The sequence below is a fragment of the Actinomyces qiguomingii genome (genome assembly GCF_004102025.1).
Classification (GTDB): domain Bacteria; phylum Actinomycetota; class Actinomycetes; order Actinomycetales; family Actinomycetaceae; genus Actinomyces; species Actinomyces qiguomingii.
Genome location: NZ_CP025228.1, coordinates 3802647 through 3988549, shown reverse-complemented (window position 1 = coordinate 3988549; position 185903 = coordinate 3802647). Strand labels below are relative to the sequence as shown.

General features: G+C 66.6%; 140 protein-coding genes, 1 tRNA gene, 3 pseudogenes, 1 CRISPR repeat array and 1 riboswitch. Of the genes and pseudogenes, 76 read left to right on the top strand and 68 right to left on the bottom strand.

Annotated elements, in window-relative coordinates:
- Positions 1-437 precede the first annotated feature (437 nt).
- The 8 genes from rpmH (at position 438) to CWT10_RS16620 (ending at position 6252) form a co-directional block, all read left to right on the top strand.
- Positions 438-575, top strand: a complete 138-nt coding sequence (gene rpmH / locus CWT10_RS16655) for a 50S ribosomal protein L34 (protein WP_103063225.1) — start codon at positions 438-440, stop codon at positions 573-575.
- Positions 514-984: a ribonuclease P protein component gene (gene rnpA, locus CWT10_RS16650; protein WP_332881190.1), complete on the top strand. Its 471-nt coding sequence runs from the start codon at positions 514-516 to the stop codon at positions 982-984. The genes rpmH and rnpA overlap by 62 nt, the downstream gene beginning before the upstream one ends.
- A complete protein-coding gene (gene yidD / locus CWT10_RS16645) occupies positions 981-1346 on the top strand; it encodes a membrane protein insertion efficiency factor YidD (protein ID WP_103063223.1) in 366 nt (121 codons plus the stop codon). The genes rnpA and yidD overlap by 4 nt, the downstream gene beginning before the upstream one ends.
- A gap of 46 nt (positions 1347-1392) precedes the next feature.
- Positions 1393-2580: a membrane protein insertase YidC gene (yidC, locus tag CWT10_RS16640; RefSeq protein ID WP_103063222.1), complete on the top strand. Its 1188-nt coding sequence runs from the start codon at positions 1393-1395 to the stop codon at positions 2578-2580.
- A 52-nt stretch (positions 2581-2632) separates the two neighbouring features.
- A complete protein-coding gene (locus tag CWT10_RS16635) occupies positions 2633-3262 on the top strand; it encodes a Jag family protein (RefSeq protein WP_103063221.1) in 630 nt (209 codons plus the stop codon).
- Positions 3263-3267: 5 nt separating this feature from the next.
- A complete protein-coding gene (rsmG, locus tag CWT10_RS16630) occupies positions 3268-3936 on the top strand; it encodes a 16S rRNA (guanine(527)-N(7))-methyltransferase RsmG (protein ID WP_103063220.1) in 669 nt (222 codons plus the stop codon).
- 79 nt (positions 3937-4015) lie between these two features.
- Entirely contained in the window at positions 4016-4933 is a 918-nt protein-coding gene (locus CWT10_RS16625; RefSeq protein ID WP_103063219.1) for a ParA family protein, read from the top strand.
- 2 nt (positions 4934-4935) lie between these two features.
- Positions 4936-6252 carry a ParB/RepB/Spo0J family partition protein gene (locus CWT10_RS16620; protein WP_128683633.1) on the top strand — a complete coding sequence of 439 codons (1317 nt, stop codon included), beginning with the start codon at positions 4936-4938 and terminating at the stop codon, positions 6250-6252.
- Positions 6253-6381: 129 nt separating this feature from the next.
- On the opposite strand, the gene CWT10_RS16615 is transcribed toward CWT10_RS16620, so the two are convergent.
- The 3 genes from CWT10_RS16615 to CWT10_RS16605 all read right to left on the bottom strand — a co-directional run bounded on the left by CWT10_RS16615 (position 6382) and on the right by CWT10_RS16605 (position 11646).
- Positions 6382-7383 carry a D-alanine--D-alanine ligase family protein gene (locus tag CWT10_RS16615; protein ID WP_103063218.1) on the bottom strand — a complete coding sequence of 334 codons (1002 nt, stop codon included), beginning with the start codon at positions 7381-7383 and terminating at the stop codon, positions 6382-6384.
- A 39-nt stretch (positions 7384-7422) separates the two neighbouring features.
- Complete coding sequence (locus CWT10_RS16610; protein WP_103063217.1) at positions 7423-8736, bottom strand: aminotransferase-like domain-containing protein; 1314 nt, start codon at positions 8734-8736, stop codon at positions 7423-7425.
- Positions 8737-10128: 1392 nt separating this feature from the next.
- On the bottom strand, positions 10129-11646 hold the full coding sequence (locus tag CWT10_RS16605; RefSeq protein WP_103063216.1) for a threonine synthase: 1518 nt from the start codon (positions 11644-11646) through the stop codon (positions 10129-10131).
- Between the two features lie 351 nt (positions 11647-11997).
- Between CWT10_RS16605 and CWT10_RS16920 the strand changes: the two genes are divergently transcribed.
- The 5 genes and pseudogenes from CWT10_RS16920 to CWT10_RS16585 all read left to right on the top strand — a co-directional run bounded on the left by CWT10_RS16920 (position 11998) and on the right by CWT10_RS16585 (position 18333).
- The gene (locus CWT10_RS16920) at positions 11998-12156 is read left to right on the top strand and encodes a hypothetical protein (protein WP_158247657.1); all 159 of its coding nucleotides are present in this window, start codon (positions 11998-12000) and stop codon (positions 12154-12156) included.
- A 93-nt stretch (positions 12157-12249) separates the two neighbouring features.
- Complete coding sequence (locus CWT10_RS16600; protein WP_146032402.1) at positions 12250-15204, top strand: hypothetical protein; 2955 nt, start codon at positions 12250-12252, stop codon at positions 15202-15204.
- A 94-nt stretch (positions 15205-15298) separates the two neighbouring features.
- Complete coding sequence (locus tag CWT10_RS16595) at positions 15299-15877, top strand: DUF6301 family protein (protein ID WP_103063213.1); 579 nt, start codon at positions 15299-15301, stop codon at positions 15875-15877.
- 45 nt (positions 15878-15922) lie between these two features.
- A complete protein-coding gene (locus tag CWT10_RS16590; RefSeq protein ID WP_233188165.1) occupies positions 15923-16531 on the top strand; it encodes a DUF6301 family protein in 609 nt (202 codons plus the stop codon).
- Positions 16532-16758: 227 nt separating this feature from the next.
- Positions 16759-18333, top strand: a pseudogene (locus tag CWT10_RS16585) (IS1634 family transposase).
- 11 nt (positions 18334-18344) lie between these two features.
- Here CWT10_RS16585 and CWT10_RS16580 read toward each other — a convergent pair.
- The 6 genes and pseudogenes from CWT10_RS16580 to CWT10_RS16555 all read right to left on the bottom strand — a co-directional run.
- Positions 18345-18437 (bottom strand): annotated as a pseudogene (locus CWT10_RS16580) (sugar O-acetyltransferase); the annotation flags it as partial.
- A gap of 108 nt (positions 18438-18545) precedes the next feature.
- Positions 18546-18872: a thioredoxin gene (gene trxA / locus CWT10_RS16575; protein ID WP_103063104.1), complete on the bottom strand. Its 327-nt coding sequence runs from the start codon at positions 18870-18872 to the stop codon at positions 18546-18548.
- 88 nt (positions 18873-18960) lie between these two features.
- Positions 18961-19887 carry a thioredoxin-disulfide reductase gene (trxB, locus tag CWT10_RS16570; RefSeq protein ID WP_103063105.1) on the bottom strand — a complete coding sequence of 309 codons (927 nt, stop codon included), beginning with the start codon at positions 19885-19887 and terminating at the stop codon, positions 18961-18963.
- Between the two features lie 87 nt (positions 19888-19974).
- A complete protein-coding gene (locus CWT10_RS16565) occupies positions 19975-23646 on the bottom strand; it encodes a murein biosynthesis integral membrane protein MurJ (RefSeq protein WP_103063114.1) in 3672 nt (1223 codons plus the stop codon).
- Between the two features lie 137 nt (positions 23647-23783).
- The gene (locus CWT10_RS16560; RefSeq protein WP_128683629.1) at positions 23784-26075 is read right to left on the bottom strand and encodes a DUF6049 family protein; all 2292 of its coding nucleotides are present in this window, start codon (positions 26073-26075) and stop codon (positions 23784-23786) included.
- A complete protein-coding gene (locus CWT10_RS16555) occupies positions 26072-26581 on the bottom strand; it encodes an NUDIX hydrolase (RefSeq protein ID WP_103063107.1) in 510 nt (169 codons plus the stop codon). Before CWT10_RS16555 ends, CWT10_RS16560 begins: the two co-directional genes overlap by 4 nt.
- A 96-nt stretch (positions 26582-26677) precedes the next feature.
- Here CWT10_RS16555 and CWT10_RS16550 point away from each other — a divergent pair, with 96 nt between their 5' ends.
- Complete coding sequence (locus CWT10_RS16550) at positions 26678-28174, top strand: CCA tRNA nucleotidyltransferase (protein ID WP_174722012.1); 1497 nt, start codon at positions 26678-26680, stop codon at positions 28172-28174.
- Positions 28175-29014: 840 nt separating this feature from the next.
- Complete coding sequence (locus CWT10_RS16545; RefSeq protein ID WP_103063109.1) at positions 29015-30010, top strand: hypothetical protein; 996 nt, start codon at positions 29015-29017, stop codon at positions 30008-30010.
- A gap of 58 nt (positions 30011-30068) precedes the next feature.
- On the opposite strand, the gene CWT10_RS18105 is transcribed toward CWT10_RS16545, so the two are convergent.
- The 4 genes from CWT10_RS18105 to CWT10_RS16520 all read right to left on the bottom strand — a co-directional run bounded on the left by CWT10_RS18105 (position 30069) and on the right by CWT10_RS16520 (position 32707).
- Entirely contained in the window at positions 30069-30506 is a 438-nt protein-coding gene (locus CWT10_RS18105; protein ID WP_103063110.1) for an ATP-binding protein, read from the bottom strand.
- A 39-nt stretch (positions 30507-30545) separates the two neighbouring features.
- On the bottom strand, positions 30546-30812 hold the full coding sequence (locus tag CWT10_RS16535) for a hypothetical protein (protein ID WP_103063111.1): 267 nt from the start codon (positions 30810-30812) through the stop codon (positions 30546-30548).
- A 9-nt stretch (positions 30813-30821) separates the two neighbouring features.
- Positions 30822-31415: an AlbA family DNA-binding domain-containing protein gene (locus CWT10_RS16530; RefSeq protein ID WP_103063112.1), complete on the bottom strand. Its 594-nt coding sequence runs from the start codon at positions 31413-31415 to the stop codon at positions 30822-30824.
- Between the two features lie 635 nt (positions 31416-32050).
- Positions 32051-32707 (bottom strand): ATP-binding protein, encoded by a 657-nt coding sequence (locus CWT10_RS16520; RefSeq protein WP_103063113.1) that lies wholly within the window; start codon positions 32705-32707, stop codon positions 32051-32053.
- Between the two features lie 359 nt (positions 32708-33066).
- Between CWT10_RS16520 and CWT10_RS16515 the strand changes: the two genes are divergently transcribed.
- Both CWT10_RS16515 and CWT10_RS16510 read left to right on the top strand, forming a co-directional pair.
- Complete coding sequence (locus CWT10_RS16515; protein ID WP_128683625.1) at positions 33067-33741, top strand: DUF6318 family protein; 675 nt, start codon at positions 33067-33069, stop codon at positions 33739-33741.
- 161 nt (positions 33742-33902) lie between these two features.
- Positions 33903-34589: a zinc transporter gene (locus CWT10_RS16510; protein WP_128683623.1), complete on the top strand. Its 687-nt coding sequence runs from the start codon at positions 33903-33905 to the stop codon at positions 34587-34589.
- Between the two features lie 51 nt (positions 34590-34640).
- Here CWT10_RS16510 and CWT10_RS17585 read toward each other — a convergent pair whose 3' ends face one another.
- The 4 genes from CWT10_RS17585 to CWT10_RS16495 form a co-directional block, all read right to left on the bottom strand.
- Positions 34641-35339, bottom strand: coding sequence for an ISAs1 family transposase (locus tag CWT10_RS17585; RefSeq protein ID WP_244936793.1), 699 nt, complete (start codon positions 35337-35339; stop codon positions 34641-34643).
- Positions 35318-35824: a transposase family protein gene (locus CWT10_RS17580; protein ID WP_244936755.1), complete on the bottom strand. Its 507-nt coding sequence runs from the start codon at positions 35822-35824 to the stop codon at positions 35318-35320. Before CWT10_RS17580 ends, CWT10_RS17585 begins: the two co-directional genes overlap by 22 nt.
- Positions 35825-36199: 375 nt before the next feature.
- Positions 36200-36943, bottom strand: a complete 744-nt coding sequence (locus CWT10_RS16500; protein ID WP_103063028.1) for a hypothetical protein — start codon at positions 36941-36943, stop codon at positions 36200-36202.
- Positions 36943-37146: a hypothetical protein gene (locus CWT10_RS16495; protein WP_103063029.1), complete on the bottom strand. Its 204-nt coding sequence runs from the start codon at positions 37144-37146 to the stop codon at positions 36943-36945. Before CWT10_RS16495 ends, CWT10_RS16500 begins: the two co-directional genes overlap by 1 nt.
- 214 nt (positions 37147-37360) lie before the next feature.
- On the opposite strand from CWT10_RS16495, the gene CWT10_RS16490 reads away from it, so the two are divergent.
- Together CWT10_RS16490 and CWT10_RS16485 are read left to right on the top strand one after the other, a co-directional pair.
- A complete protein-coding gene (locus CWT10_RS16490; protein WP_103063030.1) occupies positions 37361-37654 on the top strand; it encodes a hypothetical protein in 294 nt (97 codons plus the stop codon).
- Between the two features lie 42 nt (positions 37655-37696).
- Positions 37697-38137, top strand: a complete 441-nt coding sequence (locus tag CWT10_RS16485; RefSeq protein ID WP_103063031.1) for a hypothetical protein — start codon at positions 37697-37699, stop codon at positions 38135-38137.
- Between the two features lie 5 nt (positions 38138-38142).
- Here CWT10_RS16485 and CWT10_RS16480 read toward each other — a convergent pair whose 3' ends face one another.
- Positions 38143-40542 carry a S8 family peptidase gene (locus CWT10_RS16480; protein ID WP_199176334.1) on the bottom strand — a complete coding sequence of 800 codons (2400 nt, stop codon included), beginning with the start codon at positions 40540-40542 and terminating at the stop codon, positions 38143-38145.
- Positions 40543-40745: 203 nt separating this feature from the next.
- Positions 40746-41702, bottom strand: a complete 957-nt coding sequence (locus CWT10_RS16475; RefSeq protein ID WP_103063033.1) for an AAA family ATPase — start codon at positions 41700-41702, stop codon at positions 40746-40748.
- 314 nt (positions 41703-42016) lie between these two features.
- Here CWT10_RS16475 and CWT10_RS16470 point away from each other — a divergent pair, with 314 nt between their 5' ends.
- The 3 genes from CWT10_RS16470 to CWT10_RS16460 all read left to right on the top strand — a co-directional run bounded on the left by CWT10_RS16470 (position 42017) and on the right by CWT10_RS16460 (position 46146).
- Positions 42017-43327, top strand: coding sequence for an ISL3 family transposase (locus CWT10_RS16470; protein WP_103062545.1), 1311 nt, complete (start codon positions 42017-42019; stop codon positions 43325-43327).
- A gap of 503 nt (positions 43328-43830) precedes the next feature.
- Positions 43831-44913 (top strand): 3-phosphoserine/phosphohydroxythreonine transaminase, encoded by a 1083-nt coding sequence (gene serC / locus CWT10_RS16465; protein ID WP_103062420.1) that lies wholly within the window; start codon positions 43831-43833, stop codon positions 44911-44913.
- Between the two features lie 45 nt (positions 44914-44958).
- Positions 44959-46146, top strand: coding sequence for a phosphoglycerate dehydrogenase (locus CWT10_RS16460; protein WP_103062419.1), 1188 nt, complete (start codon positions 44959-44961; stop codon positions 46144-46146).
- A 115-nt stretch (positions 46147-46261) separates the two neighbouring features.
- Here the strand turns inward: CWT10_RS16460 and CWT10_RS16455 are convergent, their stop codons facing one another.
- Complete coding sequence (locus CWT10_RS16455) at positions 46262-46474, bottom strand: ribbon-helix-helix domain-containing protein (RefSeq protein ID WP_128683621.1); 213 nt, start codon at positions 46472-46474, stop codon at positions 46262-46264.
- A 451-nt stretch (positions 46475-46925) separates the two neighbouring features.
- Between CWT10_RS16455 and CWT10_RS16670 the strand changes: the two genes are divergently transcribed.
- The 3 genes from CWT10_RS16670 to CWT10_RS16440 all read left to right on the top strand — a co-directional run bounded on the left by CWT10_RS16670 (position 46926) and on the right by CWT10_RS16440 (position 51275).
- Complete coding sequence (locus tag CWT10_RS16670) at positions 46926-47219, top strand: hypothetical protein (RefSeq protein WP_150132767.1); 294 nt, start codon at positions 46926-46928, stop codon at positions 47217-47219.
- Positions 47220-47602: 383 nt separating this feature from the next.
- On the top strand, positions 47603-49750 hold the full coding sequence (locus tag CWT10_RS16445; RefSeq protein WP_103062416.1) for a beta-galactosidase: 2148 nt from the start codon (positions 47603-47605) through the stop codon (positions 49748-49750).
- 79 nt (positions 49751-49829) lie between these two features.
- Positions 49830-51275 (top strand): glycoside hydrolase family 30 protein, encoded by a 1446-nt coding sequence (locus tag CWT10_RS16440; RefSeq protein WP_103062415.1) that lies wholly within the window; start codon positions 49830-49832, stop codon positions 51273-51275.
- Between the two features lie 109 nt (positions 51276-51384).
- On the opposite strand, the gene CWT10_RS16435 is transcribed toward CWT10_RS16440, so the two are convergent.
- Positions 51385-52026, bottom strand: a complete 642-nt coding sequence (locus tag CWT10_RS16435) for a TetR/AcrR family transcriptional regulator (protein ID WP_103062414.1) — start codon at positions 52024-52026, stop codon at positions 51385-51387.
- 62 nt (positions 52027-52088) lie between these two features.
- Positions 52089-53396 (bottom strand): MFS transporter, encoded by a 1308-nt coding sequence (locus CWT10_RS16430; RefSeq protein ID WP_103062413.1) that lies wholly within the window; start codon positions 53394-53396, stop codon positions 52089-52091.
- A 309-nt stretch (positions 53397-53705) separates the two neighbouring features.
- Here CWT10_RS16430 and CWT10_RS16425 point away from each other — a divergent pair, with 309 nt between their 5' ends.
- Both CWT10_RS16425 and CWT10_RS16420 read left to right on the top strand, forming a co-directional pair.
- Positions 53706-55019 carry an MFS transporter gene (locus tag CWT10_RS16425; RefSeq protein WP_103062412.1) on the top strand — a complete coding sequence of 438 codons (1314 nt, stop codon included), beginning with the start codon at positions 53706-53708 and terminating at the stop codon, positions 55017-55019.
- Positions 55020-55380: 361 nt separating this feature from the next.
- Positions 55381-55809, top strand: a complete 429-nt coding sequence (locus CWT10_RS16420) for a hypothetical protein (protein WP_103062411.1) — start codon at positions 55381-55383, stop codon at positions 55807-55809.
- Between the two features lie 23 nt (positions 55810-55832).
- Here CWT10_RS16420 and CWT10_RS16415 read toward each other — a convergent pair whose 3' ends face one another.
- Positions 55833-57251: a C2 family cysteine protease gene (locus CWT10_RS16415; protein ID WP_103062410.1), complete on the bottom strand. Its 1419-nt coding sequence runs from the start codon at positions 57249-57251 to the stop codon at positions 55833-55835.
- A 261-nt stretch (positions 57252-57512) separates the two neighbouring features.
- Between CWT10_RS16415 and CWT10_RS16915 the strand changes: the two genes are divergently transcribed.
- The 6 genes from CWT10_RS16915 (at position 57513) to CWT10_RS16390 (ending at position 63855) form a co-directional block, all read left to right on the top strand.
- A complete protein-coding gene (locus CWT10_RS16915; protein ID WP_158247604.1) occupies positions 57513-57662 on the top strand; it encodes a hypothetical protein in 150 nt (49 codons plus the stop codon).
- Between the two features lie 428 nt (positions 57663-58090).
- Positions 58091-59434 carry an ABC transporter substrate-binding protein gene (locus CWT10_RS16410; protein WP_103062409.1) on the top strand — a complete coding sequence of 448 codons (1344 nt, stop codon included), beginning with the start codon at positions 58091-58093 and terminating at the stop codon, positions 59432-59434.
- 64 nt (positions 59435-59498) lie between these two features.
- Positions 59499-60476: a carbohydrate ABC transporter permease gene (locus CWT10_RS16405; RefSeq protein ID WP_103062408.1), complete on the top strand. Its 978-nt coding sequence runs from the start codon at positions 59499-59501 to the stop codon at positions 60474-60476.
- Positions 60473-61369 (top strand): carbohydrate ABC transporter permease, encoded by an 897-nt coding sequence (locus tag CWT10_RS16400; protein WP_103062407.1) that lies wholly within the window; start codon positions 60473-60475, stop codon positions 61367-61369. Before CWT10_RS16405 ends, CWT10_RS16400 begins: the two co-directional genes overlap by 4 nt.
- An 87-nt stretch (positions 61370-61456) precedes the next feature.
- The gene (locus CWT10_RS16395; protein ID WP_103062406.1) at positions 61457-62458 is read left to right on the top strand and encodes a LacI family DNA-binding transcriptional regulator; all 1002 of its coding nucleotides are present in this window, start codon (positions 61457-61459) and stop codon (positions 62456-62458) included.
- A gap of 425 nt (positions 62459-62883) precedes the next feature.
- A complete protein-coding gene (locus tag CWT10_RS16390) occupies positions 62884-63855 on the top strand; it encodes an NAD-dependent epimerase/dehydratase family protein (RefSeq protein ID WP_103062405.1) in 972 nt (323 codons plus the stop codon).
- A 39-nt stretch (positions 63856-63894) separates the two neighbouring features.
- Here the strand turns inward: CWT10_RS16390 and CWT10_RS16385 are convergent, their stop codons facing one another.
- Complete coding sequence (locus tag CWT10_RS16385) at positions 63895-64311, bottom strand: VOC family protein (protein WP_103062404.1); 417 nt, start codon at positions 64309-64311, stop codon at positions 63895-63897.
- A gap of 121 nt (positions 64312-64432) precedes the next feature.
- Between CWT10_RS16385 and CWT10_RS16380 the strand changes: the two genes are divergently transcribed.
- Positions 64433-65566 (top strand): helix-turn-helix transcriptional regulator, encoded by a 1134-nt coding sequence (locus CWT10_RS16380; RefSeq protein WP_103062403.1) that lies wholly within the window; start codon positions 64433-64435, stop codon positions 65564-65566.
- Positions 65567-65581: 15 nt separating this feature from the next.
- Positions 65582-66409, top strand: a pseudogene (locus CWT10_RS18100) (nuclear transport factor 2 family protein); the annotation flags it as partial.
- A gap of 61 nt (positions 66410-66470) precedes the next feature.
- Here CWT10_RS18100 and CWT10_RS16370 read toward each other — a convergent pair.
- Positions 66471-69413, bottom strand: a complete 2943-nt coding sequence (locus CWT10_RS16370; RefSeq protein ID WP_233188051.1) for a cation-translocating P-type ATPase — start codon at positions 69411-69413, stop codon at positions 66471-66473.
- Between the two features lie 246 nt (positions 69414-69659).
- On the opposite strand from CWT10_RS16370, the gene CWT10_RS16365 reads away from it, so the two are divergent.
- The 5 genes from CWT10_RS16365 to rplI all read left to right on the top strand — a co-directional run bounded on the left by CWT10_RS16365 (position 69660) and on the right by rplI (position 74099).
- Positions 69660-72128, top strand: coding sequence for a transglycosylase domain-containing protein (locus tag CWT10_RS16365; RefSeq protein ID WP_103062400.1), 2469 nt, complete (start codon positions 69660-69662; stop codon positions 72126-72128).
- 209 nt (positions 72129-72337) lie between these two features.
- A complete protein-coding gene (rpsF, locus tag CWT10_RS16360; protein ID WP_103062399.1) occupies positions 72338-72625 on the top strand; it encodes a 30S ribosomal protein S6 in 288 nt (95 codons plus the stop codon).
- A gap of 25 nt (positions 72626-72650) precedes the next feature.
- Positions 72651-73262 (top strand): single-stranded DNA-binding protein, encoded by a 612-nt coding sequence (locus CWT10_RS16355; RefSeq protein ID WP_103062398.1) that lies wholly within the window; start codon positions 72651-72653, stop codon positions 73260-73262.
- A 129-nt stretch (positions 73263-73391) separates the two neighbouring features.
- Positions 73392-73628: a 30S ribosomal protein S18 gene (gene rpsR, locus CWT10_RS16350; RefSeq protein ID WP_103062397.1), complete on the top strand. Its 237-nt coding sequence runs from the start codon at positions 73392-73394 to the stop codon at positions 73626-73628.
- Positions 73629-73643: 15 nt separating this feature from the next.
- Positions 73644-74099 carry a 50S ribosomal protein L9 gene (rplI, locus tag CWT10_RS16345; protein WP_103062396.1) on the top strand — a complete coding sequence of 152 codons (456 nt, stop codon included), beginning with the start codon at positions 73644-73646 and terminating at the stop codon, positions 74097-74099.
- A gap of 991 nt (positions 74100-75090) precedes the next feature.
- Here rplI and CWT10_RS16340 read toward each other — a convergent pair.
- Both CWT10_RS16340 and CWT10_RS16335 read right to left on the bottom strand, forming a co-directional pair.
- Complete coding sequence (locus tag CWT10_RS16340; RefSeq protein WP_103062395.1) at positions 75091-77631, bottom strand: sensor histidine kinase; 2541 nt, start codon at positions 77629-77631, stop codon at positions 75091-75093.
- Complete coding sequence (locus CWT10_RS16335) at positions 77628-78266, bottom strand: response regulator transcription factor (protein WP_332881180.1); 639 nt, start codon at positions 78264-78266, stop codon at positions 77628-77630. The genes CWT10_RS16340 and CWT10_RS16335 overlap by 4 nt, the downstream gene beginning before the upstream one ends.
- A gap of 551 nt (positions 78267-78817) precedes the next feature.
- Here CWT10_RS16335 and CWT10_RS16330 point away from each other — a divergent pair.
- Complete coding sequence (locus CWT10_RS16330) at positions 78818-80971, top strand: hypothetical protein (RefSeq protein ID WP_103062393.1); 2154 nt, start codon at positions 78818-78820, stop codon at positions 80969-80971.
- A gap of 222 nt (positions 80972-81193) precedes the next feature.
- Here CWT10_RS16330 and CWT10_RS16325 read toward each other — a convergent pair whose 3' ends face one another.
- Positions 81194-82669, bottom strand: coding sequence for an MATE family efflux transporter (locus CWT10_RS16325; RefSeq protein ID WP_233188053.1), 1476 nt, complete (start codon positions 82667-82669; stop codon positions 81194-81196).
- Positions 82670-83196: 527 nt separating this feature from the next.
- Here CWT10_RS16325 and dnaB point away from each other — a divergent pair.
- Positions 83197-84639 carry a replicative DNA helicase gene (dnaB, locus tag CWT10_RS16320; protein WP_103062392.1) on the top strand — a complete coding sequence of 481 codons (1443 nt, stop codon included), beginning with the start codon at positions 83197-83199 and terminating at the stop codon, positions 84637-84639.
- Between the two features lie 265 nt (positions 84640-84904).
- Here dnaB and CWT10_RS16315 read toward each other — a convergent pair whose 3' ends face one another.
- The 5 genes from CWT10_RS16315 to CWT10_RS16295 all read right to left on the bottom strand — a co-directional run bounded on the left by CWT10_RS16315 (position 84905) and on the right by CWT10_RS16295 (position 88734).
- Entirely contained in the window at positions 84905-85660 is a 756-nt protein-coding gene (locus CWT10_RS16315; RefSeq protein WP_233188050.1) for an ABC transporter permease, read from the bottom strand.
- A complete protein-coding gene (locus tag CWT10_RS16310; protein ID WP_103062391.1) occupies positions 85657-86562 on the bottom strand; it encodes an ATP-binding cassette domain-containing protein in 906 nt (301 codons plus the stop codon). Before CWT10_RS16310 ends, CWT10_RS16315 begins: the two co-directional genes overlap by 4 nt.
- On the bottom strand, positions 86559-86939 hold the full coding sequence (locus CWT10_RS16305; protein ID WP_103062390.1) for a PadR family transcriptional regulator: 381 nt from the start codon (positions 86937-86939) through the stop codon (positions 86559-86561). The genes CWT10_RS16310 and CWT10_RS16305 overlap by 4 nt, the downstream gene beginning before the upstream one ends.
- 118 nt (positions 86940-87057) lie before the next feature.
- A complete protein-coding gene (locus CWT10_RS16300; RefSeq protein WP_103062389.1) occupies positions 87058-87909 on the bottom strand; it encodes a hydroxymethylpyrimidine/phosphomethylpyrimidine kinase in 852 nt (283 codons plus the stop codon).
- Positions 87910-88119: 210 nt separating this feature from the next.
- On the bottom strand, positions 88120-88734 hold the full coding sequence (locus CWT10_RS16295) for an NAD(P)-dependent oxidoreductase (protein WP_103062388.1): 615 nt from the start codon (positions 88732-88734) through the stop codon (positions 88120-88122).
- A gap of 512 nt (positions 88735-89246) precedes the next feature.
- Between CWT10_RS16295 and CWT10_RS16290 the strand changes: the two genes are divergently transcribed.
- Complete coding sequence (locus CWT10_RS16290; protein WP_103062387.1) at positions 89247-91322, top strand: alpha-amylase family protein; 2076 nt, start codon at positions 89247-89249, stop codon at positions 91320-91322.
- 106 nt (positions 91323-91428) lie between these two features.
- On the opposite strand, the gene CWT10_RS16285 is transcribed toward CWT10_RS16290, so the two are convergent.
- The 3 genes from CWT10_RS16285 to CWT10_RS16275 all read right to left on the bottom strand — a co-directional run bounded on the left by CWT10_RS16285 (position 91429) and on the right by CWT10_RS16275 (position 94041).
- The gene (locus CWT10_RS16285) at positions 91429-91683 is read right to left on the bottom strand and encodes a type II toxin-antitoxin system prevent-host-death family antitoxin (RefSeq protein WP_103062386.1); all 255 of its coding nucleotides are present in this window, start codon (positions 91681-91683) and stop codon (positions 91429-91431) included.
- Between the two features lie 40 nt (positions 91684-91723).
- Positions 91724-92779, bottom strand: coding sequence for a hypothetical protein (locus tag CWT10_RS16280; RefSeq protein WP_150132766.1), 1056 nt, complete (start codon positions 92777-92779; stop codon positions 91724-91726).
- A gap of 278 nt (positions 92780-93057) precedes the next feature.
- Positions 93058-94041, bottom strand: coding sequence for a hypothetical protein (locus tag CWT10_RS16275; RefSeq protein WP_103062384.1), 984 nt, complete (start codon positions 94039-94041; stop codon positions 93058-93060).
- Between the two features lie 276 nt (positions 94042-94317).
- Here CWT10_RS16275 and CWT10_RS16270 point away from each other — a divergent pair, with 276 nt between their 5' ends.
- The gene (locus CWT10_RS16270; protein WP_103062383.1) at positions 94318-95943 is read left to right on the top strand and encodes a DUF262 domain-containing protein; all 1626 of its coding nucleotides are present in this window, start codon (positions 94318-94320) and stop codon (positions 95941-95943) included.
- Positions 95944-96186: 243 nt separating this feature from the next.
- Entirely contained in the window at positions 96187-97170 is a 984-nt protein-coding gene (locus CWT10_RS17570) for a type II toxin-antitoxin system HipA family toxin (RefSeq protein WP_332881181.1), read from the top strand.
- Here CWT10_RS17570 and CWT10_RS16260 read toward each other — a convergent pair.
- The 3 genes from CWT10_RS16260 to CWT10_RS16250 all read right to left on the bottom strand — a co-directional run bounded on the left by CWT10_RS16260 (position 97164) and on the right by CWT10_RS16250 (position 100061).
- On the bottom strand, positions 97164-98051 hold the full coding sequence (locus CWT10_RS16260) for an alpha/beta fold hydrolase (RefSeq protein ID WP_103062382.1): 888 nt from the start codon (positions 98049-98051) through the stop codon (positions 97164-97166). The two genes, CWT10_RS17570 and CWT10_RS16260, sit on opposite strands and share 7 nt — an antisense overlap.
- 161 nt (positions 98052-98212) lie before the next feature.
- Positions 98213-98875 carry a DUF4276 family protein gene (locus tag CWT10_RS16255; protein ID WP_103062381.1) on the bottom strand — a complete coding sequence of 221 codons (663 nt, stop codon included), beginning with the start codon at positions 98873-98875 and terminating at the stop codon, positions 98213-98215.
- A complete protein-coding gene (locus CWT10_RS16250) occupies positions 98868-100061 on the bottom strand; it encodes an AAA family ATPase (protein ID WP_233188048.1) in 1194 nt (397 codons plus the stop codon). Before CWT10_RS16250 ends, CWT10_RS16255 begins: the two co-directional genes overlap by 8 nt.
- Positions 100062-100281: 220 nt before the next feature.
- Here CWT10_RS16250 and CWT10_RS16245 point away from each other — a divergent pair, with 220 nt between their 5' ends.
- Entirely contained in the window at positions 100282-101244 is a 963-nt protein-coding gene (locus CWT10_RS16245) for an alpha/beta hydrolase (protein ID WP_199176318.1), read from the top strand.
- 276 nt (positions 101245-101520) lie between these two features.
- Here CWT10_RS16245 and CWT10_RS16240 read toward each other — a convergent pair whose 3' ends face one another.
- The 3 genes from CWT10_RS16240 to CWT10_RS16230 all read right to left on the bottom strand — a co-directional run bounded on the left by CWT10_RS16240 (position 101521) and on the right by CWT10_RS16230 (position 105278).
- Positions 101521-103458 carry a carbohydrate-binding domain-containing protein gene (locus CWT10_RS16240; protein ID WP_103062380.1) on the bottom strand — a complete coding sequence of 646 codons (1938 nt, stop codon included), beginning with the start codon at positions 103456-103458 and terminating at the stop codon, positions 101521-101523.
- 159 nt (positions 103459-103617) lie between these two features.
- Positions 103618-104442: a polyphosphate polymerase domain-containing protein gene (locus CWT10_RS16235; protein ID WP_103062379.1), complete on the bottom strand. Its 825-nt coding sequence runs from the start codon at positions 104440-104442 to the stop codon at positions 103618-103620.
- A gap of 62 nt (positions 104443-104504) precedes the next feature.
- The gene (locus CWT10_RS16230; RefSeq protein ID WP_174721979.1) at positions 104505-105278 is read right to left on the bottom strand and encodes a DUF4956 domain-containing protein; all 774 of its coding nucleotides are present in this window, start codon (positions 105276-105278) and stop codon (positions 104505-104507) included.
- A gap of 401 nt (positions 105279-105679) precedes the next feature.
- On the opposite strand from CWT10_RS16230, the gene CWT10_RS16225 reads away from it, so the two are divergent.
- On the top strand, positions 105680-107083 hold the full coding sequence (locus tag CWT10_RS16225; RefSeq protein WP_103062378.1) for a uracil-xanthine permease family protein: 1404 nt from the start codon (positions 105680-105682) through the stop codon (positions 107081-107083).
- 168 nt (positions 107084-107251) lie between these two features.
- Here CWT10_RS16225 and CWT10_RS16220 read toward each other — a convergent pair whose 3' ends face one another.
- Together CWT10_RS16220 and CWT10_RS16215 are read right to left on the bottom strand one after the other, a co-directional pair.
- The gene (locus CWT10_RS16220; RefSeq protein WP_103062377.1) at positions 107252-107590 is read right to left on the bottom strand and encodes a type II toxin-antitoxin system VapB family antitoxin; all 339 of its coding nucleotides are present in this window, start codon (positions 107588-107590) and stop codon (positions 107252-107254) included.
- Positions 107591-107697: 107 nt separating this feature from the next.
- Positions 107698-108423 carry a TetR/AcrR family transcriptional regulator gene (locus CWT10_RS16215; protein WP_103062376.1) on the bottom strand — a complete coding sequence of 242 codons (726 nt, stop codon included), beginning with the start codon at positions 108421-108423 and terminating at the stop codon, positions 107698-107700.
- A 385-nt stretch (positions 108424-108808) separates the two neighbouring features.
- On the opposite strand from CWT10_RS16215, the gene CWT10_RS16210 reads away from it, so the two are divergent.
- Positions 108809-114259: an acyl-CoA dehydratase activase-related protein gene (locus CWT10_RS16210; protein ID WP_233188047.1), complete on the top strand. Its 5451-nt coding sequence runs from the start codon at positions 108809-108811 to the stop codon at positions 114257-114259.
- A gap of 49 nt (positions 114260-114308) precedes the next feature.
- Here CWT10_RS16210 and CWT10_RS16205 read toward each other — a convergent pair whose 3' ends face one another.
- Entirely contained in the window at positions 114309-114959 is a 651-nt protein-coding gene (locus CWT10_RS16205) for a septum formation family protein (protein ID WP_158247601.1), read from the bottom strand.
- 535 nt (positions 114960-115494) lie between these two features.
- Here CWT10_RS16205 and CWT10_RS16200 point away from each other — a divergent pair.
- Positions 115495-116355: a hypothetical protein gene (locus tag CWT10_RS16200; protein ID WP_103061743.1), complete on the top strand. Its 861-nt coding sequence runs from the start codon at positions 115495-115497 to the stop codon at positions 116353-116355.
- 81 nt (positions 116356-116436) lie between these two features.
- On the opposite strand, the gene pgm is transcribed toward CWT10_RS16200, so the two are convergent.
- The gene (pgm, locus tag CWT10_RS16195) at positions 116437-118116 is read right to left on the bottom strand and encodes a phosphoglucomutase (alpha-D-glucose-1,6-bisphosphate-dependent) (protein WP_103061744.1); all 1680 of its coding nucleotides are present in this window, start codon (positions 118114-118116) and stop codon (positions 116437-116439) included.
- A gap of 277 nt (positions 118117-118393) precedes the next feature.
- Between pgm and CWT10_RS16190 the strand changes: the two genes are divergently transcribed.
- Both CWT10_RS16190 and CWT10_RS16185 read left to right on the top strand, forming a co-directional pair.
- Positions 118394-118801, top strand: a complete 408-nt coding sequence (locus CWT10_RS16190) for a RidA family protein (RefSeq protein WP_103061745.1) — start codon at positions 118394-118396, stop codon at positions 118799-118801.
- A 90-nt stretch (positions 118802-118891) separates the two neighbouring features.
- Entirely contained in the window at positions 118892-120340 is a 1449-nt protein-coding gene (locus CWT10_RS16185; protein ID WP_233187980.1) for an ATP-binding protein, read from the top strand.
- 130 nt (positions 120341-120470) lie between these two features.
- Here the strand turns inward: CWT10_RS16185 and CWT10_RS16180 are convergent, their stop codons facing one another.
- Positions 120471-121697 (bottom strand): Gfo/Idh/MocA family protein, encoded by a 1227-nt coding sequence (locus CWT10_RS16180; protein ID WP_199176291.1) that lies wholly within the window; start codon positions 121695-121697, stop codon positions 120471-120473.
- A gap of 175 nt (positions 121698-121872) precedes the next feature.
- Here CWT10_RS16180 and CWT10_RS16175 point away from each other — a divergent pair, with 175 nt between their 5' ends.
- Together CWT10_RS16175 and CWT10_RS16170 are read left to right on the top strand one after the other, a co-directional pair.
- Positions 121873-123195, top strand: coding sequence for an AAA family ATPase (locus tag CWT10_RS16175; RefSeq protein WP_103061746.1), 1323 nt, complete (start codon positions 121873-121875; stop codon positions 123193-123195).
- Positions 123196-123211: 16 nt separating this feature from the next.
- Positions 123212-123880, top strand: coding sequence for an RloB domain-containing protein (locus CWT10_RS16170; RefSeq protein WP_158247575.1), 669 nt, complete (start codon positions 123212-123214; stop codon positions 123878-123880).
- 62 nt (positions 123881-123942) lie between these two features.
- On the opposite strand, the gene CWT10_RS16165 is transcribed toward CWT10_RS16170, so the two are convergent.
- The 4 genes from CWT10_RS16165 to CWT10_RS16150 all read right to left on the bottom strand — a co-directional run bounded on the left by CWT10_RS16165 (position 123943) and on the right by CWT10_RS16150 (position 128266).
- Positions 123943-124752 (bottom strand): carbohydrate ABC transporter permease, encoded by an 810-nt coding sequence (locus tag CWT10_RS16165; RefSeq protein WP_103061748.1) that lies wholly within the window; start codon positions 124750-124752, stop codon positions 123943-123945.
- Positions 124752-125699: a carbohydrate ABC transporter permease gene (locus tag CWT10_RS16160; RefSeq protein WP_199176292.1), complete on the bottom strand. Its 948-nt coding sequence runs from the start codon at positions 125697-125699 to the stop codon at positions 124752-124754. The genes CWT10_RS16165 and CWT10_RS16160 overlap by 1 nt, the downstream gene beginning before the upstream one ends.
- A gap of 111 nt (positions 125700-125810) precedes the next feature.
- Complete coding sequence (locus CWT10_RS16155) at positions 125811-127181, bottom strand: ABC transporter substrate-binding protein (protein ID WP_103061749.1); 1371 nt, start codon at positions 127179-127181, stop codon at positions 125811-125813.
- A 71-nt stretch (positions 127182-127252) separates the two neighbouring features.
- The gene (locus tag CWT10_RS16150) at positions 127253-128266 is read right to left on the bottom strand and encodes a carbohydrate kinase family protein (protein WP_103061750.1); all 1014 of its coding nucleotides are present in this window, start codon (positions 128264-128266) and stop codon (positions 127253-127255) included.
- A gap of 112 nt (positions 128267-128378) precedes the next feature.
- On the opposite strand from CWT10_RS16150, the gene CWT10_RS16145 reads away from it, so the two are divergent.
- Together CWT10_RS16145 and CWT10_RS16140 are read left to right on the top strand one after the other, a co-directional pair.
- A complete protein-coding gene (locus CWT10_RS16145; protein ID WP_103061751.1) occupies positions 128379-129128 on the top strand; it encodes a DeoR/GlpR family DNA-binding transcription regulator in 750 nt (249 codons plus the stop codon).
- Positions 129125-130534, top strand: coding sequence for a family 4 glycosyl hydrolase (locus CWT10_RS16140; protein ID WP_103061752.1), 1410 nt, complete (start codon positions 129125-129127; stop codon positions 130532-130534). Before CWT10_RS16145 ends, CWT10_RS16140 begins: the two co-directional genes overlap by 4 nt.
- A 242-nt stretch (positions 130535-130776) precedes the next feature.
- On the opposite strand, the gene CWT10_RS16135 is transcribed toward CWT10_RS16140, so the two are convergent.
- From CWT10_RS16135 to CWT10_RS16120, 4 genes are all read right to left on the bottom strand, one after another.
- Positions 130777-132021 (bottom strand): TIGR02391 family protein, encoded by a 1245-nt coding sequence (locus CWT10_RS16135; RefSeq protein WP_158247576.1) that lies wholly within the window; start codon positions 132019-132021, stop codon positions 130777-130779.
- Positions 132022-132054: 33 nt separating this feature from the next.
- Entirely contained in the window at positions 132055-132855 is an 801-nt protein-coding gene (locus CWT10_RS16130; RefSeq protein ID WP_103061754.1) for a transposase family protein, read from the bottom strand.
- 109 nt (positions 132856-132964) lie between these two features.
- Entirely contained in the window at positions 132965-133393 is a 429-nt protein-coding gene (locus CWT10_RS16125) for an ATP-binding protein (protein WP_103061755.1), read from the bottom strand.
- 2 nt (positions 133394-133395) lie between these two features.
- Positions 133396-134490, bottom strand: coding sequence for a DNA cytosine methyltransferase (locus CWT10_RS16120; protein WP_103061756.1), 1095 nt, complete (start codon positions 134488-134490; stop codon positions 133396-133398).
- A 147-nt stretch (positions 134491-134637) separates the two neighbouring features.
- Between CWT10_RS16120 and CWT10_RS16115 the strand changes: the two genes are divergently transcribed.
- The 7 genes from CWT10_RS16115 to CWT10_RS16085 all read left to right on the top strand — a co-directional run bounded on the left by CWT10_RS16115 (position 134638) and on the right by CWT10_RS16085 (position 147946).
- Positions 134638-137457 (top strand): DUF1156 domain-containing protein, encoded by a 2820-nt coding sequence (locus CWT10_RS16115; protein ID WP_103061757.1) that lies wholly within the window; start codon positions 134638-134640, stop codon positions 137455-137457.
- 1 nt (position 137458) lies between these two features.
- The gene (locus CWT10_RS16110) at positions 137459-140875 is read left to right on the top strand and encodes a DUF499 domain-containing protein (RefSeq protein ID WP_103061758.1); all 3417 of its coding nucleotides are present in this window, start codon (positions 137459-137461) and stop codon (positions 140873-140875) included.
- Position 140876: 1 nt separating this feature from the next.
- The gene (locus CWT10_RS16105) at positions 140877-142385 is read left to right on the top strand and encodes an ATP-binding protein (RefSeq protein WP_103061759.1); all 1509 of its coding nucleotides are present in this window, start codon (positions 140877-140879) and stop codon (positions 142383-142385) included.
- A gap of 3 nt (positions 142386-142388) precedes the next feature.
- Complete coding sequence (locus tag CWT10_RS16100) at positions 142389-143387, top strand: PD-(D/E)XK motif protein (protein ID WP_103061760.1); 999 nt, start codon at positions 142389-142391, stop codon at positions 143385-143387.
- Positions 143384-146389: a Z1 domain-containing protein gene (locus CWT10_RS16095; RefSeq protein WP_103061761.1), complete on the top strand. Its 3006-nt coding sequence runs from the start codon at positions 143384-143386 to the stop codon at positions 146387-146389. Before CWT10_RS16100 ends, CWT10_RS16095 begins: the two co-directional genes overlap by 4 nt.
- A gap of 100 nt (positions 146390-146489) precedes the next feature.
- The gene (locus CWT10_RS16090) at positions 146490-146870 is read left to right on the top strand and encodes a very short patch repair endonuclease (RefSeq protein WP_103061773.1); all 381 of its coding nucleotides are present in this window, start codon (positions 146490-146492) and stop codon (positions 146868-146870) included.
- Positions 146871-147082: 212 nt separating this feature from the next.
- Complete coding sequence (locus CWT10_RS16085) at positions 147083-147946, top strand: winged helix-turn-helix domain-containing protein (RefSeq protein WP_128683615.1); 864 nt, start codon at positions 147083-147085, stop codon at positions 147944-147946.
- A gap of 538 nt (positions 147947-148484) precedes the next feature.
- Here CWT10_RS16085 and CWT10_RS16080 read toward each other — a convergent pair.
- Complete coding sequence (locus CWT10_RS16080) at positions 148485-151589, bottom strand: glycoside hydrolase family 2 TIM barrel-domain containing protein (protein WP_103063654.1); 3105 nt, start codon at positions 151587-151589, stop codon at positions 148485-148487.
- A 121-nt stretch (positions 151590-151710) separates the two neighbouring features.
- Here CWT10_RS16080 and CWT10_RS16075 point away from each other — a divergent pair, with 121 nt between their 5' ends.
- The gene (locus CWT10_RS16075; RefSeq protein ID WP_103063653.1) at positions 151711-152724 is read left to right on the top strand and encodes a LacI family DNA-binding transcriptional regulator; all 1014 of its coding nucleotides are present in this window, start codon (positions 151711-151713) and stop codon (positions 152722-152724) included.
- 212 nt (positions 152725-152936) lie between these two features.
- Here the strand turns inward: CWT10_RS16075 and CWT10_RS16070 are convergent, their stop codons facing one another.
- On the bottom strand, positions 152937-153242 hold the full coding sequence (locus CWT10_RS16070) for a hypothetical protein (protein ID WP_128683613.1): 306 nt from the start codon (positions 153240-153242) through the stop codon (positions 152937-152939).
- A 33-nt stretch (positions 153243-153275) separates the two neighbouring features.
- Here CWT10_RS16070 and CWT10_RS16065 point away from each other — a divergent pair, with 33 nt between their 5' ends.
- From CWT10_RS16065 to CWT10_RS16055, 3 genes are all read left to right on the top strand, one after another.
- Positions 153276-154913, top strand: coding sequence for a DUF5129 domain-containing protein (locus CWT10_RS16065; protein ID WP_103061763.1), 1638 nt, complete (start codon positions 153276-153278; stop codon positions 154911-154913).
- 41 nt (positions 154914-154954) lie between these two features.
- Positions 154955-156643, top strand: coding sequence for a DUF5129 domain-containing protein (locus CWT10_RS16060; RefSeq protein ID WP_103061764.1), 1689 nt, complete (start codon positions 154955-154957; stop codon positions 156641-156643).
- 87 nt (positions 156644-156730) lie between these two features.
- The gene (locus CWT10_RS16055; RefSeq protein ID WP_103061765.1) at positions 156731-157603 is read left to right on the top strand and encodes a DUF5926 family protein; all 873 of its coding nucleotides are present in this window, start codon (positions 156731-156733) and stop codon (positions 157601-157603) included.
- A gap of 164 nt (positions 157604-157767) precedes the next feature.
- On the opposite strand, the gene CWT10_RS16050 is transcribed toward CWT10_RS16055, so the two are convergent.
- The 5 genes from CWT10_RS16050 to CWT10_RS16030 all read right to left on the bottom strand — a co-directional run bounded on the left by CWT10_RS16050 (position 157768) and on the right by CWT10_RS16030 (position 165429).
- Entirely contained in the window at positions 157768-158742 is a 975-nt protein-coding gene (locus CWT10_RS16050) for a fructosamine kinase family protein (RefSeq protein WP_233187981.1), read from the bottom strand.
- Positions 158743-158768: 26 nt separating this feature from the next.
- Positions 158769-159677, bottom strand: coding sequence for a fructose bisphosphate aldolase (locus tag CWT10_RS16045; protein ID WP_103061766.1), 909 nt, complete (start codon positions 159675-159677; stop codon positions 158769-158771).
- 179 nt (positions 159678-159856) lie between these two features.
- Complete coding sequence (locus tag CWT10_RS16040; RefSeq protein WP_103061767.1) at positions 159857-160501, bottom strand: hypothetical protein; 645 nt, start codon at positions 160499-160501, stop codon at positions 159857-159859.
- A gap of 204 nt (positions 160502-160705) precedes the next feature.
- Positions 160706-162145, bottom strand: coding sequence for an MFS transporter (locus CWT10_RS16035; RefSeq protein ID WP_103061768.1), 1440 nt, complete (start codon positions 162143-162145; stop codon positions 160706-160708).
- On the bottom strand, positions 162145-165429 hold the full coding sequence (locus tag CWT10_RS16030) for a glycoside hydrolase family 2 TIM barrel-domain containing protein (RefSeq protein ID WP_103061769.1): 3285 nt from the start codon (positions 165427-165429) through the stop codon (positions 162145-162147). The genes CWT10_RS16035 and CWT10_RS16030 overlap by 1 nt, the downstream gene beginning before the upstream one ends.
- A 305-nt stretch (positions 165430-165734) precedes the next feature.
- Between CWT10_RS16030 and CWT10_RS16025 the strand changes: the two genes are divergently transcribed.
- The 3 genes from CWT10_RS16025 to CWT10_RS16015 all read left to right on the top strand — a co-directional run bounded on the left by CWT10_RS16025 (position 165735) and on the right by CWT10_RS16015 (position 170723).
- The gene (locus tag CWT10_RS16025; protein WP_233187982.1) at positions 165735-166757 is read left to right on the top strand and encodes a LacI family DNA-binding transcriptional regulator; all 1023 of its coding nucleotides are present in this window, start codon (positions 165735-165737) and stop codon (positions 166755-166757) included.
- A 1093-nt stretch (positions 166758-167850) separates the two neighbouring features.
- Positions 167851-169056, top strand: coding sequence for an IS110 family RNA-guided transposase (locus CWT10_RS16020; RefSeq protein WP_128683273.1), 1206 nt, complete (start codon positions 167851-167853; stop codon positions 169054-169056).
- Positions 169057-169295: 239 nt separating this feature from the next.
- Complete coding sequence (locus CWT10_RS16015; protein WP_416171677.1) at positions 169296-170723, top strand: LssY C-terminal domain-containing protein; 1428 nt, start codon at positions 169296-169298, stop codon at positions 170721-170723.
- A gap of 66 nt (positions 170724-170789) precedes the next feature.
- Here the strand turns inward: CWT10_RS16015 and CWT10_RS16010 are convergent, their stop codons facing one another.
- On the bottom strand, positions 170790-171791 hold the full coding sequence (locus tag CWT10_RS16010; RefSeq protein ID WP_103061883.1) for an aldo/keto reductase: 1002 nt from the start codon (positions 171789-171791) through the stop codon (positions 170790-170792).
- 403 nt (positions 171792-172194) lie between these two features.
- Here CWT10_RS16010 and CWT10_RS16005 point away from each other — a divergent pair, with 403 nt between their 5' ends.
- A complete protein-coding gene (locus CWT10_RS16005; RefSeq protein ID WP_332881174.1) occupies positions 172195-172974 on the top strand; it encodes a hypothetical protein in 780 nt (259 codons plus the stop codon).
- A gap of 484 nt (positions 172975-173458) precedes the next feature.
- Positions 173459-173859: a CRISPR direct-repeat array (repeat unit 37 nt; unit sequence GTCAGGAAGCACCTCGCACCTCCAGGTGCATTGAGAC).
- Positions 173860-174004: 145 nt separating this feature from the next.
- A complete protein-coding gene (locus CWT10_RS16000; protein WP_332881176.1) occupies positions 174005-174691 on the top strand; it encodes a low molecular weight protein-tyrosine-phosphatase in 687 nt (228 codons plus the stop codon).
- Between the two features lie 56 nt (positions 174692-174747).
- Here CWT10_RS16000 and CWT10_RS15995 read toward each other — a convergent pair whose 3' ends face one another.
- On the bottom strand, positions 174748-175944 hold the full coding sequence (locus CWT10_RS15995) for an alpha/beta hydrolase (protein ID WP_103061997.1): 1197 nt from the start codon (positions 175942-175944) through the stop codon (positions 174748-174750).
- A gap of 214 nt (positions 175945-176158) precedes the next feature.
- Positions 176159-176249: riboswitch (SAM riboswitch) on the top strand.
- Between CWT10_RS15995 and CWT10_RS15990 the strand changes: the two genes are divergently transcribed.
- The 3 genes from CWT10_RS15990 to CWT10_RS15980 all read left to right on the top strand — a co-directional run bounded on the left by CWT10_RS15990 (position 176243) and on the right by CWT10_RS15980 (position 179042).
- Positions 176243-177334, top strand: a complete 1092-nt coding sequence (locus CWT10_RS15990) for a methionine ABC transporter ATP-binding protein (RefSeq protein WP_416171683.1) — start codon at positions 176243-176245, stop codon at positions 177332-177334. Its footprint overlaps the riboswitch before it by 7 nt.
- Positions 177331-178050 (top strand): methionine ABC transporter permease, encoded by a 720-nt coding sequence (locus tag CWT10_RS15985; RefSeq protein ID WP_103061998.1) that lies wholly within the window; start codon positions 177331-177333, stop codon positions 178048-178050. The genes CWT10_RS15990 and CWT10_RS15985 overlap by 4 nt, the downstream gene beginning before the upstream one ends.
- A 140-nt stretch (positions 178051-178190) precedes the next feature.
- On the top strand, positions 178191-179042 hold the full coding sequence (locus tag CWT10_RS15980; RefSeq protein WP_103061999.1) for a MetQ/NlpA family ABC transporter substrate-binding protein: 852 nt from the start codon (positions 178191-178193) through the stop codon (positions 179040-179042).
- Between the two features lie 48 nt (positions 179043-179090).
- On the opposite strand, the gene CWT10_RS15975 is transcribed toward CWT10_RS15980, so the two are convergent.
- The 4 genes from CWT10_RS15975 to betT form a co-directional block, all read right to left on the bottom strand.
- Complete coding sequence (locus CWT10_RS15975) at positions 179091-180458, bottom strand: hypothetical protein (protein WP_103062000.1); 1368 nt, start codon at positions 180456-180458, stop codon at positions 179091-179093.
- An 86-nt stretch (positions 180459-180544) separates the two neighbouring features.
- Entirely contained in the window at positions 180545-181912 is a 1368-nt protein-coding gene (locus CWT10_RS15970; protein WP_128683611.1) for a hypothetical protein, read from the bottom strand.
- Positions 181913-182009: 97 nt separating this feature from the next.
- The gene (gene upp / locus CWT10_RS15965; protein ID WP_103062002.1) at positions 182010-182648 is read right to left on the bottom strand and encodes a uracil phosphoribosyltransferase; all 639 of its coding nucleotides are present in this window, start codon (positions 182646-182648) and stop codon (positions 182010-182012) included.
- Between the two features lie 39 nt (positions 182649-182687).
- Entirely contained in the window at positions 182688-184826 is a 2139-nt protein-coding gene (gene betT / locus CWT10_RS15960; RefSeq protein ID WP_103062003.1) for a choline BCCT transporter BetT, read from the bottom strand.
- Positions 184827-185107: 281 nt separating this feature from the next.
- On the opposite strand from betT, the gene CWT10_RS15955 reads away from it, so the two are divergent.
- Together CWT10_RS15955 and CWT10_RS16665 are read left to right on the top strand one after the other, a co-directional pair.
- Entirely contained in the window at positions 185108-185599 is a 492-nt protein-coding gene (locus CWT10_RS15955; RefSeq protein WP_199176301.1) for a nucleoside deaminase, read from the top strand.
- Positions 185600-185772: 173 nt separating this feature from the next.
- Positions 185773-185861, top strand: a tRNA-Ser gene (locus tag CWT10_RS16665).
- The last annotated feature ends 42 nt before the right edge of the window (positions 185862-185903 follow it).

Below are 185903 nucleotides of genomic sequence, written 5' to 3'. Positions count from 1 at the left end.
GGGCGTGGATGGGCTCCAACGGGGACCGGAACGGTCCACCGACGGTTGCCCACAGGCTTGTCCACAGCTGGGGAAGAGTATGGCATCGGCTGTGACGTCGCCTCGCCGGCCCCGGCGGGTGGCGTCAGGCCAGGCACGAGGCCGGGTTGCGGGGCGAGGGCACCTGTAGGGCGTGGACGGCGGCTGTGCACAGGGGCGGGGGACGGCAGTTCACAGGCTCGGGACTGGGCGGTGCGCCGCAAGGGCAGCCCTGGGACGGGCGTGTTCGGGTTCTCATCACAATGCGGCCGTACTCGTTTGACCGCAGTGAAAGCGTGCCCCTATTGTGGTGAGGACGTTCGCGTGGATTCACGTCCCGGTCCATGGGGCAGCCAACGCGAGCGACCGTGCCGCGATCGGCGATGCACGGTTCCGATCATCGCACCAGGAGTAGACCCGTGAGCAAGCGGACCTTCCAGCCCAGCAACCGTCACCGCGCCAAGGTGCACGGTTTCCGTAAGCGTATGCGCACCCGTGCCGGTCGGGCCGTTCTGGCTTCGCGCCGCCGCAAGGGTCGCGCCCGTCTCGCCGGCTGAGGTGCTCCCGGCGTCGCATCGGATGCTGCGGTCGGAGGATTTCTCGGCCGCGGTCAGGTCCGGTGCGCGCAGCGGCAGTCGCCGACTGGTGGTGCACTACTGTGCCGGATCGAATCCTGGCTCGGGTGAAGCTCCCGAGGCAGGCGGCGTCGTCGTGCCCGACAACCCGGCCCGCGTGGGAATCGTGGTCTCCAAGAAGCAGGTTGCCCGCGCCACGCACCGCAACCGGATCAAACGGAGAGTGCGTGCGCTGATGCGGGCGCGCCTGAATGAATTGGAGCCGGGAGCACGGATCGTGGTGCGCGGCCTGGCCGCCGCCGACGGCGCCACCAGCGCCGAACTGGCCGCCGACCTGGACCGGCTGCTGGAGCGCAGCCGCAGATCGGCTCACCAGGGGCGGCGCCGATGACCACGCCCCAACGGAGGAGACAACCCTCGGCCGCCACTCGGGCAGCACTTGCCCTGGTGCGGATGTACCAGCATTGGATCTCTCCCGCCCTGCCGCGACGCTGCCGCTACTATCCCACCTGTTCGGCCTACGCGGCGGAGGCGATTGGGGTGCACGGAGCACTAAAGGGAATGCTGCTGGCGGCCTGGCGGCTGCTGCGCTGCAACCCGTTGGCCCGCGGCGGGGTGGATCATGTTCCCGAACCCGGGGCGTGGCGCTACCGCCTACCGCCCGACATCCCCCGCTTCGCAGCGGACCTTGAGGGCAGGCCCGATGACGGGCCCGAACCACGTCGGGCGCCACAGGCGCTGTGGTCGCAGTAACCGTCCAGATCTCAGAAATAGCTGATTACCGAGTACAAGGAGTGCAATGGACACGATCCTGTGGCCCTTAATGGTCGCGGTCGCCTGGGTCATGGTCAGCATCCATCGATTCCTCGTCTTCATCGGATTGCCCGGTGGGCCGGGCATCGCTTGGGTGCTGTCCATCATAGGCCTGACCATGTTCGTGCGGCTGTTGATCATGCCGCTGTTCGTCAGGCAGATCCGCGCCTCACGCGGCATACAGTTGATGCAGCCCGAGCTGCAGGCACTGCAGAACAAGTACAAGGGCAAGAAGGACCCGGTATCGCAGCAGCGCCATCAGGAGGAGATGATGGCGCTGTACCGCAAGCACAACACCAATCCCTTCGCCTCCTGTCTGCCGATCGTCTTCCAGATGCCGGTGTTCTTCGCCCTGTTCCGGGTGTTGGCGAATCTGGAGGCGGTGGCCACCGAGACCTATGCCAACCATGCCTCCATCGGTCCACTGACCGCCGAGTTGGCTAAGGACGTGCAGGCCTCGACCGTTTTCGGTGCCCCGCTGTCGTCCTCCTTCATGAGCTCCGACGACGGTACGGTTAAGGCTGTCACCGCTGCGATGATCGCCCTGATGTGCATCACCCAGTGGTACACCATGGCCCAGCTGAGCATGAAGAACATGCCGGAATCGGCTAAGAGCGCTGACAATCCGGCCATGCGCACCCAGCGCATGATGATGGTGGTTATGCCGCTGGTCTTCGCCTTCACCGGCGTGCAGTTCCAGATCGGCGTGCTGGTGTACTGGGTGACCACCAACCTGTGGACCATGGGTCAGCAGTTCTTCACCATTCGCAAGATGCCCGTCCCCGGTTCGGAGGCGGAGAAGAAGATGCGCGCCCGTGAGAACGCCAAGCGGGCCCGCAAGGGCCTGCCCTCTCTGGAGGAGGAAGAACGCGCCAAGGCAGAGGCCGAGGGCACCGCCACCTCCGGGCAGCGAGCTCAGCCGGTGCGCAAGGACCGGCAGAAGAAGCGGCCGCAGAAGACCTCCGCGACGGCAAGTGCGGACACGAGCGCCTCTGAGGACGCCGAATCGGAAACCAACGATGCCCAGGAACGGACCAACGCCGTCGGCCTGACCCCGGAGGAGATCGCCCGACGTCGCTATGAGAGGCGTGCCCGGGCCCGCAAGCAGGCGGCCGCCAAGCGCAAGGGCCAGGCCGGCAAGAACAAGAAGAACAATAGGCGCAAGCCTCACTGACCCCGGCCGCGCCGGACTCAAGGTAACCACGAGCAGCGAAGAGACACCCACCATGAGCGAGCACGCAGCACAACACCCCAGACAGCAGGCCACCACTGTAAAGGACCTTGAGGAGGAGGGCGAGGTCGGTGCCGACTACCTCGAGGAGTTTTTAGACATCGTCGACCTGGGCGGAGACATCGATATTGATGTCGACCACGGCCGCGCCTCAGTCGCCATCATCGCCTCGGAGGAGGGCGATGAACGTGAACTGGCCGACCTGGTGGGACGCGACGGCGAGGTTCTGGAGGCAATCCAGGAGCTCACCCGCCTGGCGGTGCAGGTGCGCACCGGCAATCGTTCCCGGCTCATGCTCGACATCAACGGCTACCGCGCCGGGCGCCGGGCGGAGCTGACCAAGATCGCCGAGGAGGCGGTCACCAGGGTCAAGGCGACTGGGGACCCGGTGGCATTGGAGTCCATGAATCCCTTCGAACGGAAGGTCTGCCACGACGTCGTCGCCGCGGCGGGTCTGTTCTCCGAGTCCGAGGGCACCGAGCCGCACCGGCATGTGGTGGTCATGCTGCCCGAGGAGTCGGATGATTCCCAGGATGCCGACGGTCTAGACACCGAGGGCGGCGCCCGTCCGGGCCACGAGGTCACCGACGCTGCGGCAGCGGCGGCCGACGACGAGCAGGCGTAGGCGCAATGACCGGCAATAACGTCGCCGCGGCCGAACCGCAGGACGGGCCTGCGGTGGAGCGTCCGAGCCAGGAGATGCGCGCCATGTTCGGATCGGCCTTCGGTGCCGCCGAGCATTTCGCGCAGATGCTCACCGAGCAGGGTGAGCTCCGCGGCCTTCTGGGGCCCCGGGAACTTCCGCGACTGTGGACGCGCCATATTATTAACTCCGCGGCGGTGGTACCTTTTCTGCCCGAGCGGGGGCGAGTGGCTGACATTGGTTCGGGCGCCGGTTTCCCCGGCGTGGTGGTCTCGCTGCTGCGCCCGGACCTGGACGTGGTGCTGGTTGAGTCCATGGAGCGGCGCACGCAGTGGCTCGACGACGTCGTGGCGGAGCTCGGACTGGACAATGTCACCGTCAGGCGGGCGCGAGCGGAGGAGCTGAGAGCTCGATACGATGCGGTCACCGCACGAGCTGTGGCAAATCTCACAAAACTGCTTAGGATAACCTCTCCTCTGTTGCTTCCGGGTGGGAGCCTGCTGGCGCTTAAAGGGGCCCGTGCGGAGGCCGAGGTCGCAGACGCGAAGTACGCTATTAAACGGGCTCGTCTCGAGCCGGCGGTGATTCACGAGGTGGTGACCCCCGGCGAGGAGGTCACCAAGGTCGTTCAGGTCCGCAGACCGGCCTCGCGCTGACCGGTTATCGGCCGCTTCTCACGTAGACTGAAGTGCCGAGGGGCGTGCGCCGCCGGGATGTCGCCGTAGGAGAAGCAGATTGTCAGGATCGTCCATCTTCGATCAGCTCAGCGCTGACCGCTCAACCCTGGATGAGGTGGCCGGGGGCGGATTTTCACGACCCGAGCACACCCGAATCATCGCCGTCGCCAACCAGAAGGGCGGTGTCGGCAAGACCTCCACAGTGGTCAATGTGGCGGCCGCCCTGGCCGAAGCGGGACTGCATGTTCTGGTGGTCGATGCGGACTCGCAGGGTAACGCCTCCACCGCGCTCGGAGTCGAGCATGACGAGGAGCAGGCCTCCATTTACGACGTACTGGTGGAGGGGGCCCGCATCCAGGATGTGGTCGTAAAGACCCGCTTCTCTGAGTCACTGTGGTGCGTTCCCTCCACAATCGATGTGGCGGCGGTGGAGATCGAACTCATCAATTCCTCTCAGCGGGAGTCGCGTATGCGCCTAGCACTGGAGGAGTTTCTGCGTGAGAGGGCCGCACAGGGTCTTCCCCGCATGGACTACGTTCTCATCGACTGCCCGCCGAGTCTGGGCATTATGACGATCAACGCTTTTGTGGCCTCCAGTGAGGTACTGATCCCCATGCAGGCCGAGTACTACGCCTTAGAGGGACTGGCTCTGCTGACTCGTTCGGTTGAGCGGATCGCCCAGATCCATAACCCGGATCTGAGTGTCTCGATGATCGCGCTGACCATGTTCGATAGCCGTACTACGCTGGCGAAGGAGGTTGAGAACGAGGTGCGCACATACTTCCCGCAGGCCGCGTTGAATACGCGCATCCCCCGTTCGGTCAGGGTTGCGGAGGCACCGTCCTTCGGATCACCGGTCGTGTTCTGGGACCCCCGCTCCAGCGGCGCGGTCGCCTACAAGAAGCTCGCCCTCGAGATCGCCGCACGCGGAGCCCAGTCCGGTGAGGGTCGGCAGGACGAATCCACGGAGGCATGACCATGGCACACAAGAAACGCGGCCTGGGTCGAGGGCTGCAGGCGCTCATCCCGGAGGCCCAGGCAGAGAATCCAGCCCGCCGACCCTCCGATGTCTTCTTCCCCGCGGGACGCGGTGACGCCGCTGCGGATGCCGCCTCCGACATGGCGGCGGCCAGGCACGCCGATGACATAGCGGCGACTCTGCTCGCGCCGTCTAAACGCAACCGGCGCCAGCCGAAGCAGGCCGATACGGCCGCGCGGACGGCGGAGGAGCCGACTTCCCTGGGCGCAGACGAAGTCGGTGAAGTGCAGCGAGGGGGCGAGGTAGAGGTTACGCCCGCGGCGGATGTTTCACGTGAAACATCCGCCGAGGCAGATGCAGCGGCAGATGAGGAACTGGTTCCGGTTCCCGGGGCTACATTCGCGGAACTTCCCGTTGAAGCGATCATGCCCAACCGGCGTCAGCCACGCCAGGTATTTGACGAGGATGACATCTCCGAGCTAGCCACCTCCATTAAGGAGGTGGGCCTGCTCCAACCTATTGTGGTTCGCCGTGTCGATGACGCCGGAACCGAGGAGGTCGCCGCAGTCCCGGCGCAGGAGGCGGAGGATATTGAAGACTCTGCCGGGGGCGAGCCCGATCAGGCTGCGGATGGTCCAACCGGTGCGGATGCGCAGACCGCCACATATGAACTGGTTATGGGCGAGCGACGCCTACGCGCCGCCAAGGAGGCCGGGCTGGAGACGATCCCGGCGGTTGTGCGTTACACCGCGGATGAAGAGCTGCTCCGGGACGCCCTGCTGGAAAACCTGCACCGGGTGCAGTTGAATCCGCTTGAGGAGGCGGCCGCCTACCAGCAGCTGCTGGAGGACTTCGACTGCACTCAGGCCGAGCTGTCTGAGAAGATTGCGCGTTCACGATCGCAGATCTCCAACACCTTGCGGCTTATGAAGCTTCCCCCGCTGGTGCAACGCCGCGTAGCGGCGGAGGTCATTTCTGCCGGCCATGCTCGCGCGCTCCTGGGACTACCTGATGCGGCGGCCATGGAGCGAGTGGCACAGCGCATTGTGGCCGAGGGACTGTCGGTACGTGCGACAGAGGAGATCGTAGCGGTTTACGGGGAGATGCCCGACGCGGTTCCGAGTTCAGCGCCGGCCCGCTCTCGCAACACCCCCCTGCCCGCCCTGTCCACCCGGCTCTCAGATGCCTTTGATACGCGCGTGCGGGTAACACGCGGAGCGAAGAAGGGGCGCATCACCATTGAATTCGCCGGTGACGAGGACCTCGCCCGTATAGTCGAGGCTCTGGCGCCGGGAACGTCACTTGATGAAGGCTGAAGGCGGAGACGGCACAAACCGCGAGTGATCAGAACTCACAACTAAGGGCCGCGATGTTTCACGTGAAACATCGCGGCCCATTGCTCGGTGGGAGCGGCAAGCAGCCGAAGCGAGAGGGTGCGCCGTTCGTCAGGCACCGCGGGGTTGGGGTCGAACGGCGGGATGACGGACCAGCTGATCGTAGAGCTCCTCCAGTTCCCCGGCCGCCTTGGCCGCCATTGGGAAGAGCGAGATCTCGGTCATTCCAGGAACGACGTTGACGTCAATGAACCAAGGCTGCTTCTCAGAGTCCAGGATCATGTCGGTACGGGAGAGATTGCCCAGGCCCAGGGTGCGGTGCACGGAGATTGCCATCTCCTGCGCACGGTGGATTACCTCGTCGTCCAGGCGGGCCGGGACGAAATACTCGGAGCGCCCGGGGTTGTAGCGGGCGTCAAAGTCGTAGCGACCTTGGGAGACGACCTCAACCGGCGGCAGGGCGCGGGGACCATCGCCGGTGTCCACAACCGATACTGCGAGCTCGGTTCCTTCGACGTAGTTCTCAATCAGTGCGCGCTCGTCGTATGCGAAGCATGAAACCATGGCGGTGCGCAGCTCGTCGGCATTGGACACATAGGAGACGCCGAGGCCGGATCCCCCCTGGTTAGGCTTGACCACAACCGGCAGTCCCAGGTGACCGGCGACAACGCCGAGCACCTCCTGTGCTCCGAGCTGGCTGAAGTAGGCCTTCGGGAGGGTCACCGAGTCCGGTGTGGGCACGCCGGCAGCGCGTACGGATGCCTTGGCCGTGGGTTTGAACGAGGCACGCTGGCATCCATCCGAGTGTGTTCCCACATACGGCAGATCCAGGGCGATGAGCACATTCTGTAGTCCGCCGTCCTCCCCGTGTCCGCCGTGGACCAGCGGCCAGACCACGTCGGGGCTGAAGGCCTTGAGCGACGGAATCGTCCGGGCGTCGACGTCGAGCACCACGGCGGTATGTCCCAAATGCTTGAGGACGTTCATCACCCGGTGGCCGGAGCGAAGTGAGACGTCCCGTTCATGGCTGAGGCCACCTGCGAGCACGGCCACACGCAGGGGTGCTGTGGGTGCGCCGATGGTGTCGGAAACTGATTCTGGGGTGTCGGTCATGACGGCTCCTTGCTTCTGGAATGCGGTGCGGTGTTACGGTCAGACCTGGTCCGGGGACGGGGCGGAAACCCCGATTGAGGGACGCTGCCGGGCAGGTCCGAAGAGATCAATGAGGTCCAAGTCATGCTTGACGACCTCCGAGAGTCGTCGCACGCCTTCGCGGATATCGACCGGTTCGGGATAGCAGAATGACAGGCGCATGTGGTCCCGACCGGCGCGCCCGCCTGCGTAGAAGGCAGTTCCGGAGACGTAGGCAACCAGGTTGGTGACGGCTCGCGGCAACATCTCCTTGGCGTCCAGACCGTCGGGCAGTCGTACCCAGACGTAGAAGCCGCCCTCGGGCACGTTCCACGTGCACATTGGCATGAACTCGCTCAGGGCTTCCACCATGGCGTCGCGGCGAGTGCGGTACATGGTGCGGAACTCTTGAATCTGGCCCCGCCAGTCGAAATTGTCCAAGTAGGTGGAGATGGAGAATTGGCCTACCGAACTTGGACACAGGATTGCTGCTTCGGATGCCAGCTTCATCTTCTCGCGCACCGCAGGCGGCGCGACGGCCCATCCTACCCGGTAGCCCGGAGCGAAGATCTTGGAGAAGGACCCGAGGTAGACGACGTCGTCGGGCGCCAAGGTCTTCAAAGCGGTGCTTGTGCGACCCTGGAAGTCGAGGAGACCGTAAGGGTTGTCCTCAATGATGAGGATGTGGTGACGGCGACAAACCTCAATGATCTCAGGGCGCCGCTCCTCCGAGAGACTGACGCCGGCCGGATTGTGGAAGTTCGGCAGGCAGTAGAAGAACTTGACGCGGTGACCCTGCCGCTCGAGTTCGACGACTGTTTGTTCCAAAGCCTCGGGGATGACGCCGTCGGCGTCAATGGGGACCTGTTGAATGTCGGCCTGATAGGTGGAGAAGATGGAAAGCGAACCTACGTAAGTCGGTGCCTCCGTGAGGATGACATCGCCGGGGTCGATGAACAGCTCGGTGACGATGTCGACGGCCTGCTGGGAACCGGTGGTGATGACCACGTCCTCGGGATCGGCATCGATTCCTTCAAGGGCCATGACCTCAGGAATCTGCTCCCTCAGTCTGGGCGTCCCCTGTCCGTTGCCATACTGCAGTGCCCGACCACCCTCCTTACGTATCATCTGCGCGGTGGCCTCGGCGATTCGATCGAGCGGCAGGTCCTTCAAGTTCGGCATGCCGCCGGCCAGCGAAACGACCTCGGGTCGGGAGGCGACGGCGAACAGCGAGCGGGTCTCCGATTCGCGCAGGCCGTAGGCCCGTGTCGCATAGGAATCGAGCCAGGGATCCAGCCGGTTGCCTCGTTGTGGATTGGTCTCGTTCACGGTCATCCCTCCCGACGGGTGTAGTGTCTCTGGGAACAGTCTGCCACGCCAGCAGTGTTCGGCGATGTTTCACGTGAAACATCTTCTCCGGCGCATGCGGGCGCACCGGCACGCGGACTTGTTGAGGCAGTGAGTCTTTCTCACCTGAGCCGGGGGCTCAGGGCTGGAGCTCGGCGCGACGCTGCGGGAAGAATGGGTAGGGAGTGGTGTGGCGTGCATGGGGCCGCACCGCCTTGTGTTGTCCCTGGTCTTCGCCGTCATCACGCCGATCCTGGCCAGACGAGGGGCTTCCTGGCGAGAAAAGGCTCAGTTGAGGCAATCTCAGCGCATGTGAATCCTGCGTGAAGCTGAAGGATCGGATGTTTCACGTGAAACATCCGACGCCCTGGAGTCTCCGCGAATCCAGTACCTGCGGATCGGGGTTCCGTTCCTGGGTCGGCAACGTCCGCCCGCGGCCACCCGTCGCGTACCCACGTATCTGAGCCGCGGCGCTTAACCCCTCGTCGACGCTGACCGCCCCCATTGCGTACCTGGGGACCAGAGGAAGAGGCACTGAGGGTATGTTGGGCTAGAGGGGCGGAGCGAGAGCTGATGTTTCACGTGAAACACTGGGCCCTCCTCCTGGTGTCGTGAGCGTGGGTTGGCAACGGTTAGCAGGTGGGTTAGGTAAGTGCTGTTGGTGGACGTACATGGAGCCAAGCTTCCGGACTGCCGGTGTCCATCAGGAACCGGGGTTCGGTGATGACGTCCTTGGCGGGTATTCAGTCGTGTTGTTGCTGGGCCTCCCCTTCAGGTGACTGAGATCGGAGCCGGGTTTGCCATGAGCGCTTCGCCGAGAGCATTCCTGATATGGGCGATCCCTGTGGCGGTCGTGCGAGTAGGTACGGTTTAGTGGCGCAGTACTAGTGGCGCCACCAGGTGGTGCGAACGGCTTCGGGCCCCGCCGGCGGAGGCAGGCTTGAGGCATGATATTTAGGCGGCCAGCGCGCTCGTGCTGTTGGTGCTGTTATCGGTTCAAGCCCACTGGCCGCCCACAGTGACGATGATTCGGGTGTGAGCGCGAGTGCTGTTAGGCGTGGCTAGGTGGCACTGGGTGTCAAGATGCCGGTTGCGGGAAACCAGGCGGTAGCGCCTCGACGGTCCTACAGCCCCATTGACCACCGCACGTGAGACCCGGCTGAAAGGGTCGACGCCTTACTAAAGGGCAGCCGAAGCGCTCGAAGAGGCGTACTCGACGCTGGTGCGACAAACCATGTCACCACCACCGCGATATTCGTCCCGAACCCAAACAGCAACCGCTCACGATGCAAAAGGCTCGACCGCGCTCCCGCGGGGAACAGTATGCGAAGGACAACCGAGGCGGACTGAGTGTTTCACGTGAAACATCGGCCTGCTCGGTTAGCTACGCAGTGCGTCGGACGCAATAATGGCGCGCAGCCGGTCCACGTCGCACGGGATGTTGACGACATGCTGCTCGGCCTGAAGCAGCTCACGCACCCTAGAGCGCTCCGGCTGCGGGCTTCCAAGCGCCTCGGCGACGGTCTCTGGGAACTTCTCTGGCCTGGCGGTCTCGAGCACCAAGGTCGGGAAACCCGGCTCCATGACGCGGCCAGCCACAGTGACGCCGTCGGCCGTATGCGGGTCAATAGGCTCGCCGGTGGCCGCATGCACCCGGCGGATGGTGCTGAGCCGGTCAGCATGGGTGGAGGTACCGGAGACGAAGCCGAACTCCCTGCTCAGGCGCGCCTGCTGATCCGAAATATCCAGCACTCCGGTGCCTTCCAGTTCGGGCCAGCGGGACTGGAATTCATCGGGACCGAGCAGTGCCCAGATGAACCGCTCCAGGTTAGAGGCCTTGGAGATGTCCATTGATGGGCTGGAGGTGGCCAGGGTCTGCGCGCTCGAACGGGGCCGGTACACGCCTGTGGAGAAGAACTCATCCAGTACGTTGTTCTCATTGGTGGCGAGTATGAGTCGCCGGATGGGAACTCCCATGGTGCGGGCCAGGTAGCCGGCATAGATATTGCCGAAGTTCCCACTGGGAACTGCCACGTCGACGTGGAAGGCATCTCCTGACGGACCGGGGGCGTCGGCTTCTTCGGCTTGTCCGTCGGTGCGCACGGCGTCACCCTCTCCCCGAACTCTGGAGCATAAGTGGTCCGAGGCGCGCAACCAGGCCCACACGTAGTAGACGACCTGGGCGGCGATTCGCCCGAAGTTGATGGAGTTGACCGCACCGATGGAGTACTCGGCCTTGAAATCGGGGTCGCTGTTAATCTCCTTGACCAGGTTCTGACAGTCGTCGAATACGCCCGCGACGGCGATGTTGTGAATATTGGGATCGGCCAGGGAGTACATCTGGGCCCGCTGCACGTCGCTCATGCGTCCCTGTGGGGAGAGCATGAAGACGCTGACGCCGTCGCGTCCCCGGAAGGCGTGCTCGGCGGCCGAACCGGTGTCCCCGCTTGTGGCGCCCAGAATGTTGAGCACGCGTCCCTGGCGTGCCAGCTCGTACGGGATTGCCTGCCCGAGGAACTGCATGGCCAGGTCCTTAAAGGCCATGGTCGGCCCCTCGGATAGTGCCACCAGGGCCATTCCGGGGGCAACGTCGTCCAGCGGACGCAGCGGTACTACGGGCGACGGGAAGCGCTCCGGACCGTAGGCGGCGGCGGTCAGTTCCCGGAGATCCGCGGCTGGGATATCACTGGCGTACAGGCCGATGACCTCCGCCGCGAGCTCCGGGTAGTTCAACGACCGCCAAGATTCCAGGGTGGTGGCGGATACGCGCGGGACCACAGCGGGGACGGCCAGACCGCCATCGGGCGCCAACCCGGACAGGAGCACGTCCAGGAAGCCGGCGGGCTCCATGCCGCCCCTGGTGGAGATGTAGCTGGTGTCCTGCGTGCGGTGCTGCATGTGCCGCCCTCCCGTGCGCCGTGTGTAACGGGCTAATCCTATGCGATGGATACTCCCAGCTTGGCTGATCGTGGGGCGCCTTGAAGTCTAGACAGGTGTGGCGAGAGTCCGATGCTGGGGTCTGGCTGGTGGTGATGCGTGTTTGGTATGTATCGGTTTGGTTAAGCTTGTTTAGGAGCGTGATTCCCTATGGTTGGTGATGGCTGATCTGGAGGTCTCCCCGGAGGCGTGGCGCACCCACGCCGGACACGTGGCCTCAGTAGGCGACGGAATTGGGACGGTGGAGTCTGCTGCTGATGCTGGCTGAGTGGGCTGCCGTTTGGGGTGCTGTGTACGCCTTTGTTTGCGTCGGTGTATGAGGTTGCGAGGACGGCGTTTGACTCGAGCCTGTCGGATATTGAGGGCCTGTTTGAGCGGGACGTGCAGGATTTGAAGGATACGGCCACTGATTTTGAGGACACTGATTCTCAGGCGGCCACCGACGCCTACGGCACCTACCCGGCGGCTTGACTGGTGCTGTGGTGTCGCCGCGTGCAGATGATGTGTTTGATTTGTTTTGCTTAGATTCCCTGGAGGTTACTTGTGGCTACCGCTAATCAGCTTGTGGCTGAGCGGCAGGATTCTACGTCGTTTTGGGCGGGTACCGGCGTCGGGGAAGACCTTTCGGATCTGGGTGAGGCCATTGGTAACGGGTCGTGGTTGTTCGGCTCGCTCGCGGGTGTGGGTCTGGCCGGTGATGTGGTGTTCACGGTGTTCAACCCGATTGCGGCTGCGGTCAGTGCGGGCCTGGGTTGGTTGATTGAGCACATCCACCCGCTTGATGAGATGCTGGAGAAGGTCACTGGTGATGCGGACGCGGTGATGGCGGGGGCGCAGACCTGGAGGAATATCGCCGAGGAGTTGACGGCTAATGCGGCTGATCTGCGGGACTATGTGACCGCGGATTTCGCGGACCAGGCCGGTCAGGCGGCCGATGCGTGGAGGTCGCGGGCCAGGGAGCTGTCCGGTGGCTTGGATGATGTTTCGGGTGCGGCGTCGGGTATCGCCAAGGGCCTTGAGATCGCGGCGGCGATCGTGCAGTTCGTCCATGACATGGTGCGGGATACGATCACGGAGGCCTTCGGCATGCTGATTCAGGCGGCTGCGGAGGAGATATTCTCTCTGGGTTTGTTGACTCCGCTGGTCGCTTATCAGACGTATTCGTGGATCGCGACGCGGGTGACCCGGCTGTCGGGAAAGATTAAGGACCTGATCACTTCCATTTCGGGCTTGTCGCGTCTGCTGCGGCGTGTGCCGCCGGATCTCACCAGCCTGGTGGGCAAGCTGAATAAGCTCAAGCAGCTGGCACCTTCGAATCTGACCGAGAGCGCGGGCAGGGGAATCGGCCGTGGCATCAAGAACCATATGGGCGGCTTGCCCGAGGTTCCGGTGCATGCGGGCTCTTCGGCTCGGGCCGCGCGCGGCGCCAACAACCTTGACGGCCCCGGCACCACCACCAGCACAGGCGGCACCAGCGGTGGCTCCAGCAGCCCCGGTGGGACCCCATCTGGTTCTGGGAGCCCGGGTTCCAGCTATCACGGTCTTGATCCGATTCACGGAGACACCAGCAAACCACCAGCTTCAAGCCACAGCGGTGCGGGCTCGTCGGCGGGTTCCACATCCCCCTCGTCCTCCGCTCCGTCTTCTCACACCGACACCGGCGGTGGCGCTGGTGCTGGCGGCTCTTCACCAAGCTCCCCCGGCAGCCCGGGCGGTGCGGGCAATCCAGGTACTTCCAGCGGTGGTGGTTATTCTACCGGGAACAGCAGCTACCACGGCATCGACCCCATCCACGGCGACATCGGTACCTCTTCTTCGGCTTCTTCGGCCCACGGCGCCGCGCACACCGATGCCGGTTCAGCCGCTGAGTCCCAGCCTGCGGGCAGCAGTGGCCCGCACCGCGGCGAAACTAGTACCCCGGATGCGAGCACAGACCGGACCGAGGCCAGCGGCTCGGATGCGGGTGGTGGTCGGGCCGGCAGTGGCAATTCCCCGGCCGAGGCCGACGGCGCGGGCTCCATGAGCGGCAGCCACGCCGGCGCGGACGCCTCCCGGTCGGCACCCCACGACACCACCGATACCCCGGACACGGCGCCCACCCGGACGGGTGCTGATCAGGCTGACGGCAGTGCTCGCGACGGATCCAGACCAGGGGCCGACCAGGACACCGGCGGCCGTACTAACCGGGCCGATGCCGACCAGCAAACCAGTAGCGGCGCCGGTGGCGTTGATGGCTCGGATACGCACGCCTCTGGTCGTTCCGGTTCCGGCGCTGATGTGGACACCCGCGGTCGGTCGGGCTCCGATACTGATGGCGGTACGTCAGCGGGCTTGCATCCCAGTGGCTCTGCTGCGGCTCGGACCAACGGCCCACATGCCGTTGACGGTAATGCGGCGCACGCGCACGGTCAGGACACCGCCGCTGGCCACACTCCCGAGTCCCGACATAGTGGAGATGGGAGTGACGGAAGCAAACCGGATGGTACCAAGTCCGATGGCGATGGTGGGGCTGAGCGTCAGCGTGAAACCGAGGACGGCGGGGACGGCCGGCGGGCTTGGGAAGGCCACACGGCTGAGAATGCCCATGGTCGGGATCAGGACCATCCCCGTGACACCGACCAGGACAACCATGAACACCAACGTGATCAGCATCATGGTGATGATAGTGATGGTTCTTCTCATAATGGTGTTGACCCTGATTCGGACGCGGACATCGGTGGCGAGGATTTTGATGTCCACAACAGTAAGGATGTCCCTGCGCTGTTTGAATATCGCGAGGAGATCGTTGATCAGCGCAACATCCTTGAGCAGCACCTGGGAGAGCAGATGCCCGAGGGTCATACCAGTAAGGACTTCAATGCCGATAACCGCGATGACACGATCGCAAGACTCGGTCGTAAAGGCTATGACCCAGACGACCTAGACGATCTGCAGACAACTGCCAAGGATCTTACGGACACGCGTCGTGAGATTCGGGACACGTCTGCCCATATTGGTGAGGTCGGGGGTGAGAAGTATCTTGCTGAGCAGGGCACGCCGGTGTTGGATGAGTGGGCTATCGACAATAACAAGGATCTCAACAACGGTACGGTTCCGGGCGGTTATACCGATGGTGCCTCCCGTTCCACGCCGAACGAGCATGATCGCAGCACGGACTTCTATGAGGAGGAGTACAAGGGCGCTACCGCGAAGCCGTCCAGCAAACCGGTGCGCACCCATTACGAGGGGAACGCGAAGCAAGGCAGTCAGGCCTATGCACGTGACCACTTGCTAACTGACCCAAGGTATGCCCAGTACTTCCATGACCACCCCAGGCTGTGGGAGGACATCAAGAACGGTAACACGCAGTTGCACTATAGGGTGATCTCCACCCGCACCCCAGACGGCCCGCCCCACATCAAGGACGTTCCCTTCGACCTGGTCGGGGACGATGGCGGGAAGGTGCGCGACCACCTGCAACGGATGATTGACGACATCAGTGCCCAGAGTCAGCAGCCGCCCACTCCTGAGGCCGAATGACCACCCGAACCTCAGGAGTTCATGTCACCCGCGCCGTCTACCATGGACCTGAGCACCACAACCGTTACGACCGCTACCCACTGAGGAGTACCTGATGGCAGGCAGTACCAGCAGCGAGCCCCCCACCAACCCCACATACGAGCGCGAGTTGCCCGACGGCACCATCTACAGGGTGGTTCCGCCCGAGGTGGGTGTGCCGGTGATCCGGCGGTGGTTGGAGCACGACTGGCCCATGACCGCCCAGCAGGCGCTCGCGCTGCGCGACGAGCTTGGCTGGACACCCTCGCCTAGGAAGGAAACGCTGGTGACCACCAACCTCGGCTCGGGCAGACCTAAGGACGCCTCTATCACCATCATCAGAAACAAACTTGACTCCATACACGTATGGTTATCGTCGTTCGCGCCAATCGACTTTGACTCGATAACCACAGCTTTGACGCAAAGCATGTACGAACAGTACGTTCACGTCTTCACCGACATGTACGGAAATGGTGTCCAGAAACTAAACAAAGACGTTCAGTCGACTACTTGGACCCTACACTCCGGTGCGTCGATTCGTATCGACACCATAGGTAGCGTGATTAGTTTCGGTGTAAACTCACCTATGGCGAATTATGCTGCTGCGGCTGAGGCTGAGTTGTTGGAGTGGGAGGCCGCTGATGATGGCGAGTAGGTTGTAGTGGTATTCGTTTTGCCCGGTGGTGGAGGCGATTACGCGATGAAGGACGACTACCAGCATGCGCGCATCCCGTACTCATACGAGCGCGAGTTGCCCGATGGCACCATCTACAGGGTGGTTCCGCCTGAGGTGGGTGTGCCGGTGATTCGGCTGTGGTTGGAGCACGAGTGGCCCATGAGTGTCCGGGAGGGCTTGGAGCTGCGCGACCGTCTCGGCTGGCAATCGTCACCATCAGACGAGATGATGTTTACTACCGGCCACGACCTGGGCGGCAAAGATGCATACTTCATCGATCTTAAAGGCCATGTGGATTCCTTTCACATGGGGTTGGCTTCGCGTATTCCTAAGGCCAGTGCGCCGCCGGAGGCGCCTGCGTTGGTGCGCCGGGCATACGACCAGTACGTCCGGGTGCTGACCGACTTGTACGGCACTGGCACCACCAAGCGCTTCCAGGGGCGCAACGGCCCCCAGGAGTCCACAACCTGGACCCTGCCGAGCGGAGCATCACTGACAGTCGGCGTCCTGGGAAGGATTATTGACGTTACCGTGGACTCGCCTGCCGCCAACCGTGCCGCCGAGGCTGAACGCCGCTACCTCGCGGAGGAAGCCGAGTTCCCCACCGAACCCCTGAATCGGAAGGGGCGGTGAACGGACGAAGCGTCGTCCGGAGCCGTGTAGCGGCAACGGTGCTACGCCTCCGCCTCGGTGATCGGGCGGATCACCTTGGCCGGCATGCCCCGACCACTACAGCCTCGGGCACCTGACTCGTCTCATTTTTGGTGACCCTGCGTCATGATCAGGGTTTTTCGTTGGTGTGGCGTGGTTGGGTTGGTGGTTGTGGGGCACTAATCCGGTTGGCGGTAGGGTGCGGGGGTGTGAGCCGGTATGTTCGGAAGGTGCGTACCGCTTCTGGTGCTACGGCGGTGCAGATCGTGGCTAAGGAGCATGGGGTGCGCCGGATTGTGGAGCACCTGGGCTCAGCGCACAGGTGAGGCGGAGCTGGCGGCCCTGGTTCAGGCGGGGCGGGAGAAGATCCGGGGCGGGCAGGGCGTTTTGGACCTGGCCGGCCTGACACCGCAGGCCGCCGGCCAGGCCGCGCCGGCGGTGGTTGAGTCCAAGCGCTCGGCCCTGCTGTGGGATGTGCTGTGTGGCGCATACGAGGCCCTGGGGCTGGGTGAGGCCACTGGTGGGGATGAGGGCTTCAGGCAGATGGTGCTTGCCCGTCTCGTGGAGCCCACCAGCAAGGAGCAGGTACCCCGCGTAGTCAGTGAGCTGGGGGTGGGCAGCGTGTCGCGGGCATCCTTGTTCCGATCCCTTTCCCGCTGCGTGGGCCGCCAGTGGCGAGAGCGGATCGCGGACGCCTGCCTGCGGCATGTGAGTGCCGCAGGGGACTTGTCCTTGTGTTTGTATGACGTGACGACCCTGTACTTCGAGGTGGAGAAGGAAGACTCCCTGCGGCGGGTGGGGTATTCCAAGGAGCGCAGGGTGGACCCGCAGGTGATCGTGGGGCTGGTGGTGGACCGGACGGGCTTCCCCCTACAGATAGGCTGCTGGGAGGGCAGCAAGGCCGAAACCAGCACGCTGATCCCCATGGTCGAGGGGTTCAGGAAGGCGTCGGGGATCGACCACCTGGTCGTGGTCGCCGATGCCGGCATGCTCTCAGCCGGCAACCTTTGGGCCCTTCATGATGCGGGTATGGGCTTCATTGTGGGCTCGCGCATGACCAAGGCGCCGGCGGACCTGGCCGCCCACTTCGCCTGGCATGGGGATGCGCTGGCCGATGGGCAGGTGATCGACACCATCACCCCGCGCCGAGGCTCCACCAGCCGGGAACGCGACCGGAACGTCCGTGATGAGCCCGTCTGGAGTGCTCAGGCGTATCCCGGGTCGTGGCGGGCGATCTGGGCCTACAGCGCGCGCCGGTTCGCCCGGCACCAGCAAGACCCTCACCGCGCAGGAGAACAAGGCTAGGGCGGTGGTCGCCGGCCAGCGGCGCCCCAAGGCCACCAGGTTCGTCACCACCCGTAAAGGCGACCAGGTGCTCGACGAGAAGGCTCTGGCCCGCGCCAAGCGGCTGGCGGGACTGAAAGGCTACGTGAGCAATATCCCCGCCACCGTGATGCCCGCCAGCCAGGTGATCGCCTCCTATCGCGAGCTGTGGCACGTGGAGCAGTCCCTTGCGCATGAGCAAGCATGACCTGCGGGCCAGGCCCGTCTTCCACCACACCCACCACGCCATCCATGCCCACCTGACCGTCGTCATGGCCGCCTTGGCCGTCGCCCGCCACCTACAAGCCGCCACCGGCATCACCATCAAACGGCTCGTACGCGAACTGGGACCACTCCAAGAAGTCACCATCACCATCAACGGCCACCACATCACCGCCCAACCCCAGACCACCCAGACCGCGCAGCAAATCCTCAACAACCTGAACACCGCAGGGCACTAAAGTGAGACGACTCAGGCTACAGCCTCGGGCACGTCCCGGCTCACCACCGCCCCGGCCGCGATGACCGAGCCGGGGCCGATGGTGACACCCGGTAGGATGACCGCGCTCCCGCCGACTTATACGTCGTCGCCGATGTGCACGGGAGCGATGTCGAGGGTGGTGACGTTGCAGTTGGTCGGAAAGTCGTCGCCCATGCCGGTACTTCGCCGAGGTCAGCCGATAACCTTCTCCAGCTGCGCCTTAAAGGAGGCCTTCGGGCGGGAGCCGGCGAACTGGTGGACCACCTCACCGCCTGATACGACGGCGAAAGTCGGGATGGAGCGCACGCCGAAGGAGCGGGTGGTGGCCGGGTTGGCGTCCACATCCACCTTGACGAACTTCGCCCGCTCGCCCAGTTCAGCGGCGACCTCATCTACGACGGGCGCCATCTGCTTGCAGGGGCCACACCACTCGGCCCAGAAGTCGATGACCACAGGCACCTCGGACTGCATGACCTCGGTCTCAAAGGTGGCATCGGTGACGGCAAGTGCATTGGACATGAGATCTCCTCAAACAGGTCGTGTACAAGTAACGGAAAAGGGTGAGCGCCGGTGTCATTCGGCGGCCGGCGCCGCTGCGGCCACGCCCTTATGCGTCGAGCCCGGCCAGGTAGGCCTCGGCATCCAGCGCCGCCCGGCACCCCGAGCCGGCGGCGGTTACCGCCTGCTGGTAGTGCGGGTCGGCCACATCCCCGCAGGCGAAAACGCCGGGGATATTGGTGCGCTGGGACGGCGAGTCCACTTTGATGTAGCCGGCCTCATCCAGCTCCAAGACCTCGGTCACCAGTTCGGAACGTGGAATCTGTCCGATGGCCACAAACAGGCCCGCAGCCGGCAGCTCACGTCGCTCGCCGGTGACGGTGTCCTCCAGGGTCACCGACTCCAGGGCATCGGCGCCGTTCAGCGCCACTACCCGTGAGTTCCAGGCGAAGTCGATCTTCGGGTCGTCCTGCGCGCGCTTGGCCATCACCGCGCTGGCGCGCAGCTGGTCGCGCCGGTGCACCACCGTCACCGAGGAGCCGAATCGCGACAGGAAGGTGGCCTCCTCCATGGCCGAGTCGCCGCCGCCGACCACCACGATCGGCTTGTCCTTGAAGAAGAAGCCGTCGCAGGTGGCGCAGTAGGACACGCCGTGGCCGGACAGCCGCTCCTCCCCATCCAGACCGAGCTTGCGATACTCCGAGCCGGTGGACAGGATCACTGTGCGGGCCTCGTAGACGGCGTCATCGGTGGTGATGCGCTTGACCTCACCGGTCAGATCCAGGGCGGTGACGTCCTCGAAGCGGACGTCGGCGCCGAAGCGCTCGGCCTGCTCCTGCATCTGCGTCATCAGGTCGGGGCCCATGATGCCCTCCCCGAAGCCGGGGAAGTTCTCCACCTCGGTGGTGTTCATCAGCGCGCCGCCGGCGGTTACGGAGCCGGCCAACACGATCGGGCGCAGTTGGGCGCGAGCGGCGTAAATCGCTGCGGTGTAGCCCCCGGGGCCGGAGCCGACAATGACGACGTCGTGAACCATGACTCTCCTGACTGTGTCCTGCGCGGGCGGGCGCCCGCCGATGCCTGATGAACCGGGGACGTCCCAGCATTGTTCCGGCGGGGCGGCCTACTTGAGAGTGATCTCCGAGATGGTGAGCTTGTATTGGCCGTCGGATGCGGTGGGCATGGCCGTCACCCACAGCACGATCGTCTGCGCGTTGGTGGCGTCGAAGTCGAAGGAGGTCGTGCCCTCCGTGAAGGCTCCCTCGGCCAGCAGCGCACCGCCGGTGGGGTCCTCCGGGCTTGTGGCCCGCACCTGCACATTCCCGCCGGCACCCGTGCCCTGGATGTCGATTCCGGAGACCTGCGCCTCCTGCTCCAGCGTCACCGCCATGCCGATGCCCTGCTTCCAATCGAGGGAGGACTCGTAATAGAAGCGCGATGACCAGGCCTGGTCGGTGTTTCCGTCGATGACCAGGCCGGCGTTCTCCGGGTGCTCATTGTTATCCCCGAAGGGGTCCAGTGCCTGGGCGGAGACCGGCGTGATCGCCGCCCCGGGCGCAGGCTGCTGCTCCTGCGGCGCCGGCCCAGGCGCCGCCTCCTGCGAGGCGGTGGGCACGGTCTTAGCGGCCGGAATGTCATCGTCCTGGAACTTCACTCCGGCCAGGCCAAGCAGGTTGTTGACGGCGAAGAACACTCCCACCAGCACCGTGACCACCACAACCACGAGCACCACGGTGGTAGTGCGGTTGACCGCGCGTTCCTGCTCATCGTCATCGTCCGCGCTCGGCGCCGAGGAGTAGTACTCGTGCTGAGGCAGCATCGTCTGGTCGGCGGACCAGGATGAATGATCCGGCACGGCGGCCCCGCTGGTCGGGGTAGCGGCCGACGCCGCGGCGTCCCGTGGGGTGACAGGCGTCGGCTCGGGGACCGCCTGAGGGGCGGGTGCAGGCGGCTCGGGGGCGGGAGCCGGAGCGGGCGCGGGAGTCGCCGTCGACGCCGGGGTGGCGGCACGGGCTGTGGAACGGCGCCGCAGTCGGGCTAGAACGCCGCCGGCCATGCCGGTGAGCGCGCCAGCGGCCGTTGCCGCCGAGGATTGCTCCGCCTCGGCCGGGGGCTCGGGGGCGGGGCCGGTAGCGGTCGCGGCGCCGAGGGATGTCAGAACTCCGGTGTCCCAAGGCGCCAGAGCGCTCGCGATTTCCGCGGCCGAGGTCGGCACCCGCGTCGGTTCTCCCCAGGTGCGGGCGACCAGTGCATCCAGGGCGTGGTCGACGTCGTTGGGCGTGTGCGCGAGCTGCGACGGGGGTACGGGGGCGCCGCCCGCCGTGGGTGCCGCGGGCAACCCGGCACGCTTGCCCGGCCAGCGCCCGGTCAGGCCGAAGTACAGCAGCTCAACCAGCGCCCGCGCGTCGGTGCGGTCGGCGGCCAGCGGATCGGTTGCGGCCACCGATTCCCGGCCCAGCGCGGCCGCCTCCACGCCGACGCCGGAAACCTGCACGGTGCCGTCGGGACGCACCCGCACCGAGTCCGGCGACAGGTTCAGGTGGTGCAGGCCGCGGCGCGAACAGGCACTCAAGGCCTGGGCCGCCTCGCCGACAATGGCGCGCACCTGATCGGCCCGCAGTCCCTCACCGACCAGTGTTGAGAAGGTGCGGCCCGCTATCGGCTCGGTGACGATGAACGACGGCGTGGTCGTGTCGACGTCGTAGACGCGCTGAATACGGGCGTCATCCACCAGGACGGCGCGGGTGGCCGCTTCGAGCACCTCGCGGCGATGCGGGGTGGCATCGGTCAACATGAGCACGGTCACCGTGCGGTCCAGGATTGTGTCTCGGCCCAGGTGCCGCACGATCCGCGGCAGCGTCGCGGGCATCGTGGACAGCAGCTCGTATCGGCCGGAGCCGATCGGCGTCGCGTCCGTCATAAGGTCGCCCCCCACGACTGGTAGTGCCTGCGTATTGAAAGCGAGTCTAGCCGGATCGGCCGGCCAGACGGTGGCCGGGGCGAAACCGATACTCGCGGTAGGCGGTGGCGGTGGTGGTGGTGGAGCAGTCCGGCGCGCACTGGGCGGGAAGGAGGGCGGCAACACCAGGGGCGGCTCGGCGGCGGGACTCGCCGGGGACGCGGCCGGTGCCAGGGCCCGGCCCGCCTGCTCAACCGCCCGGCCCACCGGCCCGGGCAGGATCCGTCCGATCTTGGCCACAATGCGCGAAAGTGGGCTGAAGAACACGTCCAACTCCTGCACGCGCAGGAGCTTGGCCACCGCCAGATAGACCACCGACATGACTACGGCCACCACCATTACGGTGACCAGAGCGTCTACAGGGCGGGAGCCGGTCAAAGAGCCGTCACTCGGGCCAAACAAACGGCGCAACCCCAGTCCCGCCAGCACGGCGGGCAGCGCCGCGGCGATCAGCCGCGCGTAGGTGCCCACCACCCGGGGCCCGTCCAGGTCCGGCAAATGGCGGCGGATCAATGGCACCAGAACCAGGAACCCGGCAATCTGGCAGGTGGCCGATGCCACCGCAGCCCACAGCATCCAGTGGTTGGCCGGGGCCAACAGGTAGGCGCCCAGGCAGACCACTATCGGGATGATCCCCACCACCGTATCGGCGATCAGCAGTCGCTTGGTGTCGGCGTAGGCGAGCATCACCCGCTGCATGGTGAACCACACGCCCTGCCCCACAATGCCCACAGCCAGAACCGTCAGGATCGGGGCGGAGGCAGTGGCCTGCTCCAGGGACAGCGAGGGGACGAACACCTGCAGCGCCGGCGCCGCCAGGGTGCCAATGCCGGCCGCGAACAGCACCGTAAAAACGGCGATCGAACGCAGCCCCAGAGACAGGTCATCGCGCACGCCCTCCCGGTCCCCGGCTGCCGCCTTCTCACTCATACGGGTGAACAGGGCGGTGATGATGGAAGTGGTGATCAGCGACTGCGGCAGCATGTAGACCAGCTGGGCGTTGGCGTACATCGTCGTCGACGGGACGATCACGTCCGCGTAGGCCGCCGATTCGGCGGCCGTGACCGCCCGCGAACCCAGGTTCGTGGCGGCCAGATCACCCAGTGAGACGATGCCCGTGCCCAGCAGTGCCCACAGCGCCACCTTGGACATGGTGCCCAGGCCCGTGCCGCGCACCCCAAAGATGATCCTGGGGCGGAAGCCGGAGCGGACCAGCGGAATGTACAAGATGAGCGCCTGGGCGGCGATGCCCAGCGTCGTCGTCGCACCGATTAGGGCGATGCGACCCGCGTCCCAGATGCCCGGGTCCTGGCCGGAGGTGTAACCGCCGTAAATATGCAGGTAGGCCAGGATCGAGACGATCGAGATAATGTTGTTAAGCACCGGGGACCACATGTACGGCCCGAAGCTGGAGCGCGCATTGAGCACCTGCCCCCAAAGGGCGTACAACCCGTAGAAGAAGATCTGCGGCATGCACCAGAAGGCGAAGGCGAAGGCCAGTGGCTGCCAACGGCCCAGGCCCGAGGCGTACAACTTGATCACCAGCGGCGCGGCCACGGTCAGCAGCGCGGCCACGGCGGCGATCAGCGCCGAAGCGGCCGTCAGTAGTCGATTGACCAGCTCCTCCCCGTTGCGCTGGCGCAGCGCCCGCACGATCTGCGGCACTAAGATCGCATTGAGGATGCCGCCGATCAGCAGGTTGTACAGCTGGGTGGGCACCGTGTTGGCGGTGTTGAAGGCGTCGGCCGCACCGGAGGCGGTGGCACCCAGGGCGGTCACCAGCAGGGCGTTGCGCACCAGGCCGAGAATGCGGGAGGCGAGCGTGCCGGCGGCCATAACGGCGCTGGAGCGGGCAATCGAGGGCGTCGACTTGTCCGCCTGCTTATCCGCCGGGGATTGCCGCCCCGAGGCCGGGCCGGAATGCTGCCCCCGCGCGGCCGGGCCACGGGTGTGGGACTGGGCCCCGTCCTGCTTCATCTGCGCTCCCTGGGTGTGGCGGTGCGGCGGCCCCGGCGCACGGTCCGGATGATGCCGGCTATGAGCAGAAGCACCAGGACCCCGCTGAGGACGCGCGTGCCCATATTCTCCCAGTCGGCCCGCACCCGCAGGTGCACCGTGGAGGGCGTGCCGAGATCCGTCCCGTTTTCGGAGCGCAGTCGGATGGTCAAATCGACGTCGCCGGAGCCGACGGCGGTCACCGGCACGCTCGCCGTCGCCTGCCCGCCCGCCGGAACGGTGATAGTGACATCCTCATCGGTCTGCAGACGCGTGGAACTGGACTCCAGATGCACCTTGACCGTCACGTCCTGATCGAGTGAGGAGACGATCCGCACCGGCAGGTCGGCGGCCGAGGAGATCAGGTTGATGGTGCTAGACGGAGCCGTCGTCAGGGACGCGGTCACCGTATCCCCGCGGGCGCGTGCCTGGGCGATCATGTTGGTGCAGGCGTCCTGGTCCGCGCGCCAGGAAGACGACGCCGTCAGCGCCACCACATCGGTGGACAACCCCAGGGCGCGTTCGGGATCGGTCAGGATCGAGCCGACCGAGTCCAGGTGGGCGGCGGTATCCCGCGCGCTGGTCAGGGTCATCGCCGTCACCTCCCCCTCCCCGGTGGAGAATTCCGGCAAGTCCATACGCAGCATCTCGGTGCCGGCCGTAGCCTCGGCGGCGGCGGAGGCGAGCAGCGAATCGAGGTTCTGGGCCTGCGTCCAGGTGGAGTTGGTCAATGCCTTCAGGCGTCGGCCGAGCGCCTCGGGGTCGGTGACGGCGGCCTGCTCCCGGGGGACGGCCACAATGATGTCGCGGCTCAGGGCCGGGGCCTGGCGGGTCAGGATGGCGGTCTGCCCGCGCAGCAGTTGGAGGGCGTCGAGCTGGGACAGCTCCTCCTGCCCCTGATAGGTGACCAGGACGCCGCCGGCCGCGGCGGACAGCCCCGCATCGGGGATGAGCAGGGTGCGCCCGTCGAGTGTCATGGTTCCCGACGGCGTGTAGGTCAGGTCCACGGCCACGGGTGCGTCATCGGGTGCGGCGACGACGGTGGTCACCGAGGCGGGCAGGGTGGCCAGTGTGGTTCCGTCCAGGGCGCCGGCGGACCAGGCCACAGAGGTGTCGGCGCCGGACTGCGCCACCTTGCCGGCCTCGGTACGCTTGAAGGCGGAGTCGATCAGATCGTTCTCCCCCAGGTGTGCCAGGGCGGTCAGGTCGGCATCCGCCCACGGCAGGGCGACCACGTCTCCGGCCTCCAAGGCCGCAGCCAGCGCGCGGGCGAGCTCGTTGGTTCCGGCAGCGCTCGCATCCGCTTCGGGGGTGCCAGTCGGGTCACCCGCCGGCTCCGAGGGGCTGGGCGCGGTGGTCGCCTGGCCCTGTGCGATGGTATCCAGGCCGAGTACCTCCAGCAGGGCAGGGTCGACAGCCACGACGACGCCGTCGCCGGCCAAGTCCAGCAGCCCAAGTACGCGTTCGTGCAGGGCGGCGAGTGTTTGGGAAGTGCTCGTGTCCGCCTCCGCGACGGCCGTCTTATCCGCCGCGTCTGCGGGAGAGTCCGCAGGAGACGCGGTGGCGCCGGCGGAGGGCACGGCCGCCTCCTCCTCCGACTGCGGTGCGGCGGCCAGTGCCAGCAGCTCAGCCGGAGAGGCGGTCACCGGGACGAATGCGGTTATGCGCGTGGGACTGACTCGCACGCCCGAGTTCCACAGCACTATGGTGCGGTCCTGTGCGAGGGTGGTGTAACCCTGGGTGAGGGCCACCTGAATGCCGCGCGGACCCCACTGACTGGGGTCGGTCAGCGGCAGGTCGTCGGAGTCCACGGTGACTCTGAAACTCATTTCCGCCCCCGGCGCCACCTCATGCTCAAGTGTCTGCAGGGCGACGGTGGTCAGCGTGGTGTCCTGCTCATTGGCCAACCAAGAGGCCAGGCCATTGGTGGCGACCTCGGTGTGTGTCTGCATCTGCACCACCAGCGTAGCTCCAGCCAGTGCCTGGTCGGTGCCGTTGGTGATGGTGCCTGCAACGGTGACGTCCTCCCCGGTGCCCACGACCTCCGGCGCCAGACTCGTCACGGACAGCCTCACCTGCCCGGTGTCCCGGTCGTCGACGTCGGCGACTTTATCGGCTCCGAAGGACACGCCTACCCCTGCTGTCAGGGCGACACCGACAGGGGCCGCCACGAGCCCGCCAACCAGGACGAGCACGGACAGCAGCGCCGTCAGCATCTGCCTGGCGGCGTGCGTTATCTGCGGACGGCGAAGCGCCGGGGTGCGCCTCACCCGTCACCCACCAGGATCTCCCTGGCGGCGGCAACAATCCGACGCTCATTGGGGTAGGCCAGGCGGCGGGCGACGTCTTCCAGGGTCACCCATTCGACATCCTCCGCCTCATGGTCGGGATCGTTCTCGGTGGTCAGGTCGCCGCCGAGCGCCTCCAACAGGAAATGGTGGACGACCTTGTGCACGCGGTGATCCTCACCGGCGAACCAGTAGTCCACGGTGGCCAGATGCCGTAGCACCCGGCCGGTTATGCCGGTCTCCTCGGCGATCTCACGCACGGCCGCCTCCTCGGCGGTCTCCTCACCTTCCAAATGGCCCTTCGGCAGGCACCACTCCAGGCGGCCCCCCCGGTTGCGGCGCGCAATGACGGCGGTTACCGCCCTTCCCTCCTGCACGTCGATGATTAGTCCGCCGGCGCTGGTCTCATCAATGATCGGCAGTTGGCGCGCAGTCGTGTGCTGCGGCCGGCTGCCGGCGCGGGGCATACGAGAGCGCTGGGAGGACATGGGGACACTCTAGGCGGTCCGCCCGCCGATCGGCTTGCTTGCTCTCCGCGTGGCAGGCTTAGGTCGATGACCGACCGCCCGACCGCCCCCGCCACCATGTCCGCCTCCCGCACGCAGTGCGACACCCGCACCGTCGTCGTCCCCGACGAGGCCCCCGATCACGCCGGCCTGACGCCCACCGCCCGCCGGGCGCTGGGTGAACTGCCATCCTGTCTGCACGAACTCGGCCGCCACTTCGCCGACGCCGGACACGAACTCGCACTGGTCGGTGGGCCTGTGCGTGATGCCTTCCTCGGCGTCGTTCCGCACGACCTGGACTGCACCACCTCCGCCCGCCCTGAGCAGACCGAGGTGATCCTGCGGGAGTGGGGCGATGCCTGCTGGGATGTCGGCAAGGACTTCGGCACCATCGGCGCGCGCAGAGGTGAGGAGATCGTTGAGGTAACCACCTACCGCACCGAGGCCTACGACTCTGGCTCGCGCAAGCCCGCCGTCGCCTACGGGGACAGCCTTGTGGGTGACCTCACGCGCCGCGACTTCACCGTCAACGCCATGGCGCTGCGGCTGCCGGATCTGGAACTAGTTGACCCCCACGGCGGCTTCGAGGACCTGCTGGCGGGCTCGCTGCGCACCCCGGTGTCCGCCGAGCAGTCCTTCGATGACGACCCGCTGCGGATCATGCGGGCGGCCCGCTTCGCCGCCCAACTGGGATTCGACGTCGAGCCCGACGTGATGGAAGCCATGACCGATATGGCGCCGCGCCTGGAGATCGTCTCTGCCGAACGCGTGCGGGCCGAGCTCGAGCGGCTGCTGCTGGCGCCGTGGCCGCGCCGCGGGCTAGAACTCCTGGTGCACACCGGCGTGGCCGACGTGGTCCTGCCCGAGCTGGCTGCCCTGCAGGAGACCGTCGACGAGCACAAGCGCCACAAGGACGTCTACGAGCACACGCTTACCGTGCTGGATCAGGCCATCGACCTGGAGACCGGCCCCGACGGACCCGTGCCTGGCCCGGACCTCACGCTGCGGCTGGCGGCGATCTTCCACGACATCGGTAAGCCCGCCACCCGCCGCTTCCTGCGTGACGGCACCGTCACCTTCCACGGGCACGATCACGTCGGCGCCCGCATGACCGCCAAGCGCATGCGCGCCCTGCGCTTCGACAAGCAGACCATCAAGGACGTCTCGCGCCTGGTGGAGCTGCACCTGCGCTTCCACGGTTACGCCGACGCCGCCTGGTCTGACTCTGCGGTGCGCCGGTACGTGGCCGACGCCGGGCCGTTGCTGGAACGCCTGCACCGGCTGACCCGTGCGGACGTGACCACTCGCAACAGGCGCAAGGCCCACATGCTGGATGCGGCCTACGACGACCTGGAGGCCCGCATCGCGCAGCTGCGCGAGGAGGAGGAGCTGGCCGCCATCCGCCCGGACCTGGACGGCAAGCAGATCATGGCCGAGCTCGGCGTCGGGCCCGGGCCGGTGGTTGGTGAGGCGTACCGCTTCCTCATGGACCTGCGCATGGAGAAGGGGCCCATGGGCGAGGACCTGGCGCGCGAGGCGCTGCACTCCTGGTGGGCGGCGCGCGGCGGGAAGTAGGCAGCGGGCGGGGAGACGCGCGTCGTGCACTGCGCGGCGTCGGCGGCACGCGGCAGGCGGCGAGACGCGCGGCCTGTAGCGGGTGGCGGTTGCGGCGTCGGCGTGCCCGGTTGGCGGCGGGGTGCCCGGTTGGCGGCGGGGTGCCCGATTGGCGGGCGCCTGACCGACGCCCAGACCTGGCGCTCAGGCGCTTGCGGGGAGCGCATACCTCGCCTGTGTTCCACTGGCCAGCAGATGCTTGTGTCTGTGCGCCGTTGTAGTCATGATTCCACGCGTCCACTGCGGAGGGCAAAAGGATGCTTGCGGGGCGGCTCATCCTCTATGCAGTGGATACGGCCGCAATATCTCTGTGGGGGCGGTCAGGGCGGAGGCCTGGCCTGCAACTCGTGGTTACGGCTGTTGTGTCAGCAGTGGTGATCGCAGCCCGTCGCCCCCGTCTACTACGCCACTTGGGCGTTGGGTACGCCGGTTAGGCGTTGATTGAAGCCTACGGAGCCCTTCAGCAGAGGCCTAAGTGGCGTAGTAGAGACCGAACCGGCGTAGTAAACGTCAGCGGGGCTGGGTTGGGATGTGCCGGCCGGGGCTGGGTTGGGACGTGCCGGCCGAGGGCGGATTGGCTGGCGCCGGCGTCCGTGACCAGGTCGGCTTCCGGTGACGCGCGTGTCGTTCACTGAGCATCGCTGGGGAATCACCGTGCGGCTTACCGACCCCACCGGTATCCACAGGCAGTGTTCGCGACACCCCAATCCACAGAGTTCGAAGGGCGCGGTGGCGCCGCCGTCGGCCCGAGGTCATCCTGCTGGAATGCAGTCATACCCAACTCCGCCCGAGCGTCCACGCATGTTGTTCACCGCCGATCGCTCCAAGTGCGGCCTGGCCGGGCGGCGCGATCTTGTGCGCATCGCCCGCGGCAGCTATATGGTCGCGCCCCCAACGGACACGCCTCGGTGGCGCGTTAAGCAACTGGTCACGCTGGCGCGCTGCGAGGCGGCGCTGCGGGCTTCGCCGTCGGCAATCGCCCTGACCCACGAGGCAGCGGCGGTGGTGCTGGGACTGCCTATCCTGGAGGCGGAGCCAAACGTTCGTTTGGCGGTACCCGGGAAGCGGACACATGGCGCGATCACCCTCCCGGCCGTCATGTACGCGATGCCGGCGGGCAGGCGTCGCGGGCGCCAGGTGAGTCTGCACCGCTCCACGATTGCGCCAGCGCCCGAGGAGGTCATCAACGTGGGCGGGCTGCGGGTGACGACGCCGCTGCGCACCGCCATGGACTGTGCCTTTGACCTGCCGGTACGTGAGTCGCTGCCCGTGGTGGACGCCGCTCTGCGGGTGGTGTGCAGACCCGATCGCTTCAACCGGCGTTGCTACGGCGAGATGGAGGTTGACGTGGCGCGCGAGCGGTTGATGCAGATGGTTGAGGCGCAGGGGCGACGCAACGGCAAACGTCGTGCCAGGAGAGCGGTGGCGCTCGCGGATCCGTTTGCGGAGTCTCCGGGTGAGAGCGTGTTGCGTTGGGCGGTCGGCGTGGCCGGGGTGCCCGAGGCGGTGACGCAGCGACGATGGATTGGTGACGATACGCGCGAGTACTTTCTTGACGTTGCTGTGGACAGCGCCATGGTCGACCTGGAGTTCGACGGGTACGGCAAGCTGGCTACCTCGGCGGACGTGCATGCGGAGAAGCAGCGGGAAATGGTGCTGCGCCGTGGCGGGTGGACGGTACACCGTTTCGAGTGGCGGGAGCTGGCGGATCCCGAGGGGTTGGTGCGGCGGGTGGAAAGCCTGTTCCCGCCCGAGGTCACGCGCGGGGTGCGACGGCGTCGTGACCTTTGGCTGTAGGGGGCCTGAAGGGGCAGGAGTCCACTGACCGGGGTCCTTATGACTGCACGCGCGGGTCTTAACGATTGGCTTCGCACCTAACCTCACAGTGTGTGAAGCTGATCGTTAAGTAGACTGTGAAGTCCCGCTCCCGCGGTGCGACGCGCCCTCGGCGAAAGGTAATCGAGAAGCTGGCGATCGTGCTCCTGGTCTCGGGCGGTGGTAGGAGAGCTTGGGCGAGGGCCTGCTGGATGACCGCGATTCCGGTTCCGCGATTCTCTGCCGCCGCGCCGCCACCGGGGAAGGTGGTGGACTCCAACAGGATGGATAGGGTCTGGTTGCGGCTCGCGCTCACTCCTGCCTTTCCTAGAATCTCTACCGTAACGGCACCGTAGCGGCCGCCGGGATTTATGATCTCGAGCCGGTCGACGAACATGCTGGCCTGAGTCTGACTCTGGACCTGGACCTGGACCTGGACCTGGGCGCCGCGCGCCGCCGGTGAGTAGTCTCGGTGCATGAGTGCGTTTACCACCGCCCCCCGCACGGCGACGAGCGGCTAGTCCGGCAGGTCTGTGCGGAAGGTGTCTTCCGCCAGGCTGGCTGTGCGTATGTGGCGACAAACGGCATCGACGGCGGATTTGACGAGTTCCGGAATCGGACCGGTCAGAGTGGCGCTGTCGAGCAGGTGTACGCCCTCGGTGACGACACCCCGGTCAGTACCGGGGAAAACGGCGAAAGTGACGCTTAGTCGCGGGAAGAACTGCTGAGGGTACTCGCCGAGGGCCATTAGCGAGGCGAGGGTGGGATGCTGCGGGTGATGCATGGCGTGCGTTCACGGGCAGCGTCCGTCGTCGCTGTTGGCGAAGGTTTTTGGACGCACCGCCCGCTGGTTGGAGATGAAGGCGGCCAGGGCGTCGTCGTCGAGGTTGCCAAGACCGGCTTCAGTCACCGACTCCTCATCCCGTCGGGATTGAGTGTGCTCCTCCGGAAGGCGTTCGACCTCGTACTGGGTTAAGCGACGATCGCCGTCGCCCGATCTGGTGTAGGAAGCTCCGTATTGCCCCTGGTCGGTGACGTAGCAGGGCTTGTGGCAGGGTTCGATCTCCGGAATCGTGGCGACGACGACCGGAGCCCCTTCTATCAGGACGACCTCAATGACGGGACGGACCACCGGGGTCATCTGCTCGCAGCGGGACACAAGCCGCTTCCGGGCGTGAGTCGCGTCCAGTCCCGGGACGGGGGCGAAGCCCTGTGCTTCGTCTAGGCCGATGAGGATGGTTCCGCCCGCAGAGTTGGACATGGCACTGAGGGTGGCGCGGATGTCTTTACCGATGCCCGACTTGACTTCAAGCATCTGCTGGTCGGTGCCAATGATGCGGAGCTGGTCGGTGGCTGCGGTGTTCCACGCGGTGCGGCGGATGAACACCGGAATCGGAGAGGGGTGCTCGACGTCGGCTCGCTACTACGCCACTTGTACTACGCCACTTGGGCGTTGGGTACGCCGGTTAGACCTTTCCTGAAGGCCTCGGAGCCCTTCACCAAAGGTCTAAGTGGCGTAGTAGAGGCCGAACCGGCGTAGTAGACGCCCGCGGGGCGGGGTCGGACGGGTTGGGGTGGGCGGAGCTGGACCGGGCCGGGCGGTGCGTGGCGCCCGAGGCATCTGCGCCAGGGTCCGAGGACGTTCAGCGGGCAGGTTACGATGCCGTCTGGCAGGGTCGCCGTGGGGCCGGTGCCGGTGACCACCAGTTTGAGTACCGGGTCCCCGACCACGGAGGTGCCAATCTGCGGTTTTCTCGGCCGGCGGCCAGCTGTTGACCCGGTCCCTGACCACGGAGGTGCCAATCTGCTGCACGGTGCGGGTCACTCAGCGGGCGCCCTTCTCGAAATGGGAGGCGCCCAGTTTCACCTCGACTGCGGCCTAACTGCCGCGGGGGAAAGATGAGTACGGAGTCAAGCGCGTGGCCATTGGAGTCATAGTAGTGGTACGCCTGGCCGTCGAGCGCCTCGCTGAAAACGAGCAGATGGTGGGCGACGGCGCTGGCAAAGACGAAGCCGGTGATCTCAGGGTCTACCGTGAGTCGTGCGGCGTCCGCGCTCAATGCGGTGACGGCGAGTACGGGGTCGGCCAGGTGGAACATAAGCACGGTGCGCAGGCGGGCGCGTGAGGGCGGCCCCCACAGCCCAGGCGGGGATCTGCTCGACGACGAACAGCCGCTCCAGTAGTTCCACGTGGTGGGCTACGGTCTCGGGGCAGATATCCGGGGTGACCTGGCGAAGGTCCCTGGCCAGGGTGCGCGAGGAGACCTCGGCCGCTGTGGCCAGCGCCAGTGCACGGATGAGTGCGCGCATGACTGTAGGGGCGCGCCGCGTCCGGGCCAGTCGCCCCAGGTCCGTCCGGACGAAGTCGTCCTGGCAGCCGCTCAATGTCACCGCCGTTGCTGCGGGTTCCAGCCTGGTCAGCGCCGGGAAGCCTGTGTGTGCGAGCGCGTCGACGACGTCGTGGTAAGAGCTCGCGGTCGCATTTGCAGCGGGACGGCCGCCAGCAATGAGGGTACCGAAGCTCAACGTGCCCGTAGAGGTGCCGCGTTCGAACCACGTCATGGCGCGTTCGCGCATGCGCAGGAAGCGTCCGGAGCCGGTTTGGCGGGTGGCGTCGTCGAGGAAGGAGGCGCGGGCGGCATACAGACACAGGCGCGGGGGCCCCGATGACGGCGGCACCAACAATCATCCTGTCGGATTAAGCGCCCATCGTAATTCAGGGGCTGGCGCGACAAGGGGGCGGTGGGGGCTGATGACACAGCGGCGCGACCTTCCGTGACAAGGCTGATTTAGCACCACCTATCGTCTCCGGGAGATCGCGCCGCAGCAACACGCCGAACACCCCTAACCACCCCAAACCCAACCAACGACTTTGCGGAGCCCCCATCGTTACTGCTGAAGTCGGTAGGTTTTCCACAGGGTGTTGGTTGGGGGTGGCGGTTGTGGTGGGTGTGTGGGTACGGTTGTCTGGCGTCGGCGCTTTGGCTGGCGTGCCTGTTAGTCCCGTTAGGGTCCTCACCGAGGAGGCCGTGCCCGTTATGTCTACCGTCCCCTTACTCCATTCGATGCCGCATCGGCGCCGGGCTGCGGTCGGGTTCGCTCGTCTGGCGGCCCTGTCCGTGGTGGTTGCCTGGCTGGCACTGGGTGGGGGTTGTTCGCGTGGAAGCGCCACCAGTGGTTTCAGTCCCACCTGGACCCCATCAGCGACTGTTAGTGCTAGTGCCGCGCCCACGCTGTCGCCGGAACAGGCCGCGGCCAGAGCCACCGCCCTGGCCATGGAGCCGCCTGATCCCTACACCCCACAGTTCACCCCTGAAGGCGCCATCACCGCAGCCACATACTTCCTCGAGCTAGTTCCTTACGTGGGAGCGACCGGCGACCTGGACATCTGGCAGAACATGAGCACAGAGGACTGCGAATTCTGCAACGGGGTGGGGTCCGAAGCGGCCGAAATACACGATGCAGGCGGCTGGACGGATCCGTGGGTGCAGGAGATCACTCCGCTAGAGTGGTGGACGGACCAAGAAGACCCCAACCGCTACGTCGTACGCACACAAGTGACATCCGAAGGCTACACAGAACATCCAACGCCTTCCGCACCATCGCAACAGGTCGACAAATTCGATCATGAGTTATTAATCCAACTATATTGGAGCGGCAATGATTGGGCCGTTGAGGCACTCCAAATCACCAATGATGAGGACTCAGAATGAAACGCAACCTATTCGCCTTGTGCGCAGGATTCACGCTCGTTACACTATTGCTAGGTGCACCCACATATGCTGTCGTCCCCACACAGCGGCCTGATCAATACAGCGCCCACGGATCTGGTAGTTCGGTGATTGTTTCTGGTGGGGTGTCTTATGATGTGGTGGTGTCGGTTCCGGGTGCGTCGGGTGGCGGCGGTGTCACTGTTGAGGGCGGCACTGGTGGGGTGTTCGATGAGCGGGCCGCTTTTATGGCGAGTTTGTCTTATGCCATGTGCTTCGGTATGAGAATGGGCGTGAACGTCGGAATGCGTGCTATTGTGCTTGATCCTGACGAGTGCGCCACCGATGCCGCGCCCGCAACCAGCGTCCAAGCCTCCGACGGCACCACCGTGGTGATCACGATCTCCTCCACCGACGTGTCCACCCTACTGGCCGAGGGCTCAGGCATCACCCGCCAACCCCCAGGCCCAGAAGTACTACTGACCAAGGACTTCATCGTCTACACCAGCCCCGACACCCAGGTACTAACCACCACCGTAGCCGGAACCGAAGTAACCATCCACGCCACCCCCACCTCCTACACCTGGAACTGGGGAGACGGCACCACCACAACCACCACCGACCCCGGCGCACCCTGGCCCAACCAGACCCTCACCCACCGCTACACCCGCACAGCCACCGACGTAACCACCACCCTTACCACCACCTGGAAAGCCACCTACACCCCCAACGGCGGCACCACCACCCCCGTGGTCGGAACCATCACCACCACCAACACCACCACCCCATACAACATCGTCCGCACCATCACCTACCTCACCGACCAAGCCGAAACCCAAAAACGACACTAACCAAACCCAGCCCCACCACCACCCCAGGGGCTCGGCAAAGTCGTTGGGTGGTCATGGAGTTGTTAGGAGTTTGATGGCTTTGGTGGGTTTGCGTGTCATGGCCCGGTTGGCTGAGGCGATGCCGGTGGTGATGGGGTCGTCGTAGATGGTGCGGATCAGGCTTATGGCCAGGTTCCGCAGGGTCGCCATCACCTGCGGCCCGGAGCCGGTGCGCAGTTGGTGGCGGTCCTCGTCATAGGTGACATCCCGTACCCAGTGGAGTCGGTTCTCGATCGCCCAGTGGCCTTGTATCCAGGCGGCGACTTGCTCGGGCGGGGCCTGCTCGGGCGGTATGGAGCAGATGAGGTAGACGACCTCGGTGCTGCGCTTGCTGTTCTTACCGCGGGTGTGGGTGGTGCGGGTGCGACGCACCTGAAGCACCTGTGAGGCGCCGGGGAAGTCGATCCAGTCCGGCGTTGCCACGGCTTTGATGGTGCGGCGCACCCGCCGCCCATGAGAGCAGTCAACCCCCGACACGGCGGGGACGTCCTTCCAGGGCAGCGCCTTCAGTTTCGCCCTGAGACTGGGCTGGTTGTTCTTGACCGTGAGCAGGTAGTCGGCGCCCCGGTCGCGTATCCACTGCGCTGTGTCGGTCTGGGTGTGCAGTGCGTCAGCAGTCACGACCGCTCCGGTAAGGTCATGGGGTGCCAGCAGCTGTTTCAGGGCGGGTATCTCACTGGTCTTGTCTTCTACGCGCTGCTGGGCGAGCACCGCCCCGGTGCCCTGGTCCAGCGCCGCCAGCAGGTGCGGGGCCCCACCGCCACCATCACCGCCGCCATCATCACCGTCTCCGCTGTTGTTGTTCTTGGGTTTGGCGCCGCGCATGGTCTTGCCCGTCCACCGCGATAATCCTGCGTCCGTCGATGGTGCCGGTGCGGGTGAGCATCCACGACGCGACCCTGGCGCCGGTAGTCGTCGGCGTCCAGGCCGGCCAGGGCGCGGCGGATCGTCGACTCCGAGGGGATGCCCCGGTCTTGTGGTAGTCCCAGCTGCTGTAGTTGGCCGCCGGTCAGGTCCTGGGCGTGCTCCCAGATCGCCAGCAGGGTGCGGCAGCCGGCCAGCACCCCTACCGCCGCCAAAGCCAGCACCACATCCAGGCGGTGACGCACCCCGCGCCGATCACGCGGGTCCGGGACAGTGGCGAACATCCCGGTCAGGGGCTGGCGCGACAGGGCAGGCGTGGGGGATGATGACACAGCGGCGCGACCTTCCAAGGCAATGGCTTTTTCGAACACCTCCATCGTCTCCGGAAGATCGCGCCGCACCCCCACCAACACGCCGAAAACCCCTAACAACCCCCAACCCAGACACCGACTTTGCCGACCCCCTGACCACCACCCGGCGGCGTCAAACGCCAGGTTGTTCATTGACCCGGCGCTCGGGCCAGGGGACATGGCGGCGCTCCAGCCCTACTATCTGCTCGAGCTGATCGCCCGCGTCAGCACTGTCTCCGTGTGCACCCAGCAGATCGTGAAGTCCCTGCCGCAGCAGGACATGCGCGACTGAACCCGAGTCTCGGTGCGCGCGTTGGGCACTGCTGGTCGGCTGTGGGGCTTGGGCGCGCTCGGTGGTCAGTAGCGGGTTAGCCAGGCCTGCCGGTCGGGATGAATGCTGCAGTCGTCCGGTGCAGTCACCGTGTACCCCGCATCGCGCAGCACCTCTGCGGCGACATCGGGAAGCGAGGCCGCCATGGCGCGCACCTGATCGGTTCGCCAGGCCACACGCTGCTGTTTGAGGACTTCCAGGGCGCCCTCACTGTGGTCCACGCCGAGATCATGGACGAGCATCTCCAGGAAGTCCTCAAGGGTGGGCCGCAGTCGCGGACCTCCCGCAGGAAAGTGGATATCAGACAGCTGAGGGGCTCGCTCTGCGCTGGCTCGTCGGGCCACTTCGCGCCTGGGACTTCCGACGCCGTTACGGGTCATGGCGAAAGTCCAGTCATCGCGACGGGCGTGGACCTGGAGGTGGCAGCACGGCACGTCGGAGTGCGGGTGGCGTAGATACTCCAGCCGTACCAGAGGCTCACTCCCTTGGGCAGGGAGCAGGGTGAAGGCGGACTTCTCGACGAGCATGAAGGAATGGCGCGCTGACGCCGTGCACTCGTAGCGGACCTTCAGCTTTAGCAGGCGCCTCCCGCCCACGGTCAGCGTCACTGGCTTGTCTCCGGGGGTAGCCACTGTCGCCCTCCAGACGCGCTTGCGAATGGCGGCCTGAGCGACGAAATCGGGCGCATCGGGGCACACCGTGCGCACGGTGGCGGTGGTCTGGGCCGCAAAGTCGTGGGTCTGGCGTTCCTGCGCCGAGAAGTCCTCCATCAGTCGGACAGGAGGAAGGTGACGGCGTGGTACTCGGAGAAGAGGGTGGCCTCGTCTTCGTCGTAGTCCCAGTCCTCCTCGCGCTCAAGCGCACGCTCAAGACTGCCGAAGCGACGCGTGAGCTTGTCGACCACATCCGACTCCCGGGCCTTTAGCTCATCCTCCGTGAACACGCGGACCAGGTTGTTCGTGGGTGCTGCCATGCGGACCTCCTTCCGATTCCCCTCACTGTAGCCGCACCGTATGACAGGAACCAGCGCTCCGAGCAGGTCGCCAGCGTCACCACATGCCGTGTTGCGCAACGGCGACACCCACTACCCAATCTGGTTGAGACGCGGCAGTCTCCGCAGCGCCCTGCGTACAGTGTTCCCAGCCGACGCCGAGGATGAGGATCCTTGGGACCCAAGGAAGGGCGGGATGACGGCGAGCGACGAGGTCGAACTCAGTGAGCAGTGGTATAGGAGGGTGGAAACGGGCCACGAGGGTACGCACCTAGCAGAGTCGCGGAGGACGCCGGGGGCCTTCGCCAGTGGCGAGCTGGATGATGACACGAACCAGGTGGTGAACTCTTCGGAGTGGGTAGCAGACGATCCGTACGAAGACGACACGGTTGACGAAGGCAACATGGGAACGCTTATTGCCTGTGCTGTGACCTCTGTTGGAACGGCTGCTATCACATATGTGGCAACAAAACACTTGCATCCCTGGTAGCTGGAACGCGGAAGGCCTGCGGCCGGTCGCCTTTGGAGGAAGGTGACACATCAAGATGAAGAAATACGAGAGGAACTGACGCCGCGGGAGGTCGACGAGGTGGTCGGTAGCGAGGTGACTCCTGCGGACCTGTCCGATGCCGTAAGGCTTGTGCGTGATGACCTTGGTACGGAAGAGGCTCAGCGGGAGCTTCTGAATATCCTCGTTCACGCCGCGGCTATCGCGGCATCACTACGCCGACTGTCGAACGCAGCGGTCGACGACCGCGATCGCACTGTGCTGGAGTGGAGGAAGGCACTGGAGGGGCTTGCTACGGAAGAAGTCGCGGCCTGCATCACCTCTTTGCTTGAGAGAGCCGAGACGGACGATGAACTTGAGTCGCAGCTTGCGGGACTGCTCGGTGTACATGAGGATGACCTCTCGTCGATGCAGTTGGTAGACCGCCAGGCAGTGGCAGAAATCCTGCGACTCCCGGTGGATTAGATCCACTATCTGACGCGAACCCGGTCGCTCTGCTGGATGACTGCCCGGTCGCGCATATGGATGAGACCAGCGCGAACTTCGTCATGGATCGTTGAGGACGTCGAGGTCGCCGTTTCGATCGAGACGACGAGGGCGTAGCGGATGCGTTCAATGGGACCGGTCTTCTGGCCGTCTCGCATGCACTCCACATGAATTGAGAAGGTGGCACCGTCATTGAATGTCATAGCCTTGGACCCGTCGATGACCTCGTGCTGGAGGCTTCCACGCCGTACAGCGTTGTGATAGGCGTCCACGCGGTCTCCACCAGCGAGCTTGGTATCTGGGGTAGTGAAGTAGACCTTCGCAGCCCGATAGGAATTGAGACCTTGCGTTGTAGGCGCCCAGTAGGCGAGGGTGATGACGAGCCGGTGCCACTCGGCCTTGCTGCGGATCGACGAGGGGAGCGGCAGCTCGTACGTGTGACGCTCATCGATTCCGATCTCGTTTCCTGCGACGACGACTGCCCGGTTGACGGCGCCTCGAGCCCGCTCAGGGTCAAGGCGGCCATAGCCGAACAGTGGGCTCAGTGTCTTGCGCGAGGACTGAGGGGCGATGGCTTTTCGCCAGTCACCCCAAGAGCATGAATGCACGAGCAGTGCCCTGACGAGAAGCGGATGGAATAAGGCATTAGGAAGTGTTCTCGCATCCGCGCCGTCGTGTTGTGTCTCCAGAAGGTCGAATAGTGAGGAAGCCTCCCGCGTGACGAGTGCAGTGGCGTGGCTTGTGCCACGATCGAATGTTGTTCGGTTGAGATGCCCACCGTCACCGGGTGCGGCAACCTGCACGCCAGGTCCTATTCGGCTGGCTCGAGCTGCGGACAGGGTGATGTTAGAGTCTGGCGAGTGTGATGGCACAGGTGTCGTAAAAAGAAGTCGTCCGCCAATGTGGTACAAATCTGGTTTGATGGACCGTCCGACGCCCGGGCCGGTCGCCGAGTAGAGGGCGGGTGCGCCGGGGGTAGTGATATCCCAGGTCGTGGAGGACTCGACTGGATCGGGTGCCCCGTCGGCGTGGATCGCGCCAACGGTCAACGCGTTCATGGAGTCTCCCGGTGGAAGGATCCCGCGGAGGAGCTCGGAGTTGTGGACAGCTTGCTCCGCCGCGGATCGGGCGTTTTCCTGATTCTGTGCTGCCTCCGTGGGGATGGAGATTGGTGCCGTGTGGTTGCCGGCGCTGACGATGAACAGGACGTTGTGCTCGACTGTTAGCCAATCCAGAAGACGTCCGACTGGACTCATTCTTTTGATGAGGGGTCTCGCAGAGTCACCGATGGACAGGTTGATGATACGGACAGTCGGCGCCCAGGCCGGTCTCCCTGCCTCTCCCACGAGAAGGCGCCTGACGGCGCGGTGAAGAAGGTCCACGAACAGCGTGTCAGGCAGGACCCGTTCTACGAACTCCCCGGGTGTCTGCTCCTCTGACTGCATGATTGGGCGCACGTAGAGCGGACGTCCCAGCGGCTCTCCCGGTGTGGACAGGTCTCCGTGGATGATGAGGGATGCCATGGCGGTGCCGTGTGAGCGCGCAGCGAGCTGATAGCGGTCCTCAACGCCGTCGGCGTCATCGACAAGGAGCCTGCCTGCTAAAGCGTCGTGGTTCTGCATGGGGAGCCCGTCCAAGAGCGCGATCCGAGGCTTGCCATCTTTGGGGTACCTGGCAGGGAAGGAAGTGGGGGTGGCTTTTGAGTAATGAGGCGAGGAGATGCTCATGGGCTGAAAAGGGCTTACGAACATAATGTCTTCTGCCCTCAGCAACCGAATCGCCTGCGGACCGCGTTCCAGGACGGTCTGCACCTGCTGCCGAGGAAGTTCCGCGAGAAGAGCGTGATATCCGATCTCCTCGATCTGTGCACGACTGACGATCTTCCCACCACAGTCATCCAGGATGCGTGTGATCGCATGCTCAGCGCCGGAGCGCCGTCCTCGGTCGTGGCGGTACCACAGTTCAATTTCTACACGCACTGGGCTGTAGGATTGACCAACCATGTCGAGAGTTTCCCGCCACTTATTGAGGAGGCCGGTCTCTCGCACACGATCCTCGGCTCCCCATCTACGGATGTCTGCGAGTTGGGCGAAGGCGCCCTTGAACTTGCTCAGACCGTGTTCGAACTTGGCATCAGGGTCCTCCTGCCAACGCTTGAACAGGCTGATCAACTGGTCGACAGCCTTCGCGTTGGTCATGGCGAGATAGAGTGAGTGTTGAACCGGCTTGTCGGTGCGGCCCTTCATGTAGAAATCGTTGTCAGGATCGACTTCCTCCCCAAGCATCTCAGCGAGAAACTCCAGGCCCTGGATCTTGTCCACCGCTTTGTGGAAGTCCGGGACTGAGCCTGCCAGGTCGAGCACGATGACCAGCGAGGGATCCACCTCCGTTGGCGTGTCCGCCCCAGCCTCAACCCGCCGGGCGGCGAAGGCCTCAACAAGCTCTGTGAACTTGGGGCCCAGTCGTTCACCCTGGCGCTTGCCTCCGGGACCCGCGACTTTCGGGAGCGGGTGACCCTTTGGCTTGACCCTGCCGCCTTCAGGCACGTGTGGAGGGTTGAATGCCAGGAGGGGACGTATCTGCGCGGTCACGATTGAACTGATCCCTGCCAGTGTTCAAGCCGTTCCTTAACGATCCTGCGTGTGTCCGCGCCAGGCGTCTCTAGGATCGTTCGGCGTCGGACATCCAGAGCGAACTCTTCCAACTCGGCGTAGCTCGCACCTACGAGCTTGTCAGCCAGGGTGCGCGGCGTGTAGCCGAGGTCCCCGCCAAGTCGGTCGGCGAGCCTCTCCAGGAACCTGGTTGCCTGAACTCTCGATGGCGCCTTCAGCTCAGTACGCACCTGGAACCTCCGCCATGCGGCGCGGTCCAGGAGCTCACTGTGGTTGGTCGCCCCCACGAGGATGACATGTGGGGGCAGGCGGTCGATCTGGAGCAGTAGCGTGGAGACGACGCGCTTGATCTCCCCCGTCTCATGCTCATCCGCCCGCTCCTTGGCAATCGTGTCGAGCTCGTCGAAGAAGAGGACGCAACGGCGTGTCCGCACGAACTCGAAGGCGCTGTCTAGCCGGGCCGCGGTCTCCCCGAGGAAACTGGAGACCACGCCTTCGTAGCGGATCACATAGAAGGGCAACATCAACTCGGCCGCGATTGCCTCGGCCACGCTCGTCTTGCCGTTGCCGGGGGGACCCGACAACAGTAGACGATGGCGTGGTTCGATCCCGTAGCTGCGCAGCAGATCCGCGCGCTGCTGCTCCTCAATGAGCTCAGCCACAACGCGGCGAGGTATCGGGGCTAGTTCCAGGTCATCTAGACGCCGTCGCACCACCACCTCATGAACAAGGTCGCGTACCGATGCAGCATGATCATCGCGCGGCAGCCCATGCCCAGTCGTAGTGATGATCTCAGACAAGCGATCTGCGAGCAGGTGATGCTGGTTGGCGCGTTCCTCGGCGATCAGGCCTTCGACCACGATCCGAAAACGGTCGCGGTCGCCCCGGCGCTCGGCCTCAACCAGGTCCAACAGTAGATCCGCTCGTGCCATGCTCTCACCTCCCGGGGCTGAATCTGCGGACATGCAGGTTGGTCGGTCATCGCTAGCAACGCTACCTTGGCTAGCGATGCTGGAGTCGCTAGCAACGCTGCGATTGCCTCTCCCGCTTGCGTTTCCTGTAACGGTAGCGCGGACCACCGACTCAATCAGGGGGCAGCATTCGTCATCAGCGCCTTTACTGGCTCTTCGTGTTTGAGGGTGTGGTGGTGGGGTAGTCGTGGGTGCGCGTGTCGCAGGGGCGGGTAGGGGTCGAGGTCCCCGATGATTGGTGGTTGCTGAACACCACCGATCACGGAGACCTCGACATGGCCGAGACTACCTTTGCTGCCCCTGATTTTGCTAGTTTCCTGGGCCTGGACGCGCTGGGACTGACTGTCACCGGCATGCGCATAGATGGCGGCGGTGCACTGGTGGAGTGTCGGCTGCAGGTCTGCGAGGAGGATGCGTTCTGCCGGGTCTGCGGGGCCCAGGGCGCCCCGGTGGGGACCGTCGCGAGGCGGCTGGCGCATGTTCCGGTGGGCTGGCGCCCAACCCACTTGCTGGTGCGGCTGCGCCGGTGGCGCTGCCAGGGCTGTGGGCGTGTGTGGAGGCAGGACGCGTCTCGTGCGGCCGCCAAGCGGGCGAGGCTGACCTTGGCGGCCAAGGAGTGGGCGATCCGGGCCGTGGGGGTGGAGTTCATGTCCATCTCGCGTGTGGCGGCAGCTCTGGGGGTGTCCTGGCACACCGCCAATGAGGCCGTCCTTGAGCGGGCCAAGGACCGCTTGATCAATGATCCTGGACGTCTGAAGGGTGTGGAGGTCATCGGGGTGGATGAGCATGTTTGGCGGCACACCCGCAAGGGCGACAAGTACGTCACCGTCATCATCGACCTTACACCCGTGCGCGACCGTACCGGCCCCTCCCGCCTGCTGGACATGATCGAAGGCCGCTCCAAGCAGGCCTTCAAGCAATGGCTCCAGGAACGCGACGAGGACTGGCGCAGCCGGATCGAGGTGGTCTCGATGGATGGGTTCGCGGGCTTCAAGACCGCCGCCGCCGAGGCCCTACCCGGCGCGACGGAGGTCATGGACCCCTTCCACGTGGTCGCGCTGGCCGGGGACAAGCTGGATGAGTGCCGCCGCCGCACCCAGCGCGAGACCACCGGGCGGCGGGGCCGTAAGGACGACCCCCTGTACAAGGCCCGCAGGCTGCTGCGCACCGGGGCGGGCCTGGTGAGCGACAAGGGCTGGGAGCGTCTCGAACAACTGTTCGCCGACCCCCACAACACTCCGGTAGAGATCATGTGGGGCGTGTATCAGAAGATCATGGCCGCCTACCGCGCCAAGGCCCCCGCCCAGGGCAAGACCCTGATGGAGAAAGTGATGCAGACCCTCACCACCGGCGTGCCTGACGCCCTCGAAGAGCTGAAGTCGCTGGGCAAGACCCTGGCCCAGCGGCGCGAAGACATACTCGCCTACTTCGACCACCGCGGCACATCCAACGGACCCACTGAAGCAGTCAACGGCCGCCTGGAGCACCTACGCGGCATCGCCCTGGGCTTCAGGAATCTGACCAACTACACCATCCGCAGCCTCATCCACGCCGGAGGCTTCAGACAACAGCTACTACACCCCTAAACGCGAAGAGCCCCTTTACTACGCCACTTGGGCGTTGGGTACGCCGGTTAGGTGTTGGTTGAAGGGTTCGGAGGCCTTCAGCAAAGGTCTAAGTGGCGTAGTAGAGACCGAACCGGCGTAGTAGACGGCTTCGGGGCCGGGCTGGGCCGGGCGGTGGTGTGTCGGCCGAGGACGGGTTGGGACGTGCTGGCCGAGAATGGGCGGCGTGCGGTGCTCGGGTCCGCCATCGCAGTCGTTGGTACCCGCAGGCGCTGCAGCCTTGGTCGCTCCTGCTCATTGCCGACGGATGCAGTCGCCGCTGCCCGCTGACGCCGGTGCCGAGCCCGCCACCGCGCCGTCGGTCGCTCATGGCCACCACCGTCACGGCCGTCGCCGGCGCCCCCTCACGCAGCCGGTGTCGCCTCTTGCACCCCCGCTGTCGTCGCCGGTCTCACAGCCAGCCTCAGCCCCCGCCCCATGAGATGCTTTACGGCCGCGGCCCACGCCCCGGCTATCGTGGAGCCATGCGCGTGTACAACTTCTCCGCGGGCCCCGCACAACTGCCCCTGCCCGTGCTCGAGCAGGCGGCCGCCGAGCTCACCGACTGGCAAGGCTCTGGCATGAGCGTGCTGGAGGTCTCCCACCGCGAGAAGGACTTCGTCGCCTGCGCCGCCGACGCCGAGGCCGCCTTCCGCCGCGTCGCCGGCGTCCCGGAGGGCTACCGCATCCTGTTCCTTGCCGGCGGTGCCACCGGCCAGTTCTCCGCCATCCCCATGAACCTGGCCGCCCGCGGCGCCACTGCCGCCTACCTCAACACCGGCCAGTGGTCAAAGAAGGCCATCAAGGAGGCCGGCCGCCAGGGCGTGGACGTGCGCGTCGTCGCCGACGAGTCTGCCTCCGCCTACACCACCACCCCCGAGCCCGGCTCCTTCACGGTCCCCGCCGACGCCGCCTACCTGCACTACACGCCCAACGAGACCATCGGCGGCGTCGAGTTCCCCTACATTCCCGACGCCGGTGACGTCCCCCTGGTGGCCGACTTCTCCTCCACCTACCTCTCCCGCCCTCTCGACGTCGAGCGCTTCGGCGTCATCTACGGCGGCGCCCAGAAGAACCTCGGGCCCGCCGGCCTGGCGATCGTCGTCGTCCGCGAGGACCTGCTCGGCCGCGCCCGCGAGGACGTGCCCGCCATCTGGGACTGGAAGGTGATGGCGGAGGCCGATTCCATGCTCAACACCCCGCCCACCTTCTCCATCTACCTGCTCGGGCTGATCCTGCACTGGATCGAGTCCACCGGCGGCCTGGCGGCGATGGGTGAGCGCAACCGTGCCAAGGCCGAGCGCCTGTACGCCGCCATCGACGCCTCGGACTTCTACAACAACCCCGTTCAGGCCCGCTCCCGCTCCTGGATGAACATCCCCTTCACCTTGGCCGACCCCGCCCTCGACGCCGAGTTCCTCACCGGCGCCGACGCCGCCGGCCTGACCAACCTCAAGGGCCACCGCAGCGTTGGCGGCATGCGCGCCTCCATCTACAACGCCATGCCCGCCGACGGCATCACCGCCCTGATCGACTACATGACCGAGTTCGAGCGCACCCGCGCCTGAAGGTCCCGCCCGGAAGCTCAGCAGAACCCAGGAGAAGGCACAGCCATGACCAAGCAGTTCCGCATCCAGACCCTCAACGCCATCTCCGGCGCCGGCCTCGCCCGCTTCCCCGACGACCGCTATGACGTCGGCGGCAATGTCACCAATCCCCACGCCCTGCTGGTGCGCTCGGCCAAGCTGCACGACGTGCCGATCCCCGACTCGGTGATGGCGATCGCCCGCGCCGGCGCCGGCACCAACAACATCCCCGTCGCCGCCATGACCGAGCGCGGCATCCCGGTGTTCAACACCCCCGGCGCCAACGCCAACGCCGTTAAGGAGCTGGTACTGGCGGGCCTGTTCATCGCCTCCCGCAACCTCATCCCCGCCGCCCGCTTCGCCCACGAGCTCACCGGCGACGACGCCGAGATCGCCCGCGCCGTCGAGGCCGGCAAGAAGCAGTTCGTCGGCTTCGAGCTGCCCGGCCGCACCCTGGGCGTGATCGGCCTGGGTGCCGTCGGTGTGCAGGTGGCCAACGCCGCGCTTGGGCTGGGACTGAACGTGGTCGGCTTCGACCCGGGCATCAGCGTGGAGCACGCCTGGCACCTGAGCGCCGAGGTGGAGCGCGCCGAATCCATGGAGGAGGTGTTCCGCCGCGCCGACATCCTCACGGTGCACGTGCCGCTGATCGAGTCCACCCGCGGCCTGGTCTCCACCCAGCGCATCGCTCTGATGAAGGAGACGGCGGTGCTGCTGAACTTTGCCCGCGCCGAGATCGTGGATGAGGCCGCCGTCGTCGCCGCCCTGGACGAGGACACCCTGGGTGGTTACGTATGCGACTTCCCCTCCACCGCCGTGCATAAGCACCCCAAGTGCATCTCGCTGCCGCACCTGGGCGCCTCCACTAAGGAGGCCGAGCGCAACTGCGCCGTCATGGCCGTGGACGAGCTGCGCGGCTTCCTTGAGGACGGCCAGGTCCACAACTCGGTCAACTTCCCCGAGGCGGTGCTGCCGCGCGAGCCCGGCACTCGCCGCCTGGTGATCGTCAACCAAAATGTGCCCAATATGGTTGGCCAGGTCTCTACCCTGGTGGCGGAGCGGGGCCAGAACATCGCCAACCTGCTCAACCGCTCCCGCGGTGACCTCGCCGTCACGCTGGTGGACGTCGAGGGTGAGCTCGGCAAGGACGTGCTCGAGCAGCTGCGCGCCATTGACGGCGTCCTGTCCGCCCGGGCCCTCGAACCGGCTGCCTGAGGGCGGCAACTGGCGCCCCTGGCGCCCGGAACCGTGCCCTTGCGCAGCCACCAGGCCCTTGCGCAGCCACCGGTGCGACACCGTGCGATTGGCTGCGTCCCTACCAATGCCTTGATCAGATCAACTTGATGCGAGACACCTCATTCGTGCGGATGTTCTTGATCTGAAGGACCTGCTCGGGGTCCTTCAGTTCGGCGTCAATGAACTTCAGCAGGCCGGTGGCCTGGCGAACGATGTCGGTGACCGTGGTCCCCTTCTCCTTCGCCAGGGTCCTGAGTGCTTGTGCGGTCTCGTCGGTGATGTTCACGCTCAGTCGCGTTGTAGCCACGATGGTGCTCTCCCTTTTGCATGCCGCAGGACGTGCAGCATGGCACTTCACTTCGTTCACGATAGTACATCCTGAAGGGGGTGATGTCCACATGGGATATGCCTTCTGTGTGGATCATTGGGGGTCGCTGATGGTGTCGTGAGCGTACAGGGTGTGGACAGATAAATCACATCGTTGTAGTATGCGTCACGGTGGGTCAGTAGGCTCACATCGCTTCGCGGGAGCGCTACTCCGGGAGGGGGATGGACGAATGACCGCATCAATGGGGTCCGAGGACGACCAGGATGGAGCCATCGATGAGACGGCAACCGTTCATGCGGAAGGAGGTCTTTATGAGGGCATACGAATTGAACGACTAACACCTCCACCGCGCGAACGGCCTCCCGTACCAGGGTCCGGCGTACCGGATGCGGCGGAGGCCGGTGAGCCTGTAGAGGACATCGGCGGTGAGGTGAGTCCAATCGATGAGGCTGACACGGTCCCTGCCGGGGGACGCTTGGAGGGCAACATTGATAAGGAGACCTACATAGAGTTCCGGCGCGAAGGTATGCGCAGTTGGCTGGCATATGTGCTGGGTGGGACGCTGATCGTCATCGTGGTGGTCGGCGCAGTGGGTTGGCTGTTCTTCGGGCGGTCACTGCAGGACTGGGTAACCTTCACTGCTCCGATCTTGACCATGATCGCGACGGTGGCGGGTTTCTACTTCCGAGACCGCCAGGTTGAACCACGACGACAAGATCAGTGACGTGGATTACTCCGGTGGTTGATGATGAGGGGGAAGATGCGTGGTCCGTGATCCCGAGCCCCTGAATACTGCTATAGATCAATGAAATGAAAGGCCTCCGGGCCGGTGGTGTGGTTGCGCTCAGGCGTGACTGCCACCGGCCCGGAGTGTTGTCCTTGGGTGCGGCCGAGAGTCTGTGGAGGTGGTCCGGTGGGCCGTGAGGGCGGCATGGTGGGCTTCGAGGGCGGTCCGGTGGGCCGTGGAGGCGGTCCGGTGGGCTGTGGGCGGCTCCTCGGGCATGGCCGGAGAACTCCGGCTTGCGATGCCCTTCCCTTCCGCGTCCATCTGATCTACTATCTAGTAACCACTAGATAAGCGGCGAGGGAGCCGCACAGGAGGGCACAATGACGCAGCACTCGGGCCGGCTCATCTTCGGAGCCGCCTACTACGACGAGTACACCCCCGCCGCCGCGGGCCCCGACCGGCTTGAGCGCGACATGCAGATGATGGTGGAGGCAGGCTTCACCACGATCCGCATCGCCGAGTTCACCTGGGGAACCTGGAACCCCGCCCCCGGCGTCTTCGACTTCACCCACGTCGACCGCGCCCTCGACGCCGCGCAGCGCCACGGCCTGGATGTCATCATCGGCACCCCCACCGCCGCCATCCCCACCTGGCTGGCCGCCCGCCACCCCGAGATCCTAGGCGTCACCGCCGCCGGCCCCAACAAGTACGGGCCGCGCCAGAACATGGACATCCTCGCCCCCGCCTACCGCCGCTACGCCGAGGCGGCCATCCGCGCCCTGGCCGAGCACACCGCGCCGCGAGCGCATGTGGTCGGCTTCCAACTGGACAACGAGACCAAGTACTACGACGCCGCCAACCCCGACATCCAGCGCGCCTTCGTCGACCATCTCAAGGCCCGCTTCGGCGACGGGCAGGAGGGCCTTAACGCTATGAACTCAGCGTTCGGCCTGAACTACTGGTCCAACCGGGTGGGCGCCTGGGAGGACTTCCCCGACGTCACCGGCACCATCAACGGCTCCCTGGCGGCCGCCTTCGACGCCTTCCGCCGCGATCTGGTCACCGACTTCCTCGCCTGGCAGCGCGCCATCGTCGACGAGTACCGCCGCGAGGACCAGTTCGTCACCCACAACTTCGACTACGAGTGGCGCGGCTACTCCTTCGGTATCCAGCCCGCCGTCGACCACTTCCGGGCCGCCGACGCCGTCACCCTGGCCGGCGTCGACATCTACCACCCCGGCGAGGATCAACTCACCGGCAGGGAGATCGGCTTCGGCGGCGACATCTCCCGCTCCCTGAAGGACGGCGACCCCTACCTGGTCATCGAGACGCAGGCACAGGGGCAGATGGGCTGGCTGCCCTTCCCCGGCCAGCTGCGCCTGCAGGCGTACTCCCACCTGGCCTCCGGCGCCTGCGGCGTCATGTACTGGCACTGGGGCTCGATCCACAACTCCTTCGAGACCTACTGGAAGGGCCTGCTCAGCCAGGACTACACGCCCAACCCCACCTACCGGGAGGCGGTCACGATCGGCCGCGAACTGGCCGCCCACGCCGACTCGCTCACCGGCCTGCGCAAGTACAACCGGGTGGCCATCATGGTCTCCAACGAGGCCTACACCGCCCTGGAGTGGTTCAGCTTCGAGGCCGGTTTCCCCCGCCAGTACGCCGGCGGCGGCGCCAACTACAACGACGTCTTCCGCTGGGTCTACGACGCCCTGTTCGATCTGAACCTGGAGGTCGACGTCGTCCCCGCCGACACCTCCGCCGACCGCCTGTCCCGCTACGAAATGCTGATCGTCCCCGCCCTGTACGTCACCGCGCAGGCCACCACCGACGCCCTACGCGCCTATGTTGCCGGCGGCGGCCACCTGGTCACCACCTTCCGCACCGGAGTCGCCGACGAGAACCTGCAGGTCTTCACCGACCGCCAGCCCCACGGACTTTCCGCCCTGCTCGGGCTGGGCACCGACCAGTTCACCCGCCCCGACGGCGTCGCCCTGCGCCCGGTGGGTGCGCTCGCCGCGGCCCTGGACGACGGCGTCGCCGACCCGACAGGTCCGGCAGTCCCGACAGAGCTGGCCGCCGCCACCTTCATGGAACTGCTCACCCCCGTCGACGCCGCCTCCCTCCAGGGGGACGCCGAGGTGGAGGTGCTGGCCACCTACGACCACCACGCCTGGTCCGGGCCAGCGGTGGCTACCCGCGCCGTCGGCTCCGGTTCGATCACCCATCTGGCCACCATGACCGCCCCGGCGCTGACCCGCGCCGTGCTGCGGCTGGTGGCCAAGCGGGCGGGCGTGACCGACTGGGCGCAGGACCTGGCCGGCACTGTCACCGTGCGCCGCGGCATCAACGGCCGCGGCCGGAAGTTGAGCTACTTCCTGAACTACTCCCGCGACGCCGTCGAGATCGCCCTGCCGCAGGGTGGTGAGGACGTCCTGGGAACCGTCGCCGCTCCGGGCACTCGCCTGGAGGCCGGCGCCGCTGTCACCGTCCCCGCCTGGGGCGTCCTCGCCGTCGAGGCCTGAGCAGGCCGCCGACGTCGGCAAACCGTTCAACCAACTGCAACGAAGCAAACAAACTCCACCACACCGAGAAGGAACACTCATGACCGCCACCAGTCCCGCCAACACCCCCGCCGCCGACGGCTTCCAGTTCTACGCCACCACCGAGGCCGACCCCTGGTTCACCCCGGATACGCCCGTCACCATTGAGGAGATGCAGACCTTCCCCGGCGCCTTCCTGCGCCTGGACGCGCCCGCCCAGGAGATCGACGGCTTCGGCGTCTGCTTCAACGAGCTCGGCTGGGTGGCGCTGTCCCGGCTGTCCGAGGCCGAGCGCAGCGAGGTGTTGCGGCAGGTCTTCGCCCCCGGCGTCGGCACCAACCTCACCGTGTGCCGCATGCCGGTGGGGGCCAACGACTTCGCCACCGACTGGTACTCCTACGACGAGGTCGACGGCGACTTCGCCCTGGAGCACTTCAGCGTCGAGCACGACGACGCCACCCTGGTGCCCTACATCCAGGCCGCCAAGGCCCACCGGCCCGACCTGACCCTGTGGGCCTCCCCCTGGGGGCCGCCGTCCTGGTTCAAGCGCAACAAACACTACGCCTGCGCCGCACCCAACCCCATGAGCGAGCAGACCGCCTTCGACAACGGCCTGTCCCCGGACAACCAGATCGAGGAGGGCACCGACGGGCTGATCCTGAGTGAGGAGGTGCTGGATGCCTACGCCCGCTACTTCGGCAAGTTCATCGACGCCTACGCCGAGCGCGGCATCGACATTTCCATGGTCATGCCGCAGAACGAGTTCAACTCCGCCCAGATCTACCCCGCCTGCACCTGGACTCCGGAGGGGCTGATCGCCTTCCTGAAGCACCTGATCCCGCAGATGGAGCGGCGCGGCGTGAGGGTCTTCTTTGGCACCATGGAGCGCCCGGACGACACCATGGTGGAGAAGGTCCTGGCCGATCCTGAGGTGGGTCCGCACATCGACGGCGTCGGCTTCCAGTGGGACGGCAAGCGGGCCGTGCCCTTCATCCACCACAACCACCCGGAGCTGAAGATCTACCAGTCCGAGCAGGAGTGCGGCGACGGCAAGAATGACTGGCGCTACGCCCGCTACGCCTGGACCATGATGCGCCACTACTTCAACAACGGCGCCTGCGTCTACGACTACTGGAACCTGGCGCTGGACGAGGGCGGCGTCTCCCGCTGGGGGTGGAGCCAGAACTCCCTGGTGACCGTCGACCCTGAAACCGGCGAGAGCCGCTTCACCTACGAGTACTACGTGCTGCGGCACCTGTCCGGCTTCGTGCAGCCGGGCGCCCGCTTCGTACCTACGCTGTCCTACACCGGGTATGAGAACCTGCTGGCCTTCCACAACCCCGACGGCTCGGTGGTGGTGGCCGCCCAGAACGACATGACCACCCCGCAGGAGTTCGTGGTGGGCGTGGGCGGTAAGAACGTGTCCTTCACCGCCCCGGCCGACTCCCTGGTGACCGTGGTGGTGCCTGCCGAGCACGTGGAGGTGGCCCCCAAGCCGCTGGCCTGAGCCGTGCGCATTCCACGACCTTGGTGACGTTTTACGACCCCGGGGTGCGTTTTACGACCCCCCGGGGTCGTGGAATGTACCCCAAGGTCGTAAAACGCAAAGTGGCCGGCTAACGGTAGTCGTCCCAGACCGGGGAGGGGAACAGCACCGTCTCCCAGCGCGCCCACTCCTCGGTCAGCAAGATGGGCGGACGGCGGAAGAAGCGGATCTGTGCGCCGTCCATGGCCTCGATCGCCATTTCCACCAGCGGCCGCATAGTCTTCCAGCCGCCCGCCGCGACGATCTCGGGCGGCAGACGCCAGGTGAAGGTCGAGTAGTAGTCCCACACCTGGTCGGGCCGGTTGATGAAGCGCTCATAGGCGGGGTGGCGCGGGTCGGTGGCCTCCACGCCCAGCGTCATATACAGCTCCATCAGCTCCGGCCGGGCCTCGTTGAAGGCCACCAGGTAACGGAAATAGGCCGGCAGGCTGATGCCATCGGGATGGGTTGCGGCCGGGTCGCCGGAGTCGATGAAGTCCTGAGGCGTGCCCTGGCGGTCGTAGCGATCGTCTAGCAGCAGCTCCAGCAGGCCGTTCTTGGTGCCGATGTAGTGCAGTAGTCCCGCTTGGGTGATGCCGACGGCGTCGGCCACCTCCTGCAGTGACAATCCGTTGAACCCGTGCTTGGCCACCAGCTCGGTGGCGATCTCCACGATCTGCTCGCGCCGCTCGGCGGCGGACAGGCGGTGACGACTCGGGGCGGACGACGGCATGGCCCGATCCTAAGGCCGGTCGGCGCAATCAAAGCACCGACCGGCCGCGGGCGAAGAGGCGTTCAGCGCACCTTGCGGATGGCCAGGATGGAGAAGCAGCCGATGACGGCGCAGGCGATGGAGATCGGGAAGACCAACGAGTAGCTGCCGGTGCGGGTGACCACGAAGGAGGTGATGATCGGGCCGCACATCTGTCCGAAGGTGGTGGACATGTTGAGGATGCCCAGATCCTTGCCCGCGGTTTCGGGGTTGGGCAGCACGTCCACATTCAGCGCCTGGTCCACGGAACCGTATACGGCATAGCCGAAGCCGGCGATCAGGGCGAACAGGTACATGCCCGTCGTCGTAGGCATGATCCACGGCATGGCCACGCCCAGGGCGAAGCACAGGGAGGCCATGACCACCGGCACCTTGCGGCGGTGCAGCAGGTCGGACAGCGGTCCTCCGAGGAAACCGCCCGCCAAGCTCGCCACCAGGATGATCGTGTTGGTGAGTGCGACGGTGGAGGCTACCTGGCCGGCGGACAGATCCAAATAGTCCTGGATGATGTAGAGCTGGTAGGCGTTGATCATCTGGTAGGAGATGAGCATCGTGAAGCGACCGAAGAAGGCCTTGTAGAAATCACTCGCGCCGTGGGTGGGCGGAATGAAGGAGCGGGCGAGGTCGGCCAGAGACTGGCCCGCCGGCGGCAGGTCTGCGGCGGAGCGCTCGCGGGGCCACAGCGCCACGGCGACGATGCCGGAGATGCCCATGAGGACGCCGCCGACCACGAAGCCCGAGGTTGCGGCCGAGCCTTCGGTGATGAAGGAGGCGCCGATGATCGCGCCGAGCGGATAGCCCATCGCTGCGCCCACACCCCAGAAGGTGGACATGGTGCCTCGAATCGTCTCCGGCACGCGGTCGGACAGCACTGCCACCGCCGGGGCGAGCATCATGTTCAGGCCGACCATGCACAGGCAGTAGTCGAGTGTGAGCAGTTTCGTATTGCCGATGACGCCGACGCCGAAGAGCGTGACTCCGCCGATGATGCCTCCCCAGACCACCCAGGGGGTGCGGCGGCCCAGACGTGAACGGGTGCGGTCGGAGAAGTTGCCGAAGACCAGATTGGAAACCAGTGAGACGACGGCCGTGATCGCGTTAATGGTGCCGAGAAGCGCGTCGGGGTTGTCGACTCCCAGGTCCTTCAGGCGCTGGGGAAGGAGCACTGAGGCGATGATGCTCAATCCCACGGCCCACAGGATGGAGATCAGGAGGAATCCAGCGCCGAAGCGCACCATGGCGCTTCGCTGGAGCGGCAGGCCGGTGTCGGGTGCGAGGTTGGAGGGGACCGAGGTGTCTTCCTCGGTGGGTGTCGCAGGCTGCTGTGCCATATGCTCGGGCCCTTTCGTCGAACGGCTGTGTTCGCCAGTGGGAGTTACTTACTATTTAGTAGGTATGACAGGAAGACTAATCCTCTGGGGGCGGCTTGTCAACCGGCATGAGTAGGCGGTGCAGGTCGGAGCTCCGCGCACCGGGGCGCGGCTCGCCGACTGGTTTTGGGTCGCCGGCGAGGTCGGAGCTCCGCGCACCGGGGCACGGAGGCACCGGTGCGTCCGCGCCAGTGCGGGGACCGCACGAGTCGCCGGATCTCACAGTGGACACCCGCCACCACCGCAGGCCGCATGCGCAAGTCTTGACCCATGCGCCTGACCGACGACCTCAAGGACCTAGCCTCCGTCCCGGCCTTCCGGAACCTGCTCGGCGTCCGGCTGGTCTCCCAGACCGGCGACGGCATGGTCCAGGCGGGTCTGGCGACCCTCTTCTTCTTTCAGCCGCAGAACATGACCAGCGCCGCGGGCGTGGCCGTGGCGCTGGTGGTCATGCTGCTGCCTTTCAGTATCGTCGGCCCCTTCACCGGGCCGTTCATCGACCGCTGGCGCCGCCGCCAGACCCTCCTGTACGGCAACCTGTTGCGCGCCGGCGTCATTGCGCTCACCACGCTGGTGTTGCGCGCCACCGGTGTCGGACCGGCAATCTACGTGCTCGTGTTGGTGGCGCTGGGCATCAACCGCTTCCTGCTGTCGGTGCTGTCGGCCGGGCTGCCGCAGATCATCGATCACCGGCGCCTGCTGACTGCTAACTCGATCGTGCCCACCCTGGGCGGTGCGGCCACGGCCCTGGGCGCCGTCATCGGCTTCGTGCTGCGCCTGGCCCTGCCGGCCGGAACCGCCCAGGACACCGCCAGCCTATTGGCCGCAATGGTCCTTTACGTGTTAGCAGCCGGCGTCGTCTGCCGGTTTGGCGCCGCACAGCTGGGTCCCGAGCGCCCCGCCGACGACGGGCTCGGCGTTGCGCTCGCGGCCACAGCCGGTGACCTGGCAAACGCGGTGCGCTACCTGGTGCGACGCGGCACGCCCGGCCTGGCACTGACCACCATGGCGCTACACCGCTTCGTATACGGCATGCAGGTGATCACCATGATCCTGACCGCCCGCAACCTGCTCGCCGCCCCCGAGGATGCCGACACGGGGCTCGCCATCTTCGCCACCCTGATGGGTGCGATGGTCGCCGGCCATGGCCTGGCGGTGGTGCTCACGCCGATCGCCCATGAGCGAGTGGCGCCGTCTACCTGGATCGTCATGTGCCTGCTCGGCGGCAGCATCGGGCAGCTGCTTGTCGTGGCCACCTACCGGCAGGCCGTGATGATTGTGGGCATCTTCATCTTCGGCGTGGGCGTGCAGGGTGCCAAGATCGCCGTGGACACGATCGTCCAGGCCGACACCGCCGACGCCTACCGCGGCCGCGCCTTCTCCATCTATGACGTGCTGTTCAACACCGCCGAGTGCGTGGCGGCCGGTGTGGCTGTACTGGTGCTGCCCGACGTCGGCTGGTCCCGCCCGGTGCAGGTGGCGCTGGTGGGCTTCGTGTGGTGCGTAGCCCTCACCTACCGGGCGTGCGTGCGGGCGCTGAGTGACCGGCCCCGGGAGGTGGTCGGCCTGCCCGGGCTCGGCTGACAGACCCTCGCAGCGCAATGAGACTGCGCACGACGAGGTCAGATGGCGCAATCGATGACTGCGACTACGGGCTGGCCGTTGGCAGCGGCCCGCTCGATCTCGATCGGTAGCCACTCCTCTCCTCGTCGGTGAGCTCGCAGCACCGCATGCACCTGCCACCGATTCGTGAGTCGGCGTAGGATCGTCATCATCTGGTGACCCGTGATGGGCAAGGAGCGTGACGGCAGTGGCAGCAGACGACAGCAGCGGTCGGTCCGGCGTGGTTCGTGCCGGAACGAGCACAGGAGTCGAAGCCGCTGGGTGCGGCACCGCGAGTCCGGCGCATGAGGCCGCCTCGGTGGTCTCGCCACTACGACGTGTCATGCGCAGTGTCCTGAGGGGCTTCCTCGCGGTCCTGCTGGTGGTGGTGGGAGGCGTGAGCGGTTGGTTGTGGTGGACCAGACCACCGGTGCGGGAGGTGCCGCTGCCTGACGAGCTTGTCGCCAAGGGAGGAACCTACGCACAGGTTCATGTGAGTATCGAACCACTACAGACCGCAGCAGGCCAATTGCAAGTAGGACCATTGCGCTCGGAGAGGCATGAATGGATCGGCACGCTGCTGTGGCGTCACAATGACGGCGTCCAAGAACCCATTGAACTACGACTGGGAGAAACCACCCACATCGACGGACTGGGAACAGTCACTTTGTTCGCCGTTAACCCAGAACCGCTCCTCCCCGACTACCGATTAGGAGGTTGGACCTATAAGGTGTATATCGTCCTCGACCCCGGCGTAGAGCGAATAATGTGAGCACTCACGCGACATGACTTTGGTTAGGGGATTTCTCCACCGATGTCGGTGCGGTTGAAGTATTTCTCGTAGTCCTCCCGGGTGATGCGGATAATGCCGTCATCTTCGGCGTCGGAGCCGTCGGCGGTGTTGTTGTGCGCCCAGGGGTTGCGCAGGGTCACGTACTTCTCGTCTATCGCAATCACCGTGTAGGCGTGGCCTTCGACGATGCGGTAGTCGCCGGTTCTGTCGCGACCGTCGATCGCGGCGTCCGGATGCTGCTTGTCGGCGACGTCGGCGTCGGTGTTGGCGGTCGCATCCGACGCCGTACTTCCATCACTGAAATCGCCACCTGTGCCCGCGACGACCGGCCTGCCATCCTGCACGGCCTGTTCGATCTGGGCCCACTCCTCATCGGTGTACTTATGATCCTCACGCACCGCCCCCAGGAACCCTGAGGTGCCTCTGGTGTCAACCGGGTTGCCGTACTGCCCGGAGATCGCCCGCATCGCATCGGCTGGCCTCCCGTTCGGGAGGTTGTGGTCGCCCAGGTATTGGCCGTAGGCGCGCTCGTACACGCTCATCAGGTTCGGCCCCCGCCGCCCGCCTCCCAGGTCATCACCCTGGTTGCCGTTGGTGTAGTAGTCGGTGACCTTGATCTCCTCCGGAAATCCGAAGAAGTTGTACAGGGTGACGATGAACGCCTGGTCCTCCTCGCTCCACCGCACATGATCCCGCAGAAACTGCTCCCCCTCCTCAGACAGCGAATACGCATCCAAAGTAGCCAGAAAATAGCAGTCGCCAATACTCTCCTGGTCTACGGGGTCCCAGTCCGCGGAGCCGTCCGCCTGCCGCCGCAACCGCCGGATGTCCTCATCACTGAACGCAGTCTTCTCTCTAGTGCCGTCATCCTCGCCCTTACCCGCACCAGCCACGCCACCCCCGTACGCGCCGCCGGCGCCAGTCCCCGACGCCACCCCGGAACCGGCACCAACCGCGTTTAGGGCGGCCGCGGTGTGCATGGCGGCGATACTCACCCGCGCCCGGATCCCTACCGCCGCACCCGCGGCCGCATAACGCACGCCCGCCACCAGCACCGCCGGCGCCGCCGAGTCAACGGCCTCCATTAGCGCCGACACCACCAGCGCCCGCAGCCGCTCCAACGCCTCCTGGGCCTCAACCAGCACCCGGGCGTAGGCCTCCAGATGATGCGCCCCGTCCAGCAGGCCGGTGATCGACTCATCCAGGTCCCGCTCCAGACCCCGGGAGGAGGAGCGGAACGCCTCCGCACTGAGCCCCTGCCAAGACGGGGTCGCCAGGCGCGAGGACACCACCGAGTCGGCGGCCTCGCCCAGCATCCGGGCACTGGCCCGCCAGGAGTCCGCCACCGCCAGCACCCCGCCGGGCGAGCCCGGAACCTCACCAACCACCCCGCCGGCGACCGCGTCCGCACTCAAACCCATACCGGCCTCCCTTTCCTTACCACGCACCACCGCGCCCCGGCTGACAGCACCACAGCCACCAGCCCGGCGAAGATCACGCTCCCATTAATACGCGCTCACTGTAACCCCACCGACACCAACACCACCAGCGTATGGGTACCCGCCTTGCGCCTACCTCGGCGTTGGGAGACTGGCTGCCATGGCATTGGCCGCTTGGTGGCTTCTCCATCAGCGGGCCGTGCTGCTGGTGAGGTTCTTGATCTTCTTCCGTGTGGCTGCGGGGTGGCGGTGCTGGTTGTGCCGGACGTCGGGTGGTCGCGGGCCGTGTGGGTCGGTCTGGTGGGCTTCGTGTGGTGCGTAGCCCTCACCTACCGGGCGTGCGTGCGGGCGCTGGTCGGCCGCCCCCGCGAGGTGGTCGAACTGCTCGGGTGAGGTGTCGGGGGCGCCAGTCGCGCAGGGGGCTTGGCACGGATGCGGTCGCGCGCACTGCACAGGGTTGGGTGCCAGTCGCGCAGGGAGCTTCGGCAGGATTGTGCAAGCGCTGGGCATGATTGGGCAAGGTGAGTGCCTTGGCGTGGTTTGCGCCTAGATCGTATGGGGTAAGTACCGGCATTTGCATTGGCGAATGGACGACGTCCCGGGCGCTCATCTTGTGCAAACGCTTGCGTAAACCGCTCCGTTAGACGTAGGCTCGTGGCGTTCGCGAAGGTCGCTGATGATCTCCGCGCACACCGGCCGGCGCTCACCGGTCGAGCAGCCCCATCAATCTCAACCCGCCACCGCAGCTGGGTTCGGGCCGTTCTGCGGCCAGGCGCGCACGCGCCGTCGTCCCCCCGCGGCCACCAGAAAGGGATCGGCATATGCGATCTGTAAATCGTCGGCTACGTCGCGCAGCGGCGTTAGCAACCGCACTCGTCCTCGCCACCGCGGGAGTAACCGCCTGTTCCTCCGGGGATCGGCAGGCGGCCGACGCGGATGTGGACTGCACCAAGTACGAGCAGTGGGCAGACCTGTCGGGGGAGACGATCAGCATCTACTCCCCGTATGTCGGCGCGGATCAGGAACGGCTGGAGAACTCCTGGGCGGGCTTCTCCCAGTGCACCGGGGCGGAGATCGTCTACGAGGGCTCCACCGACTTCGAGTCCCAGATCCAGGTCCGCATCCAGGGAGGCAACGCCCCCGACATCGCCTTCATCCCCCAGCCGGCACTTGTGAGCGGCCTAGCCCAGCAGGGCGTCCTCATCCCCGCCTCTGACACGGTGGCCGCCAGTGTCGAGGCTGGTTGGTCGGAGTCCTTCGCTGACTACGCCACGGTCGACGGCACCCTGTACGGCTCGCCGCTGACCACCGGAGTGAAGTCCTACGTGTGGTACTCGGTGCCCCTGTTCGAGGCGGGCGGCTACCAGGCCCCCGCCACCTGGGAGGATTTGCTGGACCTGACCGCCCAGATCCACGCCGACACCGGCCAGCGCGTGTGGTGCGACGGTTTCGAATCCGGTGCCGCCACAGGCTGGCCGGGAACGGACTGGCTGGAGGACCTGGTGCTGCGCACCGCCGGTGAGGACGTGTACGACCAGTGGATCGCCCACGAGATCCCCTTCGACGACCCCCAGATCGCCACGGCGCTGGACGAGGTCGGAAAGATCCTCAAGAACACCGACTACGTCAACGCCGGCTTCGGGGACACAACCTCCATCGCATCGACCAACCAGATCGACGCGCTGACCGCCGTCACCGACGGGGAGTCCTGCTACATGTCCCATAGGACCGCCTCGGCCACCTTCGACGAGGACATCACCGTCGCCCCGGACGGCGATGTGTGGGGCTTCTACCTGCCGGGAACCAGCGCCGACGCCCCCAAGCAGCTCGTGGGCGGAGGGGAGTTCACCGTCGCCTTCACCGAAACCGATGCCGTGGAGTCCCTGCGTCAGTATCTGGCCTCGGACACCTGGGCCAATGACATCGTCACCCAGGGGATGGTATCGGCCAATATCGGCGTCGACCCCGCCAATGCCCCAACCCCCCAGCTGGAGAACGCCATCGAATTGCTCCAGTCCGACGGCGCCGTCTTCCGCTTTGACGCCTCCGACCTAATGCCCACCGCCGTGGGCGGGGGCACTTTCTGGAAGGGGATGACCGACTGGGTGCTCGGCTCCACCACCGCACAGGTCCTGTCCGACATCGAGTCCAGCTGGAACGACTGAGCGCGGCCGCGGGCGATGGTCGCCGTCGCCCGCGGCGCCCGGGAGCCGGAGGATAGGAACCATCATGTTGGCAGGATGGCAGGACAAGGTCCTGCAAGTCGGGCTGGCGCTGGTGGCGATCGCGGGTGTGGTCGCCCTGGTGGTGCTCGTGGTGGCGCTGCTCGAGCGACGACGCACTAAGGAGCGCTGGATCGCCCTGGTATTCGCGGGACCTGCGCTGGTGCTGCTGGCGGTCGGGCTCATCTACCCCATGGGCGGCACAGCCCTGATGTCCTTGTACGACGGCGCACAGACGCGGTTTGTCGGTCTGGACAACTACAAGTGGATCTTCACCGACCCGGCCGCCGTGCGCTCGCTGCTGAACACCCTGATCTGGCTGGTGGTGGTGCCCGCGGCCTCCACCGGTTTCGGTTTCCTGTACGCCCTGCTCATTGACGGCAGCCGCTTCGAACGGTTCACCAAGACCCTCATGTTCATGCCGATGGCGATCTCATTCGTGGGCGCTTCCATTATCTGGAAGTTCGTATACGCCTACCGCGATGTCTCCCGGCCGCAGATAGGCCTGCTCAACCAGATCCTTATCTGGCTGGGTCAAGAACCACGCCAGTTCCTCATCGACTCCCCCTGGAACACGCTCTTCCTGATCGTGGTGATGATCTGGACGCAGACCGGTTACGCCATGGTGCTGCTGTCCGCCGCCATCAAGGCCATGCCGGTGGACGTGGTCGAGGCCGCCCGCCTGGACGGAGCGGGCGGGCTGCGCATGCTCACCAACATCACCGTCCCCCTGGTGCGGCCGACCCTGGTGGTGGTGTTCACCACCATCGCCATCGGATCGCTGAAGGTCTTCGACATCGTCCGCACCATGACCGGCGGCCAGTACGACACTCAGGTGATTGCCAACACCATGTACGACCAGTCCTTCCGCTACGGACAACCCGGAATCGGATCGGCTATCGCCGTACTCCTATTGGTGATGGTGGCGCCGGTCATCGCCTTCAACGTCCATCAGCTCCGCCGCAACCGGGAGGTACGAGGATGAGCGCCGCCGCCCCCGCCACGGCGTCGATATGGGCCCGCACCCATGCGGCACTGACGTCGAAGTTCGCCTCGGCGCTGTCGCTGCTGATAGCCCTGCTGTGGACCGTGCCCACCTTCGGACTGTTCGTCTCCTCCTTCAGGGACAAGTCCGACCTCAACAGCTCGGGCTGGTGGACCTTCCTGGCGCGGCCGAGCTTCACGCTGGACAACTACACCGATGTCCTGTTCGGAGGATCGGCCTCCAATCAGCTGAGCAACTACTTCTTCAACTCCGTGTTGATCACCCTGATCGGCGCCTTCGCGCCGATGCTGCTCGCCCTTATGGCCGCCTACGCCTTCTCGATGATCGACTGGCGCGGACGCGACCTGGTGTTCACGGTCGTCTTCGCCCTTCAGATCGTCCCCATCCAGATGACGCTCGTGCCCCTGATGCGCATCTTCGTCGGTTCCGGGGTGTCCAAGATTTTCCCCTTCGTGGCGGTGTGGATCGCCCACACGATCTACGCCCTGCCCCTGGCCGTGTTCCTGCTGCACAACTACATGGCGGATATTCCCCGCGAGATCGTGGAGGCCGCCAAGGTGGACGGCGCCGGACACATAACGATATTCACCCGGATCGTCCTGCCGCTGCTGACCCCGGCCATGGCCTCCTTTTTCATCTTCCAGTTCCTATGGGTGTGGAACGATCTGCTGGTGTCTCTCACCTATGCCGGTGGAACCGCGAAGACTGCGCCGCTGACGGTGCGGCTGGCCGACCTGTCGGGCACCTACGGGGATGACTGGAACCTGCTGACGGCGGGGGCCTTCGTGTCCATCATCGTGCCCGTCACCGTGTTCCTACTGCTGCAGAAGTACTTTGTGCGCGGCATGATGGCGGGGTCAGTAAAGAGCTGACCGCTGCCCCGAACCGGATCCGTGCGGTTCACAGCCGCCAAGCACACCCGGGCGGCACAGAAGGGAAGCGTGGCAGGGGGGAGACCGATGACCACGATTGCCGATGTCGCCCGGGCCGCCAAGGTGTCAATCTCCACGGCATCGCGGGCGCTGCGAGACAGCCCGCAAATATCGGAGTCGACGCGCCGGCGTGTCAAGGAGGCCGCACGCGAACTCGACTATGTCGTCAACACCTCGGCCCGGCGCCTGGCCAGCGGGCGCACCAACGCCGTCGGCCTGCTGGTGCCATATGTGACGGGATGGTTCTTCGGCCAGGCGATAACCGGCGCGGAACAGGTGCTGCGGGCGGCCGGATGGGATGTCCTGCTGTACAACCTGGCAGACATTGACGGACGCCGCAGCTTCTTTGAGCGTATGCCCCTGCGCAACGTGGTGGGAGGAGTGCTGATCTTCTCCCTGGCATTGAGCCAGGAGGAGATCCAGCAGTTCGCCCGCTACCGTATTGCGCTGACCACCGTGGGTGACGCGACGGACCGGGTCAGCTCCGTAATGATCGACGATCGCGCCGCGGCGACGACTGCGGTACGTCACCTGCTCAACCTGGGTCACCGCCGCATCGGCCTGATCAGCGGGGAGCTCGACCATCCGATGGGCTTCAAGTCCTCTCGGCTGCGTCACCAGGGATACCGGGACGCGCTGACGCATGCCGGCATCGTTCCCGATCCCGCGCTGATCGTCGAGGCCGATTACACCGTCCAGGGCGGGTGCCTCGCGGTGGCACGCCTGCTGAGCCTGGCACAGCCGCCGACTGCGGTATTCGTAATGAGCGACGAGATGGCGATCGGGGCAATTCACACGGCACGGTCCATGGGTATCCGGGTGCCGGAGGATCTGTCTGTGGTGGGTTTTGACGACTACAAGATGTCTGAGCTGTTTGGCTTGACTAGCATCCGTCAGCCTGTCCTCGCGCAGGGGCGCACCGGCGCCGAGCTGCTGCTGTCAGCCCTGAGGGAAGAGGCGGGCGTGCCGGCGCACAGGGTGCTGCCGACCGAACTCGTGGTGCGCGCAACCACCACCCGAGTTGACTGATGGGGGCCATGATGCGGTTAGGTGGGGTGGGGCACAGCGCTCCCCGGGAGTGCCGCCGCCCCACCACCGAGTTCGGTCGATATGACCATCGAGTTCGGTCGGCTGGGCTGACGGGTAGGGGAAAGTATCCGGAGTCTGGACACTTTTGACCGTAAGGCCTCATCCCGACCACGGGCAGGCCCGCGCCGTGCGCCGGCGCCAACAACCACATCCGATACGACAACCGCACTAGCCTGAACCAACGCCCCACACTCACCAGCCCCCTGAACCGGTGGGGCCGGAGCAGGTCCGAAGCGGCCCGCCGATGTGGCAGAAGTCACATTCAATGTGTCGTCGCTGCGGGCTGGGCGAGCGCTCGCACCTGTGAGGCCATGAATCGCTGATCGAGTGTGGCCTTCGCGTGATCTTTGGGAGACAATTAGACGGTGAAACGCGTCCTCGTCACCGGCGGTGGTGGCTACCTCGGGTTGAACCTGCTCCCGCGGCTGGTTGCGGCGGACTGGGAGGTGCGGGCCATGGGTCCGCACCAACCGTCCCCCCGCGCCGCCCTCCCGGCGGAGGTCGAATGGGTTACCGGCTCGGTCCTGGATCAGGCAGAGTTGCATGATGCCATGGCGGACTGCGATGCCGTGATCCACCTCGCCGCCCATATCACCCTGTGGAGACGTGATTGCGAAGCCTGGAGCCTGAACACCCGCGGTCCGGCGCTGGTGGCGGCCGAGGCGCGCCGCCGCGGCATCCGCATGGTGCACTGCTCGTCCGTTCACGCCCTGGACTGCTCTGCTGATGGAACCGTGACCGAGGCGACGCGGCCGGCAGGTGTGGACCGCCCGCTCTACGACCGCTCCAAGGCGGTTGGGCAGCAGGCCGTGGCGGCCGAGGCGGCCCTCGGCCTGGACGTGGTGACATGTCTACCCACCGGTATCATTGGCCCCGTCGACCATAAGGAGACTCGGCTCAACGGCCTCATTCTCGCCGCCGCCCGGGGAGTCCGCCGCCCGGTCCTGGCCGGAGGTTTCGACTGGGTGGATGTGCGGGACGTTGCCGCAGGAATCGCCGTCGCCCTGGACTGGGGTAGATCGGGCAGTTCTTATCTGCTGGGCGGTACGCGGGCGCAGCTGGTGACTGTGATGTCGCTCGGTGCGATCCTGGCGGGACGACGACCGCTGCGGGCGGCGATCCCGCTGGAATGGGCGCGGCCGCTGGCACCACTCGGCGAGCGGCTGGGGCGGTGGTTGGGCACCGACCTGTTTACTCCGGCAGCGCTCGGTTCCCTGACAGACAACCCGACCGTGTCCAGTCGGCGGGCCCGCGAGGAACTCGGCTTCTTGCCCCGGCCCCTGGCGATGACCGTGCGGGATCTGCTCGACTCCGCGGGAATCAAGACCGTCGCCTGAGCGCTGTGCGGCCGCGGACGCCGCGCCGAAGCCCCTCATTTAGTCCGAGGCGCCGATATTGAAGATCCAGCGCAGGCCGAAGGGGTCGACGAGCACCCCGTTGAGGTCACCCCAGGGAGTCTCCTCCAGGGGCTCGACGATCTCCGCTTGGCGCGCCAGACCATCCCAACAGTTGACCAGGAGCTCGCGCTCCTCCCCGTTCAGGCATAGTGCCACGGCGGTACCCGTCCGCACCGGCTCGTCCGACAGTGGCCGGTCGGTCGCCCGCAGCACGAAGCCGTCCGATGTGCGCAGCACGCCGTACAAAACGTCCTGCTCGTGGCCCGGAGCGGCGGGAACCTCCCAGGCGGCGAAGGTCTCAATGTCCAGTTCTCCGCCCAGGGCGTCTCGGTAGTAGGTGAGTGCCTGGCGCGCCCGTCCGGCGAAGCTGATATAGGCGCTGAGGTCGGCTTTCATCGCAGTCTCCTCGTGTGACGGTATTCGGCGGCCGGGACCGCGGGCGATGCCCGCCGTCACCGGCTAGGCTCAAGTCTGAGAAGAAAAACCAGACATCTTCTGTCATGGATGGGGAGGGCAGATGCGTGCGGATCGCCTGCTGCGCATGATCTGGATGCTGAGCGGGCGCACAACTCCGACGCCGGCCACCCAGCTGGCCGAGCGCCTCGACGTCTCCGTCCGCACCGTCCTGCGCGACGTCGAGGCCTTGTCCGCCGCGGGGGTTCCGGTCTACACGCAGCAGGGGCGCGGCGGCGGGGTGCGCCTGCTGCCGCACTGGCGCCCGGATCTGCTGGGGCTGGATGAGGATGAGGCCCGGGCGCTGGCCACGGTCGTCTCGTTCGCGGGCGCCGGCGCCCTGGGCCTTGACGACGCCGTCGGCCGGGCGCTGGACAAGGTCGCCGCCTCCGCGGCCGGGCGAGGTTCGTACGAGGGCTCGGGCGATGTGCTACGGCTCGGATCCCGGGTGGTCATTGACCCCGAGGGGTGGTTGCCCGGCATCGGCGGGCGGTCCTGGTTGAAGGAGGTCCTGGCGGCGGTGGAGGGCGGATGCCGTGTCCACTTCCACTACACGGCGGGCGAGTCGGGCAGGACGGGTGAGGTGTACACCCCGGCCCTGGGCCTGCTGTGTGCGGGCTCCGACTGGTATCTGGTGGGACGCGACCGGCACCGGACGCGGTTCTTCCGCTTGGACCGCATTGACGAGTTGGAGACGTGCGGGGCCGACGGCGTGGAGCCGCCGTCGACGTCGGCGGGATCGCAGGAGGGGCGCGGTGACCCGACCGGCTTCGGGAGTGCCGCAGAAGGTGCAGAACCCGTGGATGCCCGGTTCGACCTGCTCGCCGAGTGGCATGCCGCCCGCGAGCGCTTCCGCTCCCGCTTCCATCCCCTGCCCGCCCTCCTGGAGGTGCGGCCCGCCGCCCTGGGACGGTTGCGCGGCCTGGTGAAGGTGGAGGTGGTCGAGGGCGGCGGGGAGCAGACGGATATCGCCGTCGGCGGTGGGACTCTTGTGGTCGCGGCAGACGACTGCGCACCGGTGCGGGTGCGAGTGGTATTCGCCGACATCTCCCACGCCCTGGAGGTCCTGCCACGCCTGGCAGGGGACGTGCGCGTGCTCGAGCCGCGCGAACTGCGTGCGCGCATGCGCGACCTGGCCCTACGACTACAGACCGATCATGAGGACCGGGATGAGACGGAGAAGACAACGGAGTCCTGACGGCAGGCGTCATGGATGCGAGGCGAAGGTGTACCCGTGAGACCCGCCGGTCTCACTGCATGTCTTCCGATGTGCGGTACACGAGACGTTAGGGGCTCTTTGTGTTTGTGGGTGTGGTGGTTCGGTTCGGGTCTTCGTGGCGTGTGCTGGGGGTGCTCAGGCGGGGGGCCGGGGTGCTGGGTGGAGGCGCCATGGGGCGGCCGTAGGGCGTGTTGGGTACGCCCCTTCGGTGTTTACTGCTCCGGTTCGACCTTCGCTGAAGGCTCCAAGGCCCTTCAGCGAAGGTCGAACCGGAGTACTACAGCACGAACCGGAGTAGTAGACGGCCCGGGCCGCGGGCGCGAGGACGCTGCCGACCTCGCCTCGCGGCCCGGGCGGCAGCTGAGACGCCCGGCCCCCGCCGCCCGACATCCTCCTAGACCGCCGGAGACCCGCAGCAGCCCCGCGTACCGGCTCAGCCCGAATCCAGGCCGGACCCAGACCCACGCACTGACCCCGCACCGGTGGACACACCAGTCGCCACCACCACACCCACAAACACGAAGAACCACGTTAGGGGTGAACGTGATGACGCCGACTACGGCCGAGGGCCGGGCGACCACAGACATCAGGGCGCTCGTTGAGGGCTATTTCCGCGCCTGGACCACCGGTGATGTCGCCGGCGCGCTCGCCGCGATGACCGACGACGTAACTGTCACTGCTCCCAATGGGGAGCACCACGGAGAAACCGGTTACCGGGACTTCCTGGAGGGATTCCTGCGCCTGCTCGACTCCATCGAGGAGGCGACGATCCTGACCGGCGTAGACACGGCCGTCGTCTGGTATCGCTACAGCACCAACATTCCCGGCCTGGAGCCGCAGACGGCCGCTGAACGCATCAGAGTGCATGACGGGAGGATCGCCGTCATCGACTACCTGTTCGACCAGGTGCCCTTCGCCAGGGCGCTCGGCGCACGAGCTTGCGCAGTTCGTCCACCCAGAGCACCAGTGAGGCCATGGCCACGGCCACCGCCCAGTGCACCAGATCCAGGCTCGCCGTGGAGAACGCGGCCTGCAACAGCGGCACCTCCACCACCGCGATCTGCAACACCACGCCCAGGGCGATCGCGCCCCACAGCCACTTGTTGACCAGCAGGTGCCGGAAGGCGGAGACCGTCTCCGAGCGGGAGTTGACGGTGTTGAACAGCTGCGCCAGCACCAGCGTGGTGAAGGCGGCGGTACGGGCGGTGGCCAGGTCGTCCACGCTCAGGGAGGTCTCGATGAGCCCGCCGGGCAGGAAGATGTCGAGCGTGCCGAGCGTCGCGGCCGCCATGACGGCGCCCACCAGCAGCACTCCGCGCCACATGGCCCCGTCAATGACCCGCTCATCGGGACGGCGTGGCGGGCGCCCCATGACGTCCTCCACGCTCGGGTCCACACCCATCGCCAGGGCCGGCCCGGAGTCGGTGACCAGGTTGATCCACAGGATCTGTGTGGCCACCAGCGGCAGCACCACCCCAGATTCGCTGTGCCCGGTGAGCCCGATCACGCCCGCCAGCACCACCCCGCCGAATACCGTGAGCACCTCACCCATATTGGAGGACAGCAGGTAGCGCAGGAACTTCCTGATGTTGTCGAAGATCCGGCGACCCTCCCGCACGGCCGCCACGATGGTGGCGAAGTTGTCGTCCGCCAGCACCATGGTGGCGGCCTCCTTGGTGACCTGCGTGCCGGTCACCCCCATGGCCACGCCGATATCTGCCGAGCGTAGGGCGGGAGCGTCGTTGACTCCGTCGCCGGTCATGGCCACCGTGTGGCCCAGCGCCTTCAGGGCCCCGACGATCCGCAGCTTGTGCTCCGGCGCCACCCGCGCGTACACGTTCACCTTCCCGACGGCGTCGGCCAGGGCGGCGTCATCCATGCCGGACAGCTCCCGGCCAGTGAGCACGCAGGCGCCGCGCTCGGCGATCCCCAGGTCGGCGGCGATGCGTCCGGCGGTGGCCGGGTGGTCGCCGGTGATCATGAGCACGCGTACCCCGGCCCGGTGTGCCTCGGTGACGGCGGCGGCGGCTTCGGGTCGGGGCGGGTCGATTATGCCGACCACACCGGCCAGCGTCAGCCCGTGCTCCAGGTGGTCGAAGACGCCGTCGGCGCCCGAGTCGGCGACAGCGGCGGCCTCTTGCGGATCCAGGGTCCGGTAGGCAACCCCGAGGGTGCGCAGGGCCCGCCCGGACATGTCGGCGATATGCGCCCCGAACTCCTCGCGCACCGCGGCGTCCAGAGGACGGGAGTCCTCGCCCACGCGCACCGAGGTGCAGCGCTCCATGAGCACATCGGGGGCGCCTTTGGCCAAAAGGATGGTGGTTGCGTGCTTGGCGTCGGTGTACAGCACGCTCATGAGCTTGCGCTCGGAGGTGAAGGGCACCATGCCCACGCGGGTGAATCGGCCCTCCCGGCTGCCCTGCGTGCCGAGTTTGCGCTCGGCCACCAGGAAGGAGCCCTCGGTGGGGTCGCCGACGACGCTCCAAACCCCGGCGTCCTCAGCCAGCTCGGTGTCGGAGGCCATGGCCCCGCCGGAAAGGACCACGGTGACCTCATCGCGCAGCGCACCCGCCAGTGGCTCGGCGTCGGGGCGTCCGTCGCGGTCGGCGTCGGGGGCCACGTCACCGCTCGGCTCATAACCGATGCCGGTGACCACGGTGGTGCCCGAAGCGGTGACCACCTCCTGGATGGTCATCTCCGAGCGGGTGAGGGTGCCGGTCTTGTCCGAGCAGATCACCGAGGCCGAGCCCAGGGTCTCCACGCTGCTGAGCTTCTTGACTACTGCCTTGTGCAGTGCCATCCGCTGCACCCCCAGCGCCAGCACCACCGACAGGATCGCCGGCAGCCCCTCCGGCACGGCCGCCACCGCCAGCGACACCCCGAGCAGCAGGGCGTCGATGAAGGACTGCGCGGTCCGCTCGGGCGTGAGCGCCAGCAGGGTGGCCACCACGACCACGGCGATGACCACCACGATCCCGCCCAGCATCTTGGACACGCGGGTGATCTCCTGCTCCAGGGGCGTGTCCTCGTCCTCGACGGCGTCGAGCATGCGGGCGATCGCGCCCATTTCGGTGGCGCCGCCGGTGGCTGTGACCACGGCCTGGCCCGATCCCTGGGCCACGGAGGTGCCGCGGAAGACCATGCCGGTGCGGTCGGCCAGGTCGGCATCCGCGGCCACGGCCTCGGCACTCTTGGAAACGGCGTCGGCCTCACCGGTGAGGGAGGCTTCGATCACGCGCAGGGAGGCGGCGGACAGTAGGCGGGCATCGGCGCCCACCTGGTCGCCCTCGCCCAGGATCAGCACGTCCCCGACCACCAGCTGCGCCGAGGGCACCACCATGCGTGTCCCGTCCCGCAGCACCGTGGAGGAGGCCTGTGTCATGGCGGAAAGGGCGGCGACGGCGTCGGCGGCCTTGTTCTCCTGCACGAAGCCGAGGACGGCGTTGAGGGTGATCACCGCGAGGATCACCAGGGAGTCGACGGGCACGCCGTGGGCGCCCTCCAGCACCCAGGCCACCGCCGAGATGACGATGGCGATGATCAGCAGGTAGACCAGCGGGTCGGCGAACTGGGCGAGGAAACGGCGCCAGGCCGGCACCGGCGGCTTGCTGGGCAGCTCGTTGGGGCCGTCGGAGGCCAGCCGGGCCGCGGCCTCGGCGGCGCTCAGACCGGCGGTGGTGTCGGTGCCCAGGGTGGCGGCGACCTCCGGCCCCGGCAGGGACCAGGGTGCGGCCGGTGTTGCCGTGATCGGCGGGGTGGTTGATGGTGCACTCACCCGCTCATCCCACCAGTGACGGTGTTCGGCGTCGAGAAGCGTTCGCCGCAAGCGCGGATTCAGCGCCATCCCACCAAAGTCTCAGCGGTTGCGAACACCAAGGCGCGAGTCTTGGTGTTCCGTGTGCTCAGGTGCGTGTTGCTGCCGATCCGCGGTGGTCGGCCGAGGGCGGGTAGGAGCCGAGGAGACTGCAGCGGGGGTGGAGTAGACGCATCTGACAGGCGAAAATGGTGGCCCCAGGCCGCCTCGGCGTGATGTGATGAACCTGGATGAAGCTGCGGACAGGAAGAGGAGCGCATGCAAGACTCCGCGAATCAGGGTGGCGCCCGGCCCACGGGCCGGAAGCTCGCCCAGGCGGCCAGCGCCGGGCATGTGACCAAGGCGCGTAAGGACAAGAGCCCCAAGGGACGCGGCAATAAGCGTCCCGCGGGCCGCGGGGACAGGGCGGTGGACGGTTCTGCACCCGGCCGGCGCCGACGCCTCAACTATCCGCGTGCCGGCAAGGGGCCGATCCACCGCTGGCTGCCGAGCTGGCGATTCATGCTGGGCAGCTTCCTGCTCCTGGTTGTGATGGCGGTGGCGGGCTTCGCCGTCGCCTACGCCATGATCAGGATCCCCGAGCCCAGAGAGTTCGCCCAGGCGCAGACCACCACCGTCTACTACGCGGACGGCACCACGGTTATGGGGGAGTTCGCGGAGGTGGACCGCACCATCATCGACACCAGCGAGCTGCCCGACTATGTGGGCAATGCCGTAGTGGCCTCCGAGGACCGCAGCTTCTACTCCAACGCCGGCATCGACCCCAAGGGCATTATCCGCGCCTTCATCAATAACATGCGCGGTGGCGCTCTCCAGGGCGCCTCCACCCTGACGCAGCAGTACATCAAGAACTACTACGTAGACACCACCAGTTCATATGTCGGCAAGTTCAAACAGGCGATCATGGCCATCAAGATCGACCGGGAGATGAGCAAGGCGGAGATCCTCGGCTCCTACCTCAACACGGTTTACTTCGGCCGGGGCGCCTACGGAATTGAGGCGGCATCTGAGGCCTTCTTCGGGCATCCCGCCTCCGAATTGACGGTGTCGGAGTCCGCAATGCTGGCCGGTATCCTGCCCTCCCCGAGTAACTGGGACCCCGCACTGGACCCGGATAAGGCCGCCGAGCGCTGGCAGCGCGGGCTGGACCACATGCTTGAGGACGGCTACATCACCCAGGAGCAGTACGATTCGGCCGAACTGCCTGAGACCGTGGCCACGCAGACGCAGGAGACCTACGGTGGCCCCACCGGCTACCTGCTGCAGATGGTGCGCGCCGAACTGGAGACCGATGCGGGTATGAAGCCCGAGGAGATCGACACCGGCGGATACAAGATCATCACCACGATTGACAAGAAGAACCAGGACGCCGCCGTCGCCGCCGTCAATGATTTGCCTGAGGGGGCGTCACCGAATCTGCGTGCGGCACTGGTGTCCATTGACTCCTCCACCGGCGGGATTCTTGCCCTGTACGGCGGTGAGGACTACTTGACCAACCAGGTCAACTCCTCCACCGACGCCGTCGCCCAGGCCGGCTCCACCTTCAAGCCTTTCGCGATGGTGGCGGCCCTGGAGAACGGGGACACGCTCGCCAACGGCTACAACGGCGACTCGCCCATGGTCATCGACGGCGCCACCTTCCAGAACTACCAGAACGCCTCCTATGGATGGTCGAACCTAGTCAAGGCGACCACCTACTCGATCAACACCACCTACCTGCAGCTCAACCGGGACGTGGGACCGGATGAGACCAATAAAGTGGCGGTGCGCGCGGGCTACCCGGAGGACACCCTGGGGTTGGACGCCTACGTTCAGAACGTCCTGGGCTCTGCCTCACCGCATACGATCGACATCGCCACCGCCTACGCGACCTTTGCCGCGCAGGGCACTAGGCATGACACCCACATCGTCAAGTCGGTCACCAACTCTGCCGGCTCAGTGGCCTACACCGGCTCCACAGACGGGGATAAGGTCTTCTCCGACGACGTTATGGCTGATTCGACCTACGCCATGCAGCAGGTGGTCAATGCCGGCTCCGGGACTACGGCGCTTGCGCTGGGGCGGCCGGTGGCTGCTAAGACCGGCTCGTCGTCGGACAACAAGTCTGCGCAGTTCGTCGGCTACACCCCGCAGATAGCTACCGCCGTCACCCTCTACCAGACCGGGGATGACGGCTCGGAGGAGTCCATCACCCCCTGGGGCTACTACGGAGAGATCACCGGTTCGACGTATCCGGCGGACATCTTCACCGAGTACATGACCACCGCGCTCGAGGACTTGCCGATTGAGTACTTCCCCGACCGCACGCCCGGCTCCTACACCCCCGGCGGCTTGTACGGCACACCCGCCCCGGTGGCGCCGGTTGAGACCAACGATGACAACTCCGATAACACCGGGACCATCGAAGAACCCGTTGAGCAGGACACGCAGGAGACTCCCGCCCCTCAGGAGCCGGAGGAGACCGAACCCGCTGATCCGGGCGATCAGGATAATTCCGGCGGGAATGGGAACGGCAATAACAGCGGCGAGATCGATTCGGGCATCGGCGGCGGCAACGGCAATAACGGTGGTGGTTCCGATGACGACTCGGGCGGAAATGACGGCTCCGACTCCGGCAACGGAGGCGACCAGGGAGGCGGTCAGGGCCAGCAGGGTTGGGGCCAGCAGGGTTGGGGCCAGCAGGGCTGGGGCCAACAGGGCTGGGGCCAACAGGGGCAGAACCGCTAGTTCCGGCTGGGCATCGGCACGGTGCGTGGCGCACCACACGCCGGACGCCGTCGTCGTCGCCTTTCAGCCGACCGGCCGCCTCCGGTATGGTGACCGCGGGCCGCTGCGCCCGCACCCGCACCCGCGGGCCGGCGGAGCGGCTGAACGCATCACCCTCCTGTCGCGGAGAGACCGCGACCGCTTGAGACCAGAGGAGGTGGGTACCAAGCATGCGTCATTACGAGATCATGATCATCCTCGCACCCGAGACGGACGAGCGCACCATCGCCTCCACGCTGGAGAAGATGCTGCAGGTCGTCCCCAGCAACGGGGGCACCGTGGACAAGACGGACATCTGGGGCAAGCGTCGCCTGGCATATGACATCAAGAAGAAGTCCGAGGGCATCTACGTGGTTGTCGACATGACCACCACGCCGGAGGTCGCCCAGGAGCTAGACCGTCAGCTCGGCCTGAACGAATTGGTGCTGCGCACCAAGCTGCTGCGCCCCGAGGCCTGAGCGCGAACCGGAACGGAGACAAGCAATGGCCGGCGATACCGTCATCACGATTATCGGGAATCTGACTGCGGACCCCGAGATGCGTTTCACGCCCTCGGGGGCGGCGGTCGCCTCCTTCACCATCGCCTCCACCCCGCGCAGCTTCGATCGGCAGGCCCAGGAGTGGCGCGACGGGGAAACCCTGTTCATGCGCTGCTCGATCTGGCGCGACGCCGCGGAGAACGTGGCCGAATCCCTGACCAAGGGGACCCGCGTGATCGCGCAGGGCCGCCTCCAGCAGCGCTCTTACACGACCCGTGAGGGTGAGAACCGCACGGTGGTGGAGATGCAGGTCGATGAGATCGGCCCGTCGCTGCGCTACGCCAAGGCGCAGATAACCCGCCAGCCCCGCGGGGGCGGCCAAGGCGGCGGCTTCAATCAGGGCGGTCAGGGCGGCGGTTACAACGCCGGCCAGCAGCAGGGCGGTTACAACCAGGGCAACCAGGGCGGTGGTCAGCAGGGCGGCTATCAGGGCGGCCAAGGCGGTTACAGCCAGGGAGGCCAGCAGGGCAGTTACAACGCTCCGGCCGGCGGCGCCGCGGATGACCCCTGGGCCACCGGCGGCTCCACCAGCTTCGCTGACGAGCCTCCGTTCTGATTCAACAGCTGCCGCCGGCAGCGGACCTTCACAGCCCGGCGTGGCCGGGCAGACGCCCCATCAGGCGTCATCCATATCTCGCAATAGACCTACGGGCGCCAATCGGCGCCGCACCCAAGGAGTACCACCATGGCGAAGCCCCAGCTTCGTAAGCCCAAGAAGAAGATCGCACCGGTCAAGGCCGTCAAGGTCGGCACCATCGACTACAAGGACACCGCCACGCTGCGCAAGTTCATCTCGGACCGCGGCAAGATCCGTGCTCGCCGCGTCACCGGCGTCTCCGTGCAGGACCAGCGCAAAATCGCCAAGGCGATCAAGAACGCCCGTGAGATGGCCCTGCTGCCCTACACGAGCTCGGCCCGCTGATAGGAGGCGCACACAATGACCACCAAGCTCATTCTCACCCACGACGTAACCAATCTCGGCTCCGCCGGCGACGTCGTGGAGGTCAAGGACGGCTACGCCCGCAACTACCTAGTTCCCCGCAAGCTGGCCACGCCGTGGACTAAGGGTGCCCAGCGGCAGATCGACCAGATGGCGGAGGCCCGCCGCAAGCGCGCCATCCACTCTCTGGAGCAGGCCCAGGAGGCCCGCGCCTGGCTGTCGAGCAATGTCATCACCGTCACCGCCGCCGCCGGAGACAACGGCCGCCTGTTCGGCGCCGTCACCACCTCTCAGCTGGCCGACGGCGTCAAGGAGGCCGGCGGCCCGGTCATCGACCGTCGCAAGATCGAGGTCATTCCTCCGATCAAGTCCACCGGGCGCCACAGCGCCTCGGTGCGTCTGCACCCCGACGTCGTGGCCCCACTGGAGGTCAATGTTGTCCGCGCTCGCTGAGAGGGATCGCGGCTGACACGAACAAGTAGGTTGTAGCCGACGCGCCGGACGGTGCGTCGGCTACGGCTTTATGCCAGGACGCCGCAGCGGACGGTGCGTCGGCCACGTGCCCGTGCGGCACTTCCGGGGCGGCCGACGCGGCGGTGGTAGAGCTGGCGGTCAGTTACGTGCCCGTGCGGCACTTCTGGTCCGAGAGCGGGGTTGTCGAGGATGTCCTTGTGACACACCGGGACCGGCACTGATGACGTACTGAGACCGGCACTTGTGACACACCGAGACCGGCATTTGTGACGTACTGAGGCCGGCACTTGTAACACATCGAGACCGGCACTTGTGACGTACTGAGGCCGGCACTAATGACGTACTGAGACCGGCGCTTGTGGCGTACAGGGGTGGTGGTGTTTCGGTGTCGGCTGTGGATCTGCGTGACGGTTCGTGCGTTGGTGTGACGGTTCGTGTGTTGTGGTGGACGGTTCGTCACTTGTTGCGACGGTTCGGCACCTAGAGGCCCGAATCGTCGTGGGAAGTGCCGAAGCGTTGGTGCTAAGTGACGAACCGTCGTCGTTTATAACGAACCGTCGTGCGAGGTTCTGGGGTGAAGTGCCGAACCGTCACCCGGGGTGCACGAGCGAACACGCCCCAGGTCCGCGCCCCCCGCAGCGGTGTACGTGCGCCCGAGGACGAACTTGGCCCGGCGAAGACGTCCTCGTCGGCCCGAGAACGTCCTTGGTTCGGCGAGAACGTCCTGTTCAGCCCGAAACCCTCCCCCCGAAGGTCTACCACGCCAATCCGGGGTCGCTCTGGTTTTGTGTGCAGACCGCTGACTTGCGTGTAGCAAACACCGAAAGTGCGTGTCCAACGCCCGAACAGTGTTCGGTGGTTGAAGGCGATGCACCCGTGGCCGAAGCGGCTTGCGGCGGTACGGCGAGCCGGACGCCCTCAGCCTCCGACACCAGTACCTTCAGGTGTCGGAGGGGGCGGATCGTCTCGATCAGTGTTTGGGGGTACCGTCCGGTCCGAGGGTAAGGATCGCGTCCTCGGTGACGATGGACATTAGCTTCGGGTGCTGACTGGGCGGAAGGAGACGTATGACCACCTGTCCTTTGTCCGCGGAGCCGATTGCCTGAACGGCTCGGTCTATGAGCAGTTTCCAAACTTCATCAGGAAGGTTGTCCCGCGCAGTGGCGGCGTCCCCGCGATCATCCAGCAGCACGACGTCGATACCGCGTGCTCTTGCTGCACGCGCGCAATCGGCAACTCGCGTGCCGGTGAACAGGGGAGCGAGTCGCTCGTCTCGTAGTTCGGCTTCGAGTGTTCTCGCCGCGGTGCGCATGCTGTCGGATATGGGTGCGCCTACGGCGAGGGAGATCAGGAGCGGACTGACTCGTCGGCGCACCGAGGTCATTGCGTTTAGCATCATGGCCTCGCTTTCCTGATGCGCTTGGCGTTCAGCGGCGTACTCGGAGCTTATGGCCTCGGCTGCGGCGGTACGCGCGGTTACACCGAGTGACAGGCGTGCTGCCAGATACCAGATCAGCAGGGAGAGGAACTGGCCGAAACCGAGGGTTAAGAGCATTACCGGGCGTTGGCCGGTGGTCAGAACCCATATGCCCAGTACAGCAAGGAAAAGTCCAGTTCCTGCCCAGGCATGTCGAAAGCGCTCCCTTGCGAGTAGGCCGCAGCAAATTATGGTGCTCGCGCCCAAGCACCAATCAGCGTAACTCGGCCGGCTCATTTGATTGATTTGGAAGAGGACCAGCGCGTTGACGATACCGGTCGCCACAGCAACTGCGGAGGATGCGGTTGCGGGTATGACCTTGCGCGGCCATGGCTTGACTATGGTGAAGGCCGCCATGCCAAGGATGGCGAGGCCAACGATTACCGGGACGGAGTGTCGGTATGAACCGAAGGACACCTCCATGGCGGTTACCAGGATGTACAGGAAGAAGATGCAGCATGACACGATCCACGTTGACGGTGTCTCCATGCACGACGCGAGGGAAAGAGGGGATGTACGGGTCTGTGGCACTGGAACCTCCAATCGGGTCTCTACGTTCCTCGTGCCGAGGCGGAGCGACCTATCGGATAGTGAACTTGGCGCCTGGAGGCCTACGTTACTGGTGCCGGGACGGAGCGACCTATCGGATAGTGAACTTGCTGCCTGGAGGCCTACGTTACTGGTGCCGGGACGGAGCGGCGCCGGGTCGGTTCCGACTACGGGTTTCCTGTTGCACCAGGTCAGTGTGACGGTGGTGCCGCGGCCCGGGGAAGAACTGATATGTGCAGTTCCGCCGACGTCCTGCATGCGGTTGATGATTGACTTGGCGATACCGTGTCTGCCAGCTACTACCCGTGCGGGATCGAAACCGCAACCGTTGTCGGACACGGTGACCGTGATGCCGTGAGTATCGCTGCGCAACTCCACCGCGCGCTCGATTGGGCGGTCTGGATAGGGCGAGGCGTGAACCAGCGTGTTGCGCAGCGCCTCCATGGCGGCGGCGGTGATCGCCTCCGCCGCATCCGGCGCGAGTTCCAAGTCGCGAGTGATCAAGGTTGTAAAAGACACCTTGGAGCCGCCAATGCCGCTCAGCGTCCTGTGCAGTTCGTGGAGGAACGCCGTCGATCCGGTAGCGGGGAGATCCCTAGTTGTGGATTCGAGCCTGGTCAGTGCCAGGCGGGCACCGTACCGGAGTTGAGAAGAGGTGAATTGCGCAGTGGGAACTGCTTTAAGGACGGAAAGGATGTGGTCATGAATGAGATTGTCGGCGCGGCGACGTGCGCGCGAGCGCGAAGTGGCCGTACGTAGCTGAATCACTTCGACGTGGCGGCGAGCATCGGCATCGTCTAACGCGGCGGCCTGGGCCAGCAGCCATGTCAGCATTCCCATATTGCCCACAGAGGGTGCGAGATACACCAGTACTTCCTCGATGGCCACGGCTAAGCCGTCTCCCGCCGGATAGGTTGCCACCAGCAGGGGCGATAGCAGCACGATGTACAGGAAGCGGGAGCGCGGTGACAGGATGAGGGTCGCTGCCACGGCGATGCCGAGATAGCAATTCACCAGGACGTTAGGGGTGTGCACGAAGGTGTCGAACTGGCTGTGCGACGGGAGCACGGGGAACACAGCCGCCAGTAGGACGAGTATGACGTAAACGACCAGGGACAGTGACAGCGCGCCGGTCCAGATGCGATCCGCAGTCACTCCCTTCCGACGATCTGTCACTGGTTGGATGGTGTCACTCGGCCGGAGTGTTGGAGTTGACCCGCGGAGCGCAATGCCAGCGGCAATCCCGGCGACCATCGCAGGAGCAACCAGGGCCGGAAGCAGCAGCCAGAAGACGTTCTGGGCCGTCGCGCCTACGACGGCGCTGATAGTGAAGGCAATGTTTACACCGGTTGCGGCCGTAACGCCGCCAGCAACCACCGTGACAAGTCGTCGCAGGCGCAGGGTGTAGGGCCCTGAGGCATGTGCCGACAGGTGGGCGGCGCGATCGGTTGCCGCACTAACATCGGGAGAATCGAAGGCGGTCACTCGTAGTAGCTGGTCAGGCCGATCTTAGCGGCCGCTTTACTGAGTTCTACGCGGCCTCCGTCTTTGAGTAGACCTGCCGCGAGGAACTTGGCTTTGATCTGCGCGATGTAGTGGGTGACGGTGTTCCTGGACAAGTTGAGACTACGGGCCACTCGGTCAGCCGGCACGCCGCTGGCGTATAGGGAAATCACCTCAATCTCGCGGGGGGTGAGCTGCTTGACGAAGTCGTCCTCCATGTCCAAGGCGCGCGCCCAGTCCATGCTCCCGCTCGGTTCGCCCCGGAGCGCGGCCTTGATGGCCTCGATCAGGTCCTCAATGGGGGACGTCTTGTTGACGATCGCCATCACCCCGGCGCTCATGGCATCCCGTATCCGCTTGGGATCCTCGCCGGAGGTGTAGATGACGACGGGGACGGACCGGCTCTCTAGTTCTGCGATGACCTCCTTGGGCTGTGTTCCGTCGTTCAGCCGCAGATCGAGAACTGCCACAGTCCGCCCGTCGGGCCAGGCAACATCGCTCAGGGCTCGTGCCCACGTTACTTCCCAAGGAAGTCCAAACCGGGCAAACTCGCCCCGGCAACCGGTGGCGACAATCTCGTGATCATCGATGATGACTATATGACAGTCGATACTCATCATTCCTCCAGGGTCCGTAGACCCCCGCCTGCCGAGGGAACAAGCGGGGCGCGGGGAGGCCGTCCTCACCACACGCAGCCACTGTAGATGCCGCGGAGACCAAGCGCTCGGCGTGTCGTCAAGCCACCAGTTCTGGTGGGTAAGTACTGACGCACCACATATGGAGCTGGCGAGGTGGTCGGTAACCTCGATACCTTAGACAGTGGCACCCGTAGGCTGAAGCAATCACTTAAGGTGAGGAGGCATGAAGTGGAGGAATGCGATTATGGAATACGTGGAATACTGCACCGGTGTCCAATCCGCACTATGCGGAATACTACGTAGGTGAAGTTCAGTAAAGGGTTGTATCGTCACCTGTGGGCGCCTACTACCAATAGGTCAGTGAAGGCAGAAGGAGCACTACGAGTGCTTCACCTGACGCTTATGAAGCGAGGTTAGGTGTCTGCCGACGCCGGTCTAAACCTGCAAACCAATTTCAATTAGATCGGATGTTGAGTAGCATGAACGTGCCTATGCGTCTCCCGAGATCATGGTCATCATATGTTGTTCCGGTGACCGCCACTCTCGTGGTGTTCTGTTTCGGATGGCTGGCGATGAAGTCGTTCTGGGAGTTCGGTTATCGAAACGAGTACAGTGGTACCCGGGGTCTGCCGTACTACTTGTCGGCCAACTGGGGAGATCCACTGATCCTGCCGGCGATCGGTTTCCTGATCACCTATGAGATTCAACAAAGCTTGACTGCCTGGACCGCCTTGAAACGGAAGGTAACGCTAGCCGGGGGACTACTCGGCATAGCGGTAGGGGCGGCAAGTCAGTTCCAATGGACCCACAGCGGCAAAACCATCCTCAACTGGACCTTCAACCCGGACGGTTCCTTCAATCCTCCGGGGTGGTATCACGCAGTGTATCTTACCGCCATGTGCGGATTCTTGCTTGGTGGGCTAGCCGCATTGACTGCTCTGGGGTTGGGGCGATCCCGCAGCCAGTGGGAACGAGGAAGTGTACTTCGGTACCTTGCAATCGGCTATCTGTTTGTCCTGTTCTCGTGTCTTCTAGCAACCGACAACAGGCGCGGCCTTCAGGAAGTGACCTGGACTGAGGCGTCAGCAACTGCTCAGACCTTGCTGATCCCGCTCATCATGACTGTGCTCGTCACGCTGATTGGAGTGGCGCTGGGCTGCGATAAGAGACTGCTGATCATGTACGTGAGCGTACTCGCGATAACGTCTGCGACGGTACCGACTGCATTATTGCTCCGAGGCATGACTCCAGTTTCGAACGCGGAGGTGGCATACTGTGGAACAGCGGCGTTGTTTGCACTCAGCTTCGTCACTGCTCCGGCGTCGTCACGGTTGCTTGAACAATTGCTGCGCTCTCTTCCGGGCGCGGTTATAGTATGGGTATCTACGCTCGCCGTATCAGGCATGACTATTGAGTGGACTGTTCCTCGGATCGTGATGGCGGTGTTGGTGATTACCGCCGTTGTTGGTTCAGTCGCACTGCTGCCGTGTGCCTATGATGTTGAAAGAATGACGCAGCGGTTGCTCGCCACCGCCTCTTCAGTGCTTCTATTGGTTATGCTGTTCTGTTTCGCCTTGCTTCCTCGTTTCATTTCGAATGTTTCTTGGTGGGTAGGTGCATATGGAGCGTTTGTGGCGTTGGTGGCCGGGCGTTGGATCGTATGGAATTTCGAAGGTGTGACTTCGAAGGAGGAAGAGGTTTCGTTCACCTGGTATTCAGGTGCCTCCGGAAACGCCGGTGTTGATGGGTCGGAAGTCGCGCTGCGCAACGAAAGAGTGATTAGGTATAAGGTGCTTCTTGGTTTTGCGGCTCAGGCGACGGTCGTGTTGTTGCTATTGGTTGTAGCTTACCTGGCCATGCCGGCGGAAGATTCAAGCAAGGCGATACCGAGAGTAATTGCATGCTGCATACTGGTCATGATCATGACGCAAGGAAGTTACTTCTTCTCACGCTTGTCGTTCAGGAGTAATGTTTATGTCTTGCGTGGGATTGACATGACCGTCGGGAATCGTACTCGGGCCTTCGTGGGCGGATTCACCGCAGCCGTGTTCTCCGGATCCTATGGAGTTGTGTTAGCAGTGTGGTCGTCAACGAAGGTGACACTGCTCCACTGGGCTGTATTTTCAGCTCTATATGTGGTGCTATTAGGCTGTTTATGTCGCATGATGCTCATCGGCGTAGACGGTTGGGATGTCCAGCGATGGCCGTGCCTGTCATCGCCGTTGCGTTCGTTGGCTCAGGATCACGTTGTGAGCCTTGCCCTGATGAACATTCTAGGTATTGGCATTCTGATATGGATATCTGATCGCCTGTCTACTCCTTCAGATGTAGCGGTGGCGGGTTTATTCATCACGCTTCCCTTAGCGGCTGTGTATACATTCTTTGTCGCTAATAATATGCATCATATAGACAGAGAGACTGGGCGTATTCATGAACAGATATCTGGACGCTCGGCGTCGGAGGTGTGGCGCGGCGAGCAGTATCTGGTTGATCTTCGGAATCATTGTATAGCCCAAAATAAGATATCGGCACTGATTGTAGTCTCTGCGATGCTGCCGTTCTTTGCCCGGTATGTGGTTGGGAGCCGCGGAGGCTTGGATGATGCTAAAGGGTTGGCGGAACTGTTCCGCCTATACGGGCACGAAGAGCTCTATGAGGCGATTCATCTGAAGCTCAAGCTATGACTGCCATTGGTGCCCCTGCGATGCATAGTCGTGTTGACTTGAGCGTAGGGGTTCGGTAGATGCGCGGGCCCGGTCGAGACTATTTAGATTGCCCTGGCTTCAGCGCGTTTGACTTGACGTTCTGGGTGCTGATGCTGTTGTGGTTGTGTCGATGTTGGCTGATGCTCCTTGGGGTTCGGCTCGTGTTCCCGCCCATAAGCTGGCGGTCCGCGCTCCGATCACTTAGAGCCGCCAGGCGTCGGAGCGGGCGCGCAGGCCCGTCACCAGGGCACGCGCACCCATGAACACCCAGGCGAAGGCCACCCACAGCCACACCAGACCGTCGCTACCGCCGGCTGGCCAGCCGTGGGCGACGATGACGGCTAGTGGCAGATACGGCACCAGGGTCGCCATCTGCGCCACCGCCAGGTAGCGACCGTCGCCCGCCCCCATGAGCACGCCGTCGAACAGGAAGACCGCGCCGGCCAGCGGCATGGCGGCGGCGGCCACCAAAAGCGCCGGGCGAGCCGTCACGATCACCGCGTCCGCAGACGTGAACAGGTGCGGCAACCACGGGCTGCCGGCAGCCAGCGCCACGGCGATCACTGCTCCCGCGGCCACACCCCACACCAGGCAGCGCCGCAGCACCTCATCGACTGTCGGGCCGCCACGCCGCAGAGCCGGTACGGTGGACGCCTGCGAGGATGCCGAAGAGGGAGCCTGGCGCTTAGCCGGATCCGAACCGGAACGCCGGGTGCCCGGGTCGGTTGGTGCAGAGGCCTGATCCGCAGAAGCCTGTGCCGCCCGCTCTGCCTCGGCCCGACCCAGGGCAGTGCCCACAAGCGCCTGCGCAGCGATGGCGAGCGCATCCAGGGCGAAGGCGGTGAAGTTCCACAGTGCATTGACCACCTGATGCGCCGCCAGCGCCGTCGGCCCCAGAGCGGTTGCGGACCACACGGTCGCCAAGATCGCCGCCCGCAGTGACACGGTGCGAACCAGCAGCGGCGCGCCGGTGCCCAACGACGCCCGTAGACCCGCCGCGCGCGGTGAGACCGGCACGCCCGCCGCCCGCGCCGCCTTCACCACGGGACTCAGCAGCGCCACCGCCATGGCGGTCTGCGTGATTGCCGTACCCAGGCCGGAGCCGGCGATCCCCATACCCACCCCGTACAACAGCGTCGCGTTCAGGACCACATTCCCTACCGCCCCGGCGGTGGCAACCACGAATGGTGTACGCGTATCCAACAGGCCTCGCAGCGTGCCCGTGGCCGCATAGACCACCAGCATGCCGGGCAGCCCCGGCGCGGAGGCACGCAAGTAGGCGACGGCCGCATCTGCCACAGCGCCGTCGGCCCCCATGACCCCCACCACCCATGGCGCACCGAATGCGAGCATGCCCGCCGCCGCCAGCCCCAGCAGCACCGCCAACCAGACGCCGTCGACGCCGGCCCGCAGGCCGCCCACCCGGTCGCCGGCGCCGAAACGGCGGGCGGTGGTCGCCGTCGTCGCATAGGCGAGAAAGACGAATAGGCCCACGATCGTGGTCAGCACACTGGAAGCCAGGGACAGGCCGGCCAGGGGGTCGGCGCCCAGGTGCCCCACCATGGCCGAATCGATCAGCACGAACAACGGCTCGGCTATCAGCGCCCCCAGGGCCGGGACCGCCAGGGCCAGGATCTGGCGGTTCAGGGACGGGCCGGGTGGGTCGCCTGCGCGCACGGCGTCGCCGGCCGGGGCTGGCGCGTCGGCCGAGGCCGGAACGGGAGTCTTAGGTGGTGTTGACGAGTTGGACAAGGGGCACTCCGTGGGTCGGGCGGGGCAGTATCGTACGCGTACCTGAGAGCACCCCAGGTGCCACAGGGGCACATGCGGCAAGGTCAATGAGGGCTTGCCGGGAGGACGTCCCTCAGGTCGAGGTTGAGGTTCATCCACAGGATTACCCACTTATCCACAGATTTTGATTTCGGCTTTGAGCATACGGGCTGTGCCTTGAGGTCGGGCCCCTTGAATGGTGGGATTCCCGCAGAATATCGGGATTCCAGCCGGTACGACGGCGTTATACGGGGGAGGCGGGTCCACACCCAAATCGGCGCGTCGCCCACAGGTGAAGGGGGCTTATCCACACCCCGTGGGCATTTGCCCACAGCCTGCAAGAGATTGGCGTTTGCCACGGCTCGCCCGGGCCGCTAGTGTCGCCGCGCTACCCGTCTGGGCGGGGCGTGGCAGGGAGGGGCAGTGACCGAGAGATGACCGATATCGACACCATCGGAACTCGTACCCGCGGTGAACAACGACCGGTCGAAGCCCGCTACGACGGCGCCTTCGACCGCGTACCGCCCCAGGACCTGGAGGCGGAGATGTCCACGCTCGGCGGCATGCTGCTGAGCAAGGAGGCCATCACCGACGTCATTGAGGTGCTGCGCGGCCCCGAGTTCTACAAGCCCGCCCACGAGTCGATCTTCGACGCGATCGTAGAGGTGTACAACCGCTCGGAGCCGGCCGACCCGCTGATCGTGGCCGACGAGCTGACCAAACGCGGCGAACTCGAGCGCATCGGCGGTGCCCCCTACCTGGCCACCCTCATGGCTACCGTGCCCACTGCCGCCAACGCCGCCTACTACGCGCGCATCGTCAAGGAGAAGTCGCTGCTGCGCGGACTGGTGCAGGCGGGCACCCGCATAGCCCAGCTCGGCTACTCCACCGATGCCGGTGACATCGACGACCTCGTCACCCTGGCAGAGGCGGAGGTGTACGCCGTCGCCCACAAGGAGGGTGAGCGGGAGGACTACGTACCGGTCGGGGAGCTGCTCAACGAGGCGAACCTCGAGATCGAGGCCGGGCAGGCCCGCGAGGACGGGCAGATGCGGGGCGTGCCCACGGGGTTCGTGGAGTTGGACGAGCTGCTCGGCGGCCTGCACGGCGGACAAATGATCATCGTGGCCGCGCGCCCCGCCATGGGCAAATCCACGCTCGCCGTCGACTTCTGCCGTTCAGCGTCCATCCACGCCCGCGGCGCCGACGGCAATCCCATCCCCTCGTGCTACTTCTCCCTGGAAATGGGACGCATGGAGCTGATGATGCGCATCCTTTCCGCCGAGTCCGGGGTGGCCCTGAACAAGCTGCGCGGCGGCAGCCAAATGGACGAACGCGACTGGGAGGAAGTCGCTCTCGCCTACAACCCGGTGTCCGAGGCGCCGCTGTTCATAGACGACTCCCCGAACCTGACCATGCCGGAGATCCGTTCCAAGGCGCTGCGCCTGAAGCAGCAGCACAGGCTCGGGCTGATGGTGGTGGACTATCTGCAGCTGATGAGCTCCGGCAAGCAGGTCGAGTCCCGCCAGCAGGAGGTCTCCGACTTCTCCCGGTCGCTCAAACTGCTGGCCAAGGAGTTGGACATCCCGGTGGTCGCCGTCGCCCAGCTGAACCGCGGCCCCGAACAGCGCACCGGCAACAAGCCGCAGATGAGCGACCTGCGCGAGTCGGGATCGCTGGAGCAGGACGCCGACGTGATCATGCTGCTGCACCGGCCCGAGTACTACCAGGAAGAGGAGCGGCCCGGCGAGGCCGACATCATCGTCGCCAAGCACCGCAACGGGCAGACCCGCACCATCCCGGTGGCCTTCCAGGGGCACCTGTCGCGCTTCGCCAACATGGCCCGCGACATCACCCCCGAGCCGGCCTACGAGTGATACGAGTAAGGGCGCTGGGCACCGCGCGCCCGTGCGCGAGGGCTGCGCACAGGCGCTGTCTGGCGCAGCCTGGGCGGCCCGCTGTGGGCGCTGCCGGTGTCCGCCCTGTGGGAGTTCGGTTGAGGCGGGCGTACTCCACGACCTTCGTCGCACTGCACGACCTTGGTGTACGTAGCACGACCCCGGGGCGGTCGTGGAACGTCCCCCGAGGTCGTGGAATATGCGAAGGCGGCCTCTTCTGTCTCACCGGGGATGAGGCCGCGAGTCACTGCGGATCGGGTAGGCGTATCACCCGCAGACGCCATACCCCCAGCAGCCAGGTCAGCACCACCAGCCCGACGGCGAAGCCCACTCCGTGAAGCAGCCCGCGCCAGAGGTAGTCGCCCGCCTGCGCGCCCAGCGCCTCGACGATGTAGCTGGACAGCTCGCGCGTCGACCACAGGGGTAGGACGCGAGTCCACGCGGCGGCCGGGTCCACCAGAAGCTGCAGGGCCATAACCGCCAGCAGCAATAGGGCGCCCTCCAGGTCCCTGGGTACGAGCGCGGCGGCCACAGAGCCCAGGGGTGCGGCCACGGTCACGGTCAGAAGCAGCATGAGCGGCACAGCAGCCGGGTGGGTCAGCCGGTGCCCGATCGTGAGTAGAACGAGTGCGGAGTAGAGCGCGGCAATGATCCAGCCAAGGCCCAAAACGGCTGCGTGCCGTCCCAGGACCAGCGCCGTCGGGCTGGCCCCGCTCGCGGCCAGCCGTAAGTCGATCGAACGCGAGGACACCGACGTGAACAGGGTGAGCGTCGCCGCCGCCCAGCCCAGTCCGATGGACAGCAGACGCAGCGCGGTCCAGTGCGTGTCTACTCGTGCCAGGTAGAAGGTGAGCGGTAGCAGCAGGGCGAGAATCAGCGCCCCGCGCCGTCGAGACAGCTCGTGGACGGTGACCTTGGCGACCAGCACTGCGGTGCGCAGCGGCCGGTGTCCGGAGGCAGGCACAGGCGCGGCAGGTTCGGCGATAACGGCAGCGGTCATGCGGCATGATCCTTCGTCTTGCTGTCCCCAGTCGAGGAATCCGGGGTGGGCAGTTCCACAACGCGATCGACGAAGTCGATGTCTCGCAGCAGGTGAGTGACCAGAAGGACTCCGGCGCCGGAGCCCCGCCAGGCCGAGATGAGAGTCCACAGGTCCTCATACGCCAGGGCGTCCAGGCCCTGGTAGGGCTCGTCCAGGAGCAGCAGTTCTGGGGAGGCGAGTTGAGCCAGGGCGAGATTGAGTTTCTGCTGGGTGCCCCCTGACAGAGTGCGGGTGATTTGACTGCCGTTGGGGCGCCATCCCAGGCGGTGGAGGATCTGATGGCCCGTTGGCACCGCGCGGCTCTGGCTCGCGCCGTCGAGGACCCCGAATAGCCGTAGATGCTCGTCGACGGTCAGCAGCGGAGCGAGGGCGTCGAGTTGCGGCGCGTAGCCGAAGCGCTCGGTCCGCTCCACGCGGCCGGAACTGGTGCGCAGCAGGCCCGCACAGGCCTGGAGGAGAGTGGACTTGCCGGCTCCGTTGGAGCCGACGACGGCGACGATCTCACCCCGTCGTACCGTGAGAGTGAAATTCGACAGGACTGTGCGCCGCCCACGGCGGACGGTGACATCATGCAGTCGCAGTACCACCGGGCCCGGTGTGTGCTCGGTCGCCTGGCTGCCGGCGCCGTCCTCCTTAAGCGCGGAAGCCAGCTCCCGGGCGAACAGGACGGCGGGACCGAAGAGGCTCGCCGGCGCAATGCCGGCGGATTCGGCCTCTGCGCGGGTCTCGGCGACCATGCGCTGCAACTCCCGGGGACTCAGGCCCTGTGCCACCAGCTCCGCGCCAAAGCTTCGGTACCAAGCGGCGTCGGCCGAATCCGGCTCGGAGCGCGGTGAGGATCCGGAGTAGGCGGCGCTCATGAGTGGGCCTCGGCCGCTGCATGGGCGGGAACCGCCCGCCCGCGCGATGGCGTCTCACCCTCCAGGATGGCTGAAACGGCGCTACGGAAGGCAGACCACTCCGCTCGACGCGCGGCGAGTTCGTTTCGGCCGGCGTCGGTGAGCTCGTAGTACTTGCGAGCGGGCCCGGAGTCGGAAGGGCGTGTGGTGGTGGCAAGCAGGCCGCGCCGCTCCAGGCGGGTGAGTGCCGGGTAGAGGCTGCCGCCGGGAACATTCTCCAGACCGGCGGCTTCGAGGCGGCGGGTCAGCGACAGCCCGTAATCGGCACCGCTCTCAAGCAGGGCGAGCAGGCACGGTTCCAGAAAACCGCGCAGGAGGCGTGAAGTCGAGGAGTCCATGTAGTCAGACTATCTAGATAGTAGACAGTCTGTCTACTGGGTGGTGTCGGGTACCTGTCCGGGCGCCGGCGTCGTTGGTCGGCGGTTCGCGGCCGGTCCGGCGCGCCCTCGGGTGCCGTCAGCCCCGGTAGAACCCCTGGTAGACGTAGGTGAAGGGGATGTTGCCGTGCATGCCGGGGTTGACCGACGCGGAGACCACGTTCTTGGCGGTGACGGCGGCCTCCAGTGGGGTGGCGCCCTTGGCCAGCTCCGCGGTGATGGCGGCGGCCAACGTGCAGCCGGCGCCGTGCATGCGCTCGGTGCCGACCGCCGGCACCTCCAGCACCTCCAGGGTCTGCCCGTCGTAGAAGACGTCCAGGGCGGTGCCGGTGCCGAGCGTGGGGCCGGCCTTGGCCACGACGTTGGGCACGCCCAGGTCGTAGATGCGCTTGGCGGCGTCCTTGAGCTGCTCGACGCTGGTGATCTCACCCACTCCGGCCAGGGTGGCGGCCTCGAACAGGTTCGGGGTGGTGACCTTGGCGCGGGGGAGGATCTTGGCGCGCAGAGCGTTGTCGACGTCGAGGGCGGCGCCCGGCTCCTGGCCCTTGCAAATCAGCACCGGGTCAACCACCAGGTTCGGGAACTGGTACTGCTCCAGGGCGGCATCCACGGCGTCGATGGTGGCGGCGGTGCCGAGCATGCCGATCTTGACGGCGTCGATCCGGGAGTGGACGGTGGCGCAAGCCTCGATCTGGTCGGTGATGACCTGCGGATCCACGGGCACGAACCGGTGGTCCCAGTTGTGCTTGGGGTCCATGGAGACGATGCAGGTCAGGGCGGTACAGCCGAATACGCCCACCTGGTGGAAGGTCTTCAGGTCGGTCTGGGCGCCGGCACCGCCGGAGGCCTCGGAGCCGGCGATAGCCAGGGCGATGGGAGGGGTGGCGGGGACAGTGGTGCTTGCGGGGTTGCTCGCGGTGGTGCTTGCCATGCGGCAAAGCATGCCCCGGGTGTGGCGAGTGTCCACAAATCAGTTCGTATGGCGGGACTTCGCCGGCGCGCCGAGTTGGCGAAGCGTTGGCGCCTGCCGGCGACAGCTGTCTCGCCGCCACCGCGACGCGGTGACGGCGAGACACCCGGTTGGGCCAGCTGAGAGACCGGTTATGAGCGGCGCTGGCGCCGCCGTCGGTCCTGCCGACAACTAGGCGCTGGCTACGGCGAAGCGCTCGCCCCGGTGTGCGTCGCGCTCAACCTCGTCGATCAGGGCGATGGCAAGGTCTGCGGGGGACAGCTTCGCTCCAACCGGGTTGTCCTTGCCGACCACGTAGGCGCCGGTGGACTGTTCCGAAGGATAGGTAGGTGCCGGGGAGACGAGAGTCCAGGCCAGGGCGTCCCCGGCCGCGCGGAATGCCTCGAGTACCTCGGAGAATGCCAACGCCTCGGGCCTGACCTCCGCGGGGAAGTCGGGGGAGTCCACCAGCCGGTTGCCGTCGGCGTCAAGCAGTGAGCCGGCGCCTCCCACGATCACGAGTCGCCCCGTTGGGCGGGCGGTTATCAGTGCCTTGAAGGCGTCGACGGTCGGCTGAACGGGGCCGCCGGTGCGGTCGGGAGAGACAGTGACGATGGTCGCGTCGGCGGAGTTGACCAGCTCGACAACAGCGGCGGTGTCGGCCAGGTCAACGATCACGTCCGTGGCGGCACCCTCGGCGTGCCGGCCGGAGCGGGAAGCGGAAGTGACGGTGTGGCCGCGGCGGGCGGCCTCGGCAACAACCGCGGTGCCGGTGTTGCCGGTTCCGCCGATAACGGTGATGTTCATGAGGTGTCCTCTACTGGTTTGGGGGTTGGAACAACGCGAAACTATGTTTTAGATACCAACTACCTCAAGGTGACCATGGAGTTGCTCGTGTCACATCCATCCGGTCCCGACCAAGCCGCCACGGATGCGGCGCCGGACGGAGTCCCGCTCCGGCCGCTGACCTGCTACGACATGCTGTCGCCCGAGTGCCCGTCGTGGATCGGTGGACCCCGCCGATAGTGGCGGTGCTCACCCGCCGGCAGGCCTACGACCAAGCCACCCGTAGCACCCCCACCCGTAGCACCACCGATCAACGAACCCCGCCACACAGCCGAAACTGTCACAAAATGCAGCACTTTCCGCTCGAACCCAGTACAACCGCCCACCACAACCGCGTACTCATGCGGCTCCAAGCAACGACCCCGCAGCGAAACCGATGAAAGTGCTGCATTTTGTGACACCAGCGCCGGCCACCACGGCTTCGTCGTCCGAAAGTGTTCCCGTTGGGCCCCGGAATCGGGGACGATGGAGTCATGACCCCTCCCACGCATGCCGACCCCGCCGGTTCCGCCTCCATCCTCACCACCTGGTCCACTGAAACCGCGGCAGCGGCGGTGCCCCAGGAGGTCCGTGACGCTGTTGATGCCGCCCTGGCGGCCGCCGACCTGTCCCGCGCCGAGCGCGAGATCTTCACCACTCGCGTTGAGCGCTGGTACCCGGACGTGGTTGATGGCCTACTCACCTTGTACGGTGAGCCCGCCGCCGGGCGCACCGCCGTCCGCCTGTTGGCCGAGGCTGCTCGCAGCTATGCCGCGCGCAGCCCTGAGCTGCGCCACCTCGATCTGGCCCGCACCCTCGACCCCGCCTGGGTGCAGGACCCCTCCCGCATCGGCTACTCCGGCTACACCGAACGCTTCGCCGGAGACCTGCGCGGCGTGGAGAAGCGCATCGGCTACCTGCGGGAGCTGGGTGTCAGCTACCTCCACCTCATGCCCCTGCTCACCCCCCGCCCCGGCGACTCCGACGGTGGTTACGCCGTTGCCGACTACCGCTCCGTGCGCCCCGACCTGGGTGACATGGACGACCTGGAGCACTTGACGGGCGAGTTGCGCAAGGAGGGCATGAGCCTGGTCATTGACCTAGTGCTGAACCACGTGGCCCGTGAGCACGAGTGGGCGCGGCGCGCCCGCGCCGGCGAGCAGCGCTACCGCGACTACTTCCTCATCTACCCCGACCGTACCGAGCCCGACGAGTACGAGCGCACCCTGCCGGAGATCTTCCCCGACTTCGCGCCCGGTAACTTCACCTGGGAGGAGGACCTCGATGGCTGGGTGTGGACCACCTTCAACTCCTTCCAGTGGGACCTGAATTGGCGCAACCCCCAGGTGATGGAGGAGTTCGTCGAGATCGTGATGGAGCTGGCCAACCGCGGTGTGGAGGTGCTGCGCCTGGACGCGATCGCCTTCACCATTAAGCGCAAGGGTACCGACTGCCAGGGGCAGCCCGAGGTCCACTCCATCACCGAGGTGCTGCGGGCGCTCACCCGCATCGCCTGCCCGGCCATCGCTCTGAAGGCGGAGGCGATTGTGGCCCCCACCGAACTGCTGCAGTACCTGGGGCAGGGCCGCTACACCGGCAAGGTCTCCGACCTGGCCTACCACAATTCGCTCATGGTGCAGGTGTGGTCCATGCTGGCCAGCCGCAGCGTGAGCCTGGCCGCCCAGACGCTTTCCTCACTGCCAATCGAGCCCTCCACCGCCACCTGGATCACCTATGTCCGCTGCCATGACGACATCGGCTGGGCGATCGACGACGCCGATGCCGAGGCGGTGGGCCTGAACGGCTACCTGCATAGGGTCTTCCTAGCGGACTGGTACACGGGCCAGTACCCCATGAGTGACGCCCGCGGCATCACCTTCCAGTACAACCCCGTCACCAACGACCGGCGCACGGCCGGCACCGCCGCCTCCCTGATCGGGATTGAGGCCGCCGCTGAGGCGGTGGCCGGGATTGACGAGCACACTCCCGGCTGGCGTGAGGAGGAGTTGCGCTCTTGGTTGGAACAGCGCTTGAACGCCATGCGTCTGGCCTACGCCATCATCTACGGCTGGGGCGGCATCCCGGTGCTGTGGAGCGGAGACGAGTTGGCACAGTTCAACGACCCGAACTGGGATACCGAGCCCGGTCACGAGTCCGACTCCCGCTGGGCGGGCCGCCCGCGGCTGAGTGAGGCTGCCGTGGCTGAGCGCCGCGACCGCTCCACGGTGTCCGGCCGCGTCTTCACCGACCTGGCCCACATGGGGAAGGTGCGGGCCCGCCTGCCGCAGCTGAGCGCGGATGTGCGCACCGTCGTGGCGCCCGTCGACGACGACGGCGTTCTGGTCACCTTCCGCGATCACCCGCGCGGCAGCTTCGTGGGCGTGTACAACGTGACTCCGGACTGGCGCTCCGTGCCCGCGACGCGCCTGGCCGAGTACGGGGTGCTCGGGGCGGTGGATGTGCTCACGGACACGGTGCCGGCGGGATCCACCAGCCTGGAGGGTGCCGGCGACGGCCAGGTGCCGGTGCCGCCTTATGCCGCCTGGTGGCTGGTGCGCTCCACCGACTGAGGCGGCCCGGCGGCTGCGTGAGGGTCCGGCTTCAGCTGGCGTAGCGGGGCCTCGCCCCGGTGTCTGAACGTGCGCAGTTCGGAGACGACGTTGGTGTCAAGCAGCATCAGTCCAGCGCCGCGGCCCGCGGGAGGTCGCTGGCGGGCTCGATGTCCAACTCGATCTCGGACAGTCCCGACATGAAGAGTGCCTCCAAGACTCCTTTGTTCTCTGAGGTTAGGCGCCGATACTCCCCAATGGATAGCAAGACATGCGCGGGGACGCCGCGGTCGGTGATGAGGACCGGGCCCTGGCGTGAAGCCCGCTTGGCCGCGGAGACGTTTTGATTGAACTCCCGGCTTGACATGGTGGTGGCTGTCATCGGTTGCGGCTCCTTTCTAAGCACCGACGTTGTAACGACATTACGTCGGTGTGGACTTGGGGCTCTCACCGTTCGGCGGCCTCCTGGCGCGCCGGATCATGAACTGGAGTTGCGAGGCCTTTCTATCCTCACCGAGTTCGGTGAGGATGCTGATCGCCTCAAGGACTGCATCGCGCCCCCGGGTTTCATCACCCCAACCACTGGCGTCGAGAGCCTCAAGCTGCGCATCTGTGAAGAACTCCGTGTAGAGAGGGGTTGTGGGCGTGAGTAGAGCCCACCACAGGACGACGGACAGCCAGCTGAATCTAAACAGTCGCGGAGCCGTGCCTACATCCTTGAGCTCATTGAGTGTGAGGGGACGGCCAAGCAAATCGACGAGCCATGTCGCAACCTCCGCATTGACCCTGTGGCTGATGCCTGTTCCTTCAAGTAGGAGCCGGGCAACCCGCTCCCTGTGGCGGCCGCGTTCCTCCTTGCCGAGGTAGATGCGTCGGGTGTAGGGGAGGAACGGGTGCAGCAACTGTGCACGGAGTCGGTGGCTTTCGTCTGCGTAGAGAAGCGTGTAGAGGATGTTGGCGAGGACTTCCGTGTCGTCGACGAACCCGAGAAGCACGGTGCGCGCAGCCGGGTCAAGGGTGGGGTAGTCTCTTAGGCGGCGTAGGACAACGTCGTGAATGAGGTCGGTGGTACTTCGGTACGTCGCCGCCTCAGGCTGTTGGACGTCGGCTGACTCGCGGGGGACCGGACCGGGTATGCGGCTTCTGTTTGGCAAGGAGGGAACGAGTACGCTGAGGGTGTCAGCCCCGAGTTCTTCGTTCTCGTGCCGCGAGATGATTGTGGCTTGGATAACCGCGTCGGCGACCTGGTCCACCGCATATTTACGCGTCTGCCTGTGTTGGATGCGGCTGGCGTGATCCAGGATGGTTTTGAGGTCGTCAATGGTCACGCACGAACTTGTCGGTGATGAGTGGTCGGTGAGCAGCTCTGCGAGGTCCCTGTACGTGACTCCTACGGAGGTGATGACGTGCTCGCTGACGGGCCGGGGCTCCTCTATGTCTAGGTAGTAGGCCGGATGGAATAGTTGGTCATTGGGCAATTGGCGAGGGTCGCGAAGGCGGCCACGGATGAGATGTGATGCCGGAGAATCGGTGTCGATGTCTTCGATATTGCGGTTGTTGAGCAACTCTAGAAAACGTCGGTCGAGAGAACTGCTGTCGCGTAGCACCTCTTTTAATAGTACAGAACTTACTCGGGGTGCCTTGTCGCTCCTTTGGAGGTATTCAAAGATAACCGACCTCTTCCCTGTGGCAATGTGCTCCGCGGTGTCCCACATCCTTCGTAGGTGGGCAATTCGGCACTGGTAGATGAGTTGAGTCAGGGTATGAGCCTTTTTGCTGTCGCGACGTTCCGAGATGGCGTGAATGAACGTGAAAAGCTTCTCCCCATGTTCGGCCTGCTTGTATATATTTCGTGCACTGCGAGAGTTGAACGTGGCACGCAACGCGTCGTCGAGTTCCTCAGGTTCCCCGTCAGCGCTCTTGCGAAGAGGTCCACGGTCCACTTCGTGAGACCCCGTGTTTTCTCACGCTGTTCCTGGACATCGAGGCGAGTGATCCTCGTCAGGGCGCGGGCGTAGAAGTCCTCGACGTCCCTCTTGATGATATAGCGCACGTAACCCGGACTGAGAAGACGGATCATCGAAGCGCGTAACATCAGCGTGAGGTTAAGCAACAGCGAGACTGCGACGACGGCGAATGCTGAGCACCACAGGGACAGTGTCAGCAGTCGGACAGGGATAACAATGCTAAGTTCCCCGATGATAACCTCGAGGGGACGCGGGAATGTGAGCGTCCACGAGAAACTGTCGGTCAGAAGTGGCTCGGCCGTCGGGACCGTGAATAGGAAGACAATGAGGAGGGGGAAGATGGGAGCCCACAGGAAGCCCGTTATGCCCGAGCGCGTCACAAGGTAGTCGTGCTCGTGCTGACCTAGGTATGTCGTGGTGTTCTGACTTGTCCGGTCTCGGACCGCGCCTGCACTGGTAGTGACGGTGAAGGTGATCAGGACGATTAGACCGAAGGCCGAAGCCAGCATGACCTGACGAGGCGAGGCGTCGGCGCCTGTCACCTCCTGCCAAAGCGGTGACTCCGGGTGACGGAGAACCCAGGTGGTGGCGCCTGCGAGGAACAGCACCGTGGCGACCTGCTCAAGAGGCCCGAGGCGTAGCCCTTTCGTCAGGTTGTCTAGGAACTCGGTAACAGGGGTAAGCCAGCGCCCCAAAAACGGGATTGTCCGCAGTCGGACATAGGTGAAGATGGCGCAGAATACGATGGTGGCGATCAGGGTGGCAAGAAGCATCTGGATAGCGGTCCTTGGGTGGCTTCACTCGTATCGATCAATCAACTATAACCAACGCTGTCAAGCCTGGCAGCAAATGGCCGCCATAGTTGTCGTTACCGGGTTGATCGCGCATCCGCCCAGCAACGATGCTTGTGGGGCGCGGGTTGCCGAGGTGAACGAATTGCGCTGGGGTTCCGCTTCGAGGGTCGGTGTTCCGATGTGGGCGAGCGCTCCGCCGACTGACGATGGATCGCCACCCGCGCTTGTGTCGTACGTCCGTGGCATGATCGCGGTATGGAGAGTACCCAGGCACTGTCGAGTAGCGAGGCCTACACAATCGCCGAGCTACGCGCTCTCGTGAAGTCGGGAGGACTGCGCGTGCCTCAGTTCCAGCGGTCCTTCCGATGGGACGGGAAGGACGTGCTCAGCCTCTTCGATTCGATCATGCGTGGGTTCCCCTTTGGCAGCCTGCTGCTGTGGCAGCGTGAGGCCGAGGCGGAGGATCTGCTTATCGGTGCGCTTCATGTTGAAGCCCCGGCGCGGTCGGATGCGCTGTGGGTTGTCGACGGCCAGCAGCGCGTCACCAGCCTGGTCAACGCGATCGATCCCGAAGGCGCGCAGGATCCGCGCTTCGCACTGGGATACTCGCTGCGGCAGAAGGCCGTGGTGGGCGGCCGCTCGCTCGATGAGCCGCTGGTGATCCCATTGCCAGATCTGTTCGACTTCTCCCGGGCCCTCGCCTGGCTCGCGGACAACCCGGACGCCGCCGATCAAGCAACGCACGTTCAGGAAATGGCGGGCAGGCTTAACCGCGTGACTGTGCCGGCCACGGTCATGAAGCAGGCAGACGAGCAGACGCTCCGTGAGGTGTTCGACCGGATCAATTCTCGCGGTAAGCGCCTGAACGCGGCGGAGATCTTCAACGCCATCCACGGCGGGCCCGAGGCGGGAAACACCACCTCCGGCATCGCCGCCGACGTTGATGCGCAGACCCGCTTCGGCATACTGGATGACAAGGTCGTGGTCCAGGCGATCCTGGTGCGGCGGCACACGGATATCACTAGGGACGTGCACGGAGAGTTCTCCGAAAGTCGTCGTCGCGTGAGCGACTTCCCCGTGGAGAGCGAGGCGGAGGCCTACCGGGCCACGGAGCGCGCGCTCGTGCAGGCGGCGCGTTTCTTGCAGGAGCGCTGCGGGATTCCGCACCTGGTGTTGCTGCCCTTCCGCTTCCAACTGCTGGTTCTCACCCGGTTCTTCGCCCTCTTCCCCGAGCCGGCCGACCGCAACCTGGAACTGCTATCCCGTTGGCTGTGGCGCACGAGCGCGGGAGCCGATACGCTGGGTATCAGTGGCTCACAGACGGACCTGCGCGACATGGCGGCGCGGGTGAAACTGGGCCAAGAATCCACCTCCGTGCAGCGGCTCCTTGAGGCAGCCGATCTCAGTGGGAGCCCGCAGCCGCCGGACCTGAGGGTCTTTCGTGCGACTCGCGCGGACTCCAAGATGATTCTCGCGGCATTGTGGAACCTTCACCCAGTGGATGTGCGCACCAATGAACCACTCACCATCGAAGTCTTGGCTGAGCAGCTGGAGGGGGAGGCGACGCCGCGCGCCGTAGTAGCCGACCTCGTGCCCCCATCGGATCTCAAGGACCAGGATCCGGTGGTGGCGTCGAAGCTCATCTCCGTGCTGGATCGGCGCGAGTTGCTGACGGCCCTAGATAAACAACTTGACCTGGGGTCCCTGCTGCTGGATGAGACCATGCTGGAGCGGCTGCAGGCCAATGAGTTCAGCGACTTCCTGCGACTGCGCGCCGAGGCGTTGCAAAGGTATCTGACCGAGTTTCTGACGGCGCGCACCGCCTGGGGACAGGAGGACACGCCTCCGCTATCAGACTACGTGTTTGACGAGGAGGTCTAGCTGTGAGTGATTCAGTGTATGCGGTGTTGCTGCACGCCGAGCGCGTGGCCTCAATTCACAGGCGCGACCAGCCTGATGGAGGGCCGTTCACTAAGCTCGTATTTGACCCGGACTACTGGGACCGCCCGGGACGAATGGTCCTCGGACGCTGGTTCGAGGACCATCCACGCAAGCAGCCGCGCGCCACCAACCGGGTACCGGCGTGGTTCTCCAACCTAACTTCCCGAGGGTCGCCTCCGCGACCTGATTGCTAAGGAGCAAGGTGTAAGCACGCACCGCGAGATAGATCTGCTCGAAAGGATCGGGACAGATCTACCTGGAGCGGTTGAAGTTGTGCCGGATGCCGTCGAGGATCATGACGCTTCTTTTGAGGGGGCAGAATTGATCCCGCCTCCGGAGTTAAAGCCGGCGGGTGGTATACGACGTGCTTCTTTGGCGGGTATGACCTTGAAATACTCCATGAGTATGAGGGGTGGACGCTTAGTTATTCCGGCTCACGGGGAGGATGGGGACTGGATTCTTAAGATCCCCGATCCAGTGTATCCTGGACTCGCCTCCAACGAATTCGCAGTCATGGAGCTGGCAGGGCAGGTTGGGATCGAGGCCCCGGAGGTCGCGCTGTGGGCTCGGGACAGCATTGACGATCTGGGGCCGGGCGCCTGGCTCTCGGAAGAAACCGACGCCTACGCTGTACGCCGCTTTGATCGGTCGCCGCAGGGCCGTATACATATCGAGGACTTCGCTCAGGTGCTCAACCGCTACGGCGCGGGCGAGGGGAAATACCGGTCCAGTGTGGAGACGGTTGCCGGTTTGGCCTACCGCGGGCGGGACCACTCCTCGCTGCGGGAGATGGTTCGGCGTACGGTGTTCAACCTGCTCGTCGGCAACGGGGACGCCCACCTGAAGAACTGGTCACTGATCTACCCCGACGGGCGGCGCGCGCGGCTTTCACCCGCCTATGACCTGGTGTGTACCGCCGCGTACCCGAACCATGCGGAGCTCGGCCTGCCCTTCTTCGGTACCACCAGGCTGGCTGAGGTCACCCGGGAGCATTTCGTGCGGCTCCAGGCCGGGCTCGCCGTCGGCGATGAGGACGTGCTCGACGTCGTCGATGACACGGTGGACCGTTTCTTCTCCAGCCGGGAGAGCATCGACGCCGCGCCTGCGCCGGTGCGTGAGTGGATTTCCGGCCACATGGAGCAGACGGCGAGCCGCATGCGTCACTGACTGGAGGCAGGCTGCACGCCGACTTCGAGATGTCGAGCGAGCCAGGGGTCGGTGATGGCGTGGAAGCGGTCGGGGAAGGTGCGGCGCACGCAGTGGGGCGCACCCTCGATTACGGTGGTCGTGATGACCGGGTTGGCGCGGCGGGTGATGTTGGTGAGGTTGTTCCCGCGCAGCACCACGCGTTCGGTGCCGGTGACGATCAGCGTCGGCACCGTCAGGGAGTCGATGACCTCCTGCCAGGGGGTAGGCGGGGAGACGCAGCCCTGCGCTATGAACCCCAGGTCGACGCCGCAGGCCGCCTCGACGCTGGCGCGAGTCTCTCGGGGCGACCAGGTGGGATTGTCACGCATCTCCAGCTCGAAGCGCGCCTGTGGGTCGGCGGCGATCCCCTGCAACTCCCGCACCTGCCGTACCGCATTCATCGCCATCAGGCGCCGCCAGATCGGCGTGACGAAGGCGGGGTCCTCGGCGACGGCGGCGTCCACCAGGTCGGGTCGGTGCGCGGCCACATCCAGGCTGGTCACCCCGCCCATGGAGTGCCCGACGACGGCGAGCGGTGCACGCAGCGGTCCCTCGGAGCGCACCCCATGCGCACGCAGATCCTCAAGCACGCCTACCAGGTCGGCGGCCAGGCGCTGGCCGGCCGTCGTCTGGTTGGTGAGGTCCGGCTGATCCCAGCGCGGGGAGTCGCCGTGTCCGCGGGCATCCAGGGCGACGATTCGGTAGCCAGAGGCCGTCCAGCGGTCGATCGCCTCGATCCAGCACGCCGCCGAGTCGGTGATGCCGTGGGACAGGACGAGTACCGGCGCGGCGTCGTCGTCCAGCGGCCCGGCTAGGTGGCGGGCGAGCGGAGCGACGGCGGATGCCTCAGCGGTGGTCATACCCGGAGCTTATGCCGCCGTCACTGATGGTCTCGAACTCGGCTGCCACGCCACTTCGGTGTTGGGTACGCCGGTTAGCGGTCTGCTGAACGGCGTACAGGCATTCAGCAAACCGCTAACCGGCGTAGCAGAGGGTGAACCGGCGTAGCAGACGGGGTGCGTCACGCGAGCAGCTGTTGCCACCAGGCGGAGAAAACGGGGCAGCGTTCAAGGACGGCGGTCAGACCAACCTGCTGGATCAGGGTGATACCGTCCACGGTCTTGATGTAGCGGGGGTAGGCATGTTTGAGGCGCTTGGATGGACTTGTGCTTGCGCCGTCGTTGACGTCCTCGGGAGTGTCCGCCCGCTTTATGGCAGCGCGGAGAGAGCGCAGTGCCCGGCCGGGCATGATCCCATCGCCCGCACCGGCATCGATCGCGGCAAGCACCAGGGACTCGAACTCGTGCTTGACGATCAGCGGGTGAAAACGGTTAACCGAAGCGGTACCGGCATAGCGCGAATTGAGTGCTTCGGTGAGTTGCTGGCGGTCGTCCGCCTTGGGTCGGCCACTGTCCCGTCCGGGGGCTCCGACCGGGTACCCGTAGTAGTCGATCATCAAGCCGACACGATGCCAATGGGGCTGTCGCAGCAGATCATCAAGCAGGTCGTGATATCCCTTCCAACCGCCGCCGCCCCTATGCGACCCGGTTCCTGTGGACGATGTCTCCACGATTATGGGGGCAAGGGTCACTCCTTTGGAGAGAGCACTTGGCGCCAGCAGTGTGGTGACGAAGGCCTCTTCGGTCTGCCCCTCCACCACAAGCGCTATCAGGTGATTACCCATTGCTCTGCCTCCCTGAGAGCGTTTCAGGTGAGGGGCGTCCGCGCAACAGGTTCATCTCCCACAGGCTGCCGACCGAGTAGTCCTCAAGAAAGCCGGCGAGTTCTTCGGGATTCGGACGGCTGATGGTGGTGTTGCCGCCCACCCGGTTCAGCACGGCTACTTCTTCCAGGGAGAACTGTGACAGCAACGGCACCGACTGCGTCGCCAACAGGATTCGGTGTCCGTCGTCGGCGGCGGCGTGCACCATCTCGGCGAGCAGGCCTATCGCCGCCGGGTGCAGCCCCAGCTCCGGCTCATCGAGCACGATCGTCGCCGGCAGATCCGGACCGAGCAGCAGAGTCGCCAGACAGATGAAACGCAGCGTCCCGTCGCTCAGGGAACGCGGCTGGAACACCCGGTCGAGGCCCTGTTGACGCCAGCGCAGACGTAACTGGTCGTTCCGGTTCGGTTGCAGCACGAAGTCCTCGAAGAACGGTGCCGCCAGACGTATGGTTGCCACGATTCGCTGATAGTGCTGCGGGTGGTCGTTCCGGACGCGCAGCAGGTAGGCGGCGATGTTCTCGGCATTGGCGCGCAAGGCGATGTCGTCGCCAACCTCGGAGAAGGAGCGTGGCGGCGCCTCGGGGGAGACGTCGTCGAAGTGAAAGACCCGGCACCCGGAAACCAATGGAGCCACATAGCGTGCGAAGCGTTGCAGCTTGCTGTTCTCCGGGTCCTCGGCGTTGAGGAAGGAGGCGGCCCGACTGCGTGCCACCCGCCATGAGACGTGCTCGTTGTAGGGCTCCGGGTACTTGGTGCGGTCGTGGAACAGGAAGTCCTCGGTGACGAGCGCGGCCTGCTCCTCGCTGTTGCGGTCTACCCGCAGGCACACGCGGTAGCCGGTGGAGTGGTTCTGCGCATCGGGCAGACCGCGAATTTCAAAGACGGCTTCATTGAACGAGGTCTCCGCATTGGCGTGCAGTAGTGCCGGCAGGCCGCCGTGGCGCACCAGGTAGTCCTGGAAGGTGTTGTCCCAGACACGGGCGACAACCTCAAGTGCGCTGACGAGGTTGGACTTGCCTGCACCGTTGGCGCCGATGAGCACGGTGACGGCGCTGGTGAGTTCCAGGTCGACTCCGCCGATCGACGCGTAGCCCTCCACGCTCAGCCCACCGAGCGGTGCTGTGACGTCTTCCATGGAGACCATGCCAAGACTGTACCCCGATCCCTCCAGAGCGCAGCAGCTTGGCCGAAGGGGCAACACCGCAACCCCGACGCATGCTCCTCCGGGCGCCACGGTTCGGTCCTGCGGCGGCGTTCAGTGTCTGGAATCGGACAGTTTCGATGGTCGGGACGCATCGCCGAGACATCAGGGATGATGATTCCGTGCCACAGCCGACGCCGTCCTACTGATATGGAGCCACGCCATGACCGACTTCCAATTCACCCCGCCCCGGCTCGTCGCGCCCGCCGACTTCCCGGCCTCCGCGCTGACCGTCCCCGGCATGCGCACGCTCTCCGCGGTCGACGTTCCCCGCTACGGGGTGGTCCACTTGAACGTGCCCTACGCCGAGAAGTCCGGCCGCACGCTCCACCTGCAGATCATCATGCCGCCGCGTCGCGCCGCCTTCCCCGACACTGCAACCGACGTCTACCCCACCATCCTGTACGTGCAGGGCTCCGCCTTCCACACCCAGCGGCTCGGCCAGGAGCTGGGCAACCTCGCCGCCTTCGCCGCCCGCGGCTACGTGATCGCCATCGTCGAGTACCGGGGCAGCGAGGTCGCGCCCTTCCCGGCCCAGGCCAAGGACGCCAAGACGGCGGTGCGCTGGCTGCGTGCTCACGCCGCCGAGTACCACGTCGACGTCAATCGCATGGCCATGTGGGGCGACTCCTCCGGCGGTCACACCACCCTGATGACCTGGGCCACCGGCACGGGTGGCGCCGACGACGATCCTGCCTTCTCCGACGAGCCCGTCACCGAGGCACTGGGCCTGCGCGCCTTCGTCGACTACTACGGCCCCACACACATCGGCCGCATGAACGAATACCTGTCCATTCAGGACCATTTGGAGGCCGACTCCCCCGAGGGATGGCTCATTGGCCGGGTGCGCGTGGATGAGCACCCCGAGCTGGTGGCCCCCACCGTCATCATGGATCACGTCCCGCATGCCTCGCGGCGCACCCTGCCGCCGCTGCTGGTGATCCACGGCGACAAGGACCGCATCGTCAACTTCTCCCAGTCGGTCTGGCTGGTGCAGGACCTGCAGGCCAAGGGCCAGGACGTCACCTTCTACCGGCTGGACGGCGCCGACCATGGCGGCGCCCCCTTCTGGCAGGACGGCGTGCTCGACGTCGTCGACGCCTTCCTCAAGGAGCACCTGACCTGACCCACGGCCCGCGGATCCTCCTGCGTGACCGCGAGGCCTTCTACTACGCCGGTTCGTCCTCTACTACGCCACTTAGGTGTTTGCTGAAGGACTCCAAAGCCTTCAGCAAACACCTAACCGGAGTACCCAACGCCGAAGGGGCGTAGTAGACGACGGCGTGCACATCGGGTCGGCCGGCGCACCTCGACCGGCGCACCTCGACCGGCGCACCTCGGCCACCGCACCTCGGCATGCGCACGGCTACCGGCGTCTGCGGCCGCCGTGCGCATGCCTGCCTCAGGACTCGGTGGACTGGGTTCTGTCTGCCGGAGCCTGGCCGGGATCGCCGCCCAAGCCGCCGTCGGCCTCGCCAGAGGGCGCCTGACCGCCCTGGCCCTGCCCGCTGACACCGCCGTCGGACGGCGGCTGACCGCCGCGGCCGCCCATACCACCGCCGGGCCCGCCCATGCCGGTGGTCAGGGCCGCGGCGGTGCCGGTGGCCGAGCCGCCCGAGGTGGTGGCCACCGTGTACTCCTCGCCCTCGGTCAGGCCCAGCACGGTCAGGTACTGGGAGGTGAACACGCTGGTCATCTCCCAGGAGGCGCCGTCGGCGCCGGTGACGGTGATGGTGTCACCCGCACTCACGCTCGGGGAACCGGTCACGCCAATCAGTTGGCTCTCCCCATTGACATCCACCGCCCCGTCCATGGAGCCCGCCTGGCCGGAGACAACCACCTGCCCGCCGGTCACATACGCCGACCCGTTGGAGTCGATGCCGTCGGAGTAGGCGAAGGACACCTGCACCTGGCCGCCGGAGATGGTCAGCACCGAGCCGTCGTCGGACTCGGAGTCGACGTTCTCATAGCCCTCGATCACATAGTCGCCGTTGGTGGCGTTGATACCGTCGTCGCCTGCGGTGATGGTCAGGGCGCCGCCGGAGATGTTGATGAAGGCTGCCTGGAGCCCCTCGTCGGCGGCGTCCAGGGTGACGGTGCCCTCCTCCTGCGTGTAGCTGACGCCCGCGTTGATGCCCTTGGGCTTGGCGGCCTCGTCGACGCCGGACTCGTCCTCATCGTCTGTGGTGTCCTCGGCGGCGACGTCGGTGCCGGAGCCAGCCGCGACCCCGCCCTGCTGTCCGGGCGCCCCGCCGAAGTCCGCCTCCGGTGTGGCATTGGCCTGCCCGCCGCCCGCGGTCACGGTCAACGTGGTGCCCTCCACGGTGACGTCGGTGGTGGCGGATACGCCGTCGTCGCCGGAGGTGATGGTGATGTCGGCCGCACCCAGGGCGATGAAGCCCATGGTCTCGTCGTCGTCCTCGGTGGACTTCAGCCCGTCCCCGTCGGCCGTGACGGTGATGGTTCCGCCGGAGATGACCAGGTAGTCCTTGCCGCGCATGCCGTCGTCGACGGCGTTCACCGTAAGTGTGGGCGCCCCCTGGATCACCAGGCCGTTCTTGGAGGAGATGGCGTCGTTGTGGTTGCCGGTAACGGTCAGCCCTCCGGTGCCGGTGATCACCACGGTGTCGGAGGAGAACAGGGCCGCCGTGGGGGCGTCCGCGGAGGTGTCGGCGTAAGTCTGCCCGTCGGTGAGCGTGTTCTCGGACCCCTCGGCCAGCACGACGACGGCGCTGCCGGCGTCCTGGATGTCGATCGCCGGCCCGTCCGCATTGGTGATGGAGGCACCGTCGAGTACCAGCCGCACCTGGGCGTCATCGGCGTTCACGATCATCTCGCCGTCAGTGAGTTCGCCGGACAGCACATAGGTGCCGGCGGCGCTGATGGTGACGGTGCCGCCGTCGACGCTCACCCCGGCCGCGCCGTCGCCCGCGACACTTGCAGAGTCGCCGGACAGGGCGATCGTGGTGGCGGAGGCGGCGTCGTAGGTGCCCGCGTCATCGTCGGCGGTTACGGCCGCGGTGGCCGCGGAGGTGTCGGCGTTGGCCGCCAGGATCTCGGCGGCGCTGGCTCCGGTGGAGGCCGTGGCCACCTGTGCGGTGATGGTGGTCCACGCCGCCCCGGAAGCGGTGGTGCCGGTGGACGATCCGGTCGCGCCGGTGGAGGATCCGGTGGTGCCAGTGGCGGTTCCGGTCGCGCCGGTGGAGCACCCCGCGGCCAGCACAAGTGCGGCTAGCGGGGTCAGAAGACCGGTGCCGATGCGGCGGGCGCGGCGCATGCCACGGTGGCGGTGATCGGTGCGGAGCGCGGCGGGAGGCAGATGTTTGAACGGATTGTTCATGCGTGTGTCCTCATTCTTGGGTGTGATGATCCGGCGCCGACGCTGAAACGGGCGCGGCGAAGCGGAGCTGTTGGTGATCTTCAGATGCCGGGATCGGCATCGGTGCAGCCGTGCCGCGGCCAGAGCCGGCGCCGGCGGTATCGGTGATCGGGTGACGACTCAGGCGGCGTATGCCACAGCGTCGTTATGGTCGTGGCGGGAGGAGGCCAGCTCGTGGCCGAGCACCCGGTGCCACTTGTTGGCGGGCAGTTGCGGGTGCAGCAGCGCCATGCCGGTGGCGTACTTGGAGATCTTTGCGGGGCGGTGCCCGCCGGCCCACAACAGTCGGTCCGCGGGCGATGGCGTGGCCGGGTTCTTCGTCTCAATGATCACCAGGTCGTCGGCCGAGGCGCTCGCAGCGGCGGCAGGGCCCAGGGCCGTCCATACCAGGCCGGTGTCTACCGTCATCCGGGCCTGAGCATGGGGCAAATGCATGGTGCTGCGTTCGTAGGAGGTGCCCAGAACCGGCGCCAGTGCGGCGGCGATCTCCTGGGCGCGCGCCGTTGGGCAGGTCCCTGAACGGATCAGGCAGTCGGCCACGAAGGCGCGTCCGTCCGGGGTGAGGCGATCGGCGTTGTCGGGCGCGTACGGGATGCGCTCCTTGACTGTGGCGCCCCGCGGCCCGCGGGTTTTAACCTCCAGGAAGCAGATTCCGGAGTCCAGGTAGGAGCGGGTGCGCACCTTGAACCGACGCCGCCGCTTGCGGGCCGTCAGCAGATAGCAGTCCAAGCCGGTGGTGTCGAAGTAGGTGGAGGCGTAGGCGAAGCGCCGGTCCTCGCCGATCCGCAGGACGCGGGCTTGTCCGCTCAGGGAGTCGACAACCTCCTGGGCCGAGGCCAGTGGGAGGAGATACTTGCGGTCGATGCGTGTGAGCAGACCGGCTGCGGCGTTCAGTTCTTCCAGGGAGATGGTCGGAAGATGAGAGGTGTTCAGGTGCTGGTTCATGACTGATGACTCCTGTCGCGGTGCGGCACATGCGACGGGCCGATCGCCGTCTGCGATCCCGTTCAGCGGCTGGTGGGCTGGACGGCCGGCGGGAAGGCGTAATCGGCGGTGTTGGCCGGGGCCGCCGTGAAAGCATCGGCCCCGTGCCCGGCAGGAGAGGGATGCGGCGTTGTCGCTGCGGGGGCGACGCCGGAGTAGGCGGGTGCCGCAACATCGGGGGCGACGCCGGCGGTGCCGACGCCCGCGGCGGTGCCGACAGCACTCCCGGACACTCGCGAACGGCCCGATTTGGGCAGGCGGAAGCGCACATCTACGAGTGTGGTGTCGTCCACCAGGTCCAGGCGCTGCACCTCTACGGAACGCACCTGCGCGTCCAGCAGCTGCTCCAGGTGGGCGATGAGGGTGTCCTCGTCGGTGATGGCCCGATCCACCATGATGATCTGATGGCGGTTGCGGCGCATGATTGCCGGATGGTCGGCAATCCACAGGGAGGCGACGACGAGCCCCATGAGCACCGCCGTCATCGGCAGCGGCGCCGCGGTGATGCCTCCAAGCAGTCCCAGGGCCAGGGCGGCGAAGAAGTAGGCGACCTCGTGCTGGGATAGCTCGGTGGAGCGCAGACGGATGATTGACAGCACGCCGAACAGACCCAGCCCCAGGCCCGCCCCGACCGACGCCGTCGACAGCAGGAGTGTCACCGCCAGGACTCCGATGTTGACGCCCACATAGGCGGCTAACAGATCCTTGCGGGAATGCCGTCGCGTGTACAGGACGCCGACCAGCAGGACCAGGGCTACCAGGTCGATGGCGATATAGGCAAGAGTGCTGAGGGACATGGGCTGCTTCCGTTCGCTAGGTGAGGGACGACTGCCGCCGTCTCGGACCAGCTACCACTAAAGGCAACTTTTCTATGCTAACCATGTGAAACACATATCCCGCACATATGTGATGTTTCGTGCGGGCCCTGCGGCCGCAGCGAAACCACATTCCAGTGAGGCGCGCCACGTATGCGTGTCTCGTAATGCGTAGGCACGAGTCATTAGCTGGCATGCCGGGTTTCCGGCGCGGAGTGCTTTGAAGCCCCTTTGACGCAGATGCTCGGCCCCTCGGCCGGATCACCGTTTCCTGCCGATGTCTGAAAGACTCCTAGACTTGCGCCTCGGCGGGGCTGTCCGGCCTCGCCGGCGGGGTCGCTCCCCGCGACCGGATTCGCCGCACCCACGCGACAGGAGCCCACGTGTCCTCCGATCAGCCCTTCAACCTGAACCGACGCCTCCGCGGTTGGACCCTCCACGGCGATGGGCATTCGATCGCCCCCGGCGAGGTCGTCGGCCCCTCCGAACGTTTGAGTTGGCCCCGCACGGTCGGTATCGGTGTGCAGCACGTAGTGGCCATGTTCGGTGCAACCTTCCTAGTCCCGCTGCTGACAGGCTTCGACCCGTCAACCACCCTGTTCTTCACTGGACTGGGCACGCTGCTGTTCATCCTTGTCACCGCGGGACGGCTGCCCAGTTACCTCGGTTCGTCCTTCGCGCTGATCGCCCCGATCGGGGCCGTGACCGGATTCGCCGCCGATTCGGGAGCGCCCTTGCAGGAGGCGCGGGCCTCCCTGGCCCAGGGAGGGATCATCGCCGTCGGGGCGCTGCTCGCCGTCGTCGGTGTGATCGTCCACGTGGCCGGGACCGGCTGGATCGACCGGCTCATGCCGCCGATCGTCACGGGCGCCATCGTCTCCCTGATCGGCTTCAACCTGGCCCCCAGCGCCTGGGACAATGTCAAGACCGCCCCGGTGACGGCGCTGGTGACGGTCGTGTCGATCCTCCTGATCACCGTGCTGTTCAAGGGCATCATCGGGCGCCTGTCCATTCTCATTGGTGTGCTGATCGGCTACGCCACCGCCTGTGTGCGCGGAGAGGTCGACTTCTCCCGGATCGCCCAGACCGACTGGGTCGGCGTCCCCGACTTCCGTGCCCCCGCCTTCGATTTCAGTCTCCTGGGTCTGTTCATCCCGGTTGTGCTGGTGTTGGTGGCGGAGAACATCGGGCACGTTAAGTCTGTGGCCGCCATGACGGGGGAGAATCTCGACGACGTTACCGGCCGCGCGCTCTTTGCCGACGGCGTGTCCACCATGCTCGCCGGGGCCGGCGGCGGTTCGGGCACGACCACTTACGCGGAGAACATCGGCGTCATGGCCGCCACCCGCGTGTACTCCACGGCGGCGTACGTGATTGCCGCGACTACTGCCCTGGGGCTGTCCATGTTGCCGAAGTTCGGCGTCGTGATCGCCACGATCCCTGCCGGCGTGCTGGGCGGGGCGGCAACCGTCCTTTACGGCATGATCGGCATGCTCGGGGTGCGCATCTGGGTGCAGAACCGCGTGGACTTCTCCGATCCGGTCAATCTCAACACCGCGGCGGTGGCCATGGTCATCGCCATCGCCGACTACACCTTCAGCTGGGGGGATATGACCTTTGCCGGCATTGCGCTCGGCTCGCTGGCAGCGATCGTCGTGTACCACGTCATGCGCGTCGTCTCCCGGGTCCGGGGGACGAATCTGGAGGAGGCCTCGCCGGCGTCGGCACCAGCGGGCACCGAACTCGAGGGGCCGGCCTACGCCAAGCGTGCCCGCCGGCAGAGGTGAGGCGGGGCAGCGGGATAGCGGCCGCCATATCGACCGGTCTCGATGGTTATGTCGACCGGTCTCGACGGTTATATCGACCGGTCTCGATGGTTATGTCGACCGGTCTCGATGGTTATGTCGACCGGTCTCGACGGTTATATCGACCGATCTCGACGGTTACGTGGCCGACTACTGCGTGGGCGGGGGCGGGGCGGGCAGCGGGCGGCCGTCGTTGGCGAGTTCGAGTACACGCGCATGGATGAAAGTGCGTCCCTGGAGGGCGGCGCGCAGGGCCCGGTGCAGCCCGGTCTCCAAATACAGGTTCCCGTTCCAGGCGATCACATGGGCGAACAGGTCGCCGTAGAAGGTGGAGTCGTCATCGAGTAGTCCGCGCAGGTCCAGCTGTGCGCGGGTGGTCACCAGCTGGTCGAGCCGGATCTGCCGGGGAGCGATGGCCGACCAGTCGCGCTGCGCAGTGATCCCGTGTGCGGGGTATGGGGCGCAGTCGCCAACGGCCTTGAAGATCACGCCCCCATGCTAACGGGAACGTGCGACACACCGGTATCACCCCCGTTCGGGGTGGCGGCAGAAGGCTTCGCGCGTGTGGCGCCGTGGCCGTGAGCGAGCTTGTGCGCTCAATGGTGCAGCAGCGGACCGGTCAAGTAGTGCTGAATGGTGGGGCCCACCACCTCAACCAGGTGATCGACCGAGGCGCTGGCGATCGGCTCGACACGATAGATGTAGCGGATCATGGCCAGCCCGACCAGCTGACTGCCCGCCAGGGTGGCGCGCTCCCGGGCGTCTGGCCCAACTACCCCCGCCTGATCAAGGGCCTGCGTCACGGGCACGGCGAGCTGGTTGGTGGCGTAGGTCTGCACGGCCTCGGGGGCGCCGTCGTCGGTGGCTACCCAGCGCAGCAGGGCACGGAAGGTCGCCCCGCCGGAGGAGTCGTCCCAGGCGGTCATCGCCAGGCGCACCAGCCGCGGCCCGGCGGTGCGGATGTCGCCGGAGACCACCTTGGCGATCTCCTCACCGGCCCGAATGCGCAGATTCATGGAGGCTCCGAACAGGTCCCCCTTGGACCCGAAGTAATAGGAGACGAGCGCCGGGTCGACGCCGGCCGTACGGGCCACGCCGCGAATCGTCGTCTTGGCGTAGCCCTTGGCCAGGAAGGAGTCGCGGGCGGCATTGAGGATCGCGTCGCGCGTGGATTCGGTGCCAGCCGAAGCGCGGCTGCCCGAGCGGGGGCCGCGGCGTCGCGCCGTGGACCCGGGGGTGGTGTCGGTGCCGCTCGTGGAGGTGAGGGAATCCGAGGACGTGCGCTCCGCCTCGTCCTTCCGGGGTGCGGCCGCATCATGCATATGTCGAGGCTAAACGATTGAGTCGCTGCGGTGTGCGGTGTTAGTGGTCCGTGCGGCGGATCGGGCCGCGGATCCGCCGCGGGGCTCGGGGCCCGGGCGGCCCGCGGGCGGGATTGACTCAGCGGCCTGACGTGATCGTGGACGGCTCAACGCATTGGAATTAAGGGAAGTTGAGTGTGCAATATTCAACGGTGTCCAGGGTGCCGCGTAATGGTTCCGGGGTTTTTCGCGCCACCTCCGTGGAAAGTCCTTGGGCCGGAAGTCCTGGGTTGAGGTAATTTCAACGCCGTTGAACCTGTGGGCGGGCTCGATTACGGTCCTGCACTACCCCGGGTCCCGGGTGGCCCTGGAAGCAGATCGTCCGTACGGGTCGAGAGGTGAAGGCATGATCGACAACGCCGACCGCAGTGGCGTCGAACCGCGCTCCGACGCCGCGTCCGTCTCACAGTCAGTCTCGCAGTCCGTCCCAGAAACCGCTGCCCGTTCCGCCGCGCCCGCAGTAGGTGCGCCGGTGGCCGGCACCGGCCCGTCCCTCATGGCTGTCCCGCTGGGCATGCCCGCCTTCCCCGCCCGCCGCGCCGATGTCGGCTCCGCCGCCGGCGGCGCGGCGTCACACGCAGCCGCATCCGAAGCCGGTGTCACCGACCATGCCGCCAATAATGCAGCCGCCCTGCGCCTGGGCCTGGATGTCGGCTCCACCACCGTAAAGCTCGTGCTCGTGCCCGAACCGGTCGCGGGCGCGCCCTTCCCCGAGCCGGTCTTTGCCGCGTACCGCCGCCACCACGCCGACGTGCGCGGCGAGGTCTCCCGCCTGCTGGGCGAGGTCAGCGCCGCCTTCCCGGGCGCGCGCGTGCGCGGCGCCGTCACCGGCAGCGCCGGGCTCAACCTGGCCAACCTGATGGGCCTGCCCTTCGTGCAGGAGGTCATCGCCGAGACCCGCACCGTGCAGGCCAAGAACCCCGAGGCCGACGTCATCATCGAACTCGGCGGCGAGGACGCCAAAATCACCTACCTGCACCCCACCCCCGAGCAGCGCATGAACGGCACCTGCGCGGGCGGCACCGGCGCCTTCATCGACCAGATGGCGCAGCTGCTGCACACCGACGCCTCCGGCCTGAACGAGCTGGCCGCCAAGTACCAGACCCTCTACCCGATCGCCTCCCGCTGCGGCGTGTTCGCCAAGTCCGACCTCCAACCGCTGATCAACCAGGGCGCCGCGAGCGAGGACCTGGCCGCCTCCGTGCTGCAGGCCGTGGTCACCCAGACCATTGCCGGCCTGGCCTGCGGTCGCCCCATCCGCGGCAACGTCATGTTCCTGGGCGGCCCGCTGCACTTCCTGCCCGAGCTGCGCCGGGCCTTCGAACGCACCCTGGCCGACCAGGTCGACTCCTTCACCTGCCCCGACGACGCCCAGCTGTACGTCGCCGTCGGCGCCGCCCTCCTGGCGGAGGGGGAGCCGACGCCGCTGACCGCCATCGCCGACCGCCTCGCCTCCCGCCGCGCCGCCGGCACGGGCGCCAGCCGCATGCGCCCCCTGTTTGCCGACGACGCCGAGCTGGCCGCCTTCCGCGCCCGCCACGCCCGGGCCACGGTGGAGCGGGTCGGCTGGCCCGCCCCGCCCGCCACCGAGGCCGACGATGTCTGCGCCGGTGCCAACACGCCCGGCGGCACGGACTCCGCTGAGGAAGCCGCACACACCACCGCCCCCACCCGCTACGAGGACTGCTTCCTGGGCATAGACGCCGGCTCCACCACCATCAAGGCCGTCGTCATCGACTCCCAGGACCGCATCGTGTGGGAGCACTACGCCGGCAACGAGGGTGACCCCGTCACCGCCGCCGTCGAGATCCTGCGCCGCATCCACCTTCAGATGCCCGCGCACGTGCGCATCGTGCGCTCCTGCGTCACCGGCTACGGCGAGGGCATTGTCAAGGCGGCGCTGCGCATTGACGAGGGGCTCGTGGAGACCATGGCCCACTACCGGGCCGCCGCCCACCTGAACCCCGGCGTCACCAGCGTCATCGACATCGGCGGGCAGGACATGAAGTACCTGCGCATCCGCGGCGGCGCCATCGACTCCATCTCCGTCAACGAGGCCTGCTCCGCCGGCTGCGGCTCCTTCCTGCAGACCTTCGCCCAGTCCATGGGCCAGTCCATCCAGGACTTCTCCGCCTCCGCACTGACCGCGCAGGACCCGGTGGACCTGGGCAGCCGCTGCACCGTGTTCATGAACTCCTCGGTCAAGCAGGCTCAGAAGGACAGCGCCACCCCCGGCGACATCAGCGCCGGGCTGTCCTACTCGGTAGTGCGCAACGCCCTGTACAAGGTCATCAAGCTGCGCGACGCCTCCCAGCTGGGCGAGCGCATCAGCGTCCAGGGCGGCACCTTCCTCAACGACGCCGTGCTGCGCGCCTTCGAACTGCTCACCGGCCGCGAGGTGGTCCGCCCGGACATCGCCGGCCTGATGGGCTGCTTCGGCGCCGCCCTGACGGCGCACCAGACCTACGACGGCGTCCCCGGCACGCTCATGAGCCTGGCCGAGCTGTCCCGCTTCGGCTACACCTCCGAGACCACGGTGTGCAAGCTGTGCCAGAACCACTGCAAGCTGACCATCACCACCTTCAACGACGGCCAGCGGCACGTGTCCGGCAACCGCTGCGAGCGCGGCGCCACCCAGGAGCGGCGCAAGACCAAGTCCGACATGCCCAACCTGTACGACTACAAGTACCGGCGCACCTTCGCCTACCGGCGCCTGCGCCAGGGGCAGGACACCCGCGGCGAGATCGGCGTGCCCCGGGTGCTGGGCATGTACGAGAACTACCCGCTGTGGTTCACGATCCTCACCCAACTGGGCTTCCGCGTCATGGTGTCGGGCCGCTCCAACCACGAGCTGTTCGAGAAGGGCATGGACTCCATCCCCTCCGAGAACGTGTGCTACCCGGCCAAGCTCGCCCACGGGCACGTCCAGTCGCTGATCGACAAGGGCGTGCAGACCATCTGGTTCCCCTGCGTCTTCTACGAGCGCGGGCTCGTGGACGGCGCCGACGACCACTACAACTGCCCGATCGTGGCCACCTACCCCGAGGTCATCCGCAACAACGTCGAAGCCATCCACGACGGCGCGCCGGGCTCCGCCGCCGCGCAGGCGGAGGCGGTAACTGACAAGGCCGCGGTGCTGGAGGGCGCCGAGTCGGCCGCCACGTCCAGCCGTAAAGGCGCAGCGGCCAAAGACTCCAGGTCTCCTGTCGGCGACGTGGGCGGCGTGCGCATGCTCGCCCCCTTCCTCAACCTCGCCGACCCCGTCAAACTGGCCGAGCGGCTGGTGGAGGTATTCGCCGACTGGGACGTGACCCTCCCCGAAGCCCGCAAGGCCGTGGCGGCGGGCTTCGCCGAGGACGCCGCCTTCAAGGCGGACGTGCGCGCCGAGGGCCGCCGCACCCTGGAGTGGATGCGCGAGCACGGCCGCAAGGGCATCGTGCTGGCTGGACGTCCGTACCACATCGATCCCGAAATCAACCACGGCGTCCCCGACGTCATCAACACCCTGGGTATGGCGGTGCTGTCCGAGGACTCGATCCTGCCCGAGCCGGAACCTGCCCCCGAAGCCGTCGGGGACGGAGCCGAGCACGCGGTGGCGGGCGGCGCGCTGTCCCGCGCCGTTGCCGCCATGCGCCGCGGACTGCGGGCCGGCCTGGGCCACGGCGAGGAGAATCCGCAGGCGCCGGCCGACTGGTCCGACGTCACCGCGGAGGGGCTGCCGGCGCCGACAGCATCGGTCGCCGTCGCCGACGTGTCCCCGAAACTGCGCGTGCGCGACCAGTGGGCCTACCACTCGCGCCTGTACCGGGCCGCCGAGCTGGTCACCCGGGCCGACGATCTGGAACTGGTGCAGTTGAACTCCTTCGGCTGCGGCGTCGACGCCGTCACCACCGACCAGGTGCAGGAGATCCTGGAGTCCGCGGGTGGGGTGTACACCACCCTCAAGATCGACGAGGTCTCCAACCTCGGTGCCGCCACCATCCGCCTGCGCTCGCTCGCCGCCGCCAGCCAAGCCCGCCGTCGGCAAAGTGGTGAAGCCGGCATGGAGGCGGCGGACGCCGTCGGCGAGCAGGCGCAGGAACTGGCGAACCAGCCCGTCGAGATCGATACCACCGCATCCGCCGCCCGGCAGGCGATCGCCGTCGGCAAGGAGGGCGGCGCCGCCGTGCGCGAGAACCCGGCGCCAGCGGATGACGGTGACCGCACGCTCGCCGGGCGCGTGGCCCGCAGCGAGCGGAACCTGCCGGCCGCCACCACCCCGATGTTCGCCGAGGAGATGCGCCAGACCCACACCATCCTCATGCCGCAGATGAGTCCGATCCACTTCCGGCCGCTGGAGCCGCTCATGCGGCGCCTGGGCTACCAGGTGGAGCTGCTGGAGTCCGCCAGCAAGGCCGACCTCGAGGTGGGGCTGCGCTACGTCAACAACGATGCCTGCTTCCCCGCGATCATGGTGATCGGACAGCTTATCGGCGCCTTTGAGGACGGCTCCCACGATCCCGACAAGTGCGTGGTCGCCATCTCCCAGACCGGCGGCATGTGCCGCGCCACCAACTACGCCGCCATGCTCCGCAAGGGCCTGCGCGAGGCCGGCTACCCACAGATCCCGGTGCTGGCCGTCTCCCTGCAGGGCATTGAGGAGAATCCGGGTTTCAAGCTCAGTCCCACCATGGCCTACAAGGCACTGCAGGGGGTCGTAATCGGCGACACCCTGAGCACCTGCCTGCTGCGGGTGCGCCCCTACGAGGCGGTGCCCGGCTCCGCCCGGGCCCTGTACGAGCGCTGGAACGCCATCATTTGCGAGTTCTTCGAGCATAAGGGCCGCTCGGCCACCTGGGGTGGGCGCATCGGCTACCGCCGCCTGCTGCGGGAGATGGTGCGGGAGTTCGACGCCCTGGAACTGGCGGATGTGCCCCGCAAGCCGCGCGTCGGCGTGGTGGGGGAGATCCTGGTCAAGTTCCAGCCGGACGCCAACAACCACGTGGTGGACGTCATTGAGGCCGAGGGCTGCGAGGCCGTGGTCCCCGGGCTGCTGGGCTTCTTCCTCAACGGCATGTCCACCGCCCAGTGGCGGGCCGATGTTTACGGCATCGGCACCGACACCGTCTACCAGAAGAAGGCGGGGGTGTGGTTCATCGAGCAGGTGCAGGCCCCGGCCCGGGCCGCCCTGGCGGCCGCCGGCGGGAAATTCGATGTCGAGTCCCCGATTACGGAAATGGCCGAGAAGGCCAGCCAAATCCTCAGCCTGGGCAACCAGGCCGGGGAGGGCTGGCTGTTGACCGCGGAGATGATCGAACTGATCGAGCACGGCGCCCCCAATATCGTGTGCTGCCAGCCCTTCGCCTGCCTGCCCAACCACGTGGTCGGCAAGGGCATGTTCCGGGAGATCCGCCGCCGCTACCCGCAGGCCAATATCGTCGGCATCGACTACGACCCCGGGGCCAGTGAGGTCAACCAGCTAAACCGCATCAAGCTGATGATCTCCACCGCCTTCATGATGCAGGACGAGGCCGCCCGGGACGAGGCCGCTCGGGCCAAGGCCGGGCCAGACGAACTCGGGCGGATGCCGAGCACGGGCGCGTTGGATGCTGCGGCTAACGACGCACAGCTGGGCGAGGGGACGGGAATGACAGCGGCGGCTGCGGGGCCTGCGCTCACCGGCATCAACAACGCCTCGGACGATGGCCGCACCACCCGGGATCTGATAGCGGGCCTCGGTCCCGCGCCTGACGGCACGCCTACCTCGCCGGATGTCGCCGTTCCCGATCGTGTCGGCGCGGGCACCGGCAGGGCGTAGGACGGTGTCGCAAATGGTGAGGTGGAGTGGCGGATGGCGGCCGTGACGCTCAGTTACCGGCGTTGCGGGCGGTGCCGGTCAGCTCGCTGCCGTCCACGGAGGTCAGGATGCAGGAGACCGCGCGGTCGCCCTGCTGCCAGGTGGCCTTCGTCGGACGCAGCGAGGTGACTGCGTAGCGGCCCTGTGAATAGGCGTCGTTGTAGCTGATGCCGACGTAGGACTCGAAGGCGTCGTAGCAGATGTCCGCAACGTACTGCTCCATGACGTAGCCGACGGGGAAGCCGTCCGCGGAGATCGTGCCCTCGGCGTAGACCTCATACAGGTGCGGGGAGGCACAGTCGACCAGTGTTGCGCTGGCAACGGTTCCGTCGGATTCCGTGCCCTCGGACGCGTCGGCTGTCGCTGAGGCGGTGGCGGGTGGCGTGCTGGATGCGTCGGTTGCGGTAGGAGTACTGGCGGAGGTCGAGTTGTCTCCGTAGATGAGGCAGTCGCCCACCTTGATTTCCATGGCGGATACGGTCTGGGCGCTCGCGGTGGCGCTGGCGTCCTCGGGCAATGCGATCTCGCTGGGGGCGGCAGACACCGATGGCGTTGCCGCTGCGGTGGCGGTGTCAGCATTGGTGCCGCCTTGGCAGGCCGTCAACCCCGGCGCCAGCAGGAGTGCGGCGAGGGCGGTGAACGCGGTGAGGGTTTTACGCATGTATCTAGGCTGACACATATCGGCCAGGACTCAGAACGGCGTTGGATGCGAGTCGCTTACTCAACATCCGGAGCGCACGACCGGCTCCGGGCGCCGCCATCGCCGCCGGGTGCCGCCATCGCCGCCGGGTGCCGCCATCGCCGCCGGGTGCCGCCATCGCCGCCGGGTGCCGCCATCGCCGCCGGGCGCCGCCATCGCCGCCGGGCGCCGCCGGGGCTCGCCCGAGGAGCGGCAAAGTCATGCGAATCGGCCCAATGACTGGGGGCCTGTCATGAAATGCAGCACTTTCAGCTGGCAGCCGCATCCGCCGCAGGGTGAAACCGCATGACCATGCGCTTGCTCTGGTGTCTGCCGGTGCGTAGCCGTGGGAAAGTGCTGCATTTTGTGACAGCTCGGGCGGTGTCGGCGCCCGCAGCCAGGGGCGGGGGAGCTGACTGTCAGGTCACGGCAGCGCTTTGAAGGTGCGGCCGGCACGTTTTCCACAGGATCGTTCTATTCATTGAATATGGATAGCTGTGTTTGACATGATTTAAGCATGGATCCCTATGCTAGGGAGGATCGTCTCCTGATTGAGCTCAGTCGGTCCGGCGCGGTGAGGCGGGCGCGGCTGTGCCGTGATCGCTCCGACTGGCGCGCGCTCGCCCGCCTCGTCTCAACCGGCAGAGTCAAGGCCTATCCCCAGGGTGTGGTGGCGCTGCCGCACGTCGATCGGGCGACGATTGTTGCCAGGCGCGTGGGTGGCCTGCTGACCTGTGGTCGTGCCCTTGCTCATTACGGGATTGCGCAACGCGAGGAGCCGGCTTCGATCCACATAGCCGTCCCACGCGGGCATACGCACATCCCCTCCGGTGTGGGACGCATTGTCATCCACTATGTCGACGGCCTGGCGCCGAAAGACCCGTTGGAACCACCGATCGCCGATCCCGAATCCGTCGTGCTGACGGTCATGCGGTGTGCCGACGAGCTCGATGCGCTGATCGCACTGGATGCCGCTGTGCGAATCGGGCTGGTTGACAAGACCACGCTTCTGGCCCGGTTGGTGGGCCCGCGCAATGGTCGCCTGCGCGGGCTTGTGGGGCGGGCCGATCCTCGGGCCCGATCCCTCTTGGAGACGATCGCACGCTACGACTTGCAGGAGGCCGGGCAGGAGCCGGAGGTCGCCGCCGATCTGGGCTTCGAGGTGGATCTGCTCATGGGACGCCTGGTCATTGAAACGGACGGATACGCCTACCACGGCGACCGGAAATCGTGGGAGAACGATCATCGTCGCGACCAGTCGTTGCTGCGGCGGGGTTATGTGCCGCTCAGGCTGACCAGTTCTCAGGTGCTCTCGCGGCAGACCGTACAACTCGTCGAACCGGTGGCCCGCCGCCTGGGCTGTTGGCGCGAGGAGTGAATACGGGGGCCGGCGATGGGATGACCCCATCGCCGGCTCCGGCTGCATTGTGGCGTGGTGGCTGTGCCTACCGTGCGGTGGTCAGCCGCCGAGGGCGGCGGAGACCACCTGCTTGGCCTCCTCCTGGACCTGAGCCAGGTGCTCGGCGCCCTTGAAGGACTCGGCGTAGATCTTGTACACGTCCTCCGTGCCCGAGGGACGCGCCGCGAACCAGGCGTTGGCGGTAGTGACCTTGAGCCCGCCGATGGGGGCGTCATTGCCGGGGGCGCGCACCAGGCGGTCGGTGATCGGCTCCCCGGCCAGCTCGGTGGCGGTGACGTCCTGCGGCGACAGCGCGGCCAGCTTGGCCTTCTCCTCCTTGGTGGCGGCGGCGTCAATGCGGGCATAGGCGGAGGCGCCGAAGCGCTCCACCTGCTCCTCGTGCAGCTGGGAGGGGGTCTTGCCGGTGATGGCGATGATCTCACTGGCTAGCAGGGCCAGGATGATGCCGTCCTTGTCCGTGCTCCACACGGTGCCGTCCTTGCGCAGGAAGGAGGCGCCGGCGCTCTCCTCGCCGCCGAAGCCGACAGAGCCGTCCAGCAGGCCGGGCACGAAGTGCTTGAAGCCGACCGGCACCTCCACCAGCTTGCGGCCCATGGCGTCCACGACCCGGTCGATCAGGCTGGAGGAGACCAGCGTCTTGCCGACGGCGGCCTCCGCGGGCCAGCCGGGCCGGTGCGTGAACAGGTACTCGATGGCCACGGCCAGGTAATGGTTGGGGTTCATCAGCCCGTCGGGGGTGACGATGCCGTGGCGGTCGGAGTCGGCGTCGTTACCGGTGGCGACATCGTAGGGGGTGTTGCCCTCGGCGTCGGGGGTCATGGCGTTGCGCAGTGACGCCATGGCGTTGGGGGAGGAGCAGTCCATGCGGATCTTGCCGTCCCAGTCCAGGGTCATGAAGGACCAGGCCGGGTCGACCTTCGGGTTGACCACGGTCAGGTCCAGGCCGTAGCGCTCGCCGATGGCGCCCCAGTAGTCCACGGAGGCGCCGCCCAGCGGGTCGGCGCCGATGCGCACGCCGGCATCGCGGATGGCATCCATATCGATGACGTTCTCGAGGTCGGCCACGTAGGTCTCGAGGTAGTCGTGCTTGACGACGTAGTTGCCGTCCAGCGCCTCGGCGATCGGCACGCGCGGCACCTCGCGCCAGCCGTCGGCCAGCAGCTCATTGGCGCGGGCGGCGATCCAGCTGGTGGCGTCGGAGTCGGCGGGGCCACCGTGGGGTGGGTTGTACTTGAAGCCGCCGTCGCGGGGCGGGTTGTGCGAGGGGGTAACCACGATGCCGTCGGCCAGGCCGGGGCCGTTGGTGCGCACGCCGGACTCGGTGGCGGCGCCGTTGGCCAGTAGGATCGAGTGCGAGACGGCGGGGGTGGGCGTGTAGGAGCCGCGAGCGTCCACGGCGGTGGTGACGCCCGCGCCGGCGAGCACCTCAATGGCGGTGCGCCAGGCGGGCTCGGACAGGGCGTGAGTGTCGCGGCCGATGTAGAGCACGCCGTCGGTCCCCTGGGAACGCCGGTACTCGACGATCGCCGCGGTGGTGGCGACGATGTGAGCCTCGTTGAAGGCGGTGTCCAGGGATGAGCCGCGGTGACCGGAAGTGCCGAAGACGACCTTCTGCGCCGGGATCGCGGGGTCGGGGACGAGTTCGTAGTAGGCGTTGACGACCTCATCGACGTCAATGAGATCCTCTGGTTGGGCGGGAAGTCCTGCGCGTTCGTGCATGGATGCAGTGTGTCACGGACCACGGAGCATGTCCTGGGATTCCCGGAGAGCGGACGTATTGGTCTTGCGGCCGCGGGTGCGGCAACCGTTCCTGGGATAGGCGTGAACCAGTCCGGACCGACCGTTTCGAGGCGTCATTAGTGCCGGTCTCGGCGTGTTACTGGTGCCGGTCTCGGCGTGTTACTGGTGCCGGTCTCGCGGGGAACGACGGCGTGGTGGCGGGGGCGCCGGGCAGCCGCGGGGCATCGGGCCACGGGCGCGCGGCTAGGATGCCGACATGTCCACTGTTGCACAGACCGCCATTGCCACCACCAGCGCCCCGGCCGCCGTCGGACCCTACTCCCAGGCCGTGTCCACCGGCGCGGGCAGCGGCGCCACCGTCTACATCTCCGGGCAGGTGCCGCTCGACCCTGCCACCGGCGAACTGGTCGATGGCGGCATCGCGGCCCAGGCCGAGCGGGTGTTGACCAATATCGGCGCGATCCTTGAGGCTGCCGGCCTGGGGTACGAGCACGTCGTCAAGACCACCGTGCTGCTGGCGGACATCGCCGACTTCGCCGCCGTCAACGAGGTCTATGCGCGCTTCTTCACCGGCGCGGTGCTGCCCGCCCGGGCAGCCTTCCAGGTGGCGGCGCTGCCGCTGGGCGCCGGCGTGGAGATCGAGGCCGTCGCGGTGCGCCCCTGAGGGGCGCCGCCGGCGCCGCCGCCGCGGCGGCTGCTCGTCTGCTACTGACAAGCTACTGACAACTACTGTTAATTTCTTTACAGTAGGTCTGTGAAGACGGCTGTGAGAGAGCCGACAGGCAAGATCGACTTCGATGCGCTGGCGGTGGCAGAACCGCGGCAGCGCGGGGTGCTGCTCGCTGGTGCGCCGGAGACCCAATGGTTTGAACGCAAGTCGGTGCGCGTCGACGCCAAGCGGCTCGCTGCCGCGCTGATCGGCATGGCCAATGCCGAAGGCGGCATGGTGGCTGTGGGGGTCAGCGAGGGGCGGATTGAAGGTATTGACGGTGAGACCCGCAAGGTCAACCGACTGCGCCGGGTCCCGGTTGATCTCATCGATCCGCCACTCGTGCTCAGGGTGGAGGAGATGCCGGTCGAACGCTCCGACCACACGCAGGACCATGTCCTGGTGTTTCTGGTGGAGCCGAGTCGTCACGCCCATCAACGCACCGGCGAGGAGGCATTCATTCGGGCGGGTGACTCGACCATCACGCTGAGTCGGACAGCTTGGCAGGAACTCGTCTACGACCGTGAGGCCGATGCCTATGAGGCGCAGCCGGCTCCAGTCGGCCTAGAAGGTGTGGACTCGGCTCGTGTAGATGCGCTTCGGAAGGTCATTGGCGCGGAAGGGGATGACCTGCACGTACTGCGCGCACGCTCTCTAGTAACTCCCGATGATCGATTGACGGTTGCCGGACTGCTCCTGGTGGGGGTGCACCCGCAGCGTTTCCTCCCGCAGGCACTCGTGCGCGTGCTGCGATACCAGGCCGATGAGACCGGTGTGGGATCACGCCAGACGATGGTTGCCGATGGTGATCGCCGCCTGGAGGGCACGATCCCGGAGATGATTGAAGCCGCCTTCTCCTTGGTCGAGGAGTGGGCTCCACGCCGTCGTGCACTCGGCGTAGATGGCAAATTCGGTCCGGTGGATGTCATTCCTCGCGAGGCGTGGATGGAGGCGATCGTCAACGCAGTCATCCACCGCTCGTACTCGATGGCTGGTGACCACATCCGGGTCTCGATCTTCCCGCATCGTATTGAGGTCTCCTCGCCGGGCCGTTTCCCCGGACTGGTCGACCCGTCCCGACCGCTTGAGATCGCCAGATATGCGCGTAACCCGCGTATCGCGCGCGTCTGCTCGGACCTGGGATTCGCTCAGGAGCTGGGTGAGGGGATTTGTCGCATGGTGGGGCAGATGCGCCAGGCGGGTCTCGGTGACCCGGTGTACCGGCAGACGTCGACGAGTGTAATAGTGAGTCTGGATGCCGCCTCGCGAATATCGACGACGGTTGTCGACCGGCTTGGCCGGCCCGCGCTCGATGCCATGGCGTTGCTGCGCAGCACCGGGCCGCTCGGTACTGCGGACATTGCTGACGCGATGGGTGTCACCCGCCAAACGGCGCTGAAGCGCCTCAAGGCTCTGGAGGCCGAGGGATTGGTGATGCGCACCGGTAGGTCGCCGCGAGACCCGCGATCTACGTGGGTCATCCCCTGGGCCTGACCAGCAGGTACGTTCCGCCGAAGGTGTGGATCCCGCAGGCACCTGCTACTGACAAGCTACTGACAACTACTGTTAATTTCTTAACAGTAGTTGTCAGTAGTTGACAGCCCTGATCGGTGGGCGCCGGCCCTCAGGCCCAGTCCTCGACGTCGGTGGTCACGTCCCGCCCGGAGGCGGCGGCCTCATCGATGGCGCAGGACAGCAGATGGTCCTGACAGGCCTGCGCCAGCGGGTAGGGCGCCGGTCCCTCCTCCCGCACCCACCGGCCGGTGTCCTGAAGGATGGTGGCGACGGCGAGGTCGTCCTCGCTCATGCGCGTGCCCACCCACGGGTTGCGGTAGACGACCCGCCCGTCCAGGCTGGCGTGGATCAGGTCGTTGCCCTCGAGGTTCAGGTCGCGCCCCGTGCGCCGGTACTCGATCCGACTGGTCACCGCCCCGGCGTCGGGCACCCAGCGGGTGACGGCGTCGTCGACGATCTCCCCCAGGGTGCCGCGCACCAGCACGCGGCGGGACAGCAGCGGGTTGTGCCACTGATTAGAGGTGAACTCGTAGACGCCGGTGCGCTCGGAGTCGAAGGCGAGGGTGGCGAGCACCGTCTGACCGGGCTCGACCGCGGGTACGGCACTCCAGCCGTCGCGGCCCAGCGGCTGGAGGAGCGGCGCCGGGAAGCTGCGGGCGGTGACGGTGACGGGACCGTCCAGCGGGGCGGCGTCGTCGGCGAGGAGGTGCCGCAGCAGGGAGACGGCGTGGTAGCCGTGCGTGGAGGAGACCTGCGCCCAGGTTGGGGTGCCGATGGTGCCGGCGCGGATGGCCGCGAGGCGGGCGGCGTGAGAGGGCATGCGCGGGTACTGCTCGGCGACCTGTACCAGCCCGGAGGAGCCGACGTCGTGCCACAGGGAGCGCAGCGAGTCGGGTTCGGGCGCGGGCGGAGTCTCCGACAGTACCGGCATTCCGCGTTCCACCAGTTCACGGATGAGGTCCGGCATGGCGGTCCAGCTCACCGACGGCACGACCAGCTCGGGGGAGCGGGCCAGGACGCCGTCCAGGGAGTCGGTGGTGACCACGCCGAACTCCTCGGCCAGGGCAGCGCGCGACTCGCCGCGGCGGGCCAGGACGCCCACGCACTCCAGGTGCTCGGGAGCCATGGCGGCCAGGCGCAGGAAGAAACGGGCGCGCCAGCCGCCGCCGACGACGCCGAAGCGCACCGGCCCGCCCGAGGGCGGGGCCGGGCTCTGGTCGGGCATGGGGGCGCTGTAGGGGCGCGTGGGCTCGGGCGCGGAGGGGTGGCGCGGGTAGCGCGGGGCGGGCTCTGGCTGAGCGGGGGTGCGGGCGGTGGCGTGAGCGGCGCTGCTCATGACGGGCTCCTTCGACTCCGGCGAGGTGGTAACGACGCTATACCCCGGGCCGGGAAGGGACAACGGTGTGCGCGGCGGGCACCGGTACACAGTCGCACAAGCGGCATGCTACACTTGATGCAGTGATTCTGCTTTAAGTGCGTAGCGTTTGCGAGTGTTCCTCTAGGAGGTCGGCATGCTTCGGTACCTGCGGGTGCAGAACTGGAAGTCCTACTACGAGCCGGTCGAGTTCTCCATGGTCGCAACACGTGAGCGGCAGCATGGCGAGCGACTCGCCAAGATCGGCCGATCCCGGGTGCTGCCCGTATCGGCGATCTACGGCGCCAACGCAGCGGGCAAGTCCACCTTCGTAGAAGCCGTGGAGGCACTGCGGAATCTGGTGCTCGATACGCGTCCGGCGGGTGCCGCCCTACGCATGACGCCGCATCTGCTCAGGGGCCGGGGTGAGCCCACCGCATTCGGGGTCGAGTTCGTCGCCCCGGTCCACGACGGCGCCGGGGCCGAGCGGGACCAGGTGTTCATCTACGAGGTCGCCGCAGACAGGCGCAGGATTCGGCGCGAGTCCCTGGTGCTGGTGCGCACGCGCACGGAGGAGTTCGTCTTCGATCGGAACGGTGACGACGTCGAACTGTACGGTGAACTCGACGACAATCCGCGTGCAGGAGCGCATGCAACCGTCATCGCTGACAACGAGACCTTCCTGGGCGCGGTCGGCTCCGACGGCGGGCCGCTCATTGAGGCCGCTCGCGCCTGGTTCGCGCATCAGCTCACCGTGATCCACCCCGGTGACCGGTACGTGTACTTGCCGGCGCGCATAGATGCCGACGACATGTTCGCCTCCGCCATGAACGAGGGACTGACCCGGGCCGATACCGGCATCTCGCGCCTGGAGTTGGAGGCCATGGAGATGGCGGCGCTGCCCCTGCCCGCGGAGCGCGTGGACGAGCTGGTTGAGATGCTTGAGGATCGGGGTGGCTCCCTGGTGATCGGCATGGAGGACAGCGACTGGGCTTTGCTGTCCCTCGATGAGGGGGAGCCGACGGCGAGGCGACTGGTGACGCTCCACGAGGCGGACGAACCGCCGGGGGCGGCATCGGCGTCGTTCAGGCTTCAACTGCGCGAGGAGTCCGACGGTACACAGCGCTTCATGAATCTTCTGCCGGTGCTCCTCCAGTTGCGCGACGAGGACACGCGCAGAGTCTTCGTTGTCGACGAGCTGGAGAACTCGATGCATCCCAAGCTCACCGAGGATTTTCTCCGCTCCTTCCTCGAGGGTCTTGATGCGGACGACCGACGCCAGCTGATATTCACCACCCACGAGGTTCAGTTGATGCGCTCCGATGTGCTGCGCCGAGACGAGATCTGGCTGGCGGACAAGGTTGAGGGGCAGTCGCGCCTCACCCGAGTCACTGACTTCTCCGATGCGGGGGTGCGGAAGGACGCCGACCTCCTCTCCTTCTACATGTCTGGCCGACTCGGCGGCGTGCCCAAGATCTAGGGGTGAAGGAGTAGCCGTGGGCAAGCGCAGGACGAGGCCACAAGGACAACGAAAGGACCGGCGCGGGTCGATCCTGGCCAAGGAGCCATTCTTCTTCTGCGCCGAGGGGCAGACGGAGGAGCGTTATGTGCGTGCTCTGCTGCAGTACAGGTACGAAGACATGTTCGCTCCGCAGCCGTCGGGGCCACGCTCCAGGCGGCCGGGGCGGGAGACCTCGCTCGTGAACCTGATTGATCATGCGCGTAGAGCCGAGAAGCAGTGGAAGCGTTCCGAGCGGGGCCAGACCATCTGGATTGTGTGCGATGCTGACGCCAATGAGCCGCACAGAGAGGCGTTGGAGCGCTGGCTCAACGAAGAGGGCGATCACAGGTGTGCGATGCAGGCGGTAGCTATCGAGGCGTGGCTCCTCCAACACTGTGATGGTGCGACCAGACCGTTTACTGCAGAAGAAGCGCTTCGTCGTCTTCAAAAGCAGTGGCCAGGGTACGCGAAGGGTATAGAGGTTCCGAAGTGGCTGATCGACCACACCGATGAGGCCTGTAAGCGAGAACGCGACTTCTTACGGGGCGCGACCAACTCCGGCGCCTGGCCCGTCGAGCGATCCAGTCAGATTCCGTCGCTCATCGCCTATCTCGATGAACTGAAGGGAGAACTCGACAAGCGGAAACGAGAGCTACAAAGGTAAGCCGACTGTGGCGCCTGTGCCGGTTGTGCGGCCGTGACCTCCGTGGCGGCGCCCCGGCGCACTCACCCCTTGACGGCGCCCTCCGTCATACCCGAGATGAACTGCTTCTGCAGCAGCAGGTAGAGCACGACCATCGGCAGCGCGACGAGTACGGCCCCCGCAGCGAGCAGGGTGGATCCCTGTGTGTACTGGCCCTGGAAGAAGGCCAGGCCGAGTGGCGCCGTGCGCATCTTGCCGGACGGCGACATGACTAGTGGGATCAGGAAGTCGTTCCAGGTCCACATGAAGGTCAGGACTATCTGTGTGACGATCGCCGGCCGGCCGAGCGGCAGGAGAATGGAGATCAGGATGCGCACGTCTCCGGCGCCGTCTATGCGTGCGGCCTCCAGGATGGCCGGGTCGACGCCGCGGAAGTAGGCGCGCATCCAGAATGTGCCGAAGGCCAGGGACTGCGCCGTTTGGGGAAGCGCCACCGCCCAGATCGTGTCCGTCAGCCCGGCGTCGCGCAGATCGAAGAACAGCGGCAGGACGATCGCCTCGGAGGGCACCATGATGCCGAGCAGGAAGACATAGAACAGAATGTCGCCGCCGCGGGGACGGAGGATGCCGAGCACGTATCCGCTCATGAGCGACAGCACGAGGGCGAGGGAGACCACCAGTACGGCGATGATGACCGAATTGGTCATGTATTGGGAGAAGTGCCCCTGCCTCCAGGCGGTGGCGAAGTTCTCCAGATGCCAGAAGGAGTCGTCCCCGATCCGTTCGGACTGAAGTGAGAGCAGCAGTACGTAGAGGATCGGGATGAGCGCCTGCGCGGCGAACAGGACGAGAATGACGTAGTTGAGAACCCTCTCGGTGACGGAGGCGCGCATCAGTCCCGCTCCCCGAGGAGATTGATGGCGAGGTTTATTGCGAAGATGACCAGGGTGAGGATGACCGCCAGGGATGAGGCCGTGCCCACACTGCCGAGTCGGAAGGCCTGGTTGTAGACCTCGTAGGAGGGGACCGTGGTGGAGGTCCCGGGACCGCCGGAGGTGGTGACGTAAACGAGGTCGAATGTCTTGAGTGCGGCGATGACGGTCAGTGTGAGCGAGACGAGGATCTCCGCCCTGACTCCGGGAATGGTGATGTGCCAGAAGCGTCGCCACCAGCCGGCGCCGTCGATGGTGGCGGCCTCGTAGTAGTCCTTGGGAATGTTCGCGATGCCGCTCATGAGCAGCACGGTGACGAGCCCGGTGCTGACCCAGGTGCCGATCAGCCCGACGGCGACGAGCGCCGTCGAGAAGTCGCCCAGCCAGGTGCGAGTCAGCGAACCGAGGCTGAATCCCCGAAGAATGGAGTTGAGTAGACCGTCGGGTGCGTATATGCGTCGCCAGGCGATGGCTAGGACCACCATCGCGATCACCTGCGGCAGGAAGACCACGGTGCGGAAGAAGCCCAGGCCGCGCACTTGGGTTCGCGTCAGCAGCGTGGCTAGGACAAGGCCCACGATCAGGGGGATGACGGCGTAGAAGGCGATCAGGACGAGCGCATGCAGGAAGGCCCCCAGTAGTCGCTCATCGGAAAAGGTAGTGACATAGTTCTGCACCCCGACCCATTCTCCGACGCCGAGGCCGTCCCACCGGTAGAAGGACAGTATGAGCACTCGTCCCAGGGGATAGAGCATGAAAAGGCCGTAGACGAGCAGCGGCAGGGCGAGCAGAATCACTGAGATCACCGTGCGCCCCTGTTGCTTGTTGAGAAGGCGCCGGGGTCGGGGGCCGTCCTCGTGGGGTGACTGCGGTGTCGCGGCGGTGCCGGGCATGATGGGTGCGTTCATGATCAGCCTTGGTGACAGTGGGTGGAAGCCGGCACGGTTCCCGTTCGCCGGCGGTTCCGAACCGGAGTCAGTGTCCAGTCCGGAACCGCCGTGGCCGGAAACAGCATCGGCTCAGTCCCCGGTGAACTCGGTGTAGGCGGCCTCCAGTACGTCGAGGAACTCCTGGGGGGTGGACTTGCCGTCCAGGAGCTCTTGGAGCGCGTCCCCGAGGACCTGGTCGAAGGTTGGGGTCGCGTAATCGAGGTACGGGAGTACGTCACCGGTGGTGGTGAGTGTGTCGAAGGCGGTCATGACGTCGTTTGTCACGCTGATGGTGTCCGTGGCGAATGCGGCCGTGTCATTGACGGGTACATTTCCGGTGTCTGCCAGCACCTGCATCGCGTCGGCATTGGTGATGAAATCGATGTATGCGGCGGCGGCGTTCGGCTCCTTCGCCGCCGAGGTGATGGCGAAGGGCAGACCGGTGCCGCCGGTGGTGGCGACCCTCCCGGTCTCGGATGACGCCGGTGGGAGCATGAAGACCACATCCTCGCCGAGGACGTCGGCCAGATCCGGGGCCAGCCACGAGCCGGCCATCAGGTAGATGCCGGCGCCCTTGGCGAAGTCCTGCCAGACGGTGTCGTAGTCCAGGCCGTTGAACCCCTCGTTGAAGTAGCCCTTTTTCGCCCAGTCCTGCAGTTGCGTGGCGGCTGCCAGGTTCTTGTCGGTCACCCATGAGGCCCCGGCGTTCCCGAAGCCGAGGTCGCGGATCTGCTCCGCGGGGACGTGTGCCCCCTGAACGGGGCCGAAGACGTGCAGGGCCGGCCATTTCTCGACGTTGCCGAGCATGAGAGGAGTCTGGCCCGCGTCCTTGATCGTCTGGAGCTGTCCGTCGAACTCCTCCCAGGTGGCGGGCGGCTCGAGGCCGAGTGCTTGCAGTCGTGAGGGGGAGTAGTAGATGCCGACGGCTTCGCCCACCTGGGGCAGACCCCACAGCGATCCCTCTCCGAAGACAGTCCCGTCCGCCGAGTAGGAGGAGTAAGAGAGGATCGCGGGGCTATAGCTCTGATCCCAGCCGTAGGCGCTGACCCAGGGGTCCAGACTGATGAGCTGGCCCGCGGGGACGAATTGGCCCATGGTGTTGCGGCCGTTGTTGGCCTGAACCACGTCCGGAGCGTCATCGCCCGTGAGCGCCAGACGCAAAGTGGTCTGCAGGTCGTCGAATGACTGCGAGACTCGGTTGATGGTTATGTTCGGATACTTCTCCATGAAGGCGGCGTTGAGCCGCTCCATCTGCTCGTTCTGACCGCCGCGGGTCTCCTGATCCCAGACAGTGAGCGTCTGCTCGGGCAGGCCGGCGATGTCGGTTGATACCTCGACGGCGCCGGTGGAGGCTGTGGAGCTGCTTCTGCCTCCGGGGGCACAGGCGGCCAGGAGTCCCAGGGCGGTGACTGTGCCGGATCCGATCAGGAGACGACGACGGGTGACTAAGGTCCGACCCATCGACGTTGATGGTGTAGTGCGGGGACACATCGGCCTTCTCCTTGTCTTAATAGTTGTGGTCGTGTCGGTTGTTACCGGGTTGACTGTTGGCGGGACTTCGGCGGAACTGCTGGCTCGGCCGGGTCGTCGATGAGGTTCAGGAAGTCGGGGATGAACCCCTCCGGCAGGGGCGTGGTGCGGAGCAGTGCGGCCACCTGCGCCGGGGCGGGGGCGTTGAGCGATCCGCCCGGGCGCCCCAGGGTGGCGGCTGCCACCGCACAGGCCAGGGAGACGGCGGGCCGCAGCCCCAGATCATGCAGGTACGCCCACACGAGCCCGGCGGTGAAGGCGTCTCCGGCGCCGGTGCTGTCCACCACGGGCACTCCCAGGGCCGGCAGCGTCAGTAGCTCCTCCCCGTCGCAGGCGACCGCGCCGTCGCCCCCGCAGGTGACCACCACGACGGGCACCCGTTCGGCCAGGGCGCGGGCGGCCTCGGCGGCGGTGTCGGTCCGCGTGTAGTGGATCGCCTCGGACTCATTGGGGGTGAACACGTCCACAAGATCCAGCGGGGCGAGGTCCTCCTCGCTCCAGCGTCCGGTCGGATCCCAGCCGGTGTCGCCGAAGACCATGGTGGGTGTGGGTCGGCCGCGCCAGCGGGCGATCGTGTCCGTGCCTGCGCCGATCGCACCCAGATCCGCTACGAGCGCCGTCGGCGCCGACGCGTCCGGGGACAGAGCGGGCACGTCGTCGGCGCCGCAGGTGGTCAGGGCGCGGTCGCCGTCCAGGGCCAGGGATACGGTGACATTCTGCCGCCGGGTGTGTTCGGCCCGGGACAGGTCCACCTCCTCGGCCTCCAGCATGTCGGTGACGAGTTGCCCGGCCGGATCCGTGCCCAGGTACGTGCACAGCCCGGTCGGCAGTCCGAGGCGGGTCAGGGCGACCGCCTGGTTGGCGGCGCCTCCGGGCATGAGGGCGCAGTCCTCGACCCGCTGCTCCTCTCCGGGGGCGGTGGCATGAGTCAGGCCGCTCATGACGACGTCGAGGAAGGTGGGCCCGACAACGAGGACTCGGCGGTCTGGGTCGGTGAGTGTTGCGCGATGCGGCATGGGACCTCCTCGTCAGACGCACTGGTCGCTGCGACGTGCACCACTATACTCGAAGTCGCTTGAAGCTGCGCAATCTTGCGCGTAATTGATGTCAATGCGATAGGCTACGTGCATGTTGGCTCAGCAGCGCCGCTCGGCGATCGTGGCAATGGTGAAGGATCGCGGCGGCGTCTCGGTCACCGATCTGGCCCGGGAGCTGAAGGTGTCCGCCTCCACCATCCGCCGCGACCTGAACGCCCTGGGCCGGGAGGGCAGACTCCAGCGGGTGCGCGGCGGAGGCACGATCGAGGCGGACGCCCAGCCCTTCGCGCACGTCGCCGCCCGGGCCGCCGCGGAGAAGGATCGCGTCGGCGCGGCGGCCGCCGGGCTCGTACGCGACCGGGACGTCGTCCTGATCGACATCGGCACCACGGGCGCCGCCGTCGCCAGGCACCTGCGGGGCCGGGACGTCACCGTCGTGACCGCATCCCTCGCCGTCGTCGACGTGCTGCGGGAGGACCGGCAGGTGGAGCTGATCGTGCTGGGCGGGGTGCTGCGCCCCTCCTACCTGTCTCTGGTGGGCGGACTGACCGAGAACGCCCTGGCCCAGATCAGCGCCGACATCGCCTTCATGGGCACCTCCGGGGTGCGTCCGGACGGCACGGTCCTGGACTCCACCGGCATCGAGGTGCCCGTCAAGCGTGCACTCCGGGCCGCGGCCGAGCGCACCTGCCTGGTGGCCACGGCCGACAAGTTCCCCGGGGCCGGACTACTGCCGGTGTGTCCCATCAATGAACTCGAAGTCGTCATAACCACCGCCGCTCCCGGCAGTGCCCCACTGCCGGACCTGGCGGGCACAGCCACGGAGGTGCTGTTCGCATGAAACTGCTCATCATCGGCGGTGGCGGATTCCGCGTGCCCCAGGTGATCGAGGTGCTCGCGGCCGCCCGGGCGGGCTCCGGACCCCACCCGGGCCTGGTGGTGGGCGAGGTGTGCCTGTACGACGTCGCCCCGCGGCGCCTGGACGCCATACGTGCCGTATTGGTGGACCTGGACTTTCCGCACGCGCCCGCACTGACGTCAACCACGCACCTTCGGGAGGCGGTGCGCGGCGCCGACTTCATCTTCTCCGCCATGCGAGAGGGCGGCACCCACGGGCGCGTGCTGGACGAACTCGTCGCCCTGGAGCAGGGCGTGCTCGGGCAGGAGACCGTGGGCGCCGGCGGCTACGCCTACGCCCTGCGCACCATCCCGGCGGCCATGGAGCTGGCCCGCACCGTGCGCGACCTCGCCCCCGAGGCCTGGGTCATCAACTTCACCAACCCCGCCGGCATCATCACCCAGGCCATGCGCACGGTGCTCGGCGGGCGCGTCGTCGGCATCTGCGACACCCCCATCGGGCTGGTGCGACGGGCGACGACGGCGGTCGGCGGAGATGCCGCGCGCGTCTCCCGGGTCGGCGTGGGGGCGGGGGTCGAGTTCGACTACGTGGGCCTGAACCACCTGGGCTGGCTGCGCCGCCTCGTCGTCGACGGCCAGGACCGGCTGCCCGGCCTGCTCGCCGACGACGCCGCCCTGGACCACATGGAGGAGGCGCGCGTCATCGGCTTCGAGTGGGTGCGGGCGCTCGAGGCACTGCCCAACGAGTACCTCTTCTACTACTACCTGGGCCGGGAGTCGCTGGAGCGCATCCGCGCCGAGGCGGAGACCCGCGGCCAGTTCCTGGAGCGCCGGCAGGGGGAGTTCTACGACGCCGTCGCCGCCGATCCGCAGCGGGCGGGGGAGCTGTGGCGGCGCGCGCAGGCCGAGCGCGAGGCCACGTATATGGCCGAGTCACGCGACGCCGCCGACCGCGCCGGGCGTCGCGAGGAGGACATCGCCGGGGGCGGCTACCAGCAGGTGGCCCTCGACCTGATGACCGCCCTGCACACCGGGGTGCCCGCCCGCATGATCCTCGACGTCGGCAATGCCGACGCCAATGGCGACGGCGGTGGGCTGCTGGTGCCGCAGCTGCGTGAGGACGCCGTGGTGGAGGTGCCGTGCGTCGTGGACGGCGGCGGTGTGCGCCCGCAGCGGGTTGGGGCGCTCGCGGGCCCCGAGCTCGGGCTGGTGGTCACGGTCAAGGGTTGCGAGGAGCTGGTCATCGACGCCGCCCTCAGCGGGGATGAGACCCTGGCGTGGCGGGCGCTGGCCGGCCACCCGCTCATCGACTCCGTTAACGTGGCGCGCCGGGTGCTGGACGGCTACCTGGAGCGCAACCCGCTGGTGGCCAGGGCGTTCGGGCGGTGAGGGCGGTGGAATCTCCTATGCGTCCTCGTCCCGTCGACGAGCGCGGTCAGAAGGCGAGCTGTGTTCTGTTTGGTCGATGCCGACCCGTGCTGCCTGGGCCGTGGTGATCAAGCCACGCTGCGAACCGGCGGCAGAGGACAGTGTGTGGAGCGCGTCTGCGGTTCTCATGCGACCTCCTGCTGCGTTTGCTACATCAGTGGTGTAGCAAACGCAGCGTGCACAGAAGTCACGGGGTATGTACCTCAGTCCTTCGCCTCTGGGCGGAGCTCCGCACCGTCCAGACGCCTCATCAGGTACGACAGGATGCTCAGGGCGTCAAGACAATCCTCGTAAGTCAGGGCGCCGGAGTCTTGGAGGGCCTCGATCTCCTCATGGCTGATCGGGTTTCGGAAGGAATAGTGGATTCCTGTGGAAAGAAACTGCTGGCCTCGCTCGATGTCTGCTGCTGTCTGCTTCGTGAAGTCTCCGTTCCTTCGAAACTTCTCGAAGATAGTGAGCTTACCCTTGTCGCCGAAAGCCGCATTGAACAACTTCTGCTCGTTGTCACGAGATAAGTGGCCCTGTTTAGCGATGGCCGACGCGTACGCCTTTATCGCCTCGACGATCGCCGAGTGGTATGCGCCTCGCTCGTAAGAGGGTCTTGACGCTTTCTGGATCGTCGGGTCAAGTCTGCGCCACACGTAGTCCGCGTAAGGTGGTGCGAGACTATGGATATCTTTGGTTAAAGTTGCTTCTTGATCCGCTGTTAGGTCGAGGTCCTCAGAATTGATGTAGTCGAGGATCTTCTCGATCGCGCGACGTACCTCGTCGGACATGATCGATCTCGTCCACTCCTCGGTCGAGATGCCGGTCTTCTTCCGGCTTTGGCTCCTGCGCTCCTGCGACCGCCGGGCCCTCCATTCACGCCCGACCCTTGTTAGTAGTCTCCCAAGGGATTCGCGCAGTTTCTCCATCTCCGGAGCGTCCCATACGAGTGCGCGGCGGTCGGTGGCGATCACGTCTTCGTCGAGGGTGTCGACGAAGTCGACGTCCAGGTAGCCGGTGATGTACGAGTAGGCGTGACTGGACTCGGATGCGCCGAAGAACTCCGGTTCATCAGCCATACGGCCGTGGGCGTACAGGGTGACGCCGCGCGGCACATTGCGCAGCGGCTTGGCCGTGGAGATGATGACACCGCTCACCCCCTGGTCCGCCAAGAATGCGTCCTCTTCCGTGAAGTCGTCGGGGAACGCCCACTCGAATTCTTTGTCCAGAGACTGGAGGCGGAGTGACCGTGAGACGCTGGCCCGGTTTCCCTTCGCATCGGTCACTATCAACGTGAAATTGTCGTCGGCGTAGTTGAACAGCCGGGAGAGGCTGGAGGCGAGCTTCTCCCCGTCTATTGGGGTCTTTCGGCGTAGCTGCGTTAGGACAACGGTCGTTCCGTGTTGGCCGGCTGCGATCGGAACGGACTCCTCCTCTGGGTGGTAGTCGCCCTCAGAGTGCATGAGTTTTTCGTATGACATAGTGAGCCTTTCTCATCAGAGGAGGTTGTTGTTCAGGTTGAGGATGACTAGGGCGGTGGCGGTGATTTTGGTGATGGCCGATGGGTCGAGGGTGACTCGCTTGAGGGCCTTGAAGCCCTTGAGCAGGGCGTTGGCTCTCTCGGCGGGGGCTCGCAGGTGGGCTTGGACTTGGTTGTAGGTCTGGTCGGCGGGGTCGGGCTTGGAGCCCTTGACGGGCGTCTTGATACCGATGCCGGCACCGGCGTACCCCTTGTCCGCCAGCGTCACTATGCCCTGGGCCGCTACCGGGTACAGGGCTGGCAGCACATGGGTACGGGCCGCCTCAATGTCGTGGACCGAGCCGGGCTCGACCGGCGAGGTCCACACCGGATAGCCGGTTGAGTCGGTAAGCACTTGGATGTTCCCGCCGAAGGCCTTGTGCTTGCCCGAGTACCACAGGTGGTATCCGGTGTCGGGGTCACGCTCGGCGACCCGGTCGGTGCGGATCAAGGTGCCGTCCAAGCACACAAACGGCTCCCCGTTGTCCTTGAGCCGACGTAGCACCTCGGGTAGGTCCGGCGCCTTTGAGGACACGACGTCCAGGGCCTCATGCAGGTACCGGTAAGCGGTGGCAGGGGACACGCCTGCGTCGCGGGCGATGCCGGCCACATCGGTGGCGTGGATCAGCCAGCGCAGCAGCATGACAGCCTGTACCCAGCTGGTGGCGGCCCGCTGCCAGGGACGCACATCATGACGACGGCGGTGGGCGGCGATCCACCGGGACACAGTCCGGGCAGTGGAAACTGGGACGTCGAGAGTGGCACGATAGGACAGCACGCGGGACCTCTTTCCGGGCTTGGTTTTTTGGTCGAAACACATGCTGCCGGAAGGCCCCGCGTGCACCCACCAACGACACACCCACCTTCCCGCACCACCCCAACGATCCCTAGCCCTCCTCCCTCAACCCCGGTGAGAAAGGCTCAGTGATCCGCGTCGCCGTCGATTCCCCGGTGCGGGCGGTCGTTACTTCAACGACTCTTCCGATGCCGAAGAGGGCGAGTTTGCCGAGCCCCTTCTTGCCGGACACCCAGCGCCTTCCGCTCTCGGTTTTCGCTGATTCCTGCGTCTGACGTCTATTCCTGCCGATGCGCAGGTACTTGTCGGCGACGTCCTGCCTGGACATCCCATGGCCGTCATCCGTGACGGTGATGGAGTGATCGGAGCCGATGATGACCTCTACCTGGGTTGCGTCGGCGTCGTATGCATTGGCCACGAGTTCCGCCACTGCGTTCGGAACGTGGGAGTACATGCGGATGCCGAGGTGCTCGATCGTCCTTGGGTCGAAACTCAGGGTGAGTGGCGGGACCGCGCTCATGGTTAGAACTCCTTCAGGATCCGGCGGGCGATGGCGGCGCCCAGGGGGATGGGGACGGCGTTGCCGATCTGGCGGGCGATGGCCGTGCGGGAACCGATGAAGCGGTGCGTCTCCGGGAAGCCCTGGAGGAGGGCGGCCTCGTAGTGGGTGATGGCGCGGTGTTCCACGGGGTGTAGGTAGCGGCCCTTCTCCGGCTTGAAGAACTCGGTGCGGATGGTCACCGAGGGTCTGTCCCAGTGCAGGCGCCCCATGACGTCCATGGAGCCGGTGGTGTGCCGCAGCCAGCAGGGCGCCTTCAGATGGTCCGGGAGGTTGCTCCGGTTGCCGCCCTCGGGGATGTTCTCGAAGCGCTCCCGCGATTGGTCGCTGTAGTTCCGGGAGATGTGCAGTTCCCGTGGGGAGAAGGCCCCGGGAACCTCCCGCGATCCCACTTGCGTGCGGACCTCGTCGAAGCGCGCGTCCATGTCCGGTTTCGCGGGCACGCCCCGCAGTGCGTCCCGCACTGTCTCATAGGGCTTCAGATCATTATCCCCGTTGGGGCTGTGCGTGGGTTCCGGGAATCCCGGCGCGCTCATGTCGCGATGGTGTCCAATGAGGACGGCGCGCTTGCGCGTCTGCGGGGCGCCGTAGTCGGCCGCGTTCAGCACGCGGAAGTCGAAGGAGTAGTCCTCCAGGAACCCACCGGGACTGGTGGCGTCCAGAAAGTCCCGGTACTGGGGGGACTTGCCGAAGGCGGGAACGTTCTCCACCACGAAGAACTTGGGCTCGGCCCTCCTGATGACCTGTGCGTACTGCTCCCAGAGCCGATTGCGCTCGTCCTCCGCGTCCTGCTTGCCGAGGGTGCTGAACCCCTGGCACGGCGGGCCGCCGACGACGACGTCGATCCCGCTCGGAACCGCGTCCTCGGCGAGCCAGTGCTGGATGGAGCCCGCGTAGACATCCGTGTCGGGGAAGGTCTCGTGGTAGGAGGCGGCGGCGTAGGGGTCCATCTCCACCGCGGCGACGCTCTGGAAGCGGTCCGACGCCTCGTGGAAGCCCGCGGTGAGTCCCCCGGCCCCCGCGAAGAGGTCGAGGACGCGGATCGTAGTGGAGCCCATGGAAACAGGTTAGCCGGCGCTTCTGACACTTATTCGAGGCGCGCGGGCGGGCGACAACTGTGATTCGTGTCGGAGGGCCGCCGTAGAGTAGGTCCAGTTCACAACCGCGGTGGATCCCCACGATCACCGCCGACCGGAAGGACGCCCGTGCCCAGGAAGCTCATCGAGGTGGCGCTGCCGCTCGACGCGATCAACAAGCAGTCGGCGCGGGAGAAGTCCATCCGCAAGGGACACCCCTCCACCCTGCACCTGTGGTGGTCGCGAAAGCCCACGGCAACGGCCCGGGCCGTGCTCTTCTCCCAGCTGGTGGACGACCCCTCCGAGCGCCGCCACGAGTTCCTGGAGGCGGCCCGTGCTGCTGGTGAGGCGGATCCCGAGGACGCCGCGGATCGGGCAGTGGAGGCCGAGCGCCGCCGCCTGTTCAACCTCATCACCCGCATGGTCGACTGGGACAACCTCACCGACGAGCACCTCATGCGCGAGGTCAGGGCGGAGATCCGCCGCTCGGCCGGGGAGGATCTGCCCGCCCTCCTCGACCCCTTCGCCGGCGGCGGCTCCATCCCCTTGGAGGCCCAGCGCCTCGGGCTGGAGGCCCACGCCTCGGACCTCAACCCGGTGGCCGTGCTCATCAACAAGGCCCTCATCGAGATCCCGCCGCGCTTCGCCGGCCGCGCCCCGGTCTTCCCGGGGTCCGACGACGCCGCGTCCACCTGGCCCGGTGCGCACGGCCTGGCGGAGGACGTGCGCCGCTACGGGGAGTGGATGCGCGAGGAGGCGTGGCGGCGCATCGGTCACCTCTACCCGCGGGCCGAGCTGCCAGACGGGACGACGGCAACCGTCATCGCCTGGATCTGGGCGCGAACAGTCACTTGCCCGAACCCCGCCTGCGGCATTGAGACGCCGCTCGTCTCGAAGTGGTGGCTCGGCAAGAAGAAGGGCAAGGAGGCCTACATCGTCCCCACGGTCGTCGGCGACCACGTCGAGTACTCCATCGGCCACGACCCCGCGCAGGCGCCGACGAAGGACGGCACAGTCAATCGAAACGGCGCCCGTTGTCTTGCTTGTGGGACCCACATTGACTTCGGTTATCTCCGTTCGGAGGCGCAGGAAGGTCGTATGGGGGCCGAGTTAACGGCCGTCGTAGCTGAAGGACATAACTCGCGTACGTACTTGGGGCCTGATGAGGGCCACGTTGCCGCGTCGCGGCAGGCGGTTCCATCGAGCGTGCCGGTGGGCGATCTGCCCGAGTCGGCATTGGGGTTCCGAGTGCAGGCCTACGGCATGTTGAAGTACTCCGATCTGTTTACTACGCGGCAGTTGACGGCGCTGACGACGTTCTCGGACCTGGTGGGGGAGGCGCGCGAGCGGGTGCTTCGTGACGCGCTCGCCGCCGGAATGGAGGAGGGCGACCGCCTCGAGGCCGGCGGCACCGGTGCGGCCGCCTACGCCGACGCCGTGGCGACGTATCTAGGTTTTGCCGTGTCCAGACTTACTGACTATTCGTCAGCGCTGAACACTTGGGCCAACAATCCGCAGATGGAGATACTCCGCAATGTGTTCGCGCGACAGGCTCTCCCGATGGCGTGGGACTTCGCCGAAGGCAACCCTTTCGCCACTTCTTCAGGGAGCTTGGCGATCATGCTCAAGGCCGTTTCGGAGGCGGTGAGTCGCGCACCCGCGAGCAGCAAGGCACACGTAGCGCAGACCGACGCAGCCTCACGGGACTACGAGGGTGCCGTTGTCTCGACCGACCCGCCCTACTACGACAACATCGGCTACTCGGACCTGTCCGACTTCTTCTACGTGTGGCTGCGCCGCTCCCTGAAGGACATCCACCCCTACCTGTTCTCCACCATGCTCGTGCCCAAGGCGGAGGAACTGGTCGCCAACCCCTACCGGCACGGCGGCAGGGACGGCGCGAAGGACTTCTTCGAAGACGGCTTCCGTGCCGTCTTCGCCCGCGCCCGCGAGGGCGCCAACCCGGACTACCCGATGACGGTCTACTACGCCTTCAAACAGTCCGAGACCACCGCCGACGGCCGCACCTCCACGGGTTGGTCCACCATCCTTGAGGGCATGATCGGCGCCGGCTGGACCATCACCGCCACCTGGCCCATGCGCTCCGAACGCGGCGGTCGCATGACCAGCATCGGAACCAACGCGCTCGCCTCCTCCATCGTCCTCGTCCTGCGGCCCCGCCCCGAGGACGCGCCCATGACCGACCGCCGCAGCCTCATGCGCGAACTGCGCAAGACCCTGCCCGACGCGGTCGAGACCCTGCGCAGCGGCGGCATCGCCCCCGTCGACCTCGCCCAGGCGGCCATCGGCCCCGGCATGAGCATCTTCTCCCGCTACGCCCGCGTCATCGGCCCCGACGGCACCGACATGACCGTCTCCGAGGCCCTCGCCCAGATCAACACCGTGCTCGACGAGGTCCTCAGCGAACAGGAGGGAGACCTCGACGCCGACACCCGCTGGTGCCTGACCTGGTACGACGCCCACGGCTTCACCGAGGGCCCCTACGGGGAGGCCGAGACTCTCGCCTCAGCCCGCAACGCCTCCATCGACGCCCTCAAGCGCTCCGGCATCCTCAACGCCGGCGGCGGCCGCGTCTGCCTCATCGCACCGTCCGACCTGCCCGACGACTACGACCCCCGCACCGACGACCGCATCTCCCACTGGGAGGTCGTCCTCCACCTCGCCCGCGCCCTGGACGCGCGCGGCATCGACGAGGCCGGAGGAATCCTCGCCGGCGCCGTAGAGCGCGGACTGGAGGCGGACATCCTCCAGTCCCTCGCCTACCGCCTCTACTCCCTCGCCGAACGCCACGGCTGGACCGAGGCCGGCCTCCTGTTCAACGCCTTGGGCGGCTCCTGGCCCGAGATCGCCGTCGCCGCCCGCGCCGGAACGACCGGCGGCCAGGACATCCAGACCGCACTCGACCTCGACACCCCGGAGGAGCACTGACATGCCCGCCCCATCCAATCGCGCCCGGGTCGGCCGGGCCATAGAGATCGTCGCCGGCGCCCTGGAGCCCTGGCTCAACGGCGTCGTCTCCCCGAAACTGCCACCGGGTGTCGCCTGGACCGACCTGCTGGCCCAGAAGGACGGCCGCACGGACAGGACCTACAGTCCCTCCGACCTCCAGTGCCAGCTGCGCCTCATCACCGAGCGCATGGGAAACTTGGGCTTCGTCGTCAGCGGCGTCCTGTCCCGCGGCGAGCAGAACCTCGCCGGCGAGCTGCGCGACATCCGCAACAACTGGGCCCACAACAACCCCTTCAGCGCCGATGACACCTACCGCGCCCTCGACACCGCGGAGCGCCTGCTGCGGGCCGTCAACGCCCCCGCGGAGGCGGACCAGATCCGCAGGATGAAGCAGGACAGCCTGCGTCACGCATACGATGCCGCCACCAGGCGCGACACCCGCGCCACCGCCGTCGCCATGCCCGACCTGGGGGAGAGGGGCCTAGCCCCCTGGCGGGACGTCGTCCGCCCGCATCCCGACATCCTCTCCGGCGACTACGGCCAGGCCGAGTACGCCGCCGACCTGCACCAGGTGGCACACGGCCAGGGGTCCGAGGAGTACGTCGACCCCGTCCGCTTCTTCGAACGCACCTACCTCACCCAGGGGCTCAAGACCCTCCTGAGGATGACCGCCCGGCGGCTGTCCAAGGACCCCAACGCCCAGGCCGTCGTGAACCTCCAGACCACCTTCGGCGGAGGCAAGACCCACTCCATGCTGGCCGCCTGGCACCTAGCCGGCGGGACACCACTCGAACAGCTCCCCCAGGACGTGCAGGAACTGCTCTCCTCCACCGGAATACCGGAGAACGTCAGGCGCGTCGCCATCGTCGGCAACGAGATCTCCCCCGGACAGCCCACCAGGAAGCCCGACGGCACCGTCGTACACACCCTGTGGGGCGAACTCGCCTGGCAGCTCGGCGGTGCCGAGGGCTACGCCCGGATCGAACAGGCCGACCGCACCGGCACCAACCCCGGCGCGGCACTGCGCACCCTCATCTCCGATAACGCCCCTGCCCTCATCCTCATCGACGAATGGGTCGCCTACGCGCGCGGACTTTACGGACGCGAGGGCCTGGCCGGAGGCAGCTTCGACACCCAGTTCACCTTCGCCCAGGAACTCACCGCCGCCGTCCAGGGCGTACCAGGAGCCCTCCTGCTCGTCTCCATCCCCGCCTCCGACATCCGCGAGGACGGCACCGTCACCCGCGCCTCCGAACTGGAGATCGGCGGCGACGGCGGCCGTGAGGCCCTCCAACGGCTCCAACACGTCGTGGCCCGGGTCGCCCACAATTGGAGCCCCGCATCCTCCGGCGAGAGCTTCGAGATCGTGCGCCGACGCCTGTTCACCGACCTGGACGCCGACGGCATCCGCAAACGCGACGCCACCGTCAAGCGATTCGTCGAGTACTACCGGGGACACCGCGGCGAACTGCCCACCGAGACCTTCCAACCCGACTACGAGCGGCGACTGCGCGACTCCTACCCCATCCACCCCGAACTGTTCGACCGGCTCTACGGCGACTGGTCCTCCCTCGAGCGGTTCCAGCGCACCCGCGGCGTCCTGCGCCTCATGAGCGCCGTGGTCCACTCCCTGGCGCAGGCCGGCGACGACGCCCCACTCATCATGCCCGGCTCCATCCCCTTCGACGACGCCGCCGTGCGCGACGAGATCGCCGGCTACCTCGACGACGCCTGGCGCACCATCATCGAGACCGACGTCGACGGCGAGAACGCCACCCCCCTGGGCATCGACCGCGACCGGCAGCTGTTCGGAAAACGGGCACTGACCCGGCGTATCGCCCGCACACTCTTCCTCGGCTCCGCGGCCACCCTGGACACCGCCCACAAGGGCATCGACAGGCAGCGCATCTTCCTCGGAGTCGCCATGCCCGGGGACACGCTCGGCAACTTCGGCTCCGCCCTGCAACTGCTCACCGACCGCGCGACCTACGTCTACACCCAGGGGACCCGCAGCTGGTACGACCGGCAGCCCTCGCTCAACCGCATGGTCACCGACCGGGCCGCATTCATCGACGCCGCCGACGTGTCCGGAGCCGCCGTCGCCATGCTCCGCGGAATCGCGGTCGCCGGCCGGGCGCCAGAGTTCGCTGACGTCATAGTCGCCCCGACATCCACGGGGGACGTGCCCGACGCGCAGGAGGCGACCCTGGTCATCCTCGGACCCGGCCACACCGTCGTCGCGAGGAACGGCAGAGGCTCCCAGCCGGCCGGGCCCGGCCGGGACTTCACCGAGGAACTCCTGCGCAACCGCGGATCCGCCCCCCGCAGCAACGTCAACGCCCTGATCGCCGTCGCCCCCGAAGAGGGACGCTGGGCGGACGCCGAGCAGGCGCTCCGCATCCACATGGCCTGGTCGCAGATGGCCGAGGAGGCCTCGATCCGCGACCACGACCTCACGGTCAGCCAGGCCGACCAGGCGCGGCGCAAGGCCCAGGAGACCCGGGGCGCCGCCGAACGCGCCGTCGCGGCCGCCTGGATCTGGGCCCTCTACCCGGTCCAGGACGACGGTTCCCGCCCGCCCGAGATCGAGGCGCTCAGGATCGAGGGCGAGGAGCAGCGGATCGCCGTCCGGGCCGGGACCAGGCTCGGCAAGCAGGACCTCATCCTCACCGCCCTCACCCCGACCGGCATCGCGCTGGAACTCCAGGGCCCGAACCTGCGTGCCAAGTGGAACGAGGGGAGGATCGCCGTCGGTGAGCTGTGGTCCTACTTCACCCGGTACCCCTACATGCCGCGCCTGCGGGACAAACGGGTACTGCTGGACGCCGTCGCCTCCGTCATGAACGACATCGGCTGGGAGAGCGTCGGATTCGCGCTCGCCGCCGACTACGACGCCTCCCATGGCGACTTCATCGACCTGCGCCTCCCGCTCGAGGACGAGGCGCCGCGGATCACCGACACCACTCTCCTCGTCTCGCCCGCGCTCGCCCGCGCCCAGCGCGGCCGCGAGGAGGAGGAACGGGCGGCCGTGGCGGGCGACACCGAGACCGCGTCCGCCGAGACCGACTCGAACACGGCGACACGGCGCGCCACTACCGGTGCCGCCGCTCCGCGAGGTGGTGGGGCGGCTACCTCCCCGACCGAGAGGCCCCGCGTGGCCAACGCCAGGTTCAAGGGCGTGGCCGAGATCGACCCCGGAAGGGACGTCGCCGCGCAACTCGCGCAGCTCGCCGAGGAGGTGATCGCCCACCTGCGGGCGGGAGGCGCGGACGCCCTCAGCATCGAGGTGGACATCGAGGCCAGTCGCTACAACGGATTCAACGCCGACACCGTACGCACGGTCACCGAGAACGCGCGTACGCTCGGCATCAAGCCGGGACGATTCACGGAGGAGTGACATGGAGGCCATCACCGCCGTCTCATCGAGGACTGTCCCGCCGGATCCGTCGATCGCCGACGCCCTGGGAACCCACCACGAACTCCCCACGGCGCTTGCCGACCTCGTGGACAACTCCATCGACGCCGGCGCCGCCAACGTGCGCATCCGTATCCTCACCGAGGACGACTTCGTCACCGGTCTGCTCGTGATTGATGACGGCCGCGGCATGGACGACGGCGGCATCGACACCGCCATGGCACTGTCCCGGCGACGCGACTACGGAGCCACGGACCTCGGACACTACGGACTCGGACTGAAGGCGGCCTCCCTCAGCCAGACCGACACACTCGACGTCTACGCCCGTGCCATCGGCGGCGTGCCCGTGGGGCGTCGCATCACCAAGGACGAGCCGACCCGCGTGCACACGCTCGATGCCGCACAGGTCGGCAGGGTCCTCGACGGCCCACTGGTACGTACAGGCGGCGGCGCACCCATGAGCGGGACAGCCGTCCACTGGACCGGATTCCACAACGCCCTCACCTCCCCGGACCGGGACGAGCGGCGCTCCTGGATCAGCGGGCTCGTAGAGGACGTCCGCGACTACCTCGGACTCGTGTTCCACCGGATCATCGATCGCGGCGCGGTCGAGATCACCGTTGACGAGTACGACCCCGAATCGGCGCAGGCCGGACCCGCGCGCAGGGTGCGGGCACTGGATCCGCTCGCCCTCGGCGTCACCGCCGTGCACCCACATCGGCTCATGGGAGAGGTGGGCCGAATCCCCTTCGGCCTCACGGCCGTCATCCTCACCGACGGCGCCCTGAACGCCCCCGGAGTGATGGCGTCGCAGCGGCTGTCCTCGGCGGAGGGTGGGCAAGGCCTGTACGTCTACCGCAACGACCGCCTGCTGCAACTCGGCGGCTGGAACTCGCTCACCGAGGGCGGAAGGGACTACGAGAACCTGCGCATCGGCATCAACGTAGGCGATGCCCTGCTGGACGTGGTCCGCATCAACCCCGAGAAGAGCGGCGTAGTCCTGGAGCCGGAGATGCGTCGGGCCATTCACGACGCAGTGGGTGAGGATGTCGGCACGTTCACGGATCTGCTGGCGTCCGCGCGCAGCGCCGCCGTGGCGGGCCGCAGGCGGGAGAGACGCCCGATCGAGCTGGTCGAGCCCACCAGAGGCCTCGATCGGGACGTGTACGACGTCATCGGGGACTCCGTCGAATTCGCCGCGGCGGACCCCATCGCGATCCGCTGGGAGCGCATGCCCGCCGGCCGCCTGGTCGAGCCGGACATCGAGCGGCGTGTCCTCCGGCTCAACGACCGCTACCGCCACGTGTTCTCCACGAGCACCGACCCGGAGGACGCCCCACTGCTCAAGACGCTCGTATACATGCTCTACTCCCGGTTCTTCGAGGGATCATTCCTTGGCGCGCGGGAGAAGCGGGAGGTCGCCGCATATGAGCGGATCATCAACGCCGCCCTCGCCGATGAACTCCTGCGGCGCGGTGCGGAGGAGGATTAGTCAATGGACGATCACGCGGGCGAGTCCAACGCCCTGACGCCCGAGACCCTGGCCGCATACATCGACGCCGGGATACCCACCGAGCAGAGACTCGCGGATGCGCCCATCTGCATACTCGGTATCGATCCGCCGCGCAGAGAACTGACTCTGCGCACACCCGCCACGGAGGCGGACATCGACGTCTCCGCCTACCGGATGATCCGCACCGACCTGTTCGAGGAGCCCGGGGACGAGACCGTTTGGTTCCGGGTCACCGTCGACGCCGAGGGCGTCGAGTACGAGGCGTACTCGCTCCTACAATCGGTGGCCGACCAGCTTCAACAGGGCGACGACATGGAACGCGCCCTGCACGTGGCCCTGGACGCCTACCGGGGGCTGCTCTCACGCGCGCCGCGGCTGAGCGAGGACCAGGAGACCGGACTCTTCGGTGAACTGATCGCCCTCAACCGACTGATCGACGGCGTCGGAGAGAGCAGAGCCCTTGCCGCCTGGTTGGGCCCGCAGTCGGAGGAGCACGACTTCGTGCTCGGAGACTGCGACGTCGAGGTCAAGACCACCCGGAGCGAGCGCCGCGTCCACGTCATCCACGGGCTCGGGCAACTCGCCCCCACGCCTGGACGGCCGTTGTATCTGATGTCCGTGCAGGTCACGCGGGCGGGCGCCTCCGATTCCGGCGCCACCCTCCCCGGCATGATCGAGCGCATCCGCCGCCGACTGCGTGCCGGGCGCATCGACTTCGACGACAAGCTCACCGAGTTCGGCTGGGAGGACGCGCGCGCGGACCGGCTCTACCCGACGCGCCTGCTCCTCCGCAGTGAGCCGCGCTTCTACGCCGTCGACGACGACTTCCCGGCCATCACCTCGGCCGGACTCGGCCGCATCCTGAGCCGACCCGAGCTGGTACGAAGCATCGACTACCGAATCGACGTCACCGACCTCGCCCCCGAGGAGGCACCGCCCGTCGAGTTCGGTGCGCAGGTACAGGAGGAGCCGCAGCCATGAGCGTGGACCAGTACGACAAGGCCCTGGAGCAGGCCCTCACTGGCATGAGCGATCCGAGAGACCTGCATCCCATCGTGTCGGTCTTCCTTCCGACCGGCGAGACGATCGCCCGCGAGGAGATCCCGGACCTCATCCTGGATGCGGACCGCAACGCCCCCGGAAGACGCAAGTTCCACATCCGACTCAGCGAATGGGATGCGGAAAAGGATGCGGCCTGGACCGACGGAACCGCCGCGCGCACGCCCGAACGACGAGCACTCATCATGCGACTGCTGGGGATCAGCGACGATGCGGTCGAGCGCATCCGCGAGGCCTTCCCCGTCTTCGCCGACAGGACCACCGTCATCGCCGCCCCGGACTGGACACCCTGGTACGACGAGGAGCGGCGGGGCGCGCATCACTTCTACTGGGACGGTTACCGGTCGCTGCTCGAGAGCCGACTGCCGGCGGAGTCGGTCGCGGACATCGACGCCGCCACGACCGACATCGTGAGACGGCTCGCCGACCCCGCGGGGAGCGAGGCGTACCAGTCGAAGGGTCTGGTCGTAGGACACGTACAGAGCGGCAAGACCGCCAACTTCACCGGCGTCATCGCCAAGGCCATCGACGCGGGATACCGGTTGATCATCGTGCTGACCGGGACCGTGGAGATCCTCCGCTCCCAGACCCAGCGGCGGCTCGACATGGAACTCATCGGAAGGGAGAACATCCTCGGCGGGATCGACGAGCGGGACGAGGACCTCCTGGCCGACGTCGACTACGTCAGCAACGACGACGCCGACTGGAGGGCCGGGAGATTCGTCTCCTACGGGGCCGGATTCACCAATGCGGGGGTCCCGGCGATACGCCGCCTGACCGGGGCCAAGGACGATTACGAGATGCTCAGGGCCGGTCTTGATGCGCTCGATCCGCGGGCGGGACACGAGCTCAGCGACCCCGCCAGGCCCATGTGGCACCCGGACAACATCCACCGCACCGACGTGCGCATCGCCGTGGTTAAGAAGAACAAGGCCGTACTGACCAAGCTGGTCAACGATCTGCGACGGATCAAGGCGCGCACGACGGAGATACCCGCGCTTATAATCGACGACGAGGCAGATCAGGCCTCCGTCAACACGGTGAACCCGAAGAAGAGCGGGCAGAAGCAGAGAACGGCGATCAACAGGCTGATCGCCGAACTCATGCGCATGCTGCACCGGGCCCAGTACGTCGGCTACACGGCCACGCCCTTCGCGAACGTGTTCATCTCGCCGGAGGACGCCGAGGACGTCTTCCCGCGTGACTTCATCGTCAGCCTGGGCGCCCCGAAGGAGTACCGGGGAGGGCGGGCCTACCACGACTTCGAACAGCTCACGTCCGAGGAGAGGAAGGACCCGGCCGTTTCGAACGAGTGCGCCTTCGTCCGCGACCTGCGGGGCGATGACGACGTCGACCCGAAGCGGGTGGATGAGGAACTGCTCGGTGCCCTGGACGCGTTCGTCCTGACCGGGGCGATCAAACTCTGGAGGGCCGAGGTCAGGCCCGAGTTGGCGGGCTCCTTCCGCCATCACACCATGCTGGTGCATGAATCCGTCAAGCAGGCCGAGCACGCCGAACTGGGGGACCGGATCCGGGGTCTGTGGCGGCGGGCGGGATACGGAGCGCCCGCAGCCATGAATCGACTGCGCCGACTCTTCGACGAGGACTTCATGGTGGTGTCTGCGGCTCGACAGTGGGAGGAGAACCTGCCCCAACCCGACTCCTTCGACGACGTGGCACCGTTCATCGGCGAGGTGCTCGACCTCGTCATGGCGGGCGGCGCAGATCCCGTCGTCATCGTCAACGGCGACAAGGATCAGCAGTACAACCAGGTCGACTTCCAGCGGGACAGGGTCTGGCGGATCCTCGTCGGCGGCACCAAGCTCAGCCGCGGATTCACGCTGGAGGGACTGACCGTCACCTACTTCAAGCGGCGTGCCGCCCAGGCGGACGCCCTCATGCAGATGGGCCGGTGGTTCGGCTACAGACCCGGATACTCCGACCTGGTCCGGCTCTACATGGCCCGGCAGATCAAGGGCCCCAGAGGAGCCGTCTACGACCTCTACGACGCCTTCGGGGCGATCATGCAGGACGAGGAGCAGTTCCGCGACCAGTTGGCGACCTTCGCCAGGATCAAGGAGGACGGCCGCCCCGCCGTCAAACCGATCGACGTCCCGCCATTGGTGTTCCAACAGCTGCCCTGGTTGCGCCCCACCGGCCGCAACAAGATGTACAACGCGAAGCTGGACTTCAGCGGCATCGGGGGCGTACTTCAGGACTTCCCGCGGCAGCCTGATCGCGGGGACGGCGGCACGAACAAGCGGCACTTCGAACTCGTGCGCCCCTGGTTCGAGCGCGACCTGTTCGGTCCGGTCGAGGAGTTCGAGTACCGGGATCCCCGTGGGAACAAGAGGCGCACGTTCAAGGGGCGGGTGGCCGTGGTTCCCGCAGAGGAGATGCTGAGCGTGCTGGCGGGCTTCGAGTGGGTGGAGAAGTTCGACTTCACCCCCACGCTGGAGATGATCCGCCGGGCGATGGCCGAGGGGAAGCTGGAGGACTGGGCCGTGCTCCTGCCCCTGCTGGAGGGGGCGCCGGAGAAGACGGTGGATGGGCTTCGTATACCTATGCTCAGGCGCACCCGCCGCCCCGATCGCGGGGGCTTCTCCGGAAGCTCATTCCGTCAGCGCGACGCCATCGAGACGATCGCCGGGAAACCCGATGCGATTGGTGAGCATTCCCCGGGCGGCGATGCGGCCCTCGCATACCGGACCAGGACTCGGGGCTCCATGCTCCTTACCTTCGCCGCCGATCCGAAGGGCAGGGCGGAGAGAACGCCGAGCCGCATGCCGGAGGAGATGACTGCGGCGGACACCGCCACGATCTTCTCCCTGGCGCTGCCCTACGAGGCCGCGCCCAAGGGCCGAATCGCGTTCAGCGTCAGACGCAGGGACAGGAGCGATGACCCCGTCGTCGACGCCGACTGAACCCGGACCGGCGGCGGATCCGGAACCCGGTGGGCCGCGCCCGACCCGAGCGGAGCGGACGACGGACTCCTGGGCGTCGTCGCCGGGGGTGGCCAGATCCATGCGCTCCAACACGCATCGGGACACGCGACCTGAGCTCGCGATCCGGCATCTGCTGTACGCCCGGGGGCTGCGTTACCGGGTGGACATGGCGCCGTGGCGCAACAAGCGCAGGCGCGCGGACATCGTCTTCACCCGGCAGCGCCTGGCCGTGTTCATAGACGGCTGCTTCTGGCACGGCTGCCCCGAGCACGCGACCCTGCCCGTGACCAATGCCGACTATTGGCGGCCCAAGCTCGCCAAGAACATCGAGCGGGACCGCGAGACCACGGCCATGGCCGAGGCTGAGGGCTGGCGGGTGCTGCGCATCTGGGAGCACGTGCCGCCCGAGGAGGCCGTACGGCTCATCGTCCGTGCCCTCGAGGCGGACCGGGACGAGTGACGCATTGACGGGTCGCACGACTCACTGCTCTCAGTGACACCCTCACTGACATCACTGAGGCGCTCACTCTAGAAAGTGACGCCCTCACTCTAGAAAGTGAGACTCTCACTGACGTGCACTGAGCGTGTGGTTGACGAGGAACTTCAGGGACACGTCGCCCTCATCGCCGGCCTGTTGACGGGCGCACCTTCGCAGACCTCGATCCGGACCTGGTGAGCCGCACGGTGGAAAGGGTGCGGGCAAGCGGCTCGCGTGCACTCGCCGGGCTCGCTCCGGACGATCACGCACCCGCATTGCAGAGGCTCAACGCGCTTACGGCCGACGGCACTCCCACCCCGGCCGGCTATCTGGCTCTCGGTACTTGCCCTCAACAGGAGTATCCCCGGCTGACCACCGATGCAACCGTCCATCCTGGTACCGCCAAGTCCCAGGACCCCTCCATCAGATTCCTGGACCGCCGTAACTGTGATGGTCCACTGCCGCAGGCGATTGACGACGCCGTACACACCGTCATGCGCAACCTGCGCACGCGTCGAATCGTTGAAGGGAGCCGTGGCGCCGACATTCCCACTCCTGACTGCAGCACATCGACGATCGACCACGTAGTCGTTCGCCTTGATCGCTTCGGCCTCATGGATCCGGAGACGGAGGAATGGCTGGGGACGTTGCCCGGACGATCCGGCTTCTCTCGCAACCACGAGGCCGCGCTCGCCCTGGCCAGACGGAATGGCACCGTGAGTGTGGTCGATCTGCGTGACAGCCTGGGACTCGACTCTGACGACTGCCGTGGTGTTCTCGCGCAGCTTGTGGCCGACGGTTTCCTGGTGGGTGTGAATGACGGCCCCTATGCGCTCACCGATAAGACAAGGAGCGTTGAGGCGACGGGAGCTGAGCGGGAGATCCTTGCCGTCCTGAGTGCGGAAGAAGCTCTTTCCATTCGGGATGTAGCAAAGGCCACCGGTAAGACGCTCACTGCGCTTCGGCCCGTGCTGCGAGAACTCGTCGAGCGTGGCCTGGTGGTCGCGACGGCGCCGCCCACGAGCCGCAGCCGTAAGTACCTGCTTGCAGGCGGGTGACAGTTAAGGATCGCGCTGGCCGGTGGGGCCGGGTTGTCTCTCCCGGCCCCACCGGCTTTGGCGGTGAGGTGGCCGCGTCCGGGGGTTCCCACGTCCCCGGGGGCTCTGCCTCCTTCGCCGGAGCGGACTGGCGCGGGCTCCCATGTACCCGGCCTGGTTCTCGGTGGTGGGTCGGTCTTCGGGCTCCCCAACCCTCGCGACCCGCACCGTCCGGCGGCAGGAGTTATATAACCTGCTTCGCCTGGGTGATCACCCCTGTCAGACCTTGGAAAACACGGGGAAGTTGTGCCCGCCCGGGACCGCCCCCGGCACGCCGCAGGCCCAGCAAGCACAGCAGGCGCCGCGGGCACAGCAGGCCCCAGCGTGCGGCAGGCCCAGCCCCAGCAGACCCAGCAGGCGCGGCAGGCACAGCAGGCCCCGGCACGCGGCAGGCCCAGCCCCAGCAGACCCAGCAAGCAAGTGGACAACGGTCTGCAGCCAGCAGGCGACCGCCGACGGGAGGTCTGGCCAATCGAGATCGCAGAAGACTCGTATCGGTTTACGCTCCACTTCCAGATGCCTCGGGCATCTTGGGCGCTGCAAGGGTTTCGGGTGCGCCGAACGCCGCCTCGCCGGTGTCCTCGACCAAGGTCTGTGCGCCCGCCTCGGCGGTGCCGTCCAGCGGGATGAGGTCGAAGGCGAAGGCAAAGTCCTCCAGTCGGGTCCGGTGGGCGCCCAGCGCTTTAGGGCCCCGGGAGTCGGTGCCGAGTGCGAGCACGCGATGATTTATGTTCACCGTGACGGTCTCCCGCGCCACCAGATCGGTGCGGTGGCGGGCTGCGTCAATGTCCCGGCACGTCCACGGCCACACCGAGAAGTCGAAGTCCTGTGGCGACTTGGCCGCCAGCGGGGTGCGGGCCACCCCCAGGCCGACGCCGTGGGCGTCGGTGAGAGTCAGCCAGCGCACGCCGCCCCGGTTGGCGCAGTCCTGCGGCACCGTGTATGGGGTCTGCATCTCCTCCACGCTGGCGCTCCACCTGCCCAGCACGGCCGCGGCGCAGGAGTCGGGGGAGTTGTCGCCCGGCCCGAGCCCCAGCCACTCGACTTGCCGGGCGTAGCCGGGGGCCTCCAGGGTCAAGCCGATGCGCGGAATGGGGTCGTGGTAGTCGCCCCAGGCGCGGCCGATGGCTGTGATCCCTACCGTCGCCCCGGTGATCGTGTAGGTCAGATCCACCTCGAAGCCGAAGGTCTGGGCGGGTGGCCCGATTATCTGCGCTACTTTGACGACGACGGCGTCCCCCTCCCGGCCAAGTGCCACCGACCGGGTGGAGCTCTGCATCAGCCGCAAATGGCGTTGGGCCCACAGCGCAGCGAAGTCCTGGAGGCGGCTGTCGGCCAGCGGAGTCCAGAAGCCGACGGCGGGTGGAGCATTCAGCACCGACCTGCCGCCACGCACCCAGGAGGTAAGGACGCCGGTTACGGTGTCGAAGCGGAGCTCCTGGTCCGCGCCGGTGATGACGACCTCGTCCCCCTGGGGGCGCGCCTCCATGCGGGAGGTGCCCGGGCGCAGGTGGGCGGCGGCGTCGGGGCGGGCGTTATCGGCGACGACGAATTGATAGACGCCCAGCTCATAGCCCTCCGGCGCCCAGGCAGTAGCGGCCGTTGAGCGCACACGTACCCGCAGGTGGGTCAGGCCCTGCGGGGCGGCGTCCACCGGCAGGACCTGGCGCATCTGCTGCTGCGGGGCCAGCGGGCCGGGCTCGATCCGGCCCAGCGGCTCGGCCACGCCGTCGACGATCCGCTCCAGGTCAAGGACCACATCGGCGGCGTCGGAGAAGAATCGGCCGTTGCGCACCCACAGCGCGCCGGCGTCCCAGCGCACCCCGATCGGGCAGATAACCTGCTTGTACTCGACCAGCCCCGGGCTCGGCTCCTGCCAGGGGAAGACGAGCCCGTCGGCACAGAAGTCGGAGTTGTTTAGGCAGTCGCCGTGATCGCCTCCGTGCCAGCCGTAGGAGTGGTACTCGCGGCCGTCCGCGGTCCGCGCCGCCAGCCCCTGGTCGCACCACTGCCAGACGAACTGGCCCTGAATGGAGTCCCAACGGTCGATGACTCGCTGGTACGCGGCCAGGCCCCCGGGGCCGGCGCCCATCGCCCACCCGTACTCGCTCAGTATGCGCGGTTTGAGATGCGGGTGCTGGCCGAAGTCATTCAGTTGGGCGATGCTCGGGTACCTGGTGGAGATCAGGTCCACACATTCGGCGTCCCGGCCCTGCTCGTAGTGCACCGGCCGCGCATCCAACTCCTTGCAACGAGCGTACATGGCGCGGACATTGCGGTCGACGCCGGAGTCGCTGCCCAGCGACCAGGCCACGATGCAGGCGTGATTGCGCTCCTGGAGCACGAGCCGCTCGATACGGTCCACGAAGGTCGGCTCCCAGGCGGGATCGTCGGAGATGCGGGAGATGTCGCCGGAGTTGTCGAAGTCGTGGGTCTTCAGGTCGGTCTCCGCCAGCACCAGCAGGCCCAGTTCGTCGCACAGCTCGTAGAAATGCGGGTCATTGGGGTAGTGACAGGTGCGAACCGCATTGATGTTGTGCAGCTTCATCAGCTCCAGGTCACGGCGCATGTGCTCCACACTTACCGCCCGGCCGCGGCGGTCGTCGTGGTCGTGGCGATTGACGCCGCGCATCTTGAAGTAGGCGCCGTTGAGCAGCAGACATCCGCCGGCGATGCTTACCTCCGCCAGCCCCAACCGGTGCGGCACGGTCTCGGTAACGGTGCCGTCGTGATCATGCACGGACAGGCTCAGGTCGTACAGCACGGGGGACTCAGGGGTCCAGGTGAGCGCACCGGACACGTGCACAGTGCCGGGGGTGGTGTCGGTGGCCGTGCCCTCCAGGCGGGTGCCGTCCGGTCCCGTGAGGGTCAGCTGCACTTCACGGGCGGAGTGCGTACGGACCGACACCGTCACCTCCGCACCGCCGTCGCTGGTCAGGTGAGTGGTGACGTGGAAGTCCTCCAGCCGCACTGGCGGACGCACCAGTAGGTAGACGTCGCGGAAGATGCCCGATGCCCGCCACAGGTCCTGGCCCTCCACATAGGTGCCGTCGCTGAACTGCTGCACCTTCACGGCAAGTAGATTGGAGCGGCGCGTCAGCAGCTCGGTGACGTCGAACTCGGCGCTGAGGCGGGAACCCTTGGTCATGCCGACGAACTCGCCGTTGAGGTAGATCTCCGCATAGGACTCCACACCGTCCAGTCGCAGCACGGCGCGCTCGCCCGGCGCCAGGTCCGGGCGATGCAACTCCCGCTGGTAGACGGCGGTGGGATTGTGGGAGGGGACCTCCGGCGGCCTTACCGGGAAGGGGAGACCCTCGTCGGGGCCCCGCAGCGGGCCCAACCCGTCGACCTGCCACAGGTGGGGGACGCGCACCCGTCCCCATTCGGGATGGGGTGCGGCCAAGTGCTCGGCGTGCACCCGTCCGGGTGCGTCGAAGAGGCGGAAGAACCACAGCCCGGTCAGGTCAGTGAATCCGTGGGACCGGGTGCGGTCGCGCGTGGCGGCCGCCTCGGGGGAGTCGTATCCGAAGAAGTAGGCCCGGGCCGGCAGGCGGTTCCGGTGCGGCAGGGCCGGGTTCTCCCAATCGTTCGCATGCGCCATCGACGTGCTCCTTAGACATGGAACCGCTTCCATTCGTGTGGAAGCGGTTCCACAATGTAGGAGGATGTTTCGGAGAACGCAAGTGGCTGCAAGAATCGAGATGTTCTAGCAGGATGGCCTTGTGACTTCCCTGAGCAGACGCGTAACCATCGCCGACGTCGCCCGGGCCGCCGGCGTGGCGCCGTCGACGGTCTCCCGCGCCCTGAACGGATCGCCCAATTGCACCCCGGCCACGCGTGAACGCGTCATGCGCGCCGTGGCGGAGACCGGATTCGTGGTCAACCGTCGGGGCCGCGCCCTGGCAGTGGGGCGCTCCGAGGCGATCGCCCTGCTATTCACCGATCCCTTGGCCGAGCTGTTCGCGGATCCCACCTATGCGCGCCTGTGCGATGGGATCGTCTCTCGGCTCTCCGATGGGCCGAACCTGCCGATGATCCTGGAGGCGGCCACGCCCACCGAGCGCAGGCGCGTGTTGGAGCACGTCGGGCGTGGTGCGGTGGACGCCGTCATCGTCATTACGCCGTACGCGGGATCCGAGCTGCTGGACCGACTCGCCGAACTGAAAGTGCCGGTGGTTCTTTGCGGCCAGTTGGAGGGGGACCCCTACCGGGGGGTGTTCTCCACCGTCTATTCCGACGACGTCGCAGGAGCCGTCCTGGCCGCCCGAGCCCTGGAGGGGGTGGGGCGGGAAGAGTTCATCAGCATTATGGGCCCGGCCGAGACCCCGGTCTCCGCCGACCGTCTGCGCGGCTACCGACACGTGCTCGGTCTTCGCCTGGGCGAGGATCGGGTAGTGCACACCGGATGGGACCAGCTCAGCGGACACCGTGCCATGCGTGAGATTCTGGCCCACGGAATCGGATTCGACGCGGTGCTGGCGGGCTCGGACCGCATAGCCGTGGGGGTTATTGAGGCCCTGCGGGATGCCGGACGGGATGTGCCCGGCGAGGTCTCGGTTGTCGGCTTCGACGACCACCCCCTGGCGGCTCAGTACGAGCCGGCGATCACCACGGTGCATCAGCCACTGCGGGAGGAGGGGGAACGCGCCGCCGAACTGGCCCTGGAGATGATTGACGGCGCGGCGTCGCGGACCGTGGTCATGGACATGCACCTGGTGGAGCGGGACACGGTATGAGTGCCGGTCCGGTGGGGCCGGGTTGTCTCTCCCGGCCCCACCGGCTTTGGCGGTGAGGTGGCCGCGTCCGGGGGTTCCCACGTCCCCGGGGGCTCTGCCTCCTTCGCCGGAGCGGACTGGCGCGGGCTCCCATGTACCCGGCCTGGTTCTCGGTGGTGGGTCGGTCTTCGGGCTCCCCAACCCTCGCGACCCGCACCGTCCGGCGGCAGGAGTTATATAACCTGCTTCGCCTGGGTGATCACCCCTGTCAGACCTTGGAAAACACGGGGAAGTTGTGCCTGCCCGGGACCGCCCCCGGCACGCCGCAGGCCCCAGCAGGCGCGGCAGGCACAGCGGGCCCCGGCGTGCGGCAGGCACAGCCCCAGCAGGCCCCGGCGTGCGGCAGGCCCCGGCACGCCGCAGGCCCCGGCACGCCGCAGGCCCAGCCCCAGCAGGCCCAGCAAGCGCCGCAGGCACAGCAGGCCCCGGCACGATCCAGCCGGGCAGCGCTCCCCATCGTTCGACTGCCCCCATGTCATTAATGTGGGGTCAAGTACTCCCCGGAGGTGCCCGTGTCCGATCTGATTGTCCGCTGGGGCGGCCTGCGCGCCGTCGTATCACTCGCCATCAAGCTTTCGGTCGTGGTGGTGCTTGGTGTGTTCGTGCCGCTGTACGTCCTGTCACCCTTCAATGCCACGCATACCCCCGTGGTGGAGATCCATGATGAGGCCGGGGTGCTCGACGACGCCGAACTCCACTCCGCCCTGGAACGCGTCGGCTTCCGGAGGGACGTCCGCCTGGCCGTCTTCACCACGAATGACGTCGATCCCTACGCCAAGTCCGACACCGTCTTCAATGACGCCGTCCTAGACTACGCCCTGAACCGGCAGCCGTCGTGGATCTCCACCGCGGACCCCGATGTGTGGGCCGACGGGTTGGTTATTCTCGCGGTGTCCCCGCAGGGGCGCTGGGTCGGCTGCTACTTCGGCGAGGACGTCAAGGTCGGTCTGGCCGCCGAGGAGGGCATCCAGGACGCCGCCAAGGGCGACTTCCGCATGTCGCGGTGGGATGCGGGCCTGGAGGCCATGGCGCGCCGCACCGCCGACTCGCTCGGCAGACCCATCGCGTCCACGGAGCTCGCGATATTCGCGACATTCCTGAGCATTGCCGCCGCCATCTCTGTGCTGGCCTGGATGTTCTGGTCCCGACACAAGATGCGCGACGCCTACAAGCAGGCCCGGCACCACTTCACCCAGATCACCAACGACTACGACGCCACCCAGCTCCGCGCCGGCGCCATCTCGGGTGACGACGCCCACGGCGCCCAGGTGCTCGCCCGCTTCGTCTGGTTCGAGGAGCGCTACGCCAGACTCGCACGCCTGTTCCGCGACTTCGGCTCCCCACGTGGCGCCCAGTGGTTCGCGGGTAGCCGCCGTAGGCGCGCCCAGGCGTTGGAGACCAGCGCCGCAGAACTCGACCGGGTCGACGACGTTATCGCCGCCGCCTCCACCTTCCTCACCCTCGGCCCCGGTTGGGAGAAGGTGTGGGAGAACGAGCAGGGCCCGGTGCACGAGGACCTCGCCTCCTACGCTGCGCTGTGCGACTCCGTAGTTGTCAGCACGCAGCGGGCTCGGATCAGCTTCGATATCGGACCGGATCGCGCCTGGATCCGCGATTGCAGCGATCGACTGGCTGCCATGACGGTGGAGTTGGCGCAGTATGTGCTTACTCCGGCGGCGGCCCTGGACGCGCTCGACACGATCGCCAAGGAAGCGCGCCGTCGCTGCGATGACCTGGCCTGGCGGGCGCTCGCGGCTGACACCTCTCGTCTGGGTCAGGATCGGCTGAGCCGCTACGAATACGAACGGCGTTCGGGCGCCTACCGCAACGTTGACTACCAGGGCTGGTGGAGCGCCCGCAGTGGGCGAGTGCACTACAACCCCGCCACCACAATTCGCATCAACTCCAAGTCGCCGGGCCTGCACGCCCCGGGCCTTTCCGCCTCCGGCCCGGTGCCAGAGTTCTCACGTCCGGTCGCCAAGCTTGTCACCGGTTACAGCAAGGCGGCCACTTACACGCCGTCATCCTCCTCCTCCAGTGGCTTCTCCGGTTCCGGCTCATCCAGCCACTTCGGCGGCGGTGGTGGTCACTTCGGCGGCGGTCTCGGCGGTGGCAGCTTCCACGGATCCGGCTCCTCCTCCCGCTTCTGAGCGAGACAAGTAATGCGCGATAAGCAAAACCGGAGGTGCCCGTGTCCGATCTGATTGTCCGCTGGGGCGGTCTGCGTGCAGTGGCGTCGCTGGCCGCCAAGATACTGCTCTTTGTCTTCCTCGGTGCCGTTGTGCCCCTGATCGCCATGGCGCCTGTTGGCGCCACGCATGCCCCCGTGGTGGAGATCCATGATGAGGCCGGGGTGCTCGACGACGCCGAACTCCACTCCGCCCTGGAACGCGTCGGCTTCCGGCGGGATATTCGCTTGGCGATTCTCACAACGGACGATTTCGACCCCGACTCCGAAAACGACACCGTCTTCAATGACGCCGTCCTGGACTACGCCCTGAACCGGCAGCCGTCGTGGATCTCCACCGCGGACCCCGATGTGTGGGCCGACGGGTTGGTGATTCTCGCGGTGTCCCCGCAGGGGCGCTGGGTCGGCTGCTACTTCGGTGAGGACGTCAAGGTCGGCAAGCACACCGAGGGGAAGATCCAGGACGCCGCCAAGGACGACTTCCGCATGTCGCGGTGGGATGCGGGCCTGGAGGCCATGGCGCGCCGCACCGCGGAGTCGCTGGGCAGACCCATCACCTCCACGCGGACGGCGGCAGTGGTTACGTGCTTGAGCATCGCCGCCGCCCTCGCCTTGCTGGGGCGGATGTTCCTGCACCGCTACGCGGCGCGCGATTGCTTCCAGGAGGCTCGCCGCCGCTTCACCCAGGTCACCACCGACTACGACGCCACGCAAATCCGTGCTGGCACCATCCCAGCCGATAACGTTCACGGTGCCCAGGTGCTTGCCCGCTTTGCCTGGTTCGAAGAGCGGTATGCGCAGTTGGTGCGCCTGTTTCGCGACTTCGGCTCCCCGTACGGTGCCCAGTGGTTCACCGCAGATTGTTTCCGGCGGGCTGCGGATCTGGAGGACAGGGCAGAGGAACTGGAACGGCTCGGCGATATGGTCACGGCCGCCTCCACCTTCCTGACTTCTGGTCCCGGCTGGGAGAAGGTGTGGGAGAACGAGCAGGGGCCGGTGCACGAGGATCTCGGCTCCTACGCTGCGCTATGCGCCTCCGTTGCCTTCAGTACGCAGCGTGCCCATGTGGACTTCGAAGTCGCGCCGGACCGTGCCCTGGTTCAAGAGCGGCGTGCTCGGCTGGCTACCATGACGGTGGAACTCGTATTAAAGATGCTGACACCCTCGGCGGCACTCGATGAACTCGACATGATCGCCAGGGATGTCCAATTCCGTTGCGACGACCTGGCCCGGCGGGCGCTGGCGGCGGACACCTCCAGCACGGGCCGCAAGCGGCTCGCCCGCTATGAGAAGGACTATGCGCAAGGCAAGTTCACCGGCGAGGGCGCCGACTATCAGGGCTGGTGGTCCACCTCGGCGCGCAGCGAGCGCCACCACTACGACCTGGCCACCACGATTCGCATCAACTCCAAGTCGGTAGGCCTGCACGCCCCGGGCCTGTACGACTCGGTTGTGCGCGAGTCGGGCGGGTCCGCCTCGGGCCTGTACGGCTCCGATCTGCACGCACCGACTGCGAGCTCCTCCGGCGCCGGCGCGGTGCCGTCGTTCTTCCGTCCCGTCGACGCCCTGGTCACCGGTTACAGCGATATCGCCTCCCCCTCATCCGGGTCCTCCTCCGGCGGCGGATCCGGCTCCTCAAGCGGTTTCGGAGGCGGCAGCTTCTCCGGCTCCGGCTCCTCCTCCCGTTTCTGAGACCGCGCCGACGCCGCAAGGGCGCAGAGACGGGCGTTGCGGCCGCGGCAACACTCGCCGTCGGACGTAGCCGGTAGGCTGGCGCGCATGTCGAAGAAGAACCGCCAGCGGCGTCGCGACGGCGACCGCAAGGCTGCCAAGAAGCAGCAGATCCCCTTCGTGGCCCGTCCCTTCGCCGGGCTGGCCGCCGAGCCGGACCTGGTGGCGATGATGCAGATCATCCCCGCCGCCTCCATCACGGTCCGCCTGGATGCCGACCACGGTGGCCAGGAGGTCCAGCTGGTCACCCTCCTGCCCGAGCTGGCCCGCTCCCTTAAGCGTGCCGACGGCGAGGTGCTCGTGGCCATGCAGACCACGGTCCGCTCCGGGGACGCCAGTCGCGATGTGGCCGCCGCCCTGCTGGAGGCCCTCGACCTTGAGCCCGGCACCGGCCTGGCGCCCAGCGGCCTGCCCGAGCCGGGAGAGCGCCTCCAGGACATCCTCGACCCCGACTTCACCGCCAGCATCGATGTACGCGAGTCCTTCGACTTCTGGCTCACCGCCGAGCAGGCCGCCGAGCCCGAGGCGCTTCGAATCGTGGAGGACGCCAAGGAGGGGATCGCCCCCACCGTGCCGGTTCCCGGCGTCGAGCACGCCTACTGGTGCCGCATGAACGGCAAGGAGTTCGTCCGCTGGGTGCGCGGCGAGGACGAGGACGCCTTCTTCAACGCCTTTGCGCGCATCCACGCCGCCCGCGAGTCCGACCTGGAGGAGGGCGCCCGTTTCCTCGGCGCCTTCCGCGCCTGCGGCTTGGCCATCCCCGTGTGGGAGCTCGTGCCCGGCACCGAGGCGGAGGAACTGACCGCCCCCATGCAGGCCATGGCGCAGCGGCTTGAGGCCGCCCTCGCCGACGACGCTCCGCTTGACGCCGAGGCGCGCCGCGCCAAGGCCGGCATCATCTCCCGCCAGGTGAACCTGTAGGGGATGAGCAGCTGGCGGCTCGCCACCGCGGACGCCCCGCCGCCTGGACACCCCGCCGCTGTGCGCCGTGAGGGCCGACCGTGGCGGCCGACGGCGCTCACGCGCCTGCGGCGGGGCGCCAGAGTGGTGGTGACTGCGGGCCGCCGCTTGCGCCGGCGCCGGGATTAGGCGTAGCGGCGGGCCACCGCCACCGCCTGGGGTCCGTAGCCGCCCCCGAATAGGAACACGTGAATCATTAGCAGGTGCAGCTGGTGCAGTCCCACGCGCTCGCGCCAGCCGTCCGCCAGCGGGGAGGCCTCGTTGTATCCGGCCACGATCCGCTCCAAATACGGCTGGCCGAACACGCCTAGCGCCGCCAGGTCCGTCTCCGCATGCGCGCCCTGGGCGAGCGGGTCGATGAGCACGCCGACGACCCCGCCGGCGCCGGCGTCGCTGTGACGCCCGCGGTAGGCGCGCGGGTCCGCCGTGACTTCCCGGGGTGTGGCGCGCCCGTGTTCGGCGCCGTCTCGCTGCGGCCCACGCCCGGCGGCGGGCGGCGCCCAATCGGCCACCTCCGCCGTCGGTACCCACAGGACATTGCCGGTCCACAGGTCCCCGTGCGTGCGGGCGACGGCGACAGCGGCGCCCCGCTCGGCGGCGGCGCGGCGGGTGAGCTCGGGCTGCTCGGAGTCGAAGTCGCCGTCGGCCAGGCGCTCGCAGACCCGCTCCAGGATGGCAGCGTCGGCGGCGGAAAGCGTGCCCGCATCCCGTCCCGGGCGGATGTAGGGGGCGATGCGGTCAGCGGCGTAGAACTCGCCCCAGCGGCGCGGGGTACCGGATTCGACCGCGTGTGGGCGCAGGCGGATGTTGCTGCGCCCCATCTGGGTGCGCCCGTCCCAGCCGGGCGGGGCGCACCCGAAGGCCGGCGCCCCGGCGGCGTGAGTGACGGCCAGCGCCCGCCCGAAGCCCTCGGCCGCCGTCGGCGTCACATGGGAATCGCTGAGCCGCGGCTCCTCCAGCCAACCGTCGCCGGCGCGCGCGGGAACCACGTACGCGCCGCCGTCGGCCATGGCCTGGGCGAGCCAGGCCAGCCCCTGCGCCTCCAGGCGGGTGGCGCCGGGAAGGTCGTCGTGCTTGCGGAAGACGGGTCGGGTGCTCACCGGCCCAGCATTCCATGCGGCTGCGCTCAGGTGGTTGAGGCCCGGTAGACCTCTGCGATCGAGGCCTCCAGGGCGGAGTCGAACTCCGCCTGCGTCTGGGAGGCGTCCAGCCCCTCCAGCAGGGCGCGGGAGAAGCTGGCGATCAGGCCGCGGTTACGGGCCAAGCGGCGGACGGCCTCGGCGCGCGTGTATCCGCCGGAAAGTGCGGCCACTCGGGCCACGCGCGGGTGACCCATGATCCCGTGGTAGAAGTCCGTGACCGAGGGGATGGTCAGCTTCAGCACCACATCCCGGCCTTCACGCAATTCGTCCAGATGAGCGCTGAGTGAGGCTAGCAGGAGCAGCTCGATGCCGGTCTTGTCCGGGGCGTTGATATCCACCTCCGGCTCGATGATGGGGGTGAGTCCGGCGTCGAGGATCTGGTTGGCGATCTCGAACTGTTGGTCGACTACGGCGGCCACGCCCTGGGTGTCGGCGTGCAGAATGACCGAACGCATCTTGGTGCCCAAGACGTGCTTATCCGCGGCCTTGGCCAGGGTGCCCTCCAGGTCCGGGATCGGCTTCATAAGACGGGCGCCGTGGGATTCCGTCTCCAGGCCCCGGTCCACCTTCAGGAAGGGGACGATGCCCTTGACGTCCCACAGGTATTCGGCGGTGGGGCGACCGTCCACCTCGGAGTCCAGGGTGCGTTCGAACAGGATGGCCGCCAGGATCCGCTCGGAGTTGAAGGCGGGGCTGGTCATAACGCGGGTGCGCATGGTGTGTACGAGGTCGAACATCTCCTCCTCACTGCTCCAGGCATCGGCCTGGATGCCGTAGGCCTTCAGGGCGCGCGGGGTGGAGCCGCCGGACTGGTCTAGGGCGGCGATGAAGCCGGAGCCGTGCCGGATCCGTTCCATCTGGGACCGGCGATCAGGGTGCGAATGGGTGGGCATGTGTGCCTCCTGGCGGGATTGTGCGGGTGCTCGGGACGACGTTGTCGCGGCGTTGGCGGCTGTGCCAACTCGGACACAATCCAGTATATGAGAGAATGGTTCTCATAAAAAGGGGAAAGGCGTACGGCAGTTGGTGTTGGGCGCTTCGCGGGGCGTATTGGCCGCGTGCCTCGCCTGCCTCAGGCGGCCGCAGGTGCCCGTCGGGGGGAGGCGGCGGGCAGGATCTCGGCGGCAAAGACTTCCCCGGGATGTCCGAAGGCGCCGTCCCGGCTGCAGGCTCCCAGGGTGAACCAGATGGTCTCCACCGTGGCGGCCAGGCGCTCGCCGCAGCCGTCCTTGAATGCGCCCCTGGAGGTGTGCACCGAACGCCGCCACGCCAGGTACTCGGCGGGTTCGCCGTTGGGGCCACCCAGGATGTTCAACTCGTACTCCAGCGGATCCGGTTCCACGGCGTTGGCTACTTCGCTCCACGCCAACCCGGAGCCGCGGGCCTCGGCGGGCCCTGCGGCGGCACCATCCCAGTAGGCGCCCAGGGCGGTGACCAGCCGGGGCACAACCGGGTCGGTGTTGATGCGGCTGAGCCAGCGGCCGGCCTCCTGCCCGGGGTCCGGTGAAGACATACTGAGGAAGTCGAAGACGGCGTCGTGCATCGACATCAGATCGGGGTAGGCGCCGCTGGCGACGCCGTCCCGGTCGGTCCATTTGCCACTCAGGCTCAGGGCGCGCAGACCCAGGGCGAGCTGGTACAGGTGGCCGAGGCCGACGGCGAGGCTGGTAGTAACGGAGTCGCGATTGGCCTCCGCCAGGCCGCCATTGCGCGCCACGCGCACTCCGTTGGCCAGTAAATCCCGCGTTGTCGCGGATCGGAAGCGAAGCTCGAGTTCTTGCTGCTGCGAGAGCGCCAGGACGATCACGATGCGAATGTTATGGTCTCGATGCGAGATCGTGGTGAGGCGCGCCGTGTGTTCGCACCGTGGGCTTGTGCACTAATCGCAGACCGAGTAGTACATCGGCAGCGTCGGGCGCGATCAGCCCTCCGCCGGCTCCGCCGCGGCCGGTGCCTGGACGCCATGGCTCTCCCGCAAGCGCGTATTGGCTCGCTCCACGTCCAGGCGAGAGAGCAGGAACAGGATGACGCCGTTGACAATCGCCGGGATCCACAGATACATGAAGTAGAGCATGGCAATGGCCGACTCCGGCTGCACCGGCGCATTGGCGATGTAGCCGCTCATGGCCAGCAGCCAGCCCGCCAGCGCCGTGCCCAGGCCACCGCCGATCTTCACGCCCAGCGACGTGCAGGAGAACATCAGCCCGTCGATCCGCTTGCCCGAGCGCAGGAAGGTGTTCTCGGAGGCCTCCGCGATTAGCGCGTTGACGGTCCCCTGCAGCGGGCTCATGCCGATGGAGGCGATCCCGGAGAACACCAGCATCAGCGGCAGACTGCCCGCGTAGGCCGCGGCCACCACCCCGAGCCTGCCGGCGACGGCAACTATGTAGCCGACTATGTTCACCCGGTACATGCCGCCCACCCGGGAGACCACCCACGGGGTGGCTAGCAGGCCGGCGATCAGCGGGATGTTGATCGCCCAGGCGAACACGCCCAGCAGGTTCGCGTCACCCAGGATGTAGGTCATGAAGTAGATGCCCATGTTCAGCGTGGCGGTGAAGATCTGAGTCAGCAGGAAGACCACCAGGATGATCAGGTAGTACCTGTTGGCCAGCAGCAGCTGCATGGACTCCTTGAACGGAAGCTTGCCCGCATCGGCCCCACCGGCGTCAGCGGCCGCGGCGCGCTGGGCGTCCTCAGCGGACATATCGGAGCGGTCGGCAAGCTCCTCGGGGGACAGCTCGCGCACGGACAGCACCGACAGCGTGTTCACCGCCAAGCCGATGAGCGCGTAGATGATGGCAATGGCGCGCCAACCCTCGGCGCCTCCACCCAGCAGCTCCACACCCTTGACCGTGAAGGTCTGGATCAGCAGGCTCGTGCCGAAGGCGAACATGAAGCGGATCGATCCCATCTGCACCCGCTCGGCGCTGTTCTTGGTGATCAGGGCCGTCAGCGAGGAGTAGGCGATGTTATTGGCCGTGTAGAACACCGAGTTCAACAGCGTGTAGGCGATGAAGAACCAGGCGTACTTGGCGGTTGCTCCCAGGCTGGGCGGGATGGCGAAGACGGCGATGATCATCAGCGCACAGCCGACGAAGGCCCACAGCATCCAGGGTCGGGCCTTACCCATGCGGGTGCGGGTGCGGTCCAGCAGGGTGCCGAAGAGGATGTCAGAGAACCCATCGAAGAACTTCGACAGCATCATCAGTGTGCCGATCACACCGGGGTTCAAGCCGGCGGTGTCGGTCAGATAGATCATGACGAAGGTGGACAGGAGCGCGTACACCACGTTCCCGGCCACATCACCGGAGCCGTAACCGACCTTGTTGTACCACTTGAGGTACTTCTTGTCGTTCATCAGTTGACCTCACTGTGAGTTGAGCCCGCGAGCACCGATTCGTCGCGGGTGGCGGATGGAAGTAAGAGGAGGTGAATGTCCAAGCCCGTCAGGCGTCGCGGGTCCACCCGATACACCTCGCGCAGCGCCGGTCCGCAGGAGGCCGAGCCGATGCCGGCCATGGCCCGATCCAGGCACAGCACGGTGGAGCCGCACGGCCGCAGCTCCACATCGTGACGGGCGGCGGTGAGGTCCTCCTGGGTGTAACGGGAGGCATTGAAGGACAGCGGCTGTGAACCCGCGGCGGTTAGAGACAGGCCCCCTCCGGCTACGGTGACAAAGTCGCAGTCGGCATGGGAGCCGCCCTCCTGCGGGCGCAGGTAGGGCACATGCAGGGCGTCGACGTCGGTTCTAAAGACGTCGTGATAGCCGGCGCGACGCTTGTCCACGTAACTCTCATGCGGGCCGATCCCGTGGTAGACGACGCGGGTCATGGACTGCGGGAGGAACAGGCGCAGCCCGAGGCGGGGCAGTGCCGGGAAGGCGGGATCGAGCCCGACCCGTGCGCGAAGCTCGATCAGTCCGGAGGGGGAGATGATCCACTCTCCCCGTGCCCGCAGCACCGGCTGCACCGCGGGCGCTCCCACCGACAGCTCGATCTGCACCACGACGTCGTCGCCCCGCTCCTTCGCCTCCACCCGGTAGGCGCGGGCGCAGGTGCGGTGGTACTGGGCGGCCTCCCACTGCTTGCGCACCTCGGCGTCGTTGTCCGTGGGGGCGCGCCAGGTATTGACCTCCATGGGGCGGGTCAGCAGATCGTGCCCACCCACCACCAGGCGGCTGGGCAGGCCGGTGCGGGTGTCGAACTCATAGTTGAAGGACTCCCCGGCCACCACCAGGCCGGTGGCCTCGACGGCGCTCACCGTCGGGGCCGGTGCCTTGGCCCGCACCGGTGAGCCCGGCGCGTTCCCCGCGGCCGCAGCGCCCGCCGTCGGCGGGCAAGCCGCGGCCGAAAGCGCCGTCAGCGTTTCCAATACGTGGTGCTGGGGCGCGGCATTGGCCAGGGGGATCTCATCGAATCCCAGTTGGTGTCCACGCTCCAACAGTGGCGACGCGGCCCTGAGCCGGTAGGAGACCAGCAGGTGGCAGCGGCCGGACTCGGGCACGTTCACGGTGCAGGGGATGGTGACGGCGGTGTGCGGCGGCACCGGCTCCGGCAGCGGCACGATTCCGGAGTCGACAACGAGGCCGTCGCGACGCACCTGGTAGGTGACCTCCAGGTAGTCGGCCAGGTCGGTGGCGTCCAGGTCGTTGCGCAGGGTGAGCGTGCCGGCGTCGGCGTCGAATCCAATCACGCGGGCGGGCCGCTGCACGTTCTTGAGCTCAAGCAGCCCGGTGTGCGGCACGCGGTCGGGGGACACCAGCCCGTCCACGCAGAAGTTGCCGTCGTGCAACTGCTCGCCGGCGTCGCCGCCGTAGAGGTAGACCGGGCGGCCCTCACGGCTCCCGGCGCGGATGGCATGATCGCACCACTCCCACACGAAGCCGCCGCATATGCGCGGATCGGCGTGGATCAGCCTCCAGTAGTCCTCCAGGTCGCCGGGGCCGTTACCCATGGAGTGGCAGTACTCCACCAGCAGGAAGGGCTTGTCCGGATCGGAGTCCAGGTAGGCGCGCACCTCGTCCAGGCCGGGGTACATGCGGCCGTACAGGTCAATGCCGGAGTAGTCGTAGATGCGTTTGGAGTCGCGGTAGAAGGCGCTCTCGTAGTGGGTCACCCGGGTGGGGTCGGCGGCCTTGATCCAGGCCAGCGCCGCCTCGAAGGTGCATCCGTAGCCGCATTCGTTGCCGGCCGACCAGGAGATCACGCAGGGCCGGTTCTTCTCCCGCTCCACGCATAGCCGCACCCGGTCCAGGGCGGGCTCGATCCACTCGGGGTTGTCGGCGATGGGCTCGTTCCAGTGCTCCACCTGGCTCTCCCAGGAGGAGTCCGCCAGCACCCGCACCTGGGTGCCGTGGGACTCCACATCCGCCTCGGACTGGACAAAGAATCCGTAGGCGTCACACAGCTGGTAGAAGCGCGGATCATTGGGGTAGTGGGCGGTGCGCACCGCGTTTATGTTGTGCTGCTTCATCAGCCTCAGGTCGCGCAGCATGTGTTCGACGCCGACCACCGGCCCGGTCAACGGATCGGATTCGTGCCGGTTGACCCCGCGCAGGGTGACGGGGGCGCCATTGACGTACAGGACGGCGTCGGCGGTGGTGACCTCACGCAGTCCCACCCGCTCGGTGATCACCTCCCCGGGGGTGGTCAGGTGCAGGGTGTACAGGTAGGGGTCCTCCGCGCACCAGGGGTGAGGATCGGCCACGTGCAGCACGGCGGCGTGGGTGTAGGTGACGGTGTCCTCTGCGGCTCCGTCGGCACCGGTGGTGGCATTGGTGCCGATTGACCGTTGCCCCGCAGCCAGCTCATTGCCGTGGCTCCCGGCCTCCTCCGTCGGCTCGCCGGCCAACGGTGCCAGTTCACCCCGGGCGACGACGGCGCCCGCGGCGTCGTGCAGTTCCAGGCGGGTGGGGACGCTCCCGCCGCTGAAGGCGCCACGGACTGCGACGGTGGCGCCGTCGTCGTCCAGGTAAGTGGTGACCGCGTAGTCGCGCAGGTGTTTGCGGGGGCGGTCCAGCAGGTAGACGTCCCGGAAGATGCCGCTGGTGCGGAATTTGTCCTGGTCCTCCAGGTAGGTGCCGTCGCACCACTTGAGTACCAGCACCGCCAGCCGATTGGTGCCGGGGAGCAGGTGTTCGGTGATGTCGAATTCGCTGGTGGCGTGGGCGACCTGGCTGTAGCCGACGTAGTGGCCGTTCAGCCACAGGTAGAAGCAGGAGTCGACGCCCTCGAACACCAGGTGGGTGAGCGGGGCCTCGGCCGGCGCGGCGTGCTGGAAGTCGTGCAGGTAGAGGCCGCAGGGGTTGTCATGCGGCACGAAGGGCGGGTCCAGGGGGATGGGGTAGCGGTAGTTGGTGTACTGGTGGCGGTCGTAGCCCAGGTGCTGCCAGCTGGAGGGGACCGGAATGCGGTCCATGCCGGTGGTTGGGAAGTCGGGCGCCCAGAAGGCCTCGGGGACGGCGTAGGGGCCCGGGTGGTAGGCGAAGGCCCAATCGCCGCTGAGCAGTTGGAAGCGGTCGGAGCACTCCCGCTGCCAGGACGGCGGGCCCATGGGGGCGGAGGCGGGGATGTAGTACGCGCGCGGCGGCAGGGTGTGCTCGTGCAGGACGGTGAGGTTCTCGTGGTGCCCGGGAAGGATCATCGCTGACTCTCCTTGATGCGGCGGGCCGGGTTGCCGGTCCGAGGTCGGTTCCGCGGCGGCGCCCGTGCGCGCCGCCTGGGTGGGGACGGGGCGGTCGGAGTTTCGGCGGCGACGTCGTGGCACCCCGTGGATGGCGACGTTAACATACAGGATCGGGCCATGTGAATACCATGCTCCTGCCTGTAGTTAGTGCGATATGTCGAGTTCATGCATGAGGAGGCATACCTATGATGATGACGTTATCATTGAACTGGGGTTGGGGATCCCTCCCGTTGCCGCGCGGACGGGCTGCTAGGCTCGCGAAGGTGGACGGGACGCGACGTGGCAGGGGTGCGCCGTCGGTCGCCGACGTCGCCCGATTGGCCGGCGTGTCCTCGCAGACGGTCTCCCGCGTTTCTGCCGGCGCGACCAACGTGCGCCCGGCCACCCGGGACAAGGTGCTGCACGCCATGCAGCAGCTCGGCTACGCCCCCAACCGCGCCGCCCAGGCCTTGCGCAGCGGCAGTTTCAAGGCCATCGGCGTGCTCACTCAACAGATCCTGCGCACCGGAGAGGCGCAGACCACCGATGGGGTGCTGCAGGCCGCGTGGGATGCCGGCTATACGGTCTCGATGGTGCAGGTGGATCGGCCGCAGTCGCAGGACATGGGGGCGGCCGTCCACCGCTTGGCTGCGCAGGCGGTGGATGGGCTGGTCGTGGTCCAGGCGGGGCGGGCGGGGCGTGAGCACCTGGTGCTGCCCGCGGGGATGCCGGTGGCCGTGTCCGACTCGGCCCTCGTGGGCTACTACCCGTCGGCATCGGCCGACCAGGTCGGGGGTGTACGTGCCGCAGTGGGGCATCTGCTTGAGTTAGGGCATCGCACGGTCCACCACATCACCGGTCCGGCCGATTCCCAGTCCGCACTGATCCGCTCCGCCGCCTGGGCGGCCTGTCTGCAGGAGGCCGGGCGGGAGGTGCCCGAGGCCGTGCCGGGCGACTGGGACGCCGTCGCGGGCTACGCCGCCGGACGGTCGCTGGCCGCCGATCCGGAGGTTACCGCGGTCTTGTGCGCCAATGACGAGGTGGCCATCGGGTTGGTCCGCGCCCTGCATGAGGAGGGACGACGCGTGCCCGCGGACGTGTCCGTGGTCGGCTTCGACGGGCTGGCCTTGGCCGAGTACTGCTTCCCACCGCTGACCACGGTCCGCCAGGACTTCCGCCGCGCCGGGGTGGAGATGGTCAACCTGGTGCTGGAGCAGGTCGCCAACGGGGTGCAGGATGGGACGCGGCGCATCGTCATCCCCACCGAACTGGTTGTGCGCGCCTCCACCGCCCCGCCCGCCCGCTGACCCGCCTCCCCTCCTCTCCCTACCTCTACCTCTCCTCCCTCCCTCCCCGAGTTCGGTCGAAATAACCATCGAGTTCGGTCGATATGACCGTCGAGTTCGGTCCGGGCCGGCGTCGTTATTGCGCTTGGAATGGAGAATCACTCCGGTTGCGGGCGTGGTCGCGCTTGCCGACGTCGAGCACAAGTATCGTCAGCCGGGAGTCCTAGATGCCGCAGATCATGCGGTAATCGCCTATTTGGTGCTCTCCCGGTTTGAGGGTGTAGTGGCTGGGTGTGGGCCCGGTCGGCTGCCGGACGCGTACTTGGACCGCGTTCTTGCGGTTGGACCGTCTGAGAGTGCGTTTCAGGTGGTCCAACGGCAGGCAGACGGTCCATCCGCAGCTGGGTGGTCCGGGTGCGGGGGTGTTGGCTGGGGATGGTGCGGTTGCCTTGGACGCGGTGCACCCGCGGTCAACAGTCAGGATGCCGCAGGCCGCGAACGTGGTCAGCAGCTGGCCCGGCCGAACCACGCGTCTGGCCGGGCTGCGCGCATGGCTGATCTGTGCGCCCGGTCGAGCCGTGCGCCCCGCTGATCTGCGCGCCCGGCCGGTCTGGGGGCCCGGCTGGGCCGCGGGCCAGGTTCATCACCAAAGGCGTCCCAGCCGATCTGACAAGCAAGGGCACGGTCGACAATCAGACGCCCCGACCTGCCAACCACATCAGGGCGATAGGTCAGCACCTGAGAGCCAAAGTGTCCAGAATCGACACAAACACCCCGCCCGGTCCAGCACACGCTCTCAGATTCGTTGGAACCATGCGGAGGTAGTGGGCGGCGCCGGGCGGGGGATCCTCGTTTGTGCCGAATCCGGACACTTCCCCCGTTACCTTGTTGGTGGTTCCGGGAAGTCCGGGGCCGGGCCAGCCGCTGTGGGCATGATGTCTTGCCCCTGTCGTTTGATGATCCGGGGGGTGTTGTCACCCATGGTGGCGGGCGGGTGGTGATCGCTGATTAGGGGAACGACCCGCCGCAGCGCGGCGATGTCTTTCGTAACGTGGGTGCGGGGCCGTCTGCCTGACAGGCTGACCCACCAACGCACGAGAGAGGCGCAGGAAAGGTGAACATCGAGGATGTGGAGGTCTTCGTCGGTATCGACGTGGGCAAGGCCGAGCACTGGGCCACGGCCCTGACCGACGACGGGAAGAAGATCTTCGACAAGGCCCTACCCAACGACGAATCCAGGCTTAGGGACCTGTACGAGCGTCTGGGTGAGCATGGCCGGGTCCTGGTGGCTGTGGATCAGCCGGCAACGATCGGGGCCCTGGCGGTGGCGGTGGCTCAGGCGATGGGTATCACCGTGGGCTACCTACCCGGCCTGTCCATGCGCAGGATCGCCGACCTGACCCCGGGCAATGCCAAGACCGACGCTCGCGATGCGGCGGTGATCGCGGATGCTGCCCGCACCATGCCCCACACGCTGCGAGCGATCGACGCCTCGGACAAGGACGCGGCCGCGTTGAGCATGCTCACAGGGTTTGACCTGGACCTGGCCCGCCAGGTCAATCAGACCGCTAACCGTATCCGGGGCCTGTACACCCAAATCCACCCAGCCCTGGAGACTGTGCTGGGCAAGTGGCTCGAACACGACCCAATACTGGAGGTGATCGCCGCCTGGCCCACCCCAGCCCACCTGCGCAAGGCCGGCCGGGCGCGGATTGACGCCAAGCTCAAATCCAAGGGCGCCAAGCGCCATGCCGCCTGGGCAAAAGCCATCACCGACGCCCTGAACAAGCAGACCGTCGTGGTCGCTGGTACCGACGCGGCCGGGGTGGTGCTGCCACACCTGGCCCGCCAGCTCATCGCCCTACACGCCCAACGCGACGATGTCGCCGCCCAGGTTGAGGCCCTGGTGGAGGCCCACCCTCTTTACCCGGTCCTGACCTCCATGCCCGGGGTGGGGGTCAGGACCGCCGCCGTCTTCCTGGCAGAGACCGCGGGCAAGACCTTTCCCTCCGGCGCCCACCTGGCCTCCTACGCCGGCCTGACACCAGTCACCCGGCGGTCGGGGTCCTCCATACGCGGCGAGTACGTCTCCCACGCGGGCAACAAGCGCCTCAAGAGAGCCATGTTCCTGTCAGCCTTCGCCTCCCTCAGATCCGACCCCGCATCCCGGGCCTACTACGACCGCAAACGCGCCCAGGGCAAGCGACACAACCAAGCCATACTCGCACTCGCACACCGCCGCATACTCACCCTATACGCCATGATCCGAGACGGATCCCTCTACGACCCACCAGCCCAACAACTACCCGCCGCCGCTTGACAAACCACATAGGGGCACCCCCCCCACCCCGCCAGCCCCACCAACCGAACTCGATCGTCATATCTACCGAACTCGGTGGTTATTTCTACCGAACTCGATGGTTTCAAACGGAAGAGCTGCGTATCGATGTTGTGGGAAACCTACACAACGGACATAACGTATACAACGTGCGGAGGGTAGATGACGCGATGATGATCCGACTTGTCTGATGTCATAGGTCGTGTACTGTGCGAGCGATGATCAGTGAACAGCACACCTCCGCAGTTCCGGTCGAGGGTACCGACGACACCCGCACCGAGCCGGTTGTCCGTACCCGCCCCCGCCCGGACTCCCCGCCCGTTTACTCGGCGGGATCGGACAAGGTACTCGCCGCGGGCGCCCGCGAATGGGGCTTGGACGACGTACTGGACGCCCTCTTCTTCGCTGTCGCCGCCCTGGGCACGCTCTGGCTCGCGTGGCTCCTGCTCGGCTCGGGAACCCACCTGACCCCGGGGGCGATTATCAACATTGTGGCGTTCTGGGCGGTGCTGTCCTATCTGGCGTTGCCCCGCATGCATCAGATCCTCACCTGGCTGTACGTGCCCGACTACTTCATCGGCCGCACCCGTACCGCCGACGGGCTCTTGGGCGACCCGGTGAACCTCGCCGTGCTCGGTGATGAGGAAGACATCCACGCGGCCATGACGAAGGCCGGCTGGGTGCGCGCGGACCCCATCACGCTGCGATCCTCCTGGGGGATCGTTGTCTCGTCACTGCTGCGCCGCTCCTATCCGGCGGCTCCCGTCTCCGATCTGTTGCTGTTTGGACGCAAGCAGGATTTCGCCTACCAGAAGGAGGTGGAGGGCAACCCGGCTCAGCGGCATCACATCCGTTTCTGGCGCGTTCCGGAGGGCTGGGTCATGCCGGGCGGCCGCCGTGTGGACTGGTTGGCAGGGGCGACCTATGACCGTTCGGTGGGGCTGTCAACGCTCACCTTCCAGGTGACGCACAAGATCGACGCCGATATCGACGTCGAGCGCGACTATGTAGTCGACGACGTCCGCTGGTCTAATACGGCTGCCCTTTTGGAGATCTGGCCGGACTTCTTCACCGCCTACCACCACCGCAACGGCGGTGGCGACCGGATCGTCACCGACGGCGACCTGTATGTGCTGGATCTGGACCGCCTGGTTCCCGAGTCCGGTGGCGATTTGCAGCAGGCGCGCCGGACGGAGGCCGAGGTACGCCGTCGGCGTCCGGCGGAGCTGATTATGGCCATGGGGCTGGTGGTGGCACTGCTGGCGGCCAATATGACGCGACTGTTCACTAGCGGGACCATTGATGACTTGAGCCGGGAACTGGACGTTGCCGACGCCGTCGACACTCACCGGGTCGTCATGACAACGGTGACGGTAACCACTGCCGCCATGACGGCGCTCATCCTGGGCCTGGCGGTTGCGGTCTGGTTCGGCCGCCCCCGCGCCAGGATCGGTCTGATGGTGGTGCTGAGCCTGAATATCGGCTCGGTGATGACCGAGATCTCCGCCATCGGGGTCAGGCAGGCCGGATGGGGACTGATCGCCGCCGCGGCGCTGGGAGTGCTGGCGCTGTTGGCGATGACGGCCAGGCCGGTTCCCCGCTGGGAGCGGGCCCGTCAAGCCGAGCGGCTGCGGACACGCGCCGAATGAACCGCGAGTGAGGTGAGCCTCCGGGCTGTCTCACATGGTCATGCGCTCGTCGAGCAGGCGGCGTCCTCAGCGATCGATGAGCTTCGCCAGGGCCGCGTTGTAGCGATCCCCGGTGATTTCGACCTCGGCGGCGGCCGTCTCGATTTCCGCCAGATCGTCGGCAGTCAGCTCGACGTCGGCCGCGCCCAGGTTCTCCTGGAGCCGATGCAGCTTGCGGGTGCCGGGGATCGGGACGATCCAGGGCTGCTGCGCCAGAATCCAGGCCAGGGCGAGCTGCGCCGGGGTCACCCCCTTGCGCTCGGCCTGCGCCACCACGACGTCGACCAGGGCGTGATTCGCCCGCCAGTTGTCCGCGCTGAAGCGGGGAATCGTGGCGCGGATGTCCCCCTCCCCGAACGTGGCTTCCGCCCCGACGGTCCCGGTGAGTACGCCCTTTCCCAGTGGCGAGAAGGGCACCAGGCCGATGCCGAGCTCCTCCAGCGTCGGCATCACGGAGGTCTCCGGCTCCCGCCACCAAAGTGAGTACTCGCTCTGCAGCGCAGTGACCGGGGTGACGGCGTGGGCCCGGCGGATTGTTTGCGCGCCCGCCTCGCTCAGCCCCCAGTGGAGGACCTTGCCCTCCGCAATGAGTTCGCCTACGGTGCCGGCCACATCCTCGATCGGCACCTGCGGATCGACCCGGTGCTGGTAGTACAGGTCGATGCGATCGGTGCCCAGACGCTTCAGGGATCCTTCGACCGCCCAGCGGATGTGTTCGGGACGGCTATTGAGCGGCCAACCGGTGCGGGATCCGTCGGCCGGGATGTCGAAACCGAATTTGGTGGCGATGACAACCCGATCCCGGTAGGGGGCCAGTCCTCTGCCCACCAGCGTCTCGTTGGTGTGGGGGCCGTAGACCTCGGCGGTGTCGAACAGGGTTACTCCGGCGTCCACGGCCTGGCCGAGGAAGCGCACCATATCATCGGCGTCGGGGAGCGGGCCGTAAGCCTGACTCATTCCCATGCAACCCAGCCCGATGGCACTTACCTCCAGCGCGGCGTCAGCGGTTCCCAGTGTGCGTGTCTTCATGTGTTGGTCCTTCCCGGCGGTGGGCGACGTATGGCTTGTGCACCAGGGCGCGATCCACCCTGAAGCCACCTTAAGGATGGAGCTCCCGGTGAGGGAGGGTCGGCGAGACCCTGGATGGTCCACCGCCGATGCGGCTGGCGGCTGGCGGCCCTTGAGCTTGTCCGGCCAACATGCGTGCGGGAAAGGGCCGCGTCGTGACGGCACTTTTTCGGCGTCGTACCTTTAGGCTGGCCCCATGAGCGAGTACTTCGCGGGAAGGCGGGGCGAAGCGCCCCGAGGCGGCCTTCCGGACGGCCAGACGGAGCCCTGGACTCCTTTCCGCGGTGGTCGGCCCGCGACGTCATCCCGCTCACAGATTCCTGGTCGGTCTTCTTCAGCGCGTGGCCGGTCCCGCGGTCGACACGTGGCCCCGCCGCCTCCCGAACATGTGCGCTTCGGGGTCCCCTTCAACGGCATTGTGCCTCTGTGGCACGACGGCGCCGATATCACCTGGCACCGCCCGCTGGACGACGTCGACTTCTCCTCCATCCTCGGTCTGGGGCACGTTCAGACCGAGCCGGGACCGTCGGTTACGCCCGGCGGCTGGCAGGAACTCGTTGAGGCCGCCACGCTGCTGCCCGCCGCGCCCGACTCCGACGATGGGCCGGTGCTGCGCCTGCGCGCGGTCACGCCGTCGGGCCGCCGCGCCATCAATGACCCCGGCGACGGCGCCCCCATCCGTCTGTCCAAGGCCCTGCCGGTGGAGGAGGCCATGGGGGCCGGTGCAGGTCTGGACGTCATCGGGTTCTCTGTGCATATCGGCCGGCTGATGCTGCGCTCTGCGCGCGACGGCGCCATTCTGTTGTTCACGCTGCGCGCCCCGCGCGACCCGGAGCCGCATCACCTGTTGTCTGTTCCCAGCGAAGTGGACTCCCGTCAGGTCATGCACTTCCACCTGGGCACCTTGCTGGATATGAACGACGGCGCCTGGGCGCGTGCCGAACATGCCGACAATATGACCCTGCTGGACCTGGATGTGCCCTACCAGAGCCTGTTGGGTCGAAGTGGACCTCAGGGGGAGCAGGGGCTGGAGCTCGAGCGCCTGACGGAGATGGCACAGCCGGTGGTGGAGTGCTTGCTGCGCCCGGGATTCCCCTTCGCGCTGGGGTCGTCGGTGATCATGCCGGCGGGGCGGCCGCGCTGAATTCGACGCTGCCGCCGGGGCCGGGTGTTATGACGCTGCTGCGTGCCATGACTTGCCTGGTGTGTGCCGGGGTGATGTCGCCGGATTCGGGCAGGGGCTCGGCAAAGTCGGTGTCTGGATGGTGGGTTGTTAGGGGTTTGCGGGGTGTTGGTGGTCGGTGGTGTTGGCTGGGGGTAGGTGGGTGGTGTCCGGGGCTGTGGCGTGCGGTGCTGGTGTGGCTTGTGTGGCTGGTGGGGTGTGGCGGTGAGGTTGCGATTTGGTCTACGGTACAAAGTTTGGTGCGTTTTGACCCCGACTTTTCCGCATGACTTCGTTGAAAGTTGGTGGCTGGAGGGGGGTTGGGGGGTGTCGGTGGCGCTTGGCTTGTTTTCAACGAAAGGTGGTAGTTTTGGGGTGGTGTTAGCCGGTCTCGTGGGGTGCTTGCGGGGTCGGTGGCGATCTGGCCTCTGGAAGTGGCGGTATGACGCGGTTTCCAGGGGTAGGGGTCAGGAAGCACCTCGCACCTCCAGGTGCATTGAGACAAAAAGCGCGAGCCGCTCTCTTTATTGTCTTGTTCAAGTCAGGAAGCACCTCGCACCTCCAGGTGCATTGAGACTCGGAATTGAAGATCGAAACCTGGTCTTGGGCCAGGTCAGGAAGCACCTCGCACCTCCAGGTGCATTGAGACAGTAAGGGCCGCCAGGTCCCATTGCGCCTCCAACGTCAGGAAGCACCTCGCACCTCCAGGTGCATTGAGACTCCACGCCCTCGACCGCGCTGATGGCGCCCAGGAAGGTCAGGAAGCACCTCGCACCTCCAGGTGCATTGAGACTAGGCGGTGTTTACCTCTACCAGGTAGGGAGTGTTGTGTCAGGAAGCACCTCGCACCTCCAGGTGCATTGAGACGGAGGCGCGCACGCCTCCCCATCGCCGAGTTCGGTTGAAATAACCACCGAGATCGGTCGACGTTCCTGCCCCGGGCGTGCCCCCTGCCCGCCGGAGCAAACCGCCCCGGCTTGAAACCCCGCCCGGACTCGGCCAGGCTCCTGCCATGACCGCGATCTCCGGCCCCACGCCGGCCCCCACCGAGCCCGCCGCCCCGGACACGCCGACCCACTTCGCAGGCCCCGACCTGCCCGCGCCGCATGATCCGGCCGGCCCCTACGGCGTCGTCATGGTGTGCACCGGCAACATCTGCCGCTCTGCCATGGCCCACGCCGTACTCGTGGACCGGCTCGCCGCCGCGGGCATCCCCTCCTACCCCGGGGGCGTTGCGGTCACCTCGGCGGGCGTCTCCGACGAGGAGGCCGGCAACCCCATGGACCCCCGCGCCCAGCGCGTATTGTCCGAGGCCGGCTACGGCGGCGGTGGCGACGCCGCCTCCCGCGCCGTTATGGCGGTCATCTCCCAGCATGCCGCCCACCGCATCAGTGACACCGAACTACGCCGCGCCGACCTCGTTCTCGCCATGACCGCCGCGCACCACCGCGCCCTGACGCGCCGCGCCGCAGGCCTAGACGTCGACCCGGGCCGCATTCTCATGTACCGCCAGTTCGACCCCACCGCCCCCGCCGGCCCGACGACGACGGCCACGCCCGCCTCCCCGTCGAGCCTGGACGTGCCCGACCCCTGGTACGGGACCCTCGCCGACTTTCTGTACACCCTCGACGTCGTCGAACGCGTCAGTGACGCCCTCACCCCCAAGCTGGCGAGGCTGGCGGCCGAGTTCGCTCAATAACAAGGGGCGCCGGCAACCAGCCCCCGGCCCGGGGCGGCCCGACGTCCGGCCGCGGCTCAGCCCAGCCGCTCGGCCAGCCAGCCGGTGAGCGTGGCCAGGTACTCCTCACGCGCCGGCAGAGGGGAAAGCACCAGGTCGTGCACCCCGCCGGGGATCTGCACCACCGTGACGTCCTCGCCCAGGAAACGGGAGCGCTCCAAGATCTGGTCCACCGACAGCACCGTGTCGCAGCGCAGCGCCTCCTCGCGGGAAACGCCCGGCCCGCCCGACGCCGTCGAGCAGCACACCAGCACCGGCACATCAATGCCAAGGCCGTGGCGCACCTCCCGCTGCAGTCGGCGAATGCCCGCCAGGAAGCCGGCTCGCACCGGGAACGACGGCGAGGGCTTCAGCGCCAGGTCCCAGTCCCATTCCCCGCCCCAGCGGCGATGCAGGGTGCGGGTGTAAATATCAACCTCAATCGGCCCCGGATCGGTGACTACCGGCAGGGCGGTTGCGGCGTCGTCGTGCGGACAGTCCGTGGAGGGGCCCCGGGAGGGCGTGGCCTTGGAGGCGGCCTCGGCGGGTTCCAGCTCCTTGTTCTCGTTGGGGTTGTCGATGACCCGGTCGGGATCGCGGCGGGATAGCAGGTCGACGAAGGCCGAGCCGTAGGAGCGCACCAGGCCGGAGGAATTCAGCTGCAACCAAGGGGAGTTGAGAGCGACGGCGTCCACCGATCCGGGGTGGTCTCCGGCCCAGATCACCGCCTGCAACCCGCCGGTGGAGTGGCCGTTGAGTACAACCGTGGAATGTCCGTGCTCGCCGCGGATGATGTGCAGCGCCTCGGCGATCTCCTCGTCGTGCACCCGCAGGTCGCGCACGTCGTGGGGAGACCAGTAGTCCACGCCCGCACGGCCGCAGGCGCGCAGTTCCAGCGCATAGAACTCGTAGCCCGCCGTGAGGAAGGCGTCGGCCAGCCAGGTCTGGAAGAAGTAGTCATTACGTCCGTGCAGGTACAGCACGGCGCGTGCATGCCGGGGGGCGGGCGACTGCCCTTTCGGTTCAGGCGTTGGGATGGCACCGCGCTGATGGACGAGCACGGCGTGATCCGCTCCCGGTGCGGCGGGCGAATCGGTGACCGGGATGGTGCGTGCCACCCAGGGTTCGCCCAGAATGTCGGGCACCGGCTGGGAGGTCCTCCCGGCGGCGGGGGAGAGCGGGGTGGTGGGCGGGTCCGGCTGCTGGCCCGGCGTCGTCTCGGTCGTGGATGCCATGGCGGAATCCTGTCACGGACGACGGCGCCCGGTCGGGCGGTTCGCCGGCTCCGATTCGGAGGCGCCAGCCGATCTCGATGGTCATATCGACCGATCTCGATGGTCATATCGACCGAACTCGGCGGTAACGTCGACCGAACTCGGTGCAGTGATGCGCGCATCGTTTTTGTCCTACGGCTTGCCCCGGACGCCGCTGGCCATTTAGTGTGGGCGGCGACCATCCAGAGCAACCGAGAGACCTGGCTCATCGACGTTGCAGCAACCCCCGTTCGCGGAGAGGGTGCTACCGCCAGGACCGATGGAGGACCACGTGACGCAGCCACCTGCATCCCAGGACCCAGCCCCGGGCGGCGCCGCCGCGCCTTCCGGTGCCGCGACCGCCTCCGCCGCCCAGGAGCCCATGATCTCGCTGCGCGACGTCCACAAGGTGTACAAGCTGCGTGACGGCAGCACCGTACGCGCCTTGGACGGGGTGAACCTGGAGGTGCAAGCGGGCTCCATTCACGGCATCGTCGGCACCTCCGGCGCTGGCAAGTCCACCCTGGTGCGCTGCCTGACCACCTTGGAACGCCCCTCCTACGGTGAGGTGCGTGTGGCCGGTCAGGATATGACCGCGCTGTCCACTCGTAGCCTGCGTGACGCCCGCCGTGCCATCGGCATGGTCTTCCAGCATGCGAACCTGCTCGACTCGCGCACCACCGCCCAGAACATCGCCTACCCCTTGGCGCTTGCGGGGGTGCCCAAGGGGCAGCGGCACGACACGGTCGTGCGCATGCTCGATCTGGTGGGCCTGGCCGACCGCGGATTCTCCTACCCCTCCCAGCTCTCCGGCGGTCAGCAGCAGCGCGTCGGAATCGCCCGGGCGCTGGCGGACCAGCCGCAGGTGCTGCTGTGCGATGAGCCCACCAGCGCGCTGGACCCGGAAACCACCCGTCAAATCCTCAGACTGATACGGGACGTGCGCGACCGGCTCGGTGTCACCGTCGTGATCATCACTCATGAGATGAGCGTGGTCCGCCAGATCTGTGACTCCGTAAGCCTGCTTGAAGCCGGTCGCATCGTGGAGTCCGGTCCCATTGAACAGGTGGTCTCCGACGTCGGCTCCCGCCTGTCCCATGAACTCGTCCCTGCCCCCGAGGTCCCGGATGGGGCCCTGCCCGACGGCGACGTCGTCATTGACGTGGCCCTGACCGCCCACCCCGGGCAGCCTGCCGCCGCCCAGGTGCTGGCACTGGCCGCCGAACGGGGCGCCGACGTCGCCGGCGGCCTGTTCGAGACACTCGGAACCGCCCAGGTCGGTCGCCTGGCACTTACCGTCCCCGCCGAACAGGCGCCGGGCGCACTCACCGCCCTGCGTGAAGCGGGCGTTACCGCGGAGGTACGCGCATGAACACTCTGACAGCCTCCGTGGAGGCGATCGCCGCGGCCGCCTCGGGTGACAACACCTGGTTCAACAATCCCGCCATCCAGCGCAAACTCGGACCCGCCACCCTGGAGACCTTCCAGATGCTGGGCGTATCCGGGGCCCTGACCATCGGGCTCGGTCTACTGCTGGGGCTGGCGCTGGTCACCACCGGCAAGCGTGGTCAGCACAGCAACCGGGTCGTGTACGAGGCGCTCTCCCAGATCGTCAACCTTGGGCGTTCCATGCCCTTCATCATCCTCATGGTGGCGCTGATCCCCTTCACCCGCATGCTCGTGGGCACCTCCCTGGGTTGGGGGGCGGCCTGCGTGCCGCTGACCGTCGGCGCGATCCCCTTCTATGCGCGCCTGGTGGAGACCGCCATCAACGACGTCGACCACGGCAAGGTCGAGGCGGCCCTCATGATGGGAGCCTCCAACCGCCAGATCACCTGGGGCGTGCTGGTCCGCGAGGCCCTGCCCACCCTCATTCAGTCCGCCACGGTCACCGTTATCACGCTGCTGGGTTACACCGCTATGGCCGGGACCGTGGGCGGCGGCGGCCTGGGCGACCTGGCCATTCAGTACGGCTACCGGCAGAACGCCTCAGACGTCATGGTGATCGTCGTCGTCCTGATCGTGTTCGTGGTCGCCGTCATCCAGGTGTGTGGCGACATGCTCAGCCGGCTGGTCGACCACCGCTGAGCCTCGACCAGCCGGAGTCCCGGGGCGAGGCCCCGACGGCTCGGCTCACAAGACTTCGCGCCGACGCCTCCGCCGCGCGCGTCGGCGCCCGCAACCGAATTCGCGCGGCTTTGACGACTTCAAGACAAGGAACCACAGTCATGAACTTCACCATTTCCCGCCGCAGTGCCCTCGTGGGCGGCGTCGCCTCCGCCGTCGCCCTGACCCTGTCCGCCTGCTCCGGCAACTCCGGGGGAGTCGACGGCATCAGCGTCGACGGCGACACGGCCACCATCTCCATCGGCGCGACCTCCCAGCCCCACGCTCAGATCCTCCAGTGGGTGCAGGACAACCTCGCCGCCGACGCCGGACTCAGCCTTGACATCGTAGAAATCGAGGACTACGACATCCCCAATGCCTCGCTCAGCGACGGCTCCCTGGCGGCGAACTTCTTCCAGACCCCCAACTTCCTGGAGCAGCAGAACGAGGAGAAGGGCTACGACTTGGTGGCCATTGCCGACGTGCACATCGAACCCATGGGTATCTACACCGACAAGGGCTACAGCTCGGTTGACGAGGCCGCCGAGGGCGGCACGATCGTGCTCAACAACGACCCCGCCAACACCGCCCGCGGCCTGAAACTGCTGGAGTCCGCCGGCCTGATCACGCTCGACCCCGACGTCGAGATGCCCACCACCCTGGACGTGACCGAGAACCCCAAGAAGTTCGAGCTGATCCCGGTCGACGGCGCGCAGACGCCCATCTCGATGGCTGATTCCGAGTTGGCTGTCATCAACGGCAATTTCGCGCTTGCCGCAGGCCTGAACCCCAGCGCGGATGCGCTCGTCCTGGAGCCCAGTGGGGAATCCCCCTACGCCAACCAGCTCGTGGTGCGCAGTGCCGACAAGGACAACGAGCACCTGGTCAAGCTCGCCGGACTGCTGAACACCGAGGAGCTGCGCGCTTACATTGAGCAGACCTGGACCGACGAGTCGGTGGTTCCCGCCTTCTGAGCTGGAGCCCGCCGATCGTCGTGCCGCCCCGCCTCCTGACTCCAGAGATCAGGAAGCGGGGCGGTAACCTGTCAGCGTGCCGGTGGGCGGGTCATAGCCGATGGCGTAGTCGGTGGCGACCAGGTCGAAGAGGGCGCCGGAGTCAGGGTCCATGCCGGGGAAGGTGATCTGCTCCCCGGTATCGGCGTTGTACATCAGGCGGAAGGTCTGGATGTCCTGGGAGTCGGTGACTCTTGGCCCGGCCGTCATGACGGAGCGGTCCGCAGCGATTCGGATAGCGGACAGGCAGGACGGGCCGTCGGCCGAGTTCGGAAGTTCGATTGTGCGCCCGTAGGTGATATCGACTGACTTGGCGCAACGGTCCTCATCGGCGTTGACTATGCCGAGTACGGTATCCAGAGAATTGTCGGCGAAGCGTGTCCTGAACTCGGCGAGTGAAAGCGATCCGAACACGGGAACCACCCATGAATACCGGGGGGTGTCGAACTGCTCATCGTAAGAATCCGTCGGCTCGCCCCCATCAAGGTCGTAGGTGTAAACCACGGATCGGTCGGAGGTGTCGGTGAGTACGATGAACCATCCGTCACTCGCACCGTAGGCCGCGTAGCTGCGGATATTGTCAGGAGACAGGGGCAGGTTGAGCTGGACTTTTTCACCGGTGTCGATATTGTAGATCTCGCGGTAACTGATATTGCAGTAGCGTTGATCGCCGTGCGGGAACACTGTCGCGTAATGAGCGGACTGGGCGCGTAGGTAGTCGGCGGCATAATCGGTGCTCGTCGTCCACAGCGGGGTGTCTGGGGCGTCCTCTTGATAACCGGTGCATTTGTTTTCGGAGGTGCAGGCGATGGCGATGTCGTCCGCTATGAGGACGCCGTCACTGGAGGACCATTTGGCCTCGCGGGTTTCGCCGGTATCCAGGTCGTACAAGGTGGTGTCGTGGATGAGGGTGTTGTTTCCCCAGAGGAGGTATGCGGGCTTCATGGGGATGTCGAAGTCGTCGCTCGTATCGCCGGAATCGTTGGTTGCGTCAACGGTTGCAGACCAGGACTCCGTTACGCCCGAATCGGTCAGGTCATATGCGGTAAGCGTGGAAGCGGCGGGGTCGTCGCCGGTGTCCAGGGTGAGCAGATGGCCCGGCACGGTCATGACCTGCGCGTTGGCGGCCACGGTTGTGGTCCAGGTTCGCTCGGCACCATTGGTCCATTCCGAGGAGGGGCCGGTGATCGCGAGTTGATTCGGTTCCGCGAGTGCTGCGTAGTTCTTGCCCCGGGCCAGGGCCAGGGCGCCGCCAACAATGAGGCTGAAGGTCAGCACCGCCGCCAGGACGGCAGTCGCGATTGCCCGCGCGCCCAGCGGCTCCGGTGCTGTGGGCGACAGGCCGGACGGGCCGGGCAGTGGCGTCGGGGGAGTCATGTCTTTGATGGTAGGCAGTTCGGCGGCGCGGTAGAAGTGATGATGACGGGGAGAGGTACCCGTTTGCCCCCTTATCCGTGAAGGATTCAACCTGCGGGGCGGTAGCCTGTCAGCGTGCCGGTGGGCGGGTCGTAGCCGATGGCGTAGTCGGTGGCTACCAGGTCGAAGAGGGCGCCGGAGTCAGGGTCCATGCCGGGGAAGGTGATCTGCTCTCCGGTATCGGCGTTGTACATCAGGCGGAAGGTCAGAACATCCTGGGCGTCGGCGGCTCCGAGTCCGGCCGTCATCACGGTGCGGTCCTCAGAGACGTGGATTGCTGACAGGCAGGAGAGGTCGTCGGTGAACTGCGTAACCTCAATCGTTCGTTTGTCAATGACGTCAACCGACTGGGCGCAGTTGCTGTCATCGCGGTTCACTATGCCGAGCAAGGTCTCGGTTGAGCCGTTGGCGAACCGTTCCTTAAGCTCCGCCTGCGAACGTGCCCTGTAAATGTTGACAACCGACTGGTTATTGGCCAGGGTCGCGCTGTCCGCATAGGAGTCGATTGGTTCGCCGCCCTCAGGGGGAAATGCGTAAACAGTGTTCCGGTCGCCGAACTCGGTCAGATAAATCATCCAACCATCGGTTGCCGCATAAGTGGCGTACCCGGCGATGTTCTCCTCCGGGATCGGGATGGTAAGGGGAACCCGCTCGCCGGTGTCGATGTTATGTATAGTGCGGTTCCCGAGAATGCAGTACCGTTGCCCATCACGTACAAATACAGTTTGGTAGAAGTTCGACGCGTACTGGAAGTAGCGCTTGGGGTACTCCATGGTTGCGGTCCACTGCGCTGTATCCGGCTGGTCCTCTCGGTACGCGGTGCACTCGCCGCCGGAGGCGCAGGCGATGGCGACGTCGTCGGCGATCATCACGCCGTCGCTGGAGGACCAGGGAGCCTCGCGGGTTTCGCCGGTGTCCAGGTCGTACAAGGTGGTGTCGTGGATGAGAGTGTTCTTCCCCCACATGAGGTAGGCGGGCTTCATGGGGATGTCGAAGTCGTCGCTCGTGTCCCCCGCATCAGTAGAGGCGTCTACCTGAGCCGACCAGGACTCGGTCGCACCCGAATCGGACAGCGCATACGCCGTGAGGGTCGCATCGGCGGGATTGTCCCCGGTCTCCAGGGTCAGTAGGTGGCCCGGCACGGCTATTACTTGCGCGTTGGCGGCCACGGTGGTGGTCCAGGTCTGCTCTGCCCCGGCGGTCCAGGCCGGGGACGGTGAGATGTAGGTGACCAGGTCGGTGGGCGGAGGAATCGAGTAGTCGGTGCCGCCGCCCAGTGCCAGGCCGCCGCCCAGTACGGCGCCGAATGCGAGTAGTCCGGCTGCGATGGCGGCGCCGATGGCTCGCGGGCCGAGCCGGTCCGGCCCCACGGGAGGGGATGCGGACCGTCCGGGCGACGCCGTCTGAGAACTCATGACTCGATGCTAATTGTTCGTGGGAGCGGGTAGAAGTGAGGGTCGAGCTTGATCAGTCCGCCGATTCGGCGGCGTTATGTCGGGCGGTGGGACGTCTTCAGTCCACGATGCCGTACAGGCGGTCACCGGCGTCGCCCAGTCCGGGCACGATATAGGCGTGCTCGTTGAGGCGCTCGTCTCGGGCGGCGGCGACCACGGTTACCTCGGCGCGCTCACCGATGGCCGCCTCCAGGGTGGCGATTCCCTCCGGTGCGGCGATCAGGCAGATGGCGGTGACATCGCGTGCGCCGCGCTCCAGAAGGTAGTTGATGGCGGCCACGAGGGTGTGGCCGGTTGCCAGCATGGGGTCGACGACGAAGCACTGGCGACCCGACAGGTCGTCGGGCAGACGATTGGCGTAGGTCTCAACCTCCAGGGTGTCCTCGTTGCGCTTCATGCCCAGGAAACCGACCTCGGCGGTGGGCAGCAGCCGGGTCATGCCCTCGAGCATGCCCAGCCCGGCGCGCAGGATCGGAACCACGATGGGGCGCGGCTCGGCCAGACGACGGCAGCTCGTCTCCGCCACCGGCGTCTTGATGCGGACCTCCTCGGTGCGTACGTCCCGGGTGGCCTCGTAGGCCAAGAGGGTCACCAGCTCGTCGACGAGCTGCCGGAAGACCGCCGAGGGCGTCTTCTCGTCGCGCAGAACAGAGAGTTTGTGATCGATGAGCGGATGATCGGCAACGTGCAGGCGCATGGGTCAAGCCTAAAGGAATCACTCCCGGATGAGGGGCGCTCAGACGGTTTCGGCGGCGCCCAGGTACTCCAGCCACCGCTCGTAGTGGTCCAGGACGTCGTGGGCGACCTGCTCGCGCGACCAGTCCATGACGTCATAGCCCTGGCCGCCTCCGCGTGGCCGCACCTCCAGGCGGACGGTGAGGTCATCGGCCTCGTGGACGACGACGCCGAAGGCCGGCACCGGCGCCTGCACCATGCGTACCGCGTAGCGGAATCGGGAGCCGGCCACCTGCTCGCCCTGCGCGGCGGCGGTCTGCTCCGGAGACTGCGGGGGCGTGACCACCAGGGTGGCCGAGCCGAGGAAGTTGCGCACGTCGTCGGGATCCTGCGCCTCGGGGCCGGCGATCACCACCTCGGCCACCAGGTCCTCCTTGCGCAGCTCATCGGCCACCGCCTCGAGCGCCGGCACCACGCGGCTGTTCATGGCGCGCTGGGCGCGAGTGGGGGAGACGATGTCGAAGGTGTGGGACAGGCGGTCGCGCCAGGGGATGCGGTTCATGCCGGCGGCGGTGCCGGTGGCGCCGAGCAGGCGGTTGCGGTTGGCGATGCCGCGGGCATGTTCACGCGTGGCCTCGGTGCGCATGGCCCGCCAAAGACCCGCCATGACCGCGATGATGACGAAGGAGAACGGCAGCGCCATGACGATTGTGGCTTGCTGCAGGATGGGGATGCCGCCGGCCACGAGCATGGCGATGGTGAGCACGCCAGTAAGGGACGCCCAGAAGATCCGCAGCCAGGCCGGGGCGTCCTGCGGGTCGCCCCGGTAGGAGGACGGCGCTCGGCTGGAGAGGTTGGCCATCACCAGTGCCCCGGAGTCGGCGCTGGTCACGTAGAACAGAATGCCGATGAACAGGGCCAGTGCGATGAGAATCCTGCCGCCGGGCATGTGGTCGAGCAGCATGTACAGACCCTGCTGCGGCTCCGCCACGGTGAGCTCGGCGAAGTTGAGGTTGCCCGAGCGGATCAGGTCCAGGGCGCTGTTGCCGAAAATCGACACCCACATGGTCACGTAGGAGAAGGGCAGCACCAGGGAGCCGATCACGAACTCTCGCACCGTGCGGCCGCGGGAGATGCGCGCCAGGAACATGCCGACGAATGCGGCCCAGGTGATCCACCACGCCCAGAAGAACAGCGTCCAGGCGTTCAGCCAATCCGTGGGCCGGTCGTAGGCGTAGGTCTCCAAGGTCAGCCCGGGGAACTGGGTGATGAAGTCGCCGACGTTGCCCACCAGCGCATCGAGCAGGAAGGCGGTGTCTCCGGTGATCAGCACCCACAGCGCCAGCCCGACGGCCAGCAGCACATTGATGTTGGACAGCACGCGCACGCCACGATCCACCCCGGATACGGCGGAGACGGTGGCCATCAGCACGCTCAGAGCGATCAGGCCGATCTGAGTCGTGGTCCCCTGCTCCAGTCCGAACAGAATGGTCAAGGCCACGTTGAGCTGCACCACGCCCACGCCGAGCGACGCCGAAATACCCACGGCCCCACCGATCAGGGCGGCGGCGTCGACGACGTCGCCGAAGCGGCCGTTAACCCTCTCGCCCAGCAGGGGGCGCAGGGTGGAGCGCACGGCTAGGGGCTGGCGGCGTCGATAGGCGAAGTACCCCAGGGCCATGCCCAGGATCGAATACAGGCCCCAGCCGCTGATGCCGTAGTGCAGCATGGTGAAGACAATCCCGTTGCGGGCCGCCTCCACAGTCTGCCCGTCCCCGGTGGGCGGCTCCATGTACTGGATCACCGGTTCGGCCACCGCGTAGAACATGATGCCGGTTCCCACGCCGGCGGCGAAGAGCATGGCCGCCCAGGAGAAGGTGGAGAAGTCCGGAGTGGAGTTGTCCGGACCCAGTCGGATCGTCCCGAACTTCGACAGCGCCAGGACGATGACGAAGATGAGGGCCGCGGTGACCAGCAGGATGTAGAAGGAGCCGAACCAGCGCCCGGCCCAGGCCACGGCGGCGCTGAAGGCTGCGGAGACCGTATCCGGGGCCACGATGGCGGCGCCGGCGATGGTGGCGATGATCGCTGCCGAGACGGCGAAGACCACTACGTTCAGGTGGCGCTTTCCGGGGGCCGTTGTTGTTGCGGGTGTGGGCTGATCGGTTGGGGATTCAGGCACTGGCACTCCTTGATGCATTGGATGCACTGGTGATGCATGGTGCGCACGTGGCCGCGAGCAGACGACCGTGGCGACGTTTACGGGATTGTGAATCTTTCAGGGATTCTCCGGTTTCGCAAGTGAAAACGGTTGAAACGAGGTCATCCGGTGGACTTGACAGCCGCATGAGATCGGGGATAAACGGCCGCCCAAGAGATCCTTCCCACATTTCCAGTCCGGTGGGTGTTGACGTGCCGCTGCTGAGGCAGGGTGGTGGCGTGAACATCCCCGGTCTGGTCCGGCAGCGCTACGACGCCGCCATGTGCCGTGCGCTCGAGCTGGCCCGGGAGGCGGGTGTGGCCGGAGAGGTGCCCGTGGGCGCCGTCGTCCTGTCTCCCGACCGCGGCGTCGACGCCGCCCGGGGCGGCACGGTTATCGCTGAGGCCGCCAATGCCTGCGAGTCAGAGCACGATCCGACGGCGCACGCCGAGATACGGGCATTGCGGGCTGCCGGTGCGGTGCTGGGCGGCCCCCACCTGGACGGCTGCACCCTGGTGGTCACTTTGGAGCCGTGCACCATGTGCGCTGGCGCCGCCCGGCTGGCGCGGCTGGCGCGTGTGGTCTTCGGCGCCTGGGAGCCGAAGACCGGGGCTTGTGGGTCCGTACGCGATGTTCTGCGAGACCCGCGCGCCAACCACCAGGTGCAGGTGGTGGCCGGGCTACGCGAGATGGAGGCGCAGGCCTTGCTGCGCAGCTTCTTCGCCTCGCAGCGCCACGGGGAACTATCGCAGCGCGGTGGGGAACTGGGGTAGTGGATCCGACAAAACGGCTCGGCGCCGGCCCTGCCGGGCCGGCGGAATGACGCGCGCAGGGCGTCGGCGTCCACGGCGGGCGGGACTCCGGTCTGCTTCGTGGTCGTTGGTGAGCGACCTCGCAGGAACCCGGGTGCGCTTGAGCCCGTGCGGCGTGTAGGCTCTACCCACGAGGTAGCGTGTCCGAGCGGCCGAAGGTGCAGATCTCGAAAGTCTGTGTGGTTCATAGCCACCCTGGGTTCGAATCCCAGCGCTACCGCCAAACCGATCCCCGGAATCCAGGCGAAAAGTAGGAGTCCGGGGA

Coding starts and splice junctions, on each gene's coding strand:
- yidD (WP_103063223.1), top strand. CDS start 981: ATGACCACGCCCCAACGGAGGAGACAACCCTCGGCCGCCACTCGGGCA.
- yidC (WP_103063222.1), top strand. CDS start 1,393: ATGGACACGATCCTGTGGCCCTTAATGGTCGCGGTCGCCTGGGTCATG.
- CWT10_RS16635 (WP_103063221.1), top strand. CDS start 2,633: ATGAGCGAGCACGCAGCACAACACCCCAGACAGCAGGCCACCACTGTA.
- rsmG (WP_103063220.1), top strand. CDS start 3,268: ATGACCGGCAATAACGTCGCCGCGGCCGAACCGCAGGACGGGCCTGCG.
- CWT10_RS16620 (WP_128683633.1), top strand. CDS start 4,936: ATGGCACACAAGAAACGCGGCCTGGGTCGAGGGCTGCAGGCGCTCATC.
- CWT10_RS16615 (WP_103063218.1), bottom strand. CDS start 7,383: ATGACCGACACCCCAGAATCAGTTTCCGACACCATCGGCGCACCCACA.
- CWT10_RS16610 (WP_103063217.1), bottom strand. CDS start 8,736: ATGACCGTGAACGAGACCAATCCACAACGAGGCAACCGGCTGGATCCC.
- CWT10_RS16605 (WP_103063216.1), bottom strand. CDS start 11,646: ATGCAGCACCGCACGCAGGACACCAGCTACATCTCCACCAGGGGCGGC.
- CWT10_RS16595 (WP_103063213.1), top strand. CDS start 15,299: ATGGCAGGCAGTACCAGCAGCGAGCCCCCCACCAACCCCACATACGAG.
- CWT10_RS16590 (WP_233188165.1), top strand. CDS start 15,923: ATGAAGGACGACTACCAGCATGCGCGCATCCCGTACTCATACGAGCGC.
- trxA (WP_103063104.1), bottom strand. CDS start 18,872: ATGTCCAATGCACTTGCCGTCACCGATGCCACCTTTGAGACCGAGGTC.
- trxB (WP_103063105.1), bottom strand. CDS start 19,887: ATGGTTCACGACGTCGTCATTGTCGGCTCCGGCCCCGGGGGCTACACC.
- CWT10_RS16565 (WP_103063114.1), bottom strand. CDS start 23,646: ATGGCCGCCGGCACGCTCGCCTCCCGCATTCTCGGCCTGGTGCGCAAC.
- CWT10_RS16555 (WP_103063107.1), bottom strand. CDS start 26,581: ATGTCCTCCCAGCGCTCTCGTATGCCCCGCGCCGGCAGCCGGCCGCAG.
- CWT10_RS16550 (WP_174722012.1), top strand. CDS start 26,678: ATGTCCGCCTCCCGCACGCAGTGCGACACCCGCACCGTCGTCGTCCCC.
- CWT10_RS16545 (WP_103063109.1), top strand. CDS start 29,015: ATGTTGTTCACCGCCGATCGCTCCAAGTGCGGCCTGGCCGGGCGGCGC.
- CWT10_RS18105 (WP_103063110.1), bottom strand. CDS start 30,506: ATGCACCGAGACTACTCACCGGCGGCGCGCGGCGCCCAGGTCCAGGTC.
- CWT10_RS16535 (WP_103063111.1), bottom strand. CDS start 30,812: ATGCATCACCCGCAGCATCCCACCCTCGCCTCGCTAATGGCCCTCGGC.
- CWT10_RS16515 (WP_128683625.1), top strand. CDS start 33,067: ATGTCTACCGTCCCCTTACTCCATTCGATGCCGCATCGGCGCCGGGCT.
- CWT10_RS16500 (WP_103063028.1), bottom strand. CDS start 36,943: ATGGAGGACTTCTCGGCGCAGGAACGCCAGACCCACGACTTTGCGGCC.
- CWT10_RS16495 (WP_103063029.1), bottom strand. CDS start 37,146: ATGGCAGCACCCACGAACAACCTGGTCCGCGTGTTCACGGAGGATGAG.
- CWT10_RS16490 (WP_103063030.1), top strand. CDS start 37,361: ATGACGGCGAGCGACGAGGTCGAACTCAGTGAGCAGTGGTATAGGAGG.
- CWT10_RS16475 (WP_103063033.1), bottom strand. CDS start 41,702: ATGGCACGAGCGGATCTACTGTTGGACCTGGTTGAGGCCGAGCGCCGG.
- CWT10_RS16470 (WP_103062545.1), top strand. CDS start 42,017: ATGGCCGAGACTACCTTTGCTGCCCCTGATTTTGCTAGTTTCCTGGGC.
- serC (WP_103062420.1), top strand. CDS start 43,831: ATGCGCGTGTACAACTTCTCCGCGGGCCCCGCACAACTGCCCCTGCCC.
- CWT10_RS16460 (WP_103062419.1), top strand. CDS start 44,959: ATGACCAAGCAGTTCCGCATCCAGACCCTCAACGCCATCTCCGGCGCC.
- CWT10_RS16445 (WP_103062416.1), top strand. CDS start 47,603: ATGACGCAGCACTCGGGCCGGCTCATCTTCGGAGCCGCCTACTACGAC.
- CWT10_RS16440 (WP_103062415.1), top strand. CDS start 49,830: ATGACCGCCACCAGTCCCGCCAACACCCCCGCCGCCGACGGCTTCCAG.
- CWT10_RS16435 (WP_103062414.1), bottom strand. CDS start 52,026: ATGCCGTCGTCCGCCCCGAGTCGTCACCGCCTGTCCGCCGCCGAGCGG.
- CWT10_RS16430 (WP_103062413.1), bottom strand. CDS start 53,396: ATGGCACAGCAGCCTGCGACACCCACCGAGGAAGACACCTCGGTCCCC.
- CWT10_RS16425 (WP_103062412.1), top strand. CDS start 53,706: ATGCGCCTGACCGACGACCTCAAGGACCTAGCCTCCGTCCCGGCCTTC.
- CWT10_RS16420 (WP_103062411.1), top strand. CDS start 55,381: ATGCGCAGTGTCCTGAGGGGCTTCCTCGCGGTCCTGCTGGTGGTGGTG.
- CWT10_RS16415 (WP_103062410.1), bottom strand. CDS start 57,251: ATGGGTTTGAGTGCGGACGCGGTCGCCGGCGGGGTGGTTGGTGAGGTT.
- CWT10_RS16410 (WP_103062409.1), top strand. CDS start 58,091: ATGCGATCTGTAAATCGTCGGCTACGTCGCGCAGCGGCGTTAGCAACC.
- CWT10_RS16405 (WP_103062408.1), top strand. CDS start 59,499: ATGTTGGCAGGATGGCAGGACAAGGTCCTGCAAGTCGGGCTGGCGCTG.
- CWT10_RS16400 (WP_103062407.1), top strand. CDS start 60,473: ATGAGCGCCGCCGCCCCCGCCACGGCGTCGATATGGGCCCGCACCCAT.
- CWT10_RS16395 (WP_103062406.1), top strand. CDS start 61,457: ATGACCACGATTGCCGATGTCGCCCGGGCCGCCAAGGTGTCAATCTCC.
- CWT10_RS16385 (WP_103062404.1), bottom strand. CDS start 64,311: ATGAAAGCCGACCTCAGCGCCTATATCAGCTTCGCCGGACGGGCGCGC.
- CWT10_RS16380 (WP_103062403.1), top strand. CDS start 64,433: ATGCGTGCGGATCGCCTGCTGCGCATGATCTGGATGCTGAGCGGGCGC.
- CWT10_RS16365 (WP_103062400.1), top strand. CDS start 69,660: ATGCAAGACTCCGCGAATCAGGGTGGCGCCCGGCCCACGGGCCGGAAG.
- rpsF (WP_103062399.1), top strand. CDS start 72,338: ATGCGTCATTACGAGATCATGATCATCCTCGCACCCGAGACGGACGAG.
- CWT10_RS16355 (WP_103062398.1), top strand. CDS start 72,651: ATGGCCGGCGATACCGTCATCACGATTATCGGGAATCTGACTGCGGAC.
- rpsR (WP_103062397.1), top strand. CDS start 73,392: ATGGCGAAGCCCCAGCTTCGTAAGCCCAAGAAGAAGATCGCACCGGTC.
- rplI (WP_103062396.1), top strand. CDS start 73,644: ATGACCACCAAGCTCATTCTCACCCACGACGTAACCAATCTCGGCTCC.
- CWT10_RS16335 (WP_332881180.1), bottom strand. CDS start 78,266: ATGAGTATCGACTGTCATATAGTCATCATCGATGATCACGAGATTGTC.
- dnaB (WP_103062392.1), top strand. CDS start 83,197: ATGACCGATATCGACACCATCGGAACTCGTACCCGCGGTGAACAACGA.
- CWT10_RS16315 (WP_233188050.1), bottom strand. CDS start 85,660: ATGACCGCTGCCGTTATCGCCGAACCTGCCGCGCCTGTGCCTGCCTCC.
- CWT10_RS16310 (WP_103062391.1), bottom strand. CDS start 86,562: ATGAGCGCCGCCTACTCCGGATCCTCACCGCGCTCCGAGCCGGATTCG.
- CWT10_RS16305 (WP_103062390.1), bottom strand. CDS start 86,939: ATGGACTCCTCGACTTCACGCCTCCTGCGCGGTTTTCTGGAACCGTGC.
- CWT10_RS16300 (WP_103062389.1), bottom strand. CDS start 87,909: ATGGCAAGCACCACCGCGAGCAACCCCGCAAGCACCACTGTCCCCGCC.
- CWT10_RS16295 (WP_103062388.1), bottom strand. CDS start 88,734: ATGAACATCACCGTTATCGGCGGAACCGGCAACACCGGCACCGCGGTT.
- CWT10_RS16290 (WP_103062387.1), top strand. CDS start 89,247: ATGACCCCTCCCACGCATGCCGACCCCGCCGGTTCCGCCTCCATCCTC.
- CWT10_RS16285 (WP_103062386.1), bottom strand. CDS start 91,683: ATGACAGCCACCACCATGTCAAGCCGGGAGTTCAATCAAAACGTCTCC.
- CWT10_RS16275 (WP_103062384.1), bottom strand. CDS start 94,041: ATGCTTCTTGCCACCCTGATCGCCACCATCGTATTCTGCGCCATCTTC.
- CWT10_RS16270 (WP_103062383.1), top strand. CDS start 94,318: ATGGAGAGTACCCAGGCACTGTCGAGTAGCGAGGCCTACACAATCGCC.
- CWT10_RS16260 (WP_103062382.1), bottom strand. CDS start 98,051: ATGACCACCGCTGAGGCATCCGCCGTCGCTCCGCTCGCCCGCCACCTA.
- CWT10_RS16255 (WP_103062381.1), bottom strand. CDS start 98,875: ATGGGTAATCACCTGATAGCGCTTGTGGTGGAGGGGCAGACCGAAGAG.
- CWT10_RS16250 (WP_233188048.1), bottom strand. CDS start 100,061: ATGGTCTCCATGGAAGACGTCACAGCACCGCTCGGTGGGCTGAGCGTG.
- CWT10_RS16245 (WP_199176318.1), top strand. CDS start 100,282: ATGACCGACTTCCAATTCACCCCGCCCCGGCTCGTCGCGCCCGCCGAC.
- CWT10_RS16240 (WP_103062380.1), bottom strand. CDS start 103,458: ATGAACAATCCGTTCAAACATCTGCCTCCCGCCGCGCTCCGCACCGAT.
- CWT10_RS16235 (WP_103062379.1), bottom strand. CDS start 104,442: ATGAACCAGCACCTGAACACCTCTCATCTTCCGACCATCTCCCTGGAA.
- CWT10_RS16230 (WP_174721979.1), bottom strand. CDS start 105,278: ATGTCCCTCAGCACTCTTGCCTATATCGCCATCGACCTGGTAGCCCTG.
- CWT10_RS16215 (WP_103062376.1), bottom strand. CDS start 108,423: ATGCATGATGCGGCCGCACCCCGGAAGGACGAGGCGGAGCGCACGTCC.
- CWT10_RS16210 (WP_233188047.1), top strand. CDS start 108,809: ATGATCGACAACGCCGACCGCAGTGGCGTCGAACCGCGCTCCGACGCC.
- CWT10_RS16205 (WP_158247601.1), bottom strand. CDS start 114,959: ATGCGTAAAACCCTCACCGCGTTCACCGCCCTCGCCGCACTCCTGCTG.
- CWT10_RS16200 (WP_103061743.1), top strand. CDS start 115,495: ATGGATCCCTATGCTAGGGAGGATCGTCTCCTGATTGAGCTCAGTCGG.
- pgm (WP_103061744.1), bottom strand. CDS start 118,116: ATGCACGAACGCGCAGGACTTCCCGCCCAACCAGAGGATCTCATTGAC.
- CWT10_RS16190 (WP_103061745.1), top strand. CDS start 118,394: ATGTCCACTGTTGCACAGACCGCCATTGCCACCACCAGCGCCCCGGCC.
- CWT10_RS16180 (WP_199176291.1), bottom strand. CDS start 121,697: ATGAGCAGCGCCGCTCACGCCACCGCCCGCACCCCCGCTCAGCCAGAG.
- CWT10_RS16175 (WP_103061746.1), top strand. CDS start 121,873: ATGCTTCGGTACCTGCGGGTGCAGAACTGGAAGTCCTACTACGAGCCG.
- CWT10_RS16165 (WP_103061748.1), bottom strand. CDS start 124,752: ATGCGCGCCTCCGTCACCGAGAGGGTTCTCAACTACGTCATTCTCGTC.
- CWT10_RS16160 (WP_199176292.1), bottom strand. CDS start 125,699: ATGAACGCACCCATCATGCCCGGCACCGCCGCGACACCGCAGTCACCC.
- CWT10_RS16155 (WP_103061749.1), bottom strand. CDS start 127,181: ATGGGTCGGACCTTAGTCACCCGTCGTCGTCTCCTGATCGGATCCGGC.
- CWT10_RS16150 (WP_103061750.1), bottom strand. CDS start 128,266: ATGCCGCATCGCGCAACACTCACCGACCCAGACCGCCGAGTCCTCGTT.
- CWT10_RS16145 (WP_103061751.1), top strand. CDS start 128,379: ATGTTGGCTCAGCAGCGCCGCTCGGCGATCGTGGCAATGGTGAAGGAT.
- CWT10_RS16140 (WP_103061752.1), top strand. CDS start 129,125: ATGAAACTGCTCATCATCGGCGGTGGCGGATTCCGCGTGCCCCAGGTG.
- CWT10_RS16135 (WP_158247576.1), bottom strand. CDS start 132,021: ATGCACTCTGAGGGCGACTACCACCCAGAGGAGGAGTCCGTTCCGATC.
- CWT10_RS16125 (WP_103061755.1), bottom strand. CDS start 133,393: ATGAGCGCGGTCCCGCCACTCACCCTGAGTTTCGACCCAAGGACGATC.
- CWT10_RS16120 (WP_103061756.1), bottom strand. CDS start 134,490: ATGGGCTCCACTACGATCCGCGTCCTCGACCTCTTCGCGGGGGCCGGG.
- CWT10_RS16110 (WP_103061758.1), top strand. CDS start 137,459: ATGCCCGCCCCATCCAATCGCGCCCGGGTCGGCCGGGCCATAGAGATC.
- CWT10_RS16105 (WP_103061759.1), top strand. CDS start 140,877: ATGGAGGCCATCACCGCCGTCTCATCGAGGACTGTCCCGCCGGATCCG.
- CWT10_RS16100 (WP_103061760.1), top strand. CDS start 142,389: ATGGACGATCACGCGGGCGAGTCCAACGCCCTGACGCCCGAGACCCTG.
- CWT10_RS16095 (WP_103061761.1), top strand. CDS start 143,384: ATGAGCGTGGACCAGTACGACAAGGCCCTGGAGCAGGCCCTCACTGGC.
- CWT10_RS16090 (WP_103061773.1), top strand. CDS start 146,490: ATGCGCTCCAACACGCATCGGGACACGCGACCTGAGCTCGCGATCCGG.
- CWT10_RS16080 (WP_103063654.1), bottom strand. CDS start 151,589: ATGGCGCATGCGAACGATTGGGAGAACCCGGCCCTGCCGCACCGGAAC.
- CWT10_RS16070 (WP_128683613.1), bottom strand. CDS start 153,242: ATGACATGGGGGCAGTCGAACGATGGGGAGCGCTGCCCGGCTGGATCG.
- CWT10_RS16055 (WP_103061765.1), top strand. CDS start 156,731: ATGTCGAAGAAGAACCGCCAGCGGCGTCGCGACGGCGACCGCAAGGCT.
- CWT10_RS16045 (WP_103061766.1), bottom strand. CDS start 159,677: ATGCCCACCCATTCGCACCCTGATCGCCGGTCCCAGATGGAACGGATC.
- CWT10_RS16035 (WP_103061768.1), bottom strand. CDS start 162,145: ATGAACGACAAGAAGTACCTCAAGTGGTACAACAAGGTCGGTTACGGC.
- CWT10_RS16030 (WP_103061769.1), bottom strand. CDS start 165,429: ATGATCCTTCCCGGGCACCACGAGAACCTCACCGTCCTGCACGAGCAC.
- CWT10_RS16010 (WP_103061883.1), bottom strand. CDS start 171,791: ATGAAGACACGCACACTGGGAACCGCTGACGCCGCGCTGGAGGTAAGT.
- CWT10_RS16000 (WP_332881176.1), top strand. CDS start 174,005: ATGACCGCGATCTCCGGCCCCACGCCGGCCCCCACCGAGCCCGCCGCC.
- CWT10_RS15995 (WP_103061997.1), bottom strand. CDS start 175,944: ATGGCATCCACGACCGAGACGACGCCGGGCCAGCAGCCGGACCCGCCC.
- CWT10_RS15990 (WP_416171683.1), top strand. CDS start 176,243: ATGGAGGACCACGTGACGCAGCCACCTGCATCCCAGGACCCAGCCCCG.
- CWT10_RS15985 (WP_103061998.1), top strand. CDS start 177,331: ATGAACACTCTGACAGCCTCCGTGGAGGCGATCGCCGCGGCCGCCTCG.
- CWT10_RS15980 (WP_103061999.1), top strand. CDS start 178,191: ATGAACTTCACCATTTCCCGCCGCAGTGCCCTCGTGGGCGGCGTCGCC.
- CWT10_RS15975 (WP_103062000.1), bottom strand. CDS start 180,458: ATGACTCCCCCGACGCCACTGCCCGGCCCGTCCGGCCTGTCGCCCACA.
- CWT10_RS15970 (WP_128683611.1), bottom strand. CDS start 181,912: ATGAGTTCTCAGACGGCGTCGCCCGGACGGTCCGCATCCCCTCCCGTG.
- upp (WP_103062002.1), bottom strand. CDS start 182,648: ATGCGCCTGCACGTTGCCGATCATCCGCTCATCGATCACAAACTCTCT.
- betT (WP_103062003.1), bottom strand. CDS start 184,826: ATGCATCAAGGAGTGCCAGTGCCTGAATCCCCAACCGATCAGCCCACA.
- CWT10_RS15955 (WP_199176301.1), top strand. CDS start 185,108: ATGTGCCGTGCGCTCGAGCTGGCCCGGGAGGCGGGTGTGGCCGGAGAG.